188 protein-coding genes and 4 pseudogenes are annotated in these 230,686 nt (G+C 46.1%); 106 read left to right on the top strand and 86 right to left on the bottom strand.

What is annotated here, in order from left to right:
* Positions 1-454 precede the first annotated feature (454 nt).
* The 6 genes from JUB14_RS19020 to JUB14_RS18995 all read left to right on the top strand — a co-directional run bounded on the left by JUB14_RS19020 (position 455) and on the right by JUB14_RS18995 (position 6,263).
* Positions 455-1,606 carry an acyltransferase family protein gene (locus tag JUB14_RS19020; RefSeq protein WP_207508401.1) on the top strand — a complete coding sequence of 384 codons (1,152 nt, stop codon included), beginning with the start codon at positions 455-457 and terminating at the stop codon, positions 1,604-1,606.
* A 154-nt stretch (positions 1,607-1,760) separates the two neighbouring features.
* Positions 1,761-2,615, top strand: coding sequence for a LytR/AlgR family response regulator transcription factor (locus tag JUB14_RS19015; RefSeq protein WP_207508400.1), 855 nt, complete (start codon positions 1,761-1,763; stop codon positions 2,613-2,615).
* 105 nt (positions 2,616-2,720) lie between these two features.
* Positions 2,721-2,912 carry a hypothetical protein gene (locus JUB14_RS19010; RefSeq protein WP_207508399.1) on the top strand — a complete coding sequence of 64 codons (192 nt, stop codon included), beginning with the start codon at positions 2,721-2,723 and terminating at the stop codon, positions 2,910-2,912.
* A 3-nt stretch (positions 2,913-2,915) separates the two neighbouring features.
* Complete coding sequence (locus JUB14_RS19005) at positions 2,916-4,406, top strand: serine hydrolase domain-containing protein (protein WP_207508398.1); 1,491 nt, start codon at positions 2,916-2,918, stop codon at positions 4,404-4,406.
* A gap of 24 nt (positions 4,407-4,430) precedes the next feature.
* On the top strand, positions 4,431-5,219 hold the full coding sequence (locus JUB14_RS19000; protein WP_207508397.1) for a hypothetical protein: 789 nt from the start codon (positions 4,431-4,433) through the stop codon (positions 5,217-5,219).
* 12 nt (positions 5,220-5,231) lie between these two features.
* Positions 5,232-6,263 (top strand): S41 family peptidase, encoded by a 1,032-nt coding sequence (locus tag JUB14_RS18995; RefSeq protein ID WP_207508396.1) that lies wholly within the window; start codon positions 5,232-5,234, stop codon positions 6,261-6,263.
* An 82-nt stretch (positions 6,264-6,345) separates the two neighbouring features.
* Here JUB14_RS18995 and JUB14_RS18990 read toward each other — a convergent pair whose 3' ends face one another.
* Both JUB14_RS18990 and JUB14_RS18985 read right to left on the bottom strand, forming a co-directional pair.
* The gene (locus JUB14_RS18990) at positions 6,346-7,239 is read right to left on the bottom strand and encodes an SDR family oxidoreductase (protein WP_207508395.1); all 894 of its coding nucleotides are present in this window, start codon (positions 7,237-7,239) and stop codon (positions 6,346-6,348) included.
* Positions 7,240-7,450: 211 nt separating this feature from the next.
* Positions 7,451-8,641 (bottom strand): MFS transporter, encoded by a 1,191-nt coding sequence (locus JUB14_RS18985; protein ID WP_207508394.1) that lies wholly within the window; start codon positions 8,639-8,641, stop codon positions 7,451-7,453.
* A gap of 668 nt (positions 8,642-9,309) precedes the next feature.
* Between JUB14_RS18985 and JUB14_RS18980 the strand changes: the two genes are divergently transcribed.
* A complete protein-coding gene (locus JUB14_RS18980) occupies positions 9,310-9,720 on the top strand; it encodes a hypothetical protein (RefSeq protein WP_207508393.1) in 411 nt (136 codons plus the stop codon).
* A 147-nt stretch (positions 9,721-9,867) separates the two neighbouring features.
* Positions 9,868-10,908 (top strand): aldo/keto reductase, encoded by a 1,041-nt coding sequence (locus JUB14_RS18975; RefSeq protein ID WP_207508392.1) that lies wholly within the window; start codon positions 9,868-9,870, stop codon positions 10,906-10,908.
* 786 nt (positions 10,909-11,694) lie between these two features.
* On the opposite strand, the gene JUB14_RS18970 is transcribed toward JUB14_RS18975, so the two are convergent.
* A complete protein-coding gene (locus JUB14_RS18970) occupies positions 11,695-12,474 on the bottom strand; it encodes a hypothetical protein (protein WP_207508391.1) in 780 nt (259 codons plus the stop codon).
* Positions 12,449-13,210: a ParA family protein gene (locus JUB14_RS18965; RefSeq protein ID WP_207508390.1), complete on the bottom strand. Its 762-nt coding sequence runs from the start codon at positions 13,208-13,210 to the stop codon at positions 12,449-12,451. The genes JUB14_RS18970 and JUB14_RS18965 overlap by 26 nt, the downstream gene beginning before the upstream one ends.
* 862 nt (positions 13,211-14,072) lie before the next feature.
* On the opposite strand from JUB14_RS18965, the gene JUB14_RS18960 reads away from it, so the two are divergent.
* The gene (locus JUB14_RS18960) at positions 14,073-15,518 is read left to right on the top strand and encodes a replication initiation protein (protein WP_207508389.1); all 1,446 of its coding nucleotides are present in this window, start codon (positions 14,073-14,075) and stop codon (positions 15,516-15,518) included.
* Between the two features lie 135 nt (positions 15,519-15,653).
* Here JUB14_RS18960 and JUB14_RS27920 read toward each other — a convergent pair whose 3' ends face one another.
* Positions 15,654-15,782 carry a hypothetical protein gene (locus tag JUB14_RS27920; protein WP_262897620.1) on the bottom strand — a complete coding sequence of 43 codons (129 nt, stop codon included), beginning with the start codon at positions 15,780-15,782 and terminating at the stop codon, positions 15,654-15,656.
* Positions 15,783-16,253: 471 nt separating this feature from the next.
* On the opposite strand from JUB14_RS27920, the gene JUB14_RS18955 reads away from it, so the two are divergent.
* The 4 genes from JUB14_RS18955 (at position 16,254) to JUB14_RS18940 (ending at position 21,431) form a co-directional block, all read left to right on the top strand.
* Positions 16,254-17,165, top strand: coding sequence for a DMT family transporter (locus JUB14_RS18955; RefSeq protein ID WP_207508388.1), 912 nt, complete (start codon positions 16,254-16,256; stop codon positions 17,163-17,165).
* 256 nt (positions 17,166-17,421) lie between these two features.
* Positions 17,422-19,623 (top strand): LruC domain-containing protein, encoded by a 2,202-nt coding sequence (locus JUB14_RS18950; RefSeq protein ID WP_207508387.1) that lies wholly within the window; start codon positions 17,422-17,424, stop codon positions 19,621-19,623.
* Positions 19,624-20,113: 490 nt separating this feature from the next.
* Entirely contained in the window at positions 20,114-20,668 is a 555-nt protein-coding gene (locus tag JUB14_RS18945; RefSeq protein WP_207508386.1) for a DUF4142 domain-containing protein, read from the top strand.
* A 220-nt stretch (positions 20,669-20,888) separates the two neighbouring features.
* Positions 20,889-21,431 carry a response regulator gene (locus JUB14_RS18940; RefSeq protein ID WP_207508385.1) on the top strand — a complete coding sequence of 181 codons (543 nt, stop codon included), beginning with the start codon at positions 20,889-20,891 and terminating at the stop codon, positions 21,429-21,431.
* 93 nt (positions 21,432-21,524) lie between these two features.
* On the opposite strand, the gene JUB14_RS18935 is transcribed toward JUB14_RS18940, so the two are convergent.
* The 4 genes from JUB14_RS18935 to JUB14_RS18920 all read right to left on the bottom strand — a co-directional run bounded on the left by JUB14_RS18935 (position 21,525) and on the right by JUB14_RS18920 (position 25,287).
* Positions 21,525-21,947: a DUF983 domain-containing protein gene (locus JUB14_RS18935; RefSeq protein WP_229368013.1), complete on the bottom strand. Its 423-nt coding sequence runs from the start codon at positions 21,945-21,947 to the stop codon at positions 21,525-21,527.
* 108 nt (positions 21,948-22,055) lie between these two features.
* Positions 22,056-22,937 carry an AraC family transcriptional regulator gene (locus JUB14_RS18930; RefSeq protein WP_207508384.1) on the bottom strand — a complete coding sequence of 294 codons (882 nt, stop codon included), beginning with the start codon at positions 22,935-22,937 and terminating at the stop codon, positions 22,056-22,058.
* Positions 22,938-23,179: 242 nt separating this feature from the next.
* Positions 23,180-24,430, bottom strand: a complete 1,251-nt coding sequence (gene fabF, locus JUB14_RS18925; protein ID WP_207508383.1) for a beta-ketoacyl-ACP synthase II — start codon at positions 24,428-24,430, stop codon at positions 23,180-23,182.
* A gap of 269 nt (positions 24,431-24,699) precedes the next feature.
* On the bottom strand, positions 24,700-25,287 hold the full coding sequence (locus tag JUB14_RS18920; RefSeq protein WP_229368011.1) for a TetR/AcrR family transcriptional regulator: 588 nt from the start codon (positions 25,285-25,287) through the stop codon (positions 24,700-24,702).
* Positions 25,288-25,522: 235 nt separating this feature from the next.
* Between JUB14_RS18920 and JUB14_RS18915 the strand changes: the two genes are divergently transcribed.
* Positions 25,523-26,578 (top strand): M12 family metallopeptidase, encoded by a 1,056-nt coding sequence (locus tag JUB14_RS18915; protein ID WP_207508382.1) that lies wholly within the window; start codon positions 25,523-25,525, stop codon positions 26,576-26,578.
* Positions 26,579-26,722: 144 nt separating this feature from the next.
* Here the strand turns inward: JUB14_RS18915 and JUB14_RS27755 are convergent, their stop codons facing one another.
* Both JUB14_RS27755 and JUB14_RS27750 read right to left on the bottom strand, forming a co-directional pair.
* Positions 26,723-27,133 (bottom strand): hypothetical protein, encoded by a 411-nt coding sequence (locus tag JUB14_RS27755; RefSeq protein ID WP_229368060.1) that lies wholly within the window; start codon positions 27,131-27,133, stop codon positions 26,723-26,725.
* A complete protein-coding gene (locus JUB14_RS27750) occupies positions 27,090-27,392 on the bottom strand; it encodes a transposase (RefSeq protein WP_310586163.1) in 303 nt (100 codons plus the stop codon). The genes JUB14_RS27755 and JUB14_RS27750 overlap by 44 nt, the downstream gene beginning before the upstream one ends.
* A 626-nt stretch (positions 27,393-28,018) precedes the next feature.
* Here JUB14_RS27750 and JUB14_RS18905 point away from each other — a divergent pair.
* From JUB14_RS18905 to JUB14_RS18885, 5 genes are all read left to right on the top strand, one after another.
* Positions 28,019-33,199 (top strand): fibronectin type III domain-containing protein, encoded by a 5,181-nt coding sequence (locus JUB14_RS18905; protein ID WP_207508381.1) that lies wholly within the window; start codon positions 28,019-28,021, stop codon positions 33,197-33,199.
* A 395-nt stretch (positions 33,200-33,594) separates the two neighbouring features.
* The gene (locus JUB14_RS18900; RefSeq protein WP_207508380.1) at positions 33,595-34,482 is read left to right on the top strand and encodes a dienelactone hydrolase family protein; all 888 of its coding nucleotides are present in this window, start codon (positions 33,595-33,597) and stop codon (positions 34,480-34,482) included.
* Positions 34,483-34,588: 106 nt separating this feature from the next.
* Positions 34,589-36,247: a carboxylesterase/lipase family protein gene (locus JUB14_RS18895; RefSeq protein ID WP_207508379.1), complete on the top strand. Its 1,659-nt coding sequence runs from the start codon at positions 34,589-34,591 to the stop codon at positions 36,245-36,247.
* A 341-nt stretch (positions 36,248-36,588) separates the two neighbouring features.
* Complete coding sequence (locus JUB14_RS18890) at positions 36,589-38,304, top strand: sulfatase family protein (RefSeq protein WP_207508378.1); 1,716 nt, start codon at positions 36,589-36,591, stop codon at positions 38,302-38,304.
* Between the two features lie 347 nt (positions 38,305-38,651).
* Positions 38,652-39,746: a serine hydrolase domain-containing protein gene (locus JUB14_RS18885; protein ID WP_207508377.1), complete on the top strand. Its 1,095-nt coding sequence runs from the start codon at positions 38,652-38,654 to the stop codon at positions 39,744-39,746.
* Between the two features lie 153 nt (positions 39,747-39,899).
* Here JUB14_RS18885 and JUB14_RS18880 read toward each other — a convergent pair whose 3' ends face one another.
* Positions 39,900-40,610, bottom strand: coding sequence for a hypothetical protein (locus JUB14_RS18880; protein ID WP_207508376.1), 711 nt, complete (start codon positions 40,608-40,610; stop codon positions 39,900-39,902).
* Between the two features lie 576 nt (positions 40,611-41,186).
* On the opposite strand from JUB14_RS18880, the gene JUB14_RS18875 reads away from it, so the two are divergent.
* The gene (locus JUB14_RS18875; RefSeq protein WP_207508375.1) at positions 41,187-43,583 is read left to right on the top strand and encodes a TonB-dependent receptor; all 2,397 of its coding nucleotides are present in this window, start codon (positions 41,187-41,189) and stop codon (positions 43,581-43,583) included.
* 36 nt (positions 43,584-43,619) lie between these two features.
* Positions 43,620-44,717: a DUF4249 domain-containing protein gene (locus tag JUB14_RS18870; protein WP_207508374.1), complete on the top strand. Its 1,098-nt coding sequence runs from the start codon at positions 43,620-43,622 to the stop codon at positions 44,715-44,717.
* A gap of 45 nt (positions 44,718-44,762) precedes the next feature.
* On the opposite strand, the gene JUB14_RS18865 is transcribed toward JUB14_RS18870, so the two are convergent.
* Positions 44,763-45,833, bottom strand: a complete 1,071-nt coding sequence (locus JUB14_RS18865) for a DUF8744 domain-containing protein (RefSeq protein ID WP_207508373.1) — start codon at positions 45,831-45,833, stop codon at positions 44,763-44,765.
* 289 nt (positions 45,834-46,122) lie between these two features.
* Between JUB14_RS18865 and ric the strand changes: the two genes are divergently transcribed.
* From ric to JUB14_RS18850, 3 genes are all read left to right on the top strand, one after another.
* The gene (gene ric, locus JUB14_RS18860) at positions 46,123-46,863 is read left to right on the top strand and encodes an iron-sulfur cluster repair di-iron protein (RefSeq protein WP_207508372.1); all 741 of its coding nucleotides are present in this window, start codon (positions 46,123-46,125) and stop codon (positions 46,861-46,863) included.
* A 111-nt stretch (positions 46,864-46,974) separates the two neighbouring features.
* Complete coding sequence (locus JUB14_RS18855; protein WP_207508371.1) at positions 46,975-48,249, top strand: hypothetical protein; 1,275 nt, start codon at positions 46,975-46,977, stop codon at positions 48,247-48,249.
* A 216-nt stretch (positions 48,250-48,465) separates the two neighbouring features.
* Positions 48,466-50,772, top strand: a complete 2,307-nt coding sequence (locus tag JUB14_RS18850) for a PAS domain-containing sensor histidine kinase (RefSeq protein WP_207508370.1) — start codon at positions 48,466-48,468, stop codon at positions 50,770-50,772.
* A 44-nt stretch (positions 50,773-50,816) separates the two neighbouring features.
* Here the strand turns inward: JUB14_RS18850 and JUB14_RS18845 are convergent, their stop codons facing one another.
* The 3 genes from JUB14_RS18845 to JUB14_RS18835 form a co-directional block, all read right to left on the bottom strand.
* Positions 50,817-51,413 (bottom strand): hypothetical protein, encoded by a 597-nt coding sequence (locus tag JUB14_RS18845; protein WP_207508369.1) that lies wholly within the window; start codon positions 51,411-51,413, stop codon positions 50,817-50,819.
* A gap of 2 nt (positions 51,414-51,415) precedes the next feature.
* The gene (locus JUB14_RS18840; RefSeq protein WP_207508368.1) at positions 51,416-51,910 is read right to left on the bottom strand and encodes an RNA polymerase sigma factor; all 495 of its coding nucleotides are present in this window, start codon (positions 51,908-51,910) and stop codon (positions 51,416-51,418) included.
* A gap of 206 nt (positions 51,911-52,116) precedes the next feature.
* Positions 52,117-53,142 (bottom strand): sugar phosphate isomerase/epimerase family protein, encoded by a 1,026-nt coding sequence (locus JUB14_RS18835; RefSeq protein WP_207508367.1) that lies wholly within the window; start codon positions 53,140-53,142, stop codon positions 52,117-52,119.
* Positions 53,143-53,601: 459 nt separating this feature from the next.
* Here JUB14_RS18835 and JUB14_RS18830 point away from each other — a divergent pair, with 459 nt between their 5' ends.
* Both JUB14_RS18830 and JUB14_RS18825 read left to right on the top strand, forming a co-directional pair.
* Positions 53,602-55,875, top strand: coding sequence for a PAS domain S-box protein (locus JUB14_RS18830; protein ID WP_207508366.1), 2,274 nt, complete (start codon positions 53,602-53,604; stop codon positions 55,873-55,875).
* A 7-nt stretch (positions 55,876-55,882) separates the two neighbouring features.
* Positions 55,883-56,290 (top strand): response regulator, encoded by a 408-nt coding sequence (locus JUB14_RS18825; protein WP_207508365.1) that lies wholly within the window; start codon positions 55,883-55,885, stop codon positions 56,288-56,290.
* Between the two features lie 123 nt (positions 56,291-56,413).
* Here the strand turns inward: JUB14_RS18825 and JUB14_RS18820 are convergent, their stop codons facing one another.
* Positions 56,414-56,644, bottom strand: a complete 231-nt coding sequence (locus JUB14_RS18820) for a hypothetical protein (RefSeq protein ID WP_207508364.1) — start codon at positions 56,642-56,644, stop codon at positions 56,414-56,416.
* A 422-nt stretch (positions 56,645-57,066) separates the two neighbouring features.
* Here JUB14_RS18820 and JUB14_RS18815 point away from each other — a divergent pair, with 422 nt between their 5' ends.
* Positions 57,067-57,663, top strand: a complete 597-nt coding sequence (locus JUB14_RS18815) for a cupin domain-containing protein (protein ID WP_207508363.1) — start codon at positions 57,067-57,069, stop codon at positions 57,661-57,663.
* Between the two features lie 132 nt (positions 57,664-57,795).
* Here the strand turns inward: JUB14_RS18815 and JUB14_RS18810 are convergent, their stop codons facing one another.
* From JUB14_RS18810 to JUB14_RS18800, 3 genes are all read right to left on the bottom strand, one after another.
* The gene (locus JUB14_RS18810; protein WP_207508362.1) at positions 57,796-58,629 is read right to left on the bottom strand and encodes an SGNH/GDSL hydrolase family protein; all 834 of its coding nucleotides are present in this window, start codon (positions 58,627-58,629) and stop codon (positions 57,796-57,798) included.
* 214 nt (positions 58,630-58,843) lie between these two features.
* The gene (locus JUB14_RS18805) at positions 58,844-59,806 is read right to left on the bottom strand and encodes an alpha/beta hydrolase (protein WP_207508361.1); all 963 of its coding nucleotides are present in this window, start codon (positions 59,804-59,806) and stop codon (positions 58,844-58,846) included.
* 79 nt (positions 59,807-59,885) lie between these two features.
* A complete protein-coding gene (locus tag JUB14_RS18800) occupies positions 59,886-61,070 on the bottom strand; it encodes a quercetin 2,3-dioxygenase (RefSeq protein ID WP_207508360.1) in 1,185 nt (394 codons plus the stop codon).
* A gap of 159 nt (positions 61,071-61,229) precedes the next feature.
* Between JUB14_RS18800 and JUB14_RS18795 the strand changes: the two genes are divergently transcribed.
* The 5 genes from JUB14_RS18795 to JUB14_RS18775 all read left to right on the top strand — a co-directional run bounded on the left by JUB14_RS18795 (position 61,230) and on the right by JUB14_RS18775 (position 66,698).
* Entirely contained in the window at positions 61,230-62,132 is a 903-nt protein-coding gene (locus tag JUB14_RS18795; protein WP_207508359.1) for an AraC family transcriptional regulator, read from the top strand.
* A 407-nt stretch (positions 62,133-62,539) separates the two neighbouring features.
* Positions 62,540-63,943, top strand: coding sequence for a PQQ-dependent sugar dehydrogenase (locus tag JUB14_RS18790; RefSeq protein ID WP_207508358.1), 1,404 nt, complete (start codon positions 62,540-62,542; stop codon positions 63,941-63,943).
* Entirely contained in the window at positions 63,936-64,103 is a 168-nt protein-coding gene (locus JUB14_RS18785) for a hypothetical protein (RefSeq protein ID WP_207508357.1), read from the top strand. The genes JUB14_RS18790 and JUB14_RS18785 overlap by 8 nt, the downstream gene beginning before the upstream one ends.
* The gene (locus JUB14_RS18780) at positions 64,100-64,486 is read left to right on the top strand and encodes a hypothetical protein (protein WP_207508356.1); all 387 of its coding nucleotides are present in this window, start codon (positions 64,100-64,102) and stop codon (positions 64,484-64,486) included. The genes JUB14_RS18785 and JUB14_RS18780 overlap by 4 nt, the downstream gene beginning before the upstream one ends.
* Positions 64,487-64,829: 343 nt before the next feature.
* Complete coding sequence (locus JUB14_RS18775; RefSeq protein ID WP_207508355.1) at positions 64,830-66,698, top strand: glycoside hydrolase family 97 protein; 1,869 nt, start codon at positions 64,830-64,832, stop codon at positions 66,696-66,698.
* 55 nt (positions 66,699-66,753) lie between these two features.
* Here the strand turns inward: JUB14_RS18775 and JUB14_RS18770 are convergent, their stop codons facing one another.
* Positions 66,754-68,025 (bottom strand): chloride channel protein, encoded by a 1,272-nt coding sequence (locus JUB14_RS18770; protein ID WP_207508354.1) that lies wholly within the window; start codon positions 68,023-68,025, stop codon positions 66,754-66,756.
* A gap of 203 nt (positions 68,026-68,228) precedes the next feature.
* On the opposite strand from JUB14_RS18770, the gene JUB14_RS18765 reads away from it, so the two are divergent.
* From JUB14_RS18765 to JUB14_RS18745, 5 genes are all read left to right on the top strand, one after another.
* Entirely contained in the window at positions 68,229-69,122 is an 894-nt protein-coding gene (locus tag JUB14_RS18765; RefSeq protein WP_207508353.1) for a helix-turn-helix transcriptional regulator, read from the top strand.
* 70 nt (positions 69,123-69,192) lie between these two features.
* A complete protein-coding gene (locus tag JUB14_RS18760; protein ID WP_207508352.1) occupies positions 69,193-69,702 on the top strand; it encodes a DinB family protein in 510 nt (169 codons plus the stop codon).
* Between the two features lie 21 nt (positions 69,703-69,723).
* The gene (locus JUB14_RS18755) at positions 69,724-70,470 is read left to right on the top strand and encodes an SDR family oxidoreductase (protein ID WP_207508351.1); all 747 of its coding nucleotides are present in this window, start codon (positions 69,724-69,726) and stop codon (positions 70,468-70,470) included.
* Positions 70,471-70,693: 223 nt separating this feature from the next.
* A complete protein-coding gene (locus tag JUB14_RS18750) occupies positions 70,694-71,161 on the top strand; it encodes a GNAT family N-acetyltransferase (RefSeq protein ID WP_207508350.1) in 468 nt (155 codons plus the stop codon).
* 151 nt (positions 71,162-71,312) lie between these two features.
* Positions 71,313-71,858, top strand: coding sequence for a hypothetical protein (locus tag JUB14_RS18745; protein WP_207508349.1), 546 nt, complete (start codon positions 71,313-71,315; stop codon positions 71,856-71,858).
* 96 nt (positions 71,859-71,954) lie between these two features.
* Here the strand turns inward: JUB14_RS18745 and JUB14_RS18740 are convergent, their stop codons facing one another.
* Positions 71,955-73,019, bottom strand: a complete 1,065-nt coding sequence (locus tag JUB14_RS18740; RefSeq protein WP_207508348.1) for a branched-chain amino acid aminotransferase — start codon at positions 73,017-73,019, stop codon at positions 71,955-71,957.
* Between the two features lie 171 nt (positions 73,020-73,190).
* Between JUB14_RS18740 and JUB14_RS18735 the strand changes: the two genes are divergently transcribed.
* From JUB14_RS18735 to JUB14_RS18725, 3 genes are all read left to right on the top strand, one after another.
* Positions 73,191-74,630, top strand: coding sequence for an aminotransferase-like domain-containing protein (locus JUB14_RS18735; RefSeq protein WP_207508347.1), 1,440 nt, complete (start codon positions 73,191-73,193; stop codon positions 74,628-74,630).
* Between the two features lie 126 nt (positions 74,631-74,756).
* Positions 74,757-75,680: a ketopantoate reductase family protein gene (locus JUB14_RS18730; RefSeq protein WP_207508346.1), complete on the top strand. Its 924-nt coding sequence runs from the start codon at positions 74,757-74,759 to the stop codon at positions 75,678-75,680.
* 420 nt (positions 75,681-76,100) lie between these two features.
* On the top strand, positions 76,101-76,334 hold the full coding sequence (locus tag JUB14_RS18725) for a hypothetical protein (RefSeq protein ID WP_207508345.1): 234 nt from the start codon (positions 76,101-76,103) through the stop codon (positions 76,332-76,334).
* Positions 76,335-76,448: 114 nt separating this feature from the next.
* On the opposite strand, the gene JUB14_RS18720 is transcribed toward JUB14_RS18725, so the two are convergent.
* The gene (locus JUB14_RS18720; RefSeq protein WP_207508343.1) at positions 76,449-76,859 is read right to left on the bottom strand and encodes a response regulator; all 411 of its coding nucleotides are present in this window, start codon (positions 76,857-76,859) and stop codon (positions 76,449-76,451) included.
* A gap of 1 nt (position 76,860) precedes the next feature.
* Complete coding sequence (locus JUB14_RS18715) at positions 76,861-79,104, bottom strand: PAS domain-containing sensor histidine kinase (RefSeq protein ID WP_207508341.1); 2,244 nt, start codon at positions 79,102-79,104, stop codon at positions 76,861-76,863.
* A gap of 448 nt (positions 79,105-79,552) precedes the next feature.
* Here JUB14_RS18715 and JUB14_RS18710 point away from each other — a divergent pair, with 448 nt between their 5' ends.
* Positions 79,553-79,783, top strand: a complete 231-nt coding sequence (locus tag JUB14_RS18710; protein WP_207508338.1) for a hypothetical protein — start codon at positions 79,553-79,555, stop codon at positions 79,781-79,783.
* Between the two features lie 869 nt (positions 79,784-80,652).
* Here JUB14_RS18710 and JUB14_RS18705 read toward each other — a convergent pair.
* Positions 80,653-83,106 (bottom strand): ABC transporter permease, encoded by a 2,454-nt coding sequence (locus JUB14_RS18705; protein ID WP_207508337.1) that lies wholly within the window; start codon positions 83,104-83,106, stop codon positions 80,653-80,655.
* A 249-nt stretch (positions 83,107-83,355) separates the two neighbouring features.
* Here JUB14_RS18705 and JUB14_RS18700 point away from each other — a divergent pair, with 249 nt between their 5' ends.
* From JUB14_RS18700 to JUB14_RS18690, 3 genes are all read left to right on the top strand, one after another.
* On the top strand, positions 83,356-84,039 hold the full coding sequence (locus JUB14_RS18700) for a response regulator transcription factor (RefSeq protein ID WP_207508336.1): 684 nt from the start codon (positions 83,356-83,358) through the stop codon (positions 84,037-84,039).
* Positions 84,036-85,364, top strand: coding sequence for a sensor histidine kinase (locus JUB14_RS18695; protein ID WP_207508335.1), 1,329 nt, complete (start codon positions 84,036-84,038; stop codon positions 85,362-85,364). The genes JUB14_RS18700 and JUB14_RS18695 overlap by 4 nt, the downstream gene beginning before the upstream one ends.
* Positions 85,365-85,521: 157 nt before the next feature.
* Positions 85,522-87,930: a TonB-dependent receptor gene (locus tag JUB14_RS18690; RefSeq protein WP_207508334.1), complete on the top strand. Its 2,409-nt coding sequence runs from the start codon at positions 85,522-85,524 to the stop codon at positions 87,928-87,930.
* 24 nt (positions 87,931-87,954) lie between these two features.
* Here the strand turns inward: JUB14_RS18690 and JUB14_RS18685 are convergent, their stop codons facing one another.
* A complete protein-coding gene (locus JUB14_RS18685) occupies positions 87,955-88,746 on the bottom strand; it encodes an NUDIX hydrolase (RefSeq protein WP_207508333.1) in 792 nt (263 codons plus the stop codon).
* 85 nt (positions 88,747-88,831) lie between these two features.
* Here JUB14_RS18685 and JUB14_RS18680 point away from each other — a divergent pair, with 85 nt between their 5' ends.
* From JUB14_RS18680 to JUB14_RS18670, 3 genes are all read left to right on the top strand, one after another.
* Positions 88,832-91,609, top strand: a complete 2,778-nt coding sequence (locus JUB14_RS18680; RefSeq protein WP_207508332.1) for a PQQ-dependent sugar dehydrogenase — start codon at positions 88,832-88,834, stop codon at positions 91,607-91,609.
* A gap of 9 nt (positions 91,610-91,618) precedes the next feature.
* A complete protein-coding gene (locus JUB14_RS18675) occupies positions 91,619-92,467 on the top strand; it encodes a ThuA domain-containing protein (protein ID WP_207508330.1) in 849 nt (282 codons plus the stop codon).
* Positions 92,468-92,546: 79 nt separating this feature from the next.
* Positions 92,547-92,921 (top strand): DUF3471 domain-containing protein, encoded by a 375-nt coding sequence (locus tag JUB14_RS18670; RefSeq protein ID WP_207508327.1) that lies wholly within the window; start codon positions 92,547-92,549, stop codon positions 92,919-92,921.
* A gap of 130 nt (positions 92,922-93,051) precedes the next feature.
* On the opposite strand, the gene JUB14_RS18665 is transcribed toward JUB14_RS18670, so the two are convergent.
* From JUB14_RS18665 to JUB14_RS18655, 3 genes are all read right to left on the bottom strand, one after another.
* Complete coding sequence (locus JUB14_RS18665) at positions 93,052-95,484, bottom strand: alpha-L-rhamnosidase-related protein (protein WP_207508325.1); 2,433 nt, start codon at positions 95,482-95,484, stop codon at positions 93,052-93,054.
* Positions 95,485-95,561: 77 nt separating this feature from the next.
* Complete coding sequence (locus tag JUB14_RS18660) at positions 95,562-95,762, bottom strand: hypothetical protein (protein ID WP_207508323.1); 201 nt, start codon at positions 95,760-95,762, stop codon at positions 95,562-95,564.
* A gap of 386 nt (positions 95,763-96,148) precedes the next feature.
* Entirely contained in the window at positions 96,149-97,144 is a 996-nt protein-coding gene (locus JUB14_RS18655) for a YeiH family protein (protein ID WP_207508321.1), read from the bottom strand.
* A 361-nt stretch (positions 97,145-97,505) separates the two neighbouring features.
* On the opposite strand from JUB14_RS18655, the gene JUB14_RS18650 reads away from it, so the two are divergent.
* The 4 genes from JUB14_RS18650 to JUB14_RS18635 all read left to right on the top strand — a co-directional run bounded on the left by JUB14_RS18650 (position 97,506) and on the right by JUB14_RS18635 (position 102,850).
* Positions 97,506-99,929, top strand: a complete 2,424-nt coding sequence (locus JUB14_RS18650; RefSeq protein ID WP_207508319.1) for a PAS domain-containing sensor histidine kinase — start codon at positions 97,506-97,508, stop codon at positions 99,927-99,929.
* A gap of 168 nt (positions 99,930-100,097) precedes the next feature.
* Positions 100,098-100,583 carry an FKBP-type peptidyl-prolyl cis-trans isomerase gene (locus tag JUB14_RS18645; protein ID WP_207508309.1) on the top strand — a complete coding sequence of 162 codons (486 nt, stop codon included), beginning with the start codon at positions 100,098-100,100 and terminating at the stop codon, positions 100,581-100,583.
* 974 nt (positions 100,584-101,557) lie between these two features.
* Entirely contained in the window at positions 101,558-102,151 is a 594-nt protein-coding gene (locus tag JUB14_RS18640) for an HD domain-containing protein (RefSeq protein ID WP_207508307.1), read from the top strand.
* Between the two features lie 93 nt (positions 102,152-102,244).
* Positions 102,245-102,850, top strand: a complete 606-nt coding sequence (locus JUB14_RS18635) for an FMN-binding negative transcriptional regulator (RefSeq protein ID WP_207508305.1) — start codon at positions 102,245-102,247, stop codon at positions 102,848-102,850.
* A gap of 202 nt (positions 102,851-103,052) precedes the next feature.
* Here JUB14_RS18635 and JUB14_RS18630 read toward each other — a convergent pair whose 3' ends face one another.
* The 3 genes from JUB14_RS18630 to JUB14_RS18620 all read right to left on the bottom strand — a co-directional run bounded on the left by JUB14_RS18630 (position 103,053) and on the right by JUB14_RS18620 (position 105,343).
* Positions 103,053-103,493, bottom strand: a complete 441-nt coding sequence (locus tag JUB14_RS18630) for a carboxymuconolactone decarboxylase family protein (RefSeq protein ID WP_207508303.1) — start codon at positions 103,491-103,493, stop codon at positions 103,053-103,055.
* 77 nt (positions 103,494-103,570) lie between these two features.
* Positions 103,571-104,146: a Crp/Fnr family transcriptional regulator gene (locus JUB14_RS18625; protein ID WP_207508301.1), complete on the bottom strand. Its 576-nt coding sequence runs from the start codon at positions 104,144-104,146 to the stop codon at positions 103,571-103,573.
* A gap of 447 nt (positions 104,147-104,593) precedes the next feature.
* A complete protein-coding gene (locus JUB14_RS18620; protein WP_207508299.1) occupies positions 104,594-105,343 on the bottom strand; it encodes a DeoR/GlpR family DNA-binding transcription regulator in 750 nt (249 codons plus the stop codon).
* Between the two features lie 94 nt (positions 105,344-105,437).
* Between JUB14_RS18620 and JUB14_RS18615 the strand changes: the two genes are divergently transcribed.
* A complete protein-coding gene (locus JUB14_RS18615; RefSeq protein ID WP_207508297.1) occupies positions 105,438-106,613 on the top strand; it encodes an MFS transporter in 1,176 nt (391 codons plus the stop codon).
* Between the two features lie 459 nt (positions 106,614-107,072).
* On the opposite strand, the gene JUB14_RS18610 is transcribed toward JUB14_RS18615, so the two are convergent.
* From JUB14_RS18610 to JUB14_RS18585, 6 genes are all read right to left on the bottom strand, one after another.
* The gene (locus JUB14_RS18610; RefSeq protein ID WP_207508295.1) at positions 107,073-108,278 is read right to left on the bottom strand and encodes a glucuronyl esterase domain-containing protein; all 1,206 of its coding nucleotides are present in this window, start codon (positions 108,276-108,278) and stop codon (positions 107,073-107,075) included.
* An 18-nt stretch (positions 108,279-108,296) separates the two neighbouring features.
* The gene (locus JUB14_RS18605) at positions 108,297-110,729 is read right to left on the bottom strand and encodes an alpha/beta fold hydrolase (RefSeq protein ID WP_207508292.1); all 2,433 of its coding nucleotides are present in this window, start codon (positions 110,727-110,729) and stop codon (positions 108,297-108,299) included.
* Positions 110,730-110,810: 81 nt separating this feature from the next.
* The gene (locus tag JUB14_RS18600) at positions 110,811-112,577 is read right to left on the bottom strand and encodes a RagB/SusD family nutrient uptake outer membrane protein (protein ID WP_207508290.1); all 1,767 of its coding nucleotides are present in this window, start codon (positions 112,575-112,577) and stop codon (positions 110,811-110,813) included.
* A 30-nt stretch (positions 112,578-112,607) separates the two neighbouring features.
* The gene (locus JUB14_RS18595; protein ID WP_229368008.1) at positions 112,608-116,093 is read right to left on the bottom strand and encodes a SusC/RagA family TonB-linked outer membrane protein; all 3,486 of its coding nucleotides are present in this window, start codon (positions 116,091-116,093) and stop codon (positions 112,608-112,610) included.
* Positions 116,094-116,234: 141 nt separating this feature from the next.
* Positions 116,235-117,209, bottom strand: a complete 975-nt coding sequence (locus tag JUB14_RS18590) for a FecR family protein (protein ID WP_207508288.1) — start codon at positions 117,207-117,209, stop codon at positions 116,235-116,237.
* A gap of 55 nt (positions 117,210-117,264) precedes the next feature.
* Positions 117,265-117,891 (bottom strand): RNA polymerase sigma factor, encoded by a 627-nt coding sequence (locus JUB14_RS18585; protein ID WP_207508286.1) that lies wholly within the window; start codon positions 117,889-117,891, stop codon positions 117,265-117,267.
* Between the two features lie 600 nt (positions 117,892-118,491).
* Between JUB14_RS18585 and JUB14_RS18580 the strand changes: the two genes are divergently transcribed.
* Together JUB14_RS18580 and JUB14_RS18575 are read left to right on the top strand one after the other, a co-directional pair.
* Positions 118,492-120,066, top strand: a complete 1,575-nt coding sequence (locus tag JUB14_RS18580) for a family 43 glycosylhydrolase (protein WP_207508284.1) — start codon at positions 118,492-118,494, stop codon at positions 120,064-120,066.
* 412 nt (positions 120,067-120,478) lie between these two features.
* The gene (locus JUB14_RS18575; RefSeq protein WP_207508281.1) at positions 120,479-121,765 is read left to right on the top strand and encodes a hypothetical protein; all 1,287 of its coding nucleotides are present in this window, start codon (positions 120,479-120,481) and stop codon (positions 121,763-121,765) included.
* A 36-nt stretch (positions 121,766-121,801) separates the two neighbouring features.
* Here the strand turns inward: JUB14_RS18575 and JUB14_RS18570 are convergent, their stop codons facing one another.
* Together JUB14_RS18570 and JUB14_RS18565 are read right to left on the bottom strand one after the other, a co-directional pair.
* Complete coding sequence (locus tag JUB14_RS18570) at positions 121,802-123,211, bottom strand: sulfatase family protein (RefSeq protein WP_207508279.1); 1,410 nt, start codon at positions 123,209-123,211, stop codon at positions 121,802-121,804.
* A 12-nt stretch (positions 123,212-123,223) separates the two neighbouring features.
* Positions 123,224-123,391: a hypothetical protein gene (locus tag JUB14_RS18565; RefSeq protein WP_207508277.1), complete on the bottom strand. Its 168-nt coding sequence runs from the start codon at positions 123,389-123,391 to the stop codon at positions 123,224-123,226.
* Positions 123,392-123,397: 6 nt separating this feature from the next.
* Between JUB14_RS18565 and JUB14_RS18560 the strand changes: the two genes are divergently transcribed.
* The 3 genes from JUB14_RS18560 to JUB14_RS18550 all read left to right on the top strand — a co-directional run bounded on the left by JUB14_RS18560 (position 123,398) and on the right by JUB14_RS18550 (position 126,116).
* Positions 123,398-123,595, top strand: a complete 198-nt coding sequence (locus JUB14_RS18560; RefSeq protein ID WP_207508275.1) for a hypothetical protein — start codon at positions 123,398-123,400, stop codon at positions 123,593-123,595.
* A 387-nt stretch (positions 123,596-123,982) separates the two neighbouring features.
* Positions 123,983-124,579, top strand: a complete 597-nt coding sequence (locus JUB14_RS18555) for a helix-turn-helix domain-containing protein (protein ID WP_207508273.1) — start codon at positions 123,983-123,985, stop codon at positions 124,577-124,579.
* 43 nt (positions 124,580-124,622) lie between these two features.
* On the top strand, positions 124,623-126,116 hold the full coding sequence (locus tag JUB14_RS18550) for an alpha/beta fold hydrolase (RefSeq protein ID WP_207508271.1): 1,494 nt from the start codon (positions 124,623-124,625) through the stop codon (positions 126,114-126,116).
* A gap of 202 nt (positions 126,117-126,318) precedes the next feature.
* Here the strand turns inward: JUB14_RS18550 and JUB14_RS18545 are convergent, their stop codons facing one another.
* The 4 genes from JUB14_RS18545 to JUB14_RS18530 all read right to left on the bottom strand — a co-directional run bounded on the left by JUB14_RS18545 (position 126,319) and on the right by JUB14_RS18530 (position 129,379).
* Entirely contained in the window at positions 126,319-126,945 is a 627-nt protein-coding gene (locus tag JUB14_RS18545; RefSeq protein ID WP_207508269.1) for a thioredoxin family protein, read from the bottom strand.
* Between the two features lie 8 nt (positions 126,946-126,953).
* The gene (locus tag JUB14_RS18540; protein WP_207508268.1) at positions 126,954-127,508 is read right to left on the bottom strand and encodes a TlpA disulfide reductase family protein; all 555 of its coding nucleotides are present in this window, start codon (positions 127,506-127,508) and stop codon (positions 126,954-126,956) included.
* 121 nt (positions 127,509-127,629) lie between these two features.
* Positions 127,630-128,322, bottom strand: coding sequence for a LytR/AlgR family response regulator transcription factor (locus tag JUB14_RS18535; protein WP_207508267.1), 693 nt, complete (start codon positions 128,320-128,322; stop codon positions 127,630-127,632).
* Positions 128,315-129,379, bottom strand: a complete 1,065-nt coding sequence (locus JUB14_RS18530) for a sensor histidine kinase (RefSeq protein WP_207508266.1) — start codon at positions 129,377-129,379, stop codon at positions 128,315-128,317. The genes JUB14_RS18535 and JUB14_RS18530 overlap by 8 nt, the downstream gene beginning before the upstream one ends.
* A gap of 197 nt (positions 129,380-129,576) precedes the next feature.
* Between JUB14_RS18530 and JUB14_RS18525 the strand changes: the two genes are divergently transcribed.
* From JUB14_RS18525 to JUB14_RS18515, 3 genes are all read left to right on the top strand, one after another.
* Entirely contained in the window at positions 129,577-130,911 is a 1,335-nt protein-coding gene (locus JUB14_RS18525) for a phosphatase PAP2 family protein (RefSeq protein ID WP_207508265.1), read from the top strand.
* Between the two features lie 35 nt (positions 130,912-130,946).
* Positions 130,947-131,372, top strand: coding sequence for a hypothetical protein (locus JUB14_RS18520; RefSeq protein ID WP_207508260.1), 426 nt, complete (start codon positions 130,947-130,949; stop codon positions 131,370-131,372).
* A gap of 429 nt (positions 131,373-131,801) precedes the next feature.
* Positions 131,802-132,662 (top strand): SDR family oxidoreductase, encoded by an 861-nt coding sequence (locus JUB14_RS18515; protein ID WP_207508257.1) that lies wholly within the window; start codon positions 131,802-131,804, stop codon positions 132,660-132,662.
* Positions 132,663-132,880: 218 nt separating this feature from the next.
* Here JUB14_RS18515 and JUB14_RS18510 read toward each other — a convergent pair whose 3' ends face one another.
* From JUB14_RS18510 to JUB14_RS18495, 4 genes are all read right to left on the bottom strand, one after another.
* A complete protein-coding gene (locus JUB14_RS18510) occupies positions 132,881-134,689 on the bottom strand; it encodes a nitronate monooxygenase family protein (RefSeq protein ID WP_207508255.1) in 1,809 nt (602 codons plus the stop codon).
* Between the two features lie 298 nt (positions 134,690-134,987).
* Positions 134,988-135,236 (bottom strand): sulfite exporter TauE/SafE family protein, encoded by a 249-nt coding sequence (locus tag JUB14_RS18505; RefSeq protein WP_229368007.1) that lies wholly within the window; start codon positions 135,234-135,236, stop codon positions 134,988-134,990.
* Positions 135,163-135,972, bottom strand: coding sequence for an ABC transporter permease (locus tag JUB14_RS18500; RefSeq protein WP_207508252.1), 810 nt, complete (start codon positions 135,970-135,972; stop codon positions 135,163-135,165). The genes JUB14_RS18505 and JUB14_RS18500 overlap by 74 nt, the downstream gene beginning before the upstream one ends.
* A gap of 62 nt (positions 135,973-136,034) precedes the next feature.
* Positions 136,035-137,270 (bottom strand): ABC transporter permease, encoded by a 1,236-nt coding sequence (locus tag JUB14_RS18495; protein WP_207508250.1) that lies wholly within the window; start codon positions 137,268-137,270, stop codon positions 136,035-136,037.
* Between the two features lie 515 nt (positions 137,271-137,785).
* Between JUB14_RS18495 and JUB14_RS18490 the strand changes: the two genes are divergently transcribed.
* Complete coding sequence (locus JUB14_RS18490) at positions 137,786-138,985, top strand: DUF2911 domain-containing protein (RefSeq protein WP_207508248.1); 1,200 nt, start codon at positions 137,786-137,788, stop codon at positions 138,983-138,985.
* Positions 138,986-139,132: 147 nt separating this feature from the next.
* Here JUB14_RS18490 and JUB14_RS18485 read toward each other — a convergent pair whose 3' ends face one another.
* Positions 139,133-139,528: a serine hydrolase gene (locus JUB14_RS18485; protein ID WP_262897619.1), complete on the bottom strand. Its 396-nt coding sequence runs from the start codon at positions 139,526-139,528 to the stop codon at positions 139,133-139,135.
* A 188-nt stretch (positions 139,529-139,716) separates the two neighbouring features.
* Here JUB14_RS18485 and JUB14_RS18480 point away from each other — a divergent pair, with 188 nt between their 5' ends.
* Positions 139,717-140,862, top strand: coding sequence for a helix-turn-helix domain-containing protein (locus JUB14_RS18480; RefSeq protein WP_207508246.1), 1,146 nt, complete (start codon positions 139,717-139,719; stop codon positions 140,860-140,862).
* Between the two features lie 257 nt (positions 140,863-141,119).
* On the top strand, positions 141,120-142,493 hold the full coding sequence (locus JUB14_RS18475) for a serine hydrolase domain-containing protein (protein ID WP_207508245.1): 1,374 nt from the start codon (positions 141,120-141,122) through the stop codon (positions 142,491-142,493).
* Between the two features lie 128 nt (positions 142,494-142,621).
* Here the strand turns inward: JUB14_RS18475 and JUB14_RS18470 are convergent, their stop codons facing one another.
* The 4 genes from JUB14_RS18470 to JUB14_RS18455 all read right to left on the bottom strand — a co-directional run bounded on the left by JUB14_RS18470 (position 142,622) and on the right by JUB14_RS18455 (position 147,085).
* On the bottom strand, positions 142,622-144,562 hold the full coding sequence (locus tag JUB14_RS18470; RefSeq protein WP_207508521.1) for a KUP/HAK/KT family potassium transporter: 1,941 nt from the start codon (positions 144,560-144,562) through the stop codon (positions 142,622-142,624).
* A gap of 609 nt (positions 144,563-145,171) precedes the next feature.
* The gene (locus JUB14_RS18465) at positions 145,172-145,735 is read right to left on the bottom strand and encodes a hypothetical protein (RefSeq protein ID WP_207508244.1); all 564 of its coding nucleotides are present in this window, start codon (positions 145,733-145,735) and stop codon (positions 145,172-145,174) included.
* 5 nt (positions 145,736-145,740) lie between these two features.
* Positions 145,741-146,187, bottom strand: a complete 447-nt coding sequence (locus tag JUB14_RS18460; RefSeq protein ID WP_207508243.1) for a hypothetical protein — start codon at positions 146,185-146,187, stop codon at positions 145,741-145,743.
* A gap of 481 nt (positions 146,188-146,668) precedes the next feature.
* Positions 146,669-147,085, bottom strand: coding sequence for a winged helix-turn-helix transcriptional regulator (locus tag JUB14_RS18455; RefSeq protein ID WP_207508242.1), 417 nt, complete (start codon positions 147,083-147,085; stop codon positions 146,669-146,671).
* A gap of 103 nt (positions 147,086-147,188) precedes the next feature.
* On the opposite strand from JUB14_RS18455, the gene JUB14_RS18450 reads away from it, so the two are divergent.
* Positions 147,189-148,052: an SDR family oxidoreductase gene (locus JUB14_RS18450; protein ID WP_207508240.1), complete on the top strand. Its 864-nt coding sequence runs from the start codon at positions 147,189-147,191 to the stop codon at positions 148,050-148,052.
* A 329-nt stretch (positions 148,053-148,381) separates the two neighbouring features.
* Here the strand turns inward: JUB14_RS18450 and JUB14_RS18445 are convergent, their stop codons facing one another.
* From JUB14_RS18445 to JUB14_RS18435, 4 genes are all read right to left on the bottom strand, one after another.
* On the bottom strand, positions 148,382-151,555 hold the full coding sequence (locus JUB14_RS18445) for a PVC-type heme-binding CxxCH protein (RefSeq protein ID WP_207508238.1): 3,174 nt from the start codon (positions 151,553-151,555) through the stop codon (positions 148,382-148,384).
* A gap of 105 nt (positions 151,556-151,660) precedes the next feature.
* The gene (locus JUB14_RS18440; protein WP_207508236.1) at positions 151,661-152,551 is read right to left on the bottom strand and encodes a ThuA domain-containing protein; all 891 of its coding nucleotides are present in this window, start codon (positions 152,549-152,551) and stop codon (positions 151,661-151,663) included.
* A gap of 195 nt (positions 152,552-152,746) precedes the next feature.
* Entirely contained in the window at positions 152,747-152,875 is a 129-nt protein-coding gene (locus tag JUB14_RS27915) for a hypothetical protein (protein WP_262897618.1), read from the bottom strand.
* Between the two features lie 43 nt (positions 152,876-152,918).
* The gene (locus tag JUB14_RS18435; RefSeq protein WP_207508234.1) at positions 152,919-153,692 is read right to left on the bottom strand and encodes a hypothetical protein; all 774 of its coding nucleotides are present in this window, start codon (positions 153,690-153,692) and stop codon (positions 152,919-152,921) included.
* Positions 153,693-153,931: 239 nt separating this feature from the next.
* Between JUB14_RS18435 and JUB14_RS18430 the strand changes: the two genes are divergently transcribed.
* The 3 genes from JUB14_RS18430 (at position 153,932) to JUB14_RS18420 (ending at position 157,628) form a co-directional block, all read left to right on the top strand.
* Positions 153,932-154,801 carry a 3-keto-disaccharide hydrolase gene (locus JUB14_RS18430; protein ID WP_207508233.1) on the top strand — a complete coding sequence of 290 codons (870 nt, stop codon included), beginning with the start codon at positions 153,932-153,934 and terminating at the stop codon, positions 154,799-154,801.
* 268 nt (positions 154,802-155,069) lie between these two features.
* Positions 155,070-155,891 carry a helix-turn-helix transcriptional regulator gene (locus JUB14_RS18425; protein WP_207508232.1) on the top strand — a complete coding sequence of 274 codons (822 nt, stop codon included), beginning with the start codon at positions 155,070-155,072 and terminating at the stop codon, positions 155,889-155,891.
* A 303-nt stretch (positions 155,892-156,194) separates the two neighbouring features.
* Positions 156,195-157,628: a serine hydrolase domain-containing protein gene (locus JUB14_RS18420; protein WP_207508231.1), complete on the top strand. Its 1,434-nt coding sequence runs from the start codon at positions 156,195-156,197 to the stop codon at positions 157,626-157,628.
* Positions 157,629-157,778: 150 nt separating this feature from the next.
* Here the strand turns inward: JUB14_RS18420 and JUB14_RS18415 are convergent, their stop codons facing one another.
* The 3 genes from JUB14_RS18415 to JUB14_RS18405 all read right to left on the bottom strand — a co-directional run bounded on the left by JUB14_RS18415 (position 157,779) and on the right by JUB14_RS18405 (position 159,895).
* Positions 157,779-158,591 carry an alpha/beta fold hydrolase gene (locus JUB14_RS18415; protein WP_207508230.1) on the bottom strand — a complete coding sequence of 271 codons (813 nt, stop codon included), beginning with the start codon at positions 158,589-158,591 and terminating at the stop codon, positions 157,779-157,781.
* 596 nt (positions 158,592-159,187) lie between these two features.
* The gene (locus JUB14_RS18410; RefSeq protein ID WP_207508229.1) at positions 159,188-159,652 is read right to left on the bottom strand and encodes a TlpA family protein disulfide reductase; all 465 of its coding nucleotides are present in this window, start codon (positions 159,650-159,652) and stop codon (positions 159,188-159,190) included.
* An 18-nt stretch (positions 159,653-159,670) separates the two neighbouring features.
* On the bottom strand, positions 159,671-159,895 hold the full coding sequence (locus JUB14_RS18405) for a hypothetical protein (protein ID WP_207508228.1): 225 nt from the start codon (positions 159,893-159,895) through the stop codon (positions 159,671-159,673).
* 496 nt (positions 159,896-160,391) lie between these two features.
* Between JUB14_RS18405 and JUB14_RS18400 the strand changes: the two genes are divergently transcribed.
* The 6 genes from JUB14_RS18400 (at position 160,392) to JUB14_RS18375 (ending at position 170,264) form a co-directional block, all read left to right on the top strand.
* Positions 160,392-161,039, top strand: a complete 648-nt coding sequence (locus JUB14_RS18400) for a response regulator transcription factor (protein ID WP_207508226.1) — start codon at positions 160,392-160,394, stop codon at positions 161,037-161,039.
* Positions 161,040-161,073: 34 nt separating this feature from the next.
* Positions 161,074-162,849, top strand: coding sequence for a tetratricopeptide repeat-containing sensor histidine kinase (locus JUB14_RS18395; protein ID WP_207508224.1), 1,776 nt, complete (start codon positions 161,074-161,076; stop codon positions 162,847-162,849).
* A gap of 90 nt (positions 162,850-162,939) precedes the next feature.
* Positions 162,940-166,161 carry a SusC/RagA family TonB-linked outer membrane protein gene (locus JUB14_RS18390; protein WP_207508223.1) on the top strand — a complete coding sequence of 1,074 codons (3,222 nt, stop codon included), beginning with the start codon at positions 162,940-162,942 and terminating at the stop codon, positions 166,159-166,161.
* A 106-nt stretch (positions 166,162-166,267) separates the two neighbouring features.
* Entirely contained in the window at positions 166,268-167,836 is a 1,569-nt protein-coding gene (locus JUB14_RS18385; protein ID WP_207508220.1) for a RagB/SusD family nutrient uptake outer membrane protein, read from the top strand.
* A gap of 79 nt (positions 167,837-167,915) precedes the next feature.
* Entirely contained in the window at positions 167,916-169,007 is a 1,092-nt protein-coding gene (locus JUB14_RS18380) for an IPT/TIG domain-containing protein (RefSeq protein WP_207508218.1), read from the top strand.
* A gap of 96 nt (positions 169,008-169,103) precedes the next feature.
* Positions 169,104-170,264 carry a glycoside hydrolase family 26 protein gene (locus tag JUB14_RS18375; protein ID WP_207508216.1) on the top strand — a complete coding sequence of 387 codons (1,161 nt, stop codon included), beginning with the start codon at positions 169,104-169,106 and terminating at the stop codon, positions 170,262-170,264.
* Here the strand turns inward: JUB14_RS18375 and JUB14_RS18370 are convergent.
* Together JUB14_RS18370 and JUB14_RS18365 are read right to left on the bottom strand one after the other, a co-directional pair.
* The gene (locus JUB14_RS18370) at positions 170,261-171,073 is read right to left on the bottom strand and encodes a helix-turn-helix domain-containing protein (protein ID WP_207508215.1); all 813 of its coding nucleotides are present in this window, start codon (positions 171,071-171,073) and stop codon (positions 170,261-170,263) included. The two genes, JUB14_RS18375 and JUB14_RS18370, sit on opposite strands and share 4 nt — an antisense overlap.
* Positions 171,074-171,290: 217 nt before the next feature.
* Complete coding sequence (locus JUB14_RS18365) at positions 171,291-172,286, bottom strand: SDR family NAD(P)-dependent oxidoreductase (RefSeq protein WP_207508214.1); 996 nt, start codon at positions 172,284-172,286, stop codon at positions 171,291-171,293.
* 1,293 nt (positions 172,287-173,579) lie between these two features.
* Between JUB14_RS18365 and JUB14_RS18360 the strand changes: the two genes are divergently transcribed.
* The 6 genes from JUB14_RS18360 (at position 173,580) to JUB14_RS18335 (ending at position 182,958) form a co-directional block, all read left to right on the top strand.
* Positions 173,580-176,657 (top strand): SusC/RagA family TonB-linked outer membrane protein, encoded by a 3,078-nt coding sequence (locus JUB14_RS18360; protein ID WP_207508213.1) that lies wholly within the window; start codon positions 173,580-173,582, stop codon positions 176,655-176,657.
* A 47-nt stretch (positions 176,658-176,704) separates the two neighbouring features.
* Positions 176,705-178,453 (top strand): RagB/SusD family nutrient uptake outer membrane protein, encoded by a 1,749-nt coding sequence (locus JUB14_RS18355; protein WP_207508212.1) that lies wholly within the window; start codon positions 176,705-176,707, stop codon positions 178,451-178,453.
* A 10-nt stretch (positions 178,454-178,463) separates the two neighbouring features.
* Entirely contained in the window at positions 178,464-179,582 is a 1,119-nt protein-coding gene (locus JUB14_RS18350) for a phosphatidylinositol-specific phospholipase C1-like protein (RefSeq protein ID WP_207508208.1), read from the top strand.
* 328 nt (positions 179,583-179,910) lie between these two features.
* Positions 179,911-180,912 carry a metallophosphoesterase gene (locus JUB14_RS18345; RefSeq protein WP_207508207.1) on the top strand — a complete coding sequence of 334 codons (1,002 nt, stop codon included), beginning with the start codon at positions 179,911-179,913 and terminating at the stop codon, positions 180,910-180,912.
* 753 nt (positions 180,913-181,665) lie between these two features.
* Positions 181,666-182,100 carry a BfmA/BtgA family mobilization protein gene (locus JUB14_RS18340; RefSeq protein WP_207508204.1) on the top strand — a complete coding sequence of 145 codons (435 nt, stop codon included), beginning with the start codon at positions 181,666-181,668 and terminating at the stop codon, positions 182,098-182,100.
* Positions 182,101-182,106: 6 nt separating this feature from the next.
* Complete coding sequence (locus JUB14_RS18335) at positions 182,107-182,958, top strand: DUF5712 family protein (RefSeq protein WP_207508202.1); 852 nt, start codon at positions 182,107-182,109, stop codon at positions 182,956-182,958.
* Positions 182,959-183,049: 91 nt separating this feature from the next.
* On the opposite strand, the gene JUB14_RS18330 is transcribed toward JUB14_RS18335, so the two are convergent.
* Complete coding sequence (locus JUB14_RS18330; protein ID WP_207508200.1) at positions 183,050-183,562, bottom strand: hypothetical protein; 513 nt, start codon at positions 183,560-183,562, stop codon at positions 183,050-183,052.
* Positions 183,537-184,031 carry an N-acetyltransferase gene (locus JUB14_RS18325; protein WP_207508198.1) on the bottom strand — a complete coding sequence of 165 codons (495 nt, stop codon included), beginning with the start codon at positions 184,029-184,031 and terminating at the stop codon, positions 183,537-183,539. The genes JUB14_RS18330 and JUB14_RS18325 overlap by 26 nt, the downstream gene beginning before the upstream one ends.
* A gap of 1,606 nt (positions 184,032-185,637) precedes the next feature.
* Between JUB14_RS18325 and JUB14_RS18320 the strand changes: the two genes are divergently transcribed.
* From JUB14_RS18320 to JUB14_RS18280, 11 genes and pseudogenes are all read left to right on the top strand, one after another.
* Positions 185,638-187,236, top strand: coding sequence for a TlpA family protein disulfide reductase (locus tag JUB14_RS18320; RefSeq protein ID WP_229368004.1), 1,599 nt, complete (start codon positions 185,638-185,640; stop codon positions 187,234-187,236).
* A 218-nt stretch (positions 187,237-187,454) separates the two neighbouring features.
* Positions 187,455-188,024 (top strand): hypothetical protein, encoded by a 570-nt coding sequence (locus JUB14_RS18315; RefSeq protein WP_207508196.1) that lies wholly within the window; start codon positions 187,455-187,457, stop codon positions 188,022-188,024.
* A gap of 270 nt (positions 188,025-188,294) precedes the next feature.
* Positions 188,295-188,693 carry an Imm50 family immunity protein gene (locus JUB14_RS18310; RefSeq protein ID WP_207508194.1) on the top strand — a complete coding sequence of 133 codons (399 nt, stop codon included), beginning with the start codon at positions 188,295-188,297 and terminating at the stop codon, positions 188,691-188,693.
* A gap of 48 nt (positions 188,694-188,741) precedes the next feature.
* The gene (locus JUB14_RS18305; protein WP_207508192.1) at positions 188,742-189,146 is read left to right on the top strand and encodes a hypothetical protein; all 405 of its coding nucleotides are present in this window, start codon (positions 188,742-188,744) and stop codon (positions 189,144-189,146) included.
* A 155-nt stretch (positions 189,147-189,301) separates the two neighbouring features.
* Complete coding sequence (locus JUB14_RS18300; RefSeq protein ID WP_207508190.1) at positions 189,302-189,970, top strand: hypothetical protein; 669 nt, start codon at positions 189,302-189,304, stop codon at positions 189,968-189,970.
* A 252-nt stretch (positions 189,971-190,222) separates the two neighbouring features.
* Entirely contained in the window at positions 190,223-190,654 is a 432-nt protein-coding gene (locus JUB14_RS18295) for a hypothetical protein (protein ID WP_207508188.1), read from the top strand.
* A gap of 287 nt (positions 190,655-190,941) precedes the next feature.
* The gene (locus tag JUB14_RS18290) at positions 190,942-191,307 is read left to right on the top strand and encodes an STM3941 family protein (protein WP_207508186.1); all 366 of its coding nucleotides are present in this window, start codon (positions 190,942-190,944) and stop codon (positions 191,305-191,307) included.
* A gap of 24 nt (positions 191,308-191,331) precedes the next feature.
* Positions 191,332-191,595, top strand: a complete 264-nt coding sequence (locus JUB14_RS28230; protein ID WP_445515044.1) for an IS1/IS1595 family N-terminal zinc-binding domain-containing protein — start codon at positions 191,332-191,334, stop codon at positions 191,593-191,595.
* A gap of 23 nt (positions 191,596-191,618) precedes the next feature.
* Positions 191,619-192,041: pseudogene (locus JUB14_RS18285) on the top strand (IS1 family transposase); the annotation flags it as partial.
* Between the two features lie 29 nt (positions 192,042-192,070).
* Positions 192,071-192,271, top strand: coding sequence for an STM3941 family protein (locus JUB14_RS28165; protein ID WP_374757824.1), 201 nt, complete (start codon positions 192,071-192,073; stop codon positions 192,269-192,271).
* Positions 192,272-192,743: 472 nt separating this feature from the next.
* Entirely contained in the window at positions 192,744-193,151 is a 408-nt protein-coding gene (locus tag JUB14_RS18280) for a hypothetical protein (protein ID WP_207508182.1), read from the top strand.
* Between the two features lie 107 nt (positions 193,152-193,258).
* On the opposite strand, the gene JUB14_RS18275 is transcribed toward JUB14_RS18280, so the two are convergent.
* The 3 genes from JUB14_RS18275 to JUB14_RS18270 form a co-directional block, all read right to left on the bottom strand.
* Positions 193,259-193,528, bottom strand: a complete 270-nt coding sequence (locus JUB14_RS18275; protein ID WP_262897617.1) for a recombinase family protein — start codon at positions 193,526-193,528, stop codon at positions 193,259-193,261.
* Entirely contained in the window at positions 193,479-193,721 is a 243-nt protein-coding gene (locus JUB14_RS27910; RefSeq protein WP_262897616.1) for a recombinase family protein, read from the bottom strand. Before JUB14_RS27910 ends, JUB14_RS18275 begins: the two co-directional genes overlap by 50 nt.
* Before the next feature lie 275 nt (positions 193,722-193,996).
* Positions 193,997-194,404 (bottom strand): response regulator, encoded by a 408-nt coding sequence (locus JUB14_RS18270; RefSeq protein ID WP_310586167.1) that lies wholly within the window; start codon positions 194,402-194,404, stop codon positions 193,997-193,999.
* Between the two features lie 300 nt (positions 194,405-194,704).
* Here JUB14_RS18270 and JUB14_RS18265 point away from each other — a divergent pair, with 300 nt between their 5' ends.
* Positions 194,705-195,136, top strand: coding sequence for a response regulator (locus JUB14_RS18265; protein WP_207508180.1), 432 nt, complete (start codon positions 194,705-194,707; stop codon positions 195,134-195,136).
* 114 nt (positions 195,137-195,250) lie between these two features.
* A complete protein-coding gene (locus JUB14_RS18260; RefSeq protein ID WP_207508178.1) occupies positions 195,251-195,481 on the top strand; it encodes a hypothetical protein in 231 nt (76 codons plus the stop codon).
* Between the two features lie 93 nt (positions 195,482-195,574).
* Here JUB14_RS18260 and JUB14_RS18255 read toward each other — a convergent pair whose 3' ends face one another.
* The 4 genes from JUB14_RS18255 to JUB14_RS18240 form a co-directional block, all read right to left on the bottom strand.
* Entirely contained in the window at positions 195,575-196,456 is an 882-nt protein-coding gene (locus JUB14_RS18255) for a carboxymuconolactone decarboxylase family protein (RefSeq protein WP_207508176.1), read from the bottom strand.
* Positions 196,457-196,498: 42 nt separating this feature from the next.
* Positions 196,499-197,395, bottom strand: coding sequence for a helix-turn-helix domain-containing protein (locus JUB14_RS18250; protein ID WP_207508174.1), 897 nt, complete (start codon positions 197,393-197,395; stop codon positions 196,499-196,501).
* Positions 197,396-198,319, bottom strand: a complete 924-nt coding sequence (locus JUB14_RS18245; protein ID WP_207508172.1) for an MBL fold metallo-hydrolase — start codon at positions 198,317-198,319, stop codon at positions 197,396-197,398. It lies immediately after the preceding gene.
* A gap of 470 nt (positions 198,320-198,789) precedes the next feature.
* Complete coding sequence (locus JUB14_RS18240; RefSeq protein WP_207508170.1) at positions 198,790-199,353, bottom strand: recombinase family protein; 564 nt, start codon at positions 199,351-199,353, stop codon at positions 198,790-198,792.
* A 531-nt stretch (positions 199,354-199,884) separates the two neighbouring features.
* Here JUB14_RS18240 and JUB14_RS18235 point away from each other — a divergent pair.
* Positions 199,885-200,410 (top strand): annotated as a pseudogene (locus JUB14_RS18235) (cation:dicarboxylate symporter family transporter); the annotation flags it as partial.
* 361 nt (positions 200,411-200,771) lie between these two features.
* Here JUB14_RS18235 and JUB14_RS18230 read toward each other — a convergent pair.
* From JUB14_RS18230 to JUB14_RS18200, 7 genes are all read right to left on the bottom strand, one after another.
* The gene (locus JUB14_RS18230; protein ID WP_207508168.1) at positions 200,772-201,317 is read right to left on the bottom strand and encodes an alpha/beta fold hydrolase; all 546 of its coding nucleotides are present in this window, start codon (positions 201,315-201,317) and stop codon (positions 200,772-200,774) included.
* An 82-nt stretch (positions 201,318-201,399) separates the two neighbouring features.
* Positions 201,400-203,793, bottom strand: coding sequence for an outer membrane beta-barrel family protein (locus JUB14_RS18225; RefSeq protein WP_229368002.1), 2,394 nt, complete (start codon positions 203,791-203,793; stop codon positions 201,400-201,402).
* Positions 203,794-204,286: 493 nt separating this feature from the next.
* Positions 204,287-205,120, bottom strand: coding sequence for an alpha/beta fold hydrolase (locus JUB14_RS18220; RefSeq protein ID WP_207508165.1), 834 nt, complete (start codon positions 205,118-205,120; stop codon positions 204,287-204,289).
* 71 nt (positions 205,121-205,191) lie between these two features.
* A complete protein-coding gene (locus JUB14_RS18215) occupies positions 205,192-206,049 on the bottom strand; it encodes a helix-turn-helix domain-containing protein (protein ID WP_207508164.1) in 858 nt (285 codons plus the stop codon).
* A gap of 211 nt (positions 206,050-206,260) precedes the next feature.
* Positions 206,261-206,752 (bottom strand): recombinase family protein, encoded by a 492-nt coding sequence (locus JUB14_RS18210; protein WP_310586161.1) that lies wholly within the window; start codon positions 206,750-206,752, stop codon positions 206,261-206,263.
* A 591-nt stretch (positions 206,753-207,343) separates the two neighbouring features.
* Positions 207,344-208,072: a LytR/AlgR family response regulator transcription factor gene (locus JUB14_RS18205; RefSeq protein ID WP_207508163.1), complete on the bottom strand. Its 729-nt coding sequence runs from the start codon at positions 208,070-208,072 to the stop codon at positions 207,344-207,346.
* The gene (locus JUB14_RS18200; protein WP_207508162.1) at positions 208,050-209,093 is read right to left on the bottom strand and encodes a sensor histidine kinase; all 1,044 of its coding nucleotides are present in this window, start codon (positions 209,091-209,093) and stop codon (positions 208,050-208,052) included. Before JUB14_RS18200 ends, JUB14_RS18205 begins: the two co-directional genes overlap by 23 nt.
* A 356-nt stretch (positions 209,094-209,449) precedes the next feature.
* On the opposite strand from JUB14_RS18200, the gene JUB14_RS18195 reads away from it, so the two are divergent.
* The 6 genes from JUB14_RS18195 to JUB14_RS18170 all read left to right on the top strand — a co-directional run bounded on the left by JUB14_RS18195 (position 209,450) and on the right by JUB14_RS18170 (position 215,763).
* A complete protein-coding gene (locus JUB14_RS18195; protein WP_207508161.1) occupies positions 209,450-210,373 on the top strand; it encodes an ABC transporter ATP-binding protein in 924 nt (307 codons plus the stop codon).
* Positions 210,370-213,963, top strand: coding sequence for an ABC transporter permease/M1 family aminopeptidase (locus JUB14_RS18190; protein WP_207508159.1), 3,594 nt, complete (start codon positions 210,370-210,372; stop codon positions 213,961-213,963). Before JUB14_RS18195 ends, JUB14_RS18190 begins: the two co-directional genes overlap by 4 nt.
* A 124-nt stretch (positions 213,964-214,087) precedes the next feature.
* Positions 214,088-214,300 (top strand): helix-turn-helix domain-containing protein, encoded by a 213-nt coding sequence (locus tag JUB14_RS28160; protein WP_207508158.1) that lies wholly within the window; start codon positions 214,088-214,090, stop codon positions 214,298-214,300.
* A gap of 182 nt (positions 214,301-214,482) precedes the next feature.
* Positions 214,483-214,593 carry a winged helix-turn-helix domain-containing protein gene (locus tag JUB14_RS28155; RefSeq protein WP_374757823.1) on the top strand — a complete coding sequence of 37 codons (111 nt, stop codon included), beginning with the start codon at positions 214,483-214,485 and terminating at the stop codon, positions 214,591-214,593.
* A gap of 139 nt (positions 214,594-214,732) precedes the next feature.
* Positions 214,733-215,143 (top strand): transposase, encoded by a 411-nt coding sequence (locus JUB14_RS18175; RefSeq protein WP_207508157.1) that lies wholly within the window; start codon positions 214,733-214,735, stop codon positions 215,141-215,143.
* 50 nt (positions 215,144-215,193) lie between these two features.
* Positions 215,194-215,763, top strand: a complete 570-nt coding sequence (locus tag JUB14_RS18170) for a bile acid:sodium symporter family protein (protein ID WP_207508156.1) — start codon at positions 215,194-215,196, stop codon at positions 215,761-215,763.
* A 101-nt stretch (positions 215,764-215,864) separates the two neighbouring features.
* On the opposite strand, the pseudogene JUB14_RS28150 reads toward JUB14_RS18170, so the two are convergent.
* Together JUB14_RS28150 and JUB14_RS28225 are read right to left on the bottom strand one after the other, a co-directional pair.
* Positions 215,865-216,128, bottom strand: a pseudogene (locus tag JUB14_RS28150) (IS1 family transposase); the annotation flags it as partial.
* Between the two features lie 85 nt (positions 216,129-216,213).
* Positions 216,214-216,477, bottom strand: coding sequence for an IS1/IS1595 family N-terminal zinc-binding domain-containing protein (locus tag JUB14_RS28225; protein WP_445515043.1), 264 nt, complete (start codon positions 216,475-216,477; stop codon positions 216,214-216,216).
* Between the two features lie 40 nt (positions 216,478-216,517).
* Here JUB14_RS28225 and JUB14_RS18160 point away from each other — a divergent pair.
* The 4 genes and pseudogenes from JUB14_RS18160 to JUB14_RS18145 all read left to right on the top strand — a co-directional run.
* A pseudogene (locus tag JUB14_RS18160) lies at positions 216,518-216,910 on the top strand (bile acid:sodium symporter family protein); the annotation flags it as partial.
* 1,016 nt (positions 216,911-217,926) lie between these two features.
* Entirely contained in the window at positions 217,927-219,258 is a 1,332-nt protein-coding gene (locus JUB14_RS18155) for an MFS transporter (RefSeq protein WP_229367999.1), read from the top strand.
* Positions 219,259-219,346: 88 nt separating this feature from the next.
* Positions 219,347-220,789 carry an APC family permease gene (locus JUB14_RS18150; protein WP_207508155.1) on the top strand — a complete coding sequence of 481 codons (1,443 nt, stop codon included), beginning with the start codon at positions 219,347-219,349 and terminating at the stop codon, positions 220,787-220,789.
* Positions 220,790-220,877: 88 nt separating this feature from the next.
* A complete protein-coding gene (locus JUB14_RS18145; RefSeq protein WP_207508154.1) occupies positions 220,878-222,503 on the top strand; it encodes an NADP-dependent glyceraldehyde-3-phosphate dehydrogenase in 1,626 nt (541 codons plus the stop codon).
* An 82-nt stretch (positions 222,504-222,585) separates the two neighbouring features.
* On the opposite strand, the gene JUB14_RS18140 is transcribed toward JUB14_RS18145, so the two are convergent.
* The 3 genes from JUB14_RS18140 to rhaT form a co-directional block, all read right to left on the bottom strand.
* Positions 222,586-224,157, bottom strand: coding sequence for a sodium:solute symporter family transporter (locus JUB14_RS18140; protein WP_207508152.1), 1,572 nt, complete (start codon positions 224,155-224,157; stop codon positions 222,586-222,588).
* A gap of 39 nt (positions 224,158-224,196) precedes the next feature.
* Complete coding sequence (locus tag JUB14_RS18135; RefSeq protein WP_207508150.1) at positions 224,197-224,508, bottom strand: DUF485 domain-containing protein; 312 nt, start codon at positions 224,506-224,508, stop codon at positions 224,197-224,199.
* A gap of 97 nt (positions 224,509-224,605) precedes the next feature.
* Entirely contained in the window at positions 224,606-225,658 is a 1,053-nt protein-coding gene (gene rhaT / locus JUB14_RS18130; RefSeq protein WP_207508149.1) for an L-rhamnose/proton symporter RhaT, read from the bottom strand.
* A gap of 334 nt (positions 225,659-225,992) precedes the next feature.
* Between rhaT and JUB14_RS18125 the strand changes: the two genes are divergently transcribed.
* Together JUB14_RS18125 and JUB14_RS18120 are read left to right on the top strand one after the other, a co-directional pair.
* Positions 225,993-226,157 carry a hypothetical protein gene (locus tag JUB14_RS18125; RefSeq protein ID WP_207508147.1) on the top strand — a complete coding sequence of 55 codons (165 nt, stop codon included), beginning with the start codon at positions 225,993-225,995 and terminating at the stop codon, positions 226,155-226,157.
* A 250-nt stretch (positions 226,158-226,407) separates the two neighbouring features.
* Positions 226,408-226,806: an IS3 family transposase gene (locus JUB14_RS18120; RefSeq protein ID WP_207508146.1), complete on the top strand. Its 399-nt coding sequence runs from the start codon at positions 226,408-226,410 to the stop codon at positions 226,804-226,806.
* Between the two features lie 382 nt (positions 226,807-227,188).
* Here JUB14_RS18120 and JUB14_RS18115 read toward each other — a convergent pair whose 3' ends face one another.
* Together JUB14_RS18115 and JUB14_RS18110 are read right to left on the bottom strand one after the other, a co-directional pair.
* Positions 227,189-227,569, bottom strand: coding sequence for a helix-turn-helix domain-containing protein (locus tag JUB14_RS18115; protein WP_207508144.1), 381 nt, complete (start codon positions 227,567-227,569; stop codon positions 227,189-227,191).
* A 24-nt stretch (positions 227,570-227,593) separates the two neighbouring features.
* A complete protein-coding gene (locus tag JUB14_RS18110) occupies positions 227,594-227,887 on the bottom strand; it encodes a type II toxin-antitoxin system HigB family toxin (RefSeq protein WP_207508141.1) in 294 nt (97 codons plus the stop codon).
* A gap of 613 nt (positions 227,888-228,500) precedes the next feature.
* On the opposite strand from JUB14_RS18110, the gene JUB14_RS18105 reads away from it, so the two are divergent.
* A complete protein-coding gene (locus JUB14_RS18105; protein WP_207508139.1) occupies positions 228,501-229,850 on the top strand; it encodes a DUF2254 domain-containing protein in 1,350 nt (449 codons plus the stop codon).
* Between the two features lie 82 nt (positions 229,851-229,932).
* Here JUB14_RS18105 and JUB14_RS18100 read toward each other — a convergent pair.
* Positions 229,933-230,686: endonuclease/exonuclease/phosphatase family protein (locus JUB14_RS18100; RefSeq protein WP_207508137.1), on the bottom strand; the 754-nt coding region annotated here is incomplete at its 5' end.

Genomic DNA, 230,686 nt, shown 5'->3' with positions numbered 1-230,686 from the left:
AAGTCAGAGAGCAAGACCCTCTGACTTCATGACACTATACACACTATTTATGATTTGTATCATACAAACAGGTATGATACAAACTACAAAGATGATGCCAACTATACTATTTACTCGGCATTAAGTACTTTTATTTTTACTTGAAGTTACAAAGATTACTGTTCAACTACTACACCCTTCTATAAAAAGGCAAACACGTTCATTACAAATGGATAAAATGATTAAGATATTTTGCCGTTTAGTGATTCTCCAGCATTATATTTTACGAATATCTACTAATTTAAATATTTACTAACTTGTACGCATAAAAGTCAGAATATAGTTAACTGTTCCCTATTGGTCCCAGTATGATGGTACATCCAGGTATTGGTTTTAAAGAAAAACTAGTTCCTATAATTACCGGCCGCAGTACCTGTAGCCAACCACCTTTTGTAAATCTTATTTCTATGTATAAATGATTACTATTCCTAAACCTACTACCAATCAGGTCAATACCCCCAATGTCCCCTACCGGCGTTTGCAGTCGCTGGATACGCTACGGGGGTTTGACATGTTCTGGATTACGGGCGGTAGCAAGCTGGTACATGCGCTGGCGGCGGCAACGGGGCTGGGTTGGCTGCAGACTATGGAGGCCCAACTCCATCACCCGGACTGGAATGGGTTTCATGCCTATGACCTGATATTCCCGCTCTTTATCTTTATGGCGGGGGTATCCACCCCTTTCTCCGTGGGCAGCCGACTGGATAAAGGTACCTCCAGGTCTCAGCTAACCCGAAAGGCCATTCAGCGTGGATTGATCCTGGTCCTGCTGGGTATTATTTATAATAATGGTATTCTGCACACAGAACTGGCAGATATGCGATTTCCGAGTGTGCTGGGGCGTATTGGTCTGGCGGGTATGTTTGCGCAGATCATCTATATATATAGCCCCAGGCGACTCCTGTACCTTTGGCTGGGCTTACTACTGCTTGGCTACTGGGCGTTTGTGGCGTTGTTCCCGGTACCTGGCTGTGGCGCCGGATTACTAACTATGGAGTGTAATCCCGCCAGCTACGTTGATCGCCTGGTACTACCGGGAAGACTACACCTGACTATACACGATCCGGAGGGGTTAATTTCTACCATTCCGGCCGTAGCCACGGGTCTTTTCGGGATACTGGCCGGCCAGCTTCTGCGAACCAGTGATCAGGCCTTCTCCCCTATTCGAAAGATACTGACTATGGTACTTTTTGGAATTGCGGGATTGGTGCTGGCACTGGCGTGGAACCCCGTATTCCCAATCAATAAGAATATCTGGACCAGCTCTTTTGTGCTGCTGACAGCCGGGCTAAGCTCCCTGTTGCTTGCTCTGTTTTACTGGATCATCGATGTACAGGGCTATCGCCAATGGACCTTTTTCTTTCTGGTGATCGGAATGAATTCAATCGTTATCTACCTATCCAAGAAGTTCTTTGACTTCACCTACACCGCCAACGCCCTGTTTGGTGGATTACTAAGCCAGTTCCCTGAGTCGGTACAGCTGGTCGGTGGTGTCGTGGCCTTTATCATGGTGCAATGGATATTTATGCTTATTCTGTACCGTAATAAGCTGTTTCTGAAGGTATAGCAATATTAGATTTAGTATAAGGCGAGAGCCGCCTGCACCTTTAGCGGGCGGCTCTCGCCTTATACTAAAGGATTACACTGTTTACGTCATTAGCCAGATATATGTATCAAGCCTTTATGAAGTACAATAAGTAACAAAAGTTTACCTTTGTAGCATGCAACAGGATGCTTCAATCAATACGACTAGCCCTACCCTCCCCACCTACCACGACAAGTGGATTCAGGTGATTGGAATACCCATAATTGCGGCTTTTGCTCACTATCTGACCTACAACTACCAGCAGTTTGAGTGGATCATTGCCTATGAGTATATCAGCGACTGCCTCAAGATATTCCTGATATGGCGGTTGATGCGCGGGTGCATTATCTGGCTGGACAAGCGCTACCCCTGGCAGAAGAATTTCATCGTACGACTGCTCATCCAGCTGGTAGCCACCAATGGGGTCAGCTTATCGGCCTTGACCGCGTTAGTCTATGCTGAATATGCGTTCATACGGCCCTATCAGATGGAGCATTTCTTCTCCCTGGACCTGGTCATTGCCTTCCTGTTTATTCTGTTCGGAAATGCCATCTACGTGTGCCTCTACTTCTACGATTCCCACACAAAAAGCGAAGCCGAAAAAAGAGCCATAGCAGATCTGCTTAAAGCAGCGCCGGCAGCTCCACCAATGGAACACGTAACGGTACGGACCGGTAAAAAGGAGGTGCTGATCCCCCTATCTTCTATTCTTTGCCTCTACTCAGAAGATAAGGAAACGTACCTGCTCGATATGAACCAAAAGGTCTACCTGCTCGACCAGTCCCTGGACCGGCTGCAGGAACAGCTCCCGGAGCCACAGTTCTTCCGGGCCAACCGGCAGTTTATCGTAACGCCCCACTGCTTCCAGAGCGTTGTTACCGATGAGTACGGCAAGCTCACTGTTACGCTTACTCCCAATCCTAAACTACCGGAAACCATTACCATCAGCCGGCAAAAAGCTCCTGCATTTCGTCAGTGGATGAAGCGTTAGCCTGCATTTCGTCGCTTTTTTTTGTACGGTTCAGTATCAAAAAGGCCTTTTAAAATACATAAAGCCACTTTTTGACTTTGTTTTGTGCTTAGTTACAAATGAGCCATGAAACAAGTCATCTTAATCGTAAGCCTGCTGCTTAGCAGTATAGCCACGGGGGCTATACGAGCACAATCCCTGGCGGGAGTACCAACCGCCCGCATTGACTCCCTCTTTAAAGACAGGAATACTACCCAGTCACCCGGTGCCGTCCTGGCTATCGTCAAGGACGGTCAGACCGTATTCAAACAAGCCTAAGGTATGGCCCATGTAAGAGGCCGGGTAAAGCTAACGCCCCAGCATGCTTTCTGGGTTGCCTCCATGACCAAGCAGTTTACGGCGATGAGCATTGCGTTGTTGGCTGAGAACGGTACCCTTTCGGTAGAAGATGACATTCGAACCTATCTGCCCGAACTACCCTACCTGGGCGATACTGTACGCATCAAACACCTGATTCATCATACCAGTGGCCTTCGCGATGGCTTCACCCTGGTAGGTCTAACCTTCAGGGGCGAAAAACACTACACCAGCGAGAACGTGATCCGGATGCTGAAAAGGCAGACGGCTCTCAACTTTAAGCCCGGCGAGTGCTATGAGTATAACAACGGAGGGTATGTTCTGCTGGCCGAGATCGTGACCCGCGTGAGCGGGATGCCTTTTGATGAATACGTAGCTTCCCACATCTTACAACCACTGGGAATGACTCATTCCAGGATCATCAGCCAAATAAATAGCAAGACTCCCAATCTGGCCAGAGGGTACGAGAGCAGGTATAAAAAGGGGCGTCAAACATACAGACAAAAGCACTTTAAAGGAAATACCTACGGCTCGACCGGCCTCGTCACCACGGTTGATGATCTGATCCAGTGGGATGCCAACTTCTACCGGAACCGGTTGGGAATGGGTAGTCAGGCCCTCATCGAGCAGGTTATGAAGCCCGGGACTTTGAATAATGGGGCCTATACCTCCTACGCCTATGGCCTTGAGGTAGTTAATCAGGAGGGTGTCCTAACCGTAAGCCATAGCGGAGCTGACCCGGGCTATAAAGCCGAAATGGTTCGCTTTCCGGAGCACCGGCTCACGCTGATCTGCCTTTCTAACTCAGGTAATATGTGGAGTCTTACGCAGAAACTGCTTCTGGTAGGTGAATGGATGATAAAGGGGGATACAGAGATAGCAACAGCCGCTGAATCCGGAGTATCACCTGCCCCGGCAGCCGATCTGACGGGTATTTACCTGCACCCCAGTAATAAATCCGATATCCGTTTTGTCGAGGAGAAAGACGGCCAGCTCTATGCCGCTGCTTCATATCAGGGTTACAAGGTACCACTGGTACCATCAGGAACCGACTGCTATCAGAATAGAGGCCTGAAAGTAGATGAGCTGCAGTTTTGCAGATCGGAGTCAGGTCAGGTCAGTAGCCTGATCGTGTACGAAAGGGATCAACAGCTACTACTCAAAAAGGTACAGCCTCGGAGCTATCAGGCTGATGAATTGAAAGCATTCGCCGGGAAGTACTACTGTCCTGAATTAGATAAGCACTACCGGCTGAAGGTCCGAAAAGGAAAGCTGGTGATGAGTATCTACGGGTTGATCCACATTCCCCTGCTCCCACTCGATACCAATCGCTTTGCCGCCGACCTGATGGGGAATAATTGTTTCGAATTTAAGACAGACGCGTCAGGCTCTCCTACCGGTTTTATGTTTAGCCGGAATGCCGTTACCGACCTTCAATTTAAAAAAGTAAAGTAGTCCATTTTAATCAATTCAAAAGCCATGAAAAAAGTAATCTTATCCATCCTGTGCCTGGCCGGCTCGTACCGCCTGGCAGCTCAGGAACATCCCAACTCACTCAAAGTAAGAGTTGGATCACTCTCCGGCAGGATGCTGGATCAGCAGGCCTCGCCGCTTCTTTACCACACCAGAGCGACTCAGGTAACCCTGGACTTTTTACACATGAGTAAGCGGGCACGATTTAGCGTAGCCATCTCCCCTGCCATTGGTACTACCCTTCCTGAGCGGTTTGGAGAACGTGCCTATGGCGATGACTTTTACCAGTATAAAGTACATTCAAGCTTTTACGCGGCCGATGTTGACGTATCCTATATTCGGCAGCTCGGTAGTCGGTCCCGCAAAGTCAAATTTTTCCTGGGTGGTAAACTGCAAAATAGTCTTCAGATAGCCGACAAGGTGGCCAACTTTTACTGGGCTACCAATGTAGCCGCCCTGCAAGCCCAGTTTCAGACGGAGTATACGCACAACCGTCACCATCTGACGGCCGGTGTGAGTACCCCTGTACTGGCTGCCGTTTCGCGCCATATCCACGCCAACTTCCCCAAGTCAGCGGACGAATCCAATTTTATTGCTTTTTTCAAACAGGGTACCCGGTTTACGGCTCCTCATCGGCTGCGCATGCTCCAGGCAAATGCCCACTACCAGTTTATGCTCAGCCAACGCATGAGTGCGGGTGTTGACTACGGCATCCGGTGGATGCGCTATCCGTCTCCTCGTCCCGTTCAAAGCATTTATCAGAGTGTATCCGTTCACACAGCCTTTAATTTTTAATCCTTTATAGCCATGAAAACAGTACTTAAAAATTGTCTTATCATCTTTGGAATTTTTGTTCTTGGTGCCTGTGAAAAGTCATTCATTGATCCGCAGGTTAGCAATACACCCGAAAACAACTTTGATGCCCTCTGGCAGGAATATGATCGACTATACGGCCAGTTCGAAGTGAAGAAAGTAGACTGGAACTCCCTTTACAAGCAGTACCGCCCCAAAATAAACTCCGGTACAACTGACCGCGAATTGCTTACGGTGATGGGCGAAATGCTTGACCACCTCAATGACAACCATATCTACATACGCCCTACCCTGAATACAGGTCTGCCCTACTACAATGGCGGTATACTGGGTCGTCAGAAATTTGAAGACTTCAGCACGAAGGTGGTAGACAAGTACCTGCTGGAAAAGAAAAAGTACGGCAATGATATAGAGTACGGCTGGTTACCCGGCAACATCGGGTACCTTTCTTTGTTGAGCTTTTCCAATGACTTTAACTACTACCCCGAAGCCATGGATATCGTGCTGGGAGAGCTGAAGGGAGCCAAAGGGATGGTTATTGAATTGCGGAACAATGGTGGGGGTGAAGACCGGGTGGCCCAGTATATCGTTAACCGTTTTGCTACCACCAGGCACCTTTCCTTTACCAGTCGCTTACGCAACGGTCCTAACCATAATGACTTTGCTTCGGAGATCAAGTTCTACACCGAACCCGCGGGGAGCTTCCAGTTTACCAAACCCGTCGTAGTACTTACCCGTCGTCAAACGTACAGCTCCGGCGAAACCTTTGTTCTTGGGATGAAACAGGTACCTCATGCTATGATGGTGGGTGACAGTACCGGCGGTGCCTTCTCCGATGCTATCAAGAGAGAACTCCCCAACGGGTGGCTGTACCGGGTACCCATCGCCGATGTGCGCGATGCGGAAGGTAAAAGTTACGAAGGCATTGGTCTGGCCCCTACCCTACTTGTACATAACAGTAAGGAAGAAATAGAGGCAGGAAAAGACAAAGCGCTGGAAAAAGCAATAGAGATACTATCAAAGTAAGCTATAAATTGACAAGACCTGATGGTGTGGTACGATCAGGTCTTGTCATTCCTATTCGTAATGAGGCCTTGCTAGATTACCATCAGATGGTAGGCGTACCTCCCGTTACCTGTACGGTAGAAGCGGTCATATAGCTGGAATCCTCTGAAGCCAGCAGCACATAGATGGGTGCCAGCTCGGCGGGTTGCCCGGCCCGCTTCAACGGGGTATTCTGCCCAAAGGTCTTGACTTCCTCTTCAGGCATGGTAGACGGAATCAGGGGGGTCCATATAGGACCTGGTGCTACGCAATTCACCCGTATACCATCTTCTGCCCATAACTGGCCGAGGCTGGCGGTAAAGTTCTGAATAGCTCCCTTCGTAGCGGCATAGGGTACCAGTATAGGTTTGGGTCGGTAAGCATTGACAGAGGTAGTGTTGATCACCGTACTTCCGGGATGCATATGTGGCTTGGCCGCCTTACACAGGTGAAACATGGCGTAGATATTGGTCCGGAATGTATAATCCCACTCCTCACTTGAAACTTCCTCAAGGGACTCTCTGGCCATCTGAAAAGCAGCATTGTTGACCAGTATATCAATCTGGCCAAATTCGTCTACGGCTCGCTGGATAATGTTTTTGCAGTGCGCTTCTTCGCTTATATCCCCCGGCACCAGTACGGCTTTTCTTCCGGCTTCCTTTATATAGCGTGCCGTCTCCTTAGCGTCTTCATGCTCACTGAGGTAAGAGATCAGTACGTCAGCTCCTTCGCGGGCAAAAGCGATGGCCACCGCCCGGCCTATGCCCGAATCGCCTCCGGTGATAACGGCTTTACGTCCTGTTAGCTTGCCACTCCCCCGGTAGGAGCTCTCTCCATGATCGGCTTTGGGTTGTAGCTCTGCTTCAGTACCGGGTACAGACTGTTCCTGTTCCGGAAATTCAGGCTTGGGGTACTTATCCTTCGGGTCCTGCTGTGTATTCTCTGCGTTTGAGCTCATGATTTCTCTGCTTTTAATGGTTGGATTTATTATTACTCTCTTCCCTCCTACTCAGTAAGGATACTCCAGTAACTAAAAGCCCGGCACTTGGTCCTACCTCAACCCCTAAAAATTCAGACAGCCTACCTAACTGCACTCGCATTACCAACAAAAATCCCCAAAGCAGAATAGCCTTGGGGACTTCAACGTAGCACCTGGTACAGGTGTAGCACTAATATACTTCTTCCAGAACCTGTACCGGTACCTTATCAGCGGGCAGTACTTTGGTCCTTTTCACCAGCAACCAGGCAAAGAAGATACCTGTAAGTGCCATTGCCATACCCACAAGCTGAGGAGAGGTATATCCATACCCGGCTGCAATGGGAAGTCCACCCAAAAAGGCAGCCAGGGCATTGCCCATATTGAAGGCAGCCTGGGTTACCGAGGCTCCCAGCATTTCGGCATCCTTAGAAGTCTGAATCATAAGTATCTGGATGGGCGCGGCCAGAGCCAGTGAACAACACCCGGCCATAAAGGTCAGAATTAGCGAAGCTACCTGATTCCATGAAAACAGGTAAATGAGCAGTAGGGTTGTCGCCATGGCCGTTAGCAGTACAATGGTGGCTGTAAGGGGCTTTAACCGATCGGCCAGCTTCCCTCCTACCATATTTCCTAGGACCATACCCAGTCCGGCTATAATTAGGATATAAGGTACCATCGAAGCCGAAAAATGAGATACCTCTGTCATGAGCGGAGCAATGTAGCTAATCCAGCAGAACAGCCCTCCGGTACCAATAGTTGTAATGAGAATAATCAGCCAGGGCTCAATACGGCTGAATAATCGCAGTTCTGATTTCAAACTTCCCGAATTAGAGGCCGGTACAGACGGAAGCTGCATATAAATAGCCAGGGTCGTGATAAGTCCAATGACCCCTATACCACCAAATGTATAGCGCCAGGAGAAGTTATGACCTATGTAGGTGCCCAGGGGAACTGTCAGCAGATTGGCAATGGTCAACCCAGCAAACATCAGAGAAATAGCCTGCGCTTTTTTGCCTTTATCGGCCAATTTGCTGGCTACCACCGAACCCACTCCAAAGAAGGCTCCGTGTGGTAATCCGGAGAATAGCCGTGCTACAAACAAGGTCCAATAGGAAGGAGCAAAAGCGGATATCACATTGAAAACTGTAAATAGGAGCATCAACAGGATCAGGATCTTCTTGGGCGCCATACGACTACTTACAGCTACCAGTAAAGGGGCCCCAATGACTACCCCAAGGGCATAGGCCGAAATAATAAGTCCTGCCTGGGGAATAGACACCGAAAACTCCTTAGCGATATCCGGTAGTAGCCCCATGATTACAAATTCGGTAGTACCGATTCCCAATCCTCCTAAGGTGAGTGGTAACAATCTCTTTTTCATATTCATAACTTTAAACTTCCTGCTTGTTTACAGCAGGAAAAGTACTTAAGCCTGGTAGGTAGTTCGCCAACTCAACTCCTTACCTGATTGTACCGTTCTTATTTATATACAATTAGATTTATCTTTAATTACAATGTCCTTACCCAATAAAAAAGTAATGGTATATGGTATAGCATCTATTAGAATAATAATACAAATGGATCCCTTTTTACTATTGCTTCCGTACCTATGTCTCCATAATTTAATTGACGAACAACCTTAAATAAGCTTTCGTTTAGGCTGATTTGGTAAAGAATAAGGGATATCTAAAACTTCTATAAATACTACACCATCACTCTTCTTAAAATACTAAGAATAGCCAAATAGTTATATTCTATATTTGCTTTATCAAAAGCTGCTCTTACAAATGAAATATATTTGAATATTTCAAAGGCAAATAAGTATCGTGCAATCCGTACTTGTGGAATATAAGAAGCTAACCTGACAGAAGAGGTGAATGATATGTCAGACTAGTGCTAACGACTTAGAGAATGGTTTAGCTACTCCCACCGGTACTACTGAATAATACTTCTCATCAATAGCTACTATATATATTCCCGCTGATGGGCCGGACTGGAATTCTATTGCAAAATTTCTGCGTTACCTTTGTTACTAACTATATTGTCTCTATGAATAAAATAAAACCCAAATACCTGATTGGAACAGGAGTAGTACTTTTACTGATTTGGATAGTCTCCAATGCCATATCGCAGCCCGGTGTGCAGGATCTTACCGGAAACTTTAAGGAGGTGGCCGTTTATCGGAATGAAAACAACACAGGCCCGATCGTACGTGTGTATGCAGTTACCACTTCTGATACGCTTTGGTCAGAGATGGAACAGTATGGAAACTTCATGCCTCATACCAAGTACGGGTCCACCAAGGTGTATTTCTTTCGGGAGGGAACACCGGTACCTGACCAGGTACTACCGGGGGTGGAGAACATCGCAGCAGAGTTCAAACCCTACTGCCTTGCCGTCTACGATAAAGACGCGATGAGCTCTGTCACATTCCGCCGCTTTCCATTCGGCAGCAAGTAGTAGCTTTTACTTGTCCCCGCTACTTCCTGTTTCGGCTTAGCTTGCTATACCTGCCTGCTATCCTTTTAAGCACTCTATTTTACTGCATTTCTGAACCTCAGATTACGATTTCTGTTTTTCCAGGTAGTACTCACTTTAATCACTACCATGGAATACAGACAACTAGGAGCTTCCGGCTTACAGGTACCGGTACTCTGCTTTGGAACCGCCACCTTTGGCGGAGGGAATGACTTCTTTAAGGCCTGGGGGAGCACACAGGTCGAAGAGGCCACCCGGATGATCAACGTTTGCATGGAGGCCGGAGTTAATTTCTTCGATACCGCTGATGTGTATTCGAACGGTTTATCGGAAGAGATTCTTGGAAAAGCACTTACAGGACTACGATCACAGGCCATCATCTCAACTAAAGCTACTTTTCCCTTCGGACCAGGTCCTAACAACCAGGGTTCATCGCGTTTTCACCTGATGCGGCAGGTGGAAGGCAGCCTCAAGCGGTTGAACACGGACTATATCGATGTATACCATATGCATGGATTTGATGGGGGCACTCCCGTTGAAGAAACCCTGCGAACGCTGGATGATCTGGTACAAAGCGGTAAGGTCCGGTACCTGGCAGCGTCCAACTTCTCGGGTTGGCATCTGATGAAATCGTTGGCTTTGTCTGAGAAGTACGGCTGGAAACGGTACGTTGCTCACCAGGTATACTATTCCCTAACCAACCGTGAATATGAGTGGGAGCTTATGCCCTTAGGACTGGACCAGAAGGTAGGCGGTATTATCTGGTCTCCGTTGGCTGCCGGAAGACTGGGTGGTAAGTATCGCCGTAACCAGCCCTTCCCTCCCGACAGCCGCGTTGCGCAGGGCGGAAGTCCGGTTCCGCAAGCCGTAGTGAATGAAGAGGTCTTTTATACTATACTGGATACCCTTGATGAGATTGCAGCCGAAACCGGTAACACTGTAGCTCAGATTGCCATTAACTGGCTGCTGCAGCGACCGACTGTTTCCAGCGTTATCATTGGTGCCCGTAATGAGGAGCAACTCAGGCAGAACTTAGACTCTGTCGGCTGGAATGTGACTACCGAGCAGGTGAAGCGCCTGGATCTAGCAAGTGACGTACCTACCATTTATCCATACTGGCACCAGCGTCAGAACTTAACTCTCAACCCTCTGCCTCCTTTTTATAAGTAGGTATCTATTGTACAAGTTGAGTTCATTTTGATAAGCCACCTTCTACCCTGTCCCAAAACAAAGGAGTCAAAGGCTAGTGGCCTTTGACTCCCGAACTATATCCACACCATTATTTATTAGAAATTCAAATCTTTCTCTCTGTATTATAGCAATAGTAATGCCAAAAAATATAGCTCCTTCACTTTTTTTATATAGCAGAACGAAAAAAGTTATGTTTAGATACCGTGTAATCTAGGGTAAGGCAGAAAATGATCATTTTTAAACCCTAAAATCGTACTTCCCAAATCCATCATCTACTACTACCAGGTCCGCCTGCACTTCCAGTGAGATAATACAAGCCCTAGTAACCATATTCTAGCCCCTTTCTTTAAAAAAACACATATACCTCATGAAATTCCTGAAGACTTATAGCGCCAGAAACTAACCTAATAAATTCCATACAGAAGAGCCTTCGGTAGAACTTACTGCCACACCCGTTTCTCTTTCTTTGATCAATGATTTGGACCTACAAGGTATATCATATACCAGATAGAGATGTATATGAATGTTCCTTCAATGGTTGTGCACCTTGGTAACGAATAAGAGCTGCCAGGATGCTGGCAGCTCTGTCTAGTACTTATTACAAGTTCGAAAGGTTAAAAGCTGTATTTATATAGCTTCACCCCGTTTTTTAACCGTGAGGTAAATGTGTTTTTATTATTTATCTGCCATAACCTATATGTACAAATTATGTACAAATTAATCTACTAGTGGCTAATGAATCAACTCCACCACAACTCACCTGCCCTATTTCAGCTTTCTGATGATCCCTATTTTTTCGGCCTGGTTTAGCGTGATCAGCGCCCGGTAATCTTCACTGATTTCGTCCGTAGCATCCGGACTGATCCGTTTCCAGATATCTTCCAGTTTATTTTTGATAAGCCATTTGCCGCTGATCTCTATACGAACATCATCCAGTTTGGCCTTGGCTACCTTGCTGCGCATCTGCTTAAGTAGCTCTTCATTCTCGTCCAGACTCTTTGCAGGTGGCTCTGCTGTATCCTGTTCATCTATCAGAGTATCTGTTACCTCGTTGATCAGCTTTACCGTCACAGGGCGCGCCTGCTGCACACTCTCTTCAACTATCTTCTGCCAGGCTCTGAACCGCAACACTGCAGGTATTCGGGATAAGGCCGCAGCATGGGACTCCTTATCTGGAGGAGCAATGGTAGTTTTGTCGGAAATTTCCGACAAATTTTCTGACAGCTGATTGACTATCTCAGCGGCACCCATCAATTCATAGGCACGTTGCCGCTTCAGCTGCCACCGCTCCTGGCAGTAGCTTTCAAACGTTTTAAAGTGATTGCGATACAGCTTCTTATCACGGATCTCGTACAGGGCGCTACCAACTTCCACAAAGGTCTTTAATCCTTTATGGATCACCTCTTCACATTCTTCCAGGCGGGACTGCTCATCCAAGGACAGTTCGGCTAGCTCAGTGTTTTCCTCTTCAAGTGAAGGAATGGGAGCTACTGCCTCAGCATGCAAATCCCTTAAAAGATCACTGCTGAATTTTTTCTTCGCCATATAGTTCTAGAAGTTCATCACATAATTTACCGAAGTCACTAGCACCCCGTGAGTCTGGTGCATATTCAAAAATAGATTGGGCAAAGGCAGTACTTTCCATCAGCGATACATCCTGCCGGATAGAGGTTTCAAACACTCGCACCATCGGGTTTTGGGTAAGCTTCTGCAAGACCATCTGCCCAAACTTAGTCCGCATATCGAAACGGTTAAACAGGATTCCAGCCAGTTTAATTCTGGGATTCATCCTCCGCTTGATCTTAGTAGTGAGCTGCAGTATTTCATCCAGCCCGACGTACGCAAAGTTTTCTCCCTGCATGGGTACCACAAAGAAATCACTGGCCACGAGTGCATTGACAGTCAATGATCCCAAACTGGGCGGGCAGTCAATAATGACGAAATCATACTCTTTCCCTTCAAGGTTTTCTGCCAAAAAGAAGCCGCTATCCGGCTCCGTGTTGATACGGTATTCAAAACTTAGTAGCATCCGATGCGCCGGTAGCAAATCGAAAAGGTCTTTTTTGACAACAACGTCATCAAAACTGGCCTCCCCTAAAAGGAGCTCCCCGATATGACGACCGGTAGTAGATGTTCCCGTGGCGATGGTAAGATTACACTGGGCATCCAGATCAATTAAGAGTACTTTGTGATTACGATTAGCGAGGGCCGCCCCCAGATTATAGCTGGTAGTGGTTTTACCAGTCCCTCCTTTGTTGTTGGTTATAGAAATTACCTTCATAGAGATATGAGTCTTGATAGAGCCAAATGTATTATTTTCTTCCTGTATTCCGAAGGTATCGCGGTACTTTGAAGTAAATATTTACCGCCCCGGAGGAGTTTCTACTCGTATTTTTGTGTGTGGTATATGTGTTTTTATACAAATAGTACCCACTCTTTCAATGAGATCCTAAGCAGGCCAGGTGGAGTAAGTCTGGTATGAGCTAAATGAACAGTAGCTGGTAACTTGCTGAGTGATAGCGCTGGCAGTGACAGCATGAAGATCTATATATAGAGAAGAGGAAAATGTGTTTTTTTACTCTCCATACGGCAAAACTCAAGATGGTACTTCGCCTTTGTTCACGTGAGGGAAATGTGTTTTAATTCACTTTATAATCATAACGTACTGACCCTTAAACGCTAAAAAAATTAGTGCGGCGCGCGGCGGAAAATAATACGGGTAGTTTCATAGCTCCTACACTTTGATTTGGCCTATGTACTCTACTCCTATCAAAAGGAGAGGTATATGTGTTTATTAGTTTGCTAAGAAAACATGATCAAAAAGAAGCAACTACAATTAGTATTGTTATTTTTTCTTTTACAATTTAATATATTGTATTCTTTAGAAGTCCGTAACCATTTGAATTACAGCATAATATAAGTCATAAACGCACGTATACCACCCGATAAACGCACAAATACCACTCGATAAACGCACGTATACCTCCCTATATAGACACATATTCCTCTCAATAAACGCACGTATGCCTCTTCATATAAACACACATACCTCCCAGTAAAAGCACAAATTCCTCATATAAAAGCACGTTTTCCTCATTCCTTTTTTTTACATTTGGATACGTACTACCCATATATGTTGATAAATGGCTAAAGGAACGGAGGAAAGTAAGCGATCCAAGAAATACAAATCGATTACACTCATCAAAAAGAGTAATGAGCTCGTGGAGGCTCGTTACCGCTTTACTCTTTGGGAGATCCGGCTGTTTGAAAAGATGGTCAAAGAGATCCATAAGGATGATACCGAATTCAAGCAGGTTGATATCTTTATCAGGGACTTTATGTCTGAATATGATAAAAGGCCCAATGGTAAACTATATGAGGAAATCCGTAAGGCCGAGGAGCTTTTGCTGAATAGGGTAGTACATATCCCCTACACGGATGAAAATGGCGAAGCGCGTCTGAAAAGTTACCCCCTGATGGCAATGGTGGATCGTCCCAATGATCTGAAGGGATATACGAGTGAAGGAGGGTACCTGAGCCTCAAGTTTAATAACGAACTGAGTCCCTACCTTCTCCAGTTAAAGCAGCGTTACACGCAGTATGATCCCGAGATTACCATGCAGATCGACAGTACCTACGTCATTCGTACGTATGAACTGTTGAAACTGTACGAATACGTTGGATCAAAGACCCTGAACTTTGATGAATTTAGGGAGATGATTGGAGCTAAGGAGTATGACTCAAGGCTAAAAAAGGTAATAAAGGATACGCTCAAGACCTGGGAGCACGTCAAACAGCGGGTGCTGGAACCTGCCTACAAGGAAATCAATGCGAAAGCGGATATTACCTTCGACTACGAACCCCAGTACGAGCGGAGACCCGGTGCGGGTAGAAAGAAGGTAGTAGGTATACGATTTTTTAATATCCAGGGCAAGCGGAAAAAGCAAATCGGAGCCATTGAAGATAATAGCCCGGTAGAGCCGATCCTGGATATAAGTGGAGATTTTGAGGCGGTATATAAGCAGGTAAAGGATCACGTAAGTAGTACTACGGTCGAGAAATGGTTCCGGGATTATCCGCAGGAGCAGATCAGGAGGGGGATTTCCTATACATTCAGCCACCTGAAAGCCGGACATGCCATTCACAACATTGGGGGGTTTCTGCAGGCTATGGTAGCAATACGCGATCTCAATAACCCATATGAAAAGCAGGAGCTAAAAGTAGTTGAAGGCCGTAGGAAACAAAGCGAGCACGAAGCTCGGGTTGAAGTAATAAAGGAACTCGAATGGAAGAAAGAGCAACTGCGCAAGGCTCAGTTTGACCGGCAGTTCACGATTGCCACTAATTTGCTGGAAAAAAAATCCCCTCTCAAAGAGCGCCTGATCGAAAAGGCCCAGCATAGTCTCTTTGCCCGGTACAGCAAGGATGAAAGCTTCGAAGCAAACCTTGAAAAAGCTCCTTTTCAGGCCTTTCTTGTGAGTTTTGTGATGGGTGAACATCCCAAGCCATTCGAAGCCCAGAATAATGAGTTCAAAGCCCTGATTGATGCCGTAGAACATGAGATAGGAGAAATGAACAGCAGGCTTTAAATGAGTATAAGCGTCGATAGCCACTACTGTGGGACATCCCTGAAATGTATACAACGCTTCTCTATAACATTTACAGTGCTGAAAGGCCACTGGCGGCTCATTAATGTATTACCGGCCTGAGAGGATTTTGTGCTTTTATCTCCCGTTTCCTGTTCCCTTTTTACCCATGTCTCTTACTCTTCCATCGTGGTACCAGCCCTGCTCAATGACCCATCGGTCCCGATCAATGTGCAGCGGGTTCTGAATGCCATGACTGGCACGCATATATCGAGTCATCTGGATTTTCTACATAAGGTTACATGCAACCACGATTCTCTCCCCGCGTTTTACTACCATTCCTGTTTAAGCAGGTGATTTTACGCACGCGGACTATCAAAAAGAACCCCAATAAACCTTTACCAGATCCTCGAATTTGAGTACTCCCTGCGGAGGTATGTATAAATTAGGGGTAAGTGAGCTGATGGTATATAACTGGCCTGCTACTATTCCGACTAACATCAGCACTATTAAGTAAAATTAAGCTTTAACTGTGAACTGGTCCTCCCCATCTTATGAGATTGATAGGGCTGGTTATTCTCATTGGTAGCAAAGGCTAATTCATATAGAAAGTGGGATGAAACCTGCTATTTTTCTAACTATGCAAATAGAAGATCTAGGGTAGGAGGGTAGTGGGAGAGGGAGTACCTGATCTATATCTGGCCCAAATAGAGTTGAGGTAGAGTAGGTAGTAAGGAAATGAATAAGAAACTAGCGTATATTTTTATTGCAGCGGCCGCTTTCCTGTGGGGTATGATTGGCTTGTTTGTCTCACAACTCTATGATCTGGGGTTTACCACCAACCAGGTAGTGGCAGTTCGGGCCCTATCTGCTGCTGCTTTTCTGGGGCTGTATACCCTTCTCACAAACTGGCGATTGCTAAAGATAAAGCTCTCCGATAGTAAGTACTTTGTTGGGACGGGGATTATCAGCATCGTACTGTTTAACTGGTGTATGTTCAGCGCCATCCGCGAAACATCCATATCGGTGGCTACCATTCTGCTCTATACGGCTCCCGCGTTTGTGACGATTCTCTCCCGCTTTCTTTTTAACGAAGTCATTACTACCCGTAAAGTTCTCGCCCTGGTGACTACGCTGGCAGGCTGTGGAATGGTAGTAGGTATAGGTGGATCGGCTACTGATCATCCGGTGTCGTTGTATGGTATACTATTGGGGCTTGGCTCTGGGTTTTTCTATGCCCTGTACAGCGTGTTTGGGAAGTACGCGTTGCAGAAGTACGATTCGCTGACGGTTACCCTCTATACCTTTGTATTTGCCGCGGTAGCTATCACTCCATTTAGCGATATTCAACAGGTAGTCCGTCAACTTCATCAGACTGAAACCTGGTTATATATAGCCGGTCTTTGTTTATTTTCCACTACACTAGCCTATTTGCTTTATACTAAAGGACTACAGGTCATTGAGTCCAGTCGTGCCTCCATTGTAGCCACCATTGAGCCGGTAGTAGCCTCTCTGATTGGAGTACTGGTGTTCCGGGAAGTAGTAAGCATCGGGCAGTATCTGGGTATAGGGCTGGTACTGGCTGCCGTTGTGATCGTACAGGAGCCTGCCCCCAAAGCTACCGACGGTGGCATGGTAACCCCTAAGTAGATCGTTTCCTACAATCCAAAAGCAAAGAGTTATTACGTGCGAAGTAGGTCTTGTTGGTGAAGTTTTTGCTAATGATCTATTTCCGCTTTTTGTTGCATTCCCTTCTACGTGTACAACGCCTATTTTCGAATATTTTTTGCCAATCAGGCTGTTTATAAAGCTATTAATCGAAATTTTCAATCCAGCGTTTCGGGTGGCTATACATTTGCTGAAGTTCTGACATAATCATATCATACACCTCAGTATCTGTTATTCTATGAAACTACTTTTAAAACAAGGGGCTATACTAGCCTTACTATTCTCGGTCTACGGCTGTATACCTGAAAATCTTGACCCGACTAAGAGTGGCGACACGGGGGCAATTGAAAACTTAAAGATTAGTGAAACTTTCAATTTTAAATCCACCAAAGACATTCAGCTGAATATCAAAGTTGGTGGTTCGTCAGCCACGGATGAACGTTTCCGTGTAAATGTCTATAATGACCTGCCTACGGTAGGACAACTGCTTAGTTCAGGGATTACTTCATCTAGTCAGGATCTGAAGATGCAGTTTCAGATACCTGCTTCACTTGGTGAGCTATATATCGAAAAAATAAACCAGAATGGAAGCTCTGAGATCCGGAAGGTATCAACCGATAGCTACATCTCGGCTGATTTCAGAACGGCTACTCCTACGGTAGCCCTGCGTTTACAGGCCAACTCAGGCATGGATTGTACCACCGGCTGTACCAAAACCTATAATAACTATACGTCCGATCTTAACGTAAATAGTGGCGAGCAGATATGCCTTACGGGTACTTTTAACCGTACCATCAATATGAATGGGGGTACGGTACGCATATGTGGCACGGCTACGAACATCAACATTAACCTCAATAACAACTCCTGCAAAGTATACTTCCTGGAAGGCTCTACGGTTTCGGTGGGTAGTATCAATACCAACGCCTCCGAAGCTACGATTTACAACTACTCTCAGAACCTGTCTTTCAACAGCTCGTTTGCCATAGGCGGCAGAATGGAAAACTACGGCAAAATGGAGGTAAAGGGAGATCTTAACCTGAACAGCAACAGTACCTCATCTTACCTGCTGAACAACGGCGAGATCACGGCTACCAAACTTAATAACAGCCGTATCCTGACCAACAATAACGCAATTACGGTGGAAGAATTTACGGCCAACAGCGGATCCACCAGTACCAACAACTGCAAACTAATCGCTACTAAAAAATTCATTGTAAACGCGGGAACTACCTTTACCAACAATGCGTATGTGTCGGCCGGAGTAGAAACCCGGCTTAACAGTACGGGCAAGCTTGTACTGGCCAATGGTGCACTGCACAGTACCAAAGACATGTACTATGACGGTGTACTTTCGGGATCGGGTACTACCAAATCAGTCATGAAGGTGAGCGGAAGAACAGCCATCAACAGTAGTGCCTCGATGAATGGTACGATTAGCTACTGCGATGGCAACGGCATAGAGCAAAACAACTCGAGCATTGCCAGCAGCTACTTCAGCTGCGTCGGCACTTATCTGCCTACCACCTCCTGCAACCCCGAGGGCTTCGGTACCCCGCCTATCTCTACTATCATTGACACTGATAAAGATGGGGTTGCCGACGCTCAGGATGATTATCCCACTGACCCCACCCGCGCCTACAACACCTACTATCCTTCGGCTACGGGCTGGGCAACCTACGGCTTTGAGGACCTGTGGCCGGCGCAGGGTGACTACGACTTCAATGACCTGATCATCAACTCACGCATCACGCGCGTCTTCAATGCTGATAACAAGCTGGTGGAGCTGAAAAACAAGATCGTTATCCGCGCCATTGGTGCCGCTTATGAAAATGGCTTTGGTTTCCAGCTCGATGGGGTCAGCAGTAGCGAGGTGGCTAGTGTAACCGGTTACAGTCATACCAAGGGCTATGTACAGCTGGCGCCTAACAAGACTGAAGCGGGTCAGCTCAAAGCGGTCATTGTAGCTTATGAATCGCCCGAGCCACTAATCAAACGTTCAGGAGGGTCTATGTTCAACACCGTGAAGGACAATCCCGCAGGAACACCCGGTCAGCTTGATCTAGTGGTACGTTTTGCTTCTCCGCTGGATGCGGCCAAAGCCAGTCAGGAGAAGATCAACCCATTCATCATCGTAGATGGCAAGCGCGAGGTAGAAGTACACCTGGCTAACTTTGCACCGACGGCCAAGGCCAGCACCAGCCTGCTGGGTACACTCAAAGATACCTCCAAGCCCGGCATTGGCCGCTACTACCGAACCGATGGGAATCTGCCGTGGGCCATTGAACTGCCCGTAGAGTTCAACTATCCGGCGGAGCAGGTACCCATCACAGCAGCTTACCTATTCTTTGCTGACTGGGCCCAGAGTGGGGGCAAGCTCAGAACCGACTGGTACGAGAACAAAACCGGATATAGCAATAATCAAAAGACATTTAAATAAAGATAGTATCTGCCTTTAATATCATTGGAGGGAAGAGTCTGACTTGTTACTACAACAAAGCCCAACCTTTTTGTTGGGCTTTGTTGTTTATATGCTTAGCTATCTCACAATACTAATTTTCATAATTGCTCCTCTATATAAAGTCCTTATTTAAAGCTTCCTTATGAATATTTAAATAAACTACCATACTTAAACAAGAGGTGCTACAGCAACTGTCTTAATAATGCTGGTTAAAACAGTTAAAAAAACACGTATGCCACTTAGGGTACCTTCTATTTATGATGAAGGAATTCAACAGTTTTACTTTTCCCATCACTATTTTCTTGCCATTCCAAACTTCAAAATTTATACTCAACTCAGTTATTATATGATATTTATATTACTATTTTGAGTAAGACTTTAACTATTCAACTGGCTGGTTCAAAATGAGTAAATTAGGTATACTTATTTAGTATGTAACCTTCATTCACGTATTTATGATCAACAGGTTATGAAAAAATTAAAGCTAAGTGTTTTCTTACTTTTGGGTTTACTATTTGCCGCTTCATGTGATAATAATGACGATGAAGTTGTTACCGTACCAGAAGCGGATAGAAATTTTGCTGTACTGGCTACAGACGCTAATTTATTTGAAATAGAGGCAGGTAAGCTGGCACAGACAAAAGGCGCCAGACAGGATGTGAAGACTTATGGTCAAATGATGATTACGGATCATACGAAGGCGACCGAGGAGTTGATAGCTATTGCCGGTCCCAAAAATATCACATTGCCAACGACTCTTAGTACCGAGAAAAGACAGAAGTACGACAGCTTGAATGCCATTACAGGTCAGGCATTTGATATGATGTACGCCAAAATGATGGTTGCTTCTCACCAGCAGACCATTGATCTGTTCCAGACAGAAGCCAATCAGGGAGGAGATATGGAATTGAAGAACTGGGCATCCGGTAAACTGCCGGCACTGCAGATGCATTTGCAGGGAGCTCAGGTGTTGAGAGACAGTACAAATATGCCAGCAACACCAACTACTACTGCTAACCAGTAGTAAAGTAGGTAGTAGGGTAGAGCAGGGGGGGCCAATCCCTGCTCTACTTTTTACATTAAATATTAGCTGCCTTTTTTATAGGACCTAACTAGTGTATTTTAAAAAATATCTATTAATATTTTTATCGTTTTTTATTTACTTAAATGCTTCTTTAATTTAATCTGCGTATATACATCAAAATAACAGGTTCTTCTATAAACTTTTGAAGCTGAGGTGACTATTGTCTCAGGCTTTTTCTTTATTGCTTACAACTATTTACTACAAAATAGTTAGTAATTTATTTATATCGGTTACTTTTGCTGATATATATCCAAACATTAAAAGAAAAAGCATGAGGAATCGTACTTGCCTACTTATTGATGATGACACCGAAGAGCACGAGATTTTTACAATAGCCATGATCAGGCTCAATCCATTCCTAAATTGTGTAACCCTAAGCAGTGGTACCGGAGCAGTAGAAAAACTACGTAATGATCCTGGTTTTACCCCTGACTTTATCTTTCTCGATTTAAATATGCCTGGTATGGATGGAAAGCAGTGCCTGGCTCATCTCAAAAATATTGAAAGACTTCAGAAAGTGCCCGTTATCGTTTTTTCCACTTCATCCAACGAAAAGGATGTAAAGGATACCATGAACCTGGGCTCGACCGGCTATGTGGTAAAGCCAGATTCAATATCTGAATTGGTAGGTACCCTAAGCTTAATAATAAATACACCTAAACAGGTGCAACCTCATTTTTTCTTTCCTAAAAGTAGGGTATAGACCACGTTCATAAACTATGGAATACCAAGCAACTGTCTAGGCTGTTTAGCGTTTAAGTATATACCTATCCGTTAGGTGACAAACTTAATGCAGCTATCGTAGCGGTTGAATAACCAGCTTTTGCTTTTTCTGGATGAGGTTGCAGGGGCCTTCGTACCGAATAAATATGGCAATCCATGCGGCACGTGATAGCCTGAAGATGTAGGGTAGAAAAAAGACAGTGATGAGTAATAGGCTGACGACTATCATGGTAACAGTAACCTGTTCAACAACGAATCCTAGTGCAACCCATACGGTAACAAACAGGGCTGTATTGATGGCATAGCTTATATACATAGCTCCCCAGTAGTAGCCGGGTTCAGGCTCAAAGTTCTGTCCGCAGCAGGCACACGCTGCATTCATCTTACTAAATTTCGAAGGCTTGGCTAGAATAGAGGTGGGAAACATATCTCCTTCGTGACACCGTGGGCACTTAAGGTTGACTATACTGTAACTGGTTGATTCTTTCCAGGACATGACTATGCTTGGTTATGGTTAACTATAAAGCAAAGGTATATCCAGGAGCCTGCCTGACCAGGGTAGCCATTGATGGTTTTGTGGTACTAATTGTAGATTTTAAATGGGTCAGGACCGGCTGTTTGCCCGGCGGAAATCCTCCGGTGTAAGCCCCACCTGCTTTTTGAAGAATTTGGTAAAATAGGAGTTATCACTAAAATTGAGCAGGTACCCTACCTGCGTAACGCTCAGGTCCAGATTGACCAGCATCCGTTTGGCTTCCAGTAGTATTCTGTGGCGAATCAACTCCCCGGCTGACATACCCGTCTGCTCCTGGCAAATAGCATTCAGGTGGCTGGGGGTAATATGTAGTAAGTCAGCATATTCGCCAGGACGGCGTAACGTCAGGTAGTTTTTATCGATGAGCTTCTGGTAGTTTTTGAGCAAGATAAAGTTGTGGTGGGGGACAGACTGTGTTAGCGAATGGGTCTTTTTCTGGTCAATCAGCAGGAATACTTCAAGCAGTAGAACACGGATCATATCCCACTTCAAAGGCAGCTCGCCCAGATACTGTTCTAACGCCTTCTCTAAGCTGACTTTTATCTGCACCCCTTCCTCCGCAGTCAGATTGACTACGCCCTCCTTGGCTATACCGCTGAAAAAAGAGAATGTTTCCAGATAATCTGGTCGATGCAGAAAGGAGTGAAAGAATGCATCCGTAAAATTAACAACGTATCCATCCACCTGATCCTGAAAGTTCCAGGAGTGTACCTGCCCCGGAATCATGAAGTAGACCTGAAAAGGGTGGACAATAAAATTTTCAAAATCAATGATGTGGGAACCTGCCCCCTCTGTAAAGAAAACAAGGTGGTAAAAGCTATGTCGGTGGGGCGGTCTTAGATTTTTATGGTGCAGCTGCAGGTACTCACCAAAGCGGTGTACTAATACCTCCGTCTGGCCTATATCACACAGACTGGCCAGCTCGATCAAAGGTATGTTATCTTTTTGCATACGGATAAGTAGACTCCGCTGCTAATTTAGAAAATCCATGAGGAATAGTAGGTCCGTACCTTTGAAAAATGAAGCCACCTATACAATAGTAGCGCTATGCATTGAAAGAAGTAGTTTATAATTGCATTACCAACTATCAATGGGTCCTGACTCTCAGAACTTCATGATATGATGCAGCCTCTACCGATTAGGGTAGAGGCTGCATCGTACTCTCTGCTCAGGTACATTCCTTAGAGTAAGCTTTATTCGGAGTACTTCTTGAAGATGGAAGTTGCCGTATGCCCACCAAACCCAAATGTATTATTAAGTACATACTGCAATGGCTTATGTAGGGACTGATTCAGAACCAGGTTCAATCTGGCTGGTATCTCCGGATCTACATTCTCTACATTGATTGTTGCGGGTATTATATCGTGCTTTACGGCCAGTATGCTGATGATACTTTCCACGGCTCCGGCGGCCCCCAGCAGGTGTCCCGTCATGGATTTAGTAGCACTTATGGCAACAGGATGCTCCTGAAATACATTTTTTATGCCTTTGAGTTCACTTAAATCTCCGATGCCCGTTGAGGTAGCATGCGCATTAACATAGTCAATGGATTCAGGGCTTAAATTAGCATCTGCGAGCGCCCTATTCATGCCTAGTGTAGCACCTAACCCATCGGGTGAAGTACCCGTCAGATGGTACGCATCCCCGGCCATTCCACCGCCCACCATTTCGGCATAGATAGGGGCGCCACGCTTGACGGCATGTTCCCACTCTTCCAGGATCAGGGCACCTGCACCTTCTCCCATGACGAAACCATCCCGGTCCCGGTCAAAGGGGCGGGAAGCTTTTTCCGGTGCCTCGTTCCGTTTGGATAGTGCCTGGGCTGCCCCGAAGCCACCAACCGAAGCCTCCGTAATGGCTGCTTCGCTGCCACCGGCCACCATGATTGTCGCTTTTCCCATCCGGATGGTATCAAAAGCGTTAATAATGGCTGTATTGGAGGAGGCACAGGCTGACACCGTACAGTAGTTAGGACCATACAATCCGTGTCGAATAGAAATAACTCCGGCGGCAATATCCACAATCATCCTGGGTATAAAGTATGGGTTAAAACGAGGTGTACCATCGCCGGCATGAAACTCCCGTAACTGCTCTTCGAAGGTACCTATACCACCGTTTCCGGTCCCCCATATGACACCTACATCGTAGCGTTCGGCCTTTGCCATTTGCTCAAAGTCTAATCCTGCATCCCGGATGGCCTGGTCACTGGCCGCAATGGCATACTGGGTAAACAGGTCGTACTTCTTTATCTCCTTCTTTTCCAGGTAGTCCTCCGCCCTAAAGTCCTTCACTTCGCAACCAAACCTGGTTTTGAATTTGCTGGTGTCAAATTTGGTGAGGGGAGCGGCGCTACTCCTCCCGGCTATTACATTCTGCCAGAACTCGTCTACCGTATTGCCTAAAGGGGTAATGGCACCTAACCCCGTGATTACTACTCTTTTCATACACTTCCCTTTTCACTAAGGGTGTTTGTTTAATTAAAATCGAATTTGTTGCTGTTTGTATAAGCGGGTCATGGTAACTACCCAAAGTCTACTTTAGCTCCAGGTACTCTTAATGGCGTTATTTCTACTGCAAATATTTACATAAGCCTATACTAATATACACGCCCGTAATCAGCACTGTATTTCCTGATGTTTTCATTGTGTATTCTATATTAGTGGAAGAATAAAATGTAGCATAATATACCATTTGGTATATTATAAGATAAAAATTATTTTAGATCTTCTATCAGCTTTTCAGCCGACTGCAGGATAGCCTTTCGGAAGTTAGTTTTACCGGTAAGCTTGGTAATCATTACCGCCCCCTCGATCATGGCTATAATGGTTAAAGCTACCTGCTCCGGGTTCACCTCCGTCCGAAACTCCTTATTTTCGATTCCCATTTTAACCAGTTTCGTTAGCTTGATTTTCCAGGCGGAAAAGGCATCGGCGGCTTTTTTTTTCAGAAGCGGGTGCGTATCGTCAGCTTCGATGGCTGTGTTCATAATAGGGCAACCACCTGGTGGAAAAGGATATTTCAAGAAGTTATCGTACACCCGTACGTATACCATTAACTTATCCTTGACTGTACTCTGCTTTTCTATTTCAGCATTGAGTATTTTGACAACCTGGGCTAGATTATAATCAAAAGCAGCCAGTGCTACCTCGTCTTTATTTTCAAAGTTACCATAGATACTCCCTTTGGTAAGACCGGTCGCATCCGTCAGATCCGCAATGGAGGTACCTGCATATCCTTTGGTATTGAATAGGGGTGCGGTTTTCTCTATGATAAATTGCCGTGTACGTTCTGCCTTGCTCATGATCTTTGCGATATCTGATGTAAAAGTATACCAACTGGTATAATATTGCAAATCTTTTAACTGTCTCTTAAAAAAATTAGAGGTTACTACTAACTCTACGAGATACTAAGGGAAGGTGTGGAGTTAGAATTGAATGTAACTACCCGTATATTTTAGTAAGTGGTACTTCTCTTCATCTATTTAATTAGTACCTTGAGGTAGCTCATCTATCCATCAGCATACTTAAGATCACACCATGGAAACGCCCCGTTATTGTACACTAGTGACCGTACCACCACCTCTTTTGCCACTGGATATTTCCGGGGTACGTGCCAGATTAATAGTCTTGTCAAGGAAGAAGTGGGTCAATGGTACAAAGTTGAAGTATTACTTCTTCAACGGGCCAGCCGATGGATCGCCTACCACCTGGAAAGGGGGAGACGCTCAGCAGAATGTAGTAAGGAGGGCCTTTGAAATCTGGAAAAGTCAGGGTATTGGATTAGAGTTTGAAGAAACTACCGACCGGAATGAGGCCGAAATACGGATAGGATTCCTACGAGGTGATGGTTCGTGGTCGTATGTAGGGCGGGATGTCATTGATCTGGTTCCTTCGCCGAATGAACGTACTATGAATTTTGGCTGGGACATCAGCAATGAACTGGATACCGCACTTCACGAGATCGGGCATACGCTAGGGGCTCCCCATGAACACCAGAATCCTTTTGCTGGTATTGTCTGGGATGAGGAGGCGGTGTATGCGGCACTGGCTGCCCCACCCAACAACTGGTCCCGCGAGACGACCTACCACAACATCATCCGGAAATTATTGGTCGCGGAGGTGGAAGGCTCTACCCACGATCCCAACTCGGTCATGCACTATCCCTTTGGGCCCGGCCTCATCATAGAACCGATTGTGTATAGAGATGGTATTAGGCCTGCCGGTGGACTATCGGCTAAAGACAAGGAGTTTGTCAAAACGTTTTATCCACCGCTTACCCAAAATGACTACATCGAGCTGAAGCTGGCAAAGTCGGAAGTACTTAATATCGGGGCGGGAGAACAAAGGAACTTTGTGTTTAAACCGACTATTTCCAGACGGTATAAAATAGAGACCTTTGGTACGATGGATACCGTCATGGTACTCTTTGAAAAGAGCAACGGTGAAGAGCTTTACCTGGCTGGGGACGATGATAGTGGCACCAATTTTAATTCCCGGCTACATACACGCTTACTTAAGGGACGTGAGTACATCATCCGGCTCAGGCTGTACTACGCCGAAAGCGCTGGGAGTGGATCGCTTATGATATACTAGTACTTCTTGTCTTACTGAACAAACAGGGGCTATCTGCGAATAGCCCCTGTTTGTATGTATTGATCTACGGCTGGTATCGGTTTCTGTTTAAGTGTGGAGCAAGTTTCTTTAGAGCGTGTTTGGGAATTATCTTTGGTACTCGAGTCATATTCGCTGAATCATTAGTTGGATATTAGCCAGATATAGCCAACTAACCGTAGATAATACTGAGTACTCATAATCTTTGACGATACGACGAAAGTAATTTGTCCAGGCAATGCTACGTTCCACAACCCACCGTTTGGCCACAGGCACAAAACCTTGGGCTGATTCTGGGCGCGATGCCTTTTCAAAACTAATCGACCAGTTGGTTAATGCCTGGGCAAAAACACCATTGTACGATTGATCACCATAGACTTTTTCCAGTCGCTCACCCACCTGCCAGAGCATATCGCCAATCAACGTAACAGCAGCCGGACCATCAGCTTGGCTTGCCGAGTGGACACCTGCTATCCAGAGTCGACCTTGAGTATCAACTACAAATTGCCGCTTGCGTCGGCACGGGCCGCTCCGCATTGACGCGCTTATTAGCATCTATCCCTCGATGTTTCCAAATCATCGGATGAAGCTTTACGCTCTGAGAATTAATGCATAAAACAGATGGATACGCTTCTTTTTCCACTCGCTTTCGATCAAGTTGATTCAAGGCTATATTCATTCGCTGGAAGGTTCCGTCCTGCCTCCAGTGATTAAAATAATAATAGACAGTCTGCCAGTTGGGCCACTCCTCCGGCAGATTACGCCACCGCGCGGGCGGCCCGTCCGCAATAGCCACAAAATGATGTCCACTATTTGCCGTAGATCGTGTTTGCGCTTGCGTTTAAGTAGGGTGGCCTGTGCCGTCAGTTTTCTGTACTGTTTGGTCATAGCTTTGTAGTTTGGCGACCACAAAGTTGGCACGACTCTCATGTAGTCTCAATTCCAAACACACTCTTAATGTCTACGGGAACAGAATTCTATCTATTACTGATTTATAAAAGACGTATAGCCCCTACCGCAGCGTAGCCAAGAACTGCCTTTAATTCCCGATGTACATCTTGTAAGCAGGCTGAAACAGGCTAATCAGACAACTATTTAAAATTTTTTGTAAAAAAAACGACACACCTGGATGCTGCTGTAGAAGGTCCAAAGGTTGAACTATCAACCGGCAGTTGCATTCGGAAGTACCCTGATTTACTGTGAATAGACAATCCTGACGGAGAAAATCCGCTCCTCTGGTATACTGCTCAATCACCTTTCTGTACAACTCATCCGCTATTTTTTACCGTTGAACGTATACCAACCTTTTTCTCTGCGATTGGCTCTATATGTTTGTTTGCTTTTAATCCCCGAAAAAGCAGACGCATTAGCCATCAAAGATTTTTAATTAAACACCCGTTCGGGGCGCGGGAATTATCATGTATGAAACGTAAACTTTTATGGATGTTTGTCTGGATGCTCATGGCATTCCAGAGTTTAGCTTCACCCTCTACCACGACCGAGTCTATCCGGGTCGATCAGTTTGGATACCTGCAGAATGCCCGCAAAGTGGCAGTCATCATCAACCCACAGGTAGGTTCCAATGCCAATCAAAAGTTTAATGCCAGTACCGGCGAAAATCAGTACCAGGTGCGCCGCTGGGCCGACGATGCCGTTGTATACAGCGGCACTATTCAGGCCTGGAAGAATGGCACGGTACAGGCCTCGTCTGGTGATCAGGGCTGGTGGTTTGACTTTTCGATGGTCAATGCCCCTGGTTCGTACTACATCTTTGACGTGGGTAACAACGTAGGTTCGTATCGCTTCGAAATTGGCGACAATGTTTACAACGACGTACTGAAAGCCGCCGTTCGCACCTACTTCTACCAGCGGATCAACTACGCGAAGCAGCCACCCTATACGGATGCCAAATGGGCCGATGCCGCTACCCACGAAGGTCCGGGCCAGGATCGGCAGGCCACCAGCCGGTATGCAAAAGGTGATATGAGCACCGCGCGCGACCTGCACGGCGGCTGGATGGATGCCGGAGATATGAATAAGTATGTAACCTTCGCGGAAGAACCCGTGTCCCTGCTGGTGGAGTCCTATCGGCTGAACCCGTCTGTATTCGGTGATAACTTCAACATTCCTGAATCAGGCAATGGTATCCCGGATGTACTGGACGAAGTAAAATGGGAGCTTGATTTTATAAAGCGCATGCAGGATGCGACGGGTACTGGAGGTTTGTTTCTGAAAGTGGGGGTTGACAATTACAACGAAACCAATCCGCCCAGTGCCGATAGGCGTCCCCGCTACTACCTGCCCGAATGTACTTCATCTACCCTTTCGGGAGCGGCCATGTTCGCTGTGTCGGGAGCGGTTTTCCGAACAATCCCGGCCCTGAACCCTTACGCACAGGATCTGATCAAACGCGCGGAACAGGCTTTTGCTCGCGCCAAAGTGACGACCAACTACTTCACTACCTTCGAAACGGCCTGTGACGATGGCAACATCAAATCGGGGGATTCTGATAAGCCCGCTGATATCCAGAAACAGTCGGCCGTAGTTGCGGCCATTTATCTGTTTGAAGCCACTGGTAAGGCGGAGTATAAAGCATTTGTAGATCAGTATTACTCCCAGATACAACCTATCGCCAACGAATGGTGGGGGCCGTATCTCATGCACGTGCACATTGCCCTGCTACGCTACGCAGCCAACCCGGCGGCTACTCCCTCGGTGGCTACCCGTATCCGCAGCATGAAGAGCCTGCAGAATGGTGTACTATCAATCAACGACTACAATGCGCGCACTGACCTGTACCGGGCACACATGGCCGATGCCCAATACCACTGGGGAAGCAGCCAGGTACGGGGTAATGCCGGTATCGCTAACATGGACTTTGTGGATTTCAACATCAATGGATCCAACAAGGCGCTGTACCGCGAGGTAGCAGAGCAGTACCTGCACTGGTTCCACGGGGTCAACGCCCAGGGTAAGGTAATGCTATCGAATATGTACGACTATGGCGCCGAAAACTCGCAGAACGAGATTTACCATACCTGGTTTGCGGATGGTACCGAGTGGGATAACGCCAAGACGTCGCCCCGGGGTCCGGCACCAGGCTACCTGACCGGTGGCCCTAATAACATGGATCAGTACGACGGTACACAAGGTGATATTCGTAACGAACCCCTACAGAAACGTTACAAGGACTGGAATGCCGGATTTCCGGAAAACTCCTGGATTTTTACGGAGGTGGCTATTTACAATCAGGCTCCCTATATCAGCCTGCTCAGCCGCCTGATGACACCTACCTCGGATCCTACCGATACCGAAGCGCCTACTACCCCTACCAATCTGGTAGCCTCTGATCTCTCACCCTATTCGGTGAAGCTGACCTGGAACGGATCTGTGGACAACCGGGCTGTGACCGCCTACGAGATCTATCAGAATGGTACTAAAGTGGCTGAAACGCCGCAGACGTACTACAACCTTACGACGCTGTCTCCCGGCACGAGCTATGAGTTCACGATCAAAGCCACTGACTTCTCAGCCAACCGCTCCAATCCAAGCAACGCTGTAACAGTAAATACACCGGCTCCGAGCCCCAACGACTACATCATCTACGGAGATGCGCTGAAGAGCACCTTTTCAAACTGGTCATGGAACAGTACGCAGGATTTTGCTAATACAACACCCGTTAAGTCTGGTGAGCGTTCGCTAAAGGTAACTACGACCGCTGCCTGGGGTGCCCTGAGCCTGCGCAACAGCGAGATTCTGAATACGAGTAATTATCCCGGTGGGGTTCAGTTCTGGTTCTATGGTACCGAAAAACCGGTACGTGTAACAGTGAACCAGACTGAAACAGGGGAGTCTTCCTCTTCTTATAGAATCAGCGCCGAGCCTAATACCTGGACACTGGTCCGAATTCCGTGGAGCGAGTGGGGGGATGTACCTCAGATCCAGCGAATCAACTTTATGGATGGTTCGGGTGAGCTTCAAAGCTTTATCATTGACGATGTTCGATTAGTGGCAGGTGCTTCTACACCCGATACGCAGGCGCCCAGTACTCCGACTAACCTGGCGGCCAGTAACGTGACGGGTACCAGCATGCGCCTGACCTGGACAGCTTCTACGGATAATATAGGCATTAAGGCGTACGAAGTATACCGTGGCTCCACACTGCTGGATGGAAATGTGACTACCAATCAGCTGGATGTAACGGGACTAAACTGTACGACGAACTATAACTTTACGGTAAAGGCCCGTGATGAAGCCGGTAATGTATCGGGTAACAGCAATACCATTTATGTAAATACGCTCTACTGCTCGGATTCACAGGCTCCTTCGGTACCTGCCGGCTTGACCGCCAGCAACATTACAGGTACAGGACTGACCCTTAACTGGACGGCCTCTTCGGACAACGTCGGAGTGGCAGGGTATGAGGTATACCAGAATGGTACCCTGATCAACAGCAAAGTATCAGGTACTACACTTAACGTGACCGGACTAAGCTGCAATACCGACTATAGCTTTACAATTGTAGCCAAAGATGCGGCCGGTAACAAGTCAGCTCAAAGTAGTGCGGTGGCGGCAAAAACATTGACCTGTGAAGATAACCAGGCTCCTTCGGTACCTGCCAGCCTTTCTACCAGTAACGTTACCGGTACGAGCCTGACCCTTAGCTGGGCAGCCTCAACGGATAACGTAGGGGTATTGGCCTATGAAGTATACCAGAACGGAACTCTTATCAACGGTAATGTTATAGGTACCTCACTGCCCGTGACCGGGCTGAGCTGCAACACGGCTTACAACTTTACGGTACTGGCCAAAGACGCCGCCGGTAATAAATCTGCTCAGAGCAGTACGTTGTCCGTCACCACCCTGGCGTGCGGCGATAGCCAGGCTCCTTCGGTACCTACCGGACTGACCGCCAGCAACATTCAAGGTAATGGTCTGACCCTTAACTGGACGGCCTCTACAGATAATGTGGGCGTTACAGCTTACGAAGTATATCAGAACGGTACGCTGCTGAATGGTAATGTAACTGGTACTACACTGGCGGTAAGCAATCTGGCCTGCGGTACAACGTATTCGTTTACGGTACTGGCCAAAGATGCCGCCGGTAATAAATCGGCATCCAGTACGGCATCCAATGCGACAACCCTGGCTTGCCCACCGGCTGAGCCTGCGGGACGGGAGGTTATCTATGACGAGTCACTGCACGCCAACTGGCAGGAATGGGGATGGGCCATCAGCCCGGACTATGCCAATGCCACTACGGTTAAAGTAGGGCAGAAGTCGCTGGCTATTAACTATACCAGCGGTTGGGGCGGCTGGTCGATCATCCGTAACAGCCCTTTCACCACGACGGCTCAGACTACTGTTCGCTTCTGGATCTACGCTACTACGAATAAAACGATTGGTGTTTGTACCTTCTCAGAAAATGAAACCGGACAGAGCCCTTACGTGTCATTCCAGCCTACGCCTAATGTATGGCAGGAAGTCGTAATCACCATGCCTCAGCTAGCCAATCCGGCCAAGATCAAGCGAATGATCATACAGTCCCAGGCATCCGATGCGAACCTGATCTACTTGGATAACATCCGACTGGAGCCATCTATTGGTCTAGCGGCCAGTAATGTGACGACGACCAGTCTGCGTCTTGACTGGACGGCACCTACTGATATGAAGGCTACGACCTTTGAAGTGTATCAGGATGGTACTTTGCTTAATGGCAATGTTACAGGTACCTCCTACGACGTAGCAGGTCTTACCTGTGGTACGGCGTATAACTTCCAGGTAGTGGCCAAAGAAGCGGCCAGCACTACTACCGTTCAGAGTATTCCTTTGAATGTAAAGACGGTAGCTTGTCCGGGCTCATCAGCCGTCGAGATGGTCTACGATGAAGCTCTGAATGGGGCATGGCAGGAATGGGGATGGGGAATTACCCGCAACTACGCGAGTACCACACAGGTCAAAGCGGGCGAAAAGGCCTTATCCATCACGTACAACGGCGGCTGGGGCGGCTGGTCCATCATCCGTAATGCCCACTATGTACCTACTCCGCAGTCTACACTCAGGTTCTGGATCTATGCGACTACCAACAAGAAGATTGGCGTGTATACCAATGCTGAAAATGATGGTCAGCAGAGCCCGGTGGCAACATTTATACCGACCCCCAATACCTGGCAGGAGGTGGTCATAAACATGGCACAGCTGGGTAATCCGAGCCGCATCAAGCGGATCACCGTTCAGTCGCAGGCTTCGGGAGACAACCTGATCCACCTGGACAACGTTCGTTTGGAAACGCCGAATGGCAGCAATCCTACGGCTCGTATGGCAGCTCCGTCAGACGAGGCTCCAATCGACAGCCGTATGCTGGTTAGCCCGAACCCGACTGAAGGTCCGGTAAAGGTGCAGGTATGGACCGGTGCATCGCAGGAGGCTACTTTAACCATACTGAGCGCTACGGGGCAGCCGGTGTATTTCCAGTCAGTACAGGCACAGGCCGGTATGAACGAGTACACCCCCGACCTGAACCAACTCACCTCGGGGGTATACCTGGTACAGTGGAGCACAGCTACCCGTCGACTGGTGCAACGTCTGGTTCTGACGAAGTAATTACTTTAAATGCTAACGGCTGACTGCCAGTGATGGCGGTTAGTCAGATAAAGAGTCCGTAGTAATCTACTACGGGCTCTTTTTATTACCGGCTCCTATTTCTTCCGCCTTCCCTAAATGGGCAGCTTGTCTCGCTGGCATCATTCAGGTAGTTAGTACCAAGTTGTGAATCAAAGTAGATCGCCCCTGCTCCAGACTTATGATTTACGACATAGAACTACCGCTAACACAGTTTAGGCAGAGAGCTTGCATAGTAGTACCGAGGACGGTCCTGTTGCTTTTTTTAAATTACACGTTCATGGTATACGGTCGCACATTGTTCTAGCCGATATATCGCAAGTACAAATAGGAACTACAACACCCATTCTTCCATATCAAAATCCATACAGACCCGCATGAGCGAAATCAACAAAGAGGATATCAAGCAGGAAGTGTTTGATCTTTATGACGACTATGCCCACGACCGCATCGACCGTCGTGAGTTTACCCAGAAGCTTTCTACCTACGCCGTGGGTGGTATTACCTTGGCATCCCTGATGAGCTTTCTGATGCCTGACTACAAAGGCGCCATCCAGATCAAAGCCGATGATCCCCGTATCAAATCTGAATACATCAACTACTCTTCACCCAAGGGGGGCGGTACCATCAAAGCCTTACTGTCGATGCCTGCTGATGCCAGTAAGAAGCTGGGAGGAATCGTAGTGGTACACGAAAACCGGGGACTCAATCCGCACATTGAAGACGTAGCCCGCAGAGCAGCTCTGGCCGGTTTTGTTTCGCTGGCTCCGGATGCATTAACACCACTGGGAGGCTATCCGGGTACAGACGACGAAGGGCGTACTATGCAAAGCAAGCGCAACCGCGACGAAATGCTGGAAGACTTTATTGCTGCCTATGACCATCTTAAAGGCCACAGCGCTACCAATGGAAAAGTAGGGGTCGTAGGTTTCTGTTTTGGGGGGTGGATATCCAACATGATGGCTGTACGGATACCGACTTTAGCTGCTTCAGTCCCCTTCTACGGTGGACAGCCCCCTGTAGAAGATGTGCCCAAGATCAAGGCTCCGCTCATGCTGCACTATGCCGAGCTGGATACCCGGGTCAATGAAGGATGGCCGGCCTACGAAGCAGCCCTTAAGGAGCACGGCAAACAGTACACGGCCTACATGTACCCCAATGCTAACCATGGTTTTCATAACGATACCACGCCTCGCTATGACAAAGCTGCGGCCGAATTGGCCTGGAAACGCACTATTGATTTTTTTAAAGATAAATTAGTGTAAAAAATACATTAAGTAAGTCCTGTTTTTTACTTATTGATAGTCAGAGCGTGTCGGGTGTCCACACCTCAGCCCCTATTATTTGATAATTTCTAACACAGCCTAATTCATGAAACCATCAAGACGTAACTTTTTACAATCACTGGGAGTAGGTGTGGCCGGTTTGGGAGTCGCGCAGCAGTCTGCCGGCATGAGCTTCGAACCATCTAAAACAGCAAAGGCAGCCGCCGATGATCAGATCCTCTTCGTAGGAGATAACATCGCCATTGCCAAAACGGAGTACGGCAAGGTCAGAGGCTTTATTCTGCGCGGTATCCACCAGTTCCTGGGTATTCCCTACGGGGCTGATACCTCCGGCAAAAATCGCTTCATGCCTCCCCAGAAACCCACGCCCTGGTCTGATGTACGTCCTGCCCTGTGGTGGGGAAACTCGGCTCCTCAGATCATGGAGAATCGCTACGCGAATGCCTACGCCTCTTTTGTGGATCACTGGAACTACGATGATGTATCAGAAGACTGCCTGAAAATAAACGTCTGGACTCCGGCCTTGGATAGCCAGAAGCGCCCGGTAGTAGTATGGTTGCACGGAGGAGGATTTACCAATGGCAATGGCATTGAGCAGGATGGCTACCACGGCGAAAACCTGGCCCGGCTGGGTAACGTGGTTTTCTGCTCACTCAATCATAGACTCGGTCCGCTGGGATATACTCATCTGAAAGCAGCCGGTGGTCATGCCGCCTCCGGCAATGTCGGTAACCTGGATATGGTAGCAGCTCTTGAATGGGTGAAGAATAACATTTCCAACTTTGGTGGGGATCCTAATAACGTAACCATCATTGGTCAGTCGGGGGGAGGAGCCAAGGTAACAACGCTAATGAACATGCCCGCCGCCAAAGGCCTATTCCATAAGGCGGTAGCGCTGAGTGGTAGCTCGTTGGCTGGTGTCAATAAGGAGTATGCCGAAAAGCTAGGCCTGAAGGTCATGGAAGAGGCGGGACTGAAGCCGGGAGAAGTAGATAAGCTCCAGCAGATACCCTGGCGGGAGTACATCGACATCGCTAACCGGGCGGTAGCGAAAATGGCCGACGAAGCCAAACGACTCAATCTTCAGCGCGGAGGATTCTCACCCGTAGCCGACGGAGCAACCATGAACGATGGAGCTTTCTTTAGCGATGCCAGCCACTTTTCGGCGGATATTCCTTTGATTATTAGCACTACGTTCCATGAGTTTAGTCCCAGCCGCACGGATGCTGCTCTGGAAAATATCTCGCTAGCTGACGTGAAAGAGAAGGTAAAGCCCCGCTTTGGTGATAAGTCGGGCGAGGTTGTGGATGCCTACGCCAAGAACTTCCCTAAAGCGCGTCCCGTTGAAATATGGGCGCTGATCCTTTCCAACCGAAAGAATGCCGTAGCCACCGCCGATGCCAAAGCCGCTCAGCAGAAGGCTCCCGTGTACCTGGCTTGGTTTGGCTGGCAGCCGCCTCTGTTCGACAATCGGATGCGGGCCTTCCACTGCGATGATATCTGCTTCTGGTTCTACAATACGGACCTGATGCTCACCCACACGGGAGGAGGCAAACGCCCCCGGGCCCTGTCGGAGAAGATGGCTAAATCATTCATCAACTTTGTCCGGACCGGTAATCCTAATGGGGGAGGGCTACCTACCTGGAAACCCTATACGAAGCAAAATGGGGAAACCATGGTACTGGATGATACCTCTGTCCTGGTTAATGATCCGGACCGTGAAGCCCGGAAAGCCCTGGCTTAACTCCTTATATAATTTACTTAATTTTAGTCCCAATGCATTGAACGTTGACTGATGGTACAAGTTCGATGCATTGGGACTCGTAATTTATCAGGGGAAAGGAGTGACCGATCATCCCTACTCATATAAGGAAGTCTGCTACAATTGGTACAGGTACCTAGTTGTACTTTACAGAGTATATTTAAAAATAAATTACGATAGGTTAGATACTACTATACGTTTTATTGATTAACATTGTGTTTAAATAACGCATTGGCTCTAAACAATGTCAGCCTATTCAACGCATTGTTCCTCAAAGAAATGTATTCACCGTTATAATCTCTCCTTAATCCTACATGACTTTCATGAAGAAACCGATAGCATATGGACTAGGGCTGGGTTTACTGGCACTGGCTATTCTACTGGTCGTTGTACCGGGCTTCAGGCCTAAGGCTCAGGATCCACCGGCTCCCAAACGGCCTAATATCATTTTCATCATGTCGGATGATCATGCCTATCAGGCTATCTCGGCTTATGACAACCGCCTCATCCAGACGCCCAACATCGACCGCATCGCCCAAAAAGGGATGCTCTTTACCCAGGCCAGCGTAACCAACTCGATCTGCGCCCCCTCCCGGGCCACGATCCTGACGGGTAAGCACTCGCATATCAACGGCAAGGTCGATAACCACTTCCCCTTCGACACGACCAACATCACCTTCCCCCAGATCCTCCAGCAGGCCGGCTACCAGACGGCCATGTTCGGCAAGCTGCACTTTGGTAACAACCCCAAAGGCTTTGACCAGTTCAAGATCCTGCCGGACCAGGGAGCGTACTACAACCCTGACTTCATTACCAAGAAAGAAGGCAACATCAAAGTCGATGGCTATGTCACGGATATCATCACCGACATGACCCTGGACTGGCTCCAGAAAGAGCGCAAGAAGGATCAGCCGTTTATGCTGATGTACCTGCACAAGGCTCCCCACCGCTCGTGGCTGATGGCCGAACGCCATCTGGAAGAGTTTACCAACAAGACCTTCCCTGAGCCGGAGACCCTGTTCGATGACTATTCCGGTAGAGCTCACGCCGCCGCAGAAGCCGAGATGAGCATCCTGCACCACATGGCCTGGGCGGGTGACAACAAAGTGTTCCCGGAGGTAATGGACGAGCTAGGAATTGCAGAGATTGGTATGGACAAGCGTCGCTACGCCTATGAGATGAGCCGCCTGAATCCCTCACAGGCTGCTAACTTCAAGAAAGCCTACGGTAAGATCAACGAAGACTTCAAGAATAAGTACCCCTCTATGTCACAGAAGGACAAGATGCGGTGGAAGTACCAGCGCTACATGCAGGACTACCTGGGTACAATCAAGGCGGTGGATGAGAACGTAGGACGACTGCTGGATTATCTGGAAGCGAACAACCTGATGGAGAACACCATCATCGTCTATACCTCCGACCAGGGCTTCTACCTGGGAGAGCATGGCTGGTTCGACAAGCGCTTTATCTACGACGAGTCATTCAAGACACCGCTGCTGGTAGCGTGGCCGGGCAGGACCAAGCCAGGTACCCGCTCGGACGAGCTGGTGCAGAACCTGGACTTCGCCCAGACGTTCCTGGATGCTGCCGGTGTGAAAGCGCCTGCGGATATGCAGGGGGAGAGCATGGTGCCGCTGCTGACGGGCAAGACCGACAAGATGAAGAGGGATGCCGTGTACTACCACTACTACGAGTACCCGGCCGAGCACATGGTCAACCGCCACTATGCCGTTGTGACCAAGGACTATAAACTGATCCACTACTACTATGCGGATAATGAGTGGGAGTTGATCGATCGGAAGAAGGACCCCAAGGAGATGAAGAATGTGTACGATGATCCGGCCTATGCCAAGGTCAAAAAGGAGCTTCATGCGAAGTTGGAACAGCTGCGGAAGAAGTACAAAGACAGCGATGAGATCAGCCAGGGGTACGTCGACCGGTTTATGGAAGATGCCAGCAACGGCAAAGTCTTCGGCGTAAGTAAAGAGAAAGTCCAGGAGATCAGGGACCGGCGGGCCAAGGCGATGAGTAAAAAATAGGTCTGGTACAAGATCCTTTCCTGCCCTGTCTTACTCCCAAATACTCAGTAAAGCGGAGTAATTTCTGGTAATTAAAAGTAAAAGGCCTGCTTCTTAAGCAGGCCTTTTACTTTTAGGTATGTGGTACTGGTGCTGTTTCAAAAGAAAGGGAACCTCATCAGGAGGTATGAGGGGGGAATAACTTTGCCATTTCCTTACCATCTATATTATTCACCACTACTGCCGCTTGACTCAGCAAGGATTAAGTTTCATAATTGTATATGATAAAAAATTATATATAATTACTATTTAAATATTTTTGTATAATTAGCAGGATTATTCTCTCACACCTTTCACTCTTTCCTGCAATGAAAAAACTACTACTCGTATGGACCTGTACTTGCCTGAGCACTCTGGCCCTGGCTCAAAGCAAATCTACCCAATTTGACAGCCTTTTCACGCACCTGCATCGCCAGGGGAATTTTAATGGCAATGTCCTCATTGCCGAAAATGGGTTACCCATCTTTGAAAAAAGCTACGGCATGGCTGATGAGCAGTCGCATCGCTTGCTGAATCCGGAGTCTGTCTTTGAGCTGGCCTCCATATCCAAACAATTTACCGCCATGGCAATTGTACTCTTGCAAAAGCAGAGTAAGCTAGCCTATGATGATCCCATGGCTAAGTATCTGCCAGAACTGGCCAGCTATGATAAAATTACCATTCGCCATTTGCTCCATCATACCAGCGGTCTTCCCGATTACACAGACTACTTTATTGCTAACTGGGATAAAAGCAGGTTTGCTACCAACAAAGACGTAATTAACGCTTTTGGAAAAGTGCAGCCCCCGTTGCTTTTTCAACCTAATGGAAAATTCAAATACAGCAATACGAACTATGTGCTACTGGGGAGTATCATTGAGCGGGTATCCGGTCAAACGTACGCTGATTTTCTTAATCAGGCTATTTTTAAGCCTTTGGGCATGAATCGTACACAGGTATATCAGAGCAGATATAAACCACAAAAGATTGAGAATTATGCCCTGGGGTACATGCTGGATAGTCTGGGCCATAAAGTATTATTGGATAGCTACGGGAAAGAGTTCTTTACTTATTTCCTGGATGGCATTGTGGGAGATCGCATGGTAAACGCATCGTCCAGAGACCTGCTTATCTGGGACCAGGCCTTGTATACCGATAAATTGGTTAGTACTCAGGATAGGGAGCAGCTATTTAATAGTATAAAAACACAGGATGGCCGGAATACAGACTATGGCTTCGGATGGATTCTAAAGCAGGATGAGAAGTATGGAAAGCTAGTTAGTCACTCCGGAAGCTGGGCTGGCTATATTCATTACTTTGACCGGCATATAGATACCAATAAAACGATCATTGTACTTCAGAATATTGATACATTTAAGAATAGGATCAACATAGAGCAGGTACGTAAGGTATTGTATCCCTGAATGGCCATGCGTCTAGCCCTAATCAGTAAAACTAGACTATTGAGACAGTCATTTCGGCCGAACCTTAATATTTACAACTATCGCTTGTCACAGCAATAAAGATACGATGACCAATTATTGGTCATCGTATCAGAAGTTCTGCTATATAGTAGTCTAATACTTAGGTTGGCCGTCGATTTGAATTGGCCTAATTACCGTAGCCCTATCCTCTCCGACCCAATAATATAAGTTGTAAAAGTAATCTGAAAACGCAGAAACTGCTTTTTGGAGCTCCTTGTCTGATTCTGTACAATTTAAATTCCTATCCCATTGGCCACGAGTATCAGTATAAAAAAATACATACCAAGCCACATCTACTTCTTTGGTTCCAGGCGCGATAACCCAACTGCCCTCCGTGGTGCGAATATTGCCTAATATTCGAATTGACACTTCTTTTGAAAGTTGGCCATCGAACCAGGTGCTGTCGATCAACCCTTTGCCATTAACTCTAAATTTAAACAACGCATAAGACGGTTTACAGTTGGCCGATTCTGTACTTATACCGACGGACAGTCGTTCATTTAGACTTTTACCAGTTGCATCCGAAAATCGGAAATTTTCGGGTTTGAAGTTTGACTTATCTATAACCTTTGATTTATGCGGCGGAAGCGGCTCATATCCTGGCTTTGGAAACAATCCAATATTTTCTGGATGAACCGTAGGTCTCGAATTTTGAGAAAATACAGAAAATCCACAAAGAATGAATAAACAAAAAGTAAACACTCCCTTGTTACGGACAACTACTTGTTTCAACAGTTCCATGTTAAAAAATCGTTTGACCATCCAGTCTGTGCTACTCCCCATGCTGCCCTCTGATCCTGCCATGCTCTTGTGTTATTGATGCCGTTCCATGCTAGTGCTGTTAACTTGTAAGCATTAATAGGATCATATGTATCACCTAAGTACGGAGATATATCAAACAATATAGCTTTGAATGATCTATTTCCTGATTGGCTCCAATCAGTTTGTACTTATCTAAAAACTGATCTTTCTTTACACGCTACGACTTGTACAGCATTTCGATTCACATTCAAACTAATACACGCATGAGTACTGAAGGAATAATGAGTTGGCTATGGCTTTTGGTAAACCTGGGAATCGTGGGGATTCTTCTTACACTGGTATATTATGTATTCAGGTTCTTCAAAAGAAACTCAGTAAGTAGATAAAGCAAATAATAGGGTACTTATGACCTAAGCTCCTGAGTTAGGATGCTAATCTAGTGGTACATAGTCAATTCCTAGTGCATGTGGTGGAGGGAATGGTAAATAATTTAACATTTATTAATACTGTAAGCCTTGTATAACTATTATTTATACCATTACTTTGAAACACAAAGTACTTTATAATTCAATAAATACTCGGCTATATCCGTATCATTAATAAAAATCCTCTCATTCTATGCGTCTAAGCTTTACGTGTCTGCTTGTATGTCTGTCCTTTTGGACAGCGGCCCAGGACAAGGTTACTATCAGTGGCTTTGTGAAAGAGATGGGTAGTCAGGAGCAGTTGCCGGGTGTTAATGTTTATGTGGCAGGCACGGCTTATGGAGTAGTAACGAATACCTACGGCTTTTACTCTCTTACCCTGCCCGCCCGCGATAGTATTCAACTGGTATACTCCTACGTAGGTTACCAGCAAACCGTGCGGAACCTGTTCCTTACCGAAAACACGCAACTAAACGTCCTGCTTACCAGTGTCAATCAACTGGAAGAAGTGACCATATCGGCCCGCCGACAGGATGATTACACGAGTCGGTCGGCCCAGATGAGTCAGGTGGAAGTACCTATACAGCAGATTAAGAAGATTCCGGCCTTTTTTGGCGAGAAGGATGTACTCAAAGTACTGCAATTGATGCCGGGCGTTCAGAAAGGCTCCGAAGGACAGACGGGGCTGTACGTACGAGGCGGTGGACCAGACCAGAACCTCATCATCCTGGACGATGCGGTTGTATACAATGCCAATCATCTATTTGGCTTTTTCTCCATTTTCAACAGTGATGCGCTCAAAAGCGTCGAGCTGACCAAGGGAGGTTTTCCGGCGCGGTACGGGGGACGGTTGTCGTCGGTACTGGATATGAATATGAAGGAGGGTAGTAAGGATAAGCTGCACGGCGAGGGAGGCATCGGGCTTATTTCGTCTCGCCTAACCCTGGAAGGACCGTTGGTTAAGGGAAAATCTTCATTTCTGGTGTCGGGACGGCGTACGTACATTGATGCACTGGCCGCACCGCTCATTGCCTCACAGCAAAAGAACGAAGAAAGCAAGGTAAAGCCCGGCTACTATTTCTATGACCTGAACGCCAAAGTCAACTATGATCTGGGGCAAAAAGACAAACTTTACCTCAGCGGGTACTTCGGGCGTGACCGGTTTTATGTCAACGAAGCAGGACCCGATACGGACTCTCAGAATGGCTTGAACTGGGGAAATACGACGGCTACGCTCCGCTGGAATCACCTGTTCGGCCAGAAACTCTTCGCCAATACTTCGGTCATTGCCAGCAACTTTATCTTTGGGATTCACAGCAACATTAGAGACAAAAACGAGGATGGTAGCCTGTCGAATGAATTTACTCTGCGCTACGACTCCCGTATCCGTGATTACGGCGTCAAGACTGACTTCGATTACTACCCGGCCTCGGGACATGCCATCAAGTTTGGGGCTCAGGTAACCCACCACCACTTTGTACCTTCAGCCGTTGCTATCCAGGGATCTTTCATCAATCAGGCAATTGAGCGTTCCGTTAAGCCCGTCAATACTGTAGAGAGCGGTCTGTATGTGGAGGATACCTGGCAGCCTTTCGATGCGCTTAAGATGAACGTAGGTTTCAGGTTAAGCTCATTCAAGACCGAAACCAAGAACTACATCCGGCCTGAGCCCCGCTTTTCGGCCGCCCTGCGGTTGGCGCAGGACTTCTCGTTGAAAGCATCTTACGCTCAGATGAACCAGTACGTACACCTGCTTTCCAATACCGGACTTGGGCTACCTACCGACCTGTGGGTACCTACCACCGACCGCGTAGCGCCTCAGCAGTCACAACAGGTGGCCGTGGGGCTAGCCATAGACCTGGAGAAACCCGCCCTGACGCTGACGCTGGAAGGGTACTATAAAAACATGGACAACATCCTGAACTACAAAGAAGGAGCTTCATTCCTGAGTCTAAGCGGTGAAAACGCCGATGAACTAAGCTGGGAGGATAACATAACCGCCGGGCGTGGATGGTCGTACGGCGCAGAATTTCTGATCCACAAAAAGACCGGCCGCTTCTCGGGCTGGGTTGGCTACACGCTTTCCTGGACCAAATGGCAGTTTCCGGAGCTTAATTTCGGCGAAATATTCTACCCCCGCTACGACCGTCGTCACGATATTTCGGTAGTTGGTATCTATGAACTTAGTAAGCGAGTGACCCTGTCGGGGACCTGGGTATACGGTACAGGCAATGCCCTGACGGTACCTCTATCGCAATACAACGCCTATCCTGACAATGCTATTGTTCCCCGGAGTCAGCTGAACTGGTTTGGTATACCCGTTAATGAATACGGGGCTAAAAACACTTTCCGGGCCGAACCGTACCACCGCCTCGACCTGGCAGTACAGTTCCATAAAAAAATGAAGCGCCACGAACGTACCTGGGAGTTTGGGATCTATAATGGATACAACCGCCGCAATCCATTCTTTTACAATATAGATTCCGAACCTACGACTGATTCCCAGGGAAACACTAAAAATAAGATGGTACTGAAGCGCTACTCGCTGTTCCCATTACTGCCTTCTGTTAGCTATAATTTCAAATTCTAAAGGAGTACCCTAACCGATAATAGTCCAAAGAAGGTTATGAAAGCCATTTATATATATACCCAAAAGCTCGCTGCAACTTTTATACCGGGACTAGCAGCCAGAGCGTATTCTCCGCAGTCCCAGTCCCGGCTGTTCACGGGCTATGGACAGGTAATTATTCTGTTTCTGCTCCTGACTGGTTTGTCATCCTGCGAAACGCTGGTCAATACCATCCCCGAATCCAAACTTCCCAAGACAGAATCGCAATTGACCCTTTTTTCATTCATATCGCCTAATGACACAGCTATTCGGGTAAAGGTGAGCCAGACGTATCCGCTATTTAGTGAATATAGCGTTGGGCCTGGTACTTCCATGATCATCTCGGAGGGGGATACCATCTACGGAAACTTTGACAGCTTTGCCACAGCCACGGTGGTAATTAGTGATGGGGTCACGAGTGTTACCTTGCCTTATGACTCCCAGCTTCAAATCTATTCTATACCAGCTCAACGTTTTCGGATAAAGACGGGCATGACCTACACGCTTACTGTTACCGATGGGAAACGAACTATACAAGCCAGTTGTACTGTTCCACCGGATCAGGTACCCATCAATGATTATACCCTTGACACTACATTGACCACCAGTTTTTTTGGCCGCGATACTACGCTGAGATTAAGTTATACGTGGAATGACATCGCCGGTAAAGAAAACTACTACCGCGTGAAAGCCTATGAACTGTTTGAGTACTCGGAGGTCATCACAGACTCCATCACACAGCAGACAAAGGAAACGCGTAAGCTGGGGCGGTCTTATTTCGGGTGGTCCGATGCCTTAGGACGGGGAGTCTTCCAGAATGATGCGAATATGGACGGTACGCTATTCACCTCTCCGCAGGGGCGCAAGCCATTAGTAGATAGGCAGTACCTAAACTCCATAGCCGGGAGTCCGGTCAAGCCTGAACGTGGACCTGTAAGCAGAGGGCTTTTTCTTTCGCTTCTCAATACCGACTCTAATTACTACCTGTTTCACCGCAGCGTGCAGGCGCAGGACGATAACCCTTTTTCGGAACCTGCTTTAATTTATACCAACGTGAAGGGCGGGCTAGGCGTTTTTGCCGCCTATAATCAGAGCAATCGGGTAGTCAGACCCTGACAATATGAACTGGGTCTATATAAGATTAGAGGCTCCTGTAACTCTTTAACTATGCGAAGAACTGGTAGAGGGTCCTTTTATAATAACTACCATATTCAGGAAGAAACCCACCAGACAGATCGCCTGTACTAATCCGCCCGCTGCGCGAAGGTCGGTATACGGCAAAAGATCTCCGGCTAGTCGGACCCCTAAAGCCAGTGATGACAGCAGTGGCCAGGTATACAAGCTCGGATGATAGTACTTACCCACCTGCCCGAGTACGCCCGGAAGTATAATGGGGGCATGCGCAAAGATCATCGAGAATACAAAGCCCAGGAAAAAGGTATGCAGGGAGGCATCGTACCAGTATCCTCCCGGTAGAGGAAACAGAAAAAGCAGACCACAAAGGATAAGCCAGCAATACCCCATGATAAGCAGCACTCCGCTGTAATGTGGCTGCCCCTGTTTTTTAATGGATTTGAAAGCCATATCGTATCGTAGGAGCCAGGCCGCTATCATCAGCATACCCGCGCCAGTAATTGGTTGCCCCAGGCCATGAAATGGCTGTGCCACTCCCAGCAGGAAAACGGCAACAGACAGCCACAGAAGAGATTGCTGCCAGGGCCTGATAGGTAAAAACCGGCTTAACTCCAATCTCTCGGCCACGATGGTCAGAAGCAGGAAGGCGAACCACCAGGGTACGGCCAGAGGGTAGAATCCGGTACTTAGCAGGACGACATGACCTATAATCAGACAAACACTCCCCCCAAAAAGCAGATAGTAGTAGCTATGGCGGTACCAGCCCAGGAACAGAAATGTCATAACCGCCATCCCCAGACTACCACCCAGCAATAGCAACAGGCCTGCGTAGGGATATCCCATACCAAATGCCGGCAGACTTAGCCCACTCAGAAGAGGAGCGAGTAGGGCCCAGCGTGATTTGAATACGACGGCCCGTTCGAGGCAAATAAGTGTACCCAGAAAGCTACCTACCATGAGTGCCCCGTGCTGCCCCACGGCATAGGAAACGGGGAAAGACCATCCCATCCGTAACAAGCCCGACAGTAACCCCAGTACCAGCGAAAGTACTGCCAATGGTAGCAGCAGAAGTTGCGGTGTCTTTATTATACGGTTCATACCAACACAATTTTATCAAAATCAACCAGGAGAAGCCTCACCCACGTACGCTCCAAAACTTCATGTACATACTTTGTCGCTCGATGGAGGTCCCTAAAGATCACCTTTAGATCAATGTTGTTCAGTGGCTGATAATGCGGCCTTCCATGCTGATTCAAAACAAGCGTATAGTAGACGGGTGAATTATGATGAGACTCAACTACACGACTGACATTCGTCAACCTCTGCAGAAAGCGAGCACAATACCTTTGCACCTCAATCGAAGTACAACTCTTTATAAACTTTACATATGGAAACTACATATCAAGTGGATGCTACGGCAGTTACAGTTGGGGAAATTGTCGCCGCGGATATCCGATCGGCGGAGGTATTCAAGCGTCTGGGGATAGATTTCTGCTGCAATGGGAAGCGTACCCTGGATGAAGCCTGCCAGCGTGCGGGTGTACCTGTACCGGTAGTGCTGGAAAAGCTGGAAAAACTGCCAAATAGAGAACGCTTGGCTTCTGAACAGTTTGATCAGTGGGAACCGGATTTTCTGGCTGATTATATCCTGAATGTACACCACCGCTACCTGTACCAGAATTTGCCTTTCATACAGGCGTTGGTGGAAAAGGTAGCTACTAAGCACGGCGACCGCTACCCGGACCTGAAACTGGTACAAAAGAGTTTTGAGGAGCTAAGTGAAGAATTAATCTCTCACATGCAGAAAGAGGAAGAAGTCCTGTTTCCCACTGTAAAGCGACTGGTTGTGGCTGGTAAGGTACCTGATTCCCAAATTGGAAATACACCTATCCTGCAGGCACCTATCGACGTGATGGAACACGAGCACGATAGTGCCGGTACCCTTTTGTTTCGCCTAAGGGATTATACCAATGATTATACACCTACCGAAGATGCCTGCAATTCACACCGGCTGATGCTGTCGAAGCTCTCTGAGCTGGAATCCGACCTGATGCAGCACATCCACCTCGAAAACAATATCCTGTTCCCCAAAGCACTGGCGCTGGAGAAACAGCTTATACTCGGGTAACAGCTTGTTGTCTTATGCCTGGTAGCTAACTAACCAACTTCATCCGGATTACAGACAGCTAAGATAAATTGATCGTATAGCCTGCGAAGCCTACTGAACAGTACTTGAAGCATGCTTTATTCAGACGTTCAAACTAAACCTGCAATATCATGCAGATCTATTGACCGGTCTAGCTGGACTGTGGCTCTGGGCTGGTGGGTACTTGCCGGTGGGTTGGGTGTACTACTCAGGTACATGATGGTAGGACCTGCCACCTGTTTTGATTATACCTATCTGTTGCATGCCCACTCCCATGTAGTACTACTGGGGTGGGCATGCAATGCGTTGTACCTGGGCCTTGTAGCCAGTTTTCTGCCAGCTCAGCGTTCATCATCCTACCGGTGGATGTGGATAGGCTTTCAGATAGCGGTAGCAGGGATGCTGGTATTCTTTCCAATACAGGGCTATGCCGCTGGCTCCATTGCTTTTTCTACCGTACACGTGTTACTTACCTACTGGATGTCTGTACGACTCTGGCGGGACCTTCGGGGGCAAAAGTCACTATCTGTCGGTCTGTTACGATGGGGAATCATATTTTTGGTACTATCTACCATAGGACCTTATTTTTTAGGGTACTTCAAGGCCAACCAGATGCAGCATACAATCTGGTACAACCTCTCTATTTACTACTACCTCCACTTCCTGTATAATGGCTGGTTCCAGTTTGGGTGCCTGGCCCTGCTGTTTCGATGGTTTGAAAACCGGGAGATTGTGCTTTCGGTACCTGGCAGTACCCTTTTCCTGAGAGCTATGGTGGTAGCGGTATTCGGCACCCTTGCTTTATCGGCACTATGGACGTCGCCACCCGCATGGATATGGATAGTTGGTGCCCTGTCTGCTATTATTCAGACAATAGCGGGGGGATGGCTGATCTGTTTTGTATGGCAGTTCCGCAAAAGAATCATTCAGCAACTACAACCAATAGCAGCTCTGCTAGCCGGACTAGCTATTATTTCCTTCGCCCTTAAAATATTCCTTCAGCTATTCTCCGTTCTTCCCTGGGCGGTACAATTTTCCTCGCAGCAACGCCCAATAGTCATTGCCTACCTGCACCTGGTATTCATTGGCTTTATCAGCTTCTTTCTAATGGCCTGGGCAGTACAATACAAACGCCTGGTGCTTTCCAGAAGGGTACTTAGGTGGTTTGTGTTTTTCTTTACTGTTTCTGAATTACTACTGGTGGTACCTGCCTTGCTCGTTACAACCGGATTTGGCTTTATGCCCTACTACTATGAAAGTCTGCTGGTGGTTTCAGTGGGGCTATGGATGGGGGTACTGGTAATCTGGGTTAAGCAGCTACGAATGAGTACTGGGGCAGGAAAGATTCACTCACTAGTATCAAGGTAGTTAGCCCCACTTGAAATCTAAGACCGGTAGCCCGCCCGGGATTTATCCTCTTTGTCCATCTATCATTCTTATAGTCCACTAAAAACAGATCGCTTCAATATTGGGTTAAGGAGTATTAATTTTACGATTTATATACAGATGTAGCTTTCACTCTTAGAACATTCATAACTTCAAGTCTTCATTTTGATTATTTGAAGTTACTGAAGACAATCGCTCATGATACAACCCGAACTTGAAGTAAACGAAAATGTACTTGCTCAGGCATTTGGTCAGCATCTACTTGCTACCAATCTGACCAGTTTGATGCTTTTTCGTGCCATTCGAAATGATAAGGGTGAAATTCAGGATCTACAGCTGATGTATCAGAATCAGGCGGCGCTGGAAAGTCCTTTTCTGGGTGTTTTAGCCACTGTAGGGCAAAAGTTAACAGAAGAGTACCCTAATACAAAGACCGTTGGTCAGTTCTATAGGTACGTAGAGGTGATCGAAACAGGCATTCCTTTCGCTGCTGTAAAGCATTATGCGGATAAGGACCAGACCTTTCATATAGCCGCTACCAAGTACGAAGATGGCCTAATCCTGAGCTACTACAACCTAACAGAAAAGCAGCTGGCAGAACGTAAGTCTCAACAACAGGCGCAAGTCCTGCAAACGATTCTGGATAGCAGTCAGGATGCCATTATTGTATGGGAACCTCTTCGTAATCAGGAGTGCAAGATTATTGATTTTAAAGCCTACCAGTTTAATCAGGCGTCCTTCATGGATGGTGTATATTCCCAGGAGGACTACTACCGTCTGACTCTGACACAGATTTCACCGGGCGCTAGTAAATATATCCCCCAATATGCTCAGGTAATCGAAACAGGTACCCCGCTACGAATAGAACGGCATATTCAGAGGGGTGGGCGTGACCTGTGGCTTGATATTTCGGTAACAAAGCTGGGGGATAAAATGCTGGCTATTTATAAGAATATTTCGCCTTATAGGAAAGCTACGCTTGAACTAGAAGCCCGGAATCAACTGCTGGATGGTATCCTCGACAGCTCGGATAATATCATTTTCCTGGCCGAAGCCGAGCGTGACCAGACAGGTACTATAGTTGACTTTCGTATTTCAAAAGGAAACAAACTTGCCCTGGATGGATTCAGGGAAGCCTTCGGAATTGATGTAATTGGAATATCGATTCTAGAGTTAGTCGGTAAAGCTCCTGAACTACTGGATGAAGCCATTAACGTGGTCGAAACAGGTGTCCCACTTGTACTCGAGCAGAGGTATTCTTCGGATACCGACAGATGGCATAAAGTAAGCTTAAAAAAATTGAATAATGGGCTTGTAGCTACCTACGTAGATGTAACAGCTATTCAAAAAGCCCTCCTTGATGTACAGCACCAAAAGGAGCTGATAGAGGGCGTCCTGGATAGCTCTATCAATGGCGTGTATGCCATGGAACCCATCCTGAATGAGCAAGAGGAGATTATAGACTTCAGAATCCTGATGGTCAACCAGGCGGCGGCTAAGTTTTCGAATCTATCTCCGGACGAGCAGGTAGGGAGCAGGTACCTTAGCCTATTCCCGTCAGTGAAAGACCTCGGCTTCTTTAACCAGTACGTTGAGGCTATTAGTCAAAATAAGCCCTTCCGTGCAGAAATGAGCTTTCCCTCTCCTGATGGAACACATACTTTTTGGTACGATATGTCACTGGTCCGGATGAAAAACGGGCTAGTCATCCTGTCATTCCTGGACATCACTGAAAGGATGCTGCTACATCAAAAGCAGGAGAGCCTTCTGGAAGAACTACGACAGTCTAATGTCGATCTGGAACAGTTTGCCTATGTGGCTTCACATGACTTGCAGGAGCCAGCCCGCAAGATTACCCTTTTCAGTGATATGCTTACCAGGCAGTATGCTTCGCAGCTGCCACCGTCTGGGGCAGAGTTGACGGGGAGGATCCAGGTGGCCAGCAGCCGGATGCAGGAACTGATCAACGGACTACTGACCTATTCCCGATTCTCCTCCCATAAGCTGGACCCGGAGATCGTGTCTTTGGATGCTGTTATACTGGATGTCCTGCAGGACCTTGAAACTTCCATTGACGAAAAAGAGGCTCGGATTACCGTGAGAAAATTACCAAGGATAAAGGGTAATCCCATACAGCTTCATCAACTATTCCTGAACCTGATCAGCAACGCCTTAAAGTTTTCAAAGGAGGGAGCCATTCCCGAAATCATTGTGGAAGCGGGACCCGCTACCGAAGAAGAGCTGGCTGAAACGGTTTCAGGTAGGGGAAGACGATGGGTAGCTATCCGGGTAAAGGATAACGGCATTGGCTTTGAACCCACCTACCGAAAGCAGGTCTTCGAGATATTCAAGCGGCTGCACGGGCGGACCCAATATGCGGGCAACGGGCTAGGCCTGGCTATCTGTAAAAAAGTGGCCGAACTCCACGGGGGAGGGATTACTACATTTAGTACACCCGATCTGGGTACTACCTTCGTGGTAGTCCTACCTGTCTATGCACACTAACATGTCACCGTACTAACAACAGAAGTATAGGTTACAGGCAGGTATCACTTCATTTCATTCAACAGGTTCCGTAAGTGATCCAGGTGCCGGCCGAACTTCTTTTGGGCTAAAGCCCTGCTTAGGTAGTACTGAAATACCAGATAAGCGGCATACGAAGCGAACCGCACCACTGGAGGCAGTGCATGCCAGGTACTAAGCATCCGCACATGCTGAAACAGGGGTATCACTTCCAGCAGGAGGATGAAAAAAATGATTATAATCCTGGCGCCAACGGCTTGCCACTGCAGGCGCTTCTCCATCATCGTTACGTACTGTTCCAGATTGTTCTTTACCGCTCCATCCATGCTTTCCATTTTATGGGTAAGCCGGTAGTTAAGGTACAATGCCCCAATCATTGATAAACAAAACCCAATATAGGTCCAGAACAGGAGGTGGGAGGAAACACTCTCAATGTTTTTTACCTGAGTAATGGTGACTGCTGACATGAGAGCGGTGACAGCTATCATCTGCTTGCGAAAAGCAGCCTGCAGTGAGGCTATAGGCCCTTTACTTTTTTGCTGGATCAGTTCCATGATATCGGGTGTAGTTGTTTGTTTATGATCTTCCTGTTTCCAGGCTTGTTTAAAGTCGTCAAGTTCCATGTCTACTTGTTATTGGTAAGCTGTCGTAATTTGTCCTTGATGCGGGTCATCTTCACCCGAAGGTTACCTTGCGATATCCCCAGGATCTCCTCCATCTCGTCGTAACTGCGGCCTTCGAGGTACAGCATTACGATGGCCTTCTCGATTTCATTAAGTTGGGCAATGGCTTCATTCAATTGGGTCCATTGCTCCTCTTCGTCACCTCTTTCATCGGCTACATGGGTAGGTAGGTGTTCCGCTTCATAGGAGGTGATAAGGTTCTTTTGCTTCCGTAGGCCGGTAACAGCCGTATTGATAGCTACGCGGTACAGCCAGGTACTGAATTTTGATTGGCCTCTGAAATTTGGATAAGCCCTCCACATATGAATTACGATCTCCTGGAAGAGATCTTGGCGGTCTGCTTCTGTATAAGCATACATCCGGCATACCTTGTGGATCATGGTGCTGTGTTCGCTGATCCGCCTTTCAAATTCTTTTTCTGTGTCCTTGTCTGCCACTCTTGCGAAGCTTTTACCAATTAGTCGTGAAGTAGAGATAAATGTTACACGGGCAGAAAAAAGATTTTCTCTTGCCAACAGAGGTACCAAGAAAGTCAGATCATTATAAACAATAAAGCACTCCGTAAAGAAGTGCTTTATCACCAGGCTGTGCGGTATAGCCAGGACCTAGATCAGCAAAGAGTTTAAACTACTATATATAAATGCTAAACTACAAACGCCGACTTCGCTATATAATCATGCGACTGTTTGACAGCCTCCAGTTGTGAAAGGGAAGAACTACTGACGGGGTTAGGGTATTCATGCTCTACATAATACCGTTCCAGACCACCGGTCGCGTATCCTGTCCGGAAGATGTTTTCAAAGTTCAGAAAACCGGTCGAACCTACAATGTCCCTGTCTTTGATGTGCAAAAGAGGGAAGCGCCCGGGGTATCGCTTAAAATAGGTAACCGGATCACACTGGCCCATTACTGCCCAGTACACATCCATCTCAAAGAATACAAGACCGGGATCAGTATTTTTGATAAGGAAGTCATAAAAGATTTCGCTGGGGTAGGAGTCCTTCGTAATTTCCATCTCCGGCGACCAATCCTCTCCCCGTTTTAGTCCAATCCGTTTGAACTCCTGACTATGGTTATGGTAGCCCCAGCGCATACCAGCCTGTTTGGCCAGCTCGCCCGTCTGGTTAAATACCTCACAGACCAGTTTGGCATCATCCAGCGTATTGACAACGGGCATAGCAGGCTGTACCATCACTGGTATTCCCAACTCCTGATGATCAGCCACGGCCCGCTTCCAGAATTCAAGAATAGCCTTTCTGTTATCTTTGGTATACGTCTCTATCTGGATACTACGCTCCCCTTTACCGGTCCCTCCGCCATCCCCAAACTTATAAAAGCTCTGGAGAGGAGGTTCCAGGTGTGAGCTGGTAGGTTCCAGACCGATGTCAACCAGCATCTTCCTGTAGTCCTTTAACGCATAACCCAGTACGGAGCCTTTATTATCTTTCTGTTCATAGCCATAGAGCTCAATGTGGGAGTAACCAATATTCTTCAGGGCTTTCAAGGATCCTACCATGTCCTGCTTTAGTTGCCGCCGGATCGAATAGGTCTGGATACCAATCTTCTTGGCCAGTGGTGCATCAGCAACTTCCTGAATAGTACCGCCTGGAAGTATTCCGGTGGCCGCAAGCGCCGTAGCGTTCTTAATAAAAGATCGTCTTTTTTGCATAGAGGGTACTGATAAGGGTAGGAGATCTAAAGTATCAATATAATAGATTAGTTGATCACAATACAGGGTGGTGTTTGGATGATGACAAATCTTATCCGCTCCTAATTGTAGCTTTTTGACCATCTTCACTACTAAATAGCGGGGGAGGTAAAATCTAATGTTTTTGGGCTCCAGATTAACAGAAAATGGGTGTAACAATCATGTATAATCAGTAAGTACATGAGCAGGGGTGGAGATAGCTATTTAAGCACCACAAGTACCACGCTTACTAACAGGCAAGAAGGAGAAATCCAGTACAGCAGGAGTGCATTGACCAGTAGTGAATTCTACCAGTAGGTACGACTTGTACATACTGATGATATACAGTCTGATCAACAAAGTAAGGCTGGAACTGGATTTGGCATATAAGTTGCGCACTATATCCGGTATTGGTTGCTCAACTTAAACCCTACGTCTGACTTGAATAAATTAGAGAAGAATATTGATACATACCAGCAAGCTAGTGAAGGAGATACCCCTCATATTGCTTCCAGTTTTAATGTTCTGGTACTGGATAATCTGCCAGCCGCCATCGGAGTCATCGATAGGCAGGGCAATCTGATTTATGCCAACGCAACATGGGAAAGATACATTTCTGAATTTGACACAACCAAACAAGAACTGGTAAACAATGTATATCCTGATCTTTGCCAAATCGCTGATGAGGTAGAGGCCGGTAGGGTACAAGCTGGTGTGGATGAGGTCCTGCGGGCAGAGCTAAGTGAGTTTAGTTTTGAATTGTTATGTCCTTTTTCTGATCAGGAACGGTGGTTTAAAGCACTTGTATCTCCTATCGTACAAGATTGTTCTATTGTGGCTGCGACTGTCATGCATATAGATATAACGGACAGAAAAAGAGCTGAATTACAAACTCAATTAGCCTTACAGGAAAAGCAGACCGTAATTGATGAGAAACAAAAGATACTGGATATGTCACTGGACCTTATCTGTTCTTTTGATGAAGAGGGGAGGTTTGTGCAGGTAAATAGTGCATGCAGAGATATATTAGGCTATGAACCGGAGGAGCTGGTAGGGGTACCCTATTTAAATATGGTATATGAAGCGGACCATGGTAAGATGAGGGAAGCCCGGATAGTGGTAGGTGAAGATATGCGAAACTTTGAGAACCGCTATGTTCGAAAAGACGGTACGTTGGTACACCTTCTTTGGACGGCCCGATGGGATGAAGAGGACCGAAGGTACTTTTGTATAGGTCGGGATATATCCGTCAATAAACGAGCAGAAGAGCAGAAAGATACTTACAACAAGAAGATCTCTACTATACTTAACAGTATCACGGATGGCTTCTATACTGTCAACAAAGACTGGATAGTTACCTACTGGAATAAGAAAGCGGAACAAATAACAGGTTTGTCCCGAAAGGATGCATTAGATAAGTGCATCTGGGAGCTTTTTCCGGGTGCTACCCAAATGAAATACTATACTGAGTATCACAGAGCTGTTTCAGAACAGGTACCTGTTCACTTCGTAGAACGATCCTCCGTAAAGAATCTATGGCTGGATGTAAGTGCCTATCCGTCCGAAGAAGGGTTATCAGTATATTCCAAGGATATAACGGCCCGTAAGCTGGCCGACGAACAGGTGCGTATAGCCAATGAGCGCTATGAAATAGTGACCAGAGTAACTCAGGATGCTATCTGGGATTATGATGTAGCAACCAACAAAGCAACCTGGGGAGGTGGCTTTGGATTACTCTTTGGCTATGATATGGCGAAGGAAGTAACAAACATGGAGGCCTGGATTAGTAAAATCCATCCGGATGATCTGCCATGGTTTATGGACGGGTATGCACAAAGCTTCCAGCAGCCCGATGTTAATCAATTTGAAGCAACTTATAGGGCCCAAAAGTCCGATGGTACTTATGCTACGGTTCTGGGAAGGGGATTTATCGTAAGGGATCAGGATGGGAATCCGACTCGAATAGTTGGAGCCATTCAGGATATAACCAGACATATAGAGCGGGAGCAGGAAAGAGAAAAGCTGATTAAGGAACTCTCACAGGCCAATGCCGAACTGAAACAGTTTACGTATATCACCTCTCATAATTTCCGGGCTCCCTTGTCTAACCTGCTGGGATTACTGGACCTGATGAAGGCGATACCCATTGAAGATCCCATGCTGGCAGAGATCATCGAAGGTTTTCGTAAATCTACTACAGCTCTGCACGAGACCGTGAATGATCTCATACAGGTACTTATTACTAAAGGTAACCCCTCCCAAAGTAAAGAACAGTTAAGCATACGGGAAGTTTTTGACAAGGTTTACCACCAGATCCGTATTTCGGTAGAAGAAGCAGGTACTGAGATACAGTATGATGACCAGCTGGCCCCGATGGTGTATTTTGACCGCTCCTACCTCGAAAGTATTCTGCTGAACCTGCTGACCAACTCTGTGAAGTACCGGTCCTATCAGAGAGCGCTCCGCATTAATATCACCACCCGCGATACCGGCGATTCGGTACAGCTCCTGTTTAGCGATAACGGCATTGGCATGGATCTGGATCGTTACCGGGACCGGCTATTTGGCCTATACCAGCGTTTCCACGATCGTCCGGATAGTAAGGGGCTGGGCCTGTACCTGGTGAAGTCGCAAATTGAAGCCCTTGGAGGCAGTATTGATGTAGAAAGTCAGGTGGATCAGGGGACAACGTTTACCATCACTTTTACTAAATAATCGCTCAATGATAGATCAGGTACTATACATAGATGATGATCCAACGGCTCAGCTCATATTCAGGCTGGCCAACAGTAAGGCTTCGTTTGCCAAAGAAGTACGCACAGCTTCCAACGGGCAGATGGCGCTGGATTATTATCATCAACTGGCAGTTGAGCAGGGGACCGATGTATACCCTCACCTTGTATTCCTGGACCTGGACATGCCCGTAATGGGAGGCTATGAGTTTCTGGACCAATTTGTGGAGCAGTACTATGAGCGATTCCCCCATACCAGGGTCATGATTATCTCCTCCTCAGTCAACCCCAGCGATCGACAAAAGGCGCGGCAGTACCCTTGTGTAGTTGATTTTATTTCTAAACCAATCACTGTTGAGTTTCTTACAGCTATGATCCCTGTACTGGATAAGCCGTAGCCTAAGCTAAATGCAAGTTTCAGAGCAGGACTACTGAGTAGGGCATTCAGGTGCCTGTTCAGTAGGCTACATCAGCCATCTCACTATTACATTTATATTTTACTTCTGGATGCGGTATAGCTGCTATCCGGTTAGCTTGCCAAAGAGACCCGGTTGAGGAGGTACATAGCAAAAGTGCCGTTCTGGTTCATTCATGTGGTCGTACTGTATGGGTACATTAGTATAGACATGCTCACTGGTAGCAATCAGACTGTTTAGGCCAACAGCCACTACTTTCCAGAGTTTTACATCTTCCCCAATACTATGACGATAGTAAAAGCGGTCGCCGGGCTCTAGTTCATGAGGTAACTTCATTGCAATACGGTTTTATTATCTGTTAAAGAGTATTTATTATCTGTTAAAGAGTATACAGTTTATCCTGTTGAATTTTCTAATAATCTATCCGACTAGCTAAATAGGAATAGCCCTTCTTCGTCTATCTCCCCGGGTATCAAATCGTAAAGTATATATGCAAGATTACCTTCATTGATATCCATCTTTTTTCCTCTTATTCCTCTTGAAAAATAGTGTACCAGCCAACTTGTCTAAAGCGAACGCATAACCAGTCTACAAATCTTAAAAAGCCATAACTGCCTTGAAATCAGGAGACAGAAGGGTAGTGGAGGAGGAGGTTGTATTGGTCAATTGAATAGCTACTAAGAAAACAATCTGGGCTGGAAATGGTTGAACTGTAGTCTTTATTTCTTCCCTGAAACAGTTTCTAAAACTTTGAGCATATGGCAAAAGCAGATGAAACTCTTGAAAACAAGGTGACTGGAGAGAAAGTCCGTTGGCTGAAAACAGCACGGGATACAGATGGAAACTATCTGCAGTATGACTGGTACATAGCTCCCCGGTCCCAACGATTACTTCGTCACTATCACAGCTATCAGACGGAGACTATTTCCGTACAATCGGGTGCTCTAACAGTAGACTGTGATGGTACCTTACATCTTCTGCATCGGGGTGATACCCTGACTATACAGAAGGGACAGCTCCACCAGTGGTGGAACCAGGAAGATGAGCCCGTAATGGCTACAGTTACCGTAGAACCGGCGCTGAATACCGAAACGCAGATTGAACAGCTGTTTGGGCTGTGTAACGATGGGCAGGTTACGTTTGACGAACGATTACCCTTTTTGCAGCAGGTGGTACTATCAGAAGAGTACGATCTGAAAGTGGTAGGTCTGCCGGAAAAGACCAACAGCCTGTCGTACCGGCTGCTTACTTCATTTGCCAGCATACTAGGCTATAAGGGGTACTATCCGCAGTATTCCGGCGAGCGACGAAAGATTGAGGTCACTCTACCCTATATTAGGAAGCAGGCTGGTTAAGCAACTACTAGAACAAACTTTTTTATATCTACACCTATCTGCATCACCCGCTGGTTACGCTGGCGGGGATGTTCTTTTTAGAAGCATCTATTAAAGGACGTGTATCTACTTCCCTTTTTTGTGTTACCGGAATCAGTACTTTTTGAACAGTTTATGGAGCTTCTTGCTAATCAGTGCATAGCCTTTGTCCGAAGGGTGCAGGCCGTCATAGGTCTGGTCCACCGCATCCAGAGGGTAGGGGTACTCATCTTGTTCCGGATTGAAGGGAACCTGGGTGTAGGCCGGGTACACGTAGTTCTGGTACTGACCGGTTTCAGGATTTTTAAGTCGCTTGTACTTTATTAGCTTCTCCAGTCGTAAGGCTCGGGTGTGGTAGAGGTCAATGACGGGAAGTCGTTCCAATCGTCCAATGGAGTCAATCGCCTGAGCAAAGGTCTCCAGATATTGTCCATTTTTTGGCTGGTAAGACCCAAACGCATTGTTTTTGTAGTTGAAGAGGTAGACAAAGTCCGCTCGCTGCATAGGTGTGATCAGGACAATGTGGGCCTGTGGATTCAGAGTACGTAACTTATCCAGAATAATGCGGAAGGAACCATACACAGTGGCATTACCAGTACTATTCTGATAATCCTTCAACTGGCCCAGCGGGCGGCCCGCCCACCAGTCATTGGTCCCCAGAAATACCGTATAGATATCGGCTTTACGGATACCTAGCTTGTCGATAGACTCGGCGATGCGACCAGCGGTCCACCCATTATGCCCCTGGTTGATATAGTTGATATGAGGCAACTTCTCGGTAATCAGAGTCATGTATCCCTTTGTAACTCTATGGTCGGTCTCGTTCTGATGGTCGTTCAGGTAGGTGATAGAATCTCCGATAGCCACCCAGGTGAGGGGCTTATTGGTAAATGAGCTGAATAGGGCCAACAGGACCACCACCAGGAAGAGTATACTTTTCTTGTACATGAAATTAAGAAAATTTACTAGATCGCTAAATAAAAAAAGCTTGTATAGTTAGCTGACAAAAGCAGAATAAGTACTATTTCTATTGTCAATGGGAAAATGATCTGTAATATGACTTTTCTTCCCCTGAAGTCATAGCCCCCGAACCGGCTATTCAATAAATAGCTGGTTCGGGGGCTATCGTTATATTCCTATCAGTAGATACTGATAAGGAGGCTTACTTCTTCTTACCCTTCTTCTCCGATATTAGAAAGGCTATCGCCTTATCGTAATACGAATCTATCATTACACCGGGGCCGTGGCCTCCACCTTGGACTATAACCATACTACTTTTTATACCTTCAGCTTTTAACTTCTCGTACAGCTTTTCACTTTGGCAAGGCGGTACCAACGGATCTTTATCTCCGTGAAAAATCAGGAACGGAGGATTATCCTTTCGTACATATTGTATTGGATTGGCCAGAGCAACCTTGGCGGGATTCTTCTGGATAGGCCCTCCGATCAAGACTGACTCCGGCGATTGCGCATCGTCATGCTTCATGGTGCTACCGCAGCTATCCATGATGAGGAAGTCAGTAGGTCCAAACCAGTCTACTACCGCATCCACTTTGCTGCTGGTTCCGGTATGTTTGCCAAGATTTCCTTCAACATCTATGTCCAACCCCTGTATAGTGGTCCCTTTTACGGAGTTGGTTGTACCGGCCATGGCAGCCAGATGTCCACCTGATGACCAACCTGTGATGCCAATAAAGGAATTGTCAAGACCAAATTTAGCCGCGTTAGCCCGTACATAACGAATGGCGGCTTTTACATCGTGGATCTGGGCCGGGAACTGGGCGTCGCCGCTTGATCGGTAGTTGATGCTGACCACCGCAAAGCCACTATCCAGCAGCTTTTGTCCTATACCCGTAGCGAAGGTATTGGCTTTCCAGGAATTAGATCGCCAGGCACTGCCATAGGTAGAAATAACTACCGGAAAAGGCCCGCTACCGGTCTTGGGTAAATGGATATCCAGCTTATGGCCGGTAAGTCCATCGCCTACGTAATCCAGATCCAGCCAGTGCGTGGATGACTGAATGGCCAGTTTGACCGGGTCAATAGTGGCGGGCTGGTCCCTGTTTTGTTGTGCATTCACGCCCATAGTAAGTAAGGTTAGAGCGATAGTTAGTATCTTCTTCATGTACGGGTTCTGGGGTTTTGAGCTTGAAGCTGTATCTACACAACCTATCCTTAAAAAGTGATCAGGTTGCTATTAATACCTAGTCTTTTTTGGGAGCCTGAGCCGGCGGTGGACCTGGCCGCTCTAGCAGCACTACATCCAGTTCGGCCATTTTCTCAAAATTAGGTCCTCCTGTCGGTACTTGTGGATACACATGCTGCGTATAGGGCTGTGCCGACCTGAAAAAATCCTCAAATACACCCGGTGTGAGCATACCCATAAAACGGGTATATGGACTCTTCAGCTGAAAGGCATGGATAGTACCGGCTGGCACCGATACGAAGTCGCCAGGGTTAACGTCCAGCAGGGATTGATTAGCCCACATGCTCATCTGCCCATCAATACAGAAGAACGTTTCAGTATGCTTGAGGTGGTAGTGCTTACCGATCATGGGACCAGCCGGACCTTCGGTCGAAACGATCAGGAGCTTTCCGTTGGTAGTGGCATTATCACTTAATATCCCAAAAAGTTGATCACCTATAGTATACCGATCTCCTTCACCGACGGCCAGTACGTAGGGCATCACAGACTTGGGTAGTACAGCGTTGGTAACCCTCTGGGGAGTCTGTCCCGCGAGCGGCTTGTCGTCGAACTGTACATCAGCTACCTGCTCAGCTTTTTTCAGATCGGCCTGGGGCAGAGCCGGTACATGGTCCGAGGGCTGCACGTAGCCGGTATAGGACTTACCCAATGTACGGTACATAGCTCCCAAACGATTCCCGTTACTGATCGACATCAACTGGGTATGGTGTGACAGCATCCGGAAGGCATGGGCTGTAGCTGGAGGAATGCTGGCAAAATCGCCCTTGATCATACGGTGGTGCTTACCGGCCAGCCAGAGTTCTACTTCGCCATCCAAAACCAGTATGGCTTCGTGCGTAGTACTGTGACTGTGGGAAGGCAATGCGGCTCCTTTTCCGCCGGTAATGACCGTCCATTCGTAAAGGTCGCCTGTATCACTGCCTCTGGCAATGAAGTTAACTACCATCCCACCTACCAGATAGCGCTCACCCTCACCACTGCGGAGGTAGTACGGAATTTTCTGACCGGGTAGTTCACCTTTAGGAGTAACGGCCTGAATGGCCTCCAGGCCTCCTTGTATGAAGGCTCCTTTTTCAAGCATTGAGGCAGCGGCGGACTGTGCAAGTACCTGACCATCGAAAGTAGTAAGTCCCAGCAGGGCGGCTAGTACCAGTTTCCCTTTTAGTATTCTATGTAGCGTCATACGGTTTGTTATTTACAAAATAGTCTTATAAATGTACCACAATAGCGCCCGGATGAGTAGCATAAACCGTACCTTTACTAGCACAAACCGAACATGCATAAGTGAAGGGATATTATATCTCATGACAGAATATGATGGGCAGTAGTATAAAAGCAACCTATGGGCAATAACGTAGTTAATTTCAATCTGTACGGGGAGCCCTACTCTCCCCTGTTACCGAACTTCGTACATAGTGAGCGTCTGGAAGATCGTCTTCATAGAATATACTGGACCATTGAGCCGCACCTGCATACCGACCTGTTTCAACTTATACTGATCGAAACAGGTCAGCTCACCACAACCTTAGGGGCAAGTAAGGTTCATCTGCAGGCCCCCTGTCTGCAGACTATACCGGTAGATGTACTGCATAGCTGCCAGTTCACAAAGGATGTAACGGGTTCGACCCTTCTGCTGTCAAATTCTTATCTGGACACCATCTTCAATGCGTCGCCCGCCGTACTGGTTACCCTTAATCAGGCCCAGATTATCCAGTCTAATACCGATGAGGAAGCTTTTGGAAAGCTGGCCGGACTAGTAGAGCAGGTACACGACGAACTGTTTGATAACCGTCCCGAGCGATCACTGGCTATACAGGCCGGTCTGTCCCTGCTACTCCTGGAAATATACCGGCTGGTTCATCTGCAAAAGACAGATCAGCAGGCTACATCCAATCGAATTCTGGCCTATTTCCGAAGCTTTCAGTTCCTGATCAAAGAGCACGTTCGTCACGGACGCAGTATACAGCAGTATGCCGAAGAACTTGGTATAACGCCTGTACACCTGAACCGCGTATGTCGGCAAGTGGTGAATCAGTCGGCGCTGGAAGTGGTGCAGGACCATGTACTGTCTGAAGCGAAAAGGTACCTGCTGCATTCTTCTTATACTATTTCTGAGATTGCCTATCTTCTCAACTTTGATGATCCCAACTACTTCACGCGTTTGTTTCGTAAGCGATTGGGTGTTTCACCCCGGACGTATCGGGAGAAGACTAATCCCTTAGATCAGAAAATAGGAAGAATATAGTAGGTAGTACTACTACATGAGTTCCTGAAACCATAAGGGGACGCAGGCAGGCTTCCTGCCTCTATCTCCTAGCTTGTAAATGATCTGTCCGGGTCGTAATCTGGATCCCCTATAAACATTTTCGGACCTGAGGGTTTATTATAATTACTGTCTACTACGAGCTGTTATGTCTGAGACGTATAGCTTGCCAGCCCTTCTTCGCTATCTTATTGTATTTTAGATGTGGCACCTGTAAATCAACCAGGTAGATGCTTTAGTGCCCCCTACTATACAGTGTAGTAGTTTTATTTTCATATAAATATGTGACTATGGCAGAAGAACAGAATGTTGCACCTTCTAATCGTGGTTTTAAAATTGGAAAGGCTCCCATCAGGTCAAGCCGCACTACGCCGGAAAACCTTAAATAATTGCCCACCACCGCCCGGCCGCTTGTTGATGCAAACGATGTAGTGGTGCCCGATGGCTATGAGGTAGAGGCCGTTATGGTGGGTCTGTCCCTTCCAACGGACGTTACAGTAGCCGACGATGGTACTGTATTTGTCAGTGAGGGAGGGAGTTCCTGGCCCACCCGTCCTTACATGCCGGCCAGGGTCATTGCGCTCCACCCCAATGGGGAGGTCGAAGCTATTACCATGAATGTACATGCGGGGCCGCGGGGTATAACCTGGTATAACGGCGAACTCTACATGGCCTTCAAAGGTGGGTACCACATGCAACTGGCTAAATACAACCTCGAAACCGGTAAGTTAACCATCCTGATCGACAAGGTACCCAGCGGCGGATGGCATGAGCCTGGTGGCCCCATATTCGGTCCGGATGGCCTTATGTACTTTGGTCACGGATCAGTGTCGCAGCAGGGGGTATCCCTACCGGCTGGCTTTACGGTGGATCTGGCCAAGCATCCGCTGGCGCATGACGTACCTGGACAGGATATAACCCTTACCGGCAACAACGTATGGAGTCGTGATCCACGAAAGCCCTATGCCTACCTTACCCTTACCGGTCCGTTCAAGCCTTTCGGTACCAGGTCTGAGAAAGGGGAAGTGATCAAAGGAGAGCTCTGGTGTAACTCAGCCGTATGGCGCTGCAAACCCGATGGTACCAACGTAGAGCTATTGGCCTGGGGCATCAGGAATCCTTTCGGTATGGCTATCAATGAACAGGGGGAGCTGTATGTGTCGGACAATGATTTTGAAGAAAAAGGCGAGCGGGCCGTAGCCCTCGATCCCGATCGGATCTGGCATATCAAAAATGCCAGCCAGCCTTTTGGCTCGGTGACTACCCCTGATTGGTACGGCTTTCCGGACATATACGGGGATGGTCTGCCCGTTAACCACGAAAAGCACCTGCCCTTGAAAGGCAAGGCGGCTGAGCTGTTTATTCAGGATCCGCCGCCCTGGGCCGGACCGGCGGCTTTTCTGGAGCAGCCCCACTCCTGCATGTGTCGTATGGATTTCTCCCGTTCTGACTTCTTTGGTCACCGGGGGGAGCTGTTTGTAACAGAATGGGGTACGCTAGCTCCGCTAAACTCGCCCCGGGAGGAGGACCTGGATCATGGGTTCAGGGTGATTCGGGTAGATGTAAAAGAGGGTACTTCCGAGCTTTTTATGCACAACCGAATCATGGGACCTGCCTCAGCCCACGGGGGAGGAGGTATCGAACGACCTGTTTCCTGCCGGTTCAGTCCCGATGGCAAGAGCCTCTATGTCCTGGACTTTGGTGTAGCGCACATTTCCGAAGGAAGTATGTTTGGATTTGCACACACAGGTGTACTATGGAAAATAACTAAAAAGGAAATGAGCCATGGATAAACCAGCTTTGAAGCAACCGATACTGATAGAGTTAGATGCCGAGTGCCGTCAGGAACACCTGGATAAGGTGGAAGCCTGGTTTAAGAATGTGCAACTTACGCAGGCTTCATTCCGACAACTACTGGAAGATACCGTAGATAAAACGAGGAGCCTCACTTGAAAGACTACCTGAACACGATTTTGCAGCAGGCTCTGAACCACGAAGAGAAAGCGCTGTTCAGAGTCATTGGCAGGGAACCCTCTACTGTCAGGAAACTGGCAGGGGATATGCTCGGGAAGGGGCGGCAGTTATGGGCCGATATCATGGCCCTGGGAGGAGGCGCCCACGGACCCTGGCAGGATTTACAGCAATTGTACATCTCTAATCTTAATTCTATGAGTGCCTTTGCCGTGGCCGAACAGCTGGGGCTTGCCCTGGGTATGCCGGAGATACTGAGCATTACGCTATCTGTCATAGACGAGAAGTCTACCTCTCATCTGTTACTGCAGGAGATTGCCCTGGAAATGTGTTCCAAGTCAATCCTCTACCAGCAGCCTTTTTAATAGAGTACTCGTACATACATAGTACCTACCAATAAAGCCAGTGTAGAGCACTGGCTTTATTGGTAGGTACTACTTGACTTATGCCTTGACCAGTACGCTTGAACAGCTGGGATACTGCAGTCCCAGTAGGAAGTACTTACTTATAAGGTGATGATTGGAACAGGTACTTGGCTGGGTTAAGAAAGTAGAAATAGCGTTACTCTGTTTTTGTCAGTAAGGGGCTAATCTGTCTGGTGATAACAACCGATACACCCTTGCCTGCCGGGAAGCCCGATTCAAGGGACACATATTATTATTCCCGAAAGTCTGACAGGAGCCCTATTGACAAAACCATTCTTTCCAGATGTTTCGCCTACTACTCGTTCTTTTTTTCCTGTGGATTTTAGAGCCTGCCTTTGGACAGGTACCTGATTCGCTCAGGATCAGTTCTCCCAACGGCCTGCTTACCTGGTCCATCTCCCTACGCAATGAGCCTGCTGCAACTCAAGCCTTATTTTACGAAATTACCTATCGCAACAAGCCACTTATTCAGCCCTCCCGGCTGGGGCTGGTAGTTAATCCTGCCAGTACCGTTAGCTTCAACTGGAGTCAAAACCTTCGTATTGTTTCAGCTCGTAAAAGCAATCACGCGTCTCAGTGGGAGCCTGTCTGGGGTGAGCGCAGTACTATTCCTGACAGATACAATGAGCTGGTGGTTACACTGAGGAATGGACCCGGTGTCGGAGGAACCATACAGTTGGTCGCGCGGGCCTACGACGAAGGAGTTGCTTTCCGGTACGTATTCCCGGAGGACCTGCGTATGCAGATCATTGAAATAGGACAGGAAGCGACTTTCTTTAACCTGCCTGCGAATACCAAAGCCTACTATACCACCCATGCGCAGGGAAAATATGAAGAGCGGACGCTGGAAGGTTGGGAGCGGGCGGCGCAAATGCCGTTGACGCTCAGGTTGGACAATGGTACCTGGGCCAGTATCACACAGGCCGAACAGACGAGCTACCCCCTGGTTCGCCTCAAACTAGCGGGCACTAATCAACTAGTCAGTGAGCTATTTGCCCCCGTTACCGAAACCTCTCCCTATGCTACCTCGTGGCGGGTGGTGATGGCCGCCGATACACCCGGTGAACTGCTGGAAAAGAATTATCTGATCCAGAACCTGAACCCGCCGAACCAGATCAGCGATGTGAGCTGGATCAAGCCCGGAAAAGTCATGCGGGAGGTCTCGCTCTCAACGGCGGGAGCTAAAAGCCTGGTTGATTTTGCGGTGGAACAGAACATTGACTATATACACTTTGACGCGGGCTGGTATGGACACGAGCATGAAATAGCGTCGGATGCCTCCACGGTGACCGTTGATCCGCGGCGGAATCCAAAGGGAGATCTGGATCTGGCGGAGGCCATCCGCTACGCTACTTCTAAGGGTAAGAAGGTGATTCTATATGTAAACCACCGGGCACTCGAGCGTCAGCTGGATACGCTGCTGCCTCTCTACCAGAGTTGGGGCGTGGCGGGCATCAAGTTTGGGTTTGTGCATACGGGCTCCCACTACTGGACCATCTGGCTGCACGACGCCATTCGTAAAGCCGCCAAATATCAACTCGTACTTGATATCCATGATGAATATAGTCCGACTGGATTCAGTCGGACCTATCCCAATCTGCTGACTCAGGAAGGGGTGAGAGGCAACGAAGAGTGGCCTGACGCTACCCACAATACCATATTACCCTTTACCCGATTCATTGCCGGAGCTGCTGACTATACCTACTGCTTCAACCAGGCGCGCCTCAAGAACACCAAAGTACACCAGCTGGCCCTGCCTGTAATTTACTTCAGCCCCCTGCAGTACCTGTACTGGTACGGCAAACCTGCTGATTTTCTGGATCGGCAGGAAATAGAATTCTGGAAAGAGCTTCCGACGGTATGGGACGAGACAAAGGTCCTGCTGGGAACCCCCGGCCAGTTTGTGTCGGTAGCCCGGCGCAAGGGCAACGACTGGTTTGTAGGTACCATCACCAATACCGAAGCCCGTACCGTCAGCCTGCCATTAACCTTTCTGGAGAAGGGCAAAAAGTATTCTCTGACAGTCTATGAAGACGATGGTACCGGTAAGGTCAGCAGGAGAACCCGCACCGTAACAGGGAAGGATACTTTATCGGCATCTTTACTTCCTTCGGGTGGACAGGCACTGTACCTGAAGAAGATAGATGAATGACACGTACTTTATCTCTGGTCAGTAGGTGAGCCACACTATTAAGATTACAGTACTCTTATTCTTTTACTCCCAATTGAGCATTAATAAGAGGCGTTTTGGGAGCCAGAAAAAAACCGGTGAGGCTGGCAAACATTATGGGTATTAAGTAGTGGAATCCGGTAAGGGTTGAAAGCAGGATGGTAGTACTAATCGGGGTCCGGGTAACGCAGGCGTTGATGGTAGCCATGCTACTCACCAGGATCAGGGGTAAGTTTTGTCCGGGTAGGGCAGCATGAATGATAAAACCTACAGTAGATCCGACAAAAAACAGGGGTATAATAAATCCTCCGCGCCAACCCGATGTAACAGTAAACCCTATGGCCAGTATTTTAGCCGCCAGTAGCAGGAGCAGGTAGCCCATACTTAGCTGGGAGTCGAGGAGGATATTCAACTGATCATGACTAAAATAGCGGGATAAAGGAACCAGGTAGGCAATCAAACCCAGGAACAAACCACCAATGGCCATATTGATATAAATCGGTAACTGGATCTTTCTGAACATAGCCCGCATCTGGCGGATTACAAAGATGAACAGCCAGCCTACGGCTGTACCTACGAATGCATAAAGCATAGCCTGAAAAACGTCATTGAGCTGTGGCGCAGCGTACATAGGGAAATGCCAGGTGGGCCCAATGCCTATATGGGTAATCAGGATAAATACTACGTAGCTGGAACAGCTCGCTACAAAAGCCGGGATCAGAGCCTGATAATACTCCACTACGTGCTTATGATGCAGAATTTCCAGGGCAAACAGACTACCTCCCAGAGGAGCCCCGAAGAGCGCCGTAAAGGCAGAGGCCATACCCGCGATACTCAGTGATCGCAGATCCTCCCCTTTGAAGCCAAACTTACGGGCGATCCAGGTACCGGTAGAGCCTACTACTTGTACGAGAGGAGCTTCGGGACCGGCACTGCCTCCGCTCGCGATACAGATCAGCGAGGATAAGATCATGGATGGATTATTCTTGGGCTCGAGCCTGCCTCCCTTAAAGCGTATGTTATTGACGATCAAATCCATTTCACCGGGGTCACCCAGGTAGTAAATAACCAGGCCTGCCAGGAAACCTGCCCCGACCATCAGAGGTATAACATAGAGCCCCTGTACCTGAGCCAGAAAGTGCAGGAGACTCTCTAAAATAGTCCAGTAGCAGCCCGCAATTATTCCTCCTACTACACCGATAAGTACCCACAACAGAAAGATGCGGCTGAAGACGAAAGGATTGAACTGAAGGGGATAATTAAGTTGATTCCGAAGATTGGCCGCTAGTCTTTTGGTTTTGTAATCCATTACTAATCATCATCTGGTTAGGACAAAGGTACTGCTTAATCAGGTACTGGTACAGGGAAAGAGCTTTTCCATTCCCTTACAAGCGCACTAAGCTCCCTGTAAATAACTTAAAGTGGAAAATAGAGAGCGATAATGCGCATTAAATAGATATGAGTACCTTTAATTGGTACAGAAAGTAGCTCCACCTGTTTCCCGTGCAGCATATGGATATATTTAGTCTTCCCTACGCATTTAACCACCACCCAAACCGGCTGGTGGCTGGTAGTGGCGTTGAGGTCATACTATACCAGACCGATAAGGAGACGGAGAAAGCAAGTGTACAGTTTGAGCAAAATGCTATTGTCATCCTGCTAAATGGCTATAAGGAAGTCTTTACCCCTGCCCATAAGTTCTGTCTGCATTCCGGAGAAGGCTTCTTTATTAAGAAGGGTAACTATCTGATGACGGAGAAGCCCTTCGTTGATAAAGAGTATCAAAGCCTGCTGATCTTTTTTGACGACAAGGTTGCGCAGGAATTTGCAACTGAGCTGCTGGGGGAGGAGAGACTAACCGAAAAATCTCCCTCGGAACTGATCCATATACCGGCTTCTGAGCATACTGTTTCCTTTGCCAATTCCCTAAAAGCCTACCTGGGCTCCCGACAACCTGCGGGTAACCTGGACCTGTTGCTGTCTATCAAGGTAAAGGAGTTGTTCTGGTTATTGGCCCATTCTGATAGCCGGGATAGCTTCATGGGTTATCTGGCCCATCTGCACAACAGGCAGGTAAGTAGCCTTGAACAGCTGGTTGAGCAGCATTACCGGGAGAATATCTCCCTGGAGCAACTGGCTTTTCTGGGAGGGCTTAGTTTATCAACCTTTAAGCGTCGTTTCGAGCAGACCTATCAGACATCGCCCCGGCGTTGGATACAGGAGCGCCGACTTCGGGATGCTTATTTTCTGCTGAAGAGTACCGAAAAAAATGTTTCGGAGGTATGCTTTGAAGTCGGGTTTGAGAATGTATCCCACTTTGTGCAGGCATTCAAAGAAAAATATGGGCATACGCCCAAACAGCTAAAACTAACCGGGGCCGGAACCGAGCTCGCATCCGGATTATGAGCCGAAAGCGATATTTTCTGGACTTTTAGGAATACCCCTACACGCATTGGGCTTTCTACCTTTGTCGGGTATGATAACCAAATCTACCGCGAAGATGAAAGATCAATTGAAGGATTGGTTTAGTTATAATCATGAAGCCAATGAGAGGTTTATGGAGATACTGACCAGAGGAGAAGGGGTACCTGATAAGCCCCTGTCTCTGCTGAGTCACATCTTAAATGCCCACCAGATCTGGCTGGACCGTATTTATACCACGGGTAGTACTTCCAGAAAGCCCTGGCAGCAGATCGAAAGAGTGGATCTGGCAGCAACTAATAATGAGGTGTACCAGCAAACAGGCGTGTACCTGCAGGCCGAGCGGTTTGGAATGGGTCTACAAAGGCCTATAACCTATTCCAACACCCAGGGCGTTCGATTTGAGAACACCATTCAGGAAATCTATATGCATATATTATTTCATTCGGCTTACCACCGGGGACAAATAGCCTTACTACTCCGGGAACAGGGCATAGATCCCCCTCTTTCTGATTATATATTTTTCAAAAGGGAGCTACAGAGTACCACCCAACGGTCGGCATAGTATAGGCAACTTCACTTTATCATGAACAAAACAATACTGATCACAGGAGCCAGCCGGGGTATAGGGGCGGCTACTGCCATTCAGGCTGCTGCGCTGGGCTACCAGGTAGGGGTCAACTACCTGAAAAATGAGGAAGCAGCCAATCAGGTGGTGGACTATATAGTACGTAACGGGGGCAAAGCCAAGGCCTTCGGGGCGAATGTATCGTCTGAAAGGGAAGTGGATGAACTCTTCAAAGCAATAGATAGTACCCTGGGTACCGTCAGTGCATTGGTCAATAATGCCGGTATACTCGAAACCCAGATGCCGGTGGTAGATATAGACGTGGAGCGGCTGTGCCGGATCTTCAACAGCAATGTGATCAGTTGCTTTCTGTGTTCAAAAGAGGCGGTGAAACGAATGTCTACCAAACGTGGCGGATCGGGCGGAGCCATCGTCAACGTATCGTCGATCGCGGCCCGCACTGGTGCCCCCGGCGAGTATGTCGATTATGCCTCCTCCAAGGCGGCTGTTGACGCGCTGACACTGGGGCTGGCCAAAGAGGTAGCTGATGAGGGAATCCGGGTCAATGGAGTAAGGCCGGCTTTTATTTATACCGATATACACACCAGCGGGGGAGAGCCCGGGCGGGTGGACCGTATCAAGGACTCCATTCCCATGAAACGGGGCGGAAGACCGGAAGAAGTAGCCAAAGCCATTCTTTGGTTACTGTCGGATGAAGCTTCCTATACAACCGGGGCCTTCCTGGATATAACGGGAGGAAGATAGCCCTAGCTATTAGTTAGATAATCTCTTTTAGGTAATGCTCGCGTTGATCTTATCATACTATACTGTTGTGCTCCAAAATGTCACAGCTGTGCCTGTTTTCTATCCCATTTTTGTCTCATATTTGCTCGGATTCCGACCAGGAGTGCCTAAGTTCTTTCATATAGGCAGGGATGTCTTCTGTCAGCAGTCAGTACCGGAGCAGATGAACAAGCATCAACAAACAATGAATCATACATTTAGCATAGTAGAGTACCAACCGGAATATCAACCATACTTTGAGAAGTTTAACAAGGCATGGCTGGAGGAGTACTTCACCATCGAACCCATTGATCACTGGGTACTGGAAAACCCCGAAGAGGCTATTTTGAAAGAGGGAGGCAGGATCCTATTCGTTTGCCATAATGGCTCCATCATCGGAACTGTTGCGCTCAAACTTGTAGAACCGGGCATTTATGAAATGACCAAAATGGCTGTTGATAAAGCGGCCAGGGGAGTAGGTGCTGGCAAACTGCTTTGTAAAACAGCAATAGAGAAAGCCAGAGAGTTGAACGCTGAAAAGCTGATCCTCTACTCCCATACCAGTTTAGAGAGTGCGATTGCCATCTACAATAAGTTAGGTTTTGAAGAAATAGAGTTGGATAAGGGCAAATATGTACGGGCAGATATAAAGATGGAGCTCCCTCTTAACTAGCTGTAACCAGATTGGAAGCATACATCTGAATCGTTACCAGCTATTCTGATAAAGTACTTTAACCTGGTACACTAGCTTCTGTATGGAAAAAACAGGAGGGGAGGCTATCAGGTTTTGGATACGTATATACGACTATTGAAATTAACTCAAGATGGCTATACTAGATAAAACAGTAAAGGTTCCGAAGGCACTGCATGAGCTACATGGCGTGGAAGCTTCTGCGTTTGACCTGCTCATTACCTACAGTACAGTCCTGTTAGTAACAGCTCTTGTTCTGATCGAAGCCGGGAGCTACCAGCTGACAGCTACCCGATTCATTCTGTTAGGAGCTTTGACTATGGACCTGGCCGGTGGAGTCGTTTCCAATTTTACAAAGGCGACCAACGACTATTACTCGGCCAGTCCGTCTAAGCGGTACGTGTTTATCCTCCTGCATGTTATTCAGCCCTGCCTGCTTTGGTGGGTATTCCCGAATGAGGGAGTAGTTATTGCGGCAGTTGCGATCTACACTATCGCTGCCATGACTTTGATTAACCTTGTCAGAACGCATGAAAAACAGCGGGTACTTGCCGCCTTTTTGCTGGTAGGAGGACTTTCCATGCTCTTTCTGCTGCCGGGAAGGTCCCCAATGCTCACGTTGCTGTTAGCGCTTTTTGAAGTGAAGCTGATTCTGGCTTTCCCAGTCCGGTGGAAGTAGCGAGTCTGAATAAGATAAGTCCCGATCATATATAAGTACAATCGGGACTATAGCAGGTAGGGGGTAGTGGTATTTTAGGTAGCTACTCTCAGCTTCTCAGGCTAGGATGTAGTTCCAGCCGTAGAGGTCTTCGGCTTTGCCGGTACGTATATCGAGCAGTTGCTGCTTCAGGCTGTACATGGTAGAATCCTCTCCGATATAACACGAATATATGCTTTCGCCGATGCTGATTTCTTTAATGGGTGCTATTACGGCGGCGGTACCCGTTCCAAATAGTTCCACATTCTTTCCGCTGGCTAGTACCTGTTCGAGTTCGTCTACCGATACCTTTCTTTCCTGTACATCCATTCCGTTGTCACGGGCCATGGTAAGGATAGAATCGCGTGTAACCCCATCGAGTATCGTGAATGAAAGAGGCGGAGTGATCAGGGTATTTCCGGTAATAAGCATGACGTTCATGGTACCTGATTCTTCCAGGTATCTGTTCTCTTTTCCATCCGTCCAAAGTACCTGATCAAATCCCTGATGGTTGGCCTGTACGGTAGGATAGAAGGCGCCTCCATAGTTACCTCCGCATTTAGCATAACCGGTGCCTCCTTCCGCAGATCGGATGTATTGGGTTTCTACTTTGAGTCGCAGGGGTTTGCTGTAGTAGGGGCCGGTTGGGCAGCCAACGACCATAAAGAGGTATTCATCCGATACTTTTACGCCCATTTTTGCTTCGGAGGCAATCATGAAAGGTCTTAGATACAAGGAGCTGTCTTCCCCTACGGGTACCCACTGACGGTCAATGGAAACCAGCTCGTGTAGTGCAGATACGAATAGCTCCTCCGTCACCAGAGGCATACACATTCTTTCCAGCGATCGGCAGAACCGTTGGTAGTGTTTATCCGGCCTGAATAGGGAGATACTTCCATCGTGCATACGGAAAGCTTTCATTCCTTCAAATACCGTCTGTCCGTAGTGCAGGGCGAGGGCAAAAGGGCTTAACGAAAGGTTACTAAAGGGTTTGATCTGAGAGTTATTCCAGGTACTCCCGGCATAATCAGCCACAAACATATGATCTGTCGCGACCGAACCGAAGAGGGCCTTTGAAATATCAACATCATTAATTCTGCTCCGGGGGGTACTTTCAATGTGAATACTTGAGATTGCTTCCATGGTATATAGATAAAGTAAGTGATTCAAATCAGGAGGAGAACCCTGCCTCTTGGGGTAGCCTAAGTAGAGGTTATCCATTGTCTTCTACGTAGATGCAGAGCAAAAGTATCTGTAAATTTGAGGCCAAAACAGATGCAGTTTTTAGTAATATTACCATAACAGTCTATCTATATGGGAAAGGATATAATGCTTCGGGATGAGTTTCTGTACCAGCAAATCGCTGATGGTATCGAGTCACAAATCCTATCGGGAGTAGTGGCAGCTGGCGACAAACTGCCATCGGTACGGGTGCTGAGCAAGGAACAGGGGGTTAGCGTAAGTACAGTATTGCAGGCCTTCTATCATTTAGAGAGCAAAGGGCTTATCGAGTCCCGCCCTCAGTCGGGGTACTACGTTCGCTTCAATGGAGCGCGCCAGCCTTTACTTCCCTCCAAAAGCTATCCTCAAGCCATCCCACAGGATATAGATGCGGAGGACATGATTCAGCGAGTTTTTCAAAACATGCATGATACAAGTTTTGTACATCTGGAGGTGGGTGTCCCGGCGCCGGAATTGCTTCCCCTGGCTAAACTGGCCAAAGGAGTGACAGGGGCTGTACGGACGCTTGACGCCGGGGGAACCTGCTACGAAAACCTGCAGGGAAACCTGAATCTGCGTAAACAGATAGCCCGCTGGTCTGTCATGTGGAACGGCAGGTTAACCCCTGACGATATCGTGACTACCTCCGGCTGCATGAACTCCTTATCCTATGCCCTCCTGGCAGTAACCGAACGTGGGGATACCATCGCGGTGGAGAGCCCTATTTATCTGGGTATACTGCAGCTGGCCAAGAGCCTGGGTCTAAAAGTACTGGAACTCCCCACGGACCCTGTCACCGGAATAGAAGTTGAGGCCCTGAAGGCTGCTCTTGAAAGAAATAAGATCAATGCATGCCTGGTAGTAACGAATTTTAGTAATCCTACGGGAAGCTGTATACCCGACGAAAATAAAAAGCACATAGTCGAACTTCTGGAAAAGCATCAGATACCCCTGATCGAGGATGATCTGTACGGAGATGTCTACTTCTCACCAAGTCGCCCTAAATCATGTAAAACCTACGATGAAAGCGGAATCGTGCTATGGTGTGGTTCGGTGTCCAAGACTTTGGCACCTGGCTACCGGGTCGGGTGGATAGCTCCCGGAAAGTACCTTGACAAAGTAAAGAAACTGAAGCTGTACCATACGGTAGCCACTACAACATTGACCCATGAAGTGGTAGCCAATTTTCTGGAGAATGGACGGTACGAGCATCACCTCCGTAAGCTACGCCAGGTCCTGCATGGCAACAGCCTCCGGTTCATACAAGCCATTGGTGATCATTTTCCGGAAGGAACCAAAGTGACCTGTCCCAGGGGAGGGTTTATGCTGTGGGTTGAACTTAACAAAGGGATAGATACCTACGAACTACACCGGCGGCTGAACCAGGAGAAAATAAGTATTGCCCCCGGTCGGATGTTTACTCTTCAGGACCAATATACCCACTGTATGCGGCTTAGCTACGGAATGAAATGGACACCTGAGGTGGAAGCCGCATTACAGAAAGTAGGTAGGCATGCCAGTAAAATGGCGTAGAATACCTAAGGAGGCATAGCTGTTAGAGCCCTATTTGCTCAAACTGTACCTGTTTATTCATCGGTATGACGTATAGCTTTGCCAGCTCACCCTATACATCAACCCCATCCGTAATTAACATTCCAGATGAATAAGCATATCTATATTGTAGGAGCAGGAGCTATCGGTAAAGCCCTTGCGGTATTTCTCAAGCTTACTGATAAAGAGGTAACCCTTATTAGGGGGAGTGTCGATAACCTACCTGAATGTACCGAAACCATACAGGTAAATCTGGAAAGCGGCAACCGGGTGGAAGCAGAGATAAAGATAAGTACGCTGAGTACAAGTTCATCACTGGATGGAATTGTAATATTGACGAACAAATCCTTTGGTAATGAAAAACTAGCCCAGGCTCTAAAACAACGGATCAGTAGCTCGCCGGTTGTGCTCTTGCAGAACGGATTAGGCGTAGAGCAGCCCTTTATTGACAATGATTTTCCGATTATTTATCGTTGTGTTCTGTTTGCAACCAGCCATATAACTACTCCCGACGTGCTTACTTTTAAACCCGTTGCTGTCTCTCCCATTGGTGTTATAAAGGGAACGAACGAAGAGGCTGGTGCAATAGCCAGTCTGCTGAGCAGTCCAGTTTTTAAGTTTGAAGCTATAGCCGCTATTCAAGATGTAATATGGAAAAAGACAATCATCAATTGCGTCTTTAATTCGGTTTGTTCCCTATTGGAGGTGGATAATGGTATATTCTATCGGGACCATCAGGCTCTTACTATTGCCAGGCGAGTTATAGAGGAGTGCATTGTTGTTTCTGAGGAAGTAGGCGTAAAGCTTACGGTTGATGATGTAGCTGCTAGTCTTCTGCAGATTAGTAAAGCATCTGATGGTCAGATTATTTCTACTCTACAGGATATCAGGGGCAGGAAAGAGACAGAAATAGATACGCTGAACTTTAGTATTCTCAGGATCGCTCAAAAATTTCAACTGGAAAATAGGGTCAGAGAAACGAGATTGCTTGGAGAGCTGACTAGGTTGAAAGCAGACCTGGCAATTGGCTGAAAAATTATTGCACTGCGGGTATCAATATTGTAGATCGTAGCGGGAACTGATAAAAAAACAGCCTACACATAGAATCTGTAGGCTGTCCGACATATATCCACACCATTAAAATTTAACAGTAGCAACTACGGCAAGACTTAACAAGTAACTGAAAATTACATTTTGTTTAATCTTCTTCGCCGAAAGCTTATACAAAAGTAGATAAGATTCTTTTAAAGTCAAATCCTATATACGTCAATTCTTCAATAAAATACGTTATTGATTAATACATTCATTATCAAGTGTTTTTAAAGGCTTGATTTAAAGTCATAAAATTTATGAAAGCCTTTGGCCTGATTTTTTAGTAAGTCATGCATAAGTAGTATTAGAGTACCCACTAAGATGGAGGATTGATTGTGAAACAAATCCTAACATCTCAGTATGATGAAGTTTGTGTCCCTGGAAGGGGATTTTTTTGAAGGAAACTCCCCGTCCGAAGTATTACAGCAATATGTATATATGCAAAGTCGGGGAAAGAGTAGTAGTCTTGGGGATCCACTGGATGAATTTATCCTGGGGCTTGAAATTAACCAGGGGATTATAATTACGACCAGAGATAAAAACGAAATTCTGGAACAACTCCAGGATCAGGGTTTTCTGCTAAGACTACACTAGTTTCATGTTTCATGAAGGCCCTCCGGTAGGAGGGCCTGTTTTATGTCCCGGGACCACTGATCAGGAAGGTACCCGCTCTGATTAAGTACTCCTAAATGTAATGTGTCTCCTGGTTTAGGAACCAGATGATGAATTGAATGGATCTAGTTCCCGGAGTAAAATGGAGGTAATAGGTTTAGCAACGAAATCCAGTACAGGGGGATATTGCTTCGCCCTAATTCTGTCCTGAGGGTTAATTGATGAAGAGATGATATAAAAACGAGTACTTTTAAAAGAGGAATAATAGTTCTGCATAAACTCCTCAAGGAACTCCCACCCCCCCATCATCGGCATATCCAGATCCAGAAAAACAACCTGCGGGTCTTGAGTCTGTTTCTTCGTAAGTAGTTGTTCATAATAATCCAGGGCCTGTAGTCCATTTCCGGCCGTTATTACTTCCTTGGAGTAACCTGCTTTTTTGCTGGCTAATCTGAATATCAGCGAGGCAGTCGGATCATCATCTATATATAATACCTGACTTAGCATTTTATTTCTTAAAGCATATTGTAAAAGTAGTACCAACATCCACCTGACTTTTCACCTGAATGGATCCTCCCATTGATTCGATTTGTGACTTGATCAGGTACAGGCCAAGACCTTTGCTGTCGGGGCGGTCATGGAAACGCTGATATAGTCCAAACAGTCTGTCTCTGTATCTCTTCATGTTTATTCCAATGCCATTGTCCCGGTAGACTACTTCCACTTCACTACCCTTATCACTGGTCGTAATGTCAACCTTGAGGCTGCGCTGGTACGAGCGGTACTTAATGGAATTGGTCAACAGGTTCAGAAAGATGCTTTCCAGGTAAGTTCTGTCAAATGATATACAAGGTGCTGCTGTATCATCCAGCATGATCTCAGCTTCGGCTTCCAGTATCTGGATACCTATCTGATCACAGACCTTGTTAAACAAATCTCTGATACAGATCAATTCTTTTCCCTTTGAAGGATTGCCCTTTATGATCAGCACGTTGATCAGATCATTTACGGTAGAATTAAGCGCGTGGGTAGAGGTATCAAAGCCCTTGATCAGTTCATTCAGGGTGGGATCTTCAACCGGTATATCTTTCATCAGATCCAGGAGTCCAATCAGGTTGGAGAGCGGAGCCCGGAAGTTATGGGACGTGATATAGGTAAACTGGCGCAGGTCGTTGTTAGTCAGGGTCAGTTCCCTGATCAGTTCTTCCCGCTCCTGTGATTCATTGATTTGCCGGGTGATATCCCGGGAATTAACAACAATTCCTCCCACCGCCGGATCATCACACATATCCGTAGCCACTGTTTCAATCCAGCGGAAATCAGTAGGTGTATTTAAAAAACGAAAGGGAGCCAGCCTGACCTGTTTTAGGACTCCCAGCAGGGAAAAATGCTGCATTACCCAATCCCGGTCGTCTCTATGAATAAAGTCAAAGACGCTCTTTCCGACAAAATGGGTCGCCGGCAAATCAAGTACCTGTTCGATGGTAGGAGATACGTACTGATAGGTACCTTGCTGGTCCAGTATCGCAATCAGATCTGAGCCTTCCTGTACCAGTGCCCTGAATCGCCTCTCACTAAGTTCAAGCCTCCTTTTATCTTTTATCATCTGCGTGATATCTTTGAAATAGATGGAAAGACCATCTTCCGAAGGGTAAGCATTGACTTCAAGCCAGCCCTGAATGGATGGCAGGAACTCTTCAAAATGGGTGGGAGTTTGATCAGTCAGGGCCTTTTTGTATTCCGAAAAGAATTTTCGTGGAATGGCCTCTGGAAAGATAGCCCAGAGGTTCTTCCCGATGGCTTCTCTGGCTTTGAACCCCAGGATACGCTCGGCTTCTGGATTCCAGTAGGTAATGTTAAATGTGTTATCAACGGCTACGAAACCATCTGTAATGCGCTCTAACAGGTTGGTAATTTTATCAGTATTTATACGCAACTGTTCTTCTGCCTTCTTCTTTTCAGAATTGTCCCTGCCGACACAAATCAGGGTATTATCCTGTTGGTCCCAGTGTGCTGTCCACGCCAGTGGTACCAGACTACCATCTTTGCGGACATAGCGGTTTTCGAAGTTACGAAGTTCTTCTCCTGCCATCATACGATCAGGAGCTTCCCAGACCCCGGAATGATCATCCTGATAGACCAGATCCTTAAAGTGTACTCCTAAGAGTTCGTCCGGATCATAACCCAGTATGCTTCTGCTGGCTTTATTAATCTTTATGAACTTACCTTCTTCATTGATAGCACAGATTATATCAAGGGAGACATCCAGAATTCTTTGCTTTTCATGAAAGGCTTTTTTAGATTTTAACTGAGCCATCTTTTTTTCAGTGATATCAATGTGAATCACAGTAGCGGCTAGTATTTCATTATTTCTGATAATAGGGCTGATACAAGACCTGAACCATTGGGGGCGCCCAGATAGGGGACAAACAAATTCAAAGCAGAAATCACTGTTCTGGCCCGTAAGGACCTTCTCTACGCTCTCCCGGATCTGAGCATTTTCGGGTTCCTCGGATTGGAAGCAAACATCCGGATATTGACCTTGTAGTAAATCTTTATCAGTCAAGTCGTGATCAGTCAAAAAAGTCGACCAGGATTTATTGATAGTCAGAAACTTTCTATCCAGGCCTACAATAGCAACATTAACGGGAATACTTTCGTAGGCTAGTTTATAGATATCATACGCATGACTGAGAATTTCTGAGCTACTTCCATGGGAGAGAGCAGCAGTGCCAACAGGTCGATTTTTCAAAAGTATACGAGGGTAAAATGGTGCACTTACTATATCTTCAAAAAGTATCTAAGGACTCGGGCGTAGTCTCTTTTTGATTAGTTCAGTGTGTGCTCAGTAGAGGCTGATAGAGTCTGGTAGCCAATAACTTATTATAAAATAAGCAGTACAGTTACATACCACCGTATCGGTAAAGTCTATACATATTCAAAAGTAGGCAGGTTGGGAATGATAATTTATGACAATTGTCATAAATTAAATAATAGGTTACATAGTAGAAGTTTATAAGCATTTACTGCTGTACAAAAGTACTGGCCTGTAAATAGTTACCTAATTGTACTATATACGTTGTAATATAGCTAGTATGACAGGTTTGGGTATAGTTTTTTAACGACTTTCCATGTTGCATAATTGTAAGCTACGGGTTACATAAGAATGCATGTTGGTTTGAGAAGAAAGATACCGAGCGATGAAATACCTGACAGCAAACGGAAAGATATTATCAGGATCATGTAGCCTGGAAGTGCTTACAGACCTGAAGAACTCCTTATTTTATGGAGCCAACCGGCAATGGGAAAACTTTCTGGAAGCCCTTTCCCTGTGGGTGTACGTCTGCTATAAGGAGCGGATAGATGAGGAGGATGTACTGGGAATTGTAGACCAACTGGAAGAAGTGGGCTTTCTCTTGCGTCTGGAGTAGCGTCTCATTTATACCAATTTCAATGTTGTATGTATCTCCTTAGCATTAAGTGCGCCTGCATGCCCTATTAGTAAAGCTTACCAGTACCAGCTCCCCCACACGAAATACTACTTTTCAATCTACTCTTTAATTAACAAGCGGCTTTGAGTAATGCTACATGATTTATATATTCGAAAGCTACCTCAGTAAATTTCTGTATCAAATTTAGTACATCCATTTGAACCAGCTGTAGCTGCTAACAAAACTACCTACATATTTATAAAGCAGGAAGCCCGGTTATAGGCCGGGCTTCCTGTTGTTCTTTATGGCAAAACCAACTTTTAAGGTGTGTATATATGACTAAACAAAAGTGAGGATACAAAATTGATTTGGCAATACTGTAAATACAGTATTTTTTCAATTAATTATACATTATTATCTATTTTACTTAGTTCAAAGGCTAGTTTAGGTGCCTGTAATAGCCGTTGAAGTATATTTATGAAGTTGTTGCTGTACTTCAATGTTCACCCTACCTAAACACTTCAAGATAGGTAAGGCCACTTAATATAGTGGCTCGACTTGTAGAGAGATATAGCTTAGCCAGAAGAGGGGAACAGGAGCCCAATCTTCAAATCAATGCGCTGGCTAAAAAGAATTTGAAAAATAATAGAGCTATTTTTCATAGCCTATAACAAAAAGATAGCTGAGGCGTTTTATAGGTGTTATATTTTTAAACCCTGGTGCTACTCACCGGGGTATTTTTTTGCCCGTTGCTATCCTGTCCCTGATTACTTCTTAATTGGAAGACCTGCTTGTATGCTACAATAGCCAGTATTACGTTCAACCGCGGCAAAACACAGCTATTCAAAATTCCCATAATCAGTGACGTGTTATTCGCTTCGTAAAGATTTTACAGGATTCATAAGGGCAGCTTTTACTGATTGAAAACTTACCGTCGCTAAGGCTACAAGTACAACCAGCAATCCGGCTACGGCAAAGACCCACCACGGCATGGCAATTTTGTAGGCAAAATCTTCCAGCCAGCGAGTCATGGCGTACCAGGCAATGGGTGTAGCAATCAGAATGGCAATAAGAACCAACTTCAGAAAGTCTTTAGATAATAATGTCACGATGCCTGTTATACTGGCTCCCAGCACTTTCCTTACCCCGATTTCCTTAAATCGCTGCTGTACCATGAAGGAGGCCAGTCCAAACAAACCCATACTAGCTATCAAAATGGATAAGGCGGTAAATAGTCCGAAGAGTTTTGCGAAGACTTGCTCTGCCTGATACAACTCAGCGTACTGCTCGTCAATAAAGTTGTACTCAAACGGCCAGTCAGGCGCCAAACCTTTCCACTTGTTTTCCAGAAACTCCAGCGTAGCCGCCATATTTTCAGGTCTTACCCTGACCACTATGCTGGTGTAAATTTCTGGGTAGATATGCATCACGGCGGGTTCAATTTTTTGGTGGAGTGACTTGTAGTTGAAATCCTTTACCACACCAACTACGTGGCCTCGCTTGATAGAGTCTGCCGGTGTGGTACCCGCTGACCACTTCGGCCAAAAGATTTCCTGGCCTATGGCTTGGGCCGGTGTATTCCAGCCAAGGGCCTTAACGGCTGTTTCATTGAGAATAAAGCCTTCCCCGGCATCTGTACCATATTGAGGTGAGAAATTGCGTCCGGCGACTAGCTGCATTCCCATGGTAGGGATGTAGTCGTAGTCAATCAGAAACATGTTGATGGGCGTTTCGCCAGTCTGTCCAGCTAGTCTTATGCCATCTGCGGCAACCATACCACCGGGTATACCATAGGTAGCCGTAGCCGCTTTAATGGCAGGATTTTGTAACAGCTCCTGCTTTATATTTTCATAGTTATTCCGCATAGCCGTATTCCTGATCGGTAGTACTATGGCCTGCTCACGATCAAATCCCAGGTCTTTGCGTTGCACATAGTGTAGTTGACTGAAGACAATACCTGTCCCGATGATCAGGGCCGTTGATACTGTAAATTGAAGAACCACCAGTGTTTTACGAAGTGAGTACCCTCCTTTGCTTCCTTTACCTACATCCCCTTTCAGAACTTTAACCGGTAGGAATCCTGACAGGAAAAAGGCCGGATAAAGACCGGCTAAGAAACCTACTACTAAGGTAGCAGCCAATAGGCCTACAATAAAGGTGGGAGTTAGCGATTCGCCAAACGCTAAGGATTTATTCATCCACTGATTAAACAGGGACAGAAAAACATCCACAATTCCCAATGCAACCACCAGGGCCAGGAGGGTGAGTAGGATAGATTCACCTAAAAATTGACGTACTAACTCCATACGATTTGCACCGATTACCTTCCGTAGCCCCACTTCCTTGGCCCGCTGCATCGACTTGGCCGTGGACAGGTTCATGAAGTTAAAGCAGGCAATCAGGAGCGCAAAAAGGGCAATGACGGTGAAGGCATATATGTGGTTGATATTTCCTTTCCGGGCGATATCATACTCCCATTCCGCCGAGCGGAGATGAATATCTTTCAATGGCTGAAGCTGCATCTGGAAGCTCAGGTTTTTGGCATCCAGTTCTGATTTTGCTCTTTCGGTTAAAAATGCCGGAAATTTGGCCGACAGTACTTCCGGGGCAAGCGTTTTGCCATCTCGGTTTTCGGTTAATACAATGTACGTATAGAATTGTTGCCAGGTCCAGTTCTCCAGTCGTTTTGGATCATCTACGATGGACTTCAAAGTACTAAATGAACCTACAGCGTTTGCCTTAAGATGCGAATGACCAGGTACATCCTTCATCACACCCGTAACCCGCATATCCAGCTCGCCCGCAAAGCTAAGTACCTTATTAAGTGGGTCCTGATTGCCAAAATATTTCCTGGCCATGGATTCGCTAATGACTAGTGTGTTGGGCTCTGTCAGTGCGGTGGCCGGATTGCCCTGCGTTAGCGGAAAGGAGAAAACCTCATAAAAAGAGGGATCGGCCAGAAGAATATCTGATTCCAGATATTTTTTATCTTCATAACTTATCAGCAATTCACTACCATAGGTCATAGTAAACACCCGCACACTTTCTTCAACCTCCGGAAAGGAGGCTTTGAGCGCAGGAGCATAGGCCGGTGGAGTGCTGGCTATTTGATTTTGTCGCCCATCAGATTTAGATATATTAACAACCCGATAAATTCGCTCAGCTTTAGTGTGAAACGCATCATATTGGTACTCATCAAGGATAAAGATGACAATGGCCAGACAGCAGGCAAGCCCAATAGATAAGCCAATAATATTTATAAATGTAAAGGACTTATGGCGAAGCAGATTCCGCAAAGCTATTTTTAGATAATTCCTGAGCATGTTGGTTGTTTATAGGCAATCAAATACATGTACCTTTATTTCTTATGTGACTATAAGTGTATTAACTTCATACCATTAAAAATATTGGCTGTAAATCAATGTGTTATCTGATGTCGTAGAAGATTTCTGTTCATTAACGGACATAGTTGTACAGATGCGTACACCGGAAAGAATTTTTGCTAAAATGTAACGTGGTCCTTTTGAAGCTTCAAGATTTCTTCAAAATGTAATTAGATCTTAGTCGTTGCTATGAAAGTACTCATCATTGAAGATAATCAGGAACTCTCCCGTAATATCTATCAGTACCTTCAAGGGGAGGGATACATCTGTGAGGTAAGCTATTCGGTACAGGAGGCTGAGGATAAGCTACTATGCTTTCCCTACGACTGTATCGTGCTGGATGTTATGCTACCGGATGGAAATGGTCTGGATCTGCTTCACTTTATAAAATCCGAAGAGATTGATACGAGTGTACTGATCATATCAGCCAGGAATGCGCTGGATGATAAAATACTGGGTCTTGATCTGGGGGCGGATGATTACGTGACCAAGCCTTTTCACCTACCCGAATTGTACGCCCGGCTCAAAGCAATCTACCGGCGGAAAATCCTGCGCGGTGATCCTGTCATTATCTGTAATGAGATTTCCATCAATACTAATACCCTGGAAGTTTCGGTGCAGGAGCACCCCCTGGACCTGACCCGGAAGGAGTATGATCTTCTTCTTTACTTCATAACCAATAAAAATCGGGTACTTACCCGGCAGACTATCGCCGAACATCTCTGGGGAGATTATACGGAATCTTTGGCCAACTTTGACTTTGTCTATCAGCACGTCAAGAACCTCAGAAAGAAGATCACAACCGCTGGCGGCAATGATTATATAGGTACCGTGTATGGTCTTGGATATAAATTCAATGTAGTTTCATCATGAAAGGCATCCGTCTGAAACTGATCGATCAGTTCACGCTATGGTTTTTTGCTATCACCGTTGTCGTATTGATAGCCGGCGGAATCATCGTATTTATGAGCGTACAGAATGAGATCATCAGAGAAGACAGCCGCAGACTCAAAGATACGGTACACCTGGTAGCAACCCGGCTCCAGCAAGGTGCCCCGGTAGACCAGCAGCAGGGGTATATGGTAAGGATACAGGAACTGGCCCATACTGCCCCGCTTATCCCTTTACAGGTAGTGGATACACTATTCTGGTTTCCTTCCCACGAACACTACGAGAGACAGTTAATGGCTGTTGCCTCCTATAAGATTAGAGGCAAGCATTATCACATAGCCGCCTCCAATCTTGTGGCTGAGCCGGATGAAATCGCGGAGGGAATCGCTAAATCCCTAAGCTGGATATTTATACTTCTATTGGTACTGGTTGGAATTTTAAGCCGGTTGCTTTCCCGTAAGTTGCTGGCTCCCTTTCATGAAACGTTGATCGCTATCCGTGGCTTTTCTTTATCCGGACAAACACCTCTGCATCTAAAGGATACCCAGATCAGGGAATTTGAACAGCTCAACCGTTTTCTGGAAGCAATGACACAGAAAGCCGTTATTGACTATCAGTCCCTCAAGGAATTTACTGAGAACGCTTCCCATGAATTACAGACTCCTTTGGCTGTCATTCGGGGTAAACTGGAGCTACTGATGGATTCGCCCATTACCGACCAGCAGGCCCTACTGGTGCAGGCGGCCCTTGATTCTATAGAAAAGCTTTCAAAGACCAATGAAGCACTCACCCTGCTGACCAGGCTGGACAACCGGGAATACCAGGCTACTGAATCTATTGATATAAGCCGTCACCTTAGCAATGGAATTTTTCGTCTGCAGGAGTTATTCGAATTGAAAGGGCTCCATCTGGACTATGAACTGGCTGATAACGTACGGGTGTGGCTTCACCCGGTACTGGCTGATATCCTGCTCAACAATCTGCTTAGTAACGCAATGCGCCATAATATTCCGGACGGAAAAGTAACCATTATCTTAACAGAGGCGTCCCTGCTTATTCAGAATACAGGTCTTCACCCACAGATCGCTACTGAGCAGCTCTTTCAACGGTTCAAAAAGAGCAATCCCAGCCAGAACTCAACGGGACTCGGACTGGCCATTGTTAAACAAATCTGCGACCTGAATAGCTTCAGAGTGAGTTATCAGTATAGCCAGGGATGGCACCGTATTGAAGTAGTCTTCAGGAAGGATAAATCTGGACAGCGTAAAGCAAATTTGGAAAGAAAAAAAGTTTTGAACGAAGAGTGAAATTCTTCCATTTGATCCAATCCCGAATATAAAACAGCTATTTACTGTACTAGCTAGATGCTGGCTTGGTGATAATACCCTGTGTACTTCAAATTCTCTACAAAATGTGTTTCTTCCTTTGGACAATTAAAGAACACACTTGTGAATTATTAAAGTCATGAAGTACAGCCTATTTTTCCTGCCGGTACTGTTACTGGTATCCACATTACTTGCCGCCCAGATAGTCCCACAGGGTAGCTACGCCATTAAAGGAAGCTTAGTGGATAATGCACAGAAGCCAATTCCTTACGGGGCCGTTGCCTTGTATCTTTCCGCTGACTCTTCACTCATTACCGGTACTACCTCCGGCGAAATGGGACAGTTTGAGCTACTGGCAAAACCGGGTCAATACTATCTGAAAATATCAATACTATCCTTCAAAGAAAAGCTTGTTCCCAACCTGCGGGTTACTGATCAGCCTGTGCAGCTGGGAGTGATTACTTTACGACCCGATACTGAACTTCTCGATGAGGTAACGGTACGGGGGGAGCGAAGTATGATGGAGCTGGAGTTGGACAAGCGAGTCTTTAACGTGGGGGCAGACCTGAGTAATATTGGAGGAAGTGCCGCTGAGATACTTGATAATGTTCCTTCGGTGTCGGTAGATGTAGAAGGAAATGTGAGCCTTAGAGGGAGCCAGAACGTACGCATCCTCATCGATGGTCGACCTTCGGGATTGACTGGTATCAGCAGTCCGGATGCCTTGCGGCAACTGCAGGGTAATCTGATCGAGCGCATTGAAGTTATTACCAATCCGTCTTCCCGCTACGATGCCGAAGGTGAGGTAGGTATAATTAATATCATCCTGAAGAAAAACAGGAATCAGGGAGTAAACGGCTCCTTTACCATCAATGTCGGTACACCGGCCAACTACGGGGGCTCTTTTGACATCAATTACCGTAAAAACAAAATAAATCTATTCTCAAGCTATGGGGTGAACTACCGTTCCCGGCCGGGCTTCGGTAATTCCTTTCAGTCCTTCACGGGAAGTGACTCTACCTTCTCCTACTCTGAAACCAACCGGCGGACCCGCGGAGGCATTTCGCATAATTTCCGGGTGGGGCTGGATTACTACCTGACTGAAAAAAATGTACTAACGGGCTCTGTGCTTTACCGCCGTTCTGATGGCCGAAATACCTCACGCTACGTATACCGGGACTTTGGACCAATGGGAGAACTGGTCGAGACGACGGAACGGAATGAACTGGAAAAAGAGCCGGAGAACAATATCGAAGCCGCCCTAAGTTTTAGAAGAGAGTACGATCGGGCCGGACGTAGCCTTACCGCCGATGTCAAATGGATAGTGAGTGATGAAGATGAATTTTCGTCCTTTCAGCAGGGAGTACTGGGCGGCCCCATCAACCTGAGGCAAAGGTCCAGTAATACCGAAGATGAACGTAACTTTCTTTTTCAGGCCGATTATGTACATCCCTTTGGGGAGAAGAGCAAATGGGAGGCCGGTGTGAAAAGCACCTCCCGGGTACTAAATAATGATTTTCTGGTTGAGCAGCAGGAAGAGGGGGGAAGCTGGCAGGCACTACCTCGCTTCGATAATTATCTGATCTATCGGGAGAACATCCACGCCGCCTATATGATGGTGGGAAATCAGTTCAAAAAGATGTCGTTACAGGCGGGTCTAAGAGGGGAGTTTTCGGATATCACCACGGAACTACCCGAAGAGGATCTGGTAAATCAGCGAACCTACTTTAACCTGTTTCCGAGTGTTCACCTTTCGTATGAGTTAGCTAAGGACAAGGCGCTTCAGCTGAGTTACAGCTACCGTCTGAGTCGCCCCGGCTTTCGTGAGCTATTACCATTCTCCGGTTTTAGCAACGCCCGCTCTTTGATGGTAGGAAATCCAAACCTGAATCCGGAATATACCCATTCGCTTGAAGCCGGTCACCTGCTCAACTGGAGCACGGGTTCATTACTTTCAAGCGTCTACTACCGGTACCGCCTGGGCGTAATCCAGCGGATCACGCTGGTTGATTCGGTAGGCTTCAACCGAATCTTTCCGGTGAATCTGGCTACGCAGAATGCCTACGGCCTGGAATTCAACTACTCAAACACGATTCAAAACTGGTGGCGGGTAAACGCGAACTTTAACTTCTACCGGGCTATCACCAGCGGTAGGTACCAGGATCAGCTACTGGAAAGCGACACCTACACCTGGACCAGTCGCGTTACTTCAAAGATGACATTCTACCGCAAATGGGACTTTCAGGCCGGCATAAATTACCGGGCTCCCCAGCAGATTCCGCAGGGGCGGGAGCTGTCTACCTATGCCATTGACCTGGGCCTGTCCAGAGACGTCATGAAGGGCAATGGTACCTTTACGTTGAGCGTGCGGGACCTGTTGAACACCCGCAAGCGCCGGACCATCATTGAGCAGGTAGGCTACTTCTCCACCTCCTCTTTTCAGTGGAATGCCCGGCAGATATTGCTTACCTTCAACTACCGGCTAAACCGCAAGAAGGAAAACCGGGGAAGGGAAGGCATGGATGGCGACAACGAGGGCGAAAATTAGTCACATTTATGATCTGTCGGTTGGTTAACCAACCGACAGATCTTCTTCGTTTAGTAGCTGCTCATAGCGTTCCTTTTTGAACCGGTACAGGTAAGGCGCTTTACTGGCCGGAATGGTAGGCCGTTTCTCCAGGCGTTCCAGCACATCGTAGTTCATGATCTGCTTGTAGAAATTGCGACGGTCCAGCTTGCGACCCAATATCGTTTCGTAAAGACTCTGCAGCTCGGACATGGTGAATTCCTCCGGGAGCAGATTATAGCCAATGGGCTGATAGCTGAGCTGCCGCCTGAGCGTTTTCAGCGCCAGGCGTATCATGTCGTTGTGGTCAAACAGCAGTTGAGGTACCTGATCTATATCCCACCATTGACATTCATCTGACATGATATCAGGGGTAGGATTTACCTTGGTGTATTCGACCAGTGCGTAGTAACCCACCGAGATATCCCTGCTCCAGAAACTTGCTATATCCACCCCCAGGGATTCTAGTGGCTCCTTTAGACCCATCTTGGTCAAAGTCTCCTCCCAGGAAAAGTGAGTCAGTCGATCAACTTTCCCGAACGTCTGAAATTGTTGTAAAAACAGCTTTTCCAATCCGGTACGCTCCCTTAGGCTCCGGTACGCCGCTTCGTTCAGGTCTTCGTCTTTTCTCACCCTTCCGCCCGGTAACAGCCAATCCTGCGAACCCTTAAATCGTATGAGTAGGACCTTCATCTGTCCCTCGTGAAAACCAAAAATAACCAGGTCCAGTGATACCGAAGGCAGGTAGTGATCTCTATAATCCTTCAGGAATGATAGTAGTATTTCGCTACGATCCATAAATTTTTTTTATTGTGCGTAAAAAGTACACGCAAAAATCGATACGTTTGTGCGTCTAATGTACGCACATAATTACATAATGCTAATGGCCCCCTTTTTTTTCTCCCGGAGCGTGTATGCTTCTCTCCTTCTTACCGGACTGGCCGTAAGTCTTTGGTCCTACTCAAGTCGTCTACTTAACGGTCCCGGCGATAAGCCCGAAGAAAACCGCTTTACCAAGGTAGTCCTGGCCGAGAAGCTCAATGAACCCATGGAACTGGCTGTATTGCCCGATGAACGGGTACTGCTGATCGAGCGACATGGTGCCGTGCGGCTCTACTCGCCCGCGACCGGACAACTCAAAACCATAGCTACCATACCGGTTAGTACGAAGTACAAGGACAGGGACGGAAGTGAAACCGAGGCTGAAGATGGACTGTTGGGAATGAACATCGACCCTGACTTTGCTACGAATGGATGGATCTACCTGTACTACTCACCCGAAGGTACGGAGCCTAAAAACATCCTGACCCGATACCAGCTGAAGGGAGATAATCTAGTGCTTTCTTCTAAGAAAATACTTCTGGAAGTACCTGTACAGCGCGAACAGTGCTGCCATACCGGTGGCTCCATTGACTGGGATCGGGAAGGGAATCTGTACCTCTCGACCGGCGATAACACCAGCCCCAGGGCTACGCTGTATGCACCCATTGATGAGCGGGAGGGCCGTGGTCCCTGGGATGCTCAAAAGTCATCAGGTAATACTAATGATCTGCGCGGAAAGATTCTGCGTATCAAGCCCCAGACGGATGGCTCGGCCCCCTATACCATTCCCGAAGGCAATCTATTTCCTCCGGGTACCCCTAAAACAAGACCCGAGATCTATACCATGGGGCACCGTAACCCGTACCGCATAGCGGTGGATAAGCGCACGGGCTTCCTCTACTGGGGCGACGTAGGTCCCGATGCCGGAGAAGATTCAGTGGGTGTTGGACCTACCGCCGAGGATGAATTCAACCAGGCCCGGAAGTCCGGTAACTTTGGCTGGCCCTACTTTGTAGGGGCTAACAAGGCCTACTACGATGTTGATTTTGCTACTGGACAAAAGGGGGCTCAGTTTGACCCCGCTCACCCGTTCAATGATTCACCCAACAATACGGGCTTGCGTGACTTGCCACCAGCCCAACCGGCACTAGTTGCTTACCCGGCTGCCGAAACTAAGAAGTATCCGATCATGGGCGCGGGAGGACGCAGTGCCATGGCAGGTCCTGCCTACTACAAGGAAGATTTCAGGAATGCGAAGCGTCCTTTTCCGGACTACTACAACGGCAAGGTGTTCTTCTACGAATGGATGCGGGATATGATCCTGGCTGTGAGCTTTAACGAGAAGGGAGATATGACAGGTATGGAGCGTTTCCTGCCCAATATGCCCCTGAGCCATCCCATTGATATGACCTTTGGTCCTAATGGAGACTTGTACGTGCTGGAATACGGTACCGGATGGTTTACTCAGAATGATGATTCTCGGCTGGTGCGCATCGAGTACAACGCCGGCAACCGCAAGCCGACTGTACAGGTAGCGACCAGTCAGATGGCCGGAGCCGTACCACTGAAAGTAACCTTGTCGTCGGAGGGTACTCAAGATTTCGACGGGGATGCACTAACGTACCAATGGAAGATTGTGAGCAAGTCCGGCGGCCAGCCAACGGTAATCAGTGGACCGAACCCAACCCATACTTTCCTGAAGCCCGGGCAGTACAAGGCTATTCTGACTGTAACCGATGCCAAGGGAGCCGCTGAGACCCGTGAGGTGGATATCGTAGCAGGTAACCAGCCGCCCGTGGTGACGCTGGACATTACCAAGGGCAACAAAAGCTTTTACTTCCCCGGCCAATCCATTGCTTATCAGGTGGGTGTGACTGATAAAGAAGACGGTAGCCTGGCCAGTGGCAAGATCCAGCCTAAGCAGGTTGTGGTGAAAGCCAGTTATCAAAATGAGGGTTCTGAACCCACGGCTACGGCATCAGGTCATAAGTTCACGGAAGCCGCTTACCTGGGCACCGGCAAGGCCCTCATGGATCAAAGCGACTGCAAAGCCTGCCACTTTACTGATAAGAAATCGGTGGGACCCGCCTTCAATGAAGTATCCAAACGTTACAAGGGCGATGCCAACGCAGTAGCCAGCCTGTCGAACAAGATCATCAAAGGCGGGGGGGGAGCCTGGGGCGATGCCATCATGACCGCTCACCCACAGATTAGCCCGGCCGACGCGCAGGAAATGGTGAAGTATATCCTGAGTCTATCCAGTCAGCCTGCTGCAGCTCCTTCATTACCTGCCAAGGGTACCCTTACCCCGGACAAGAACCAGCAAGGTGATCTGGTACTGCGGGCCTCGTATAAAGACAAAGGCGCCAACGGGATGCCTGCTCAGTCAACAGAACAGGTACTTATTCTGCGAAATACGCTACTGAGCCTTGGCAGGAGCGATAGCCAGTCAAAGGGAACGATGGTGTACAAAATGGGCCAGAATCCACTCCTGATTGTAATGGCAACAGATACGTACGCCCACTTCAATAAGCTGGACCTGACCGGCATCAGGTCTATGGAGTTTGCGGTAGCCGTTCCTAAGGACCAGCTCAAGGCCGTGGGAGGTCGAATCGAGGTACGGATAGATTCACCAACGGGACCCCTGCTGGGTCAAACCGAGCACATACAGCCCGTAGAAGGAGGTGGAACCAGTGCCGCTGCTGCTTTCGCACCAAGCCTCGCCAAGGTTACTCTTACGCCCGTATCCGGAGTGCATGATCTTTACTTTGTATTCAAAAACGAGAACGCGGGTAAATCGCCGCTTTTTGTTCCCACAACGGTCCACCTGTTCAACTAACGAATGATCATGAAAAAAGCGGTCAAAATTATTCTTTGGAGCGTGCTGGGGCTGGTACTGATCCTGGGAGCAGGCGGTTCCGTATTTTTCTATAAAATCCAATACGGCTTTCCCGTCAGCTATGAAACCGAAAAGCCTGCCATTGAATTTCCTGTTGGTAAGCCAGCCATGTTGGTGTTCTCAAAGGCAACGGCCTTCCGCCACGGGGAATCAATCGAAGCTTCAAAGCCTGTTTTTCGGGAGATGGCCCGGCGCAATGGCTGGTTTGTCTACGAAACGGAAGAAGGTGGTGTCTTCAACCCGGAGCAACTCAAGCAATTCAACGTTGTTATCTTCAATAATTCCACCGGACCAGTGCTTAACGGTGAGCAGCAGCAGACATTGGAGCAATACGTTGAAGCAGGAGGGGCCCTGGTAGGTATACATGGTGCGGGAGACAACTCGCACCAGTGGCCCTGGTACGAGGCAAGCTTATTAGGTACCCAATTTTCGCACCACTCGATCAATCCGCACTTACAGACGACCGATGTACATGTTGAAACCCGTGTTGATTCGACCCTGTCCCGTAGTCTGCCCTCAACGTGGGCTCACGAAGACGAATGGTATGTTTTCTTCAACCAGCCCAAGGGGGTAAAGGTGGTATCCTATATCAATGGAGAGAAGATCATTCCCACTGGCAATATGCTTTGGATCAATGACAAAAACTTCGGGATGGGTAAGTACCATCCTACCGCCTGGTATCGTTCGGTGGGGCAGGGGAAGACATTTTATACTTCAATGGGCCACGATGCCGGGGTATGGCAGGATACTCATTTTGTTCAGCTGGTAGAAAATGCCCTGCGGTGGACTTTGGAATGAAAATAGGGGCCGTGTGGCTTGTAACTTAATTAATTAGCATAGAAATCAACAATAAGTCTATCTAAAATCAATCAACAGAATGAAGAAGATCGTTTTCACCTTTGCATGTTTAATCTCCCTATCGACCAGCTTTGCGGCTCCCTCAGTGGAAGTAGCCTCCGCCGAAACCAAGCAGGTACTTGTCGCAAATCCGGCTGACCTGTCTCAGTACGTTGGTAAGTACAAGTTCGAAGGACTACCTTTTGAATACATCACCATTTCAGAGAAAGACGGTAAACTAATAATCAACACCGGTACTGACGAGGGGGAACTAACCCCGGTAAAAGATGCGACTGACAAATTCGATGCGGGCGGACAGGCCACATTGACCTTTACCCGCGACGCCGACCAGAAGGTCACCGGCCTTACGCTGGATGCACAGGGCTTTACGTTTGACGGCAAAAAGGAAGCCTAAAACTGATCGTCTAACTATAAGGGGGATCACATCACAAATGTGATCCCCCTTATTTATATCAGAACAATAGAGTCAGGTGGTACTTAAAGCTAGAAAATAATCCTTAAACTGGACTACGTCTTTGCCTCATTTAGAGGGTAAATTGGTTCTTGCCCGCTTTCAAAGGGAGCGACTTACCTTTCCAGACAAAGTTACCCGCTGTCCTCTCGGGCAGATTGATCTCAGCCCGAAGCTTACCCTGCTGTACCTTGTAGTTAACGGACAGCTTTCCATTAGGATGCGGGATTTCACCGCTGATATCATCAATCGATCCTAAATGTGGCGTGATCCTGACTCGGGAGAAGCCAGGGGCGTCACTCTCAATACCCAGAACGGTACGGAAGAACTCAATATTGGGGCTTGAGCCCCAGGCGTGGCAGTCCGATCGGGTTGTACTTACATCTGATGTTTCGGCCCAGGTGGTGAGGCCCATCGTCATATTTTCCCGCCACTTATCCAACCAGCTCAGGTAATCATCGCCCCTACCTGCTTTGGTCAGGGCCTGATGCAGATAGTACTTGAAGTAGATTGATGCCGGAACCAGTGTTGTATCCGTTAGCAACGCCTGGGCCACGGTAGTGGCCTGCGGGGCGGAGGTTACCCCAGCCAGGATAGCTAGTGAATTGGCGTGCTGAGAATAAGTGTCTTTGGTTTCGGTATCGGCATAGAGGTTGCGGCTGGCATTCCAGTACTTGCGCTGGATGGTCTTCTTTAGCTGCTCGGCCCGGCTCGTGTACTGGCTGGCCAGTTCTTTCAGGCCTAACCTGTTTTCCAGATCGGCGGCTAGCTGGTAGGTCCACAGCAGCTGCATATCCAGCACGGCCGACTCCCCGTTTTTCCCGATAGGGGCCATACCAAAGTCCCAGCCTTTGCCCTCCGACCAGTCGGTAAATACCCAATAGGGAATATCCTTCAACGACCCATCGGCTTGCTGATAGCGCTCGAAAAAGGATAAGACCTGCCGGGCGCCGGGTAGCTTGTCTTTGATGAACTGGCTGTCGGGCCGGTACATGTAGTAATCATGCAACATAGCTACCCACCAGAGCGAGAAGGTCGGAATCTGCTGATGCAGATCGGTCGGGTAACGGCTTAGCGTAATGCCCTCTGGTATACGGGAATGGTCCATCAGGGTCAGGCCGTACCGGGCCAGCCGGTCATCCCCTGCGTAGTACATGGATACCAGTGCCTGTATGCGGGCATCCCCGATGTACTGCAACTGCTCGTAGTAAGGACAATCCATGTACGTCTCAAAGGCGCAAAGCCTGGCGGTCCGCCAGCCGATGTCAAGCATTTGCTTCAACTCAGGGTTCCGGGTCTGGAGACGGGCCTGCACCTCGAAGGGGTAGCCCGTAAAGGTCCCGTACAGGTCTTCGATGACCAGCGGGTCGGCTTTAGTATTGACCGCCAGTTGTATGTACCGGTAGGTACGCCACCAGAGCGGGGTGTACTCCTGATTCGTTGTTCCGTCGGAGATCAGACTATCCGCTTTGCCAATGAACGTCTTTCCCTCCACTTCGTTGCGATTGCCCTTGGCGGGCATGCCCATTCTGACGTTAGGCTTACCTTCGTAAAGGGCCTCGGCATACCCCATCGACAGGGTGGCCTCCCGCCCCCCGCTGAAAACCAGCGTAGGGTAGGCATTCGTCAGTTCACCCTGATCCAGCAGGATCGTAGCTCTGGTATTAGCGGGTATGGTTACCCTGGTTTTGGTAGCCGGAAATCCTGCAGGTACCTGCACCCCTTCGGCCTGGCGCGTAGCCACCAGCCGCTGCTGGGTCATTTCCATGGGCGGTATCGGAGACGGTACCAGCATCCAGCCGGTAGAGTTGACGGCGGCATCTTTAGTAAGTCCTGGTGCAATTGCGCGTGCTGACACCCATTGGCTATCATTATAGCCTGCCTTCTGCCAGTCTTTGACGTGTTTGGTCATATCCACCAGTTCGGCCGGACCGGCCACGTAATAGCCCGGAACGCGTACGGTTAAGGGCTGGTAGCTCTCGTCCTTGATGGTCTTCCAGCTGTTATTGGTATTCAGTACCTCTTCGGCGGCGGTATTACCCTGGAGGATAAAGGCGGTCAGGTACGAGATCTGGGCTTCCGGCTTTAAGCGGCCGTCGTTCCATACTACGGCCGCCACGGTATTGTTGCCCGCCTGGAGGTAAGGAGCCAGATCCACCGTCTCAAAGTTCCAGAAGTAGAGGTCTCCCCGGGCGGGTCCCTGTGAAATCTGTCTGCCGTTCACAAAGAGCTTGTAGCGGTTGTCCGCCGACACATGAATGACAAACGAAGCAGGCTTCTCTTTCAGCTCAATGGTTTTCCTGAACTTGTAGACACCGTAATCCCTAAGGCTTAGGTCAGAGGTGGCGGTATACTGGTTGATGGGCCGGCCGGGGCCAGTGATCCACTGGGCTTTCCAGGGCTTCTGCATCAGATCAGCACTGAGCTGCTGAGCGGCCAGCGGGCTGGGCAGCCCAAGCACAACCGCTATACAAAGAGTAAAAATGAATTGTAAATGAACTCTCATTGGAGTAAATGTTGAAAAGGAATAGGTAGTTTAGGTGCTATAATTTTTCGATGGAGCGCCACATCGCCAGCTCCTGGCTAGGTTCTTCCGCCGTAGGGGATACCTTTGAATATATTAACCCCATCCTGACGAGTGCCCCGGATGCGGCCGTGGGTGATTTCTGTTTCTACGTATTCGTCAGCTTTGTAAACCGACGCGAATGCATGGTAAGGAAGGGATGCTGCTGCGGCAGTCAGCGATAGCAGGGGCAAAAAGTCTCTTCGACCAATCAGATTCATAATTTTATAAATTGATCTAGTGTATTTCTTATGTAATCGAGAGAAGGTGTGACCTATTGGGTTCAGTTACTTTTTAGACAGCACCTACTATCGTAGGGCATTAAGAACTCAATGAAACTATGCTGATCCTGGGGTACTTCTCGTTAAATCACAACTACGCTCATAGTGCATGGTAAAATGCAGCAGTGATTTGTCTAGTAAAGGATAAGCCTGTAAAATCCTAATCGTTACCACTGGGCATTACCGTTGAGTAAAGTGGGGCTGTGGGCTATGGCTAAATAGTAGCTGGGAGAGTGGTTTTTAGAAAGCTGCATTGACTGTGAAGAGATGGATTCTTTCCTATATGTATATCATGAGTAAACATACAAATTTACTAAAAATTAGAACTATACATTAAGAATAACCGCAAGGGTAACGGCGGAGATAAAAACCCATAAAATAAGGCCTTGTGCCAAGGGCTTCCAGCCAACAGCCCGAATGACTTTGTATGGCAAACCGGCCCCAATCAAAAACAGGGTTAGCGTCAGACCAAGGTGGGCCAGTTTGACCAGACTGCTGGTAACAGGCTCAATCGCTGGTAGATATGTATGGGCAATCATGGCCAGAATAAAAAGACCAATGAAGTAGGGGATCTTAACTTTGCCTTTTCCGGTATTGAGCCAGGCCGCCGTACCGATAGCTACCGGAATGATCCAGAGCGCACGGGCTAGTTTAACGGTAGTGGCTACCTGTAAGGCTTCGGGACCAAACTTGGCTGACGCCCCCACGACGGAACTCGTATCGTGTATGGCTAAGGCACACCACAGCCCGAACTGCTCGGGCGTCAGGTGAAACCATCTTCCTATGAGAGGAAAGGCCAGCAGAGCAACAGAGTTGAGTATAAATACGGTGCCCAAAGAAATGGATAGTTGCTTTTCTTTGGCTTTTACTACGGGGGAAATGGCGGCAATGGCACTCCCTCCGCATATGGCGGTACCTACAGCTATCAGGAAGGCAGTATGCCGGTTGATATTTAGCCATTTCCCCACTAGTATTCCACATAAAAGCGTCAGGGTAATGGTGGCAACGGTAAAGGGAACGCCCTCTTTACCAGCCTGCACAGTGCTGTAGAGATCCATACCAAAACCTAGTAAAACAACACAGGCCTGCAGCAGCCACTGCGTAACCTTATGGTTGAGGTGGAGAAAGGGGTGTCCGGTTAGTTGAGCCATGACAAGTCCCAGCAGCAGGGCCAGCGGGGGAGACATGATCGGTGTCAGGCACAGGGCTGCTGCACCACTGAAAAGAAGCACACGGACACTGAAGTAGTGGTCCAGCAGGCTTTGCTTCCGCTCAGGACTTTGTGCTGGTGTGGGATTGGTAGTGGTTGATATCGAGGTCATAGGAACTGCCATTGTTGGAAACAAAGGTAGCCGGGTACTATGGTGGAGGCCAATCAGAGATTCTGATGGTACATTACCAGCAGTAATAGGAGTGTTTATATTTAATGAAAGTGAAGGTTGCGTCTGTAATTAATAATTCGCAATGAGTGTAGAACTGCTACGCAACGATTCCCCTTCGCCGGTATACTATTCTCTTTCAACTGGACAAATATTGATTGCTGAGTATAAGGAAAGGCTCCTGATAGTCTGGTATTTTAATATTCTTCATTAACTTCGATCAAAGTTTTCAATTGTTAAGAGTAACTTCCTTCCTCTTAATGAATTGCCCTTATTCAGACTTTCTTTCCTTCCGCTACATATTATGTCCCAATTGATCCGTCAGGATATATCATCCTTCCAGACCAGCATATTCGAAGCTACCCGTGGTATGCGGTTTTTATTTCAGCCTAGCCCTCCGCATTTCTTCATCGTGGCGGTTACCCAGGATATGTGCGAATATGTCAATATGTCAAAGGAAGAGCTTATTGGGAAAGATGTATTTGAGGTTTTTCCAGCTAATCCCAATGATGAAAAAGATTCGGGTCAGAAGGATATCAGGACTTCGCTGGAGTATGTTTTGCGGCACAAGAAAGAGAATCAGTTGGAGCGGGTGCGTTATGATGTGCAACTTACAGGGAACAGATTTAGGGAAAGGTACTGGAATATCTACGATACACCTATACTAAACGAAGAGGGGGAGGTAGCCTACATCATTCACACTTCCGATGACGTCACTGAGCTGGTAAAGGCAGGAGAGGACCAGGCGGCTCACCAGGAACTGCAGGTAGCCTATCAGAAGCTGCTGGAAAGTGAAGAAAAATACCGTAGTTTATTCGACGCCATGGATCAGGGCTTTTGCGTTTTAGAAATCATTTTCGATGAGGCAGATGAGCCGGTTGACTATCGCTTTCTGGAGATCAATCCTATTTTTGAGAAACAAACGGGCCTGAAAAATGCGGTAGGAAAAACAGCTACAGAACTGGTGCCGGGCCTGGAAAAGCATTGGTTTGAATTGTACGGCAAAGTAGCTCTTACGGGTGAGGCAACCCGGTTTAGCCAGGGATCTGAGGCAATGGGTCGCTGGTATGATGTGTACGCATACCGTACAGGGCGCCCTGAGGCCCGACGGGTTGCCCTTCTTTTTACCGATGTAACGGATAAGAAAGTTGCGGATAAAATACTAAGGCAAAGCGAAGCCAATCTGCGTAATATCATTTTGCAGGCTCCGGTAGCCATGTGTCTTTTTAAAGGAGAAGATCATGTGGTAGAAATTGGGAATGAACTCATGTTCCGGTTCTGGGGCAAAGACCCTGTTGCTTTTACCGGAAAACCCATTTTTGACACCTTACCAGAAGCTAAGAGTCAGGGCTTTGAAGAGATGTTAAATGTTGTTTACCTTACTGGCGAGACGGTCAAGCGGTTTGGTGTACCTGTTTCATTACCACGAAATGAAGAGATATTAACTGTATACGTTGATTTTGTATATGAACCTTATCGTGAAAAAGACGGTACCATTACCGGGGTAGTAGCAGCGGCTTTTGAGGTAACAGAACAAGTACTGGCCCGAAAAAAGGTAGAAGCGGCAGAAGTTTCCCTTCGCAATGCTATCGATATTGCCGCACTGGGTACCTGGAGTTATGATGTGAAGACTCAGAACATGACGTACTCACAACGGATGATGGACTGGTACGGCTTTGATCAGCCCACAGAACCTTATGCGACAATTCTTGAAAGTTTACACAAGGAAGATCAGCCAAGGCACCACCGGTACCTTGTTCATGACTATGACTGGAAAGACGATGGTACCATTGCGGATGTTCATACCATCATCAACCGAAAAACCGGGAGAAACTACATTATCTTTTCCATAGGAAAACAGATACGGGACGAAAATGGGACGCTTGTTCGGATAGAAGGCATGTCCAGGGATGTAACGATGGAGCATAACACGCGACAGGCGCTGGAGACCGAAGTACAGCAACGCACGGAGCAACTGGCCGCAGCCATAGATAATTTAAAGACCACCAACCAGGAACTACAGCGATCCAATGCACAACTGGAGGAATTTGCCTTTGCTGCTTCCCACGATCTGAAAGAGCCGATACGTAAAATTAGCATCTTCACCGGTCGATTAAAGAATCAATTGGCCGATAAATTAGGTCCGGAAGAACGCGACATATTCAGAAGGGTAGAAAATGCCAGTTTGCGGATGAATGATTTGATAAATGACCTGCTTCACTATTCACATGTAAGCCACCAGCCACAGCAGTCTGAAAATGTTGATCTGGATGAAGTACTCAAAAGGGTAATAGAGGTAATGGAACTATCCATTGAAGAGAAAAAAGCACAGGTTACAGTAAATGAACTGCCTGTACTAGTTGGTTCTAAAAGACAGTTGCAACAGCTCTTCCAAAACCTGATAAGCAATTCTCTCAAATACAGTCGCCCGGGAGTTGCCCCTAGCATTGATATCAAGTCAACCATCGTTTCTGGAGGCGAAGAGGGGCTACCGGCTGAAAAAGCTTACCACTTAATCACTGTAACTGATAATGGCATTGGCTTTGATAATATGTACGCTGAGAGAATCTTTCAGATATTTAAGCGTCTGCAGGCAAGGGATGAATACGAAGGTACCGGCGTAGGACTATCCATAGCCAGAAAAGTGGTGGAGAATCATAATGGCAAAATCGTAGCCCTGGGTATGCCAGGGGAAGGAGCAACTTTTAAGATCTATCTTCCTGTTTAGTAACTGGATGGCTGTTGTATTCATAGTCTATCGTATTGGTTAGACTCAACAGAGCTATTCATAACCATGCATGGGGTAACCTGTTCTACTATCAAGCCAGCTGCGAACCATTATTCATCCGGATAGTTAAGACTATATTCAATCACTTTATTCAAAAATTATATGGGTATGAAATGGAATGGATTACTACTACTCACCGGCATGTGTATAGCTAGTAGTTGTCAGAACAGCGATTCAACTGATCCGGCTGACTGCAGTCTGTCTATCCCTACCACTAAGGCACCACAGAGTGAAGTGACTGCTCTGAAACAATTCATTGATTCAACCGGAATCAATGCTACGGCTGATGAAAGAGGGTTCTATTATACGATCAATTCCCCCGGGACAGGTGCCAAACCCACTCTGTGCTCTGATGTAACGGTTAACTATGCTGGTACACTAACGAATGGGAGTACATTTGAGACCGCAACAGATGTAAGCTTCAACCTTTCCAGACTCATCCTTGGCTGGCAGCAAGGCATCCCTATGATTAGTCCGGGTGGAAGTATTACGCTGTATTTACCCCCAAGTCTGGCTTATGGTTCGCAGGCCCAACAAGGTATTCCTGCTAATTCAATACTTATTTTTGAGATTGATCTTATCTCCATCGATTAGTTTGGTAGCTCACTATATTGATATGTATCACTGACCGATTGTTAAGTACTAAGTCCTTAATAAAGAGGTTACAGGTACAATAAATTACATATACTAACGAAATGGAGTGTTTGCTCTTTCAATACGTGTTAGTATTGGTACAGTAAAATAAGACTGTTTTAGATTGGTCGGGTTCAAGCAGATCTACCCGATTCACTCTACATTCATTTTGTTAGTGGGGAAGGTACTGTAGGCGGCACAAAGTGAGAGTCGTTGCAAATAAAAGTTTGCTTGACCATTATAGCATACGAACTTTACACTAATCTTCTTTCCATAGTTATCAATATACTGCAACCATTCTTCTTTGAAAATTGACAGATAGCGCTAATATTTAGGCAGTTAATCGAAAAACTTAAGCTATTGACGCTACGTAATAGTAGGTTTGTATAAATAATTTATGTCAACTAAGTAGTAGCTATCGTACCACCTGTAAGAAATTGGTCAGTTTATATAAGTGAACAATTGCAGGATCTTGGGTTACAAGTACGGTTAAGTTGATTTGCACTATATCCACACTATGTAAAGTCCTTATTGGCTAGTTCAATAAGGACTTTCTAACTATATTTCTAATAAAGTCCTGCCTTACCTAGCCTCAGCAACCTCTATTTAGCGCTAGTACTTATTTAATGGACAAGTACCTATTCCATACGAAGATATAGCTGCTCCGTCCTTGAAGGTGCTACCGGTGTCTGATCCTGAAAAGAAGTTGTCAGATTTTTTATTTAAAGTAATAGGTCAACCTAACTTAAAAGCCATACCAATTGAGGGTGAATTGATAGTCCAACCAGTGGCTTGGTTTGGCATCCGACAGGGGAGTAAATGAAAATATCTGTATAGTCTAATGCATTAGGGCAAGGGTAGGAGATATTAATAGCTTTTTTAAGATTTATGCCCCCCAGCTCTACATTATAGTTACCTTAGTCCCAAAAACGTCTATGCAGCCAGACCATTTACTCAAACAGATAGAGTTTATAAAGGAAATCGATAAACTCAAGTACATCGTTCGTAAGACCAAGCTACTTAATAGCGACAGACCTGAAAATGATGCTGAACATAGTTGGCATCTGGCCATGATGGCCATCATATTGTCCGAGCATTCTAATGCTCCTATTGACGTCCTGAAGGTCGTAAAAATGCTTCTGATTCATGATATAGTTGAGATTGACGCCGGAGATACATTCATTTATGATACGCAAAAAAGTCATGATAATACGGAGGAAGAAAGGCAGGCAGCAGAACGTATTTTTGGTTTACTACCCGATGATCAAGCCAGGGAATTGATAGCGATCTGGGAGGAATTTGAAGAGCAGGCAACCAATGAGGCAAAGTTTGCAAGAGCGATGGATCGATTTGAACCCCTGCTCCAAAACGTATCAAACAATGGAGGTACCTGGAGTGAGTTTGGGGTAGACTTTGATAAAGTTTATTACAAAAAACAGGTGATCAATCAGGGTTCTTCGCGTATCTGGGAATATGCCGAGCAGTTGTTAATTGAGAGTGTTGAAAGAGGAATTTTAAAAAAAGAGTAATCATATATTCTTTATGAAAATACACTAATCCCTATTATTGTAACAGCTAGTTTTGCCATTGTAAAACGATGTTAGCCAGCAGTTCTTTAAACTATGTATATTCCAAAGCATTTTCAATTTCAGGACAAAGACGAAATGATTGCTTTTATGAAGCAATACAGTTTTGCTACGATCATAACCGTTAAAGATCAAGTCCCGGTAGCAACGCATTTACCCTTCCTAATTGATGGCAGCTCAGAGAAGCTGGTTCTGTGTTCTCACTTTGCTGTGGCCAACAGGCAAGCTCAGAATATTGAATCTGAAACGTCACTGATCATTTTCACTGAGCCCCATGCCTATATCTCACCGATTCATTATGACAAGCGGGAGAGTGTACCTACCTGGAACTACATAGCAGTACATGCCTATGGGAAGGGGAAGATCATTAAAGATGAAAATGTTAAAAAGAATGTCTTAGAGCAGACGATACGCTTTTATGAACCAGCCTATCTGGATCAGTGGGATACTCTGCCTGATACATTTAAAAAGAACATGATGCAGGGAATTATTGCTTTCGAACTGGAGGTGACGGACTTACAAGGTCAAAAGAAGCTAAGCCAAAACAAAACCTCTGTTGAGCGGGAGCGGATTATTCAGCATTTAGAAGCTAGCCCCATCACCGGCGAGCAAAGTTTAGCTTCTTACATCCGCAGTTTATAAGTAGCTGGGTGTGGTACTGGTTTTTGCTTTTACATAAACGTACTTACTAATTCAAGGTGCTCTACCTATGAAATTAATAAATACGTTTTCGTCAGCAACAACACATGATGCCCAGCCTTAGCTTCCTTAAAGTACCTGCACTTATACAATTCCAACTCTATTATCACTCTTTGGCTGCATTTAGCAGAAAGTAGAAGGCTTTTTACCGTGGAATCTCTAACTGTGTACTTACCGCTATTCTGTTCCAGGCATTAATGATGACTACCGCCATGATTACCTGGGCAATATAGTCTTCCTCAAATATGGCTCTGGCACTTCTATATGTCTCATTAGATAACCCATGCTGGTGGATCAGTGTGACTTCCTCTGTGATGGCCAATAGTACTTTCTCCTCTGAGGAGAACAGATTTATTTCCCGCCAGGCGTTCAGTAGAAAAATGCGCTGGCTGGACTCCCCGTTTTTGAGAGCATCTTTTGTATGCATGTCAATGCAGAAGGCGCATCCATTTATCTGGGAAGCCCTGATCTTGATTAGTTCTTTATGTGCTTTGGTTAGTTGGGTAGTGGCCAGATATCCCTCCAGTCCATACATGGCTTTAGTCGCCTGCCCCTGTGTTTCCATAATGTTTATGCGCTTTTCCATTTGAAGTGTTGTTATATTGTGATGAACAATGACACAACAAAGGTGGAAAGTAGAGCGAGGAATAAACTTAAACCAGTTTAAGAACGTCTTTTGCCCCTGATTTCACTGAGATATTCCGGAGTAAACCCCAGGAAGGAGGCGAGTAGGTACTGCGGTATGCGCTGCACGAACTCCGGGTAGTGATCATGAAAGTGGTAGTAAAGGTCTTCACGAGAGTAATCATACAGGTATTTTATGCGCATTTGCGAAGCGGCATAGGCCCTTTGGTAAACAAACCGGAAATACCGCTCCATCTTAGGTACGTTCCGGAGCAGGGCTTCCTGTGAAGCATGGTTGATCACCAGTATCTCTGAAGGCTCAACTGCCTGAATAAAGAATTCGGTAGGCTGCTGTCTCTCATAAGCAATATTATCAGTGATCCACCAATTTTCAATAGCGAACTCAGTAGTTTGCTCCACGCCTTTCTCATTGATAAAGAATTTTCTCAGGCATCCGTTTAAAATAAAAAAATGAGATCTACAGATCTGTCCCTCCTCTATCAGATTTTCTTTCTTCCGTACCGAAACCTGTGTAAAATAGCTGCTTATCATCGAGTATTCTTCATCTTCAATCTCAATGAACTTCTCCAAATGACTTCTGAATACTGCTGGCATAGCTATCTACAATAATACTGATAATGTTTTGAAGGTAAGCTAATTACAATTCATATAAAGGATGAATTAATAAAAGTGGTATCCTTATTTCTGTTTTAGACGTTATCGTTTTATTTGTATTGTACACTGTTTTGTCCGAAAAGTCAGTCACAAGAAAGCCTCAGGAACCGACAACTTTAAATACAAATCATAGCAGGTTTGTAAAGTTTGAAAATAAGTAGGCTGGTAGTGCCCTTTTTGGCACACTGACTGTACCAAATAATGAAGTAATATTACAGTCGTATACTGATTACAGTCAATGGAACAGGCCCTAATCTGACCTTGTCTCGTATCATTCAAACTTTTAAATCAGGCGTCTATCTGGCTTTTTATCATAAAGCTATTAGGCAAACAGGGCTGAACGCTTATAAACAGCTTCAATCTTTACGTTTACATGTACTATATGTTTTAAATGATTTCTAAGTCTCTGCTTAGATATGGCTTAAGTAGAGGGTCATTGTAGAGTAGGTCAGTAATCAGTACATCAATCTCGTTCATACTGCATACCTTGAAGTGATCTGTACTACCTAGCTTTTCCTTGCTGCTGAGGACAACGGATTTTAAGGAAGCTTGTATCATTGCCTGTTTTACTTCTCCATCCTCCCTTACAGCAGCTGTGATGCCATGCTGGCTGTCAAAGGCACAGACACCCATAAAGTATAAGTCAGCTACATAGTTTTTTACATCCTTACAAGTTTGAGCTCCGACTGTTGTTTCTGTGTTACGATCATAATACCCGCCCAGCACGATCAATTCTATTTTTTCATTGCTACGTAGTATAGGAACAAGAGCTTGATTATTAGTCACTACCCGGAGAGGGAGATCTTTTGGGAAGTAGTGTGCTACGGCACAAATAGTGGTACCTCCATCCATAAAAATGGTTTGCCCGGCTTTGATCAGTTGTTGTGCTTTTTGAGCAATAATATGCTTAGTCTCAGAGTAGATGTTTTGCCGGTCCTGGAATGTAAATGGATTTAAAGACCGGATAATAGCACCTCCCCTAACCTTTGTTAGGAGTCCACTTTTATTGAGTAGATCTATGTCTCGCCTAATGGTATCTTCTGAGACTTGTAACTCCTGCGTTAGCTCTTCAAAAGTGACTTTGTGTGCCTTGTATAACTTGTCTACAATATGTTTCTGACGTTCTTCCTTTATCATGATGCAATATTATGCAAAAACCGTGTATGTTTGCAAAGACTATTCGTACTTCATGATTCAAAAAGTTAACACATATTAAAATATTACTATTTAGATGAGTAATCATAAATCGTTTCTAATCCTGATCTGCTTTGTGGCTTTCATCAGCCTGGGTTTACCAGATGGATTGATAGGAGTAGCCTGGCCCTCTTTACGCGTAGATTATGGGGTTTCACTGGATTCGTTGGGACTGCTGCTCATATGCTTTACTGCAGGGTATCTCTTTGCCAGTTTTAATACGGGCTATATCATGTCCAAAATGCAGTTAGGAACACTACTTGCTGTTAGTTGCATGGTTACAGGAGTAAGTCTATTTGGATATGCGTATAGTGGGATATGGGTAGTTCTATTGGCGATGGCATTTCTTCTGGGGGCAGGAGGGGGGGCGATTGATGCTTCCATCAATACTTTTGCTGCTTCCAACTTTAGCACCAGTGTTGTGAACTGGCTACATGCCTTTTATGGTATCGGAGCCACATTAGGGCCTGTGATCATGTCCTTTTACCTCATGCGAAACTCCGGCTGGTCACTGGGGTACACAACAGTTGCTATTGTTCAACTTACTCTGGCGCTTATCTTTTTCCTAACACTTAAATGGTGGAGAGGCACCAGTAACAAGGAGGAGGAAGTCGTCGCGCCTGCAAAACCCCGGGAAACGTTATCTCTTACAAGTACCTGGCTAAGCATACTGCTTTTCTTTGTTTATACCGGCACCGAAATAAGTATTGGTCAATGGATATTTACTATACTCACCAAGTCACGGATGATACCCGATGCAACAGCCGGATTTTGGACGAGCGTCTACTGGGGTAGTTTGACGGCTGGAAGAATTGTGTTCGGCTTCATCATGGTTAGATTTTCTGTACATAAGGTTTTAACCACCTGTTTTTTCGGAGCTATTGTAGGCGCTTTACTGTTCGCCCTCAATCCCACTGAGCCTATCGTATTGGGAGGTATCATCATGATGGGTTTTTTTGTTGCTCCTGTTTTTCCCAGCCTCATTGCCATGACACCAGACCGTATCGGGGACCGCCACGCTGGAAACGCAGTGGGGTATCAGGTATCATCAGCCATGATTGGAGGAGCTTTACTGCCTGGTTTTGCTGGCCTGATGATAGATTACTTTGGTATTGAAGTAATAAGCAAAATTCATGTTTTTGAAGCAGTCATCATGTGTATACTATATTTAACCATCTCACGGCTCTACCCAATATCCGAAAAGAGAGTATAACAGTTGTCAAAAACAGCTCCACAGGATTCATAAAGAAGGCTATTTTTTCGGTTCATGCATATCATGGCTTAGCACGAGAGCGCCAGTGCTGGATTAGCGGCTGCTCAAGTTGTTGTATGCCAGATTTACTTAGTAGTCTTTATACAGAGGCATTTATGTAACTATAATTCGTCTTAGTACTAGCCTCGGGTGTTGCATCCTTAAGGCTAGCAATAGCTATTATTTTTTGTAAGTTGGCTCCTATACTTTTTACCTTCCTTCTAATAAATTATTGCCTATTTTTCAGTAAGCTATATTATCGTAATTCGTAAACATCACTAGCCACTGCTGGAAACCATTTGCATGCCGGCTCATGTACATATATCTAATAAAGATCCCCTGGGAGCGACCTTTTTAGGCTGCTTCCAGGGGATCGATCTAAATATCAACACTACATATTTCCTATAACAACTCTATGCCTCAAGGGACGTTCTTCTTATAGTGGTTATTAGCAAATTCTAAAAATCTAGCCCAATCATATTTTGTAAGATCATGAATCCCTTCACGATTATGATAACCTATTGGGGGACTAACTATTGGTGTATCTATTGCAGGAGGCCTTTGTGGAAGCTTCGATTCTAATTTGTACAGTTCATAAACGCTTTCGGCTTCTTTAGCTGCGAGAAATGTTCCTGTTGGATCCGCCCAAAGATCTTTGGAAGCGTTAGTCACGTAAACGGGTCGGGGTGCTACCAGAGCGATTAGCATGTGCTGATCTACTGGTAAAGCATTTTCATTGCTATTGTACTGCTTGTAATTTGTAGTAAACCAGTGCGGGAAACTTGTATTGATCCGCTCAACGCTCTCCCCAAAGTTTCTACGCGACAGGGAAGCCCCCGTGTTTCCTGAACAGTTGGAGGCGCAGATGGCAAATCGCTGATCCTGCGCAGCGGCCCATAAAGAAGCTTTCCCCCCACGGGAATGACCAACTACGGCTACCTTCTTTGCATCAATATCTTTATCCTTTTCAAAGTAGTCCAGCACCCGACTGGCTCCCCAAGCCCAGGCCCCGATGGCCCGCATACCGTTGTTTGCATTAATCTGCTCCGGGTATAGCTCTAGTACCCCATTTTGATAGGTATTTTTATTATCCGGAGCAGCATCGCTCACATGAAAGGCCGCTAAAGCATACCCGGCATCTATGACCATTTCGGCAGGCCAAAATTCACTTAGGGTATCACGAGATGCTGCTGTGTTGCGTTTGCTACGGTTGTTAATTAATAAAAAGGCAGGCGCTGGTTTCTTTAAATTGTTCGGAATAAACATAACTATGTTAATTCTGACCGGCTTGTTATTATTGGTTATGACCAATTCTACCTCTTTCAAATGTGCTTTCCCATTCATCGCATTCCTGTCTTCGTTTTTGACCGAATACTCCAGACGGTCATACTTTTTAGGAAATTGACCGTATACATGTTCCTCAAAAAGGGTAAGTACCTCCGGCCTACGGGTTTGTTCCCACTCTTTCTTAGTAGTAATTTTCTTACCGCTTTCTGTAACAAGTACATCAGGTAATGTATATTCACCTACTTTGGACTCATCATAATTTTGAGCGTACAGGTACGGCGAAAAAAGGAGTACGGTAAGTAGAAGGATTGATATTTTCATAAGTCTGTTTTTATTCATGTTGCTGCCTATAAAGGGTTAATTTAAATTAATCTTACTCCATTGCAGGACTAAGTTTCTTATCACTTCAGAAAATCTGTTGTAATCACTGGGTGTTGAAAGCTGAATTTTTGATTCTGAACTATAAAGCTGATAGACCTTTTTCGCTTCTACTACTGCCTTTTGAATATCAGGTAACGTAGTATATCTATCCATTTGTGGTGCTATCACAAGTAGGGGCCGGGGAGCAATACTCGCAGCTATTTCATGAAAATCAATGGGGATACGAGCTTCATGGCCTACAAAAAATCCCAGGCGAGGAAGTAGTCCATGCAGGTGGGAGTACGCTCGTATGCCTTCTGTTCCCTTATCAGGTGTATCCAGGCGCATAGGAGTAAACCCAGCCACTGAAACAGTTCCCGCAATACGTTTATCTAACGCAGTAGCATACAATCCTACGGTAGCTCCCAGTGAATATCCTAGAGTATAAATTTTGGTACTATCTATAAAATCCAGATTTGTCAAGGCATCTACTGCATCATGTACATCAACAACCATCTTCCCCATTTTTGACCAGTGGGGGTAGCGTTGATAGAAGCGTGTCCCTTCTTCAATTCTATTACCAAACCCGATCATGTCATACGTAAAAATGGCATAACCCTGATCTACTAGGGCTTCAAAAAAAGGCTGTATCTCATGATCATGCCCCATTGAAGCAAATCCTTTGGAGTAGTCATATTCATGAAGATAAATGAGTACGGGTAACTTAGCCTTCTGCGTATCCTTTATTTTGTTAGCAGGGTAGTATAAATAGCCATATAGGTATTCCCCAAAACCTTTATAGGGTGTAATGGCCATTCTAGCCATTTTAGAAGTTATGTTGGGGCGCCTTAAAAAACTTCCAAAGTAGTCTTCACCTATACCTCCGTTTTGCAGATTTCCAGGGCCGGGATTCGATACAGTAGCAGGCTGGTCGCCTAAGATCCATCGTAGTTGCCCTAAAATCTCTTTTCTTTTTTGATCCCACTCTTTTTGAGAAAGAGACCTCTTTCCATCTGGTGCCTGCACAAGTCCTTCAAGGTCTTTACTAGGAAATTCCAGTGGGTTAATTTGTTCCTTGCTAAGCTTACGCCAGTCCTCAAATGAATAATTGTAAAGTAATCGGTACTCCGGCTTTTCAGTAACTCGTTTGAAGGAGTAGTTAAAGAAGTCGATGTAGTCTTCTATATCCTGCGCAGAAGTACCATGTAAACCTTTCCTGTACCTGATGACGAGCTGGTCACCAGCATCTAAAAAATTGTACACTTTTTGTGCTGACCGGTAAGCTTGTTCCGCCCCCCATGGATTACTTGCTCCTTCCGAGGTAGCGGTACTAAGCATGAGGCCCCTGGGTGCTACCAGGGCCATAAAATAGTTCTGATCTACCGGCAACTTATTTTCTCTGCCAATAAAGAACCTCAGGCGAGGATGAAACCACGACGGTTGTGCCGTAGTAAGTAGTGCTATGTCTTCTACATCATAATTATGAGAGGCGTAGCGCCAGGGTACTTCGGCACCAGAGCCACCACTACTGGTAACAACAGCATTGATACGCTCATCGAAGGCCGCAGCGATAAGAGATAGCTTTCCATTTCTGGAATGCCCCGTTAAGCCAATCTTATCTTTGTCAATAAATGGAAGTGTATACAGGTAATCAATTGCAACGAAAGTCCCAAAAGCTCTACGCATAAGCCTGGAAAAGTCATGTTCTTTCGCCCAGATCTCAGCGTATTTTTCTGTATCATCCTTTGAGTCTCCGCCTGCATATACACAGGCTACATATCCCCTTTTAACCGCAATTTGAGCCCATTCCCGATGTGTCCACTGAGTCATGAATACCGGAAAAGGCCCCGTACCCGGAGGAATCATTAGTTCTACCGTCAGGTGAGCAGCTAATCCCGGACCAAACCTTAGATCAACCATCCGAAGTGTAGTCTGCCCATCTCTTCTTTCACTAAGTAGTTCTACTTCTAAATTTCGGGGCTGCTCTGGATAGGTACCCGTTATATAATACTCCAGTTCTTTCTTTATTTCCTCCCGCCTTTCTTTCCACTGCTCTATTGTAGCGATAGGGACCGTTTCCTCCCCTTCCTGCCTGACCATAGGGTCGGGCAGGAAGGGAATTGAAGGCAATATATCGAAGTCAGGAGGCAGTTCTCCTGTTCTTGTAATCCAATCCTGGAAGGACTTATCAAAATATGATACATGACCATTGCCCGTCCGATCCGGAGGTAAGAGTTCTATGATTTTATCAAGGTCCCTTTTTTGCTTAGTGGTATCCGCGGAGAAGGAAGCATGATTATGAACTATTGCTGCTACTTCGGATCCCTCAAATCCAGCTGCTGCTGTTCTCAACGCTGGCACAAATGCCAACAAACAAAACAAGGTAGCTGAAATGCTCATAAAAAATCCAATAGCTGGCTTGCTCTCCATCAGACAAATATTTTGTATCCACTAAACTCAAAAAGTTTTATATTCTTAGTTGACTCCCGGTGCTATGTGCTCAGACATAAACTACTCTATTGTCTCTAATGGAGGTACATTATTGGCAGCTCCATCATAACCTACATTTTGATTTATTCTTCCTAGTGTGTTCGCGGTAATTACACTTTGCGGAATAGGCCACAGCGTGTGGTAGGGCTGCATGTCAGCAACGTTAGCAAACCAGGTAAAAAGAGGTGTACGATAGTGCTCATTAACACGCATTACCCGATCATGGTACCAGTTTTTCTGATGAAAATTAGCCAGGCTATATCCATTTTTGTTTTCCTTAGCCATAATAAAGGATACCCTGACCATCTCAGAGTGTCGTGGTTCTTCAATGTATAACTCCCGGGCGCGCTCATCAAAAATATAATCGATAGTAACATCGCTGGCTGAAATCAAGGGAGCCTTAGCACGCTTTCTGACCATGTTGATGTCGTCTGCTGCCAGGCTGTTCTGACCCTTCCAGTAGTACGCTTCGGCTCTTAACAGATAGGTTTCAGCCAGACGGAATACATACATGTCAGATTGCCCTCCCCAGGGCTGAACTGTATTGGGAGTGGGTATAAAGGTTTTGTAGATTGGCCAGGGATACCAGGTGTCTGTTGTATCAACCAGACTACCATATAGCGATTTGTTCAATTGAAGCCCATTCATAGGAGATCCATTTAAACATCCTTTTATCTCTGAAACCATTTTTCCCATCTCAATCCAGTTAATATCAGCTCTCCGTAGATCAGTTGTTGTTTGCCAGGAATAGTTGGGACCATTCCATATTTGATAATGGAAATAATCATTTGTCCGTACATCTCCATTGCCAATGCCCAGTGTATCACCCGTTGGAGTATTCCAGTTACAAGCTCTGCTGCCCCTACCATCCAGGATCTTCCACCAGGAAGGCGTATAGTTACGCATAGTATACGCACCATCAGACCACGCACCCGGAGGGGCATCTGGTCTGTCTACGGTAGTATAGATTGTCTCAGTGTTCTGAGGATTATTTTTGTTATCCCGGCGGTGTAGATCCCACAGAACGTTACGGCTAGGGTCATTCGCATCCACTCCAAACCTTTCTTTCATCAATGCATAAGGTCCATTAATAACACTACTGGCCGCAGCTATTGATTTATCATATTCCAGATTGGCCAGGTATACTTTTGCTAAAAGATGGTTTGCCGCTCCTTTTGTGAGATTGCCAAGTACAGCAGGCTTTTCAGGAAGCCATTGAACAGAGTATTCTAAGTCAGACTGAATCTTCTTGAGTATAGCCGATTGGCTGTATGTAGCAAAATCCAGCTTTGCCCCTATCAGCTCTTCTCCTATCCAGGGAACATCTCCGTAGGAATGAACCAACCTGTAGTACCAGTAAGCCCGGTGCCAATAAGCCTCTGCCAGTAGACGATTCCTAACCGCTTCGTTCTCCCACTTTACATTGTCTATTCTGGATATGAGAACATTGGCATTCTTTATAAACTCGTAGCTTTTGTTAAACATTGAAAGTAGTGGCCAGAAGGCACTACTACTGGGAGTATTTCTTTTAAAATCTACTTGTGTAAGGGCAACGGCTATGTCAGAGTAAGCATGGTCCATAGCTATTGGGTTTCTGTAACCGGAAAAATCATAGTTGAGGCTTTTCCTCATTGTTACCAGAAGTGCTTCAAAACCTGCTTCATTAGTATATATATTTTCAGGTGCAAAAAATGAAAGCGGGTCTATTTCTAGCCAGTCTTTTGAACAGGACGTTTGAAATAGTAAGGAAACTATAAGGATATAGGGGAATATTTTAAGTCTTCTCATGATTGAATTCTTTATGAAGTTAACTTTCAGTTAAAGGGTTACATTCAGGCCAAGAGTGTAACTTTTTGGCATCGGCGTACTTCCTGATTCGGGGTCCCAGTGTGGCCATTTAGTAAAGGTCATTATATTGCGGAGTGCCCCAAATACCCGTACATTACTAAGCCGCATTTTTTGAGCAAGTGCAGAAGGTACATTGTAAGCTAGTGTTACATCCTGAACTCTGACAAAAGAACGAGGCTTGAATATCCTTAGGCCTCCACCATACCCGCTTGTGTTAAGATCAAGTCTGGCGTAATCGTTGATTGGGTTCTCAGGAGTCCAGTAAGGGACCGGCCCGACATTTCTGTTTGTCCGGTCATTTGATTCGTAGCCACCTAACAGGGCATTAGAATACGAACCCATGTGGCCAAGGTCCGCCCGAAGGAATACGGATGAAGTGAAATTCTTCAGAAAGGTAAAATCATTGCTTAAACCGAAGCGATACCTTGGACTCGTGTAGCCAATGAACTGTTTATCAACTAATTCATTGTAGATCCCATCCTGGTCTACATCAACTCCTTTAAAATCACCTGGTCGCATCCCGTATTCAGCAGCTTTTGCAGCTTCATCTACCTGCCATACACCTAGAAGTTCATAATCCCATATTACATCAATCGGCTGTCCGGGGAACCACTGGTTCGTAAAATCAGGGATTTCACCAGTACGGGTTTCTCCTAGTAGCCTGTATTCACCTACATCACCGAATAGTTTCTTGATCTTATTTCTATTAAATGAGAAAACCAGATTTGTCCTCCACTTGAAGTTTCTTTCGTTAATATTCACCGTATTGATAGTCATCTCGAATCCCTTGTTTCCCAATTCTCCTAAGTTTGACGTGATATTGGCAAATCCGGTAATACTGGGCAGATTACGGTTCATCAGCAAGTCGCGGGTAGTCATGTCGTAGTAATCGAGAGTCAGATCAATTCGATTGGCAAATAGACTCATGTCAAGACCAAAATTGACTGACTGCGTTCTTTCCCAACGTAACGATGTATTGGCTAATGACGAGTTGAACACACCTATCCGGGGGCGGGTCCCATCAAACCATAGATTAGAATTGATTCTGGCCAAAGAGGAGTAGATACCTATATCACGGTTACCGTTCACTCCCCAGGAAGCCCGTAGCTTTAACTGATTGATAGGTTCAAAATTAAAAAACTCCTCCTCCGATATTCGCCAGGCAAAGGCAAGGGCAGGGAAAGTGGCCCTTTTGTTCTGTTCTCCAAAAGCGGAGTACCCATCCCTACGTATCGATGCAGTTAATAAATACCTATCAGCAAATGTATAATTCAGACGTGCCATTAATGCATCGCCAGTACTTCTATAATCATCATTGGATACTGCAGGTCCATCCCCAAATTGTAAACCATGATATCCTAGCTGCTGACTCGGAGAAAAGTTTTTGTTCGTTTGTATAGAAGACCATCTGTTGGTCTCTTCCACATTGTAAAGTAGAGTAACATCAAAATTATGTAATCCCACATCTCTATTCCATGTAATCAAGTGATCTATCATCCACTCGTAATGTGAATATTCCTCCCTTGATCCCTGGCTTATATCAGACGGCAACCCACCCAGACGTATATCCGTTGAAGTAAACGAAAGATCTTTCATTGTCTCATATCGAGGCTGGAAAGATATTTTATAGTTAATCCCAAGGGGCAGCTTTACATTAGCATAAATATTTGAAAAAAGATTGTTCGTTTTTTTGAGTCTGTCTTTACGATAATAATCCAGCAAAGGGTTATCTGTATGACCATGAGGGAGCCTAATCAAATTGCCCTGATCATCAAACATCTGACCATAGGGACTATTAGAATAGAAGTTTAAACTTGCCGGTACCGAGCTTTCATCCCGGTCAGAGAACTGAGCATTGATCCCTGCATTCAACCATTTTGAGATTTCATAATCCACATTGATCCGTGAACGTACCGCTGAGAATTTATCACCCAGTATTATGCCCTCATTATTGAGGTATCCAAGGGACCAATAGTATCTGATTTTATCAGTACCACCACCAATACTAACGTCGTAGTCCTGTCGGAGACCTTTTGTCATTACTTCATTATACCAGTCGGTCGTTTTATTCTCTACATAATTTTTTTGTTCTATATCAAAGAACCGCATGCGGGCCATCCATTCCCTGGTGTTATCAGCCTGTGGGTTAGTACTTAAACCACGCCACTGATCTATGCTCAGTCCAGAAGGTAATTGATCAGGATGGGTATAAAAATCGTAAGGTATAGATGGGAAAACGGTTCTGAAAAAATCTTGTCGAAACTTTATGTATTCTTCGGCATTGTATGGTCTTCTGGCCCTTGTCGCCTCCGCCACACCAACCCGGGCAGTAAAATTGATAGTAGGGGTACCTGACTTACCTTTCTTGGTAGTGACAAGTATTACTCCGGAAGCAGCCCGGGAACCGTACACAGCGGCAGAACTGGCATCTTTTAAAATATCGATAGTTTCAATATCATTGGGGTTAATATCTAGTAAACTACCTTTATATATAACCCCGTCCAACACGACCATGGGAGAAGATCCGGCACTTAAAGAGTTGGGGCCCCGAATTTCCATAGAGCCGCCACCCGCTGCTGAAGTACCCTGGTTAGAGGCAAAACCAGCCACCCTTCCAGAAAGCATTTCTGTCAACTGTGAGACAGACTGATTTTGAAAAGTCTCCGCGTTGACACGAACTACAGACCCAGTTAGATCACTCTTCTTAGCTGTTCCATAGCCAATTACAACCATTTCTTCGAGGGCTTTGGTATCAGAGGAAAGGATTACATCTAGCCGGGTTTGGTTACCTACTTCTACTTCCTGAGAAACATAGCCAACAAAGGAAAATATAAGGGTGGAGCTACCATCAGGTATTTCAATCTGATAGGTACCGCTTGCATCTGATGTGGTGCCCCGAGTGGTACCCTTAATAACAATACTCACCCCCGGAAGTCCGGCGCCGGTTTCATCCGTTACCGTTCCTCTGAGCAATCTTTCAACGCTAGTAATTATAGTTTTGGCTTCTATTTTAGAGGTCGTAATAGTAGGTCTGAGATTGGTCGGGAGTGTATGATCTTTCACAGTGTTACGAGCCTCAGAGTTTTTTAAAGGTGTAGGCTTAGGTGTACTGGGCTTGGCTGGTAATAATACATAGCCGCCCCCTTTCAACTTTTTGTATTGAAGGTTTACCGTTGGAAGTACCTTATCTAAAACAGATTCTAACTGTTCATTTTCTTTAATCTCTACATCAAAAGTTTTACTCTCTACTAACGTCTTCTCATATACGAAGTTAGTCTTGTACTTTAGTTCTAACTTGCTTAGTAAAGAAATGAGACTATTAGACTCCTGTGTCGCCACCAGACCTTTGTCTTTAGACTGGTTGAAAGCAAAAAGTTGCTGTGCATGCATTTTCTGCACTCTACCCAGGCATAGAGCCAGGGTAAAAGCACAATAACAGAGATAAATTTTTTTCATACTATCATCAGGGAATAGAAATTTGTACTGTTTAACGGTCAAACGTGGCAGGGAAGCTTTTATCCCGGTTTTTACAGTAAATTTTTCTTTTTATTCCACTAATTGCAGTTGATGCAGAACAAAATGTAACGAAGTGGCTGATTACCGAAATAAATATCCATCCTGAGTCTTTTCCAGATTTGCATTCAGAATGATAGAGAAGTTTTCCAGGAAGTGGTTTTGATCCTTTACCAGGAGCTTGCCAGAAAGTTTTTTATTTAATAAGGAAGAGTCGGCAAAGTATAATTTCAGGCCATAGGTGTCATTCATTATTTCAACAATTTCTGAGACAGGTTTATCGTCCATTATTAATATGGACTCCTTCCATGAGTCATAGAGTTGAGGCTGTACGGTTTTTAGCTGCACCTGGTTATCGTCTTTAACAATAGCCATTTGCCCAGGTCTCATGACTATATTTCGATGAGTTGCTGATATGAGTTGTACGTTTCCCTCAGCTAGTACAACCTGCGTTTTTTCTCTGCGGGTGTTAACATTAAACTCTGTTCCTAGTACCTCTACCTGGGTCTCAGGGGTATGGACGATAAATTTTACATCCTTACTTTTGGAAACTTTAAAATAGGCTTCGCCCTGGAGCCAAACTTCTCTGACTTTATTCTCTGCAATATTCTCAATAACCTTTAGCTCAGATCTGGCATTTAAGGTAACCACAGTGCCATCTGCTAACTTGATTTCCTGAATAAGTCCGTAGGGAGTTGTATAGGTCAGGGTAGATGGTTGCTTCTGATAGAACCAAAATCCTACCAAAAGAAAAAGAATAACCGAAGCGGCAGCTAGATATGGGATTGGCCTCCACTGGTAGAAAGGCCGGGAGGGCTTCTCAATATCCTCCCAGATACGGTGTTTCAGACGAAGCAAATCCTGCTCATCTGGCTCATTCTCTGAAAAACGAAAAACTTTGATGTACTCCAGAGCAAGTTGTATCTCTTCTGCTTTGTGAGGGTAGGCTTCCAAAAAAGACATCCAAAAAAGATCAGAATCCGGAGTTGGAGAAGTTGCCCAGCTTATGAAATAGGCATCTTTACAAAACTCTTCAACATCATAGTGCGAGTACTGCATTAGAGAGATCACAGTTTTTAATTGTAAATGTATTATTGGATGACTTGTCCCGTTTTTAGTTAAGGGGTAGAAAAAATAAATTTACTAAACTACCTAAACTTACTCCTAAGACGCCCTCTTTTAGAAATGATATATTTACATAATCCCTTAATGTTTTCAAAGCTATGTTTAATGTGTTGTAGACACTCTTCATAGAAATATTCATTACTTCGGCTACTTCCTGATGTGAGAGCCCCTTCATATATACCAAATATAAGATTTCCTTTTGGCGCTTTGGTAGCTTATTTAGCGCTGTAACTACCATCTGTTTCTGATGTACAAGGACTTGCTCTTCTATCCACTGTGACTCAAATGATTGTACTGTAAATTCAGCCTGATTAAAGGTAGTCTCCTCTGAAGTGAATTTATTTTGCTTTTGTATCGAGTCAAGCAGACGGTTTCGAAGTGCTCTATATAGATAAAATCGGATGTTGTTAGTAGGGCTAAGCTTGTGCTTTTGATGATGTAGATGTAGAAACAATTCATGAAGACAGTCCTCGACCAACTGTTTATTCCTGACGAGGTTGTACCCGTATCGATACAAGTCGGCTGCAAATAACTCATAAATTTTCGCATATGCCTTAGTATTTCCACTGCGAAAGTCATTCCATAAACTAAGATGCTCTTCAGGTGTTAAATACATAACTTATATAAGGTATAGTACAAATGGCTAACTATGTAGTATGAAATGACCCCATGAACTACTAATGCGTTATTATTCAATAGGTTAATGATGTTCCATATCACTAACTGCGAATGAATGTCAAATAGAATTCTTAAATACAAATAGATATGACTGGTAAAAATTCTCATATTACCTGATGGACTTCCATATGCGGCGGTAACTCTGGCAATAGTGCACCCACTGTACAAGTCAGTACTTCTAGAAGGTAATGACCCTAGCAATCCCTTTCACTATTTTATATAGGTAAGCCATGAATAGATCAATACTACTGAACCTTGTATTCTATAAACTATAAAACCAAAGTCGCTGAAGTACTTGCCTCTCATGCAGTCACAGGTAATTGATGAGACCAGTAGAGTAGTGTCCTGTTTTAAAATGGAACAGTATAATGTAAAATCAACAAGTGGAAGTAGGATTATCTACCGCAGATAACTATGGCATGGTTATAAACCATCCTGTACAAAGCAGGAAAGGTACCTTCAGAAGCAGATGAACAGGATAACAATTTCAGTATTTATAAGAATTCTCCTAAATTGACACCCCACTTAACTCAGCTACATGAACCTACTTTTTCTGCATATTTCGCTCTTGTTTTTGAATTTTTTTAATGATTACAGGAGTACTTACCTCTGCAAGCAATCCACTGTGGATGTAGGCTGGATCAACGTAAATGAAACCAAACTAAAAGACAGTACTCAACGCAAAGAGAATCCGGTCATACCTGGTGACTTTGCCGATCCCTCTGTTATTCGTGTGGGAAATACCTACTATGCGACAGGTACTTCATCTGAGTGGGCGCCGCATTTTCCTCTTTTTCAATCCACTGATCTGCTACACTGGCAGCCTATTGGTTATATATTCTCGAAAACACCTACCTGGGCATCCTCTTCGTTTTGGGCGCCTGAACTTTTCTACCGGAATGGTACCTACTTGGCATACTATGTAGCCCGCAAAAAAAGTGACGGTATATCCTGTATTGGAGTGGCCACATCCACTGATCCGGCCAAAGGTTTTACCGATCAGGGTATCCTACTGGAATATGGCAAAGAAGCCATTGATCCGTTTGTGGTAGAAGAAGGAGGGCAGTTGTTTATAACCTGGAAAGCGTACGGACTGGACCAGCGGCCGATTGAAGTAGTAGGTGCCCGGCTGTCGGATAACGGTCTCAAAGTAGTTGGAGAGCCATTCATGCTGTTGCGTGATGACGCGAAAGTAGGGCTGGAAGGGCAGTGCCTGGTGAAGCGGGATGGCTACTACTACCTTTTTTTTTCGCCGGGTAACTGTTGCGGTCGGGGATGCAGCTATAAGGTGGAAGTGGCTCGGGCAACCTCGCTCCAAGGCCCTTATACCCGGTATTCTGAGAACCCGATCCTCTCCGAGACGGAGGACTGGAAATGTACCGGTCATGGTACCCTTGTCACCTCCAGCGAAGGGAAAGACTATTACCTATACCATGCTTATAGTAAAGGGGACGATGTCTATACCGGCAGGCAGGGGATGCTGGGTGAGGTGGTTTGGAACACCTCAACTGGCTGGCCTAATATAAAACCTTTGGGAGAGAAAGTCACTATTAAAGAGAAGTTACGGGATGATTTTTCGGAGACTTCACTGGCCGGTGACTGGCAGTGGGATTTCAGACATGCCCAGCCGGAGTGGAAGGTAGAAAGGGGAGCTTTGCATTTTTCGGGACAACCAACTACAGGTAACCTGACAGGCACCGCTATGACTATCCGGCCCTTGACTGGGAATTATGAAATGACAACCGAAGTAATCAACAACAATATTTCTCTTAAAGGACTGGTGCTTTATGGCGATGCAGGACAATCGGTTGGTATTGGAGTTACTGATACTAAGATACAGGTATGGGAGGTTAAGAAAGATAAGAGGACGGTATTGAAGGAAGAAAAACGATCCGAGAATGGCCAGGTACAGTTAAAAATGAAAGTGGAGAAAGGGTACCAAATAAGGTTTTATTGGAGCAATGACGGAAAAGGCTGGAAGGAAGTGGAAACAGGCCCAACTTATTACAATGGCGATTTTCTGCCACCCTGGGACCGTAGCCCCCGTCCCGGCCTGATGCAGAACGGAACAGCCCCGGCGGCATTTGGTTATTTCGAGATCAGGTACCTATAGTAATAATAGATGGGTTCAAACTATCCTAAAGCTTTTACAACACGTACCGTTTAAAACCTAGCTATGTTTCCATCCGGGATTATTATAGCTGAAATAACGGTCCAGTCCAATACTGATACAACCAGTGCCTTCCATTGTTACCGGGCCTCACAGTTTGAACGTATCAATCTGGTAAATTAGCCTTCTAAGGACAAGCTACCCGCATGAACGCATCAGACCGGAAGGTTGATGTGCTGGAAAGAACGGGGCTCACAGGCTTTGATGGCTGCCGCTCTGTTTAAAATCAAACCATTTTTGGGTAAGAACTTCCCTTACTGACCTTAAGGTTATAAGCTTTATTCTTCTGCTACGCAAGGAGCCCCACGCAGTACCTAGCTTGCAGAACTGTCCGAGAAAGCATAACCTACCGATTATGAACCGACGTTTGTTTTTACAGAACTCCCTGGCCGGAAGTCTTTCTCTGGCTGGTATACCGGCTGCTCTGTTTCTGCCCGAAGAAAACGTTCCCGTGCAGCGGATTACCGATGGCAACCATTTCTGCTGGTTTGGCTACTACGACAAGTTTCAGACCGATCCCTCCGGGCGCTACGTACTGGGACAACGGGTTTCCTTTGAGGGACGCAGCCCCGAAGTGAACGACGTGCTTTCCATTGGGATGATTGATTTGCAGAATAAAAATCAATGGATAGAACTGGGTACCTCGCACGCCTGGGGCTGGCAGCAGGGATGCATGCTGCAGTGGGTACCCGGCTCAGAGGAAGAAGTCATCTGGAACGATCGGGCCACACCTGGCCGGGAAGGAGACCGGTACGTCAGCCGGGTGTATAATATACGCACCCAAAAAAGCAGGACGTTGCCGAAGGCTATTTATGCCCTGGCCCCCAACGGCCAGTTTGCAGTAGGTACGGAGTTTAATCGTATTCAAAACCTGCGGCCCGGCTACGGCTACGCCGGAGTACCTGACCCCTATCAGGCCAAAAAGTCGCCGGCCGAAATCGGGCTGTACCGCCTGGACCTGAAGACTGGCAAAAGCAAGCTTTTGATTTCTATCGCTGAGATGGCCCAAACGCCGCATCAGGGTCAATCGGTGGCGGATAACTGGCACTGGTTCAACCACCTGCTGGTGAGTCCGGATAGTGAGCGGGTTGAGTTTCTGCATCGCTGGCGCAACGTACTGGCTGACCGGCAACGCATGGCTACGTCTGATTTTGTGACCCGTATGGTTACCGCCCGGGTAGACGGCAGCGACAGGTACATTGTTGACCCTTCGGGTAACTCCTCGCATTTTGTGTGGCGTGACCCGGAGCATCTGCTGGTCTGGACGAAGCCCATTGGAAAAGAATGGGGATTCTGGTTACTGAAAGACAAAACGCAGGAAAGCAGCCATATCGGGGAGGAGAAAATGCCCGTCAATGGCCATAATACCTATGTACCTAACACCAATAACGAGTGGGTACTCAATGATACCTATCCCAATCAGGAACGTATACAAACCCTGTACCTCTACCACATTCCCACCGACCGTAGGGTAATCCTTGGGAAATTTCTTTCGCCTCCTCAGTACAAAGGGGAGTGGCGTTGTGACCTCCATCCCCGCTGTAATCAACAGGGTACCCAGGTCTTTTTTGACTCGACGCATGAGAAACTAGGGCGCCAGATGTACAGCATAGATATAAGTAAGATTGTCAGACAAGAGTAAGATCTGAGGGAATCCAAAAACGGCTGCACCTGCCACTTAGAGTACCGCTTCTTTCCAGGTATTGTACTTCTTCCGGATGGCCTGTAACTGGGTACGCCAGCTGAGATCATTAATCAGGTTTGTAGTTTCCAACCGGTCCTTCTTCAGGTCGTACAGCTCCTCGTAGTTATGTTCATAAAAATTCATGTACTTCAGCGTTTTGCTTACTACACCTCCGACCTTAGGTATTTTGGGGCTTCCCATAAAGGTATGTTCATAGTAGAACTCCTCGCGGTTACCTTTTTTGCCTTTCGAAGTAACCAGTTCGACCAGGTCAATGCCCTGCATGGTTTTAGGTACTTCTACTCCGGCCATTTTAAGGATAGTAGGTGCTACATCAATATTAAGCGCGATTTGTTCTACTGATTTATTTCTCAACTGCGGGTTACGTGGATCATACACGATCAGAGGTACCCGAATAGATTCCTCGTGGCCATACCACTTACCGGCTAACCCGTGTTCGCCCAGATAAAAACCATTGTCCCCCATAAAGATAATGATGGTGTTCTGAGCCAGTCCCTTAGCTTCGAGAGTAGCTACCAGATTACCCACTACCTCATCGACACCACTGAGTAGGCGATAGTAGTTGCGGACACTTTCCTGGTACATCCGGTTATTTTCAAACCTCAGGTGCCACCTTTCGCGTGCGATATTCTGCTCGGTTCGAAAGAAGTCAGGAAAAGACTGCCAGTATTTGGGGGCAGCAGTCAGAGGTTGAGCGATGGAGTCACCCGCATACATGGGCTTGTAGCGAGGCTGAATAATAAACTGCCGGGGATCATTGTCCTGTACGTGCGGCGCCTTAAAGCTAACCGACAGACAAAAGGGTTTTTGACTATCCGCAGTCTCCATGAACCGGGCTATGTCTCCGTTGATTTTGTCGGTGTGGTGCAGATAGTTTCCCTGCTCATCTTTCATCTCGTAGTCGGGTTGTCCCTTTTCCGAACCAGCCCAGAAATCGAACAGGTGGGCTGGTTGCTCCTTAGGTGATCCTACTCCGTACTTGCCAATGAACCCTACCTGATACCCTGCTTTTTTCAGAAGCATGGGGTAAGTCTGCGCCAGAGCCTGCGGCTTGAAACCGGTATTAAAATCTTCAATGCCGTGTCGGGACATATACTGTCCGCTAAGCATACTAGCCCGGCTAACGCAGCAGATAGAAGTGGTGACATAGGCATTCTTAAAGAGTACTCCTTTAGAAGCCAGTTTATCAAGATGGGGCGTTTTTATAAGTTTATTGCCCATACATCCCAATGCATCCCACCGGTGGTCGTCGGTAAGCAGATATATAATATTGGGTTTAGCCGCTGCTGTCTTTGTGGAAGCAGGGGCAGAAGTCTGCAAAAAGAACCAACCCAACCCAAGCAAAGGGAGTGTCAGGATTGTGAGATAGCCAGGCTTTATCATATAATAACTGGATTAGTTTGACCGGTTAGCGGATAGTTCAGAAAAATAGGAGGCAGGGCGCAGACTATCCTTATTGTCATAAGTGTAGTTGTAATGTTTCATGTAGTTATCGGCCGGCATAAAGATGTCTTTTGTTTCTTTCAGCTTCTGACTCAGCATTTTCTCCAACTTAGCCTGCAAGGCCTTGTGTTCAGGCTTATTGATCAGGTTATTATGCTGGTAGGGATCTTCCTGGTTGTCGTAGAGGAGCTATGGACCGTTGAGCTTACGGACGTAGGACCTATACATAACAGCGTTGTCATTTGTGTCAAAGAGAGGTTTTACGCCATTGCGCTGCGATTAGATCTATTTTTTCCTGATATATTTCTATCCTTCTTTATCTAAAGACAAACTTGCAGCCGTTTATACGTACAAAGAATGAGTTTATTTTTTTAAATTATGAAATTGATTTGTAGTACATCTGTTTGTTGAGCCAGTTGCCATAACGGATTCATTTAGAAGAGGCTATGGGACCAGATTAAGTAGTTCATAAGCTCAGTCTATTCAATAGGTGTATTGATCCCATCAAAGCTAAATGTGTAGGCTATGGTACCCATTCATAGGTAGAGGCTGGTCTTTGGAGGTGGTGAATAATTCTCCCTTCTGAGCCTTCTTTTGAAAACTCCTCAAGGGGATTAGGGTAAAATAGACGTGCCGTGTCATAGAAAAGTCGCAGGATTGACGCTATTCTGATACTGATTGCTGTTTACCTTTGAGCAAAACAAGGTACCTATGGAAACTACCACACTAGCCAACAGAATCAGCTCCTTACGTAAGAGCCGAGGACTTTCGCAGGAAGAATTAGCCGAAAGATCTTCTATCAGCCTAAGGACATTACAAAGGATCGAAAGCGGAACAACCCAACCCCGTGGTCACACCCTGCGCCTGCTGGCAGAAAGTCTTGATACGTCCGCTGAAGACCTTCAGGCTTATACATCTAGTCAGGATAAAACCTTCCTGCATATAATGAACTTGGCCTCCCTGGCCTTCTGGCTCTTTCCACTGGCCAATCTCCTGCTTCCCTGGGTACTCTGGATGATGAAGAAAGATACGGTCGATGGGGCTGAGCAGCTTGGGCGGCGAATCCTTACGTTTCAGCTGGCGTGGTCCATTCTTACCTACGGCATCGTCCTTGTTTTTCTATTTAGTGCCTTCACCGGACTACCCGAAACGATGCCCTGGCTCGGTATCGTAGCTGGAATGCTCATCGTAGTACTTTATTTGATCAATTCAGTGCTTATACTGTTAGCTACTGTCCGGATTAACCGGGGAGATGAGCAAGTATATTGGTTTAATCGTCCAAAAATCAGTGGCTTCTCCTATAAGTAATTCGCCGGTGCCGTTTTCCTGACCATTTACTACTTCTATATCCATGAAAACAATCCTTTCTATTACTATTTTTCTGGTTATTACGCTAACTTCCTATACCGTTTATAGCCAGTCAAAAGAAATGGCTGCCACCATTGATTTTAAGCCTGTCAAGGCTAAGATCTATACCGGTGATAGTATTTCGTGTGAAATGGGAACATTGGATGTGCCCGAAAACCGGCTGGCCACCCATGGCAATAAGATTGAATTGGCTCTTTTGAAACTCAAATCCCTCAGTCCGGCCCCCTCTTACCCCATTGTCTTTCTTGCCGGCGGACCCGGAGAGTCGGGGATTAGCTACTTAGAGGAGAAGTACTTTCAGATGTTGGTATTGCAACTACAAAAAAACCATGATGTAATTCTGCTGGATCAACGTGGATGTGGCCGGTCCCAGCCATCGCTCGTATTTAAAATTCCTGCTACACCGGACGGCAAGGAGATATTTCTCTCCAAAGAAAAGCTTATAAAAGTGGCTCAGGAAGCATCGGTGATAGGGGCTGCTGAATTGAAGTCGAGAGGAATTGACATCAACGGCTATAACACCATTCAAAATGCTGATGACCTCAACGACCTGCGCATGGCGCTGGGTGCCAAAAAGATCAAACTCCTGGGTTTTAGCTACGGTACGCACCTGGCCCTGGCCGCCGTCCGGAAGTATCCTGCCTTTATTGAGGAGATGGTGCTGCTGGGTACTTCGGGACCTGACCACATGCATCATTTGCCTTCTACATACGACAGGCAGCTCACAAAGATAGCCGAGTTGGCTAGCCAGGATGTAGCCGTCAATCAACAGGTACCTGATATGGTACTGCTGCTGAAAAAGGTACTGGCTAAACTGGAAAGGGAGCCGATAACGCTGGCAGTAACCAATTACAAAACCAAAGAAGTAGTCACTATTCCGGTAGGTAAGTTTGGCCTGCAGATGATCCTGCGGCTGGATGCCGGCGACAGCAATGATTTCATCAACTTTCCTGCTATGCTGTACGGGATTGATAAGGGCCAGTATGAGTTGTTTCAGCAGTACGTTGAAAAGCGCTTCAATCAGTTGAACGGCGGCTATGGCTCGGGTATTTCGGTCATGCGGCTGGCTTCCGGAGCTACCGAACAACGCTATCGCCAGATTGAGCGTGAAGGGAAGTCGGCTTTACTTGGAAACTCCATGAATACACCGGATATCTATTCAGGTAGCCCCTGGGGTAATCTGGACTTAGGAGATGCGTATCGGGCACCAGTGAAAAGCAAAGTACGTACCTTGTTTATCAGCGGAACCATGGATAGCAACACACCCCCATCTAATGTGGAGCAACTCCTGCCGGGATTTGCTAATGCGAGCCACGTACTGGTTCAGAACGCTGGCCATGAAAGCACACTAGCCGATGAAAAGGTACAGCAACTGATAGTAGGCTTCTTTTCCAATGAACCTATCAAATCAGAGACACTAGCCATGCCAGCGCCAAAATTCAGACCGGTGGTACTCCCTCCTGTGAAGCAAAATTAAGAAGAAGCCTATGACTGCTTTCCTGATGTGGTAACCGGTCTACTCAGTGCAGATAAAATAGAAGCATCTTATGCATAAAAAGAGCAGGTCGTAAGTAATCAGGAGGAATATGATAACACAGGTCGCTGAAGAATTATGATTTATAGGTCTGGAAATGAAAAAGACCATCACACCGGATGGCCTGTATTAAAGGATAAGAAAGTTAAGATGCCCATTTGATTGTACAGCCTATAGCTTTAGTTTTAGAGATTTCCGGAGTTTTGTTGTTCTCAAGAGCCTTGATGGCATCCTCTACATAAAATTTATCCGCACTTTCGGCATCCCTGGCATTATTATCAATCGAGCCAATATATACAACCTTACGATCTTTATTTAACACATAAACATGTGGAGTATTCGTAGCTCCGTATGCTTTGGTTATCTCCTGGGTTTTATCCTGAACGTATGGGAATCTATATCCTTTTTCTTTGGCTTGTACAATCATCTCGTCATATGAATCGCCAGGCTCTTCTGATTCGTCATTTGGATTGATAGCAATAACTGGATATCCTTTATCTGCGAATTTCTTATGCAGCTCAATAATCCGCTCTTCATACATGGCGGCATAAGGGCATGTATTGCAGGTAAAAATAACGATATACCCTTTGGCATTTTCATAATTAGCCAATGATACCATTTTCCCATTTACATTCTTTAATTGGAAGTCACGTGCCGTGTCACCGGGCATATATCCGCCTGGGATATCGCTAACCTGATAGTCACTATCGGAAGATGTACAGGCAAAAAAGGTTAGCAGCGAAAAAATAACTACAAGATTTACGTATTTCATAGCCCTGTTCAATTTAAGAGTTTATTAATGTGTGTCTCTAATTCTGCTTTTGTGAGTTCTTTACCAAGAAAGATTCTTTGATCGGTTGAATTACGGACAAGAAGGGTCGCAGGAAGGGCTCCCGTCCAGGAAGGATCAACCTTATCAATGTATAGATTTGGATCTGATTCATCCAGAAGCCATACGGTGGAACTTAATTTTTTACGTTGTAATAATTTATTAACCTTAGAAAGCTGGTCCGGAAAATCAAGGCTTACAAGCAGTACCTCAACTTTATCCGGATCATAGGTATACCGTAGAGAGTCTATAAATGGCAACTCCTTTATACAAGGTGCACACCAGGTAGCCCAGAAATTTATAACTTTTACCTTATCGTCAGTACTTGTAGTAATATATTCCTGAAGCTCAGGAAATTTGATCACTTTCTCAGATTGGAAGTCACGTGCCGTGTCACCAACTACATGTTTGCCTGCGGTACCGCTACCCTGATAATCGCCATCAGAAGATGTACAGGCAGCAAAAGTTAGTATTGAAAAAACAACTACCAGATTTACGTTTTTCATAGGCTTGATCATTTTAAAAGTTTATTAATAGGTGTCTCAAGTGTCGCATCAATTTTATCTCACTTGTAAGGCCACTTTCTCCGGAATCAACAACCGCATGTGCGGACCTACTTTTTTAACTTCATAGATTATCCAACACCTCGCGGTACCCCCGCCCGATGGGAATGGATACGCCCTGTACCTCCACGTACTCGGCAGTGAAAGAGTCAATCTTGTTGATGGATACGATGAAAGATCGGTGAATGCGACGGAAAAGGTGGGGCGGGAGCAGCGTTTCGATCTCGTGCGTACTCATCTTCGAGAGGTAGCTGCTGCGCGTCGTCACAATCTTGATGTACTCGCGCTGACTTTCGATGTACAGGATGTCTGCCAGCAGGATTTTGACCTTCTTCTTCTGCACGTTTAGAAACAGGTAGTCTTTACTATCTCCGCCTTCGGTTAGCCTGCTTTGGATCGCTTCGGGAGTTTTGACCTTATTTACCGCAACCAGAAATCGTTCAAACTCAAAGGGCTTCAGTAAGTAGTCTGTCACATTCAGGTCAAATCCTTCGACGGCGTACTGGTGATAGGCAGTAGTAATAATGACCGCTGGCGGGTGCGCCAGCGTCTTCAGGAAAGCCATGCCTTTCAGCCGGGGTAGGTGGATATCCAGAAACATCAGATCCACGGTATGCTGCCGAAGGAAGTCGGTAGCCAGGATTGCATCCTTGAAAGTACCACGCAGGTCCAAGAAGGGTACCAGAGCGATGTAATCTGTAAGTACTTTGACGGCCAGTGGCTCGTCCTCAATGATGATGCACCGTAGTTTAGACATAGCTAGCCAGATTGATGTGTAAGGTGGCGGTAAATTCAGCAGTACCTTGTACAACGGACAACTTGTAGTCGGTGTAAAGGATTTCAAGCTGGCGGCGCAGGTTAGAAAGGCCGATGTTTTCCTTCACTCCCCGTTCATCGGGGTTGGCTTCTGATGAGTTTTTGACCACAAAGTCCAGTTGCCGTTGCCTCACAGACAGGTGAATATCCACATAGGGCTCACCCCGGGTTTCGGATACACCGTGTTTGAAAGCATTCTCCACCAGCGGTATCAGCAAGAGTGGTGGCAGGCTCTGCCGTTGATCTTCTACGTCGTAGCTGAAGTTAACCCGCAGCGACTCGTCGTACCTTAGCTGTTCCAGCGCTATGTAGTCATTGATGATTTTCAGTTCCTGCTCAATGGGGATGTACGCCCCGCTGGTTTCATACAGCATGAAACGCAGGATCTTGGACAAGCGCAGGATAGACTCCGGCGCCCGGTCTGACTTGTCGCGTGAAAGTGCGTAGATGTTGTTCAGGGTGTTGAAGAGAAAGTGTGGGTTGGTCTGGGACTTAAGGTAGTTGAGCTCGGCCTGCTGCTTTTCGATACGCAGCTGCTGTGCGGCCTGTCGCAGTTTATAATACACGTAAATATGCTGACAAATCCCGAAAAAGAGGATGGACCCGGCGCTATACCCCATCTGGGTAGATAGGCCTCTTTCAAAGGACGAGTAGTCTCTTTCTCCGATCGAATAGTCGATCAGTGACGTATATATATGAAGGCTTATCCCGAATAGCCGCCAGGCATACAGGCCGAAGGAGTACAGCATCAGGTGTACCCACACCAGCAGAAAACCTACCAGGATTCGTTTCCAGCGCAGACGGAAATAGGGCAAGGTGTACTCAAACAAGATAAAGTTGAGGACTGTCACGTAGGCACAGCGCCAAAGGTTATTCCAGGCTCTGGGTACAAACGTATCGCAATTATTAACCAACTCGCTGAACAGCCACAGGCAGAGGAAAAGGGCCCCGATGCGGACGTATACCAGAAAACGTTCTTTGTCAAAAGTAAGGTTCATGCTGCTAAATACGGGATAATTTTATCATATCCATTTATCGGCAATCCCATCGTCAACAGAATACCATTTTGGGTCAACGAATGGTACTTATGGGTTAAATCCTGCCGTTTGTTTACCCTTACCCGCTGTTTATTGATACCGACATTGAGAGCTCTTTTTTATTCTCTAATCTTGGTTAAACAAAACCCCAGAGTAGTATGAAAAAGAGCTCACTAACCCTTATGGCCTACCTGACGTTAGCAGCTCCATTGCTGGCCCAGGTAGAGCCTGAAGCCGGCCAGTGGAAAACCTGGTTCATTCCATCCGGCGAAGCCTATAAGCTACCCCCACCACCTGCCGCCAAAGTAGAAAATTCTCAGGTTCTGGCCCGGCAGAAGAGTTTGGACGCGGCTGGTCACCAGCAGATCCAATACTGGAACGCGGGCGCCCCCGGCTACCGATGGCAGGAGATGATGGCAAAGCTGTGGATGACCGACACCAGCCGCAATGGTGCCCTGGCCAATATGCTCCTGGGAGTAGCTACTTACGATGCTACCGTGGCCGCCTGGGTATCCAAATATGCCTATAAGCGGCCTCGGCCTTTCGTGGCAGATAGCCGTATCAAGGCCCAGGGTCTTAAGCCTGACAGTCCCTCGTATCCCTGCGAACATTCAGTGGCGGCAGGGGTAGCCTATACCATTATTTCGCGCTTCTACCCGTCCCTGGCCGACTCGGTCAGCCGTATGGCTATGCGGGCTATGGATTCCCGCGTAGCAGCGGGTTACGCTTACCCAAGCGATACCCGCGCGGGCTTCGAATTGGGCAAACGGATAGCTGAAAAAGAACTGGAGCATACCAAAGATTTTGTATACAAAGCAGCCTGGGACGGAAAACGACCCGAAGGTAACAGCCTCTGGACGGGCAAGTACCCCATGGCAGTCACCGCCGGACTGAACAAAACAGTGGCTCTTACCCACGCCGGCCAGTACAGACCCGTTCCACCACCTGATTTTGCGAAGGACATGGCGGAGCTGAAAGCACATAAGCCTACCTTTCGGTCAAAGGCCAACGCCTTTTACTACGCCAGCCAATTTCCGGCCGATGAGATCCTGCACAAAAAGATATTTGAGTACAACCTGCACCTGAACCCACCCCATGCCGCCCGCATGTACGCGGCGGTGGCAATAGGGTACTATGATACTTTTGTGGCCTGCTTCGATGCCAAGTACGCCTACTGGGGCATCCGTCCCGACCAGTACGATACTACCTACCAGCCGCTGGTGCCGACGCCCCCGTTCCCAGGTTATCCTTCGGGACACGCAGCCATGGGTGGTTTGGTGGAAGGCTTATTCTCCTACTTCTTTCCAGCCGATAGGGCCTTGTTTCAGAAAGTAGCTAAGGACGGAGCTGAATCGCGGTTCCAGGCGGGTATTCATTTTCGTACCGACAATGAAGCAGGACTGGAACTGGGCCGGAACGTAGCCGGCGCGGTTATCAAAAAACTAAAAGCGGATGGCGTGCAGGCAGCCGTAACACTGGCGGAAAGCAAGTAGTCATTTATCAATCCAACATAGACTTTAACAAAACCATGAAAAAACTAACTAGTACTCTAAAGATCGCCCTGCTGGGTGTACTACCGCTAATGAACCCCGTTCAAGGTGCAACTGCCCCACAAATCCATACTGACTCTACCCAGACCTCGCCCCGAAAACCGACCCTGCTGGTAGGTATGTATCGCTCTATCCACTCACTGACCATGAATGTACTGGTGGAGAAACCTATAGGTGAAAAGGTGAGTGTTACCCTGCTCAATAAAAAGGGGAAGGTCCTGTGTAAGGAGGTACTTTCGGTGCGGAAGTCCAGGCATTGGCTAAAGCTGAACTTTGCCGAGATTCAGGACGATACGTTCTCGGTAGTTGTGACTAACGGTACCGACCAGATCACAAAGTCCATCCACCTGTCTACCCAGAGGCTCTACGAAATGCCCGCCCGAACCCTGCTGGTGATGAATTAGCGTTGGAATAGGCTACATGTTGTAAAGCTAGTTGAGGAGCTACCTAACTTTGAGAAGTTATAGGTCGATTAAGCAAGGAAAAACTCATAGTCCCTTAAGTCAGTCCTGATTGCTGTTTCCTGCCAAAAAAGGTAGAATCCTTTTATTAAAAAATGTGTATCATAATTACATAAGTAGAGCTTTTGAATGAAACTGATTTGGGCCAGTGGTAGTTACCGTAAAAAACCATGTAATGCATAACGGTACCTCCGTACGTTGCTAAGGTGCCCCATTTTGATTCAGATACTAGTAATCCAGTATGAAGCGAGCTTTATGCATTTGAATTTTTATGTTTCCAGAAGTATAGCAACTTCTTCCCTTTGTATCATTCCCCAATTGTATGGTAACAGGAACTACGCACATAAATAAAACTACTACTTTAAAAATTAAATGACGATAGCAATTACAGGAGCAACAGGTCAACTAGGTCAATTTGTTGTAAACAAGCTTAAAAAGGTTTCTGACGATAACATTGTTGCCCTTGTTCGTTCAATCCAAAAGGCTGCTAACATTGGTGTAGAAGCCAGAGAAGCAGACTACGACAAGCCTGAAACACTTACTGGTGCATTAGCAGGTGTAGATACCTTACTACTAATTTCTTCCGGAGGTGAAACTGGCAGACGTGTCGCTCAGCACCGCAATGTAATAGAAGCTGCAAAGCAGGCTGGTGTACAATGGATTGTTTATACCAGTGTACTTCATGCCGATACGTCAACACTTGCCCTTGCAGAAGACCATCGTTCAACGGAAGCTGACTTAAAGAATGCAGGTATTCCGGTTACTTTGCTGCGCAATGGCTGGTATACAGAAAATTATACTGGCGCTATTCCAGGTGCAATTGCTGGTGGTGCTTATATTGGTAGTGCAGGTGAGGGAAAAATATCTTCGGCAGCAAGGGCTGATTATGCTGATGCAGCCGTTGCTGTTTTAACTGGTCAGGGACACCAGGGAAAAATCTTTGAACTTGCCGGAGACGATGCATGGTCGCTCAGTGACCTGGCGGCTGAAATTTCACAGCAGACGGGTAAGGATATTCCCTATATAAATATGCCGGAAGCAGACTATGCCGCAGCCCTGGTATCCGTTGGTTTGCCAGAAGGATTTGCTCATGCGGTTGCCGGATGGGATGTAGCTGCCTCTGGAGGTGCTTTGTTTGATGACAGTCATCAGCTTTCCACATTAATTGGCCGACCAACTACATCTCTTTCAGCGACAATAACCGAAGCGCTACAAGCCGCCTCTGCGTATTAATATTCATTGTTATAAAAATTAAAGAAGCTGCCGAAGTAGCTACTTTAATTTTGGTTGAATCTATACAACCTGATTTGAAAATTTCTATTTAAAAATGGATGCAGTGGTAGGAACTTCCTTACCTGGTACTTCAGGTAATGGGCTGGTACTTAATTAAATAATATCAGTACTAGTGATTTCTTTTTTTGATTTCAAAATACAGGCTTTGAATTTAGATCCTAATAATGATATACTATACGGGCCATGTGTAGCCGTTCTTCGGCCTCCAGTAGTTCATTAAGCATAGTATTCTGGAGTTCTGATTGATCCTTGAACAGGGTGGGAAGAAGTTGTTTGTAATATTGTATCCCTGCCTGAAGGTTTCCCCAAAAACCTTGTAAGTATTTATACTGCTTATCCGTCAGGGTTGCTAATTCTTCTTCCTTTTTCTTATTCCAGTAGTCAATGTACATTTTCAGTTCATTAATAAACATGTGAGGACGGTACGTATTGTTCAGGGCGTTGAATCGTCCGTATATGTTATCTACCATCTCGTGGAGTTTGAAGATACCTGAGAAAAAAGCCAGATTAGGACCAGGACAGATGGAAACAGACCTGGTTGATGCCTTTTTACTGCCCCCCAGAAAAGGTATTGCCGAGTTGGCCAGACCATCGCACAGACACTCTTTGGCTAGTACTTTGGCTTCTTCAAGATGGTAGGTAAGTGCATCCAGATGCTGGCTCCTGAGCTGTTCCAGCTTTCGGCGCTGGTATTTACGGGATGCGGTGCAGATAGGTACCTCTGTAAACTCCGTATTTGATACCAGATGTTTTTTCAGGCAGGGACTACCGGGTTTCCCACGTTCAGCCCGCTGTATTTTCAGGAGCTCATTGGAGGAGTTGCGGAGGGTATTGAAAGGAACGCCCAGCGGAGAAACCGAACTAAGGTATAAGTCTTCTGCTTTAGCTGCTGCCAGTTGGGTAAGGGTTGGCTCATCTACAGTAGTGGCCTCTGGAACAAGTAGAAAAGGGGTACCCCAGCCGGCAGAAGTGGCTCCGTAATATTCCAGTAAAAATGAATGTTCGGCGGCGGTTCCAATTCCACCCTGAATGGTAATAGACTGTTCGGGTACTATCGTAGGAGCCTGCATTCCCTTTCGGACCAGTGCAGAGCTATACATACCGTATAGTTCTTGCTGGAGTGCTGCCCGGTTTTGCTTAAATTCTTCCAGTATAGGGCCTATGAGATATCCATCTGTAGCAAAAGCGTGGCCACCGCAGTTAAGTCCTGACTCTATTCTAAACTCTGACACCCACAGACCTTTCTTGGCTAGTGTCTTACTTTGAATCATTGCCGAACGATAGTCGCTGACCTTTATGATTATTTTCTTCCTTAAAGTACCATTCTGATCCGGGTAAAAGCAGGAGAAGTTTTCCAGGTAAGCGTACAGGCGCAGGTTCATTCCGGCCGAAAATATAATGGAGGAGCAGACAGTACTATTGGCATACCCCCGTAGTGCAGCCAGAGCGTCGGAGTACTCCTGCGGTAACGGTTCACCATTGTTGTCATAGTTGGTTTTATCTACCTTCGTCATAATATTGACGTCTATACTACCAGGGACTACCGCGTCACGAAGCTCCTCCCGAAGTTGCTGTTTTATGTCAGCGTCAGTGATTTGTAACATCTCTTCATACCGTTTACGGAGCGGAGACTCATCCGGGAGCATTTCAAAGTATCTGGTCAGATCGGAGGCAGGAGTAAAGTCCTGCTCCTTCATTACCGAGATCTGATGCCCTACCAGTTGATCAACCAGATTCAGGTACGCAGTCACACGTCTGGCCCGATAATCTTCCTCTTGTTCTGTTATGGGGGTAAAAGTCTTACCATACTTCTGGCTGTAGTGCTGGCGCATCTGCTCCAGTAGCCAGTCGTCGCAGAGTGACAGGACCGAAGAGATTCCGAAACGAGCCACTTTAAGTGGTGAATCAACAGAAAAGGCAAGACCCATTACAGGTATATGAAAGGAATGTGGAGTAGTACTAGACATGTTGGTTGGTATTATAAAACGTTACTAAAACATTAATTTGATCATTCATCCTGAAAGCCTGCACTTTTTAAATGTGACCGTAGTCCTTCACTACTAATCAGCCTGCTGATGAAAAAAGCTTTACCAGTTGGGTAGGTTAGATTTACCTATTTCATCACAGCCCCAAAGTAGGTTCTTGTCAATGAGTGCCTAAAACTCACACCAATTCCTCCGCAAAAAAATGAGGAAGATCAGTTAGGTCGATTTGGGATAGTTTTCTTTGGTGAAACAGGTAGAAAAGAACTCGCTGTAACAGCCGCTACAGGTTTTTGATAATGATAAATACACTGATGCAAATAATAAACCAGCCAAAGCAGGTCTTTAAGCGCTCGGTATAAACATACCTGGAGATATAGCTGCCAATAAAAATTCCGGAAATGGATAAGGCGGTGTATGGTAAGAGAACCGTCCACTGTATGGGTTGATTAGGCAGGTCACCTAGAGAACCAATCAGAGATTTGGCTATAATGATCAGGAGGTAAGTACCTATGGACGTTTTGATTGGCAATCGTGCCAGTAGTACCAACCGCTACCCTGTTTTCAGCTGCATATAACCGCTGAAAGTCTTCATCCAGAAACTTGTATTCAAACGGCAACCCTTCGTTATACTGCTTATATAAGTCTTCCAGTTGCGACAGGGTCTCACGCTCACGACCGGCGGCAATCTTGACAAGCATTTGATCAGCCCACTTCGTACGGTAGACAAAGCACACGGGCTTGACTTCCTCATAGAGAGATTCGAAGTGAAAATTCTTCGTAACACCCACAATCTGACGGCTGTCACCAAAGAACTGAATGGTCTTACCGACCGGATCTTTGAGTCCCATCGCATCAATGGCTGCCTGATTAAAAACGATGCTGGCGGTACTGTCTGAGCCAAACTGTGCAGATAGCATACGACCCTGAGATAGGTCAATACCTAGCAATTCGATCAGATCATAATTGACATAAAAGATGCCGAAGTTAATCTTTTGAACAGGTTGTTTGCCGGGCCAGTCGAAGGCACCCGCGCTGGAGTGACCGCCGACCATGTTGCCACCCATACTGGATGCTTTTATGACACCCGGCAGGTTTCTGGCCGCAGCCAGAAAAAGCTCGCTTTGTTGTTCCAGCCTGCCCTCCCGGCTGAAGGAAACGATATTATCTTTATTGAAACCCAGGTTCTTGCTCTGAATGTAATCAATCTGTCGTTGTACCACCAGTACCGATACGATCAGGATAATGGAGATTGAGAATTGTAACACGACGAGCCCTTGCCGCGCCCAGGCTTCACCGGTTGACGGAGCCAGTTTGCCCTTCAGTACTGTTACAGGCTTGAAACTGGATAAATACAGGGCGGGATAACTCCCGCCAACAGCCCGGTGAACAGCGTAATAGCGACAACAGATGCCAGCACACCGGGTTCCGGGCCAAGGACCAGTTGCTTTCCCGTTATCTGATTGAACTGCGGAAGTAACAGGGCAACCAGACCCAGCGCCAGCAACAGCGCCAAAATCGCCAATACCACAGATTCACCCAGAAACTGAGCCATGAGTGTCAGGCGGTTGGCACCGATGGCTTTCTTAACGCCAATCTCCTTGAGCCGTGTGACGGCTTTGGCCGTAGACAGGTTCATAAAGTTGATGGCGGCAATGACCAGAATAAACAACGCAACTATGGAAAACAACTTCACGTACGCAATGCGACCACCCGTCTGAACGCCTTGCTCGTACTGGTTGTAGAGGTACTGATCAGAATAACGTTTTAGGAACAGGTATCCCACCGATGAGAGGTGTTCCCGGCCCTTGGCGGCTTCATAGTTTACCCGTAAAAATTCGGTAATCTGATCATTAAACGCCTGGACATCGGCTCCCTCCTTAAGCAGCAGATACAGCTTAGGATTACTGCTACCCCAATTTTGAACATCATTAGCGTGTTGGTCGGCGTACAGTTGGAAAGGTAGCAGTATATCAAAATCAGCCGACGAGTGGCGGGTTGGTTTCTTAAAAACACCTGAAATGGTATACGGTCCGCTATATTTCTCATGATCCCATTGAATTGTTCTGCCGACAATATTATCGGTCGTATGAAACAGCTTTAGGGCCAGTTCATTAGATATAACTACTGAAAGTTTGTTGCTCAGAACTTGTGTTTTTTGGCCTTGCAGGAGCGGGTACGTTAATAGCGTCAGGAAGTTAGGAGTCACGTAGAGCCCTTTGGCCTTCAGGCGTATGTTGCCCACCGACAGTACCCCCTTGCCTCCGCCCGTAGTCAGGGCTGCGTCCTCGATTTGGGGGAACTTCTCTCGCATGGCTTTATTCAACGGTGTGGGTATTGATTGTTCCGTTAGGATGTCCCCATTACCGAGGTGAATCTTCTGCATTACCTGATAAAGCCGTCTGTCGTTCTCATTGAACTTGTCTACGCTTAGTTCGTCATAGACCCACAGGTAAATCAGCAGGGTACAGGCCAGTCCGGTTGACAAGCCCACGAGATTGATAAAAAAGGTAGTCTTAAACCGCTTGATGTTGCGGTAGGCCATTCGCAGGTAGTGTTGCAACATAGCAGTTGTAGGGATTAGGTTGACACGGTTTTGTCCTAATGAGGTAGGGGTAACCTGAAACATTGCATACGTATTCATCATTAAAATGTATAATTCTGATGAAAACCACCGCATGAACTAAGTTAAAACGAAAGCGTAGGATATAAGAGGACTATACTGATATAAGGCTTGCTCAAGGTAGTTAAACGATGTCCGTTACTGAACATCTTTTTGTCCGCTTTTGGACAGTACTCCAAGTCATTCATGTCAATAATAGGCCTTAACTAATCAAATAAGCTACATCGTCCATCTTGGCAAGCATTTGGTACACTTGCATGAAACTAGTCTATCCTGAAGAAGGTAACGCTGGTAGTGAGTTCAGGAGATGGTTCTGCTGACTGTGGCCATTCGTGTATATGACGCATCTGGAGATGCAGTGGTTGAAGAGACGGGCAGCAAATAGGCTGCTCTGTCAGTTAGTGCTGTTTGCTCGACTCTGTGCTATTCACTCTCAATGCATCACACCTCTTTTGTGAATGGAAAAAAATATGCAACTCCTTCTCACCCAATACTTTGACAGGTTAAATAAAACCTTACTCCTTAATCACTCATCCAAATACAATCAAAAAATGAAAACTATAGTACTTACCTTACTTCTGAGTACCTTCTTTGTAAGCGCTGCAACATGTCAGATAACATTACCAGCCGATGGTAATAAAAAAGCCTCCGTTTCAGAAGATATTGGCATTACTACTGTAAAAGTTAATTATTCCCGGCCCGCAGTTAACGGAAGAGAAGGCAAAATCTGGGGGCAGGTGGTTCAGTATGGTTTTGTTGACTTACACTACGGGACCAGCAAAGCTGCTCCCTGGCGGGCAGGTGCCAACGAAAATACTACCATTGAGTTCAGCACCCGGGTTATGATTGAAGGTAAGCCACTTGAAGCTGGAAAATATGGATTTTTCATTGCGATGGGCGAAGAAAAAGCCACCCTGGTTTTTTCTAAATTTAATACAGCCTGGGGGAGCTTTTATTATGATCCTAAAGACGATGCGTTGCGTGTTGAGGTGCCGGTACAAAAGGTGAATGAAAGCGTAGAAAGATTAAAATATGAGTTTAGCGATCAAACCAGAAATTCAGCGGTACTTTCTCTGCAATGGGAAAAAGTAAAAGTTCCCTTCACCATATCAGTTGATTTGCACCAGTTACAAGTCGAATCATTCAGAAGAGAGTTTAACTCAGGGATTTTCTACCGCTACTGGCAGAACATGCAAACTGCGGCCAACTATTGTCTGGTAAATAACATTAACCTGGAAGAAGCCCTAACCTGGGCAGACCGGTCGGTAAATACCTATTTTGGTGATGCCAATTTCCTTACTTTATCTACCTATGCGGGTTTATTGGAAAAAGTAAACAGGAAAAAAGAAGCAGACTCGCTGATGCAAAAAGCGCTTCCAATGGGGACATCGTTACAATTGTTGATGTATGGTAGCAATCTGAACAAAATGAAAAAGCATGAGGATGCATTCAAAATATTTAAAATAAACTACGATAAAAGTCCCAAGGAAAGCTATTCAAACTTAGGTATGGTAATGGGATATTACTTTTTAGATAATAAGATAGAGGCCATTAAATATGCTGAAAAGGGCAGGGAAACAGCTACTGACCCTAATTGGAAGAACTACTTTGTAACATTGATCACAGATATGAATGCAGGCAAAGAAGTATTTAAGTAATTAACTATTTATCAAACATATCGCTTCGTCGTCTAGTCCAATTGTGTGTTCAGTAATTTACCCCACCGAGGGGTAAATTACTGACTCGTATCTATTTCAAAAGCGGCTAGATTATTACATGAGTTGAAGAAATCAGTGCTATCTCGCTCACCTGGCTGATAGGCCGGACACTATCTTATTGGTTATTTGAATCAATTGACTCTGCGTTGACGGATCTGATTCGTTAGCAAGCAATACTATACCAAGTTTCTGTTCCGGATAAAAGACGACGTAACTGGTAAAGCCGAGCGTACCACCGGTGTGCCAGATTTCATGCCCACCTGTTGACGTTCGATCAATATGCCAATTGAGCCCTATTGTTCCTTGACGGTCTTTCACCGTTTTTTGATGAGTTAACTGAACAGTCTTGTTAGCTTCATTAAGCTGGAAACGAATGTATGCCAACATATCATTAGTCGATGATTTGAGACCACCTGAACTTTGTACATCTTTCATAGTCAGGTAGGGCATCAAGTTCCCTTTGCCATCGTACCCCTTGGCCATTTTGCCGGTGGATGTACCAGAGAATGTTGTTTGCTTTATGTGAAATGGCCTGCTGAAAGAAGCTTATCAACAAGAATGGTGAGTAAATGGAGCCCTGTTCCCATGAGACTGTAATCTCTACTAAATTGCGGTAATAAAATGAAGGTAGGTCCAGGATATTATTCTCAAATTTAGGTATTTTTAAACCAATGAATATTTCACCCTTTGACCTGTTTTTATTACTGGGAGGCCTGCAAGGGTTCATCCTGGCTGTACTGCTATGGGTTAATACCAAGGGAAGGCGTCTTTCAAACCGGTTATTAGCCGGGCTAATCGGACTAATGGCTCTGATGAGCTTCGCCGTGGGTATACCCGTTGCTAACCGAACGATAAGTCTGTTTCTGGACCTGTTCCCGGTTTTTAATGCGATGCTGCTGGGGCCCTTGCTCTTCCTCTACACCAAGTCACTTCTGGATCCGGAGTTCAGAATTGGCAAAGCCGAAAAGCGTCATTTCTTTCCCATCCTGATCGACTGGGGCGCACCCCTACTTGGCTGGACTTTTATGCTGGGACTACTCCTGAGCATGCACACCCGTGAGGAAGGGATCCGATGGGGGCACTGGATGGATCAATACAATACATACGTCGATATTCCGCGCTGGCTTTCGCTGGCTACATACTGGCTGCTGACCAGACAATGGATGAATAAACAGGTGGCTCGCCAGAATGCTTCCCACCAGCTCCTCCATGTCCGGTGGTTGAAACAATTTCTTAACGTGATGCTTGGGTTCCTGCTTATTTGGCTGTTGCATCTGGTGCCCTACATCATTCCGGCTACGGGGCTGACTGTTCTGGACCAGTGGGGGTGGTACCCTATTTACATTCCCCTTTCGGTACTTATTTACTGGCTGGGCCTGAAGGGCTATCTGCATGCGCGAAATAGTCCCTCTGCTGCCCTTTTAGTAGAAACTACCCCCAAAGCGACCAGTACCCAGCTACCGGCCGATACCGTAGAAGCAATCATTATGCGATTGAAAGAAGCTATGCAGGTAGATCACCTGTACCTGAATCCGGAATTAACGGTAGATAAAGTAGGCAAACACATACAGTTGCCTGCCAAAACCATTTCATTTGTGCTTAATCAGCATCTAAAGAAAAGCTTCAACACCTTTGTGAACGAATACCGGGTAGCTGCCGTCATAAAGCAGCTTAGCAATTCAGGAAGCGAACAGTTTACGATCGCGGGTATTGCCTTCTCCTGTGGCTTCAACTCCCAGGCTACCTTTCAGCGCACTTTTAGGCAACTCACGGGGATGTCGCCTACGGAGTACCTTTCCCGGCAGGCAAGTGTTTAGCTCCCGAATTTAGCAGCCAACTGCTAGCCCTTAGCCAAAGCAGCCCACTCTTTCTCCTATTTCTTCCCAAAAACTATGCTCAAATCCGGATTTGAGTACCGGGACATTTTCTAAGCGGCTTATTTTGCTACTCAATAGATTTAAATTTTAACCAGGTCTGGCAGGTACCCTTGTGGCAGTCCTATGAAGCATACCTCGTAGGTACTTTGGAAGAACTAAGCCTTTCCCCTGAATAAACCAACATTACCTTTTATACCATGAGCCGTTTCCTTGTTTCTTTGCTTTTCTTCCTGTCAGCCGTTCTCAGCTATGGGCAACCGTCTTCCACTCCTGCTGACAAGGATAGTTTAACCAATACACTGGATGCATACCTCTCTGCCGCCCACCGTGCCTATAAGTTTACGGGTACGGCGCTGGTGGCTAAAGGCAACAAGGTACTGCTGCACAAAGGATATGGGTACCGGAACTACGCCACCAAAGCCGCCAATAACACCACAACCCGGTTTCCTATTCTATCCATTACCAAATCCTTTACGGCTATGGTGATGCTCAAGCTCCAGGAGCAGGGTAAGCTGTCGCTGAAAGATAAACTGAGCAAGTACCTGCCTTCTTTTCCACACGGAGAAGCGGTTACACTGCACCACCTGATTACCCACTCTTCGGGTCTGTATAACTTTACCAATGATGTTGGCGAAGAAGATTCTCTGATTGTGTGCTACCCGATTCCACGGCAACGGGTACTGGACGTATTTCAGGGCAAGCCGCTGGATTTTAAACCCGGAACGAGATTCTCCTATAACAACTCCGGTTTTTTCCTGGCCGGGATGGTAATCGAAAAAGTGACGGGCAAACCCTACGAAGAGGTAGTTCGTGAAATGATCTTTCAGCCGCTGGGTATGAGCCGGTCCGGGTTTGATTTTATTAACCTGCCGGATTCCGTTCGGGCTCAGGGGTACCAGTTCTGGAGTGAGGAGCAGCTTAAACCCTACCGACACTACGATTCCACGATGGCCTATTCGGCCGGCTCCATTTACAGCACTACCCAGGATATGTTTAAGTGGGCAAGGGCCATCGCTACCAAACAGATTCTGGACGACGCCTCCTGGAAACAGGCCTTTCGGCGGCAGGAGGGCAACTATGGCTATGGTTTCTTTCTGGATCAGTTCTCAGGAAGGTCGTTCATCAAGCACACCGGGGGGTACCCTGGCTTTATGTCAGAGTTTGTGTACTACCCCAAAGAGGACGTAACCATTATTCTGCTCAATAACTATGGCAGTTATGACAACAGCCTCTGGCCTCTGGTTATGGGCTGTACCAATATCATGTTCGAGCAGCCTTATGACCTATGGATACCCCGTAAGCAGGTACAACTGGACGAAGCCATTTTAAAGCAATACACCGGTAACTTTGGGAGCCGAAAATCAAAGATTACCATTTTTCTGAAAGAGGGTGAACTCATTTCCAGACTCCGGGATGGGTATGAATTGCCGTTGCTGGCCGAAAACGAAACCGATTTTTATTTCTCCAACTTCAATACGCAGTTTCATTTCCTGAAGGACAGCAACGGTAATGTAACGAAAGTCATTATCCACGAGCACGGGCAAGACTTTGAACTTCCTAAATTAGAATAACAAGTACCTTCATTCTTTCTATTCAAATAACAACCAGTGAAGTACCCGAACAACTTTCCCGGTCAATGAAGCCAGCTACCATACGACTCAACATCATCAGATTAATGATTATGAGTCTGTAAGAATAGTTAACTATACACCCGTTTTAGTTTGATGTTTTGAATCGGGCGAATCACCAGAGGTACCTTCTCTACTTTTACTGAGCTGCTTTCCAGTCCAAACCACTTATCTTCGGAGGTAGTAATTCCTTTGATGGCAAAGTATGCCTTCATGACCAGCTGCTCGAAGAATGGCAGATCGTTTTCTACGGATAGGAAGCGCTCAAGTACTACAAAGCGGAAGTCCCCCGTGACATTATGTCGGCTCAGGGATTCATACCTACTGGTGATATCTACCTCACTGTTCTTGACCATATCTTCAATGACCCTTTTGAAGTAGAGGTTAATACGTTGCTCCACCCGAAAGCCCAGGCGGAAGGTAACTTTCACCACGTCATCTTCCTCGATTACATTTACCTTGTATTCCATGGTGTAAGGGTCATCGGTGGTTTCTACGTGAACAAACCAGTAGATATCTGCCCGCTTGGGACGCTTCTGAAAGATGGAGTAGATAATCTTACTTTCTATTTCTGATACCCGGGAGGCATTGGACATGAACACCAGGTGCGTCGTGTACTTGGGTATGCTGATGTCATTGCTCAGCTCCCGCATAGCGGGCAGGTAATCATCCAGTTTTACGTACTCCGTTAGCCGTAGCTTGATATAGAAGGCACGGAGCCAGACGATCATCAGGCTGGCAATCAAAGTGGCAATTACCAGTGATACCCATCCTCCGTGCGTGAATTTGAGCAGGTTGGCGGCCAGAAACGATAGTTCGATGGACAAGTAAAGGACCAGAAAGCCGATTACCCACCACAGATTTACACGATGTACATACAGGTAGTAGGCCATCAACAGAGTAGTCATGATCATGGTCAGGGTGATGGCCAGCCCGTAAGCCGCTTCCATATTTTCCGCTTTCTTGAAGTAAAGTACTACGCCTACACATCCTGCCCACAAGAGCCAGTTGATGCTTGGCACATACAGTTGCCCTTTCTGGACGCTTGGATAAACCAGCCGTACTTTGGGCCAGAAGTTCAGACGGATCGCTTCAGATATAAGTGTAAATGAACCACTGATCAGCGCCTGACTAGCAATGATGGTGGCTGAGGTGGCAATGACAATACCAGGTAATAACCACCATTGGGGCATTATCTCGTAAAAAGGCTTACGTCCATGCAAAAACTCGCCAGCATGTACAATCAGCCAAGCCCCCTGACCGAAGTAGTTCAGCAGCAGACACGTCTTCACCATGATCCAGCTCACACGGATATTACCCCGCCCGCAGTGGCCCAGGTCGGAGTAAAGAGCTTCGGCCCCGGTGGTACAAAGGAATACAGCCCCCAGCATCCAGAAGCCGCCGGGATGGTTGGCCAATAGCTGATAGCCGTAATAGGGGTTGATGGCTTTGAAGATCTCTGGATGGTAGATGATCTGGGAGACGCCTAATATGGCTAACATGAGAAACCAAACCATCATGATCGGTCCGAAAGCACCTCCTACGACTTTGGTACCAAAAGCCTGCACCAGAAATATAGCCGTCAATATAGCAATGACTATCGGAATGGTTTCAAGGGTAGGATACAGGATTTGTAAACCTTCAACAGCCGAAGAAATAGAGATGGGAGGGGTGATAATACCGTCAGCCAGTAGAGTACTTCCACCCAGTATAGCTGGTATGGTAAGCCATTTGGCATGGCGTCGTACCAGAGCATACAGTGCAAAGATACCTCCCTCTCCTCGGTTGTCCGCCTTCAGGATCAGGATGACGTATTTCACCGTAGTTTGAAGAGTAAGCGTCCAGAAAATGCAGGAAAGAGCACCATAGACTATTTCATCTGTAATCTTCTCCTCTCCCAGGATGGCTTGCATAACATAAAGTGGAGAAGTACCAATGTCGCCAAAAATGATACCTAGTGCTATCAGCAGGCCCGCTGCGGAGACTTTATCAGGGTGCTTATGATGATCCATGTGTACATAAAGAGAAAAATTGCGACGAAAGGTAAGTAACATTCTTAAAAAAGTACAAAGGAAGATGCATCTTTTTGTTCAGTGTACCATTCTGTTGTTACACCCTTAGCGATTCACATGCTATAAACGATATAGAAAATTTGCAAAACATAGTTTAGTATAAAATCATAATTATTATAAATAATGAAGATCAATCAGGTTTTCATCTAAATGAAATATAATGCCTTGAAGTAGTGCCTATTCACGTGTTACCATGGCAGCGGTCGAACCTCCTGAATCAGGAGCTGGAAGAGAATACATACTGCACCTAACCAACGAGAAAAATCAGAGAAAGGTCGAGTTCATATCGCAGTGGCGGAACACAGGAGAAGTTATCTGGAAAGGTGGCGTTATCGGGCAATTGGTCAGTTCCTCGAAGAGCTAAAATAGGGAGAAGTAAACCTGTGTAGGTTTTCTCTATGGCATCTGAGATAGAAAGGAACCTGATCAGCAAGAGCACCAGGGAGTTACTGACGTCTTATGGATGTAGTAAAATTAATTCTTTATGGTACTGATTCATTCTAGTGCATAAGGTATTAACCTTACTACTGTGCCAATAGCTGAAAAAAGCTATTTGAACCCCACACCTAGTGATGTACCAAACCACATAAGAGTCTTCTGATTATTATAATCAGGGCCCATAACCCAATTGGGTGCCCAATATAGGCGCCACATAATACCCGTACGTTTCGGCTGTACCCGTATGCCTACGTTAGCAACCCCATAGTTATAGTCATAATGGCTATACTTGCGGATAACATTATATTGATCTTCATGTGTATATCTGGTGTTGGCTACCACTATGCCCAGACCCGCTTCCAGTGCCACCGAACGCTCTGATGTTACATAGTTGATCAGGATGGGGCCCGAATAAGTAGTAGCAACACCTACCGTTACCGGTTTGGTAATACCAACGCGGACCCCCCAGCCCTTTAACCCCTTACGAAAACGCATGTCACAGTTGAGCGAATAGTAAAAGCCACTGCTGCCAAAAGCCTCCATATAAATGGCCTTAGCCCGGCGATCAGGTATAGTCGGTTTAGATATTCTAATACTATCAGTTTGGGCCAGAGCGCAATGTGGTAACGTCAGACCTAAATAAACTAAGAGCAGGTAGCCTGTTAACTTTTTCATTGACTTTACTCTAATCTCCTATAGAAGTACCTTATTGTATCCTGCGCTCCTCCAATTTCAGGGATATAGCCGGAGGTTTCCACCGTTGTGAGCCCTGGATTCCTCTTAATCTTGTGGAAACGCTTAATATCAGGCCAGTAGTTGATGGTTACCTCCATCCTGGCAGCGCTGCCGGTGGGGCCGGGTACTCGGGTATGATCATATGTCTTTATCAGGGTGTCGTTACGGTATACCTTGTCATAGTTTCCATTGCCGTCATTACCTGACTCTACGATTTCCTTATATCCTATCTGTGAACCGGTAAGCGTACGGGTAGGTGTAATCATTTTTTCCAATTCCCAACGGCCCTGTAGATGACGGGAAAAAGGGCCCCCTATATCTCGTATACTGTCTTTTTCGCACCCCTGGCACAGCAGTAGGGACAGAAGTGATAATTTCAAGATGGGTTTCATAGATAGACGGGTATTTAAATAGAGTTAAGGTGTTTAATAAAGCTCATCAGTGATATTGACTTCACCGTTAGCAGAGTAGGTAAATCTGCCAAAAGTTAGTTGTGAATGTATATACTTACGTACTACCTTCTGACTTCTCATCTGGTATGGCAGAAAAATCAGACTACATAAAAAAGTACCACCAGTAGCCTATCCAGTAGCCTATCTGGCTACTTTATCTTGATGAGATATCACACTAATCGTCATGCAAATAATGGGCCATATGACCTCAGAGTCAATACTGCATATACAGTATTTTAGGTAATGGTCGTAAATGAAAATCAGGACGAGACGATTTATTAGAAAAGGCTTTAGCTATACGTTTAACTCCTTCAAGGAGGTGGGCCTTCTTTACTTACTTTCTCTAATGCTTCATGCCACTATTTCCCAAACGCGCACTTTTTAACCCACTACTTTACATGCGTGAGATCACCCTTCTTGGTTATACCAAGGCCTTTTCGCGGGCAAGCCGTTGGTACTTCTCTACGACTGCCTCTTTCCCTGCCTGAAGTTCTTCCAGCAAGTCAGGGTTGACATCGGTGGGACAATGCTTGATACCCCACTGAATAAGCGCTACAATAATTGGGATTGTATCTACCCCTTTTTCAGTTAGGCGGTAGATAAACTTCGATTTCTTATCAGAGGCCACAGCCTTGGTTATTAGGCCCTGCGACTCTAGGACCGCCAGGCGATCGGCCAGAACGTTGGTCGCTATTTTTTCCGCTGATTGCAGGAATTCTCCGTAGGTAGACTTTCCCGCAAACACCATGTCCCGCAGAATGAGCAGGGTCCACCTATCCCCAAGCACGTCGAGCGATGTGCTGATGGGGCAAGTAGAACGCTGTTTTACTACTTTCATAAAAAAACAATTTTGATATTACTTGCAATATGCAAGTGAATTAGTTTACCTTTGAACTTGCAAATCGCAAGTAAATATACATGAATTTTTAACTCTTTCTACTATGATTTTAGTAACGGGAGCCACCGGTGGGTTAGGCCACCAAACTATCGATGCATTGCTCACTACCAATCCGGCCGCAGAAATCGCCGCTTTGGTGCGCGACGTCAGCAAAGCCACGGACCTCGTCCAGCGGGGCGTAGACGTCCGGAAAGCCGATTACTTTGACTATCCCGCGCTGGTACAAGCCTTTCAGGGCATCGATAAAGTGCTGCTGGTTTCTGCCGTGGCCTTTACTGATCGGGTGCGCCAGCACCTCAACGTCATCGACGCTGCCAGGGAAGCCGGGGTAAAGCACCTTTTTTATACCAGCATCCAGCGCAGCTCAAATTTTGTGCTGTCGGAGGTCACCGAAAGTGATCTGGCCACTGAAGCCTACCTCAAAGCGTCCGGATTGATCTATACCATTCTCAAAAACGGCTACTACTTTGAAGGTCTGGGGTACCTGATTGGAAGCGAGGTGCCGGACACGGAGATACGTTTTACGGCGGGAGAAGGCAAAATCGCTTTCATCAAGCGAACCGAACTGGCCGCTGCTACGGCCGCCCTGCTGACCAGCGAAGGGCATGACAACCAGGAGTACACCTTATCGGGGAGTGAAGCCTATTCGTTTCACGATATCGCCCGGGAACTATCCACCTTAGCGGGCCGGCCCATCGTTTACAAAAGCAGTGAGTTGGCGCCCTACATTGCCCATAAAGTAGCCTCAGGCTTCCCTGAAGTGGTCGCTAACTTCTTTGCCCAGTGGGGTGCCGCCACCAAACACGGTATGCTGGCCGGGACAGACAATACAGTCGAGCATCTGCTGGGCCGCAAGCCAACTTCGCTACGGGAGTACCTGAAAGCGACTTATTTCTCGGGTAGATGACCGTTTGTAGTGGCGGCCAATACCCATGCATCAATGCATCCAGGCCGGGCAAGTTGCTGCCCAACGGAGCTTACTTGCCCGGCCTGGCCCAGCAAGGGCAACTATACTCGTATATAAATCAATACAATAACACAGGGCTTTATGCGACCAAATGAAGACCTTTATTGGTGAACGCTTCTACGCAATAGAAAGCGGAAAAGAATGATATTTCTCAGGGAGAGGAGCTTTTATTGATATTAAAAATGTAAATAGTTGTTTAGCCTTGATCGAAATGATTTCGGAAAAGAAATAAACCTCCATGTATTGATATATAGTAGGATTTTCAAATACTACTCCATCGGGTGTACCTTCAACAACTTGTCCGGATTATAGAACACAGGATCTTTCTCTGTCGCAGCCCTTACCTGTTTTACTTTCTCAGGCGTGATGGCCGAAGCCTGGTTACCAAATGACTTACGTACATAGGTCAGTACCGAGGCTACCTCCTCATCGTTGAGCATGCTGCCAAAGGGGGTCATGGGTACCTGTCCGGCGTACTCTTTGCCATTGACCACGATCGGGCCCAGCAATCCTTTCAGTACCACTTTTATGAGCCGGTCTTCGTTGCCTGTCACCCACTTGGTACCCGCCAGCGGTGGGAAGCCCGAAGCCGACAGGCCCTGTCCGTCGGGTTGGTGGCAGGTGGCGCAGTGGCCGTCGCGGGCATAGATCTCTTTGCCTTTGGTGAAAAGTGCGAGTTCCTTCCCTTTCAGGTTCGATTCGGCTACTTTCTCGATTTTCTTGCGTACCAGTTGTCCGTTGAGGTGGGCTTCGGCGGTTTCATAGGCTTTGTCCATCCAGTCGTCCAGGGGCATTTTTTTAGCCTCGGCTAGTACGGCCAATCCTTTGTCCTTATCCAGCCAGGAAGCGGCTACAATGGCCTCCAGCCTCACCCGGCCGTGCTCATCGCGGGCCGCCTGCTTCAGCAGTTCGGTCTGGTCAGGTACCTGATGGCCGGTATAGCGTACTACCCGCACGGCGGCAGCCCGAGCGCGGGGATCTTTAGCTTTCAGCATCTGCCGGAGCAGCTTCTGGTCCACTTTATTCAGGCCCCAGGTAGTCCAGAGGGCCTCGAGCAGGTGGTGTTCGTAGCGGGGATCGTTTTTGTCCAGAGACGCTACCCACTTGTTGAGTTTGGGTAGTACTTCGCTCGCCTTATGGCCCCGTAGCTCCCGCTGCGTGCGGTAGCGGGTACGGTACTCGGGTAGCTTTAGGTTTTCCAGCAATTGCTCCACGCTGGCCCCGGCTACTTTGGCGGGAGTCACCAGCGGGCGGGAAGGATAGGTGATCCGGTAGATCCGGCCGTGCACGTGGTCGCGCAGGGGATCACGGGCATTGTGCTGCATGTGGCCGATCAGGATGTTGTGCCAGTCTATGAAATAGAGTGAGCCGTCGGGAGCAAACTCCATGTCGACCGGACGGAAGTTGCGGTCTTCGCCCTTTACCAGGTCCATCACAAAATTACTCTTGTAGCCCGTACCATCATCTTTGAGGGTATGCATTTTCATACCCAGAAATCCAATGGTATTGTTGATAAGGAAATTGCCCTGTACCTCGTCGGGGAAGTGACGGCTGGATACGAATTCCAGACCTGATGTAGGCCGTACCCGCTGCTTATCTTCAATTAGTTGTTTTGATTTGTCAGTAGACTCGCCGTACATCGGCTTTACGGTACCCGGCATCAGCCAGCGCACATCAGGGCTTGAGGTTTCGGCAAATATAGGCTGACCCCACTCATCGAAGGCGATTCCCCAGGGATTGGGTATGGCCAGCTGAGCCGTACGTTCCAGATGGCGACGCTGGGGATTGTAGCGGTAGAACCCGCCGTTGGTGGCCCGTACGGTACCGTAAGGTGTTTCGACGTTGGTATGCAGAAATACTCCTTCTCCCATATATATGGCTCCCGAAGGATCAGCTACATATGCACTGATTTCATGGTGCGTATCGTGGTCATCAAAGCCACTAAGGATAATTTCCTGCCTGTCGGCCTTGTCATCCCCGTTGGTGTCGGTGTACAACATCAGATTGGTGCCCTGCGATACGTACACACCCTCGGGTGTAATTTCGAAACCTACCGGTACGTGCAGACCATCCTTGAAAATAGTTTGCTTATCGGCTTTGCCGTCATTATTGGTATCTTCAAAAATAATGATTTTATCATCGGGCATTGAGTCGCCCGGCTTGAAGTGCGGGTAACTGGGCATGGTTACTACCCACAGGCGTCCCTTATTATCGAAGGTCATCTGTACGGGGTTGGCCAGATCAGGAAACTCCTTCTCCGACGCGAACAGCTCGATCTTGTATCCCGGAGGGGCTTTCAGTTTGCTAAGGGCTTCTTCGCCGTAGAGGTAGGTAAGGCTACCGTTTGCTTCCGGATTAAAGTTGGTCTTGACGGGTGGTAAGGTCCGGGTCCTTTTGTCAGCGGCAGCCAGGTCAAATTTTTGCCCTTCCATATCACTGGCGGCTACCCAGATGGCCGTATCACGATTAGCGGTCATTTGCCTGATCTTTTCTATCTCGTAGGGGTAGTTGTCTGGACCAAACGGGTTAAACCGACGTCCCCAGGCGTGCACTCCGTTGGGAATTTTGTAGTCGTTGTGCCAGTACCAGTTTTTATCCATCACAGCTTTATAAACCACCTGGCGGTCTACTTTGGCTTTGGGAGCTTCCTTGCCAAATAGCTGATCGGCCAGCAGCACGGCCAGCTTCTGGTATCCTTTATCGTTAAGTTGCAAGCCGTCAATGGTCAGGGGCTCGGCACTGGATGCGTACCAGCTTTTGGAAGGAGTAAAGGCATCAACGAAAAGTACATTGTGCTTTTCGGCCACTTCTTTCATGGCTTTGGTGTATAGCGCCAGATTTTCATTCCACTTTTTGCCATTCGGTACATCCATTCGAGCCGACAGATCCTCAAAAGCAATGGGCGAAACCAGGGCGAGTTTAGGAGCGGTGGTGCCATTGTACTTCTGTGCGAGCGTGTGCTTAATGAAAGCTTCTAATTCAGCCTTGTAGTTGTCCAGTCCGGCTGGTCCCTGAAATGACTCGCTGTATCCGAAGAAGCCTACGATAATATCTGCTTTGAGGCGAGTTAGCCATTCGTCGTCCGACGGGAACTGTCCCTGGCTATCCGATGGATTGGCGTATTCGGTCTGGAACTTTTCGGCACCCGGAAATGCCCAGGGCGAGTTACGGGCGGAGCGGGGACGGAACCCGGGCGTATCGCCGGGATCGCACATGTTCCGGATAAAGAGCTGGCTGTCGGGATAGCGAACCTGCATTTCCGTTTCAAAATGACCGAAATTCAGCATTCTGGAACATAGGTTACCGCCCAGCAAAAAGATTCGGGACCCCTGGTTAACATCCAGCGTATCCGAAAAGCTGAATTGAAAAGCAGAAATGCTGATCAGCGTCATTACAAGACCTATGAGTAATCCATAGAGACTTGTTTTTAGGGGTCTAGCCATGGGAGAAAAGAAGAATGCTGTTTACCTTTTTGTATGAGAAAATTCTTTGATATCAGGCTACATACCGGATAGTAGTACTGGTCTCCGGTCGGGAATAAGACGATATTATTTAACAATTCCCCGATAGGGTACATTGATATCCATTTTGCCCTTCCATTTTTTGGGTACGGGCTTATCCAGCAACCAGTGTACGGCATTGATCGTCATGCGTTGCATACCTTCCTGCTGAAAATCTTCGGGGTGACCCAGGGTTGTAAAGAATACTTTGGCTCCTTCCTTGTTTTTCCAGGTCCAGGCTACGGGATTTTCGATGGCAGCCTTGTCCGGATTTACGGAAGTACCCATCAGAAGTACAGTAGCATCTTTGGGTGGATAGTCGGGCCTGACCCGGTACAGCCACGAGGCCGCGTGAAATTTGGGATTTACTCCGGTGAGGACGGGGTGTTTGGCCGCTGCTTCTACGACCGCTACATCGGTAGTACTGTTGTGCCCGTAATGCGTATGGCCGGCTTTTCCCCAGCCGGGAGGCGTTCCAAAGGCCCGCTCCCCAAAGGCATTCCATACCTCTGATTCGTGCCCAGCGGGGTAATTGAAGGCGTGGCTTGACGTACGGAAGCCCATGACAGGTTTGCCGGACTTAAGATACTCGTCAATGTACTTGAGCTGGTCGGGGGGGAGCTGCCGCCACCGCAAAAAGAATACCGCCAGGTCAGCATCGCGCAGGGCCTCCAGACCAGGGATGTCCTTTTCGGCATTCTGGTCGGGGTAGGACTTAAGTACTATGACTCGGAAACCGTAGTTTTTTTCCAGCTCTGCCGCCAACAGAGGCAGCGTTTGTTCGCCGCCGTACTCGTGGTCACCGGCGACAAAAACGACGAGAGGTTTTTTGGGTTGTAGAGTGGGAGCCTGGTAGGTAAAAGCAGTAAGCAAGCCGATACCAGTCAGCACCAGCAACCCGAAGAGAGACCGTCGTTGTATTTTGGTTATCCTGTTCATTAAGCCCAAAGTAGAGTTAGGTGTAGATAGTACTGGTTTTTAGAGTCACCTTTTGAAGCAGAAAATGGTGGTTAGCAATGGCAATTAACAACAAAATCTCCAAATTGTACAACCATTCTTTAGGAATAGTAATACCCATCTTCCTTTTCCCTTACTTCCTTTTCGAATGTTATAGTACTACTGGCATGAGAGCAACTACAAATAGCCCAGCGACTTTAAGAATCGATCCGTCTGCTGAACCGTTTCGTTGTAGTAAGTTTGATTCCGGTGATTAAAGAAACCGTGCTCTATATGCAAAAGCATAAAAGCGGTTCCCTTTTTCATCAGCAACGGGGTTGGGTGAAGCAACTGTGGAAGTAGGGGTCAACTAATTCATAAGGGCCGGATATATGATTGAGAGTGGAATGAAAATAAGCTCTACAACAATAAAGATAGCCACCCAGATTTTAGCCCGTCTGCTAAGTGGTGGTGCTTGCCTTAGCACACGAAAACCAAATGGAACCAACGCTATGCATAGGCCAAGGATTCCCACTGCCCGTATTTCAGTACCCTTTAATGTTCCAAATGGAACCATGACCATCATGCCCAGTGCGATTGCTTTAAATAAGCTAAGAGTGCGAGAACGATAGGATGCGATGGCTATGCAAATCCATCCTAACATGATATAACCATTTAAATACCGGAAAACGTGAAATGCCCGATAGGAATCAGAAACTGCCTTAGTTGCTAATTCAAGATTCTGGACATTCACCAGTTGAAAGGCCATATGATCGATACCAGCATGAAAGGTACGTGTAAAAAGGCCTGTTAAGACCAACACACCAGCCCAATTAGCCCATACACGATTCCACTTCCCAATAACCGCCACTAAAAACAGAATGCCAAAACACAGGATAACATTACCGAGTGAATAAAGACTGTAAGCGGCTGTGATCAATGCGGGGTGGTTTTCAAATGCAGCTAATTGTTGGGGGAAAAAGAAATGAAACTGAATGCGGAGAAGTGCACCGGTAAGGATCAGTAGTGGACCTAAAATGAGACTTACACCACCAATCCAAGGACCAGGAAAGGCTGAATGTTCATTCAGTGGAGCAAGGTATTCAGTATCAGAGGACTCAGAAGGCTGTAGACGGAATGTCATAGGATGAGATCTGGTGTATAGCTTAAAGTTAGTATCACCTTCAATACCTACGTAACATTTAGGATAAGTGGAATAATTAATATGTAAATGGCTCACTTACACCTAAAAGGTACATTTATACAAATCTTGCCGCATTAGTGTATATGTTCGAATATACAAAGACTTGATAGACTTTTACAATTACAGGCATATTACTACCCGTTAGTTTTGAGCTATAAAAACCTGTATAGTCATTATTTATGAAACGCTTCTATTTTTATTCTGCGATTATTGTTTCCTTTTTCATGCTTTCATCTATGCAAAAGCCGGATGAATGGGTGTCATTACTTGACAAAGATCTGACTCAATGGGAACGGTACTTGAGTTATCGCCATAGTACAAAGTATAATGGAAGTGTACCAAAAGATGATTTAGGAAATCCTATTGAGCCCATAGGTTATAATAAAGATGAGAGCCATGTGTTTTCAATAATTAATGAGCAGTCTGGTCCAGTATTACGGGTAAGTGGCGAAGTTTACGGGTGTCTATTTACCCGTCAATCTTACGAAAATTATCATCTGAAACTTCAGGTAAAATGGGGTAAGGATAAGTATGTACCCCGTAAAGATAAATTGCGTGATTCGGGTATTCTTTATCATTCTATTGGTGAAGCAGGGAAGGAATATTGGCGCTCATGGATGCTTTCTCAAGAATTCCAGATAATGGAAGGGCACATGGGTGATTTCTGGTGTCAAGCTAATTCATCCATTGATATACGTGCATTCCAGTCAGAAGGGACCATGAATTGTGTGGCTGATCAAAAGCAGCCCTTCAGACAGTTTAAAAGCGGTAGTGATTTTTACTGTGTTCGCTCGGGCAATTACGAAAGCCCTGTCGGAGACTGGACTACCTTAGAACTTATCTGTTTTGAAGGAAAGAGTATTCATATCGTCAATGGACATGTAGTTATGGTCTTAAAAAACTCTCGTTACATCCAGCCGGATGGAAAAGAGGTACCAATGACCAGTGGAAAAATTCAATTGCAAAGCGAGGCGGCCGAGGTGTTTTATCGTGATATCCGTATCAAAAAGCTAAATGCGTTGCCTAAGGAATATGCGCAACTGTTCTAATAGTAACAGGATACTATTATCACATTAAAGATCCATCACTATCTGTTTTTGATTGAAAGAGTCTGGTTAATTAATCAGGCCATTCACGATTTCGCCAGGATTATGCTTTCGTATTAAGTTAAAAAGCAGGATATTGTATCCCACTGAGAAATGCGGGAAGGCCCCTGCTATCTGTTCCGTGAACTGTTTGGTCATCTCTTCGCAGTTAAGTCGCTACAAAGGTGCCTCAATTCTCAGCATTATCCATTTCTCAAGAGGCACAAAACACATGCAAAACCTCACGACTGGGCAATTTTACGGGCAAACGAATGAAACCATTCGGCTGGGGGGCATTACCCTAACAGAAACGGAGTACACGCAGGAGAAGGTAGACTGGCATTACCACGAGAATGCGTATTTTACATTTATCCTGGAGGGGCAGGTGGTGGAAGGCAACAAAAAAGAGATATACCACTGTGGAGCAGGTAGTTTGCTGTTTCATAACTGGCAGGAAGCCCATTACAATATAAAGCCACCGGGTTTTACCCGTGGCTTTCATATAGAGTTGGAGCACACATGGTTTAAAGCGCTTGATATTAATTTTGAGGCAGTAGAAGGCAGCTTACAACTTCAAAATCCGGAGCTGAAACTACTACTATATAGAATATTCAGGGAAACCAAAATCAACGATACCACTAGTTCTCTGGCCATTCAGACCCTGCTGCTGGAAACCTTAGGCCGACTGGCACAGGCACAGGAAACCATGGCCCGACAATTACCGACCTGGGTTCCCAAAATACGAGATATGTTGCACGATACCTCCTCTGAAAGCTGGAATCTGCAAGCCTTAGCCCAAACCTTAGATATACATCCAGTTCACCTGTCGCGCGATTTTTCTAAGTACTTTAACTGCACCCTTGGCGAATACATCCGCCGGATCAAAATTCAAAAATCGCTGGCTTTGCTGCCCGATAGAAGCTTATCTTTAACTGATATAGCCTACGCCTGTGGCTTTGCTGACCAGAGCCACTTCATTCGCTGCTTTAAAAACCTGAACGCTACTACGCCCTTCCACTTCCGAAACCTTTTCGATAGCCATAGGCCATGTTAATTCTGTTCTATTTTTCCAGATAGCGGGTCTCTACCTTTGAGCCTCATAAACGGACCTAAGAGGCTTAATATTATGAAGAATATTCTGATAATCGCTGTTTTGTTAATAGCCTGCACCTCAAACGGGTGGAGTCAATTACAAAATTCTGTACAACCTGCTGGCACTACGTCAGCCTTACACCAAGCCAATAGGGGTCGTATAACTTTCTTTGCGCAAGATATACCGGAAGAAGCGCTAAAAGGAGCCGACTTCCTTACTTCTTACGAGTTTACGAACCGGAGCCAGTTGTTTATGGCAGCTTTTATGGAAAAGCCACTAATGCAAAATTTGTCAGCTTTGGCTCCTGGTAAGTCAGTCGAAGAATTAGCTAACATCGGGAGTTACCAATTTTCTTTTTATGTAGATGAGGCGCTTATTTATGTTTGCGACCTGCCCCCTAATAATATCGAAAACGACTTAAAACATACCCAAACCCTCCTGAAAGAACCTTTCATTGCCTGGCCGCGGCAGCGCCGGTATGGGGAATCAATCTGGAATTTGTTTCTCCGAAACGGCGGCCAGCAAGCCCTTACCGACGGTAAGCACCGCCTTAGAATTGAAATTCGTCCTTTTATTATAGAGCCGGAACTGATAAGAGGAGATATAGTCGCAGAAGGTCAGCTGGCGATGGACGTAAAGCTCGACCCGGAAATTGATATTTCTACCATTTCTCTGAATACCGTTCAGCCTTATGGTGACTTAATGGTATCAATGGAGAAACTGGATGTAAACAAACTAAAAGAGCTAAAAGGAAAAATTAATGAGTATGTGTTTAAGGATATAACCAGTGTAGTTGTACTCAAAAACGGTAAAATACTGCTGGAAGAGTATTTTAACAACGCTAATCGGAACACCCTGCACGATGTACGCTCAGTAGGGAAATCGTTTGCTTCTACCGCGGCCGGCTTAGCTATGGAAGATGGTTATTTGAAAAACGAAAACCAGCGATTAGACGAATTTTATAACCTGAAAGTGTTTTCGAACTATGCTGATAAGAAAGAAGAAGTGACCCTTAAAGATCTGCTCACCATGAGTTCGGTATTTGCGGGCAATGACGATCAACGGGAGTCGGCTGGAAACGAAGAGCGTATGTACCCAAAGCCGGACTGGGTGAAGTTTGCCATGGACTTACCAATAGATACCGCTAAAGCCAAAGGGGAATGGCAGTATTTTACCGCCGGAGTGGTAGTGCTGGGAGATATTATTGATAAAAGAGTACCGGGTGGTTTAGAAAAATATGCCGATGCTAAACTCTTCAAACCACTAGGCATAACGAACTACAAGTGGCAGTACACCCCGCAAAAGGTAGCTAATACAGCCGGAGGTATCCGGATGAATGCCCTGGATTTTGCCAAATACGGGCAGCTCTACAAAAATGACGGCCAGTGGAATGGTAAACAAGTATTACCTAAAGAGTGGGTACAAAAAACTTTCACTAAGCATAAGGTTATTCCGGGCCGGACCGGTGAATATTACGGCTACTTGTTCTGGAACAAGAAGTATAACATACAAGGCCAGGAGTACGAAACCTTCTACTGTGCCGGTAATGGTGGTAATAAAATTTATGTTTTCAAAGATCAGCCACTGGTGGTGGTAGTTACGGCCACCGCGTATGGTACCCCCTACGGCCACGCCCAGGTAGATAAGATGATGACTGACTATATTCTGCCGGCTGTACTGCTAAATGACAACAAATAACCTTCATTTGTGTCTCATTCTAGTATAAATATAATGTTTAAAAGTATCTCTTGCTGGTTACCCTTTTGATAAATCACTTTGAAATTGACAGACGATACTATTTTGAAATAAGTAGTAGTCTATGTTAGTAGATTACATAGTGAAAGTAACTCAATTCTTCATGAGAAGTCTCCCATAAAAATCTATTATTTGCTCAATAACTAAATCAGGTTTATCATAGGGAATATTGTGTGAACTGCCTTTTGCAAAGAGTAACGTTCTATTTTTAGATGCATTAACCATGTTGCGTTGGTCAGCTTTAAACCTATTATTTTCAGCTTCTTCCGTAAAAGGCCCTGTTTCCGCCATTATATTTAATACAGGGATGATAGAGGATAGCGGCACCTGTCCTACATACTCACTGGTACTTTCCATGTTTGCAAGCAGGTAGTACAAGCTCACATAGTCAGGTTCAAAATCTTTACGGCTAAGAGTCTTGAAGTAATTTCTGGCGAACTTCCTATCCTCGTAGGATGGAATCCGTGGGTCCAGAAAAATAATTCCTTTTACTTGTTTTGGATGTCGCGCTGCAAATACGCGGTTATAAAATCCACCCAGAGAGTGTCCTACCAGAAGAAAATTAGCGTCATGATAACCGAAGCTTTTAAGGGCACTCTCTAAGCTTTTGATTTCCTGTATGATATTATAATTGGTAGTATCAATACTGCTTCTACCAAAACCAGCTCGATCGTAAGTTATCACTGTGGCCTGAAGCTGTTGGTGGACTGCAGTAGCTATCGAATCCCATTGTGAGGCATCAAGCCCACCACCTGATTCAAAAAGTATTGGTGAATGCTTCCCTTTTAAGATTTTGAAATGAAGTTTGTAGGGTTTAACATCAATTAATGTATCCAGCAGCTGCCCCTTCGCATTCATAGCCACAAGTAGAAGGACAGCCAAAAGTAATTGTCTGAATGGTTCCATGGAAAGAACGAGTATAATAATCATATAAAGCTTCAATATAGGCCTAAGATTCATCAGTAATGTGCAGAATGCCCATATTATTAGGTTAAAGCTATGTAGTCCTATACATGCCGTGCTAATGCGATAATCTATCAAATACAAATGTGTAAAGCCGCATGTTATTAAGACATGGAGGCAGTGCCTGTTCTAGTTATAGCTTAAACATTGTCATTTAACAGTTTAGATAATAAGTCTCGCCTTTTGCTTTTCTATTGCAATTCCCTGTTGTAACAAACAGCTCTGTTTGCCAGGGTGTTATTCCCTCTGATGGTGAGCAACCTATTCACTAAGTTCTATACATTAAATTGGCCGTTTTTTTGATTAGTACATTACACTTATGGCCTGTAGGTCAGTTGGGTTAGAAGTAGGACTATCTCGCCGCTTTCGACTCTGGGAGCTTTGTCATAAGTAAGCCTTCCTTTTTTGTCAAATATCATGTAGTGGGGAATCTCGTTTAGCTCTTGTTTCCTAAGAAATTCCGAAGCTTTAGGATGTATTACCAGGTAGTTTCAAGGGTACTTATCCAGTTTCTCCTGAGTACTGGCTGTATGCCACAGTTAAGGACTGGAACCAATAGACAGATACACAAAGACAACCTGTTTATTTTTAAGCCCTTCCCGCAAACCGGCTGATGCCGGCATAGCTGCTCGACAGGGAGCACACCAGCTGGCCCAAAAGTCCAAGTAGATAACTTTACCCGCGTGCCGTTTTTTGATATCATCCAGCGTAAGTTTGTTTCCCTTGGCGTCGGCTAGTACTACCCACCCGGTTTCATTCCGGCTACTGTCCAGATCAAGGGCAAACTTTTCCCAGTGAGTCAGGGAGGTATCCTTTACCAGAGATTCGTACTGTTGGAAGAAAGCCAGTAAGTCCTCTTGGGGATAGTAATGCCGGATACGTCTCACTTCTCGGGCTAGCAAAAAGGCGCGATCCTGCTCACTGAACAGGAGTGAGGTACTTAGCTGCGTAAATACTTCCTTACGATCCCGGTTCGCGCCATCCTGCAATTCGTTATATGCCATTTTCTGTACAATGTATTTCTACGCCACGACCTTAATAAGCTGGCGGTGGTACAGTTCCGGATAGCCATACTTATTGGTTCGGTAAGCGGTTAAAATACTACTCATCTTCGTCTCATTCACCTTATCCGTTTCCAAATCAATCAGGTGGCTCAGGTGCTGGACTTTGTTTATGTAGTACTGGTAGGGAGCCTCAGCTATTTCATCTCTTACTTTGAGAGAATTCAGCAGTTGGTCTCTGAACAAATCACCCCTATACCTTCCTCTCCGAAGAAATTTCCAATGAGCATCTGCACAAACTGATTAAAGCAGTTTTGGTGGAAATAAAAGAGCAAGCGGCAGTTGCTTATGTGAAATGCTGGTTATCACAAGCATAGTAAATCATGAAAATATCCAAACAATTGAACCAAAAGTAAGGGGGATATGTCAAGGGAGAAACCAAAGCTTTTAATAGTTGGTAGGGCGTTGTTTCGAAAGGTAGACTATTTGTTGTTGGGATTATTTTCTTCGGATAAAGCACGTAAGGACATATATCAAGTCTTTTTACAAAGTCTAGTAAAAGCCCTAAGTCTTAATTTATTAGGGTTTTTACTAGTACACCCCTTGCCTAATAGTCCTATTTTTGCAAAACAAAGTCCAAGAGGATAATCTAAATTTTGGTCAAAGTCATATTTATTCTTTACTCCAATAAAAGGTAAATCTGATTGTTATTGCCTACGATTCATAAGCCCTACCAGTTGTCATGATACGCGTACTTATTGCTGATGATCACAATGTTTTTGTCGAGGGTATCGAGTCGCTCATCTCTGGATCGCCAGATATAGCAGTGACCGAGCGCTGCTTCAGCAAGGAGTCGGTTATGGAACGGCTGGATCAGACCGTAGTCGATGTAGTGCTGCTGGATATTTCTTTTCCCAACATTGAGGCAGGCCTTGGCCTGTGTGAATATATATCTAACACTTTTCCGGAAACCAGGGTAGTGGCGCTGACGATGCACGATGATGCCAGTCTGATCAAGCGGGTGGTTAAAAAGGGAGCCAAAGGGTACCTGCTGAAAAATACTACCAAGCTAGAGCTAATCGAGGCGATCAAGGCCGTATATGAGAAGAAGCAATATTTCAACGATACCATAACGAATATCCTTCTGAACGATGAGCCGAAAGGCCGTAAATCTTCAACCGGAGTGGCCATGAAACCCAATCTTACGCCCCGTGAAACGGAGGTGCTGGCGCTGATGGCTCAGGGACTGACCACCCAGCAGATGGCGGCTCAGATGTTTGTGAGTGCTAAGGCAGTGGAGTTTCACCGTAGCAGTCTGCTGATGAAGTTTGGAGCACCCAATACGGCACTTTTGATTAAGACCGCCATGGAGATGAAGTTGATTACCTGATCGTTCTTTTGATTTGAATTACCTAAATGCCTGGATGAAACTTGCTACCCTGCGTGATGCTCTTTCATTTGGTTGGATTCTCGCCTTGACCCTGGTAGCGTCACGGAGTGAGAGCCAGCCACGGATGGCTATGGCTGATTCGGCGTCGGTGGATAGTGTGAAAAAGCAAATTACCCAGCTGGTGCAAAGTAAAAAATATGAACAGGCGGCTCAGTTGTACGATCATCTGGGTCAATTGTATCACCAGCAGTATGGGTACAATAAGTATTCACTGGATGCCTATTACCAGGGGCTGCACTATTACGGTTTGCTGGGTGACTCACTGGGCTATTATAGTGAATATAGCATTATAGGTGATTACTATACGCACGACTATTTCATGCAGGGAACTGCTGAAAAGTACCTTACGAAAGCCAGGCAATACTTTGAACGGACGCAAAATATGCCTAAAGTAATCGAGAGCCGGCTGGGGCTGGCTAACATAGCCCAGAAAAAAGAGCCTATACCATCGGATCTGATTACTCAATTGCGCGAGACAGAACGATTGAGCGCACAATACAAGCAGCCTCAGTCGCAGGCATACGCTCTGAATTTGCTGGCAAATACTTATTCAAGGGCTAAAATGCCGGACTCTGCTGAATACTTTGCCAACCGGAGCCTGAGTATTGCCCGGCCGCTGAAAATCAACTGGCTCGTTGCCCTGAATCACTTTTACCTGGGCCTGGTGCATCAGTTTAGAAATGAGTCCAGAGAAGCCATTGAATCGTATCGTAAGAGTTTTGAAATAGCTGAATCAGAGAATAATCTGTCGATGCTGCGGGAATTATCCAGACATACAGCCGATAGCTATTCACGAATGGGCGATTACGAAAAGGCTTACGAAGCTTCGCTGAAGACGCTCGATTATGCTAATCGGTTCAATACCTCCGAGCAGACTAAGAGCATTCGCCTGCAGGAGTACGAAAGTCAGATCAATACGCTGGCCGTAGAAAAAAAATTGATTGAAGAGCAAAACCGTACCCAGCGGGTCGTGAATTCTATGCTGGCAGCGGGCCTGATTATAAGTATTCTGGGGGTAGGTGCCCTGGTGTTTCTGCGCCGTCAGCAGAAGCTGATCGCGCACCAGGAAACGGTAATAGCCCAGCAGCAGATCCGTGAGCTGGAATTGAGATCGCTTCGTGCCATGATCGAAGGACAGGAAGGCGAGCGCAGCCGCATTGCCCGCGACCTGCACGACGGACTGGGCATACAGCTATCCCGGATCAAACTCTTTGTTGAGGCGCACCAGGAGCAGTTGCCGCTCAGAGTCAAGGAGACGCTGAACCAGTTTCTGGACGAAGCCTGCACCGAGACGCGTCTGATTTCCAGTAATTTAAGACCTTATTCGCTTTCTACGTTTGGTTTTATTCCGGCTCTGGAAGATTTGGTTCAAAAATTAAATCTGGTCAACGAGACAAAACTGGTGCTGGAACATTACGGTGAGATCCCCCCTCTGGGCAACGAAGCCTCCGTGATGATCTATCGCGTCGTGCAGGAACTACTGAACAATGCCCTTAAGCATGCAGATGCCCGCACTATAACCGTACAGGTCATGGCCAGTAACGAAACAACCCTGATTAGTGTGGATGACGATGGGAGTGGGGCGGATTTCGAACAGGAATCACTCGCCGGAAACGGTATTGCTAATATCCATTCCCGCATTGCATTTCTGGGTGGGCAGGTTATGTGGCAGAGCCAACCTGGTAAGGGTACCTCCGTAATGATCTCACTACCCATAGAAAAGCTGGCTGATACGAGCTTAAGTACCTAATTATATTACGTTGAAAATTAACTATTTACAGAGTAAAAGTTTCATTGCCTATTAAATCTATCAATTAAGTTAACTATTAATATTTTGATTATGATGAAACATGTGCTTTCGGGATGCCTGATCCTGAGTGGTTGGCTAAGCCTCACAGCACAGGCCCAGCTCCCGACCAATGCCAGGCCCATAAAAAGTCAACCGATACTGGCCAAAGTGACGCCCGCTGAAGCAGATAAGTTGATTGATGCAAAAGCAACTATAAAAGGGGTTGTTACGGACGACCAGGGCAATACGTTACCGGGTGCAACGGTTTCCGTAAAAGGAATGCAAATGGGTACCACGACCAACGTGAATGGTGAATACACCATCAATATGCCCGCTGGTGCTAATGTGTTGGTGTTCTCGTTTATCGGGATGACCACCCAGGAGGTAGAAGTAGGCAGCCGCACGACCATCAACGTCACCCTGGTACCTGCTGACCGCACTCTTAACGAAGTAGTCGTGATCGGCTACGGTACCTCGAAGCGGGCCGATGTAACTTCTTCCATTACCACAGTGAAGGTAACGGATATCAAGGACATACCGGCGGCAGGCGTTGACCAGCTTTTGCAGGGTAAGGCAGCCGGGGTCACCGTGACCAGCAATGGTGGCCAGCCCGGCGGCGGTGTGTCGGTCAAGGTACGGGGTGTAACGTCCATTAATAATAACGATCCACTGTTTGTAATCGATGGGGTACCCTTCGTGGGCGGCAATACGTCATCCAGCACAGGCTACGCGGGTCTGGGCGGTGGCGATGGTCAAACTGGCAACAGTGTAATGGCCATGCTGAACCCTAATGATATCGAGAGCATCGACGTCTTGAAGGATGCCTCCGCCCAGGCCATTTACGGTTCGCAGGCGGCCAACGGGGTTATTCTGATAACTACTAAAAAAGGCAGGTCGGGTGAAGGCAAAATAACTTACGAAATGTACACGGGTATATCGGAAGTGGCCCGGCGTCTGGATCTGATGAAACTACCTGACTTTGCCCGCTACCAGAATGAAGTACTGCCTATCATTGGCAATCCAGTTGCCGATGAATTCAAAAATCCTGAGCTACTCGGTCCTGGTACCGATTGGCAGGATGCTATGTTTCAGCGCGGCGCAATTAATAACCAGCAACTGAGCTTTTCGGGGGGACGCGACAAAACTACCTATTACCTATCCCTCAACTATTTTGATAACAAGGGTATTCTGCTCGGGTCGGATTTCAAGAGGTACTCTTCGCGGTTCAGTATGGACACGCAGTTGAAAAGCTGGGCCAAAGTAGGCTTGAGCGCCAATGTGTCGCGAAGTATCCAGAATATATCATTAGCAGATGCGGCTGAGGGTACCATCTGGTGGGGTGCTTCTACAAGTCCACTCACACCCGTGAAAAACCTGGACGGATCTTGGGGCGGTGGCCAGACAATAGGCGGGGTGCAGTATAACAATGCCAACCTGGTAGGTAACAGCCAGTTCAGGGGCAATAACAAGACTACCAATACCATTTTTGGAAGCTTATACGCAGAATTCCAATTGCTGAAAGACCTGTCACTCCGCAACGAACTGTCCTACTCACTGGGACAAAACAACAACGAGGCTTTCCAGAAGGCGGGCAACGTGGGGGGTACCTCCTTCCGCAGCAAGCTGATCGACTCGCGCTCGGACAGCTACTACTGGTCACTGACCAATTACCTGAGCTACAACAAGTATTTCAAGAAGCATGGCATTCAGGGCACCTTAGGTCACCAGGCGCAAAATTCCTACTACCAGGGCATTTCGGGTACCAAAGTGGATTTGCAGGCCAATATCTTCGACCTCAACACGGGTAGCGCCGACCAGACTACCTGGGGACTAAGTGGTGGAAAAGGCCAATGGGCGATGGAATCTTATTTTGCCCGCGCCAACTACACCTACGACGAGCGCTTCTCGCTTTCGGCCAGTTTCCGGGCCGACGGCTCTTCCAACTTCGGCCCCAACAATCGCTGGGGCTACTTCCCCGGCGTATCGGCGGGCTGGACAATCTCGAATGAGAAGTTCATGAAGGGAGCTATCAGCAACGTACTCAACTTTACCAAGCTGCGCCTGGGCTACGGGGTGGTGGGTAACCAGAACTTCCCAAGCGGCGCTCCCAACCCGGCCTACGTGGGTGCCGTACAGTTTTTCTCCGGTCCGGTGGGCTTCGGCTCTTCCAACATGATCAACGGTATTCCCAACCCGAACCTGAAATGGGAATCGGTGAAAACTTCCAATGTGGGACTTGATCTTGGCTTCCTGGGTGGACGCATCGATGCGACCATTGACGTATATAAAAAAGTAACCTCTGACATGATTATTTTCCTCACCGGTCCAAACCTCATCGGTGTAGGTGATCAGTGGGACGACCTGAAAGCGCCATTGGGCAACGCCGGGCAAATGACCAACACGGGTGTGGACATCGGCATCACGACGACGAACATCAAGAAGGGAGACTTTACCTGGAAGACCAACCTCGTCTTTACGCAATTCACCAACAGCTACGATCAGGCTGCCAGCGCGGCTTCGGCACTTGATGGCAAGGTGTACTACAATAACTACCTCATCACGCACACCACACCCGGCCGGCCGGTGGGTTCGTTCTGGGGCCTTGTGACCGACGGGCTGTTCCGTACCCAGGAAGATCTGGACAATAGCCTGCCCCAATTCGGCTACAATGTCAATCAGACCGAAACTTGGTTGGGCGATGTCAGGTTTAAGGATATCAACGGAGATGACAAAATCGACGCTCAGGACTATACCTTCATCGGTAGCCCGCTACCCAAGTTCAGCTGGGGCCTGACCAATACACTTAATTATAGTGGATTTGATTTCTCTCTGTTTTTGCAGGGAAGCCAGGGGGCCAAGGCTTTCAACTTCCTGCGCTGGCAGCTGGAAGGGTTAAATAATGCCTACACCAACCAGATGACAACCGTGAACGATCGCTATACTGAAGCTAATCCCAACGGTACCTTGCCCCGCTTCACGAACACCAATAAGAACAACACCGCCATGTCTGATCGTTACGTGGAGGATGCATCCTTCGCCCGGATCCAGAACATCACGCTGGGGTACCGCCTGCCCGCATCGTTGTTGAACAAAGCAAAAATTTCGAATGTACGTATCTATGCGTCTATCCAGAATTTGAAGACGTTCACCAAGTACTCAGGTTATGATCCCGAAATCGGTTCTTTCAACAACAGCATCAAGCTGATGAATGTGGACACGGGGCACTATCCCAATCCCCGTACCTTCACTGTGGGTGCTAATCTGCAGTTCTAAGAAAGCGGCTGGTTTGTGTTCGTAACGCGAACCCCTGGATGGCGCGCTTGCAATGCGCTTAATAGTAAAAATTCAAGTAAAGAAAAGATTTAAAATAGTATATAAGATGAAACTCAAACCATTCATAGCCCTACTGTTACCCGTGCTGGTGCTGGCTTCCTGCAAGGAAGACTTCATCGAGCGGCCCTCGCTGTCGGGTACCACCACCGGCAACTACTACAACAACGCTGAAGAAGTGCGGGGGGCCACCAGCACCCTATACAGTGGCCTGCCTTGGCGCAACTACGAAAGCCGTGCACAGGATGCCATCGGCGACGTCATGGGTGGCAATATGTTCACCTATACCGATGTCGAGTACCTCAACTTCACAGTTTCGTCGGCTTCTGACCGTATCGGGGCGGCCTGGGGTGCCTTTTACAAGATCATCGGCTACGCCAACGTGATGATCAAAACTTTTGAGGAGAAAAAAGCCACCGGCGGCGGAGCAGCTTACCTCGACCCGGCCATTGCCGAGTGCCATTTCATTAGGGGGATGGTGTTTTTCTACATTGCCCGCACCTGGGGGGCGGCTCCCATCATTACCGATCCGGGTGAAACTGCTCTGTCCGGCAATTTCAATATTCCACGCTATTTGCAGAAAGACGTGCTCCGTTTTGCGCTGGAAGAATTGAAAATGGCTGAAGCGGGTCTGCCCGAAACTGACGTACCGGGCCGCGTGACAAAATATTCGGCCAAGGGTATGATGGCGAAACTGTACCTCTACACCAAAGACTACGCCAACGCCAAGGCAAAAGCTGAGGAGGTCATCAATTCGGGTAAGTACAGCCTGGTGAGTGACTACAACGGCATGTTCACCAAAATGAGCATGAACAATAATCCCGAGTCGCTATTTTCTATTCAACACCAGTTTTCTCAGGATCCCTGGGGTACGGGTAACTTAAAAAATCCCGACCGGGGCGCGGGTGCCCTGCGCACGGCCGAAGCAGATGCCTGGGAAATGTACATCCCAACGCTGGACATTTTGCAGGAATACGAGTTTGGGGATTTGCGCCGGAAATGGTCGGTAATGGAGCACGGCTGGATCAATTCAAGCTGGAAACCTCAGCGTGTTAATGCGCCTAAGTATAATGAGTTCATGGCCAATGGCTTCCGTTACGACACCATTCAGCCGACTGCCGATGGAGGTAGCCTCAATGCGACCCGCTCCAACATTGCCAAGTACTTCGCTGGTCCCGGCAAGAGTTTTGGCGGTGATCCAGTCCTGGGACAGAACTCAGGAAATAATGTGGTACTACTCCGCTACGCCGATGTACTGCTGATCTATGCCGAAGCTACCCTGGGTGTCGCCGCTTCCACTACCGATGCCAAAGCTCTCGAGGCCCTGAACCTGGTGCGGGAACGGGCCGGTCTACCTGCCCGGACTTCTTTCACGCTCGACGATATTCTGCACGAGCGTCGGGTAGAGTTTGCCTTCGAAGGCGACTACTGGTACGACATTCAGCGCCAGGGTTATGCTAAAGCGAAATCCATCATCGAGAAGCAGAACCGGGGGACCGTCACGGGAGCTAATTACATCACGAACTTCACTGAGGATAAGATGTACCTGCCCATTCCTGCCGGAGAAATCGTGCAGGACCCCGAGTTGAGCAAAGAGCCTGTTCCCTACTACAATTGATTTTCGGTTGCTTTCCGGTTAGAGCCCTATGAATAGGCTTTGCCGGAAAGCACCTCTAACATGCAAATTTTCAAATCATATGAAATTACCTAATTCCAACCGAGTTGCGGGCCTGGGCGCACTGATGTTGATGGCCGGTTTGGCACTCACTTCCTGTGAGGAAGATACGGACGGAACGCCACGATTCGAGGCAGGTACCCCTGTCGCCACCCAAATCATGCCCGACTCTGCCGCCAGTGGCAGCGTAGTGACTCTCATGGGCACCGGCCTCGGCGACATGCGCACGATCACCTTCGAAAAGCAGGATGTTCCCGCAGGATTCCAACCTACGCTCAACACCGATCAGGCGCTGATCTTCCGCGTACCCACAGATGCGTCGGGCGGGGTACAGAACATTACATTCACCAACAGCGCCGGCAAGTCGACTACCATCGCTTTCAGGGTGTTGGCGTATCCTTCGGTAACTGACGTATCGGAATACAATTTCACCGAAGGCGCGGTAATTACACTAACGGGTAACAATCTGGATGATGTGACAGCCGTAGCCGTGGCCGATTCGGTAAAAGGAATTTCGGACCCTGCCACGATCATATCTAAAGATAAAAAGCAACTGGTTGTTCAAATGCCCGCCACCAAGCTTACCCGGGGTACTCTGAGCATAACCAACAGTACGGGACGGATACGCTCCCGGCAGGAATTCGTGAACATGGATCTGGCGTATAAGATTTTCACAGATACTTTCGGCACGGGTTTCGAGAACGCCTCCTGGGGTGACGCCGCTACCGTAACTATGAAGGAAAAGAAAGACGGTACTGCTTCATTGACGAAAACCTACCAGAAAGGTAACTGGCACTTAGCCGGACTATCCAACTGGTCGCAGCCCATTGCCTACTCGCCAGAATATACCTACATCACAGGCTGGATTAAGGGAGCTTCGGCCGATTACTCGCTTTACGTAACGACCGATGCCGGTAAGGGCGGATTTGGCGACTACACAGAAGCCAACCGGATTGATGTGAAAGCCGGCGTGTGGAACTACTTCAAAATTAAGCTTTCTGACATGGATTTCTGGCTACCAGGCAAGAAGCTAACGCAGGTGGGCTTCCGGATCAAAGGGCCTGACAAACAAGACGAAACGTTTTATTTTGATAATATCATGTTAGTCAAATAACAGTACACTTATACCCACAGTCATCTATCCCGAAGGCTGTGGGTTTTTTCTTGTAAAGCAGGCTTGATTCACTAGATCAAGACACATCCTTCTACTATGAATAGACTTTTTCTACTTCTGACTTCGCTAAGTCTGGCTTTCAACCTGGCCGCCGTTTCGGTAGGGGCCACTTCCCGTCCCCGGCTAATCGATCCCAAAGCTACCCCCGAAACCAAAGCCCTGTACTACAATCTTGGTAGGCTAGCCCGAAAACAGATTCTCTTCGGCCATCAGCACGCCACCGAATACGGCCACGGCTGGAATGGAGAGGCCGACCGCTCCGATGTTAAATCTGTAACAGGCTCGCACCCTGCGGTCATTGGGGTTGATTTTAGCGGTTTGTCGGGGCGTCTGCCCCAAGCCATCGAGCAGGCCAAGGAATCGCTTCGCCGCCAGATCGTCGATACCTACAACCGGGGCGGCGTAACGACCGTAGCATGGCATTTCTCCAATCCGGTAACTCCCCAAACGGGCTTTTACTGGAAAGACTCTCTTTCTGCTCCGGCGGTGGCTAGCCTGATACCAGGCGGCTCGCACCATGAGCAATACAAGGAAATTTTACATACAATAGGCAGCCTGGCAAATTCGGTTCGGGGCGCCGACGGCAAGCTGGTGCCGATGCTCTTCCGTCCCTTTCATGAGCTGGACGGCGGTTGGTTCTGGTGGGGAAAGCCACACTGCACCGCCGAAGAATACAGGTCACTCTGGCAGTTTACGGTTTCGTACCTGTGCGATAGCCTGAACGTACATAATTTCATTTACGTTTTTTCACCAGATGCACTTTTCAAAACTGAAGCCGAATACCTGGAACGCTACCCCGGCGATGCCTGGGTGGATATGGTAGGCATGGACAATTACGGCGATTTCGGCCGTAACGGCCGCTATAATATGCCGGCAGGTATTGCCAAACTTAAAATTGTTTCGGACTACGCCCGCAAAGCCGGTAAACTGGCGGCTTTTACCGAGACCGGCCTGGAATCCATTCCCGATACGACCTGGTGGACGGGTTCTTTGCTAAAATCCCTCAAAGCAGAAAAAATGCAGCTCGCCTACGTGCTGGTGTGGCGAAACGATTCGCGAAGTGCTACCCACTTTTACGCGCCCTATCCGGGGCATACGAGTGTACCCGACTTCCTAAATTTCTATAAAGATGAATATACCGTATTCGAAACTGATTTACCCCACTTGTACCGACGCAGAAGGTTCCTGTTTTTCTAAGGTAATTTTCCAGTTAATTCGGTTGGAGCATAGCCAAAATGTTTTTTGAAAGCATATGAGAAATGGGATAGGTTTTCGAATCCAACTTCATAGCAAACATCAATTGGCTTCTTTTTATTTTGGATAAATTGATAGTGTGCTAGTTCTAACCGCTTTTGTGTAAGCCATCGTTGTGGCGTCTTGTTAAATGCAATTTTGAAATCCCGTTTAAATGTAGTTAGGCTCCGCCCCGTTAAGTATCCGAATTTCTCCAATGGTAAGTTGAACATAAAGTTATTCTCCATATAACTTACTAGATCAATCTTTCCGGGTTCTTCAAAATTTGCCAAAATATTGTCTATTCCTTTGTCAATTGCCCTAAGGATACTAATAGCTTCAGTAATTTTTAAGGATGCAATATCTTCGGGAAGTTCTTCCATATCAAAGTAGGGTATCAGTGAAGCTAAACAACTTTCCAGTAGAGGGTGGTTGTTATAAGAATATATCATTTGGGGTTCTAATACTTTGGGTTTCACGTCATGGTTTGCATAAAAGTCTCTTAATCTGGTTGTGGTCAAGTGCATTACTACTGTTTTATGAGGTTGGCTGTTTTTTGGATAATTTATAATCGTTGCCAGTTGATTCCTCGGAATTAAAAAGATATCACCTTCTTTGAATACATAGGTTGCATTAGTCTGAACGATTTTTGTCTCACCCGAAATGAACCAAATCAGCATATGGTGCTCAAACATAATATCTGATTTGAAGAACTTGTCTTCGTAGCAGGAGAGTTTGATATCGTCTGTTATATATTTCGCTTTATATTCCATCGGCTTGATATTAAATACTTAATTATAAAAAAGCGTTTGTATTATATACTATTTGAAATTGCTTCTTAAATTTATTATGATAAATTGTGTGGAAGTAATCTTTTCCTACTTCGAATTTGGCTGATACGTTTAATGGGTTTAATATAAAAAATTAAAGTTGCCGCCCATAATGACGGCAACTTTATCTTTATAAGTCAGGGTAATAAGTTTGTTGAATTTAATCAAAGTTGAAAATTATGCCAGTCATTTCCTCGCTCAATTTCCACAATCGTTTTGCATTGGCTTCATCCAAAGAATAAAGTTTTACGCCTGACGATGTCGTAGAGGTTTGAGCTAACTCAGCGATGTCGGCATCTTCGCAATACACGCCTCCAATATTATTAAGTAGTGGGGTAGTAGCACACCAGACAGTGGTAGCTGCACCTTGGGGGATATTCTTCAATGATGCCACCACCTCTTTTAAAAGATTACCTTCTGCGTCGCAGAAGCCCATCTTTTGAAAAAGTTCTAATGATGCTTCTCTGCCTAACTCAGTTCCGTGGATAGAACCAGGGTGCAATGAGAAAGCTCTTACGTTGTATGCTTCAGCCCGTTTGTCTAATTCCATAGAGAATAGGTTACTAGCAGTTTTTGACTGTCCGTAAGCTTGCAATGTTTCATATTCCCGATGCAAAAAATTAGGATCGTCAAAGTCGAAAGGTGCGAAATGATGTCCTTGCGATGATACGTTAATTACTCGTGCCCCATCAGCTTTTATTAAAGAAGTCCAGAGTCTTGCCGTAAGCTGAAACTGAGCTAAATAGTTAGTAGCTAATTGTGATTCAACGCCGCGGTTATCCATGCGAAGTGGTACCCACATAATACCCGCATTATTGATGAGTATGTGGAGTGGTCTGCCCGAATCTAAAAACTTTTTTGCAAAGGTGTCAATGGAGTCTGGGTTCATTAGATCCATCGTTTCCAACTCTACATTAGAAGTGCCTGCTAGATTTCTCTTAGCTTTCTCGATATCTCTGGCAGGAACGATTACAGTTGCTCCGGCGGCGGCTAGTGTTTTGGTAGTTTCTAAACCTATTCCTGTGTTACCACCTGTAACGATGGCAATTTTACCAGTAAGGTCTATTCCTTTGATTACATCAGTTGTTGTAGATGTGGCGTTGAATCCAGAACCTATCGGCTTCTGCATCGCTCCCTGGTAATTGTTTTGTCCCATTGCTTTAATACTGTTAGTGTTTTTTTAGGACAAAAGTAGGCTGGATATATATAATCGACTTTGTTCAAACGTCCTTTTAAGCTTTGTTCAAAAGTCGCCTTAATGACTTTATATTGTAGCAAATGAAGGCGGTACTCTGTGATGTTAGTTTAGTATCAGCTCTAAGTTCTGTTGCTGATGGTGGCTTTCTAAACGGAGCCTCATTGAATTCAATGAGGCCATAGAGGGGGCGGAGCTTGTAAAATAGAGCGTAGTCATGGTCTGTTGTATGAATGGACGTTTGATCCCTCTTAGCACTACTCATAAGTAGTACATGAGCGTATCTGCCTTGCCTCCTACTACGTCTATATGAATTGTCGCCCGTAGAGTCTGACCACTTTCATTTATCTACTACTTTCGATGCTTCTGGTCATCATAGTTAATGACTACACTTTTGTTATGGCAGTTACCTTCCATAGCGTCCCATTCTAACCTTTCTACGGTAGTGGTATCACTTATGAGTGTTTCACGGATCACTACATCACCTCTACTATCTGCTTCAAGAGCTATCACTAGCTTCTGTGTCTTTGAGAACTATGGCTGAGTTGAGGTTGGAGACTCTATTCACAACAGAATAGATAGATGTCATTATCAAGTTCTTCTCCCTCTATTTTCTAGAATATTCTTTCCAACTCCCGAAGTGAATAGGTTGCCTGGTACTTAATAGGGATATTTTTAGACCCTACGAAGTTTTATGAGTTTAGCTTACTACCAGTTTAGCTGTTTCCTACTATATCCTATTGAGTTTTCTTTTTCTTTCTTGTCAAATTTAACGTTTCTACCATTACTAGTCTGATTTCTTCTTGTTAGACATCCTTAATAAATTGATAATATAACCTGTGTTTAATTAACATTTCGCTAACAGAAACAAAATCATCAAGTAATGTCGTGAGGGTTATTTTGCGGCTTCATATTACTCTTATAGAGCGAATTATTTATAGAGCAATTGAGTCATAATATTAATGTAGCTGTACTTGATCTTGCGTATTTATAGTACATTAAGTAAGGTAGTTTAAAAAGATCTAAATTAGTTTATACACTTGAAGAAATGATCTTGTATGATTTGAATTGATATTTCTGTTTATAGCAAATGAAATTAAATCAGTACTCCCGTTAATAGATTTATAGTAGAGCTGATTCTCTTACAATTAACTTCAAGTACCTATATAATGTGAATTAAAATTCGAACTCTATTTTTAACCATTCTTTTAATTTTTTACCAGCAACATTCAGTACTGGAATTAGATAAAATATATGAAAAGTAAACTTTATAATCTTTCTAAAGTAAGACCCATTCTTTTTGCCACCGTTCTTTCCGGAACGCTTCTAACCTACTCAGATAGCTTAGGTGCCAGGGTTTTTACGGGAGGCAAGGCAACTCTGTACGTTGAGAAAGCGGGACAGGGTGAAGAAATCACAATTTCGGGAACAGTTCGGGATGAAAAAGGTCCTTTGCCAGGCGTTACTGTAATGGTTAAGAACACGGCGATTGGTACTGCGACGGATGCAAATGGTAAGTATACCATCAAAGCTAACCTCAACGAGACGTTAGTTTTTTCAATGGTTGGTTTCCAGACGCAAGAGGTCGTGGTAACAAATACTGCCATCAATGTTACGCTATCCGTTGATACCAAGCAGCTGAATGAACTTGTTGTGGTAGGTTACGGCACTCAGAAAAGGTCAGACATTACCGGTGCCATTGCTTCTGTTAGTAGTGAAGATTTCAACCGGGGTGTCGTAACAAATCCAGGTGAACTCATGCAGGGTAAACTGGCCGGTGTCTCCATTGCCGCGAATAGTGGCGAACCCGGAGCTTCACAGAATATAATTATCAGAGGTATTGGTAGTTTGCGTTCTGGAACACAGCCGCTTTACGTGGTCGATGGCTTTCTCCTAGACAATTCCTCTACAGGTGTTCCCACCAATCAACTAAATTTTATCAATCCTAACGATATAGAAAGCATTGATGTGCTAAAGGATGCCAGTGCAACTGCGGTATATGGGTCCAGGGCAGCAAATGGAGTTGTAGTAATTACCACTAAAAAAGGAAAGGGAAAGCCGCAAGTCAATTTTGTTGCATCTACAGCAGTGTCCTCCATAGCTAACAAAATAGATGTTTTCGATGCCGACGCATTCCGTAAGCAAGTGGTGGCTGTTGGTGGTAAATTAGAAGATTTTGGTGCAAATACGAACTGGCAGGATGAGTTGACTCAAAGGGGAGTGTCAAACAATCTTAACCTGTCTATGAGCGGTGCCAGTAGTGAAAATTTTTCCTACTTCACATCCGTAGGCTACCAGGATCAGGAGGGAATCCTGAAGAACAGCAGGCTAAAACGCTATTCGGGAAAGTTGAATCTGAATCAAAGGGCATTCAATGGCAAACTAATAATAGATTATAATCTAACGGCCTCACGAACCGAAAACTTACGTCCGAGTATAACGTCTACAATAAGTGATATGCTTAGTCTGAATCCGACGATAGCACCGTACACGGACGGTAAGCCTACCTTATTAAATACCAATGCCTTGAATCCGCTTGCCAGGTATGACCTGTTCAGTGACATGGCCATTAACAACCGCATTCTAGCAAACATTTCACCGTCCATAGAACTAGTTAAGGGCCTTACGTATAAGTTGAACATCGGGGTTGATTATTCCGCTACCAACAGGAACCAGCAGTACAAGCCTTATCTGGCCGTTGTCAATGAGTCTGATATTTCTAATGGAGTATTGGATGCTTCAGTAAGTGCGAATACCAATCAACTTGTTGAAAATACGCTTACCTATAACTGGAGTCAGGATGTACATAATGTTACTGTACTGGCTGGACACTCCTTTCAAGAATTTATGGATGAGACCAGGACAACTACTTACCGTGGTTTTGCAAACAATAATATTGACCCTATCTATCAAGATCATGCCAGTACAACTGTATTCCCTACTGCGGTAAGTTCGCAAGCTATCAAAAACCAGCTGCAATCTTTCTTCGGCAGAGTGAACTACATATTTAACGATAAATATATGTTTACCGGTACGATGCGTGCCGATGGATCCTCTAAGTTTGGAGAGAATAACAGGTATGGTCTTTTCCCCTCTTTCGCGTTGGGATGGAACATCAGCAACGAGGATTTTATGGCCAATTCGGTTTTCAACAACCTGAAGCTGCGGTCAAGTTGGGGCCGGACCGGTAATCAGGAGATTCCTTCCAAAATCACAAAAGCCAGTTATTTAGAGCAGAGATTACAGACAGGTTCCGGTAGTATCAGTACGTATCCCATTGATACCGATGCCACCACACTACAGGGTTATCCCTACGGGATTATATTTACTAGGTTGGCAAACCCGGATCTACAATGGGAGGTTTCCACCCAGGTAGATGTAGGAGTTGATTTTGCATTGATTAACAACCGTTTGACCGGTACCTTAGATTATTTCAATAAAAAGTCTTCCAATATACTTCTGGAGGTTGTTCCTAACGATCCTGTTCAGCCTACCTCTACCTATTGGAACAACATTCCAAACATGATCATCCAGAACAACGGTGTTGAACTGACCCTGGATTACCGTAGTGCCCCGCAGAGAAACTTCTCTTATAATGTGGGAGGTAATATCACCTATATCTGGAATCAGGTTAAGGATTCACCCTACGCGATCCTGACAACAGGGGCAGCTCAGGGTTCTGGCCAGACGGGCGCGACCATTAATGGCTACATCAACAATGAGCCAATCGGTGCCTTCTACATGTACCAGTTTGATGGTATCAACGCTGAGAACGGACAGAACATATTCAGGGACACTAACGGAGATGGTGCAATACTGGACAATGACCGTCTTGTTGTAGGCAGCGCAATCCCCAAACTAATCTATGGTTATTACCTCAATTTCAAGTATAAGTCTTTTGATCTGGGTCTAAACTTCAATGGAGTGGCAGGAAACAAGGTCTACAATCACACGACTATGACCCTGTACAGTAAGGCACAGCTGGCTAAGTCCAACAACTCAACCGACTTTGCCGTTCAGTACCCCAATGAAGCATTGAGTAATGCCAATACGGTATCGACCCGATACCTGGAGAATGGCTCTTTCCTAAGGTTGAACAACGCAACTCTGGCCTATAACTGGAACTTGACCGGGAGCAGACTGGGTAATGCCTTTCAGCGCATCAGCCTTACGCTGACTGGTCAAAACCTGTTTGTCATAACTGATTATTCAGGATTCGATCCTGAAATCAATACGGGAACTGCCTCAGGAGGAATCCAAACTTTTGGCATTGACCGATTTACCTATCCAAGGGCAAGAACGTTCCTGCTCGGCCTTAATCTAACCTTCTAAAAAAGAAAGAAACCATTTTTTAATGGCACTGTGAAATACTAGACATCATGAAAAACATAAAATTTAATAGAAGCCTACCGATAATTGCATTGTTGTTCACCTTTTTTGGTTGTTCCGATCTAAGTGAGGAAGTCTTTGATGAGTCACTGACAGGAACCGGCCAGGCCGAAACGGTGAGTGGGTCCATAGCTCCCGTATATGGTCTTCTCCGGTATGGTGTATGGCTGCACACAAATAATTTTGGACTTCAGGAGATTGCTTCCGATGAAGCTATCCTTCCTTACCGTGGGGGTACTGACTGGTTTGATGGTGGCAAGTTCATTGCGGTTCACCAGCATCTCATGACTCCCAGCAATAGCCTGGTTGGGGATACCTGGACACAAATTACCTTAACCTTATCGAGAGCGGTAATCGCTGCGGAAAGATTGAAGCTGGAAGCTGAAACTGGTAATCAAAAAGCCCAGGATGGTTATTACGAAATGGTGGCCATGAAAGCCTATCTCAATCTGTTGGCACTTGATAACTGGGGCCTTGTTTTCAGGAAAGAGCAGGCCAACCAAAAATCAGAAATTCTACGTGGACAAGAAGCCATTGATTATGTAGAGAGTGAACTTCTGTCGGTTGTGAATGTCATAAAAAACAATAATGGCCCTGGTAGAATAGGGAAACATGCGGTGAATGCGTTGCTGGCACGGTTGTATTTAAATGCTGCCGTATATCGTGATCCGTATGGTAAGCCAGTATTCAAAAAGGAGGATATGGATAAGGTTATAAAGTATACCAGTGATATCATTGCCGGTCCGTACTCATTAGCCCCTGAATATTTTGATTTGTTCAGTGATGATAACCATACTAATCCAGAACTCATATTCGCACTCGACCAAAGGGGAGTACTTGAAACCGACCATCAACGTTGGGCCTATTGGTCGATATCCGGTGATCAGGTTCCAAGACCGGAGTATCCCAACACACGCGGAACGGATGCGGCGGCAGTTACGCCTGATTTTTACCAGACCTGGGTAGATGCTTACGGAAATGTGGATCCTGCCGCTGCCGATGCCCGTTTCTATAAAGAAAATACGGTCATACCTAGTACACTCAAGGATCTTAGCCAGGTAAGTCCATTGAATGATTCAGAGCATTATTACTGTGTGGATGCCACTAAGTTTGAAATCGACAGGGGAATACTTCGCGGTGTCATTTGGGGCCCAAGAAAAGATGGAGGAGGAAATATACTGACGTGCGACGACGGTAAAGTAAGAATATATCCTATCATCAATAAAAGAACTAGTGGTGCCAATTTAACCTACGTTAACCATACTCGTAATGTTGATTTTACCGGTCCGGGTAGTTTACACAATACAGGTTACCGGTTTTCAAAATATCAGTTTAGCCACACCGCTCCTAATTGTTGCAGCTACAGTAGTGTTGATTTAGTTTTGATCCGTTTAGGAGAAATCTATTTAATGCGTGCCGAGGCTAAGTTGAGAAATGGCGACAATGCCGGGGCTCTGGCCGATATAAATACGTTAAGAACATCTAGAAATGCACGGCCTGATCAGACTCCTGATGCTTTGAATTCGATTGACCTTGATATATTGTTCCGTGAATCTGGATTCGAGCTGTACTGGGAAGGGTTTAGAAGAAACTATCAGATACGGTTTGGAAAATATGAAAACAACTGGACGGGGAAAACCGATAGCAATGTCCACAAAAGATTGTTTCCGATTCCACAACGTGCCATTGACGGAGCTTCTAGCGAAGAAGGATTTTTAGTGCAAAACCAAGGTTACTAAGGCTACAACAATGAAAGGAATTGCCATCATATTATCCGGTATCTTATTGTCTGGTGCTGTTGCGGCTCAAGGAACCAGTACCAAAAAAGAAGATATAGCGGGTAAAGTTGTGAAAGAAGCAGCGCACATCCCACTTAACCATATACAGGTAATAGGGTCTCATAACAGTTATAAGCAAGCTATTGATCCCGCCCTATTTCAGATGCTGAAGCAAACCAGTGGAGATATGGCAAATGGCATAGACTATAGCCACATCAGCATTATTGAGCAGCTGAATATGGGTTTAGGAAATCTGGAAATTGATATTTATGCAGATGCTGAAGGAGGGAAGTATGCGCACCCAAAAGGGTTGGACTGGGTGAATAACCAGGCCAAGGCATATGACCCGGAAAAGCAGATGATGAAGCCTGGCTTTAAAATATTCCATATCCAGGAAATTGATTTCAGGAGCCATTACCTGACGCTGGAGAACTGCCTGCAGGACCTGAAGCAGTGGTCAGATCAAAACCCCGGCCATCAGCCCGTCTTCATCACCATGAATGCTAAGGATCAGGCCATTAAAAGAGAGGGCTTTACAGTACCGGAGAAATTTACCTCTGCTGTACTGGATCAACTTGACCGCGTAATACTGGATAAGCTGGGAAAGGATAAACTGATAACGCCAGATCAGGTAAGAGGAAAGTATAGCACTCTGGAAGAAGCTGTGCTTCAGGGTAACTGGCCTTCGTTACAAGAGGCAAAGGGCAAGTTCATCTTTGTGCTTGATGAGAAGGATGAAAAGAGGGCTACCTACATCCAGGATCATCCATCTTTGAAAGGACGTGTGCTATTTGCAAATGCCGAACCCGGTACGCCAGAAGCAGCTATCCTCATTATGAATGATCCTGTAAAAGAAGCAGACAGAATACAGAAATTGGTGAAGAAAGGGTACATTGTACGTACTCGGGCAGATGCCAATACAACCCAGGCTCGAACGAATGACAGAAGCCAGTATGAAGCGGCCCTTAAATCAGGCGCTCAGATAATCACGACAGACTACTATCAGAAAAGTACTCATTTTGTTTCTGATTATGAGGTAAGCTTCGAAGGAAACCAGTATTTTAGATTGAATCCTTTCCTGAAGAAGTAGTATTTGAGACCTTACTTAATGACTGGCAAAGACTACTCTGCCAGTCATTATTCATTAGTACACTGTTATATATAAAGCTGGGGAGTGAGCTAATATCTTACTTCTATCGCGGCATAATTTTAACATAGTTTTTTATTTATAGTACATTCCATGTTCAAGAATATCATAGTAGAGTCACTGCTTGCGGGTCTGCCGACGGACTATCCATAGATACCCAACTCTATAAAACTAAGTGAAAACACAATAGGCTTGTCGAACCCTATCTTTTTCATTTTCGAGACAAACTTTTAATTTCGGCTGACAGGTTATTGATTGTTAATTATCGAATATGGTATACATTTTATTCAAGCGTCTTTGCTTTGCCTTTGTATTTTATGCCACTTATAGCCCACAGGCGCAGGCACAAACCAAAGATTATGAGGCCGAATATGCCAAGGGGTATCGCGGCGGCTATATTAAGAAGCTTGAGTCAGTTGATGGTGCGCTGGAGTTTGCCGCTATAGGAGACTTTGGTAGGGGCGGGGAGTACTTTCAGAGGGACATAGCAGAACAACTAGCTAAAGCCGTAACAGGCACAAACGCCAGTTTCATTATATCTACCGGCGATAACATTTACCCGCACGGGGTGGCGAGTGTACACGATCCGCTTTGGCGTTTGTCGTTCGAAAATGTATTCTATCAGTACCCGCTGCACCGTGATTGGTATGCGGTGCTGGGCAACCACGACTATGCCGGCAATGCGCAGGCCCAGATAGATTATACCAACATCAGTCAGCGCTGGAACATGCCTGCCCGTTATTATACCTTCAAGCGAAGCGTTGGAAAAAATGCAATAGCAGTCTTTATATATCTGGATACTAATACACTTGACAAAGCTGCCTACCATAGTTCATATGGCGAGGAACTGGTGCAGCAGGACAGCACCGATCAGAAGCAATGGCTGGAGCAGGTATTAGCGGATAAAGACCCTACAGTGAAATGGAGAATAGTAGTAGGGCACCACCCGATGTACACCGCTGGAAACAGAGCTTTACAGGAGCCACACGTCCGTCACTCCCTGGAACCAATTTTTGAACAGTATAAAGTAGATGTATACCTGAGCGGCCATGAGCACCACCTGCAGTATTACCACCCGAAAAACAAAGTAACTCATCATTTTATTTCCGGCGCAGGATCAGAAGCAAATGAAAGTTTAAAGCCAAGGGGGCCGCACGATTTCTTTGCACCCATACAGGGCTTTATGACTTTTGCACTTACGGAAAATATGCTCCTGATGCAGGCAATTGATCGTAAAGGAAAAGTCCTAAAGAAGGTAAGAATTGAAAAATAATCATAAAGACATAGTAGGGCAAACTACGAATAACAGCTGTGTGCGAGCTATGATTCAATTTGATGATTACTGTTGATAACTGTCATTCAGCATTCAACCACTTGTCTGGTTGCCGCCATAAAAATGGATGAACAAGTGAAAACTATTTCAGCGTAATGCTCGGCTTTGCATGCAGCTTATTTTATCTCCTAGTTGTACTTATTAGCCCTTCTGTAAATTTGAAGCTCCTTACCTGGAAAACTAACACGTTGCTAACACAAAGTAACACGCCAGTAACACAAAGTAACACGCCAGTAACACAAAGTAACATGCTAGTAACACAAAGTAACACGTTGCTAACACGCCAGTAACACAAACTAACACACTTCTAAGTATCTGGTTAAGAAGTAGATAAACTTGTTTCTCTACAACCTTCACATCGCTTTCCTTTGTATCTTTGCCCGCAGGTTTTCAGACCTGACACTCAGGGAGTTGATAGGAGAGCAGAGGGTAAAAGGCTGAATTTGATCTACTTGCTCCATCTTTTCTTTTCTCTTTGACCTCCTGGCATTTTTTACGTTTTCATAAGAAGCGAGCCGGAACAGTATTCCCTGCGGTCAGACTGTTCTGAGGCTCGCCCTGCGGGGCTGAAAAGGCTGTTTATCAACCACTTAATTTTATATCACTAACTTAGTGAAACGGAAGGTGTCCGTATTCGCCTGCTAACAGGCTGATTTACAGAGGTAGATTTCCGTTTTTGTTTCTGTACGTATTATGAGTAGATCACTGAAAAGTGTAGATGTGGATCCTGAGCTGTACGAAGAGTTCAAGCGCCTGGCTAAATCCTACGGTATGACCAACAAAGACCTGTTTGGTGCCATGATCCGGTATTTCAAAGTGACCCAGGCCGATCCACGTGATCCCCAGGCGGTCAATCCTACCGATGCCATCAAAGCCCTCGACAAGCGGCTGATCGGCTTTATCCGCGAGCAGGAAAAGAAGATCCTGCGCCCACTGTCGGATGATGTCAAGGTGCTGATCACGCTGATGCAGGAAGACCTGCCCCGAAAGATCGGGCAGGCCCACCTGCGCGCAATTGGCAACTCGATCCGGCCTGACCTGCTGAGCGACCGCTTTAAGGCGGGTTTAGCCGGCCCGCCGAAGCCACCGGTGCCACCTGCTGATCCCAACTCACCTAAAAAGAACTAGGCCCGCATGGTAGTCAAGATAAGCGGGGGAAGTGCGGGCAGTTGCGAAGGACTGGTCAACTATCTCGAGAAGCAGGAGAGGGGGCAGTGGTTTAGCCAGGAGCAGCAGGGGTTACCTGCCCTTCTGGTGACGCCGGCCATTGACCAGAACAAGCGGAATCTGGGACGGCAGGAGGAGAAGTTCTACCAGGTGATCATCAGCCCCAGCCAATCAGAGCTAAGGCACATAGAAGAGGATCCGGTCAGGCTCCGGGAGTATGTCCGGCAGGTAATGAACCACTATGCCCACAACTTTGGTAAGGGCATAGCGGGAAAGGATCTGGTGTGGTTCGGCAAGATCGAAAGGGAGCGCAGCCATAGTAGCCAGGACCGGGCGGTACAGCTGGGAGAAGAACAAAAGGGAAAGAAAAAGCCGGGGGCGCAGACGCACGTACACGTGATCGTAAGCCGGACGGAGAATCTACAGGGCTTTAAGGCGCAGCAGCAGGGGGGAGGGCTCCTGCGGAAGCACCCCCTGAAGCTGAGCCCGGCCACCAATCATCGGGCTACGGAGAAGGGAGCCGTCAAAGGAGGCTTTGACCGCAGTGCCTTCATCCAGATGAGCGAAGAGCAGTTTGACCGGCAGTTCCACTACGAGCGGCCGCTGATCGAGCGCTTTGAGTATAGTAGGATACAGCAGCATGGCACGCAGCAGGAGCGCGTAGCGCAGCGGTTGGAGATCCTGCGGGCAGAGGCTCAGAAAAAGGAGCAGGAACGCCTGCAGCAGGCTCAAGAGCAAATGGAAGTGCAGAAGAGCCGGGAGCAACAGCAATCCGTCATCAGGCAGGTTCAGGAAGTTAAACGGCGGAGACTACGTTAATTGTTTCTCCAGCCATTCTTTTGAAAGGCAGTAACTTCCTGAGTCCTGGTTAAGAGAAAGGTGGGGGATAGGCTCTTCCTTCCCTGGTTAGCTATAATGCTAGCTCTATACCTGCTTTTACGTGTGCTCTCTCCCTGTTCCTCAAGGAGCTGTTGGTCATTAGGGCATGCTCCTGCTTTTTCACGGAAAGGCGAAACCAGTGGTGAGCAGGTATAAACCTGTTGGAGTGAAGTTCTAACCGAATGAATATTTCCTCCGATGGTTCGCGATGACCAGAAAGTAACTGGCTAAGCTTGGTCTTATGAATAGCAAGCTCAGAAGCTACTTCATTTTTCTTTTTCTGTAAAAGCTCAATGTAGGAGTTTAGGAAATGGGAAAAGCTCTTCTTTGGATCATAGGTGTCCTGCCTGATGTAGTCCTCCATCTGGATCTTCAACTGTAAGAGTTGACCATACAGTTTCTCTTGTTGTGAACGTTCAGCCATTCTTTTCTGACGAACGTTAGCTAGTTGTAGATTGGCTGTACGGCGCTGCTCATCCGTCAGGTGAGCCGGTACCATAAAGCCATCAACTAGTTCTTCAGGGGTTATCTTCTCCAGGTTCATGGTCAATATATGTTTGAATAAGCTGATAAAGGGTAGGGCCATCTACATAAAGCTGCGTACCGGCACTAAGCATACTATACTTATTTTTATAATAGTTGATTAACTGGGTTTTAGGGGTTAGAGACACACACGCATCAACCCCATACTTCCCTACTGCTAAACGACACGCCCAGCCGATCAGACAACCTGCCACACGATCGTACTGTTTTTCAGGTCCAACGTTGTTACGTCGGCTGGCAATCAGATTGATCTCTATGCGGCTCTCTGAGGGAAAGCCTGTTAGTGACATAGCTGCCAATATCTCGTTACTGTCTTGCAGACGCAGTTTCCACAGGTCAGTATCTTCAAAGTCTTTCCAGTTAAAATAAAAATCTCTTGGTGTTAGCTTACTAAGGTCGCTACTAGTAAGAGGTTCAATAACAGCCTTGACATATGCCGGTGGATTTACACCTATGTAGAGCAGATACATGTTTCAGATGTTTCACGAATTTACCTAAATTATAAATAGTTTACAAATTATGTAAACTATTTATAATTTAGGGTCAAGGGTAAATGGGACTAGACATTTTGTCGAGTTGACCATCATTAATGTCATTACTTACAGCGACTATTGCGGTAGATGAGGAAGGAAGAAGGTAGTAGGAGTAAGGTTTGAAGATTGAGTTAAGGGTATCAATACTGGTGGATTGGTAAGTACCATGAAGCTAGCATATGTAGCATCAAGGTAAAAGCCACAGGCCACTTATCAATAGTTATTTAAACGCATCCATCCATAGGATGGAGCAGGTTGGGCAGATGTTTCCATCAACACTAGGCTATGGTAGTAAGTTGCATGCCAGTGCCTGTAGTCAAGACAGAAGGAATTGTTACCGTAATAATTCAGAGTAATACATGAAGGTTGGGAGACAAGTTGGGAGAAAGGTTGGGAGAAAAACAGTGCCTTGTCCTGCGAATGATCCACGTTACTAATACGGTAACAATTGTCTGTATGGCTAAAACTTTATGGGTAAGTACTACATCAAGTATGAATATTATAAACTCGAATCGACAGGGGCACTAACCCGTAAGGAGGAGCAAATGAGGATGTTGGAAAAAGATCGAATACTGAGCAATGAAGATATCGTAATGTAAGAGTGGAACTAGTGTAAGTACCTGAAATAGCTTGATAACAGTAAAGTCAATATTTGATATATATAAAATGGATTTATCGGAAGTAGGACCTAGTAGAGGTATCAAAGACTGTAGATTTTCATCAGGATGGAACACTAATATACCGGATTTATGGTATTGACAGGTAGTAGTACGATATGGCACCTTGGAGCCGTAAACGGCCATTGCCCTTAACTCAGCGGAACCAGGCTTTCTACAAAATCGTAGCCGTGCCTGTTGACAAATATATAACCCCTAGTTTATACAGTATGGAAGTAAACCTACCGGGGAATGTGGCTGAGAGCCCAAAGGGGCAACGCGCGAAGTATAGAACTAATTTTATCTACACATCAATACACCTGCTCTTTTTCAGATTTTACAGCTCTATCATCTGAAAGTTTATTATAGTAGTCCATAGTTCTCACTATGTATTTTGTTAGGTGCACCAGCTATTTCATATTGCCCCTCCCTTCCATAATTGATCAAATAGAGCCCTTCTGCCATCGCCTGTACTCGATGTGTGCCTGCTGATACAAGATAAGGTGTAATTGCCATCTTTGTCAGACATTGTCCTTACATTAAAGGTAGGTATAGCTGTAAGTCCCTTCCTTTCTAATCCAGCCAAATAAATACGCCCCCCTTCTAAAGGTATTTCATTCTCATCTACAATCTTCCCTAATGGGGCGTAACTACTGGCAGATGACCGTTGGATAAATTTTTTCAAACCGTGTATTCCTAATTAAGGCACTTAAAGCAGAATTGTATAACTTAAATTTTAGTTATCCTTCGCTTGCCTCTACTCTTTAAGATATCTGCTGACTTATTTTACATAAGAGCTGGAGATGTGAATTATAAAATGAGAGTTCATATCCTGGTCTGATAGCCTGATCCGAAGCAATATTTACACGTTAAAACTACCATTTCTTATGAGAACAGTTCTTACTCTACTCGTTGTTCTTCCGCTCTTATATTGTACCTCCTGCACAACAGAGCAGGCTAGTAGTGAAGCGAGCAAAACAGAGGCGAGCGAAACAAAAGACAGCACACCTGACACCATCGTGGTGCTGTTTAAGAATAAACCTGACATTGATAATTACTACTACCACACCGAAAAGATGTGGCTGCGCAATGACCGGCTCATTTCCCTGTACTGGGGAAACGAACAGGAACAAATTGAAATCAAGCCCGGCCTTCTACCCGAGCCCATCGTCCTACCTATTAAAGAAAAGTTCCTGGTCCTGCGCCACCTAACCAACTACCTGGACTACAACGAGTACCTGCTTCAGAAGGGGGACTCTGTTCAGATTGAATACCGCCAGGGACGCCCACACCTCACCATCCTGAACCGCACCACCCGTCCATTCGACCACGGTATTGAACAGCTGGTGCGTGACCATTTCCAATGTGGGCAGTACTCATCTTTAGGGAGGTATTTAGGCGCAATAAATTTTTTAGCTACGGGAGTTTTAACCAGTAAGACAATGATGGCAGCAAGTGAAGGGCTTAGCCAGCAACAAAAAATGGAAAGGAATGAAAGGATATTACATCCACTCAAAAAAGCTATGTACCTGGATGCTAGTGAGTATCTGCAGAAGGAAGACCGGCTGCTGGATTCGCTCCGCGCGCTGGACCAGCTAGCAGATATGCCCTATCAGTACCACAAGAACAAGGTGCAGCACCTGCGCCATCTCCTGGATATGGAAACTGATAAGGTACCTGAGCCGCAGGTGGGAGCACGATTGCAAAAATACCAGGTCAATCCCTATGGCTATCCCGAGCCCTACCACCGTCAGTTCATTGAGGCAGTTGCCGAGAAGTACATCGTTAATCGAGCTTCGTACAAAGAAATAATGGATGGCTCTAACCGGGATCGTAAGGAAGTATTTGCGCAGCTAAGTACCTCACCACTGTTCAGTGAGCAGGATCGCGCCTTCTTGTTAGCCCGCGAAGTAAGACGTATCCGACATTACTACCCCCACGAGGACTTCCTGGCTTACTTCCAACAATACGAGACTCTGGTAAAGGATACCTCCCTGACCCATTCCCTACGGGAAGAGTTTGCCCTTGATCTAGACAGTAGTCGGAATGAAACTGGGTCGGTAGTACTAGCCGACACCAAGGGAAATAAACTCACGCTGGATGAAATTAAGAAACGTCACGCGGGCAAAGTTATCTATGTGGACTTCTGGGCCAGCTGGTGTGCTCCCTGTCGAGCAGCAATGCCGGCATCAGCCGGTTTGCGGGAGGGGCTTAAAAACAAACAGGTTGTCTTTGTGTATCTATCTATTGATTCAAGTCCTAAACCGTGGCTAACGGCCAGCACCCAGGAGAAACTGGATAAATACCCTGAAAACTACCTGGTGGTAAATCCTAAAGCTTCTGAATTTCTTAGGAAACAAAAGCTGAACGAAATTCCCCGGTACATGATATTCGACAAAACCGGAAAGGTCACTTATGCCAATGCTCCCAGAGTCGAAAGCGGCGACACTGGCCTACTCCTCACCCAACTAGCCGATAGACCCTAAGTGTGTGTAATCCAAAGGTAAAACGACCCTTTTCGCACATAGGAACCTAGTTCTGTGGACTTTTATCAGGATGAGACACTAATATACCGGATTTACAGTATTGACAGCTATTCGCTGAACAGGGTACCTTGGAGCTGCAAATGGCCATTGCCCTTAGCTCAGCGGAACCAGGCTTTCTACCATAGCGTAGCCATACCTTTTGACAAAGAATTAATCATATGAAAAGTAAACTGTCAGTAGCGCTAATTGGAATCCTACTCTTCAGCCAGTGTTCGGTAGATAGAAGCATTGCTCCGAAAGTAGATTACGAGCAGGCTAGAATAGAGTTTCTCAAAGAGTTGGTACCCCATATAACTGGTACGTGGAACATGAGGAAAATCCAGATCAAACGTCAGAATAGCACGTATCACGCAGAGCTTAAGCTAAAAAATGACACGATTCTTACCAATTTCGCTACGCTTACTTTAACACTGGCTTCTGGTCAACCTGATCCTGGGAGTAGCCGGTATGAGGGAAACATTCAATATGGGACCAAGAAGTATCCAATTAAACTTGATTTGATAGCCGGTTCTTGGCTTTATAATCAGAAAGGAGAAGGATCTAAAGGTTATTTTCTTATTGAATACAACTACCCTCCAGGTACATCTCATATTATAGAGAAGGAAGAGAAATATCTTGAGCAAATTGGACTCATCTCAGAGAATTTCTCTTTGGAAACTACATCAGGGCCTATGATTTGGAAGGGTTTAAACAGAGGAATTGAGCAAATTGATTTTATCAAAAAATAGTAGTAGTCCACAAAATTAGAACTCGCTCTTCTTATGTTTGCTTGTGAAAAAGTCAATTAGCGTAATTCAGATTATACAACAATGCGTCTGCTACAAAACACTGCTTTTCTCTACCTACCCTGGCTTATTTGCTTAAAACTCAACCGGGTCGCCGGAGAGATGGAAATGAGGGTAAACAGACTCATTAGCAAGCGAGGCACCCCGTGGTGGTTTGAGCACCAAAACCATAGCTTGTTTAACCCTTAATTACCACCCTTTATTTAAATAACTATGTGGCTTTCTCACCTTGAAAGAAGCGCGCCGCTTTTCGCATTGTATCGTGACAATATACCGAGTTTTATAAATGTTTTACTTCATGAAGTTAAAGTATTAACTGGAAAAGACTTAATTGTTAGTTTGAGGTTTGACTTATATGAACTGCCAGAGCCTATGCCAGATAAATGGGCATACAGGAATGTAAATGCGGTACAAGTAATTATAGACCTAGTACAAGCTGAAATTGAAAAGTTCAATTTAGGAACCTATAACTATAACTCTGCTAACATAATGGTTAATCAGACAGAAGATCGCAAAATGTTAATCGTTACAGATGACTTAGGAGAAGATATATTAGTCTTAAAAACATCGTGGCTTTATCTAAATTCTATAGGTGGATATACAAGATTCTGATCAAATTGTTCATATTAAATGACTACTACCAGTAAGTGCCTAATGTGCGTGTTATCTATAATAATAGGCTCATGTTGTGATATTGATACAGAAACAACCTATGGGTATAAAGGTACCAAAATCAAAAGAGTTGATGAGTGTGGAAAAACCACCTTTTACTACCAGGATATAGATGGAAGTGCCACAAGGATATGGGCCGAGTACTCAGGTATAAATGATGGCTTCTCAGGCTATTTGAAATTTAGAGAAGATGGTAAGGTGTTTCTTCTCTCTGGTGATGGGTACTTTCAAACTGCTAATCCTGATACTTCAAAGTTTGAGTATGAAAGGATTTATTCCTATGAGAGGGATGCCGCAGACAAGACTATTTATTTTATAGAGCTTTCGACCCGGTATGAAAAAGAAGAAAATGTGAATACTGCAACAGAAGTCAAAATAAAATATGAGCTTTAACTGTGTAAAATATACTTGTAAAAGGACCCTTAAAGTACATAAGGGACGATTTGACCTACAATGGTCGAGGCGAATGATCTAGGCTATACATACATTCAATCAAAAGAAATATTAGCTAGCATATATTTCCTTCAAAGAAGTTAGACAATATAAATATGATTAATAAGTATCTGTCTTATAGATATCTACATTACTTTATTTTACTCTGGGGTATTATTGGCTCCATTAAAGCTAGGGCTGATATTTGGCAACCACCAAAAATAAAGGTGTATTACTCTGACAATCTAAAATATAAATTAATCATCACGCCTCAAATCGTTCCTGAGAAGTATTATCGATGGGAATACTTTAAAAGTAACAGACATCCACAAACGAAAAAGATGTTACGTAAAAAGGATAAATTCTTGCGCAATATCTCAGCGCAGGACACGGTTCTAACTCCTTGTACCGGAGAGCTGTATGATGTAAGTGGAGCAGAAAGCGTATTGATATGGAAGCGAAGTATGCTGAATAATCCTTGCCCTGTTCATGCAATAATTGCGAATGATGGTTCGTCGGTTGCCACTTTTGATAACTGGTATTCGATTGGATATGGTGTGAATGTATTTGCTATCTATAATCAAAAAGGTGATGCAAAGAGCACCTACAAACTTGAAGAAATCAGTCCATTTCCTCTGAATGATTATGGTAAGTCAACTTCATCGTTGTACTGGAGAAAAGGGGCTGTCTTTATTGATAATGAAAGAGTTGAGCTTACTTTTTATACAGAAAAGAATATGAAAAAGAGAATCTATAATACTAAAAAGTTAGAATTCGAGAAATAGCCCCTAATATCATCTGAACACAGCGGAAAGGTAGTAGGTGATGTGCTTATACATGACCTGCAAGACTTGGTGCGGCAAAACCACCATTTTAATACACAGTTTAGTTTATAAGGTAACTTCAGAAGATTGGTATTAACACATAGTAATGAAGAGACTCCCATTGCTCATAAAACGAGATTTGGTGTGTTTACACAGATCATCGACAATAATAGATAAGGCCAAAACACCTGTTTATTCAGAACAACATAAATAATGGCAGAAGAAAAAAATATTAAACTTGCAATATTTTTCATTCTTGTTGCATCATTCATGGTGTTTTATGCATATGACAAGTATAGGCTGCAGGAGAAACTAGAGCAGTGTTCCATATATACAGTAGCAAAACCTACAAGGACATTTAGATTAAGAGGTAAATTTAGATTAGAGTACACCTATAATATTAATGGGAAAAGGTTTACTATGGATGATCCTGCTAACATATACAACACAGGAGGCTCATGGTGGGAAAGAGATAAGGAAGAACTAATGAGGCGACGGTACTGGATTCAGGTATGGTGTGAGGATTATAGAAAACATAAGATACTCTGGGATCTGGATGTACCGGATACGTTGGTGACTATCCCAAGGTTAGGTTGGAAAGAACTACCAGCAGGACTTCCGGCTTACCACCACCCCGATGAGTAGCACTTCCTAATCTAAAATGACCCTTAAAATATATACAGGAGCTTGTTGATGATCAGGTTGCTCCTCAGATACTGAAATTAGTTACTTATACATTGCTAAACTACCATTAGATAAAATTTCATCCTTATATAGCCCCACATTCACAGGTACGGCACACACCTTGCTTATAACTATCGAATGAGCGACGGTAGCTACGGCCTGCACCACTTGATAATCAGTGATTATATGGAAGGAATTTTGGTAGTGATTGGAGCTCAGGCGCAGGCCAAGTGTTGAAAACTTATATAATGGAAGGTAATTTCATATTATTGATTATGAATGATAGAATCATAATTCTATTGAGTAGAAAGAAACTAGTACTGCTTCTTATCGCAGGTGTAGTATTTGTAATAATTGGATATTTAGGAGCTGTAAAACCAGAAGATTTTGTTTCACCTTTTTTTAGAAGCTCTAAACTTATTAGGATATCAGGTTTTGCAGGAGTGGTCTTTTGTGGAGTTGGTGTAATCTTTATACTCTGGAAATTACTTGACAATAAGCCAGGCTTGATTATTGATGAGTTTGGGATAACAGATAATTCTAATGCTACGAGTGTTGGTTTGATTGAGTGGAAGGATATTACTAAGGTAGAGAAAAAGGTAGTGGTAAATTAAGGGGTGATTTCTTATATTTGCCTCATGATCAGCGAAACTACAAATCATAGGTGCCAACGCTGCGGCAGTTTAAACTTACGGAAGAACGGTCATTCTACATCTGGCAAGCCAAAATACCATTGCAAAGACTGCAATAAGTATGGCACCATCAGCAATGTGGCTCAGCAGCGAGCTGAGCGATACGAGCAGGTGGAAAAGCTCTTGCTTGAACGGACGTCCTTACGCGGCATCCAGCGTGTGACAGGCGTAAGTCGTCCTACAATTATAAAATTAGCTAAAAAAAAGTAGACGATTCACTTGCTGTACAAGTAGATACTTCAACGATCAGGCCTGTTATTGAAGTGGATGAAATGTTTTCATTCGTTGGCAGCAAACAGACTAAAACCTGGATCTGGCTAGCCATAGAGCGTGAAAGCAGGCAGATTGTTGGCTTGGCTACGGGCGATCGAAGCGAGTACTGCGGTAAGTTTCTGTGGGAAAGTATAGATAGTTTCTATCAGCAGAACGCTGTCTTCTACACTGACCTATATACAGTCTATGAAGCTGTTATCCCGCCAGACAGGCATTATCAAAAGGCTGGTGGTACCGCTCATATAGAGCGCTTCAACAATACGCTCAGGCAGCGACAGCCTCATCTAACCAGAAAAACATTAGCTTTTGCCAAAACAGATGACAGTCACTTTGGGCGAATCCTCAACTTTATCAACTACTACAACAAATCCAAATCACCTTAATATTTACCACTACCGAGAAAAAGCAGGTCATGTCGGCAAAGTTTTTAATATTGCATACCAATAATCCTCAAAAATATATACAAAGAACTAATAATTCTATTTTAAAGCGAGCCGCAGAAATGACTTGCAAAATTTATGGCTCTCCTATTACAATAACATCAAACTCGTTAAAGATAAACTTAGAAGATTTGGAAGCCTTAATAACCCAAGAATCTAAAAGATATAAGTAAAGTACTTAGATCTTAATAAACTCTATAGAATTAAATAAAGAGCGTGTTAGGGAGTTAGCAAATGCTGAGGATGGTTGCACCTTTGTAGCGGCCAAACTAAAAAGAAATTACCAAATAATTCCTGGAACTGAGGGCTTACCTTGTCCTAAAATTAAACGACCATTAGAATATATATGAGAGCTTAATGTGAGGTTTGTACATTTACCTTATATGCACAGTTATAGCATATCCTGTATGAGCAACCATTAGATAAAATTACCTTTTATCAGAGCCCCACATGAAAGAGACGGCACACTCCTTGCTTATAGCTATCTAATGACCAAAGGCAGCTACAGCCAGCACAACTTCCTTAGTAGCTTCATACTCATCGAACCCCTTAGGAAAGGTGCAGCCGGTCGTCGTCAAGATGGTATTTGATGAGCATGGAAAGTTATGCTCAATGTTAAACAAGATAAAATATAGTCAAAGTACAATGAGTTCTATTAACAACATTTTAGCTGCTCTATATCTCAATCATAAGATACGAATGAGATTTTCAGGAAGTAGATCACATCTTTTCTTTGCAAAACTCACATTATGTCTATTAATCGGTATATGGCTACTTCCATTGATAACCCTTTTAGAAATGTACTTTAAACCTTTAAATATCCTTCAAAAGATACCTAATACATATAGCGCATCAGGTATAATTTTAATTTTTATTTACTTTATATTAAATCCTTTTACATGGAACCTTGAACAGGTTGATGCTTATAGTGTAGATGGAAAAAATCAAGAAAGTATCAATAAAGCCAAATGGCTTTTTGTAACTTTACTTGTTGTAGGATTTGTATTCTTAGTAATAGTAGCAAAATATAAGCAAGAACATTTTGCAAGCTGAATCTTTATCTATCTATTAGGTTGGCTTTTGATTTGTAATATCTCTCTTATAGCTTCTGTGCTACGTATATTTAGCTCATAAATCGCCCTCACTTCCGGAGCAATCTTCTAATAGCGCTCACTAAGTCCCTTAGGCCGTCGTCCAGTGCGTCCCTTGGCTCGGGCTGATGCGAGTCCAGCCCTAGTACGCTCTCTGATAATGTTGCGCTCGTGCTCAGCCAGGATACACATGAACTGAAAGAACAAGTTACCGGTGGCAGTGCTGGTATCAATAGACTCAGAGAGTGATTTTAAATTTACTCCTCTCTTCTTTAGTTCTTCGACCAGCTCAATGAGTTGAATGGTACTTCTTCCCAACCGCCGGGTGGCCGGAGCCATCCAGCTTCCAAACCACAATAGTATCCCCCGGTCGGGTATACTCCATCAGCTTCTCGAGGTTGGGCTTACCCGCCTTCACTCCGGATACTTTATCCTTAAAGATTTTACTACATCCTTCTTTCTGCAGCGCATCCAGCTGCATGTTCAAGTTCTGCTCCATCGTGGAGACTCGTGCGTATCCTATGTATGCCATACTGTTTATGAAACTCAACAAGTGCGGATATAATACACTTAGTTAAATTACATGGCAATATAAATAATGGCAGAAAGAAGGGTCAGGTCGATCAGGGATTGATGAGCAAACCGGCCAAGATATTATCATTTAAACGGTCTTATAAACCATAAGGATAATTAAGCAAAAAGGCCTGTCGCGTGCTGATTTTAGCTTATTTGTTTTGGGCTAGTAGTGTATGTAACTCTACAACTGATGGGGGTACTATCGGAGTATAGACCCAGGGGCGGGTGGGGCTAGGGTTGGGGAAAAAAATTGTTGGGAGCCTTACACTTTTTCCAATACTCAATTATCACCTGGAGGGTTTCTTTGATTTCGGCAAATGAAGCAGGCTTTACAAAGAAACCCTGCGCCGAGCTACTGTAAGCCTCAATAACAGCCTGCTGGTTTTGCGCTGTGGTAAAGTATATGTAAGGAATGCACCTCAGACTCAGCTCGGCGTCGGACTGCATTTTCTTTCTTAGTTCCAGGCCGTTGAGTTTGGGTAGATTTATATCTGAGATAATAATATAAGGCCGGTCCGGGGTTGTATACAAATAGTCCAGGGCCGATAATCCATCGGTGAAATACATCCTTTTGTTAGGGTAGCCCAGAACTTTGAATACTTCTTCCAGCAGCAGCTGGTCCTCCGGGTCGTCTTCGATAATGATGATGGTGCCTGTTTTGTTTTATTCATAAGTTGTCACGACTATCCATAGAGCCAATAATTAATGTCAAAAGCTTCTCTACGGTCCAATAGACGTGGTTAAAGTAGGTCATTGTCTGTGGGGACACCGGCTACGGTGCTCTGCAAGAAGCTAAGACGGCGTCCGGAGTAGTGACCTCAGGCAGTCATTGGCTCTTGAGATGTTAAAAACAAAGTACCTCTCCGGCCTGTCAAGGGTATAAATTATTGATTGTCAAATAAATAGTAATTACCAGCTAATAAAGGGTTACCTTTAATAATGTTTAAAAATGTTCTTTTGATTGATGATGATGATTTGACTATTGATTTAATTAAGACCACGCTGCTTGATAATCATTTTGCTGAAAATATTCATACTGTTAGTAATGGAAGGGAGGGATTAGCCTTCTTTGAAGCCCTGGACAAAGGGGCCGACGGGCAGGTTCCGGAGCTGGTACTACTTGATGTGTACATGCCCCTGATGAATGGCTGGGAGTTTCTGGATGCCTATATGTTACTCTATGAAAAGAAGTTCCCCCAGGTGTGTTTCTGTATGCTCTCCTCTTCGGTTAATCCGAATGACATTTTGAAGGCGCATAGTTACAATTGTGTCATAGAAATTTTTAGTAAACCACTGAAAGCATCCCATACCCGATATTTAGAAAAGTTCTGTATGAAACGGCAGGAGCTTTTTAGAAATAAGGGCCTTTGATTCCACTTGTCAAATCCGCTCTTATAGGTAGTGGTTTGGCTTACCTCGGCGCTTCCTTTAATAACATTGTAATCCACGGTAGCTGATGGAAAAGCGACTAAACCCGTGTATCTGATGAAATACCTGACTACGACCGGAAAGATTGTTAGTGGCCCTTCGCCCTGCCAGGTGCTGGAAGCGCTGAAAGACAGCTCGCCCTACTACACCGGACTATCTCTGGAGATGTACAAGTCCTCGCTACAAAGACAGATGCTGCTTTTCTATGGGGAGTATATTGATGACCGCGACCCGGAGTTGATCGTGGAGCAGCTGGAGGCGGCCGGGGTCCTGCTGCGGCTGGAATAGCACCCCTGATGCAGACTTACTTGATAACCTGAACGTAGTATGATGGAAGGGCCGGTTGAGAAACAGCGAATGCCCCTATGGCAGTATTATAGCTTAATCAATTTTGGCGTCTTTGATGATATGTATAGCGTTAGATATTCGGGGAAAACCAATGTACGGGTAGAGCTGAACCATCGCCGCCAGCAGCGTTTCTTTGCTATTGCCTACTTTAAGATTACCAATGGCGTGAGAGGCCATCTGGCGCTCGGTACCACCTAAGGTAGCCAGGCCGCAGAAAATCATCAGCTCCCGGGTTTTCAGGTCCAGCCCCCGGCGGGTATAGAAATCACCGAAACCCGACTGGGTTAACATTCGGGGAATGGCTTCGGCAAATTCCCCCGGTAATACTTTCATGTACTGCTGCATAGCATCTCCGTAGAGGGGAGCCTGCTCCTGGCGTCCCCGCTCCAAGCGATCACCTTCCTGCACGGTTGCCATAGCCTCCAGAGGCAGCTTAATGCCCCGGCTTTCAAAGACTTTGTTTATTACCTCTAGGGCGTTGAGCACTTTGGGATAGCCAACAAACGGAGCGCATTGATAGACGACCTCCCGGATTTGGATCGGGGTAACTCCGACGTTGAGGGCAGCATGGGTATGCGGAGTTAATTGGGGCAAGGTTTGGTTGGTCGTGAGCGCGGTGATGGTAATCAGCTCTCGCGTTTTATCGTCCAGGACACCGATGTAAAACACTTCACCGAAAATGAACCGTTGCAGAATGGTCATCAGTTCGGGATCGGTTGGGCTGACCGTGATGGGCTGTCCAAACAATTCTTCGTATTTGGCCTGGGCTCGTCCAACCCGGTCAGGCGTGACCCGGTCAGGCGTGACCCGGCTTGTATCCACCAGTGTTTTTGGGGAGGGACTGTTAGGGATCTGTCCTAATACCGGCGCTGACAGGAGAAAAGTCAGGGCCAGAGGCAACAGCATGTGTTTCATAAATGGGTTTGGTTATCGTAACTGATAAGTAGAGACATACGGCTAATTCAACCGGTATTGGTTGGGTGATTGACCCACCCGTTGCTTAAACAGCCGGGTAAAATGCTGTGGGTACTTGAAGCCCATCTCGTAGGCAATTTCGCTGATCGACTTGCTCAGATCAAATAGTCTTTCTTTTGCCAGATCAATCACCCGGGCCTGAATGTACTCCTGAGCGGACAGGCCCGTCTCCTTCTTGACCAGGTCCCCAAAATAATTAGCTGACAGGTGGAGCTCGTCAGCACAGTACCCTACGGTGGGAAGTCCCAAAGTCTGGGGCTTGTCCGACTCAAAGTAGTTTGTTAATAAGGTCTCAAATTTTACTAACACATCTTTGTGAACGTGGTCGCGGGTGATAAACTGCCGCTCGTAAAACCGGCCGCAATACTTCAGGAGCAGCTCAATATGGCTGACGAGTAACTGCTTACTGTGCTTATCGATGGGATGGGTCAACTCCTCACCAATCTTACGCAGGCAGTCTACAACCAGGTCTTGTTCCCGATCCGAAAGATGCAAGGCTTCGTTGGCTTCATAGCCGAAAAAGCTATAGTCTTTGATGTGCTGACCAAGGGGAGTGCCCCGAATCAGATCCGGATGAAAGGCTAATGCCCACCCGGTCGGCTGCACATGTTCGCCTTCGGCTTCTTCCACCCCAAACACCTGTCCCGGCGCAACAAATAACATGGTGCCTTCGTCGTAATCGTAATGCTGACGGCCGTAGATTAGTGGGGCACACCGGGCTTGTTTAAGAAAGACCAGGTAGAGCTCCGAGAGCCAGCGACCTGCCTGAACGGGCGCTGACTGAGACTGATCCAGCACACTAACCAGGGGATGCAGCACCCGCTGATTCCGCTCGGCATTGAACTGAGTCACGCTTTGAATCTTCCGTATCTTTTCCATCTACTTATTCTTTTTCAACGGTTTTAAGATAAACGGCTCACCCGGAGCCAGCACGTGAATCCGGGCCGGGTTCACTACCCTTTTGGCTAACTCCTTGGGATCACCGTTAAAGGGGGTAAAATCTGGGGCATCCACTGAGCCCCAGTGGCACAATAGCAGCGGTGTGTTGGGATAGGCATTGGCGATTTTAACCGCTCCTTCAAAGGTGAAATGCCATTCACTGTCTGAAAAATCAAAGAAAATAGCATCCGGTGTGGGCATGGTCAGGTGGCCAGGTGTAAGGCGGGAATCGCCCGGTGCCCAGATATTTCCGTCGGGAGTTTGGATCCAGAAGCCACAGGCGTCTTCATTCTTGAAACGTCGCTTACTCATGCCCGGATAGGCATTTTGATAGGCATGATCTGCCGGGGTAAGTGTGACCTGTACAGGCCCAACTTTGAAAATATCACCAATGTTATGACCGAAGGCGGGTAGTCCCAGATTTTGCATTAATGAGTCGACATAGATTGTCGAGTGATAGGCTTTGGTGACCCTTTTCAGATCCTGATTAGTCGATACGCTGAAGTGGTCATTATCCGCGTGCGTGATCAGTACTGCATCCAAGTGAGGAACTGCTTTGGGGGTAATAGGCATGTCGATCATGACCGGCATATCAAACCCCTGCAGAACCGGATCGACCATTAGTGTTGTCCCCCGGCTATTGACCAAAAAGCCAGCGAAGCCCAGCCAGCGCACGGTGGTCTGTTTGGAGGGCCCAAAGGCGGCAGTTCCAAAGGGCTGTGTTTTGGGCGCTTTGGCCTGATACTTCTTCTCGGCGGGCTTAGCTAACCCACTGCGGGTACTATCAGCCGTTGTCTGGGCGTGGCCAAGGCTGGTTAGTCCACCGATCAGGGCCATTCCTATAACTATTGATTGAATTTTCATGCTCCTACTTGATCTTGTAAATCAACTACTTATGTTAGGAACGAAGGTCGGAGGATTCAGTTTGTGGATTTGTATACCTATTACAGGATTACTTACCATAATTACAGATCATACCTGCCAGCATCATCCGATGAGTCAGCTGGGTGAGCCTCAGTAGATTGGCTGCTGCGAATTTAAATAGTAACGCAGAGAGGGTCTAACCCATGTCAAGTGTAGAAAGTAAAGAGGGAATGTTTTTCGCAAGGCGAAGCATTAAAGTACTTGGTTTGTCCAGCTGTTGGGTAACATCAGAAAGGGAGAATCAGTGGACCTAGTGTTTCTTGGTACTAATTCCGGCGCATCCATTCTATTCAAAACAACTTACTTTACATGGATCTTTGGTTAGGAGCGTGTTCCTGAACTATGTAGATATTATGTATTAAAAGGGTCTTTTTAGTTTATGATAGTAAATAGTTGAAGTGGTTATATGCTTACTTGCTACTGATTTCCTTGCGGTACCGTTTGACACTGGAAATACTGATACCGGTCAGGTTGACTATCTCAGCCACTGAAAGCCCTTTATCGAGGGCTTTTTTTACTTTATGGTAGTTATCCTGGTTTACTCCGGAAGGTCGACCTATGTGCTTGCCTTTGGCCTTGGCCAACAGCTGGCCGGCACGGGTCTTTTCGAGGATCATCTCTCTATCATATTCAGCCAGGGCAGCAAATATCCCGATGACTAACTTACCGGCCGGAGTAGCGGAGTCAATACCCAGATCAAGAGCTTTGAAGATAATGCCCTTACTGGCAAAATCTCCGATCAGGTTGATCAGGTGGTCGCGGCTGCGGCCCAGGCGGGTAAAGCGTGAAACTACGACGGTATCACCTTCGCGGAGTAGGGACAGCATTTCGTCCAGGGCGGGGCGCTGAACTGATAGGCCGGATATCTTCTCCTGAAAGATGCGGTCGCAGCCGTACTTCTGTAAGGCTTCTATCTGGGTGTCGGTACTCTGATCAGCGGTGGAAACCCGGGCGTACCCAAAGACTTTGTTCATAGGTATCAGTAAGTTGGTTTCATAAAGATAAACCTTCTTTTGAAACTGGACCTACTTTCTGGACCTACTTTTCAGGGCAGCAGCAAAAAGAAACCCTGCCGGTGGGCAGGGTTCCCCATGAAAACTCTTTCGAAAGCAGGGTCCAACAAGTAGGGCCAGCTCAAAAAGCAAAAGTGCCTTTGCAGACCAGAATTGTTGACCCTTGGGATAGGCCTACATGCACCACTATCATATATATTGGGAGCCAGATGGATCAAAGCCAAACAAGTTTCAAAGGCTGGTAGGTCTGCGCTGCAGTATATAGACCAACTATTAGGCGTAATTCCGATATTAAATCTATCTTCTAATACCGTAAGGGTGGATTCTTGTGCAAGGCTGTATCAGGGCAACACAAATCCAAAACAACTGGCCCCGAAAAGCAGGACCGTAACACTTTTGGTGCTATTTCTCGGTGAAGCTATCGATAGGAACGACCAATTTTTTCCGCATAGAGAAATGGATTAGTGGTTAGTGGAACCGTTTGCAGTGAGATCTTCGTCCGAGGCGGGGCTACCTTCTCTCATTGAAAAACTCGAACGTATGGGTTGCTCCAAGCCCATCGTGAGGCTGGAAATACCGGCAGGCTACTCGTTCAAACTCGACGGTGCCACTATCTACCTCTCGATGGCCACGATTTTCTTGGTGCAGGTCTACGGCGTGGAACTGACGCTCTCGCAAATGTTCACCATCATCGGAATCCTGATGGTCATGTCCATGTGCGCGGCGGGCGTCCCGGGCAGCGGTTTCGTGGTGCTGGCCTATGTATACCCTTTCGGCCAACAAAGTGATACCCACCAAAGGCCTGGCGCTGCTGCTGGGCGTGGACCGCTTCATGTCCGAAGCGCGGGCCATCACCAATTTCGTAGGTAACGGCGTAGCCACGATCTGGATCGCCAATAACGAAAACGATTTCGACCGGGCAAAGATGCGCCACGCCTTTGGGCATCTGGAAGAAACGGAAGATATTATCAAAGACAATCTTGAATGGGGAGAAGAGGAGCCTAAAAAGGTTTTGTGATTTAAGTTTTATAACTCAGCCTTCACCATCAGCACAACAAATCCAGGCGGCCCGACACCGTATTGAAGAAAAGCAATACGGGCAGGGGCGTTTTGGCAGAAGATCATAGCTCGGCAAGAATTGCCACTAACTTTTCCGGCATCGAGAAAAAGGGCGAGTGACTACTGGCTAAGGTATACAGTTTATGGATGGGCACGTTTTGAGCTATACTACTTTTATACAAGTCTTTGGACTCTGTACAGAGAATATAAACTTTCGGAACAGCCCCGTAGCGAGCTTCTGTTACATTCACGGGTGTACCCAGACACGCCATCGACTGTGACCCGATGTGTGCTTTGGCATAGACTACGTCTTCGTTAGATCAATCATGGTAGAAGAGGATCTTAACCAGTTCAGGCTTAATTCGCGACGTTTTTTTGTCTTCCGAAAGAACCATGCTTTCACTTACAGATGGCTTTAAAACTGGTTTACCAGCAGCCTTGTTCTGTGCTTCTGCTTTCCCCGCCAGCGAAAATACCGAATCGCCATTATCAGGCATGAAGGCATCTAAAAACACCAACTTTGATACCTTCTCTTTGCCTAAAACCTCAGCGGCCTGGGCAATGGCAACACCTGCCTTAGAGTGTCCCACTAAAATGATCGGACCTGTTTGGGCGTTGGCTGAGGCTACTATTCTTTGCACGTAATCATTGAGCGTAACGGTTGCCATCGGCGTTTTGTCAGTGCCGTGACCCGGCAAATCAATGGCCAGTACCCGACTGCCATTGGCTTCCAGCATGAGTACCACTTTTTTCCAACACCAGGCCTCGTGCCAGGCTCCATGAACAAGGATGTACGTTTTGGGCAGAGGATAGGAAACAGTCTGAAGCAGAACTGTGAAAAGCAATATTAAAAATGTAGTTTCCATGAATGTAAGAGTAATTTACGGGTGATTTGAAATGCGATTTGAATCATGATGAGAGATAAGTTTGTATTAGTAGTTTGACTTCCTAATTTGCCCGCCGAGTTTCGTCGTCCGAGCCGGTGCGTCGTTGCCGGGCGGCTTTCAGTTTCTGGTTGCCAAAGGAGTACGTTAGGTTCAGTAGCGCCACGCGTGTGTCGAATGTTAGCACCCCCACCTGGCTGGCTGTCGGTGTCAACACCGAAGGACGGAACCGATTGGTGTGGAGCACATCCTGCACGCTGAACTTGAGCTTCAGGAGTGGAGAAACCACTTTTTGTACACCCGCATCCAATGCCCCCAGCCAGGGCGACCGCCAGATGCCGTTCACGGCGGGTGTGCTAAACCAACCATAGAGTTCAGCCGTCCATCCGTGGCCAAATGTGAAGGAGTTGTTGCCGTTCAACCGCCCGGAAATGTTTTGGATTTGAAGCGTTGAGCCTTCGTAGTCGTACTGAAAACGATTGTAGTAACCCAGCACGTTGGCCTGTAACTGCCAGCCTTTCGCCACCGTTAGCGGCCAGCTCAGCGTGAGGGTGTAGCCCTGTGAATGGCCTAGGTTCTCGGTGGTGACGTAGGTTTTATTTCCTTCCAGTGCGTGGGTAGTGAAAAACATCAGGTCGGTGGTGTAATTGACCCCTAGGGACGCAAAAACATCATTTTTCAGGCTCAGCTTTCCTTCCAGCGCGTGATTGAACTGCGGTTTCAGGTAGGCATTGCCAACGGAATACGCGAAGGGGTCTACGTACCCTCGCGCGGGGTTCAGGTTCTGGTAGTTGGGCCGGTCGATGCGGTAGCTGTAGGAGAACGTCAGCGTCTGGTTGTCTGACAGGGGCTGCGCCACAAACAGGGTAGGAAAGAATTTCAGATAGTCACGGGCCACCACCCGATTCAGGCTGAGTGAATTCCCTTCCGAACGGGTATGCTCGGCGCGTAAACCTGCCTGGATGCTTGTCTTACGCCATTTTCCCGAAACATTGACGTAGCCCGCATTGACCCGCTCCGTGTATTGAAAGCGGTTCGACAGGTCCGGGTCGATGGTCAGAATTCCCATTGGCCCACTCCGCAGAGTCAGATCGTTGTCCGTTTGCACCGAAGCGGTTTTCAAGCCGGTTTCCAGCGTCCAGCCGCTAGCGAAGGGACGCGTAAAGTCAACCTTAAAGGTACGGATATCGATACCCGTCGGTTGCGTAATGAGCAGCTCGTCCACGGGCGGCTTACTGTCTTCTAAATCAACGAGTACAGTAGTAGTCAATGCATTGGTATAGTCCCTACTGAAATGACCCACATCGATATCCGCACTGATACTCCCCTTTTTTTCACCGAATGTATGTTGCAGATTCAGGTTGCCAATCTGGTTCTGACTGAAGGTGTCATAGGTTTTTTCAGTTTCGGTTATTAGGTACACCGGCCCGGTAGTGGTGCGGCGAAAACTGGCACCGGCGGGGCCCCGTTGGCGGTGGTCGCTCCAAAAAACCGTCCAAACCATCCCGACCGTAGTTTTATCCGTAGGCATGAAATCAAACCCCGCTTTGGCGTTATGGCCCAGATCGCGAAATTTCAGGTACGTATACTGACTCACTACGTTGCGCCGGGAGGCTTCGGTCGGGCTGGGGTCAGGTTGACTGCGGTCGAGTTTGAAATCCCAGTAATTACCACCCCGGTTCAAGCTATAATTGCCAAAGAGGTTCAGTTTTTTCGTACGATGGTTCAATTGAAGACTTCCCCGTTCCCGGTCGAAGCGTCCTGATCCACCCGCTACCGAAGCCATGCCGTTGGTGCCGAGGTTGCTGTTCTTTTTAAGCCGGATGTTGATGATACCCGTATTACCCGCCGCGTCGTATTTGGCCGAGGGATTGGTGATCAGTTCGATGGCCTCGATGTTGTCGCTCGACATCGACCGCAGCAGCGCAATCACATCCTGGGCCGAGAGGTAGGTTTGTTTTCCGTCGATCTGTACGATCACCCCGTCCTTTCCGCGCAGCTGCAGCCGCTCGTTCTGATAATCGACCGTAACGCCGGGCGACTTTTCAAGCACTTCCAGGGCGGTGCTGCCGCTGCCCACGATGCTGTTCGCTACGTTGACGACCAGGCGGTCGAGTTGCTGCTCCACGAAGGGCTTTTTGGCGGTTACCTGCACCTCCGCCAGCTCGCCGATAAGCTCGGGCAGTATCAACGTGGGCAAGCGGGTTGGGCCGGCCCCCACCTCGACCGGAGCCGAATATAATTTCTGGAACCCGACCGCCGTAGCCCGGACGATATAGTACCCTGCCCGGACGTTCTCGAACGCGAAAAGCCCTTCGGCATCGGTAGCGGTGGTTTTAGCCAGCCGGGTGGTATCGCTTTCGACAAAAAGGGCAACCGTAGCGAAGGGCAGGGGTTTGCCGGAGGCATCCTGAACGTTGCCGGACAGCGTCGTGACCTGTTGCGCATGAACGGGCAAGCCGGTCAGGGTAAACAGGAAGATGATGATGGCATTTTTCATGTCGATTGAAATAAACGGGTTGTGTTGGTTTTGTAGTCGAAAAAACGAGTTCTGGTCTCAGGCGAAGAGGGTGTGGCAGGGCAAGTCGCCGATGATAAAATTGAGCGGTACGAGCATCTGATTTCCGTGCTTTTAGTTTAGCAGACGCACCTGCCCCGGCTCGCACTGTTAGTCGTACAAACATCTCATTCAGGAAACAGCCGTGCAACTTCCATTGCGTGGGTAGTCGGATTATTGCGTGAATAGCAGGATTAGGTATGCCATTGAGTAAACGGTGGGGAATGGGGATTAAAAAAAGCTCACTCAATAAACTGACCGTTATAATACACAAGGGTGGTACAGATCAGGTCAAAAACGCCATCCCGACACAAAAGCTGCGGTTAGGATGGTGAAAACACAAAGTGGGTACCTAATGCGCAAGTGATAAACGGACTTTGCTTATCTGTCCAAACTACCTATTGCTCACAGGCTCCGCTGATTTTTGGTATACTTCATCCAGTATGGTAACTAATTGAACTGGCATGGAGAAAAAGGGTGAATGGCTACTTTTGAGACGGTAAATTTGTTTGGTAGGCACGTTTGAGGCAATCCTGGTCTTATCGAAGTCTTTAGCCTCTGTGCATAAGATATAGTACTTCGGTATGATACCGTACCGCTGATCTGTAACCGTCACTGGCGTTACGATCGTAGCGAGGGGCTGTGGACCCAATCTGGATTTGGCAAAGGCTACATCATTGGCCGGGCAGTCGTGGTAAAGTAGTTCCTGTACCTTGTCGAGATTGAGGGTACTTGTCTTCTGATCACTCGAAAAAATCTGGCTTTCGGCCAGGGCCGCTCCCGAAGTACCTTCGGAATTGCTAGGATACTTCTGCACCAGCGAAATTACTGATTCACCGTTGAGGGGCATAAATGCATCAAGAAATATAAGAGAGGCTACTTTTTGAGTACCTAATAGTTCAGCGGCCTGAGCGATCACTGTCCCGCCGCTCGAGTGCCCGACCAGGATAACCGGGCCATTCTGTTGCCTCGCTACTTCTACCACCCGGTTTACGTAGTCTTCCAGCGTAACAGTCGCGGTGGGGGCACTGTCGGAACCATGTCCGGGCAAATCGGGGGCAACTACTGTATACCCTTTGTTCTGCAGCAGGGGAACAACCTTGTTCCAGCTCCAGGCAGCGTGCCATCCTCCATGCACCAGCACGAACGAGGGTTTGGCAGATTGAGAAAAAAGATCGGTAGCTAGCATAGTCATAGCGCTAAGAATTAGTAAGATAGTCTTTTCCATATGTACTTTTTTGAACAAAAGTATAGGCCGGCGCTATGCGTAGGTGGTAAAAAAAAGACATCTTTTTAGGGTCAATATGACGCTGAATAGCGGCTACGGTAGATATCGTTGGTCAGACCCAAAACACACTCAGGAGAGCTGCGCTCCAGCGCATAAAATGCCGAAGGAGTAAGGCCCGTAAATTCTTTGAAATCTTTCACCAAATGCTGATAGTCGTAGTAGCCACATTCGGCCGCAATGAATGACCAGTCCTTCTCCGGAAAACGGTTTTTGATATTGTAGGCCCTATTGAACCGGGCGATCCGGGCATATTTATGGGCATGCAGTCCCACTCGTTCCAGAAACTTCCGATCGAATTGCCGGGTGCTATAACATGACTGATCGGCCAGTGCCTCCAAAGAAGGGGTGTCAATCATTCGGGATAGCTGATTACAAACCGCATCCAGCCGGATGGTTTCTTTCTTAGCTCTGTTTACAAGCTTTTGCGCAAAGTTTTCGACGATCTGGATCAATTGAGTATAACTCTTGGCTTCCAGCAATTGCTCGTAGGTAGGTTGCAGGCCTTTTGAAAACAGGTAGGTAGCATCGAGGTATTGATTGGTGAGTTCATGGGCCGGAATACCCGTTAACCGAAATACGGCGGTGGGCTGGAATACCAGCTGGACATTCATAGGGTTAGCACCTGTATACTGATTGACTAAAAAGGTACGTTGAGCCGCGAAAAGGGTATTTTGTGGGGCAGTAGTATTTCCTGAAGCGGTTTGGACTACAAAAGGGTCTTTGAGAAAAAAGTGCAGTACCTGTTCGGGTTTAGGAGGATAGGCCTTAAAAGGAATCTCCCGCTCATTTTCAAATTGAAAATGAATGATACGATAGCACTTTACAAAGGAGCAAACCGACGGGCCAGGAGCGAAATCTTTCAAAAGCATATTTCAGGTAATTTTAAAAAACCTTTAAACAGCTATCAAACAACCAAGAGGCTTTGCCTTGCCACCCGTTATGTATGGAGTTTGGCTGTTAAATATACGAAAAATTGATAGGCTTTTTATTGCTGTACTTCTTACTTCACCTCTGTAAAGTTGAGCTGGGGTACATTCATAGCATGTCTTGACCTGATTTTGGTTTACACCCTGTCAAATGTCAAGCAGCCCTTTTGTATTTTTTGATACCATTCTTCTTCATCCAATTTGACAGAGTGGCTTCCGTGATGCGGTAGCGGTCGGCAATGTACTTCTGACTCGATCCATTCAGCAGCAAAGCTTCAATTTCTGGCCTGTACTGGTCGAGTTTACTTTTCCCCGGGCCAGTGGGCCGACCTAGTTTTACTCCGGATAGTTTCTTTGCCGCCAGGGACTCTCTGGTGCGCTTACTGATCAGGTCCCTTTCAATTTCGGAGGCCATCGAGAAAACCATGGCCATCACTTTGCTCTGTATAGACTCATCCAGCTGCCAGGCTCCTTTTACAGTATAGATCTTGATGCCCTTTTGCATGGCGATGGAAATGATCTCCATGCATTCGAGCATCGATCTTCCCAGCCGGGAGAATTCACTGAGCAGAATCACATCTCCCTTTTTTAAATCTTCTAGGAGCGGGCCAATTTTGCGGTTACGCCATGCAACCTTACCTGACACCTTCTCTTGCGGTCCGCCGCCGCGGTACGAATTCTACTTTCCCTAAATTTTTCTCATTGGCCAGGTGCAGGATGTCGGCCTTGTTCTTTTCCAGATCCTGGTCTAATGTCGAGACACGTAAATAGGCAATAGTCCGGGGCATATTTAAGTGATTAGATGAAAACCTTATTACTCTTATTATTTTATAACAATATCGATGTAATATTAAGAGGTTTTCTTCAAATCATCCTAATGGTTTATATGACCGTTTAAATGATAATATTTTGACGGTTTTGACCAGCAATATCAGCTGCTGCTGACTCTTTTTTCTGCCATTGTTTATATTGCTATGTTTTTTAACTAAGTATATTATATCCACACTTGTTGAGTTACCTAAACAATATGATCAAGGTAGTGTACGCCTGTATTCTTACGGCTAGCAGTCAATGAACCGAAGCAGCATCATAAGGGGCATAACAGTGCTTGACTTGCATCTGCACGTGCTCAGGGAAGTAATGTTGGTAGCCCAGGAAGACTACGAGAGGTACCAGAAAATTGCTCCTGGAGAAAGGGAAGTGGTGCTGTCGTCTAACATCAAAGCGAGACAGGTACTTAATGTTTTATAGGGAAGTCTCCCAGCTTTTTGAAGAAAGCTTCTGCATAGGTATCACTGATAGGAATGAACTGTTCTCCTATCTTAATCCTGTTTTTTTCGATGTGGTCGATTTTGTCCAGAGCAACCACAAAAGAGCGGTGAACCCGCATAAACTTTTGCTCGGGAATCATTTCCGCCAGCTTAGCAAAGCTCAGCAAGGTCATGATTTTTTCTTTGGTGGTCTGTATTCGAATATAATCTTTCATCCCTTCCACAAACAGAATTTCCTGAATTAGAACTTTCTGTATCTTGAATCCCGCTTTCACGAAAATATAGTCGAGATCATTTTTCGGAGGGGATCGCTTTTCTTTTTGTTCCTGTTGATGATCTGGTTTTAATTCCTTGTGTAACCGCAAAACCGCTTTGTAAAATCGCTCGAAAGGGATTGGCTTTAGCAGGTAGTCTTTCACTTCCAGATCGAAAGCCTTCAACGCATATTTATCATAGGCGGTCGTCAGGATGATCATGGGCTTTGGATCAAGCATGGAAATAAAACTGAGACCATTGAGGTCGGGCATATTGATATCAAGAAAGAGCAGATCTGGTTTGTCCCTATCCATTTCGACGGCCGCTTCCAGGGCACTCGAGAAACTTCCTTTCAGTTCAAGGAATGAAACTTTTGCTATGTACTTTTCCAGAATCTGCTGAGCCAGGTGCTCATCATCAATTATATAGCAGCTGATCATTGGTCTCGTGCTGTTGTAGTTGACTATTGATTTTTAACTCCACGTTATAAACCTCATCGGTCCTGATGATGTCCAGGTGATGTTTGTTAGGGTAGAGCAACTGCAATCGTTTCTGAACATTAGCCAACCCGATTCCACCCGGTTCTTCCAGACCGGGTTCTTCCAGTAAGTTATCTTTTTTAGGAGCAACCGGATTCTGGCAACTGAATAGCACATGATTTTCTTTGATCGCAATTCTGACGTTGATTGCACCGGTTTCCAGTTTTGCCGGACTGTGCTTGTAGGTGTTTTCCAGTAGATGAATAAACAGCAAAGGGGCAATCCTGCAATTTTCAATAGCTCCCTCCACCTGAAAATCCACGACATCCGGGGCTATATACCTAAGCTGTTGCAGACCGATAAAATCCTGAAGGTACTCAATTTCAACGGAAAGAGGTACTGTAGTAGAGTTGGATTCATAGATCATATACCGCATCAGGGAGGAAAGTCTCATGACTGCATCCGGTGCTGAGGGGGCTTGCGTATAAACGAGGGTATGAATGTTATTGAGGGTATTGAACAAAAAATGGGGGTTGATTTGGGACTTCAGATAAACGAGTTCGGAATTGATGGCCTGTTTTTTCGCTTCCTCTTTCTTCAATGTATTGATTATAATATTTTGACCAATCCTGACTAACAAGCTGAGCATCAAAAATGCAAACAGAGTCCCAAGAGCCATACCGGTACCCTCCCTCTTGTTGAATTGATCGTTCAAGTCGATCATAAGCAGGAATAGAATGGGGGCGGTCAAAAGGATCGGGATCAGCCTCAAAAAGTAATCCTTATACTTTTTCTTGTTCAGGAATCTTGTGAGAATGAAGAAATGGGCATAAAAAACATAGAGCCCGGTCAGCAACACACTCAAATAGATACTTGGCCAGAATGGACTGCCACAATACATACTATCCCAGAGAATAGCTCCGACATATACTGTCCAGGGAAGGACGTGAACAGCTGTAAATACTCTACTGATATTTTTCATAAGACAATGATATCGATACCAGTCTTTCGAATTTCGGATACTATACCGGTATTGCAATCGAATCTACCAGTCGGCAAATCCAATCTACGAAGACTTTGGTAGAATGAAAAAGTAAATTAGTCGGACGGTCTCCCGGAACTGTATATCTCTTTTTTCTTTCTGAATGGCTACCTTTTCCTTTGACCTAACGCAAACGGCGAAGTAGCCCAGCTGATTGCTGCAAATAAAATATGTAAGTTGATTGATCTCTGGCCAGCAAGCTCTTAACAAATACTTACAATGCTCTCCAATGTTATTTGTCTCTTCCATGCCCATGAATTACCAAGATGTGTACCTTAACATTTATAGCTTATACTATGAAAGACGAAACTACTCTTCACATCAAGAATGTCTCAAAAGCCTACCCTAATGGAGTCAAGGCATTGCAAAATATTTCTCTGACCATCCCAGCGGGAATGTACGGACTCCTGGGGCCTAACGGGGCGGGCAAATCCTCGCTGATGCGCACGCTCGCCACCCTACAGGACCCGGATGAAGGGTCCATATTTTTCGGAAAAATCGATGTTCTGAAAGACAAGGAGGAGTTGCAGAGGACACTTGGCTACCTTCCCCAGGATTTTGGCCTGCATCCCAATGCCAGAGCCGAAGAACTGCTGAATTACTTTGCTATCATGAAGGGCGTCAGGGAGAAAAAATCGAGACGGGAAGTGGTGGAAGCACTCTTGAAACAAACGAACCTGTGGGACCTACGCAACCAAAAACTGGGTGGTTTCTCCGGCGGAATGAGACAACGGTTCGGCATCGCTATTGTCATGCTTGGAAATCCGAAGCTGATCATAGTAGATGAACCAACCGCGGGGCTTGATCCCGCGGAACGGGTCAGGTTTCTGAACCTGCTCAGTGAAATGGGAGAGAACAGCGTGGTGATTCTCTCCACCCACATTGTGGAGGATGTTTCGGAGTTATGCACGCGGATGGCGGTCATCAACAAAGGGGAGATTCTCATGGAGACGGAACCGCTACAAGCCATTGTCAACCTGAAAGGCAAAATATGGCGCAAAGTGGTTCAGAAAGATCAACTATCCCGGTTGGAGCAGGAGCATATCATCCTTTCCACCAAACTTTCCGGTGGACGCACCGTGGCCCATATATACAGCGAAGGATTTCCGGGAAATGATTTTGAAGAGGTACTTCCCGATCTTGAAGATGTGTACTTCCAGGTGATTACCCAGCACAGCAGAAACAATGTATCACATTCAATTCAGGAGGTAGCAAAATGAGACTCTGGGAAACTTTCCGGTACGAGCTGGCCTATCAGTCACGCGCTGCCTCAACATGGTTCTATTTTTTACTGCTTCTGGTGCTTAGCTACCTCATGGCGGCGGTCGTTTTCATAGACGAGCCTTTGTCGGGTAGTTATTTTCTGAATGCCCCCTTCATTGTGGCCCTGGTATCAACCCTCACCTTCTTTTTCCTGGGGGTGCTGGTTCTGGCCCAAATTGCCGGTAGAGCAGCCACAAGGGACCTTGAAAGCAGGATGCATTCATTACTATATACAACTGCTATTCCGAACTATATTTACCTGGGGGGCCGGTTTCTGGCAGCCTTCGCGCTCGGTTCCATACTGATGCTGGCCATTCCGGCTGGGGTATTTGTGGCTGCCCTTTTTCCGCTGAAACATCCGGAATTGGTAGGGCCACTGAGTGCAGCTACTTATATAAGTACTTATTTTCTGCTGATTTTGCCCAATGCGTTTTTTGCTCTGGCATTCATGTTTGCTTTGGCTGTTCTGAGCAAAAAAGGGATTCTGACCTATCTTGTTGGAGTCATTTTTGGCGTGGTCACCATAACCAGCTGGCAAATTATTGGCGTTCAAGAAGGCAACTGGCAACTGGCTACTCTAACAGATCCACTGGTACTAAGCAAAATAACAGAACTCAAAAAAGTCTGGACGGCAAATGAAAAAAATACATTACTACCTGGAACACATACTGATATATTCACGAACAGGTTTCTGTGGTTTGCGCTTTCATTCGGAGTACTGCTGGTCACTTATTTGAACTTCAGGACAGGTACGATTTCAGAAAGAAAATCAAAGAAAAAACAGAATTTGTCAGTCCCTTCTACTCCTGTCAGTTTTCAGCTACCACAAACAGTCTCCATTCCACAAGTACAGAAGAGCTTTGCTTTTCCTACCCGGTTTTTGCAAGCAATGACTGTGGGCAAGGAGTCAATCAAACTCATTACTCTGGGCTGGGGGTGGGTGGCAATGGCCTGTATGTTTGCGTTTGTTTTATTTACCGGACCAATGTGGTTTTCCGGTTACTACGATATCCCCGAGGTGCCGGTGACGGGAAAACTGCTCGATACCCTGGAAAATGTCATGGATCATGGCATATGGCTGTTCATCCCCTTGCTGATCATTTTTTATGCCGGGGAACTTGTCTGGCGGGACCGGGATTCGAGGCTTAATGAGATCATGGGAGCTGCGCCGGTGCCGGTCTGGGTTTCTTTTGCAGGTAAGCTGGGAGGAATGGTCCTGACGTTGGTCATCATGCAATTGCTCCTGATGGTTGCAGGAATGCTGGTTCAGATCAGTCTGGGGTACTATAATTTTCAAATTCCTGTATACCTGAAAGTTTTGCTGGGAATCCGGCTAACTGATTATGTCTTGTCGGCTGTCCTGGCTTTTGCCGTGCATGTGGTACTGAACCAGAAGTACTTGGCACATCTGGTCTCTGTTATGATCTATCTATTTTCACTATTCGGTCCAGAGTTTGGCATTGAATCCAGATTGCTGCTATATGGATCGGATCCGGGTTGGTCCTATTCCGATTTAAGAGGTTTGGATCCTTTCATGGAACCCTGGCTGTATTTTAAATCCTACTGGGGAGCATGGGCTTTGCTTCTGGCGGTAGCGACAGTAGTACTCTGGCCGCGTGGTACAGAACAGAGACTGCAGAAAAGATTTCAGCAGGGAATAAATACAAATAGATTCCCAATCAAAGCAATCAGCGTATTTTCCGTACTACTGATCGTGATTTTGGGATGGGTTATTTTCTACAACACGCATGTTCTGTATCCTAAAACAGGCTTTATTGAAACTCTGGAATGGAAAGCGGAATACGAAAAGAAATACGGGAAATACCAGAATAGCCAGCAACCTTCCGTCATCAAAACCAAACTGCTGGTAGAAATCTTTCCCAAAGAAAAAGCCGTGGACTTCAAGGGTACTTATCTGGTAGAAAACAGAACCGGTTCGGAGATTGACACCGTCTTTTTAACCACTGCACCGGGTGTTACCAATATTCTAGTAAGTTTCAATAAGCCAGTCAAGGCAGAAATCGTGGACGAACCATTAGCTTTCCAGATGTATGTCCTTGAAAAACCACTTTTTCCGGGAGATTCAGTACAATTGGAATTTCATGTTCGCTATAATCCGCAAGGGTTCCCGAACAGTGGAATCAATACTTCTGTAGCGAAAAATGGTACTTACTTCGACGATTCATGGTTGCCTGTAATTGGTTACCTCAACAGCAGACAAGTCTTCAATGCCAATGACCGTAAAGCACAAGGGCTCGAACCGAAGTCATTTCTCGAGTCAGAGGTTGAGACCTTTGCTCAGCAACGCGTAGCGTTTGAAACCATTATTGGAACGGATAAAGGTCAGACAGCAGTGGTGCCGGGTAACTTGGTAAAAAGCTGGACTAAGAAGGACCGTACCTATTTCCATTATACTTCTGAAATTCCTATTAACAATAAACTGGCCTTTTTTTCTTCAGAGTATCGAGTGCACAACGCCCAATGGAAAGCAGATAGTGCACACGTTGTTGCTATCAGCATTTTACATCATCCGGACCATACCCACAACCTCGAACGTATGGTACAAGGAGTGCAGGCATCGTTTAACTACCTTAGCGGTGAACTGGGAAAATATCCGCATAGTGAGATAAGATTCACAGAAGTACCGGGATACAACAAAGGAATGCACGCTTACCCCACGAATATCTTTTACCGGGAAGGATACGCACTGCTGAAGCCCGAAGAAGATCCGGGAGGAATCGATATAGTATTTGCGACCGTAGCACATGAGGTGTCGCATCAATGGTGGGGGCATCAGGTTTCCCCTGCTCCAATCAAAGGAGCAGCATTAATCACTGAATCGCTGGCGTGGTTTTCTGCTTTTGAAATTGTGGAGCAGGCATTGGGACAGAAAACTTTTCAAACATTTCTAAATCTAGCTAGGCGTGATTTTCTCAGTCCACAGGAAAGAGATGCGGACCCCTTGCTGCAAGCCAGCCAGACAAGTCTGATCTACCGGAAAGGACCTTTGGCCCTATATGCCCTAAGGGAGTATATCGGTAAAGAACAGGTAAGACTTGGATTGCAAAACTTTTTCAGGAAATACAGCACACTAAATACTGCTAGACCTGTCCCATCCGATCTGTACAGGGAATTACAAATGGTAACCCCGGACTCGATGAGGTATCTGTTACATGATCTTTTAGCAAGCAATACTTTTTGGGAGCTCAAAACGGAAAAAGCTGTTGCCTCCCCAACTTCCTTAGGAAAATGGAACGTAACCATAGATGTCTACGCCAGGAAATATACGGTCGATAAAAAAGGAACTCAAACCGATGTAGCCATGAATGACTTGGTTCAGATTGGGGTGTATGGCGTGCCTGGGGATACGAAAACTGATAAGAATCTATACATGCAGCCACACCGGATCTGTTCCGGGCGGCAGCGTTTAGAAATTGAAGTAACAGGCAAACCAGAGTTAGCAGGTATTGATCCCAATAATATACTAATGGATTTGAAAAACTATGATCATCTAACCAAGGTGCAGCTTCGGCAGAACAGACAATGAATGCTTACCTGTTTACTAAAAGGGTCGTTTTGCAGTATGATATAGAGTTGTACACTAGTTGCTAAGTCGTACACTTATTATTGATACGTGAGTAAGTTTGTTATATTGAGTTCTTTATGGTTTGATGGCAAGATATAAACAAAGTGACTATGAAGCCCTGCGCCGACGTTGTGTCGAGCTCCATGAAGCAGGTTGGAGGCAGGCAGCAATTGCTCAAGCATTTGGCTTGACGCAACCTTGGGTGAGTCGGACCTTGAAGAAATATCAGCAGCAAGGAGCAATGGCATTGCAAGAAGGCAAGCGGACTGGAGCACCCGCTCGCTTATCAAGTGAGTAACTCAACCAATTAGTTGCAGAACTCAATAAAGGAGCCGAGCACCATGGCTTCAACGGGGCTATCTGGACACGTCTCCGTGTCAATGAACCGGGCTGCCGGAGCAGTCATCAAGAAGCTATTCGGGTGGTCCGCCACCGCGGGTAAGTTACGATCCGTCTCAGATAGGTCGGATTCTGAAAAAGATGGGCTGGAGTCGCCAAAAACCGCAGCGCAAAGCACGGCAACAAGATCCTCAGGCAGTTGCTCAGTGGCAGCAAGAAATTATCCCAACGCTTAAAAAAAGCCAAGGATGAGGGACGAGTGATTTTATACGTAGATGAGTCAGCTTGCTACCTGCTGCCCTTACTAGCTATGACCGCAGCGGCGGCCGCTTGGGCTCCTTGTGGGCAGACACCAATTCTCATTGAGCAAGCAGGTCGAACACATTGAAGCTTGATTGCTGCTGTCGCTCCAAACGGGCGGATTTATGTTGCCGGCCAAGAACAGGCCTTTACCGGTGAGGACATCGTCTGGTTTTTAAAGAAACTCTGTGGACGCTATCGCAAGCGGGATTTATTAGTTATCTGGGACGGTGCAGCTATCCATCGCAGTGAACCAGTGAAGCAGTTCCTGCGTGAACGACCAGGTCGAATTCATTTAGAACGCTTACCGGCCTACAGTCCGGAGCTTAATCCAGTCGAACTGGTCTGGAACCAACTGAAAGGCAGTTTGAAGAATCGGGTGTTTACCAACTTGGAAGGACTAACAGCAGCGATTCTTGAACAAGTAAAGCATTTAGAGGAGGCCCCTGCGTTGGTAAGGGCCTTCTTCAATAAGAAGGAAATAGCGTTTATGACAGATTAATTCACGGATCAATAAATAATTATTCCTGATCTTCTACTCTATTCTGATATATGGAGGCTAAAACAATTGGTAACACTGGCTGGCGTAATCTCATTTATACCTGCTTAATCATTCTTGTTGTAATTTTAGCCCTCCTTTTTCCTGCTCCGTTTACAGCAATAGGCGGTTTCCAATTAAAGAACCTAATTATCCCCCTCCTGCAACTCATCATGCTAGGTATGGGCACTACCCTTTCCATTAAAGATTTTGGGAGCGTAATTCAAACTCCCCGGGCAGTACTAATTGGTATTGTATGTCAATTTGTGATTATGCCATTTTTAGGATTTACGTTAGCTTATCTTTTTAATTTCCCTCCCGAGATTGCTGCCGGTGTAATTTTAATTGAGTGTTCTCCCAGTGGTCTAGCCTCAAATGTAATGTGCTTTATAGCCAAAGCTAACGTTCCGCTTTCTATAACAATAACCTCCATTGCTACTCTGCTTGCTCCGGTTCTAACACCAGCGCTTATGAAGCTATTAGCAGGAGAATTTATTTTCATTGAATTTGGGAAAATGTTTTTTGAGATTACTCAAATAATAATTATACCGATTATGGTAGTGGTAAATATTAAGGTGATTTAGATTTATTGTAGTAATTGATAAAGTTGAGAGTTCTGGCAAAGTGACTGTCATCAGTCTTAGCAAAGGCTAATGTCTTTCTGGTTAGATGAGGCTGCCTTTGCCTAAGTGTATTGCGGGTCGCCGCTGCGATTAAATCTTTCAATATGAGCGGTACCACCTGCTTTTTGATAATGCCTGTCGGCTGGAATAACACTTTCATAAACAGGATACAGATCAGTGTAAAAAACTGCATTTTGTTGGTAAAACTTAGGTAAGCTTTCCCACAACAGCTGTCCACAGTATTCACTACGGTCGCCAGTAGCCAAACCCACTATCTGACTGCTATTACGCTCAATAGCTAACCAGATCCAAGTTTTGATTCGCTTGCTGCCGACAAAAAAGAGTACATTTCATCCACTTCAATAACAGGCTTGTTAACAGTAGTATCTACCTGTATATGAAGAGAATAGTCTACTTTTTTTTCGCAAGTTTTATAATCGTAGGGCGACTCACACCTGTCACACGCTGAATGCCACGTAATGAAGTACGCTCCAGCAAGAGTTTTTCTACCTGTTCGTATCGCTCTGCTCGCTGTTGAGCAACATTGCTGATGGTGCCATACTTGTTGCAGTCCTTGCAGTGGTACTTCGGTTGACCAGAAGTAGAATGACCGTTCTTCCGTAAGTTCAAACTGCCGCAACGTTGGCATCTATAATGGGTAGTTTCGCATATCATCTAGTAAAAATACTCAATCACCAGTTAATTTACCACTACCCCGATTATAATTGGGTTACTGCTAAACCGGCTTTTTCACCGGTCTACCCTACTATTGAACCAGGTTATGCCATTAATATCCATGGGGGGTATTATCCTGATTATTGGTATCATTACTGCCACCGGCCGCGAAAGCTTGCTGACAGTAGGGCCACTATTAGCTCTTTGTGTTCTTCTTCACAATCTTGGTGGATTTCTCTTCGGGTACTTAAGCGCAAAAGCCCTTAAGCTTGATGAGCAAAGCTGTCGTACTGTAGCCATTGAAGTAGGACTTCAAAACGGAGGGTTGGCATCTGGGATTGCTTTGCAATTAGGAAAGGTAGCAACCGTTGGATTAGCGCCTGCTTTATTTGGACCAATCATGAACGTTACAGGTTCAATATTGGCCAGTTAGTGGAGTAAAAGGTTGCTGGATTCTATACCTGTCGCTTCCAAAAGCTACAAAGAAAACATAAGAAGCAATTCTTACCCTAAGGAAAACAAGGTGTAGTTGCACTTCTGTACCTATGCAAAGGGTAAGGATTTCTCTAAAAGAAGCAGACATAGACAAATCATCTTCTTTTACTTCAAGGTAATTTATTAAGAAGCAATCATTTGGGAAGGCAAGAAATTGTCTTCTAATTTGTCAAATTGCTTGTGATTGCAATATTTAACTATAATTTTTGCCAAAATTACTCAAATCTTATAAGTGGGATCCAAGAGCCCTTTTTACAGGACTATCAACATTCTTTTAACTGCGCTGCTCCTTGTAGTTGTTTGGGAACAGTCATGGTTAAAAAAAGGGGAAACTTTTGAAAAACCCATAGTTGACCGTAAGCCTTATGCACAGGATGACCAACTAAATTTCGCCTTAGCTATAAAGGTGTCTTGTATAGGCCTACCAGTATTTCCAATAGATGTTCAGCCTTACTTTTCAAGGAACCAGGTACATCATCAACTAGAATATCAGGGAAACAAAGCCAGCTCTGCAGAAGCCTCCATAGCAGGAGGGAATAAATTTCTCTATGCAGTTATTACACAAACCCTCTCTTTCTTTTTTACCCATCTTTTCTACTTTTTATCCCAGCAAATAGGAGATGCCAGCTCTATTTACTTTGCGGAGGTAACGGCCTTAGTACCCATTTTTTTGTTTTGTACTTTCCAAAGAATCTTTGGTATGTATATAGTTACTAACGCTCCCTAGCTTACCTTCTATTTAACTTATCTCACGTCTTCATACTGTTTCAACTCTTTTAACCGGCAGGTAATACGGGTTAACTGGGTTTAAATCCTTTTATTCTAACCGGTATGGTCCCTTATTCTTGGGGCAAGGTATTGGATAAATCTGTTATTAACATTTTATTCCTGACCATCAGGTAGGATTAGTTTTTGCCATTTTAAATCTATACTACTTTTTCACATCCCTCCCTCATGGAAGCACCTAGCAGCACTACCAAGAAGACCCGCGTTCGTTACAGCATGTTGGGTCTAGTATTTGTAAACGTCGTCATTAACTATTTGGATCGGAGTAATATTTCCGTGGCGGGAGCAGCACTTGGCAAAGACCTCAACCTATCTTCGGTGGAGATGGGCCTAATCTTTTCTGCCTTTGGCTGGACGTACGCCTTTCTACAGATTTCCGGAGGACTACTAGCTGACCGGTTTGGTCCCCGCGTGATGTACGGGTTTTGCCTGATTACCTGGTCAATGGCTACCTTTTTTCAGGGCTTCGTTCGAAGCTTCGCCGGGCTATTTGCCCTCAGGCTGGCCACCGGTGCCTTTGAAGCTCCCTCTTATCCCATCAATAACCGGATTGTTACCAGCTGGTTTCCCGAACAGGAAAGAGCTTCGGCTATTGCTATGTACGTTTCCGGTCAATTTATTGGTTTAGCGTTCCTGACTCCCCTGCTGGTAACTATTCAGTTCTACTTGGGCTGGAAGGGGCTGTTTATGGTAACTGGATTGATTGGTCTGATATGGGGAGGAATATGGTATCTTCTTTATAGAGACCCGCTGGATCATACGTCGGTCAATAAGGCCGAATTAGATTATATTGAGGAAGGAGGAGGCTTATTCAATGGCAGAAAACCCGGTGGAAACCAAGCTACTGCCTGGCAATGGAGTAATCTAATGATCGTTTTTTCCAGCCGGACTCTTTGGGGCGTCTATATTGGACAGTTTGCCGTAAATGCAACTTTGTGGTTTTTCCTGACTTGGTTTCCTACCTATCTGGTTCAGTACCGGGGACTGGACTTTATCAAATCCGGCTACCTGGCTTCAGTGCCTTTTCTGGCGGCCTGCGCAGGGTTGTTGCTATCTGGATTTCTATCAGATTATCTGGTAAAAAAAGGAAAGTCAGCCGGTTTGGCCCGAAAGCTCCCTATCATTATCGGTCTGATCGTTTCGGTCAGTATTATCGGAGCAAACTATAGTAATGATACCACCATAATCATTTTCTTTATGGCTTTGTCTTTCTTTGGTGCTGGTATGGCCCTGATTTCCTGGGTATTTGTTTCTATACTCTCCCCACGGCATCTGATCGGATTAACAGGGGGTGTTTTTAACTTCATGGGCAATCTGGCTTCTATTGTAGTACCCATCGTGATTGGCTTTCTGGTGCAGGATGGGGATTTCAAACCCGCTCTGGTATTTATTGGTGCACTGGGAATCCTGGGAGCCTGCTCATATATATTTTTGGTGGGTAAAATTGAGCGGGTCGCCGTTGAAACTCTACCTCTTGCTCCCAGTAGCAACCTGTCCTAAGCATGACCCAGCGTAAAGACAAAAAAGGCTTAACGCGAACTCTTTTGAAACCAATTTAATCATTACCCTCCTGGCACTTTACTAACACATGAAAGAAGACCACTCAGAATTCAACAGGTCCCTGGGACTGTTTGATTCAACACTCATTGTTTCGGGGTCTATGATCGGCTCGGGCATTTTTATTGTAACCGCCGATATGTCCCGCAATCTGGGGTCTTCAGGCTGGCTACTGTTCACCTGGATTTTAACGGGTATCATTACCATAGCAGCAGCGTTAAGCTATGGCGAGCTAGCCGGCATGATGCCTAAGGCGGGTGGACAATTTGTCTATATACAGCGGGCTTATAATTCTCTCCTGGGGTTTGTGTATGGCTGGACGGTCTTTACCGTCATCCAGACCGGGACCATTGCCGCCGTAGCCGTGGCCTTTACTAAATTTACCGCCGTTTTTATTCCAGCCTTGAACCCCGAAAATGTTATCCTGAACCTTGGTCCACTCTCAATTAATACTTCCTCTGTATTTGCGATGGGGAGTATAATTCTGCTTACTTACATCAATAGCCTGGGGGTAGAGATGGGGAAATGGATTCAGAATATATTCACTTCAACCAAACTGTTGGCACTGGTAGCTCTTATCGTCATAGGAATCTCCCTGGGAAACAGCACGGGTATGCTTGAACATAATTTTTCTAATGCCTGGCAGGCCTTTTCAATCAATCCGGATGGAACAATAATTCCGCTTTCAGGGCTTGCTCTTTTAATGGCTATAGGCGTTTCCATGATTGGCTCGCTGTTTTCGGCTGATGCCTGGAATAACGTCACCTTTATAGCGGGTGAAATAAAAAATCCAAAAAAGAATATTCCGCTCAGCCTGTTTCTGGGCACCCTGATTGTTACCTGTATCTACATACTATGCAATATTGCTTACCTGTCTCTTTTACCCCTTCTGGGAATGCCTACTGCCCAGGATGTACTGGGTAGAGGGATCTCATTTGCTGCCTATGACCGTGTAGGAACGGCCGCAGCGGAGGTCTTTTTTGGAGATATGTCCGTCAGCAGCATGGCCATCCTGATTATGATTTCCACGTTTGGCTGCAACAATGGCTTGATCCTTTCCGGGGCCCGCTTATACTACGCCATGGCCAGGGAAGGGCTATTTATCAAGCAGGCCGGGGAGCTAAATAAACAGGCAGTTCCCGCCAAAGCATTGTGGATGCAGTGTCTCTGGGCCTGTTTATTATGTTTATCGGGTTCGTATGGGGAGCTTCTGAATTATTGTACGTTCGGCTCTCTGCTATTCTATATTATAACGATTATTGGTATTTTTATTCTTAGGAAAAAGGAACCTATGACCGAACGCCCGTATCGGGCTTTTGGCTATCCTCTTGTTCCTGCTTTCTATATTATAGTCACTTCTGGTATTTGCCTGATTCTGTTACTAGATCCCAAAACTCGCTTTGATACGGGAATGGGCTTACTTATTGCCGGTTTAGGTGTTCCTATTTACTTCCTAACTCGTAAAAGGACTTAAAATAGCTCTAAACAGCCAGGTTTGGCCGATCCAGCCCATCCTTCTTCTAACCATACATACTAATTCTTTTTCTAACTACTAATTTAAAATGAACCTATTAACCAGTTTGCAAGAAACGATTGTACAGGAAGAAGCAATTCCGGAAGCTTACCAGTTACCTGCTGAAATTCACCAAAGAGAAATCTTGATCAATGGGGAGTTAGTAGAATGGACAGGGGAGGTCCACGAGGTTTTCTCGCCCATCAGTATACGTACCGTTGATGGCTACAAAAAGAAGCTTTTGGGTTCTTATCCACTGGCTACGGAGAAAGAGGCAGCGCAGGCTCTTGATGCTGCCATCGCTGCTTACGATAATGGGCGGGGAGAATGGCCAACCATGAGTATTGAAGGGCGTATTAAGTGCCTGGAAAAGTTTGTTTATAAAATGGATCAACAGCGTAGTCTGGTGATAAAACTTATAATGTGGGAAATTGGTAAATCATTAGCCGATTCTACTAAGGAGTTTGACAGAACCATAGAATACATCAACCTTACCATCGATGCCCTAAAAGATATAGATCGTCAGTCTTCCCGTTTTGAAATGGCGGAGGGAATTGTGGCTCAAATACGACGTTCGCCATTAGGCGTTGTCCTGTGTATGGGCCCCTTTAACTATCCACTTAATGAAACCTTCACTACACTGATTCCTGCAATCATCATGGGCAATACCCTTTTGTTTAAGCCCCCAAAGCATGGAACCCTTGTCCACTATCCTCTGCTAACTGCTTTCAAAGAATCCTTTCCAAAAGGGGTAGTGAATACAGTATACGGCCGTGGAGCCCATGTAACACCTGGCTTAATGGAAACGGGGAAAATCAATGTACTGGCCTTTATCGGTTCAAGTAAGGTAGCCAATGATTTAAAAAAGCGCCACCCAAAGATCAACCGCCTGCGTTCTGTACTTAGTCTGGATGCCAAAAATGCTGCGATTATAACCAAAAATGCAGACTTACAACTGGCTGCTGCGGAGTGTATACTAGGTGCCTTATCATTCAATGGACAGCGATGCACGGCCATTAAAATTATTCATGTACATAGGGAAGTAGCCGAAGAATTTCTTGAACTGCTAAGTGAGAGAATAGCAAACCTACCAATAGGAATGCCCTGGGAGAAGGGTGTGACCATTACTCCGGTTGCGGAACCCGGGAAACCAGCGTACCTGAAAGCATGTATAGACGATGCTATTACCAGGGGTGCCCGGGTTGTCAATCCGAATGGAGGTGAGTCTTTTCAATCATTTGTATATCCAGCGGTGGTATATCCGGTCACGGAGGGAATGAGGCTTTACCGTGAAGAACAGTTTGGACCCGTAATACCTGTAGTCCCCTTTGAAACCCTGGAAGAACCCATTGCTTACCAAATTGATTCTCCTCATGGCATGCAGGTTAGTATTTTTAGTAATGATTCCAAAGAAACCGCCTTACTGATTGATTCTTTTGTTAACCTGGTAAGCAGGGTTAATATCAACGCCCAATGTCAGCGCGGTCCAGATGTTTTCCCATTTACCGGAAGAAAGGACAGCGCCGAAGGAACCTTGTCTGTACACGATGCCTTACGTTCTTTTTCAATCCGATCTCTGGTGGCTACCAAGCTGAATGATATTAACAAGGAATTGCTCAATGGTATTGTTAATCACCATGAGTCTAATTTTTTAAGCACCAAATTTTTATTCTGAAAGCTTCTAAAGACCAATCCAGCCGCGGCTGGATTGGTCTTTAGCTTATTCAACAAAAAGTATTTACTTAAAATGTTTGTGCTTACTCTGAGCCCACGCCCAGATAGGTCCTGAGTTTTTCAGACTCAAACTTGGCGGCAGCCGAAGGCTCAGGCTGTAAAAGTGACACTACTATACCCATCAGAAAAGCTCCGGACATGGAGACCAGCGCCGGATTTTTAAGCGGGAAAATAGCCTCATCCCGCCCCATGATATCGACCATGATGGTAGGGCTCAGGACAATTAGGACCAGAGACAGGATAGCGCCCGTAGCAATGCTCCAAACCGCGCCCCTGGTGGTGAATCGCTTCCAGATGATGGACATGAGCAAGGCTGGGAAGTTGGCGCTGGCGGCAATAGAAAAGGCAAGGCCCACCATAAATGCTACGTTTTGTCCTTTAAACACCAGTCCCAGTACGATAGAAAGAATACCCAGGGCAATAGTGGCACGTTTGGCTACTTTCATTTCGCCCTGCTCATCAGAGATGCCGTTTTTGAACACGTGCACATACAGGTCATGCGAGATGCTGGAAGCCCCTGACAAGGTAAGTCCGGCCACAACGGCCAGAATAGTAGCGAAAGCCACCGCTGCGATGAAGCCCAGGAAAGCAGTGCCGCCGGTATGCTCTGCTAAAAGCAAAGCTGCCATGTTGCCGCCCTTGTCTATGTTTTCAATGGGCGTTTTACCCACCAGAGCCATAGCGGAGAAGCCGATCAAAAATGTAAGCAGGTAGAAGTACCCGATGAAGCCTGTGGCCACAAACACCGATTTACGAGCGGCCTTGGCATCGGGTACAGTATAAAAACGCATCAGAATGTGAGGCAGCCCGGCTGTACCCAGCATCAGGGCCAGGCCCAGCGAAAGGGCATCAAATGGATTAGTAATATAACCACCGGGTGAGAGCATTTCCTCACCGTACTGCAAGGTTACAGAATCAAACAGGGCGGCTGGACTAAACCCGAACCGGGCTAGTGAAAGCAGTACGAGCACCGTAGCCCCGCCCAACAATAACACTGCCTTGATGATTTGCACCCAGGTAGTGGCCAGCATTCCGCCAAACAGGACATAAGCCGTCATCACAATGCCTACTACAACGACGGCTACTTCATATTGCAAGCCGAACAAGGTCCTGATCAGACCTCCGGCACCCACCATCTGCGCGATAAGATAAAAGGCAATGGTCAACAGCGAACCCACTGACGAGACAATCCGGATAGGGCGCTGGCGCAAACGGTAAGCCACCACATCAGCGAAAGTATATTTGCCCAGGTTACGCAAGGGCTCTGCTATCAGGAACATGATCAGCGGCCAGCCCACCAGAAACCCAATCGAATAAATGAGACCATCATAGCCTTTGGTGGCGACCATGCCCGCAATACCCAGGAAAGAGGCCGCGCTCATGTAGTCACCCGCCAGGGCCAGGCCGTTCTGGAATCCCGAGATATTTCGCCCGGCGGCGTAGAATTCTGAACCGGTCTTTGTCCTCTTGGCAGCCCAGTATGTAATATACATGGTAACGGCCACAAAAAGAAAGAACATGCCAATGGAAATGGGGTTAGCGGTGCCTAAGGTAGAAGCAGGGGCCACTTGGAGTAATGGGGAGGCAAAAGCCATGTGCGTTATGAGCGGTTGAGAGCTTGAAGAGAAGATACTTTACTTTAGTTTGGCTTTGAGCTTTGCAACCTCCTGGTCATACTGGTTGTTGGCCCAGTATACATAAACACCGGTCAGAATCCAGGCAAAGAGAATAATCCCTAATCCAACCGGAATGGCTAGAGTAAGGTTCTTACCAACCATCTGCGCCAGGAAGGACTTGTTAAAGGCAACCACTAACAGAAATCCAAAATACACGGTAAGCATGGCCAGCGTGAGTACCATAGAAACAGCCCAGCGGCGGCGCACCAACTGACGGAACGAAGGACTGTTAATGACTTCGTGTGGGTATTGGGAATGTGGGGCTTCCATGAGAAAAGCAGCTATGTTTAGTCTAAAATTCTTTCATATCCCCTGGCAGCCTAAGCTACTTTGAGAGTCCTATTACGTATCTTCCTAAATAAATGACTTATAAAGAATTGCCGATTCCCACTAATACAATGGAAAGCAGAATGACAACGATTCCAGCAACAAATGTTTTAAAGGTTCTGGTTGAAACACCCGCCCACTCCTTAAGGTAAAGGCCCCAAAAATTAGCCGTCAGAATAATAGTTGCCATATGGGTAATCCAGGAACTGGCCCCATTTCCAAGTTTGCTCTCGCCCATCCCATAAAAGAAAAACTGTAAAAACCACATGGAACCGGCTATACCCGCAAACAAGACGTTTGACGCAATTGGAGTGTTGCGGTTGGTATAGTCACCAAACGTTTTATTCCTTGCATTTAAATACATACACCATACAAAGTTAGTGGTCAGTCCCCCCCAGAGCAGCACGACATAGGTAACATTGTTCTGAAACAGCGGATTACCTCCTTGCACAACGGCCTGATCAGCCAGTGGTTTCCCTGCCTCAATGCCAAAATTGAAAAAGGCACTCAAAATACCGGAGAAAATAGCAATAACCAATCCTTTTGTTAGACTGAATTCTTTTACACTGGCTTTCTTTGCTTCATCGGAAAGCTCCTGTTCTTTCATCATGCCGGCTTTGCCAGAAATAGCAATTCCCAGTATACAGACAAGTACCCCAAGCAACACTAATTGGCCTCCACCTGACCGCAGCATTTCAGTAAAAGAGGCTTTTCCCCTTTCAGGATTAAAATCATAATATATGGATGGTACCAAGGCACCAAATGCCGAGCAGAAGCCTAAGACCACAGAATTCCCTAGCGACATACCTAGGTAGCGGACGCCCAATCCGTAGGTTAGACCACCAATACCCCAAAGCAAACCCATAAAGAATGTAATGGATTTAACCTTAAAAGAGGCAGAGTCAATGATACTAGTAAAATCAGGAATGGTTAAGTAAGCTGCCAGTGGAGGCATAATAAGCCAGGAAAAAAGGCCACCGATGATCCAGAAACTCTCCCAGGACCAGCCTTTGACCTTATTGAAAGGCATATAGAAACTGCCCGAAAAGCCACCACCAATAGTATGATAAATTATCCCTAATAGAGCTTGCATGCTGCCACGTATTTGTTGCAAATAAAGGAGCAATCCAGATTTTTCCTAACAATGACCCTGGGAGGCAAAAGAAAACTGAATTATTTGCCAGCCTTCAGAGTTGGTATGTGCTAGCAGTTATAGCTTTAAGGTTGTTCTAGTATCATTAATCTATATCAACTCGAATCAGTTGTAAATTGCACACTTCACAGCCTGTTCTATTAGCTCTCTTATGTTAAACAGAACCTGTTTTGGGAAAGGTCATATTTGGAAGGGATAAGGGGAGAGCGCCAAGCCTGTAATACTCCCCAAATTTGAGGCCATCGGTTAAGTTTAGTAACTTGACATAAAACCGATGAAGAAGATGAAACAAAGCCGGAGGAAATTTACAGCGAAATTTAAGGCAATGGTGGCTGTTGAGGCCTTGAAAGAGCGGGAATCATTGAGCGAACTGGCCACCCGATTTGAAATTCATGGCACCGGCCACCCGGCCAACCCAGGTATCGGCCTGGAAGCGTGAATTTCTGGAACGCGCAGAAAAGGCATTCGGAGATGAATCCTCAAAAGAAGAGGATTCTGTTGACGTTGACAATCTTTTTAAGCAGATCGGTCAGCTTCAAGTAGAGAACGACTATTTAAAAAAAAACTTGAAAAAAGCCGGTCTATGAAGGAGCGTATGGCATTGATCGACAATAGTCATCCACTAAGCATTCGTCGGCAAGCGCAGATTCTGAACATTAACCACAGTCAACTGTATTATAGGCCTACTGGTGAAAAATCGGTACGCCGAAGCGGAAGAGAACCTGAGGCTGATGGAAATGATGGACAAACTATTCTTGTCTGATCCAACTTTAGGCGTACTGGGTATGCAAGATGAGCTGGCAGAAAAAGGGATGAACTACAATGTCAAACGCATTCGTCGGTTGCTACGGAAAATGGCCATTGAGCCGATTTACCCCAAACGTAACCTTAGTCGTCTAGGGAAAGCGAAATACATTCATCCATATTTGCTTAGAAACCTTGAAATCTGCCGTCCCAATCAGGTATGGGCCTTGGATATCAGCTATGTGCCTATGAAACATGGATTTATGTATCTCACCGGCGACCCGGCTGACGGCCATTATGGATTTATACAGCCGCTATATCGTCGGCTGGCAGCTATCCAATAGCCTGGAAAAAGAAACACAGACTGAGCTTTTGCAGGCAACAGTATCCCGACATGGCAAGCCGGAAATCATCAATAGCGGTCATTCCTGCGGATAGACACTACCAAAAAAGCAGGTGGCACCGCTCATATAGAGCGCTTCAACCGCAGCGGCGGGCCGCAATACGCTCAGGCAGCGCCAGCCTCATCTAACCAGAAAAACATTAGCTTTTGCCAAAACAGATGACAGTCACTTTGGGCGAATCCTCAACTTTATCAACTACTACAACAAATCCAAATCACCTTAATATTTACCACTACCGATCTGAGAAAAGTGCATAAGAGCAAGTTCAAACGGAGGAGTATTGAAGGCCATACTTATGCCACATTCTAGTTCAAAAAAGCTATTATCTTAATTCATATTCAGCAATTAGAGCATCTGCTGGAATGTGTAATAACCTGCTGAACTTGCGAATCATGGTCAATGAAAGAGCCTGCTTATAATTCAACACTTTGCTAATGGTGCCTTTGTCACCATATTCATTGGCGAGATCGATAGGCTTGTAGCCAAAATCTTTCATTCGGATTTTGATTAACTCCACAGGATCAACTTCCGGCAGTTCACTTGTCCTTTCTTCAAAGTTGGAAATCAGATGCGCCAACAAAAGTTTTTCCTTATGTTCAGACGTACCTCTCTCTGCATACTTAACTTCTTCATAGCGAGCTAGAGCAGCATCATAATCCTGCTCAGTCTCAATTAGGAACCAGTCTGATTTTAAGTTTTTCATATATTTATGTATAGCTACCGACGATCAAACAGTTGAAGCATCAACCTTATCATATTCGGCGTGAGTCCCTATAAATCTTACTTCTACAATTCCGTCATCATAATTGATCTCCACGATCAGACGATATTTATTACCAACAATTTTAAATCTGGCGCGGCTTCCTGGAATTATAGACGCTTTCGGAAAATCCTCTAAGACATCTGCTCCTTTTTTCCAGTTAGACCTTTTAACAACCGTTTTCCAAGCTGTTAAACTTTTACCAGCATCTGCATGCTTCTGAGCAAACTGATCCAGCTTGCGGGCGTAAACAATAATCATTTCTAAAATGATGTTTTGGACTTTTAAAACATTGCTTGTCCATAAGCATCAAGAGTTATATATTATCAATAAGAGCAAAAGAGCACTTTTATAGAACCCGGTACAAATCTAGTTAAAAGTTGGCAATTTGCCAACTTTATGGTCGAAATATTTTCATCTCGCATAGTACTGTGGAAGGTGCTATCCTTAACGATACTTACCCTCAGGTTACATAGTATCGCTTATAGAACAGTGAAAACACCAATGTACTCAGTGCGCCACTAAACATGTCGATGCCGAAAGAATGGATTTATCGGAAGTAGAATCATAAGTTGTAAACTACTATCAGGACAAAACACTACAATAGATGCTGTACAAAAATCGCTGCAGATCTCACTTCTGCACCTGACAGATCGTTTTTTTCTAACTCCGCATGCTGGCCTTACAATGACAGCGGGGGCAAGCATATACCAAAACAATTCCTATAGCTGGACGTTCTAAAATAGCAGATTATGTACTTCATCTCAGTAATACGGTTTTACCTACAGCAGTAGCCAAATCGGCTTCTGTCTGTGTATAGTAGCACTGCCCACCATAATTTATCCAACTATCTGTACCTGAGATAAAGTTTTTTATGGAGAAAGCTAACAAAAGGGACGTAACACGAAGTAGTCTGTTTAACCGCTTCCACCTACTGTGGCATAAGATCGTAACGGGCCTGTGGTTCATCCCTTCGCTGATGACGCTGGGCTCCCTTCTTCTTGCTTATGCTTTACTGAAAGTGGATCAGCAGGTACATTATAGTGAACTGCCTTTTGACTGGTTTCTCTACGGAGGAAACCGGGAAGGAGCCCGATCGGTGCTTTCTACCATCGCAGCGTCCATGGTTAACATTGCAGGAGTAACTTTTTCTATTACCTTGGTTGCTTTGACAATGGCTTCCAGTCAGTTTGGTCCCCGTCTGCTACGCAATTTTATTGCTGACAGGGGAAATCAGGTTGTGATTGGCACCTTCATCGCTACCTTCTGTTATGCGCTGCTGGTACTGCTGGTGATAAGAGGATCAGATGAAGATGAGTTTGTTCCTAAGATTTCCGTTGTCTTTGGCTTTCTGCTTTCCATTCTGAGCCTGGGCGTGTTGATCTACTTTATCCATCACATGGCCTCCTCCATACAAGCCGAAAGTGTCATTGTTTCGTCATTCAAAGATTTGCAGGCCGCCGTTGAAGATTTTATGGTGGATGCTAACGAAGAGATTGATCCTACCACCCAGCATGAGGCACTCATCCGGATGCAGCAAAGTTTTACCAAAAAAAGCCTGATAGAATCAGCAAAAACAGGGTATATCCAGACCATTGATTTTAAGAGTCTAGTTCAGTGGGCCGAACAAAAAAGCCTTGTTGTACATGTACTTGTACATGTGGGCGATTTTATAGCGGTCTACGAGCCGGTGTCAGAGCTATACTATCAGGGGGTACAGTCAAAGGATGAATCAGAACTACTAAACTTCTTTGTTATAGGCACACACCGAACCTCTGTGCAGGAAATTGAATTTCCAATCAGGCAAATAGTAGAAGTAGCCGTTCGGGCCTTATCACCCGGTATCAACGATCCTCATACGGCCATTACCTGTCTATCCTACCTAGGAGCTACTCTGTCTATACTGGCTCGTAAGCAGTTTCCCGCGGTGGTCGAATATGACAGTCAGCAACGTCTTCGGATCATCAAGAAAAGCTACAACTACCAGGGAATCGTAAGTTCTTGCTTTGATCAGATTCAGGTATATGCCTTATCAAATACAAATGTGTCCATAGAAATCCTGGTGAACATCCAAAAGGCACTGCGGCTCATTAAGGACCCTTCTTTCAAAGAAGCCCTACAGCGAAAAGCCCGCAGCGTTATGAATGGAATTAGAAGAGTTGAAGAAGATGCCGAAATGGTTGCAAAAGCTCAGGGGCTCTACCAGGAAATCATTGCCCGCTAATCAACCGGCTATTTCAATCCGACGCGCAACAGGTGCTACGCCCTATTCTGCACCAAAGGCACTTCATGTACTGCATGCGTATCTACTGTTGCAAAGCTAGGCGGACATAAATTGGGAAGTGGTCGGAGTAGATATAAGGTAAACGTTGAAGCTCTACTACTGTAAAATCCCGGGTCACAAATATATGGTCCAGGGGCCAGCGCTCTATGTAGGAGTTGGCATCAAAAGAGTTGAACAGGCCCCGGCCAAGCCTAATGTTATAGAGTCTGCCCCGGTCACCAAACAGCCTTGAGGTTCTTGACCAGGACACGTCATTGAAATCACCCGCTACGACGGATGGACGTCTCTCTTTGGCCACCATGTCCCCTACTTTCAAAAGACTTACCTCTTTCTCCCCCTTTCCATCCGGATATTTATCACTCGGTACCGGAGCTACCGGATGCACCCCGTGAAACATAAAGTTACGGGTAGCCGGCATAATGACCTTGGTGTGAATAGAAGGAATCTGCTCATCATCTAAAAAAGCAACGTTAGGTTCTTCCAGTGGCAGTTTAGAATACAGGGCCATGCCATAGGCATTGTCCAAAGGGTACTCTACTACGTAGGGGTACGACGTTTTCAGGACTTTTAGTTGATCAACCCACCATTGGTCCACTTCCATGACCAGTACCAACTCTGGGTTTAGCTGGCGCACCTGCTGCACAAAAGGCTCCGACTGACGGTTTTCCACCAGTACATTCGCTATGATGTAAATTCCGGTGAAATTGAGCCACCCATTTCGGAGTAAACTGAGCCACCCTGTGGTTGTAGTAGAAACACTGTAAATATCACTGTAT

This window comes from Telluribacter humicola (genome assembly GCF_017355935.1).
GTDB lineage: Bacteria > Bacteroidota > Bacteroidia > Cytophagales > Spirosomataceae > Telluribacter > Telluribacter humicola.
This window is presented reverse-complemented; position numbering and strand designations above follow the sequence as displayed.

Excerpts from the sequence above, each read along its gene's own strand:
- JUB14_RS18820 (WP_207508364.1), bottom strand. The coding sequence starts at position 56,644 with ATGAAGTTACCTCATGAACTAGAGCCCGGCGACCGCTTTTACTATCGT.
- JUB14_RS18400 (WP_207508226.1), top strand. The coding sequence starts at position 160,392 with ATGATACGCGTACTTATTGCTGATGATCACAATGTTTTTGTCGAGGGT.
- JUB14_RS18915 (WP_207508382.1), top strand. The coding sequence starts at position 25,523 with ATGGAAACGCCCCGTTATTGTACACTAGTGACCGTACCACCACCTCTT.
- JUB14_RS18620 (WP_207508299.1), bottom strand. The coding sequence starts at position 105,343 with ATGATAAAGGAAGAACGTCAGAAACATATTGTAGACAAGTTATACAAG.
- JUB14_RS18345 (WP_207508207.1), top strand. The coding sequence starts at position 179,911 with ATGGTATACATTTTATTCAAGCGTCTTTGCTTTGCCTTTGTATTTTAT.
- JUB14_RS18295 (WP_207508188.1), top strand. The coding sequence starts at position 190,223 with ATGGCAGAAGAAAAAAATATTAAACTTGCAATATTTTTCATTCTTGTT.
- JUB14_RS18540 (WP_207508268.1), bottom strand. The coding sequence starts at position 127,508 with ATGAAAAACGTAAATCTGGTAGTTGTTTTTTCAATACTAACTTTTGCT.
- JUB14_RS18960 (WP_207508389.1), top strand. The coding sequence starts at position 14,073 with ATGGCTAAAGGAACGGAGGAAAGTAAGCGATCCAAGAAATACAAATCG.
- JUB14_RS18995 (WP_207508396.1), top strand. The coding sequence starts at position 5,232 with ATGAAAACAGTACTTAAAAATTGTCTTATCATCTTTGGAATTTTTGTT.
- JUB14_RS19000 (WP_207508397.1), top strand. The coding sequence starts at position 4,431 with ATGAAAAAAGTAATCTTATCCATCCTGTGCCTGGCCGGCTCGTACCGC.
- JUB14_RS28230 (WP_445515044.1), top strand. The coding sequence starts at position 191,332 with ATGATCAGCGAAACTACAAATCATAGGTGCCAACGCTGCGGCAGTTTA.
- JUB14_RS18535 (WP_207508267.1), bottom strand. The coding sequence starts at position 128,322 with ATGTCTAAACTACGGTGCATCATCATTGAGGACGAGCCACTGGCCGTC.
- JUB14_RS18390 (WP_207508223.1), top strand. The coding sequence starts at position 162,940 with ATGATGAAACATGTGCTTTCGGGATGCCTGATCCTGAGTGGTTGGCTA.
- JUB14_RS18905 (WP_207508381.1), top strand. The coding sequence starts at position 28,019 with ATGAAACGTAAACTTTTATGGATGTTTGTCTGGATGCTCATGGCATTC.
- JUB14_RS18750 (WP_207508350.1), top strand. The coding sequence starts at position 70,694 with ATGAATCATACATTTAGCATAGTAGAGTACCAACCGGAATATCAACCA.
- rhaT (WP_207508149.1), bottom strand. The coding sequence starts at position 225,658 with ATGCAAGCTCTATTAGGGATAATTTATCATACTATTGGTGGTGGCTTT.
- JUB14_RS18870 (WP_207508374.1), top strand. The coding sequence starts at position 43,620 with ATGAAAGCCATTTATATATATACCCAAAAGCTCGCTGCAACTTTTATA.
- JUB14_RS18110 (WP_207508141.1), bottom strand. The coding sequence starts at position 227,887 with ATGATTATTGTTTACGCCCGCAAGCTGGATCAGTTTGCTCAGAAGCAT.
- JUB14_RS18900 (WP_207508380.1), top strand. The coding sequence starts at position 33,595 with ATGAGCGAAATCAACAAAGAGGATATCAAGCAGGAAGTGTTTGATCTT.
- JUB14_RS18855 (WP_207508371.1), top strand. The coding sequence starts at position 46,975 with ATGCTTTATTCAGACGTTCAAACTAAACCTGCAATATCATGCAGATCT.
- JUB14_RS18990 (WP_207508395.1), bottom strand. The coding sequence starts at position 7,239 with ATGAGCTCAAACGCAGAGAATACACAGCAGGACCCGAAGGATAAGTAC.
- JUB14_RS18740 (WP_207508348.1), bottom strand. The coding sequence starts at position 73,019 with ATGGAAGCAATCTCAAGTATTCACATTGAAAGTACCCCCCGGAGCAGA.
- JUB14_RS18350 (WP_207508208.1), top strand. The coding sequence starts at position 178,464 with ATGAAAGGAATTGCCATCATATTATCCGGTATCTTATTGTCTGGTGCT.
- JUB14_RS18200 (WP_207508162.1), bottom strand. The coding sequence starts at position 209,093 with ATGAAAAATATCAGTAGAGTATTTACAGCTGTTCACGTCCTTCCCTGG.
- JUB14_RS18510 (WP_207508255.1), bottom strand. The coding sequence starts at position 134,689 with ATGTCTAGTACTACTCCACATTCCTTTCATATACCTGTAATGGGTCTT.
- JUB14_RS18610 (WP_207508295.1), bottom strand. The coding sequence starts at position 108,278 with ATGAATAAAAACAGACTTATGAAAATATCAATCCTTCTACTTACCGTA.
- JUB14_RS18135 (WP_207508150.1), bottom strand. The coding sequence starts at position 224,508 with ATGGAAGCCCCACATTCCCAATACCCACACGAAGTCATTAACAGTCCT.
- JUB14_RS18580 (WP_207508284.1), top strand. The coding sequence starts at position 118,492 with ATGAACCTACTTTTTCTGCATATTTCGCTCTTGTTTTTGAATTTTTTT.
- JUB14_RS18290 (WP_207508186.1), top strand. The coding sequence starts at position 190,942 with ATGGAAGGTAATTTCATATTATTGATTATGAATGATAGAATCATAATT.
- JUB14_RS18890 (WP_207508378.1), top strand. The coding sequence starts at position 36,589 with ATGAAGAAACCGATAGCATATGGACTAGGGCTGGGTTTACTGGCACTG.
- JUB14_RS18985 (WP_207508394.1), bottom strand. The coding sequence starts at position 8,641 with ATGAAAAAGAGATTGTTACCACTCACCTTAGGAGGATTGGGAATCGGT.
- JUB14_RS18695 (WP_207508335.1), top strand. The coding sequence starts at position 84,036 with ATGAAAGGCATCCGTCTGAAACTGATCGATCAGTTCACGCTATGGTTT.
- JUB14_RS18155 (WP_229367999.1), top strand. The coding sequence starts at position 217,927 with ATGGAAGCACCTAGCAGCACTACCAAGAAGACCCGCGTTCGTTACAGC.
- JUB14_RS18430 (WP_207508233.1), top strand. The coding sequence starts at position 153,932 with ATGAAACGCTTCTATTTTTATTCTGCGATTATTGTTTCCTTTTTCATG.
- JUB14_RS18440 (WP_207508236.1), bottom strand. The coding sequence starts at position 152,551 with ATGAACAGGATAACCAAAATACAACGACGGTCTCTCTTCGGGTTGCTG.
- JUB14_RS18365 (WP_207508214.1), bottom strand. The coding sequence starts at position 172,286 with ATGGGACAAAACAATTACCAGGGAGCGATGCAGAAGCCGATAGGTTCT.
- JUB14_RS18930 (WP_207508384.1), bottom strand. The coding sequence starts at position 22,937 with ATGCAAAAAGATAACATACCTTTGATCGAGCTGGCCAGTCTGTGTGAT.
- JUB14_RS18215 (WP_207508164.1), bottom strand. The coding sequence starts at position 206,049 with ATGCTTTTGAAAGATTTCGCTCCTGGCCCGTCGGTTTGCTCCTTTGTA.
- JUB14_RS18385 (WP_207508220.1), top strand. The coding sequence starts at position 166,268 with ATGAAACTCAAACCATTCATAGCCCTACTGTTACCCGTGCTGGTGCTG.
- JUB14_RS18595 (WP_229368008.1), bottom strand. The coding sequence starts at position 116,093 with ATGAAAAAAATTTATCTCTGTTATTGTGCTTTTACCCTGGCTCTATGC.
- JUB14_RS18885 (WP_207508377.1), top strand. The coding sequence starts at position 38,652 with ATGAAAAAACTACTACTCGTATGGACCTGTACTTGCCTGAGCACTCTG.
- JUB14_RS18615 (WP_207508297.1), top strand. The coding sequence starts at position 105,438 with ATGAGTAATCATAAATCGTTTCTAATCCTGATCTGCTTTGTGGCTTTC.
- JUB14_RS18965 (WP_207508390.1), bottom strand. The coding sequence starts at position 13,210 with ATGAAGGTAATTTCTATAACCAACAACAAAGGAGGGACTGGTAAAACC.
- JUB14_RS18875 (WP_207508375.1), top strand. The coding sequence starts at position 41,187 with ATGCGTCTAAGCTTTACGTGTCTGCTTGTATGTCTGTCCTTTTGGACA.
- JUB14_RS18865 (WP_207508373.1), bottom strand. The coding sequence starts at position 45,833 with ATGAACCGTATAATAAAGACACCGCAACTTCTGCTGCTACCATTGGCA.
- JUB14_RS18340 (WP_207508204.1), top strand. The coding sequence starts at position 181,666 with ATGAGTAGATCACTGAAAAGTGTAGATGTGGATCCTGAGCTGTACGAA.
- JUB14_RS18515 (WP_207508257.1), top strand. The coding sequence starts at position 131,802 with ATGACGATAGCAATTACAGGAGCAACAGGTCAACTAGGTCAATTTGTT.
- JUB14_RS28155 (WP_374757823.1), top strand. The coding sequence starts at position 214,483 with ATGGGCTGGAGTCGCCAAAAACCGCAGCGCAAAGCACGGCAACAAGAT.
- JUB14_RS18895 (WP_207508379.1), top strand. The coding sequence starts at position 34,589 with ATGAAACCATCAAGACGTAACTTTTTACAATCACTGGGAGTAGGTGTG.
- JUB14_RS18250 (WP_207508174.1), bottom strand. The coding sequence starts at position 197,395 with ATGGAAAAGATACGGAAGATTCAAAGCGTGACTCAGTTCAATGCCGAG.
- JUB14_RS18945 (WP_207508386.1), top strand. The coding sequence starts at position 20,114 with ATGAAAAAATTAAAGCTAAGTGTTTTCTTACTTTTGGGTTTACTATTT.
- JUB14_RS18465 (WP_207508244.1), bottom strand. The coding sequence starts at position 145,735 with ATGAAAAAGTTAACAGGCTACCTGCTCTTAGTTTATTTAGGTCTGACG.
- JUB14_RS18670 (WP_207508327.1), top strand. The coding sequence starts at position 92,547 with ATGAAGAAGATCGTTTTCACCTTTGCATGTTTAATCTCCCTATCGACC.
- JUB14_RS18150 (WP_207508155.1), top strand. The coding sequence starts at position 219,347 with ATGAAAGAAGACCACTCAGAATTCAACAGGTCCCTGGGACTGTTTGAT.
- JUB14_RS18205 (WP_207508163.1), bottom strand. The coding sequence starts at position 208,072 with ATGATCAGCTGCTATATAATTGATGATGAGCACCTGGCTCAGCAGATT.
- JUB14_RS18395 (WP_207508224.1), top strand. The coding sequence starts at position 161,074 with ATGAAACTTGCTACCCTGCGTGATGCTCTTTCATTTGGTTGGATTCTC.
- JUB14_RS18425 (WP_207508232.1), top strand. The coding sequence starts at position 155,070 with ATGCAAAACCTCACGACTGGGCAATTTTACGGGCAAACGAATGAAACC.
- JUB14_RS18125 (WP_207508147.1), top strand. The coding sequence starts at position 225,993 with ATGAAGAAGATGAAACAAAGCCGGAGGAAATTTACAGCGAAATTTAAG.
- JUB14_RS27920 (WP_262897620.1), bottom strand. The coding sequence starts at position 15,782 with ATGCGTGCCAGTCATGGCATTCAGAACCCGCTGCACATTGATCGGGAC.
- JUB14_RS18255 (WP_207508176.1), bottom strand. The coding sequence starts at position 196,456 with ATGAAACACATGCTGTTGCCTCTGGCCCTGACTTTTCTCCTGTCAGCG.
- JUB14_RS18680 (WP_207508332.1), top strand. The coding sequence starts at position 88,832 with ATGGCCCCCTTTTTTTTCTCCCGGAGCGTGTATGCTTCTCTCCTTCTT.
- JUB14_RS18435 (WP_207508234.1), bottom strand. The coding sequence starts at position 153,692 with ATGACATTCCGTCTACAGCCTTCTGAGTCCTCTGATACTGAATACCTT.
- fabF (WP_207508383.1), bottom strand. The coding sequence starts at position 24,430 with ATGAAAAGAGTAGTAATCACGGGGTTAGGTGCCATTACCCCTTTAGGC.
- JUB14_RS18800 (WP_207508360.1), bottom strand. The coding sequence starts at position 61,070 with ATGACGCTACATAGAATACTAAAAGGGAAACTGGTACTAGCCGCCCTG.
- JUB14_RS18220 (WP_207508165.1), bottom strand. The coding sequence starts at position 205,120 with ATGGAAAAGACTATCTTACTAATTCTTAGCGCTATGACTATGCTAGCT.
- JUB14_RS18495 (WP_207508250.1), bottom strand. The coding sequence starts at position 137,270 with ATGTTGCAACACTACCTGCGAATGGCCTACCGCAACATCAAGCGGTTT.
- JUB14_RS18575 (WP_207508281.1), top strand. The coding sequence starts at position 120,479 with ATGAACCGACGTTTGTTTTTACAGAACTCCCTGGCCGGAAGTCTTTCT.
- JUB14_RS18230 (WP_207508168.1), bottom strand. The coding sequence starts at position 201,317 with ATGGAAACTACATTTTTAATATTGCTTTTCACAGTTCTGCTTCAGACT.
- JUB14_RS19015 (WP_207508400.1), top strand. The coding sequence starts at position 1,761 with ATGCAACAGGATGCTTCAATCAATACGACTAGCCCTACCCTCCCCACC.
- JUB14_RS28225 (WP_445515043.1), bottom strand. The coding sequence starts at position 216,477 with ATGATATGCGAAACTACCCATTATAGATGCCAACGTTGCGGCAGTTTG.
- JUB14_RS18690 (WP_207508334.1), top strand. The coding sequence starts at position 85,522 with ATGAAGTACAGCCTATTTTTCCTGCCGGTACTGTTACTGGTATCCACA.
- JUB14_RS18705 (WP_207508337.1), bottom strand. The coding sequence starts at position 83,106 with ATGCTCAGGAATTATCTAAAAATAGCTTTGCGGAATCTGCTTCGCCAT.
- JUB14_RS18645 (WP_207508309.1), top strand. The coding sequence starts at position 100,098 with ATGAAATGGAATGGATTACTACTACTCACCGGCATGTGTATAGCTAGT.
- JUB14_RS18630 (WP_207508303.1), bottom strand. The coding sequence starts at position 103,493 with ATGGAAAAGCGCATAAACATTATGGAAACACAGGGGCAGGCGACTAAA.
- JUB14_RS18115 (WP_207508144.1), bottom strand. The coding sequence starts at position 227,569 with ATGAAAAACTTAAAATCAGACTGGTTCCTAATTGAGACTGAGCAGGAT.
- JUB14_RS18735 (WP_207508347.1), top strand. The coding sequence starts at position 73,191 with ATGGGAAAGGATATAATGCTTCGGGATGAGTTTCTGTACCAGCAAATC.
- JUB14_RS18970 (WP_207508391.1), bottom strand. The coding sequence starts at position 12,474 with ATGGCGAAGAAAAAATTCAGCAGTGATCTTTTAAGGGATTTGCATGCT.
- JUB14_RS18190 (WP_207508159.1), top strand. The coding sequence starts at position 210,370 with ATGAGACTCTGGGAAACTTTCCGGTACGAGCTGGCCTATCAGTCACGC.
- JUB14_RS18880 (WP_207508376.1), bottom strand. The coding sequence starts at position 40,610 with ATGGCAGGATCAGAGGGCAGCATGGGGAGTAGCACAGACTGGATGGTC.
- JUB14_RS18275 (WP_262897617.1), bottom strand. The coding sequence starts at position 193,528 with ATGGCTCCGGCCACCCGGCGGTTGGGAAGAAGTACCATTCAACTCATT.
- JUB14_RS18195 (WP_207508161.1), top strand. The coding sequence starts at position 209,450 with ATGAAAGACGAAACTACTCTTCACATCAAGAATGTCTCAAAAGCCTAC.
- JUB14_RS18380 (WP_207508218.1), top strand. The coding sequence starts at position 167,916 with ATGAAATTACCTAATTCCAACCGAGTTGCGGGCCTGGGCGCACTGATG.
- JUB14_RS18935 (WP_229368013.1), bottom strand. The coding sequence starts at position 21,947 with ATGTCCTGGAAAGAATCAACCAGTTACAGTATAGTCAACCTTAAGTGC.
- JUB14_RS18810 (WP_207508362.1), bottom strand. The coding sequence starts at position 58,629 with ATGTACAAGAAAAGTATACTCTTCCTGGTGGTGGTCCTGTTGGCCCTA.
- JUB14_RS18600 (WP_207508290.1), bottom strand. The coding sequence starts at position 112,577 with ATGAGAAGACTTAAAATATTCCCCTATATCCTTATAGTTTCCTTACTA.
- JUB14_RS18475 (WP_207508245.1), top strand. The coding sequence starts at position 141,120 with ATGAGCCGTTTCCTTGTTTCTTTGCTTTTCTTCCTGTCAGCCGTTCTC.
- JUB14_RS18490 (WP_207508248.1), top strand. The coding sequence starts at position 137,786 with ATGGAAAAAAATATGCAACTCCTTCTCACCCAATACTTTGACAGGTTA.
- JUB14_RS18725 (WP_207508345.1), top strand. The coding sequence starts at position 76,101 with ATGATGAAGTTTGTGTCCCTGGAAGGGGATTTTTTTGAAGGAAACTCC.
- JUB14_RS18665 (WP_207508325.1), bottom strand. The coding sequence starts at position 95,484 with ATGAGAGTTCATTTACAATTCATTTTTACTCTTTGTATAGCGGTTGTG.
- JUB14_RS18525 (WP_207508265.1), top strand. The coding sequence starts at position 129,577 with ATGAAAAAGAGCTCACTAACCCTTATGGCCTACCTGACGTTAGCAGCT.
- JUB14_RS18760 (WP_207508352.1), top strand. The coding sequence starts at position 69,193 with ATGATAACCAAATCTACCGCGAAGATGAAAGATCAATTGAAGGATTGG.
- JUB14_RS18920 (WP_229368011.1), bottom strand. The coding sequence starts at position 25,287 with ATGAGCAAGGCAGAACGTACACGGCAATTTATCATAGAGAAAACCGCA.
- JUB14_RS18650 (WP_207508319.1), top strand. The coding sequence starts at position 97,506 with ATGTCCCAATTGATCCGTCAGGATATATCATCCTTCCAGACCAGCATA.
- JUB14_RS18805 (WP_207508361.1), bottom strand. The coding sequence starts at position 59,806 with ATGAAGAAGATACTAACTATCGCTCTAACCTTACTTACTATGGGCGTG.
- JUB14_RS18845 (WP_207508369.1), bottom strand. The coding sequence starts at position 51,413 with ATGGAACTTGACGACTTTAAACAAGCCTGGAAACAGGAAGATCATAAA.
- JUB14_RS18685 (WP_207508333.1), bottom strand. The coding sequence starts at position 88,746 with ATGGATCGTAGCGAAATACTACTATCATTCCTGAAGGATTATAGAGAT.
- JUB14_RS18980 (WP_207508393.1), top strand. The coding sequence starts at position 9,310 with ATGAATAAAATAAAACCCAAATACCTGATTGGAACAGGAGTAGTACTT.
- JUB14_RS28160 (WP_207508158.1), top strand. The coding sequence starts at position 214,088 with ATGGCAAGATATAAACAAAGTGACTATGAAGCCCTGCGCCGACGTTGT.
- JUB14_RS18300 (WP_207508190.1), top strand. The coding sequence starts at position 189,302 with ATGATTAATAAGTATCTGTCTTATAGATATCTACATTACTTTATTTTA.
- JUB14_RS18335 (WP_207508202.1), top strand. The coding sequence starts at position 182,107 with ATGGTAGTCAAGATAAGCGGGGGAAGTGCGGGCAGTTGCGAAGGACTG.
- JUB14_RS18785 (WP_207508357.1), top strand. The coding sequence starts at position 63,936 with ATGGATAAACCAGCTTTGAAGCAACCGATACTGATAGAGTTAGATGCC.
- JUB14_RS18795 (WP_207508359.1), top strand. The coding sequence starts at position 61,230 with ATGGGCAATAACGTAGTTAATTTCAATCTGTACGGGGAGCCCTACTCT.
- JUB14_RS18700 (WP_207508336.1), top strand. The coding sequence starts at position 83,356 with ATGAAAGTACTCATCATTGAAGATAATCAGGAACTCTCCCGTAATATC.
- JUB14_RS18415 (WP_207508230.1), bottom strand. The coding sequence starts at position 158,591 with ATGGAACCATTCAGACAATTACTTTTGGCTGTCCTTCTACTTGTGGCT.
- JUB14_RS18260 (WP_207508178.1), top strand. The coding sequence starts at position 195,251 with ATGAAATACCTGACTACGACCGGAAAGATTGTTAGTGGCCCTTCGCCC.
- JUB14_RS18315 (WP_207508196.1), top strand. The coding sequence starts at position 187,455 with ATGAAAAGTAAACTGTCAGTAGCGCTAATTGGAATCCTACTCTTCAGC.
- JUB14_RS18530 (WP_207508266.1), bottom strand. The coding sequence starts at position 129,379 with ATGAACCTTACTTTTGACAAAGAACGTTTTCTGGTATACGTCCGCATC.
- JUB14_RS19005 (WP_207508398.1), top strand. The coding sequence starts at position 2,916 with ATGGCCCATGTAAGAGGCCGGGTAAAGCTAACGCCCCAGCATGCTTTC.
- JUB14_RS19020 (WP_207508401.1), top strand. The coding sequence starts at position 455 with ATGATTACTATTCCTAAACCTACTACCAATCAGGTCAATACCCCCAAT.
- JUB14_RS18545 (WP_207508269.1), bottom strand. The coding sequence starts at position 126,945 with ATGAAATACGTAAATCTTGTAGTTATTTTTTCGCTGCTAACCTTTTTT.
- JUB14_RS18590 (WP_207508288.1), bottom strand. The coding sequence starts at position 117,209 with ATGCAGTACTCGCACTATGATGTTGAAGAGTTTTGTAAAGATGCCTAT.
- JUB14_RS18105 (WP_207508139.1), top strand. The coding sequence starts at position 228,501 with ATGGAGAAAGCTAACAAAAGGGACGTAACACGAAGTAGTCTGTTTAAC.
- JUB14_RS18825 (WP_207508365.1), top strand. The coding sequence starts at position 55,883 with ATGATAGATCAGGTACTATACATAGATGATGATCCAACGGCTCAGCTC.
- JUB14_RS18375 (WP_207508216.1), top strand. The coding sequence starts at position 169,104 with ATGAATAGACTTTTTCTACTTCTGACTTCGCTAAGTCTGGCTTTCAAC.
- JUB14_RS18470 (WP_207508521.1), bottom strand. The coding sequence starts at position 144,562 with ATGGATCATCATAAGCACCCTGATAAAGTCTCCGCAGCGGGCCTGCTG.
- JUB14_RS18455 (WP_207508242.1), bottom strand. The coding sequence starts at position 147,085 with ATGAAAGTAGTAAAACAGCGTTCTACTTGCCCCATCAGCACATCGCTC.
- JUB14_RS18320 (WP_229368004.1), top strand. The coding sequence starts at position 185,638 with ATGAGAACAGTTCTTACTCTACTCGTTGTTCTTCCGCTCTTATATTGT.
- JUB14_RS18745 (WP_207508349.1), top strand. The coding sequence starts at position 71,313 with ATGGCTATACTAGATAAAACAGTAAAGGTTCCGAAGGCACTGCATGAG.
- JUB14_RS18605 (WP_207508292.1), bottom strand. The coding sequence starts at position 110,729 with ATGGAGAGCAAGCCAGCTATTGGATTTTTTATGAGCATTTCAGCTACC.
- JUB14_RS18370 (WP_207508215.1), bottom strand. The coding sequence starts at position 171,073 with ATGGAATATAAAGCGAAATATATAACAGACGATATCAAACTCTCCTGC.
- JUB14_RS18835 (WP_207508367.1), bottom strand. The coding sequence starts at position 53,142 with ATGCAAAAAAGACGATCTTTTATTAAGAACGCTACGGCGCTTGCGGCC.
- JUB14_RS18635 (WP_207508305.1), top strand. The coding sequence starts at position 102,245 with ATGTATATTCCAAAGCATTTTCAATTTCAGGACAAAGACGAAATGATT.
- ric (WP_207508372.1), top strand. The coding sequence starts at position 46,123 with ATGGAAACTACATATCAAGTGGATGCTACGGCAGTTACAGTTGGGGAA.
- JUB14_RS18310 (WP_207508194.1), top strand. The coding sequence starts at position 188,295 with ATGTGGCTTTCTCACCTTGAAAGAAGCGCGCCGCTTTTCGCATTGTAT.
- JUB14_RS18330 (WP_207508200.1), bottom strand. The coding sequence starts at position 183,562 with ATGAACCTGGAGAAGATAACCCCTGAAGAACTAGTTGATGGCTTTATG.
- JUB14_RS18520 (WP_207508260.1), top strand. The coding sequence starts at position 130,947 with ATGAAAAAACTAACTAGTACTCTAAAGATCGCCCTGCTGGGTGTACTA.
- JUB14_RS18815 (WP_207508363.1), top strand. The coding sequence starts at position 57,067 with ATGGCAAAAGCAGATGAAACTCTTGAAAACAAGGTGACTGGAGAGAAA.
- JUB14_RS18555 (WP_207508273.1), top strand. The coding sequence starts at position 123,983 with ATGGAAACTACCACACTAGCCAACAGAATCAGCTCCTTACGTAAGAGC.
- JUB14_RS18730 (WP_207508346.1), top strand. The coding sequence starts at position 74,757 with ATGAATAAGCATATCTATATTGTAGGAGCAGGAGCTATCGGTAAAGCC.
- JUB14_RS27915 (WP_262897618.1), bottom strand. The coding sequence starts at position 152,875 with ATGAAAAAGGGAACCGCTTTTATGCTTTTGCATATAGAGCACGGTTTC.
- JUB14_RS18765 (WP_207508353.1), top strand. The coding sequence starts at position 68,229 with ATGGATATATTTAGTCTTCCCTACGCATTTAACCACCACCCAAACCGG.
- JUB14_RS18585 (WP_207508286.1), bottom strand. The coding sequence starts at position 117,891 with ATGTATTTAACACCTGAAGAGCATCTTAGTTTATGGAATGACTTTCGC.
- JUB14_RS27910 (WP_262897616.1), bottom strand. The coding sequence starts at position 193,721 with ATGGCATACATAGGATACGCACGAGTCTCCACGATGGAGCAGAACTTG.
- JUB14_RS18410 (WP_207508229.1), bottom strand. The coding sequence starts at position 159,652 with ATGGCATATAACGAATTGCAGGATGGCGCGAACCGGGATCGTAAGGAA.
- JUB14_RS18625 (WP_207508301.1), bottom strand. The coding sequence starts at position 104,146 with ATGCCAGCAGTATTCAGAAGTCATTTGGAGAAGTTCATTGAGATTGAA.
- JUB14_RS18265 (WP_207508180.1), top strand. The coding sequence starts at position 194,705 with ATGTTTAAAAATGTTCTTTTGATTGATGATGATGATTTGACTATTGAT.
- JUB14_RS18550 (WP_207508271.1), top strand. The coding sequence starts at position 124,623 with ATGAAAACAATCCTTTCTATTACTATTTTTCTGGTTATTACGCTAACT.
- JUB14_RS18720 (WP_207508343.1), bottom strand. The coding sequence starts at position 76,859 with ATGCTAAGTCAGGTATTATATATAGATGATGATCCGACTGCCTCGCTG.
- JUB14_RS18660 (WP_207508323.1), bottom strand. The coding sequence starts at position 95,762 with ATGAATCTGATTGGTCGAAGAGACTTTTTGCCCCTGCTATCGCTGACT.
- JUB14_RS18325 (WP_207508198.1), bottom strand. The coding sequence starts at position 184,031 with ATGTATCTGCTCTACATAGGTGTAAATCCACCGGCATATGTCAAGGCT.
- JUB14_RS18755 (WP_207508351.1), top strand. The coding sequence starts at position 69,724 with ATGAACAAAACAATACTGATCACAGGAGCCAGCCGGGGTATAGGGGCG.
- JUB14_RS18420 (WP_207508231.1), top strand. The coding sequence starts at position 156,195 with ATGGAAAAGCCACTAATGCAAAATTTGTCAGCTTTGGCTCCTGGTAAG.
- JUB14_RS18280 (WP_207508182.1), top strand. The coding sequence starts at position 192,744 with ATGAGTTCTATTAACAACATTTTAGCTGCTCTATATCTCAATCATAAG.
- JUB14_RS18775 (WP_207508355.1), top strand. The coding sequence starts at position 64,830 with ATGTTTCGCCTACTACTCGTTCTTTTTTTCCTGTGGATTTTAGAGCCT.
- JUB14_RS18570 (WP_207508279.1), bottom strand. The coding sequence starts at position 123,211 with ATGATAAAGCCTGGCTATCTCACAATCCTGACACTCCCTTTGCTTGGG.
- JUB14_RS18485 (WP_262897619.1), bottom strand. The coding sequence starts at position 139,528 with ATGGCCAAGGGGTACGATGGCAAAGGGAACTTGATGCCCTACCTGACT.
- JUB14_RS18850 (WP_207508370.1), top strand. The coding sequence starts at position 48,466 with ATGATACAACCCGAACTTGAAGTAAACGAAAATGTACTTGCTCAGGCA.
- JUB14_RS18460 (WP_207508243.1), bottom strand. The coding sequence starts at position 146,187 with ATGAAACCCATCTTGAAATTATCACTTCTGTCCCTACTGCTGTGCCAG.
- JUB14_RS18140 (WP_207508152.1), bottom strand. The coding sequence starts at position 224,157 with ATGGCTTTTGCCTCCCCATTACTCCAAGTGGCCCCTGCTTCTACCTTA.
- JUB14_RS18955 (WP_207508388.1), top strand. The coding sequence starts at position 16,254 with ATGAATAAGAAACTAGCGTATATTTTTATTGCAGCGGCCGCTTTCCTG.
- JUB14_RS18675 (WP_207508330.1), top strand. The coding sequence starts at position 91,619 with ATGAAAAAAGCGGTCAAAATTATTCTTTGGAGCGTGCTGGGGCTGGTA.
- JUB14_RS18445 (WP_207508238.1), bottom strand. The coding sequence starts at position 151,555 with ATGGCTAGACCCCTAAAAACAAGTCTCTATGGATTACTCATAGGTCTT.
- JUB14_RS18240 (WP_207508170.1), bottom strand. The coding sequence starts at position 199,353 with ATGAACAAAGTCTTTGGGTACGCCCGGGTTTCCACCGCTGATCAGAGT.
- JUB14_RS18655 (WP_207508321.1), bottom strand. The coding sequence starts at position 97,144 with ATGACCTCGATATCAACCACTACCAATCCCACACCAGCACAAAGTCCT.
- JUB14_RS18770 (WP_207508354.1), bottom strand. The coding sequence starts at position 68,025 with ATGGATTACAAAACCAAAAGACTAGCGGCCAATCTTCGGAATCAACTT.
- JUB14_RS19010 (WP_207508399.1), top strand. The coding sequence starts at position 2,721 with ATGAAACAAGTCATCTTAATCGTAAGCCTGCTGCTTAGCAGTATAGCC.
- JUB14_RS18245 (WP_207508172.1), bottom strand. The coding sequence starts at position 198,319 with ATGAAAATTCAATCAATAGTTATAGGAATGGCCCTGATCGGTGGACTA.
- JUB14_RS18975 (WP_207508392.1), top strand. The coding sequence starts at position 9,868 with ATGGAATACAGACAACTAGGAGCTTCCGGCTTACAGGTACCGGTACTC.
- JUB14_RS18145 (WP_207508154.1), top strand. The coding sequence starts at position 220,878 with ATGAACCTATTAACCAGTTTGCAAGAAACGATTGTACAGGAAGAAGCA.
- JUB14_RS18640 (WP_207508307.1), top strand. The coding sequence starts at position 101,558 with ATGCAGCCAGACCATTTACTCAAACAGATAGAGTTTATAAAGGAAATC.
- JUB14_RS18355 (WP_207508212.1), top strand. The coding sequence starts at position 176,705 with ATGAAAAACATAAAATTTAATAGAAGCCTACCGATAATTGCATTGTTG.
- JUB14_RS28165 (WP_374757824.1), top strand. The coding sequence starts at position 192,071 with ATGTCGGCAAAGTTTTTAATATTGCATACCAATAATCCTCAAAAATAT.
- JUB14_RS18450 (WP_207508240.1), top strand. The coding sequence starts at position 147,189 with ATGATTTTAGTAACGGGAGCCACCGGTGGGTTAGGCCACCAAACTATC.
- JUB14_RS18710 (WP_207508338.1), top strand. The coding sequence starts at position 79,553 with ATGAAATACCTGACAGCAAACGGAAAGATATTATCAGGATCATGTAGC.
- JUB14_RS18480 (WP_207508246.1), top strand. The coding sequence starts at position 139,717 with ATGAATATTTCACCCTTTGACCTGTTTTTATTACTGGGAGGCCTGCAA.
- JUB14_RS27755 (WP_229368060.1), bottom strand. The coding sequence starts at position 27,133 with ATGCGGAGCGGCCCGTGCCGACGCAAGCGGCAATTTGTAGTTGATACT.
- JUB14_RS18950 (WP_207508387.1), top strand. The coding sequence starts at position 17,422 with ATGAAACTACTTTTAAAACAAGGGGCTATACTAGCCTTACTATTCTCG.
- JUB14_RS18170 (WP_207508156.1), top strand. The coding sequence starts at position 215,194 with ATGGAGGCTAAAACAATTGGTAACACTGGCTGGCGTAATCTCATTTAT.
- JUB14_RS18360 (WP_207508213.1), top strand. The coding sequence starts at position 173,580 with ATGAAAAGTAAACTTTATAATCTTTCTAAAGTAAGACCCATTCTTTTT.